Annotated in this window: 143 protein-coding genes and 22 pseudogenes (1 of these 165 cut by a window edge); 117 read left to right on the top strand and 48 right to left on the bottom strand. The window is 57.8% G+C overall.

The genetic code is table 11. From position 1 onward, the window contains the following. Both XH88_RS36355 and XH88_RS36350 read left to right on the top strand, forming a co-directional pair. Positions 1-1,236, top strand: the 3' portion of a protein-coding gene (locus XH88_RS36355) for a hypothetical protein (RefSeq protein ID WP_271672971.1). Its footprint begins 21 nt before the window's first position; the window shows 1,236 of its 1,257 coding nt (coding positions 22-1,257); its start codon lies off the left edge, out of view; it ends in the stop codon at positions 1,234-1,236. 479 nt (positions 1,237-1,715) lie between these two features. Then, positions 1,716-2,054 (top strand): annotated as a pseudogene (locus tag XH88_RS36350) (transposase); the annotation flags it as partial. 64 nt (positions 2,055-2,118) lie between these two features. Here the strand turns inward: XH88_RS36350 and XH88_RS39350 are convergent. From XH88_RS39350 to XH88_RS36330, 4 genes and pseudogenes are all read right to left on the bottom strand, one after another. Continuing rightward, positions 2,119-2,334, bottom strand: a pseudogene (locus XH88_RS39350) (helix-turn-helix transcriptional regulator); the annotation flags it as partial. Between the two features lie 783 nt (positions 2,335-3,117). Next, the gene (locus tag XH88_RS36340) at positions 3,118-4,575 is read right to left on the bottom strand and encodes a radical SAM family RiPP maturation amino acid epimerase (RefSeq protein ID WP_271672986.1); all 1,458 of its coding nucleotides are present in this window, start codon (positions 4,573-4,575) and stop codon (positions 3,118-3,120) included. A gap of 136 nt (positions 4,576-4,711) precedes the next feature. Then, complete coding sequence (locus XH88_RS36335; protein WP_271672969.1) at positions 4,712-5,086, bottom strand: Nif11-like leader peptide family natural product precursor; 375 nt, start codon at positions 5,084-5,086, stop codon at positions 4,712-4,714. Positions 5,087-5,309: 223 nt separating this feature from the next. After that, entirely contained in the window at positions 5,310-5,651 is a 342-nt protein-coding gene (locus XH88_RS36330) for a hypothetical protein (RefSeq protein WP_271672968.1), read from the bottom strand. Between the two features lie 184 nt (positions 5,652-5,835). On the opposite strand from XH88_RS36330, the gene XH88_RS36325 reads away from it, so the two are divergent. The 5 genes from XH88_RS36325 to XH88_RS36305 all read left to right on the top strand — a co-directional run bounded on the left by XH88_RS36325 (position 5,836) and on the right by XH88_RS36305 (position 16,585). Continuing rightward, positions 5,836-6,069 carry a hypothetical protein gene (locus XH88_RS36325; RefSeq protein WP_271672967.1) on the top strand — a complete coding sequence of 78 codons (234 nt, stop codon included), beginning with the start codon at positions 5,836-5,838 and terminating at the stop codon, positions 6,067-6,069. 83 nt (positions 6,070-6,152) lie between these two features. Beyond that, a complete protein-coding gene (locus tag XH88_RS36320) occupies positions 6,153-6,323 on the top strand; it encodes a hypothetical protein (protein WP_271672966.1) in 171 nt (56 codons plus the stop codon). Between the two features lie 348 nt (positions 6,324-6,671). Further along, entirely contained in the window at positions 6,672-13,115 is a 6,444-nt protein-coding gene (locus XH88_RS36315; RefSeq protein ID WP_271672965.1) for a non-ribosomal peptide synthetase, read from the top strand. A 3-nt stretch (positions 13,116-13,118) separates the two neighbouring features. Continuing rightward, positions 13,119-14,543, top strand: coding sequence for an MATE family efflux transporter (locus XH88_RS36310; RefSeq protein WP_271672964.1), 1,425 nt, complete (start codon positions 13,119-13,121; stop codon positions 14,541-14,543). A 1,166-nt stretch (positions 14,544-15,709) separates the two neighbouring features. Beyond that, complete coding sequence (locus XH88_RS36305) at positions 15,710-16,585, top strand: TauD/TfdA dioxygenase family protein (RefSeq protein ID WP_271672963.1); 876 nt, start codon at positions 15,710-15,712, stop codon at positions 16,583-16,585. An 874-nt stretch (positions 16,586-17,459) separates the two neighbouring features. On the opposite strand, the pseudogene XH88_RS36300 reads toward XH88_RS36305, so the two are convergent. Beyond that, positions 17,460-17,734: pseudogene (locus XH88_RS36300) on the bottom strand (helix-turn-helix transcriptional regulator). A 619-nt stretch (positions 17,735-18,353) separates the two neighbouring features. Between XH88_RS36300 and XH88_RS36295 the strand changes: the two are divergent. From XH88_RS36295 to XH88_RS36285, 3 genes are all read left to right on the top strand, one after another. Continuing rightward, on the top strand, positions 18,354-18,626 hold the full coding sequence (locus XH88_RS36295) for a DNA -binding domain-containing protein (RefSeq protein ID WP_271672962.1): 273 nt from the start codon (positions 18,354-18,356) through the stop codon (positions 18,624-18,626). Between the two features lie 163 nt (positions 18,627-18,789). Then, the gene (locus XH88_RS36290) at positions 18,790-18,984 is read left to right on the top strand and encodes a transcriptional regulator domain-containing protein (RefSeq protein ID WP_128948210.1); all 195 of its coding nucleotides are present in this window, start codon (positions 18,790-18,792) and stop codon (positions 18,982-18,984) included. A 46-nt stretch (positions 18,985-19,030) separates the two neighbouring features. Continuing rightward, the gene (locus XH88_RS36285) at positions 19,031-19,567 is read left to right on the top strand and encodes a DUF2285 domain-containing protein (protein WP_271672961.1); all 537 of its coding nucleotides are present in this window, start codon (positions 19,031-19,033) and stop codon (positions 19,565-19,567) included. Between the two features lie 901 nt (positions 19,568-20,468). Here XH88_RS36285 and XH88_RS36280 read toward each other — a convergent pair. From XH88_RS36280 to XH88_RS36270, 3 genes are all read right to left on the bottom strand, one after another. Beyond that, positions 20,469-20,813: a hypothetical protein gene (locus XH88_RS36280; RefSeq protein WP_128948212.1), complete on the bottom strand. Its 345-nt coding sequence runs from the start codon at positions 20,811-20,813 to the stop codon at positions 20,469-20,471. Further along, positions 20,813-21,904: an IS5 family transposase gene (locus tag XH88_RS36275; protein WP_271672960.1), complete on the bottom strand. Its 1,092-nt coding sequence runs from the start codon at positions 21,902-21,904 to the stop codon at positions 20,813-20,815. The genes XH88_RS36280 and XH88_RS36275 overlap by 1 nt, the downstream gene beginning before the upstream one ends. A 524-nt stretch (positions 21,905-22,428) precedes the next feature. Next, the gene (locus XH88_RS36270; RefSeq protein ID WP_271672959.1) at positions 22,429-22,725 is read right to left on the bottom strand and encodes a hypothetical protein; all 297 of its coding nucleotides are present in this window, start codon (positions 22,723-22,725) and stop codon (positions 22,429-22,431) included. Between the two features lie 330 nt (positions 22,726-23,055). Between XH88_RS36270 and XH88_RS39160 the strand changes: the two genes are divergently transcribed. Continuing rightward, entirely contained in the window at positions 23,056-23,208 is a 153-nt protein-coding gene (locus XH88_RS39160; RefSeq protein WP_333909287.1) for a zincin-like metallopeptidase domain-containing protein, read from the top strand. A 348-nt stretch (positions 23,209-23,556) separates the two neighbouring features. Here the strand turns inward: XH88_RS39160 and XH88_RS36260 are convergent, their stop codons facing one another. After that, a complete protein-coding gene (locus tag XH88_RS36260; protein WP_271672958.1) occupies positions 23,557-23,877 on the bottom strand; it encodes a hypothetical protein in 321 nt (106 codons plus the stop codon). 684 nt (positions 23,878-24,561) lie between these two features. Here XH88_RS36260 and XH88_RS36255 point away from each other — a divergent pair. Further along, a complete protein-coding gene (locus tag XH88_RS36255; protein WP_271672957.1) occupies positions 24,562-26,874 on the top strand; it encodes a S9 family peptidase in 2,313 nt (770 codons plus the stop codon). 285 nt (positions 26,875-27,159) lie between these two features. On the opposite strand, the gene XH88_RS36250 is transcribed toward XH88_RS36255, so the two are convergent. Then, positions 27,160-27,354 (bottom strand): hypothetical protein, encoded by a 195-nt coding sequence (locus XH88_RS36250; protein ID WP_271672956.1) that lies wholly within the window; start codon positions 27,352-27,354, stop codon positions 27,160-27,162. Positions 27,355-27,573: 219 nt separating this feature from the next. Between XH88_RS36250 and XH88_RS39155 the strand changes: the two genes are divergently transcribed. From XH88_RS39155 to pyk, 5 genes and pseudogenes are all read left to right on the top strand, one after another. Further along, entirely contained in the window at positions 27,574-27,819 is a 246-nt protein-coding gene (locus XH88_RS39155; protein ID WP_333909286.1) for a Tm-1-like ATP-binding domain-containing protein, read from the top strand. Continuing rightward, a complete protein-coding gene (locus XH88_RS36240; RefSeq protein WP_271672955.1) occupies positions 27,816-28,205 on the top strand; it encodes a phosphoenolpyruvate hydrolase family protein in 390 nt (129 codons plus the stop codon). The genes XH88_RS39155 and XH88_RS36240 overlap by 4 nt, the downstream gene beginning before the upstream one ends. Before the next feature lie 28 nt (positions 28,206-28,233). Then, on the top strand, positions 28,234-29,898 hold the full coding sequence (locus XH88_RS36235) for an FAD-dependent oxidoreductase (protein ID WP_442868512.1): 1,665 nt from the start codon (positions 28,234-28,236) through the stop codon (positions 29,896-29,898). 414 nt (positions 29,899-30,312) lie between these two features. Beyond that, complete coding sequence (locus tag XH88_RS36225; protein ID WP_271672984.1) at positions 30,313-30,798, top strand: Lrp/AsnC family transcriptional regulator; 486 nt, start codon at positions 30,313-30,315, stop codon at positions 30,796-30,798. A 103-nt stretch (positions 30,799-30,901) separates the two neighbouring features. Continuing rightward, a pseudogene (gene pyk, locus XH88_RS36220) lies at positions 30,902-31,833 on the top strand (pyruvate kinase); the annotation flags it as partial. Between the two features lie 150 nt (positions 31,834-31,983). Here pyk and XH88_RS36215 read toward each other — a convergent pair. Together XH88_RS36215 and XH88_RS36210 are read right to left on the bottom strand one after the other, a co-directional pair. Further along, positions 31,984-33,105: a Fic family protein gene (locus tag XH88_RS36215; protein WP_271672954.1), complete on the bottom strand. Its 1,122-nt coding sequence runs from the start codon at positions 33,103-33,105 to the stop codon at positions 31,984-31,986. 164 nt (positions 33,106-33,269) lie between these two features. After that, on the bottom strand, positions 33,270-33,710 hold the full coding sequence (locus tag XH88_RS36210) for a hypothetical protein (protein ID WP_271672953.1): 441 nt from the start codon (positions 33,708-33,710) through the stop codon (positions 33,270-33,272). Between the two features lie 21 nt (positions 33,711-33,731). Here XH88_RS36210 and XH88_RS36205 point away from each other — a divergent pair, with 21 nt between their 5' ends. Next, positions 33,732-34,010 carry a hypothetical protein gene (locus tag XH88_RS36205; protein WP_271672952.1) on the top strand — a complete coding sequence of 93 codons (279 nt, stop codon included), beginning with the start codon at positions 33,732-33,734 and terminating at the stop codon, positions 34,008-34,010. A 263-nt stretch (positions 34,011-34,273) separates the two neighbouring features. Here the strand turns inward: XH88_RS36205 and XH88_RS36200 are convergent, their stop codons facing one another. Beyond that, the gene (locus XH88_RS36200) at positions 34,274-34,474 is read right to left on the bottom strand and encodes a hypothetical protein (protein WP_271672951.1); all 201 of its coding nucleotides are present in this window, start codon (positions 34,472-34,474) and stop codon (positions 34,274-34,276) included. 39 nt (positions 34,475-34,513) lie between these two features. Here XH88_RS36200 and XH88_RS36195 point away from each other — a divergent pair, with 39 nt between their 5' ends. Continuing rightward, positions 34,514-35,368 (top strand): type IV toxin-antitoxin system AbiEi family antitoxin domain-containing protein, encoded by an 855-nt coding sequence (locus tag XH88_RS36195; protein ID WP_271672950.1) that lies wholly within the window; start codon positions 34,514-34,516, stop codon positions 35,366-35,368. After that, a complete protein-coding gene (locus XH88_RS36190) occupies positions 35,355-36,272 on the top strand; it encodes a nucleotidyl transferase AbiEii/AbiGii toxin family protein (RefSeq protein ID WP_271672949.1) in 918 nt (305 codons plus the stop codon). The genes XH88_RS36195 and XH88_RS36190 overlap by 14 nt, the downstream gene beginning before the upstream one ends. 1 nt (position 36,273) lies before the next feature. Here the strand turns inward: XH88_RS36190 and XH88_RS36185 are convergent, their stop codons facing one another. Then, complete coding sequence (locus XH88_RS36185; RefSeq protein WP_271672948.1) at positions 36,274-36,603, bottom strand: hypothetical protein; 330 nt, start codon at positions 36,601-36,603, stop codon at positions 36,274-36,276. A gap of 342 nt (positions 36,604-36,945) precedes the next feature. Next, complete coding sequence (locus tag XH88_RS36180; RefSeq protein WP_271672947.1) at positions 36,946-38,892, bottom strand: DUF4209 domain-containing protein; 1,947 nt, start codon at positions 38,890-38,892, stop codon at positions 36,946-36,948. Positions 38,893-39,117: 225 nt separating this feature from the next. On the opposite strand from XH88_RS36180, the gene XH88_RS36175 reads away from it, so the two are divergent. The 4 genes from XH88_RS36175 (at position 39,118) to XH88_RS36160 (ending at position 41,476) form a co-directional block, all read left to right on the top strand. After that, a complete protein-coding gene (locus XH88_RS36175; protein ID WP_271672946.1) occupies positions 39,118-39,594 on the top strand; it encodes a hypothetical protein in 477 nt (158 codons plus the stop codon). Positions 39,595-39,681: 87 nt separating this feature from the next. Continuing rightward, on the top strand, positions 39,682-40,581 hold the full coding sequence (locus tag XH88_RS36170; RefSeq protein ID WP_271672945.1) for a hypothetical protein: 900 nt from the start codon (positions 39,682-39,684) through the stop codon (positions 40,579-40,581). 84 nt (positions 40,582-40,665) lie between these two features. Continuing rightward, the gene (locus XH88_RS36165) at positions 40,666-40,926 is read left to right on the top strand and encodes a DUF2958 domain-containing protein (RefSeq protein WP_442868515.1); all 261 of its coding nucleotides are present in this window, start codon (positions 40,666-40,668) and stop codon (positions 40,924-40,926) included. Beyond that, positions 40,904-41,476, top strand: coding sequence for a hypothetical protein (locus tag XH88_RS36160; RefSeq protein WP_271672944.1), 573 nt, complete (start codon positions 40,904-40,906; stop codon positions 41,474-41,476). The genes XH88_RS36165 and XH88_RS36160 overlap by 23 nt, the downstream gene beginning before the upstream one ends. A 79-nt stretch (positions 41,477-41,555) precedes the next feature. Here the strand turns inward: XH88_RS36160 and XH88_RS36155 are convergent, their stop codons facing one another. Then, positions 41,556-41,996: a hypothetical protein gene (locus tag XH88_RS36155; RefSeq protein WP_271672943.1), complete on the bottom strand. Its 441-nt coding sequence runs from the start codon at positions 41,994-41,996 to the stop codon at positions 41,556-41,558. 278 nt (positions 41,997-42,274) lie between these two features. Here XH88_RS36155 and XH88_RS36150 point away from each other — a divergent pair, with 278 nt between their 5' ends. The 4 genes from XH88_RS36150 to XH88_RS36135 all read left to right on the top strand — a co-directional run bounded on the left by XH88_RS36150 (position 42,275) and on the right by XH88_RS36135 (position 44,963). Next, positions 42,275-42,457 carry a hypothetical protein gene (locus XH88_RS36150; protein WP_143035364.1) on the top strand — a complete coding sequence of 61 codons (183 nt, stop codon included), beginning with the start codon at positions 42,275-42,277 and terminating at the stop codon, positions 42,455-42,457. Positions 42,458-42,913: 456 nt separating this feature from the next. Continuing rightward, on the top strand, positions 42,914-43,714 hold the full coding sequence (locus XH88_RS36145) for a hypothetical protein (protein WP_271526476.1): 801 nt from the start codon (positions 42,914-42,916) through the stop codon (positions 43,712-43,714). 37 nt (positions 43,715-43,751) lie between these two features. After that, positions 43,752-44,009 (top strand): hypothetical protein, encoded by a 258-nt coding sequence (locus XH88_RS36140; protein ID WP_271672942.1) that lies wholly within the window; start codon positions 43,752-43,754, stop codon positions 44,007-44,009. 273 nt (positions 44,010-44,282) lie between these two features. Beyond that, positions 44,283-44,963, top strand: a complete 681-nt coding sequence (locus XH88_RS36135) for a hypothetical protein (protein ID WP_271672941.1) — start codon at positions 44,283-44,285, stop codon at positions 44,961-44,963. 494 nt (positions 44,964-45,457) lie between these two features. On the opposite strand, the gene XH88_RS36130 is transcribed toward XH88_RS36135, so the two are convergent. From XH88_RS36130 to XH88_RS36110, 5 genes and pseudogenes are all read right to left on the bottom strand, one after another. After that, complete coding sequence (locus XH88_RS36130; RefSeq protein WP_271672940.1) at positions 45,458-46,822, bottom strand: hypothetical protein; 1,365 nt, start codon at positions 46,820-46,822, stop codon at positions 45,458-45,460. Beyond that, positions 46,819-53,091 carry an AAA domain-containing protein gene (locus tag XH88_RS36125; protein ID WP_271672939.1) on the bottom strand — a complete coding sequence of 2,091 codons (6,273 nt, stop codon included), beginning with the start codon at positions 53,089-53,091 and terminating at the stop codon, positions 46,819-46,821. The genes XH88_RS36130 and XH88_RS36125 overlap by 4 nt, the downstream gene beginning before the upstream one ends. A 9-nt stretch (positions 53,092-53,100) precedes the next feature. Next, on the bottom strand, positions 53,101-53,745 hold the full coding sequence (locus XH88_RS36120) for a 4Fe-4S single cluster domain-containing protein (RefSeq protein ID WP_271672983.1): 645 nt from the start codon (positions 53,743-53,745) through the stop codon (positions 53,101-53,103). Positions 53,746-53,747: 2 nt separating this feature from the next. After that, the gene (locus XH88_RS36115; RefSeq protein ID WP_271672938.1) at positions 53,748-55,577 is read right to left on the bottom strand and encodes an AAA family ATPase; all 1,830 of its coding nucleotides are present in this window, start codon (positions 55,575-55,577) and stop codon (positions 53,748-53,750) included. Between the two features lie 749 nt (positions 55,578-56,326). Then, a pseudogene (locus XH88_RS36110) lies at positions 56,327-56,488 on the bottom strand (IS3 family transposase); the annotation flags it as partial. A gap of 370 nt (positions 56,489-56,858) precedes the next feature. Between XH88_RS36110 and XH88_RS36105 the strand changes: the two are divergent. The 9 genes from XH88_RS36105 (at position 56,859) to XH88_RS36060 (ending at position 75,456) form a co-directional block, all read left to right on the top strand. Further along, positions 56,859-60,080 (top strand): hypothetical protein, encoded by a 3,222-nt coding sequence (locus XH88_RS36105; RefSeq protein ID WP_271672937.1) that lies wholly within the window; start codon positions 56,859-56,861, stop codon positions 60,078-60,080. A gap of 96 nt (positions 60,081-60,176) precedes the next feature. Beyond that, the gene (locus XH88_RS36100) at positions 60,177-61,547 is read left to right on the top strand and encodes a hypothetical protein (protein WP_271672936.1); all 1,371 of its coding nucleotides are present in this window, start codon (positions 60,177-60,179) and stop codon (positions 61,545-61,547) included. 67 nt (positions 61,548-61,614) lie between these two features. Beyond that, positions 61,615-63,861, top strand: coding sequence for a di-heme-cytochrome C peroxidase (locus XH88_RS36095; RefSeq protein WP_271672935.1), 2,247 nt, complete (start codon positions 61,615-61,617; stop codon positions 63,859-63,861). Positions 63,862-66,752: 2,891 nt separating this feature from the next. After that, positions 66,753-67,652 (top strand): TauD/TfdA dioxygenase family protein, encoded by a 900-nt coding sequence (locus XH88_RS36085; protein ID WP_271672934.1) that lies wholly within the window; start codon positions 66,753-66,755, stop codon positions 67,650-67,652. A gap of 1,119 nt (positions 67,653-68,771) precedes the next feature. Next, the gene (locus XH88_RS36080) at positions 68,772-69,866 is read left to right on the top strand and encodes a KamA family radical SAM protein (RefSeq protein WP_271672933.1); all 1,095 of its coding nucleotides are present in this window, start codon (positions 68,772-68,774) and stop codon (positions 69,864-69,866) included. A gap of 123 nt (positions 69,867-69,989) precedes the next feature. Continuing rightward, positions 69,990-70,850 carry a MaoC family dehydratase gene (locus XH88_RS36075; protein WP_271672932.1) on the top strand — a complete coding sequence of 287 codons (861 nt, stop codon included), beginning with the start codon at positions 69,990-69,992 and terminating at the stop codon, positions 70,848-70,850. Between the two features lie 720 nt (positions 70,851-71,570). Beyond that, positions 71,571-72,431 carry an acyl-CoA thioesterase gene (locus XH88_RS36070; RefSeq protein WP_271672931.1) on the top strand — a complete coding sequence of 287 codons (861 nt, stop codon included), beginning with the start codon at positions 71,571-71,573 and terminating at the stop codon, positions 72,429-72,431. A 689-nt stretch (positions 72,432-73,120) separates the two neighbouring features. Next, positions 73,121-74,296, top strand: a complete 1,176-nt coding sequence (locus XH88_RS36065; RefSeq protein WP_271672930.1) for a M24 family metallopeptidase — start codon at positions 73,121-73,123, stop codon at positions 74,294-74,296. Beyond that, entirely contained in the window at positions 74,293-75,456 is a 1,164-nt protein-coding gene (locus tag XH88_RS36060; RefSeq protein WP_271672929.1) for a M20 aminoacylase family protein, read from the top strand. Before XH88_RS36065 ends, XH88_RS36060 begins: the two co-directional genes overlap by 4 nt. A gap of 386 nt (positions 75,457-75,842) precedes the next feature. Here the strand turns inward: XH88_RS36060 and XH88_RS36055 are convergent, their stop codons facing one another. Then, positions 75,843-76,580 (bottom strand): class II aldolase/adducin family protein, encoded by a 738-nt coding sequence (locus XH88_RS36055; protein ID WP_271672928.1) that lies wholly within the window; start codon positions 76,578-76,580, stop codon positions 75,843-75,845. Positions 76,581-77,254: 674 nt separating this feature from the next. After that, complete coding sequence (locus XH88_RS36050) at positions 77,255-77,869, bottom strand: hypothetical protein (RefSeq protein ID WP_333909285.1); 615 nt, start codon at positions 77,867-77,869, stop codon at positions 77,255-77,257. 611 nt (positions 77,870-78,480) lie between these two features. On the opposite strand from XH88_RS36050, the gene XH88_RS36045 reads away from it, so the two are divergent. Next, positions 78,481-79,515: an alpha/beta hydrolase family protein gene (locus XH88_RS36045; RefSeq protein WP_271672926.1), complete on the top strand. Its 1,035-nt coding sequence runs from the start codon at positions 78,481-78,483 to the stop codon at positions 79,513-79,515. Here the strand turns inward: XH88_RS36045 and XH88_RS36040 are convergent. After that, positions 79,510-80,055, bottom strand: coding sequence for a MarR family winged helix-turn-helix transcriptional regulator (locus XH88_RS36040; protein ID WP_271672925.1), 546 nt, complete (start codon positions 80,053-80,055; stop codon positions 79,510-79,512). The genes XH88_RS36045 and XH88_RS36040 overlap by 6 nt on opposite strands. A gap of 420 nt (positions 80,056-80,475) precedes the next feature. Between XH88_RS36040 and XH88_RS36035 the strand changes: the two genes are divergently transcribed. The 5 genes from XH88_RS36035 to XH88_RS36015 all read left to right on the top strand — a co-directional run bounded on the left by XH88_RS36035 (position 80,476) and on the right by XH88_RS36015 (position 86,549). Next, positions 80,476-81,993 (top strand): porin, encoded by a 1,518-nt coding sequence (locus XH88_RS36035; RefSeq protein ID WP_271672924.1) that lies wholly within the window; start codon positions 80,476-80,478, stop codon positions 81,991-81,993. Between the two features lie 435 nt (positions 81,994-82,428). Beyond that, positions 82,429-83,598, top strand: coding sequence for a M24 family metallopeptidase (locus tag XH88_RS36030; RefSeq protein ID WP_271672923.1), 1,170 nt, complete (start codon positions 82,429-82,431; stop codon positions 83,596-83,598). A 493-nt stretch (positions 83,599-84,091) separates the two neighbouring features. Continuing rightward, positions 84,092-84,958, top strand: coding sequence for a CmcJ/NvfI family oxidoreductase (locus tag XH88_RS36025; protein WP_271672922.1), 867 nt, complete (start codon positions 84,092-84,094; stop codon positions 84,956-84,958). A gap of 75 nt (positions 84,959-85,033) precedes the next feature. Then, positions 85,034-85,720 carry an SDR family oxidoreductase gene (locus XH88_RS36020; RefSeq protein WP_271672921.1) on the top strand — a complete coding sequence of 229 codons (687 nt, stop codon included), beginning with the start codon at positions 85,034-85,036 and terminating at the stop codon, positions 85,718-85,720. 376 nt (positions 85,721-86,096) lie between these two features. Next, positions 86,097-86,549, top strand: a complete 453-nt coding sequence (locus XH88_RS36015) for a ketosteroid isomerase (protein WP_271672920.1) — start codon at positions 86,097-86,099, stop codon at positions 86,547-86,549. Between the two features lie 218 nt (positions 86,550-86,767). Here the strand turns inward: XH88_RS36015 and XH88_RS36010 are convergent, their stop codons facing one another. Then, positions 86,768-87,526, bottom strand: a complete 759-nt coding sequence (locus XH88_RS36010) for an SDR family NAD(P)-dependent oxidoreductase (RefSeq protein ID WP_271672919.1) — start codon at positions 87,524-87,526, stop codon at positions 86,768-86,770. A gap of 209 nt (positions 87,527-87,735) precedes the next feature. On the opposite strand from XH88_RS36010, the gene XH88_RS36005 reads away from it, so the two are divergent. From XH88_RS36005 to XH88_RS35995, 3 genes are all read left to right on the top strand, one after another. Continuing rightward, positions 87,736-89,460 carry a thiamine pyrophosphate-binding protein gene (locus XH88_RS36005; protein ID WP_271672918.1) on the top strand — a complete coding sequence of 575 codons (1,725 nt, stop codon included), beginning with the start codon at positions 87,736-87,738 and terminating at the stop codon, positions 89,458-89,460. A gap of 148 nt (positions 89,461-89,608) precedes the next feature. Beyond that, positions 89,609-90,391, top strand: a complete 783-nt coding sequence (locus XH88_RS36000; RefSeq protein WP_333909284.1) for a GntR family transcriptional regulator — start codon at positions 89,609-89,611, stop codon at positions 90,389-90,391. 603 nt (positions 90,392-90,994) lie between these two features. Further along, positions 90,995-92,086, top strand: a complete 1,092-nt coding sequence (locus tag XH88_RS35995) for an NADP-dependent oxidoreductase (protein ID WP_271672917.1) — start codon at positions 90,995-90,997, stop codon at positions 92,084-92,086. Positions 92,087-92,180: 94 nt separating this feature from the next. Here the strand turns inward: XH88_RS35995 and XH88_RS35990 are convergent, their stop codons facing one another. After that, entirely contained in the window at positions 92,181-93,680 is a 1,500-nt protein-coding gene (locus XH88_RS35990) for a CoA-acylating methylmalonate-semialdehyde dehydrogenase (RefSeq protein WP_271672916.1), read from the bottom strand. Positions 93,681-93,784: 104 nt separating this feature from the next. Between XH88_RS35990 and XH88_RS39345 the strand changes: the two are divergent. From XH88_RS39345 to XH88_RS35920, 12 genes and pseudogenes are all read left to right on the top strand, one after another. After that, positions 93,785-94,638 (top strand): annotated as a pseudogene (locus tag XH88_RS39345) (LysR family transcriptional regulator). A 699-nt stretch (positions 94,639-95,337) separates the two neighbouring features. Beyond that, a complete protein-coding gene (panD, locus tag XH88_RS35970) occupies positions 95,338-95,691 on the top strand; it encodes an aspartate 1-decarboxylase (RefSeq protein WP_271672915.1) in 354 nt (117 codons plus the stop codon). A gap of 470 nt (positions 95,692-96,161) precedes the next feature. Then, on the top strand, positions 96,162-96,605 hold the full coding sequence (locus tag XH88_RS35965; protein WP_271672981.1) for a CHAT domain-containing protein: 444 nt from the start codon (positions 96,162-96,164) through the stop codon (positions 96,603-96,605). A gap of 746 nt (positions 96,606-97,351) precedes the next feature. Then, complete coding sequence (locus XH88_RS35960) at positions 97,352-99,796, top strand: CaiB/BaiF CoA-transferase family protein (RefSeq protein WP_271672914.1); 2,445 nt, start codon at positions 97,352-97,354, stop codon at positions 99,794-99,796. A gap of 843 nt (positions 99,797-100,639) precedes the next feature. After that, a complete protein-coding gene (ectB, locus tag XH88_RS35955; protein ID WP_442868514.1) occupies positions 100,640-101,902 on the top strand; it encodes a diaminobutyrate--2-oxoglutarate transaminase in 1,263 nt (420 codons plus the stop codon). A 42-nt stretch (positions 101,903-101,944) separates the two neighbouring features. After that, entirely contained in the window at positions 101,945-102,835 is an 891-nt protein-coding gene (locus XH88_RS35950) for a crotonase/enoyl-CoA hydratase family protein (RefSeq protein ID WP_271672912.1), read from the top strand. Positions 102,836-103,320: 485 nt separating this feature from the next. After that, entirely contained in the window at positions 103,321-104,052 is a 732-nt protein-coding gene (locus XH88_RS35945) for a hypothetical protein (protein WP_271672911.1), read from the top strand. Between the two features lie 679 nt (positions 104,053-104,731). Further along, entirely contained in the window at positions 104,732-105,067 is a 336-nt protein-coding gene (locus XH88_RS35940; RefSeq protein ID WP_271672910.1) for an aminotransferase class III-fold pyridoxal phosphate-dependent enzyme, read from the top strand. 1,068 nt (positions 105,068-106,135) lie between these two features. After that, a complete protein-coding gene (locus XH88_RS35935; RefSeq protein ID WP_271672909.1) occupies positions 106,136-107,422 on the top strand; it encodes an 8-amino-7-oxononanoate synthase family protein in 1,287 nt (428 codons plus the stop codon). Positions 107,423-107,592: 170 nt separating this feature from the next. After that, positions 107,593-108,375: an SDR family NAD(P)-dependent oxidoreductase gene (locus XH88_RS35930; protein ID WP_271672908.1), complete on the top strand. Its 783-nt coding sequence runs from the start codon at positions 107,593-107,595 to the stop codon at positions 108,373-108,375. A gap of 1,013 nt (positions 108,376-109,388) precedes the next feature. After that, positions 109,389-111,854, top strand: a complete 2,466-nt coding sequence (locus XH88_RS35925; RefSeq protein ID WP_271672907.1) for a CaiB/BaiF CoA transferase family protein — start codon at positions 109,389-109,391, stop codon at positions 111,852-111,854. A 712-nt stretch (positions 111,855-112,566) separates the two neighbouring features. Beyond that, positions 112,567-113,910 (top strand): LLM class flavin-dependent oxidoreductase, encoded by a 1,344-nt coding sequence (locus XH88_RS35920; protein ID WP_271672906.1) that lies wholly within the window; start codon positions 112,567-112,569, stop codon positions 113,908-113,910. 179 nt (positions 113,911-114,089) lie between these two features. On the opposite strand, the gene XH88_RS35915 is transcribed toward XH88_RS35920, so the two are convergent. Further along, positions 114,090-114,371, bottom strand: a complete 282-nt coding sequence (locus tag XH88_RS35915) for a helix-turn-helix domain-containing protein (protein ID WP_271672905.1) — start codon at positions 114,369-114,371, stop codon at positions 114,090-114,092. Between the two features lie 617 nt (positions 114,372-114,988). Between XH88_RS35915 and XH88_RS35910 the strand changes: the two are divergent. The 4 genes and pseudogenes from XH88_RS35910 (at position 114,989) to XH88_RS39335 (ending at position 117,004) form a co-directional block, all read left to right on the top strand. Next, a pseudogene (locus XH88_RS35910) lies at positions 114,989-115,259 on the top strand (DNA -binding domain-containing protein). A 163-nt stretch (positions 115,260-115,422) separates the two neighbouring features. After that, a complete protein-coding gene (locus tag XH88_RS39340; protein WP_442868511.1) occupies positions 115,423-115,617 on the top strand; it encodes a transcriptional regulator domain-containing protein in 195 nt (64 codons plus the stop codon). An 85-nt stretch (positions 115,618-115,702) separates the two neighbouring features. Then, positions 115,703-116,203, top strand: coding sequence for a DUF2285 domain-containing protein (locus XH88_RS35905; RefSeq protein ID WP_271672904.1), 501 nt, complete (start codon positions 115,703-115,705; stop codon positions 116,201-116,203). A 294-nt stretch (positions 116,204-116,497) separates the two neighbouring features. After that, positions 116,498-117,004 carry a TauD/TfdA dioxygenase family protein gene (locus XH88_RS39335; protein ID WP_442868513.1) on the top strand — a complete coding sequence of 169 codons (507 nt, stop codon included), beginning with the start codon at positions 116,498-116,500 and terminating at the stop codon, positions 117,002-117,004. Between the two features lie 1,337 nt (positions 117,005-118,341). Here the strand turns inward: XH88_RS39335 and XH88_RS35900 are convergent. Beyond that, positions 118,342-119,736 carry an FAD-binding oxidoreductase gene (locus tag XH88_RS35900; RefSeq protein ID WP_271672903.1) on the bottom strand — a complete coding sequence of 465 codons (1,395 nt, stop codon included), beginning with the start codon at positions 119,734-119,736 and terminating at the stop codon, positions 118,342-118,344. Positions 119,737-120,653: 917 nt separating this feature from the next. Between XH88_RS35900 and XH88_RS35895 the strand changes: the two genes are divergently transcribed. Continuing rightward, positions 120,654-121,166 carry a hypothetical protein gene (locus XH88_RS35895; protein ID WP_271672902.1) on the top strand — a complete coding sequence of 171 codons (513 nt, stop codon included), beginning with the start codon at positions 120,654-120,656 and terminating at the stop codon, positions 121,164-121,166. Further along, the gene (locus XH88_RS35890) at positions 121,163-122,956 is read left to right on the top strand and encodes an ABC transporter ATP-binding protein (RefSeq protein ID WP_271672901.1); all 1,794 of its coding nucleotides are present in this window, start codon (positions 121,163-121,165) and stop codon (positions 122,954-122,956) included. Before XH88_RS35895 ends, XH88_RS35890 begins: the two co-directional genes overlap by 4 nt. Before the next feature lie 314 nt (positions 122,957-123,270). Here the strand turns inward: XH88_RS35890 and XH88_RS35885 are convergent, their stop codons facing one another. After that, positions 123,271-123,441, bottom strand: coding sequence for a hypothetical protein (locus XH88_RS35885; RefSeq protein WP_271672900.1), 171 nt, complete (start codon positions 123,439-123,441; stop codon positions 123,271-123,273). 139 nt (positions 123,442-123,580) lie between these two features. On the opposite strand from XH88_RS35885, the pseudogene XH88_RS35880 reads away from it, so the two are divergent. The 5 genes and pseudogenes from XH88_RS35880 to pimD all read left to right on the top strand — a co-directional run. Beyond that, positions 123,581-123,835: pseudogene (locus XH88_RS35880) on the top strand (MaoC/PaaZ C-terminal domain-containing protein); the annotation flags it as partial. A 1,068-nt stretch (positions 123,836-124,903) separates the two neighbouring features. After that, entirely contained in the window at positions 124,904-125,752 is an 849-nt protein-coding gene (locus XH88_RS35875) for an acyl-CoA thioesterase (RefSeq protein WP_271672899.1), read from the top strand. Positions 125,753-127,067: 1,315 nt separating this feature from the next. Then, a complete protein-coding gene (locus XH88_RS35870) occupies positions 127,068-128,201 on the top strand; it encodes a mandelate racemase/muconate lactonizing enzyme family protein (RefSeq protein ID WP_271672898.1) in 1,134 nt (377 codons plus the stop codon). Positions 128,202-129,271: 1,070 nt separating this feature from the next. Then, positions 129,272-130,459, top strand: coding sequence for a pimeloyl-CoA dehydrogenase large subunit (pimC, locus tag XH88_RS35865; protein WP_271672897.1), 1,188 nt, complete (start codon positions 129,272-129,274; stop codon positions 130,457-130,459). A 68-nt stretch (positions 130,460-130,527) separates the two neighbouring features. Further along, positions 130,528-131,670 carry a pimeloyl-CoA dehydrogenase small subunit gene (gene pimD, locus XH88_RS35860; protein WP_271672896.1) on the top strand — a complete coding sequence of 381 codons (1,143 nt, stop codon included), beginning with the start codon at positions 130,528-130,530 and terminating at the stop codon, positions 131,668-131,670. 524 nt (positions 131,671-132,194) lie between these two features. Here pimD and XH88_RS35855 read toward each other — a convergent pair. The 5 genes from XH88_RS35855 to XH88_RS35835 form a co-directional block, all read right to left on the bottom strand. Next, entirely contained in the window at positions 132,195-133,487 is a 1,293-nt protein-coding gene (locus XH88_RS35855; RefSeq protein ID WP_271672895.1) for an MFS transporter, read from the bottom strand. A gap of 432 nt (positions 133,488-133,919) precedes the next feature. Beyond that, positions 133,920-134,855: a cyclase family protein gene (locus tag XH88_RS35850; protein ID WP_271672894.1), complete on the bottom strand. Its 936-nt coding sequence runs from the start codon at positions 134,853-134,855 to the stop codon at positions 133,920-133,922. Between the two features lie 816 nt (positions 134,856-135,671). Further along, positions 135,672-137,165, bottom strand: coding sequence for an NAD-dependent succinate-semialdehyde dehydrogenase (locus tag XH88_RS35845; RefSeq protein WP_271672893.1), 1,494 nt, complete (start codon positions 137,163-137,165; stop codon positions 135,672-135,674). A gap of 915 nt (positions 137,166-138,080) precedes the next feature. Beyond that, the gene (locus XH88_RS35840; protein ID WP_271672892.1) at positions 138,081-139,733 is read right to left on the bottom strand and encodes an MFS transporter; all 1,653 of its coding nucleotides are present in this window, start codon (positions 139,731-139,733) and stop codon (positions 138,081-138,083) included. 491 nt (positions 139,734-140,224) lie between these two features. Beyond that, a complete protein-coding gene (locus tag XH88_RS35835; RefSeq protein WP_271672891.1) occupies positions 140,225-140,701 on the bottom strand; it encodes an Lrp/AsnC family transcriptional regulator in 477 nt (158 codons plus the stop codon). 151 nt (positions 140,702-140,852) lie between these two features. Between XH88_RS35835 and XH88_RS35830 the strand changes: the two genes are divergently transcribed. From XH88_RS35830 to XH88_RS35805, 6 genes are all read left to right on the top strand, one after another. Beyond that, positions 140,853-142,367, top strand: a complete 1,515-nt coding sequence (locus tag XH88_RS35830; protein ID WP_271672980.1) for an NAD-dependent succinate-semialdehyde dehydrogenase — start codon at positions 140,853-140,855, stop codon at positions 142,365-142,367. Positions 142,368-142,377: 10 nt separating this feature from the next. Further along, positions 142,378-143,775 carry an aminotransferase gene (locus tag XH88_RS35825; RefSeq protein ID WP_271672890.1) on the top strand — a complete coding sequence of 466 codons (1,398 nt, stop codon included), beginning with the start codon at positions 142,378-142,380 and terminating at the stop codon, positions 143,773-143,775. Between the two features lie 477 nt (positions 143,776-144,252). Continuing rightward, positions 144,253-145,386, top strand: coding sequence for an ABC transporter substrate-binding protein (locus tag XH88_RS35820; RefSeq protein ID WP_271672889.1), 1,134 nt, complete (start codon positions 144,253-144,255; stop codon positions 145,384-145,386). Further along, positions 145,371-147,125 (top strand): ABC transporter permease subunit, encoded by a 1,755-nt coding sequence (locus tag XH88_RS35815; protein ID WP_271672888.1) that lies wholly within the window; start codon positions 145,371-145,373, stop codon positions 147,123-147,125. Before XH88_RS35820 ends, XH88_RS35815 begins: the two co-directional genes overlap by 16 nt. A 60-nt stretch (positions 147,126-147,185) precedes the next feature. Continuing rightward, positions 147,186-148,271 carry an ABC transporter ATP-binding protein gene (locus tag XH88_RS35810; protein WP_271672887.1) on the top strand — a complete coding sequence of 362 codons (1,086 nt, stop codon included), beginning with the start codon at positions 147,186-147,188 and terminating at the stop codon, positions 148,269-148,271. Between the two features lie 174 nt (positions 148,272-148,445). Beyond that, positions 148,446-149,993, top strand: coding sequence for an acetolactate synthase large subunit (locus XH88_RS35805; protein ID WP_271672886.1), 1,548 nt, complete (start codon positions 148,446-148,448; stop codon positions 149,991-149,993). 650 nt (positions 149,994-150,643) lie between these two features. Here XH88_RS35805 and XH88_RS35800 read toward each other — a convergent pair. Further along, complete coding sequence (locus tag XH88_RS35800; RefSeq protein ID WP_271672885.1) at positions 150,644-152,080, bottom strand: aldehyde dehydrogenase family protein; 1,437 nt, start codon at positions 152,078-152,080, stop codon at positions 150,644-150,646. A gap of 232 nt (positions 152,081-152,312) precedes the next feature. Further along, the gene (locus XH88_RS35795) at positions 152,313-153,422 is read right to left on the bottom strand and encodes a M14 family metallopeptidase (protein ID WP_271672884.1); all 1,110 of its coding nucleotides are present in this window, start codon (positions 153,420-153,422) and stop codon (positions 152,313-152,315) included. A 645-nt stretch (positions 153,423-154,067) separates the two neighbouring features. On the opposite strand from XH88_RS35795, the gene XH88_RS35790 reads away from it, so the two are divergent. The 16 genes and pseudogenes from XH88_RS35790 to XH88_RS35715 all read left to right on the top strand — a co-directional run bounded on the left by XH88_RS35790 (position 154,068) and on the right by XH88_RS35715 (position 178,436). Continuing rightward, entirely contained in the window at positions 154,068-154,841 is a 774-nt protein-coding gene (locus XH88_RS35790; RefSeq protein ID WP_271672883.1) for a hypothetical protein, read from the top strand. A 130-nt stretch (positions 154,842-154,971) separates the two neighbouring features. Then, positions 154,972-155,796, top strand: a complete 825-nt coding sequence (locus XH88_RS35785; protein WP_271672882.1) for an enoyl-CoA hydratase-related protein — start codon at positions 154,972-154,974, stop codon at positions 155,794-155,796. A 490-nt stretch (positions 155,797-156,286) separates the two neighbouring features. Further along, complete coding sequence (gene pimC, locus XH88_RS35780) at positions 156,287-157,486, top strand: pimeloyl-CoA dehydrogenase large subunit (protein ID WP_271672881.1); 1,200 nt, start codon at positions 156,287-156,289, stop codon at positions 157,484-157,486. 89 nt (positions 157,487-157,575) lie between these two features. Next, complete coding sequence (locus XH88_RS35775) at positions 157,576-158,739, top strand: acyl-CoA dehydrogenase family protein (protein ID WP_271672880.1); 1,164 nt, start codon at positions 157,576-157,578, stop codon at positions 158,737-158,739. Positions 158,740-158,801: 62 nt separating this feature from the next. After that, a complete protein-coding gene (locus tag XH88_RS35770) occupies positions 158,802-161,012 on the top strand; it encodes an acetate--CoA ligase family protein (RefSeq protein ID WP_271672879.1) in 2,211 nt (736 codons plus the stop codon). Positions 161,013-161,235: 223 nt separating this feature from the next. Next, a pseudogene (locus XH88_RS35765) lies at positions 161,236-162,089 on the top strand (MaoC/PaaZ C-terminal domain-containing protein). Between the two features lie 1,973 nt (positions 162,090-164,062). Continuing rightward, positions 164,063-164,854, top strand: a complete 792-nt coding sequence (locus XH88_RS35760) for a hypothetical protein (RefSeq protein ID WP_271672878.1) — start codon at positions 164,063-164,065, stop codon at positions 164,852-164,854. Positions 164,855-165,613: 759 nt separating this feature from the next. Further along, entirely contained in the window at positions 165,614-166,756 is a 1,143-nt protein-coding gene (locus XH88_RS35755) for an ABC transporter substrate-binding protein (RefSeq protein ID WP_271672877.1), read from the top strand. Between the two features lie 847 nt (positions 166,757-167,603). Then, positions 167,604-168,509, top strand: coding sequence for an HpcH/HpaI aldolase/citrate lyase family protein (locus XH88_RS35750; protein WP_271672876.1), 906 nt, complete (start codon positions 167,604-167,606; stop codon positions 168,507-168,509). Positions 168,510-168,518: 9 nt separating this feature from the next. Continuing rightward, the gene (locus tag XH88_RS35745; RefSeq protein ID WP_271672875.1) at positions 168,519-169,691 is read left to right on the top strand and encodes a CaiB/BaiF CoA transferase family protein; all 1,173 of its coding nucleotides are present in this window, start codon (positions 168,519-168,521) and stop codon (positions 169,689-169,691) included. Next, positions 169,688-170,578 carry an MBL fold metallo-hydrolase gene (locus XH88_RS35740; protein ID WP_271672874.1) on the top strand — a complete coding sequence of 297 codons (891 nt, stop codon included), beginning with the start codon at positions 169,688-169,690 and terminating at the stop codon, positions 170,576-170,578. The genes XH88_RS35745 and XH88_RS35740 overlap by 4 nt, the downstream gene beginning before the upstream one ends. A 595-nt stretch (positions 170,579-171,173) precedes the next feature. Continuing rightward, complete coding sequence (locus XH88_RS35735) at positions 171,174-172,319, top strand: ABC transporter substrate-binding protein (protein WP_271672873.1); 1,146 nt, start codon at positions 171,174-171,176, stop codon at positions 172,317-172,319. Positions 172,320-172,411: 92 nt separating this feature from the next. Continuing rightward, positions 172,412-173,326 (top strand): annotated as a pseudogene (locus tag XH88_RS35730) (transposase). Positions 173,327-173,980: 654 nt separating this feature from the next. Continuing rightward, positions 173,981-174,565, top strand: coding sequence for a PCC domain-containing protein (locus XH88_RS35725; RefSeq protein ID WP_271672872.1), 585 nt, complete (start codon positions 173,981-173,983; stop codon positions 174,563-174,565). Positions 174,566-174,771: 206 nt separating this feature from the next. Further along, positions 174,772-176,127: an MmgE/PrpD family protein gene (locus tag XH88_RS35720; RefSeq protein WP_271672871.1), complete on the top strand. Its 1,356-nt coding sequence runs from the start codon at positions 174,772-174,774 to the stop codon at positions 176,125-176,127. Positions 176,128-177,290: 1,163 nt separating this feature from the next. Then, positions 177,291-178,436 (top strand): ABC transporter substrate-binding protein, encoded by a 1,146-nt coding sequence (locus tag XH88_RS35715; RefSeq protein WP_271672870.1) that lies wholly within the window; start codon positions 177,291-177,293, stop codon positions 178,434-178,436. Positions 178,437-178,901: 465 nt separating this feature from the next. Here XH88_RS35715 and XH88_RS35710 read toward each other — a convergent pair. After that, positions 178,902-179,146: pseudogene (locus XH88_RS35710) on the bottom strand (ISNCY family transposase); the annotation flags it as partial. Between the two features lie 324 nt (positions 179,147-179,470). On the opposite strand from XH88_RS35710, the gene XH88_RS35705 reads away from it, so the two are divergent. Continuing rightward, the gene (locus XH88_RS35705; RefSeq protein ID WP_271672869.1) at positions 179,471-180,046 is read left to right on the top strand and encodes a PCC domain-containing protein; all 576 of its coding nucleotides are present in this window, start codon (positions 179,471-179,473) and stop codon (positions 180,044-180,046) included. Between the two features lie 675 nt (positions 180,047-180,721). Here XH88_RS35705 and XH88_RS35700 read toward each other — a convergent pair. From XH88_RS35700 to XH88_RS35690, 3 genes and pseudogenes are all read right to left on the bottom strand, one after another. Next, a pseudogene (locus XH88_RS35700) lies at positions 180,722-180,926 on the bottom strand (SRPBCC domain-containing protein); the annotation flags it as partial. A gap of 134 nt (positions 180,927-181,060) precedes the next feature. Further along, complete coding sequence (locus XH88_RS35695; RefSeq protein WP_271672868.1) at positions 181,061-182,617, bottom strand: 4-hydroxyphenylacetate 3-hydroxylase family protein; 1,557 nt, start codon at positions 182,615-182,617, stop codon at positions 181,061-181,063. A gap of 1,388 nt (positions 182,618-184,005) precedes the next feature. Next, a pseudogene (locus XH88_RS35690) lies at positions 184,006-184,343 on the bottom strand (transposase); the annotation flags it as partial. A 100-nt stretch (positions 184,344-184,443) separates the two neighbouring features. Here XH88_RS35690 and XH88_RS35685 point away from each other — a divergent pair. The 4 genes and pseudogenes from XH88_RS35685 to XH88_RS35670 form a co-directional block, all read left to right on the top strand. Next, positions 184,444-184,736: pseudogene (locus tag XH88_RS35685) on the top strand (acetolactate synthase large subunit); the annotation flags it as partial. 160 nt (positions 184,737-184,896) lie between these two features. Then, complete coding sequence (locus tag XH88_RS35680; protein ID WP_442868510.1) at positions 184,897-186,540, top strand: acetolactate synthase large subunit; 1,644 nt, start codon at positions 184,897-184,899, stop codon at positions 186,538-186,540. Between the two features lie 258 nt (positions 186,541-186,798). Beyond that, complete coding sequence (locus tag XH88_RS35675; RefSeq protein ID WP_271672977.1) at positions 186,799-187,971, top strand: iron-containing alcohol dehydrogenase; 1,173 nt, start codon at positions 186,799-186,801, stop codon at positions 187,969-187,971. A 275-nt stretch (positions 187,972-188,246) separates the two neighbouring features. Further along, the gene (locus tag XH88_RS35670; protein WP_271672867.1) at positions 188,247-189,194 is read left to right on the top strand and encodes an HpcH/HpaI aldolase/citrate lyase family protein; all 948 of its coding nucleotides are present in this window, start codon (positions 188,247-188,249) and stop codon (positions 189,192-189,194) included. 1,009 nt (positions 189,195-190,203) lie between these two features. On the opposite strand, the pseudogene XH88_RS39140 reads toward XH88_RS35670, so the two are convergent. Next, positions 190,204-190,558 (bottom strand): annotated as a pseudogene (locus tag XH88_RS39140) (hypothetical protein). Beyond that, positions 190,558-191,624 (bottom strand): annotated as a pseudogene (locus tag XH88_RS35660) (IS5 family transposase). Before XH88_RS35660 ends, XH88_RS39140 begins: the two co-directional pseudogenes overlap by 1 nt. 285 nt (positions 191,625-191,909) lie before the next feature. Here XH88_RS35660 and XH88_RS35655 point away from each other — a divergent pair. The 8 genes from XH88_RS35655 (at position 191,910) to XH88_RS35620 (ending at position 202,403) form a co-directional block, all read left to right on the top strand. Next, positions 191,910-192,800 carry a 3-keto-5-aminohexanoate cleavage protein gene (locus XH88_RS35655; RefSeq protein ID WP_271672866.1) on the top strand — a complete coding sequence of 297 codons (891 nt, stop codon included), beginning with the start codon at positions 191,910-191,912 and terminating at the stop codon, positions 192,798-192,800. Positions 192,801-192,825: 25 nt separating this feature from the next. Beyond that, positions 192,826-194,289 carry a 3-hydroxyacyl-CoA dehydrogenase NAD-binding domain-containing protein gene (locus XH88_RS35650; protein WP_271672865.1) on the top strand — a complete coding sequence of 488 codons (1,464 nt, stop codon included), beginning with the start codon at positions 192,826-192,828 and terminating at the stop codon, positions 194,287-194,289. Positions 194,290-194,329: 40 nt separating this feature from the next. Further along, a complete protein-coding gene (locus XH88_RS35645) occupies positions 194,330-195,118 on the top strand; it encodes an SDR family NAD(P)-dependent oxidoreductase (RefSeq protein WP_271672864.1) in 789 nt (262 codons plus the stop codon). Between the two features lie 1,488 nt (positions 195,119-196,606). Then, entirely contained in the window at positions 196,607-197,701 is a 1,095-nt protein-coding gene (locus tag XH88_RS35640) for an ABC transporter ATP-binding protein (protein ID WP_271672863.1), read from the top strand. 109 nt (positions 197,702-197,810) lie between these two features. After that, positions 197,811-198,866, top strand: coding sequence for an ABC transporter substrate-binding protein (locus XH88_RS35635; protein WP_271672862.1), 1,056 nt, complete (start codon positions 197,811-197,813; stop codon positions 198,864-198,866). A gap of 73 nt (positions 198,867-198,939) precedes the next feature. Next, the gene (locus XH88_RS35630; RefSeq protein WP_271672861.1) at positions 198,940-200,193 is read left to right on the top strand and encodes an ABC transporter permease; all 1,254 of its coding nucleotides are present in this window, start codon (positions 198,940-198,942) and stop codon (positions 200,191-200,193) included. Positions 200,194-200,198: 5 nt separating this feature from the next. Continuing rightward, a complete protein-coding gene (locus tag XH88_RS35625) occupies positions 200,199-201,029 on the top strand; it encodes an ABC transporter permease (RefSeq protein WP_271672976.1) in 831 nt (276 codons plus the stop codon). A 183-nt stretch (positions 201,030-201,212) separates the two neighbouring features. Continuing rightward, positions 201,213-202,403, top strand: a complete 1,191-nt coding sequence (locus tag XH88_RS35620) for a serine hydrolase domain-containing protein (protein ID WP_271672860.1) — start codon at positions 201,213-201,215, stop codon at positions 202,401-202,403. Positions 202,404-203,856: 1,453 nt separating this feature from the next. On the opposite strand, the gene XH88_RS35615 is transcribed toward XH88_RS35620, so the two are convergent. Beyond that, a complete protein-coding gene (locus XH88_RS35615; protein ID WP_271672859.1) occupies positions 203,857-204,150 on the bottom strand; it encodes a transposase in 294 nt (97 codons plus the stop codon). Between the two features lie 1,065 nt (positions 204,151-205,215). Between XH88_RS35615 and XH88_RS35605 the strand changes: the two genes are divergently transcribed. The 10 genes and pseudogenes from XH88_RS35605 (at position 205,216) to XH88_RS35560 (ending at position 218,541) form a co-directional block, all read left to right on the top strand. Continuing rightward, positions 205,216-205,437 (top strand): hypothetical protein, encoded by a 222-nt coding sequence (locus tag XH88_RS35605; RefSeq protein ID WP_271672858.1) that lies wholly within the window; start codon positions 205,216-205,218, stop codon positions 205,435-205,437. Positions 205,438-205,854: 417 nt separating this feature from the next. Beyond that, entirely contained in the window at positions 205,855-206,766 is a 912-nt protein-coding gene (locus XH88_RS35600) for a 3-keto-5-aminohexanoate cleavage protein (RefSeq protein WP_271672857.1), read from the top strand. A gap of 390 nt (positions 206,767-207,156) precedes the next feature. Next, a complete protein-coding gene (locus XH88_RS35595) occupies positions 207,157-207,939 on the top strand; it encodes an SDR family NAD(P)-dependent oxidoreductase (RefSeq protein WP_271672856.1) in 783 nt (260 codons plus the stop codon). A 1,276-nt stretch (positions 207,940-209,215) separates the two neighbouring features. Further along, entirely contained in the window at positions 209,216-210,937 is a 1,722-nt protein-coding gene (locus tag XH88_RS35590) for a class I adenylate-forming enzyme family protein (protein WP_271672855.1), read from the top strand. A gap of 541 nt (positions 210,938-211,478) precedes the next feature. After that, positions 211,479-212,299, top strand: a pseudogene (locus XH88_RS35585) (IS5 family transposase); the annotation flags it as partial. 68 nt (positions 212,300-212,367) lie between these two features. Further along, positions 212,368-212,622, top strand: a pseudogene (locus XH88_RS35580) (IS110 family transposase); the annotation flags it as partial. A gap of 492 nt (positions 212,623-213,114) precedes the next feature. Then, a complete protein-coding gene (locus XH88_RS39135) occupies positions 213,115-213,714 on the top strand; it encodes a reverse transcriptase domain-containing protein (RefSeq protein WP_333909288.1) in 600 nt (199 codons plus the stop codon). A gap of 218 nt (positions 213,715-213,932) precedes the next feature. Beyond that, positions 213,933-214,321 (top strand): annotated as a pseudogene (locus XH88_RS35570) (transposase); the annotation flags it as partial. A gap of 453 nt (positions 214,322-214,774) precedes the next feature. Then, positions 214,775-215,964 (top strand): IS3 family transposase gene (locus XH88_RS35565; protein WP_271672854.1). Its coding sequence is split into 2 segments (ribosomal slippage): positions 214,775-215,024 and positions 215,024-215,964, totalling 1,191 coding nucleotides; the frame shifts between segments, so codons are not numbered across the junction. Positions 215,965-217,518: 1,554 nt separating this feature from the next. Then, positions 217,519-218,541: a D-alanine--D-alanine ligase family protein gene (locus XH88_RS35560; RefSeq protein WP_271672853.1), complete on the top strand. Its 1,023-nt coding sequence runs from the start codon at positions 217,519-217,521 to the stop codon at positions 218,539-218,541. Positions 218,542-218,917: 376 nt separating this feature from the next. Here XH88_RS35560 and XH88_RS35555 read toward each other — a convergent pair. The 4 genes and pseudogenes from XH88_RS35555 to XH88_RS35540 all read right to left on the bottom strand — a co-directional run. Further along, positions 218,918-219,319: pseudogene (locus XH88_RS35555) on the bottom strand (IS5/IS1182 family transposase); the annotation flags it as partial. Between the two features lie 293 nt (positions 219,320-219,612). Next, positions 219,613-220,962, bottom strand: coding sequence for an aminotransferase family protein (locus XH88_RS35550; RefSeq protein WP_271672852.1), 1,350 nt, complete (start codon positions 220,960-220,962; stop codon positions 219,613-219,615). A gap of 372 nt (positions 220,963-221,334) precedes the next feature. After that, a pseudogene (locus XH88_RS35545) lies at positions 221,335-221,700 on the bottom strand (transposase); the annotation flags it as partial. A 569-nt stretch (positions 221,701-222,269) separates the two neighbouring features. Beyond that, positions 222,270-223,340: a D-alanine--D-alanine ligase gene (locus XH88_RS35540; RefSeq protein ID WP_271672851.1), complete on the bottom strand. Its 1,071-nt coding sequence runs from the start codon at positions 223,338-223,340 to the stop codon at positions 222,270-222,272. 890 nt (positions 223,341-224,230) lie between these two features. Between XH88_RS35540 and XH88_RS35535 the strand changes: the two genes are divergently transcribed. The 3 genes from XH88_RS35535 to XH88_RS35525 all read left to right on the top strand — a co-directional run bounded on the left by XH88_RS35535 (position 224,231) and on the right by XH88_RS35525 (position 229,465). Then, a complete protein-coding gene (locus XH88_RS35535; RefSeq protein ID WP_271672975.1) occupies positions 224,231-224,719 on the top strand; it encodes a transposase in 489 nt (162 codons plus the stop codon). Between the two features lie 1,170 nt (positions 224,720-225,889). Continuing rightward, entirely contained in the window at positions 225,890-226,999 is a 1,110-nt protein-coding gene (locus XH88_RS35530; RefSeq protein ID WP_271672850.1) for a DmpA family aminopeptidase, read from the top strand. Between the two features lie 1,188 nt (positions 227,000-228,187). Then, the gene (locus XH88_RS35525; RefSeq protein ID WP_271672849.1) at positions 228,188-229,465 is read left to right on the top strand and encodes an aminotransferase class I/II-fold pyridoxal phosphate-dependent enzyme; all 1,278 of its coding nucleotides are present in this window, start codon (positions 228,188-228,190) and stop codon (positions 229,463-229,465) included. Positions 229,466-229,767: 302 nt separating this feature from the next. Here XH88_RS35525 and XH88_RS35520 read toward each other — a convergent pair. Beyond that, positions 229,768-230,528: pseudogene (locus XH88_RS35520) on the bottom strand (IS5 family transposase). Positions 230,529-230,686 lie beyond the last annotated feature (158 nt).

The following is a 230,686-nucleotide window of genomic DNA, read 5'->3' as shown; positions in this document are numbered from 1 at the left end:
TTCGAGAGGGCTGGAAATCCAAAGCGACCAGATGATTTCCAAAGCCAGGAACTCGACACGCTCTTCTTGGAAAGCGCAACAGTCAAACTGGGTGCGGCCTGGTGTGTTTCATTTCCAAGTATGCGACTGATTTTTTTCTGGGGGGATCGAAGTCAATTCAACGAGAAGAGGTTCAAAGAGCCGGGTAGGTTTGGATACTACCTTAGACGGTTTCATCCATATTTTGAGAGATTTGTTGCCGCGAAAAGCCTGCTTCTTTCCCGCGAAATCACCGATTGCGCAGATGCGAGTCCTATCAAATACATCGGCTTGAAGTGGATGGAAGATCGGCCAGCTGAGATTTACGCGGGAAACGGCTTCATCTTCATATACGAGTTGCAGGAGACCCGCCAAAACTACAGGCCCGATATCAATATGCGCGCGTACCTCTTGGACCGGAGCGAACTTGGGTTTCGGATCTGTAGTCAGGCTCATCGTTTTTTTGAACGAATACCTAAGAGCGTACTCAAGATAGACGCCTCGGCTAAACTGCTATTGGAGCAATTCTTTTCCCCTAATTGTTTTGACCTGGTCAGTGAATGTGACGTGCCATTTGCATGGCCGTGGCAGAAGTCTCTAGAGCTCAAGAATGGGCTCGCAATTCCGAAGCAGATCCCCACTTTATCGCTCGTAATGGATATCCGAAATTCGTCGTCAGCAATGCTCCTCACACGTGACCAGCCTCGATTTGCGGGTTTCATAGATCGGGCTGTCGAAGGGGCCCGAGAGGCAATAACGGAAAATGGCGGATATTTCGATAAAGAAACGGGTGACGGGGTAGTTGGTCATTTCGTGAACGCGGAGAACTTCGAAGATGCCTCGGCTCTTAGAGATGCTCTAGTAGCGGCAAAATCGATCTCGATGTTGACCACTCGTCTATGCGGCGAATACCAAGAAAATCTGCGGCTAAATCTGGATGCCCTCGGGTGCGCGATTGGCCTTTTTGCGGATCGAGCTGTATGGCTCTATTCTTGGAGAGGTGTGCGGGCGATCGGCGGATCCGTGGTGAATGCGTCCCGAATCTGCGCGAACGCGAAGCCTCGAGAGGTGGGATATTGTAATACGATCGCTCAGATGATGAAGATCGCAGGAATTACTCCTGAGACGTTTCCCACTAGTGGGGTTACGCGGCCGATCAAGATCCATGAGGTTCGTGAAGAGGCAATACCTTCTGCTACGTTTGCAACGGTCAGCTAGTCGGGAACCGCGTTGGGAAAGGATGTAGTTTACACATAACAATAGGGCCCGAAGTCGGTTTGTCTCGCAGCCCGATAGATATCCATTCGGTGTGGGGCCGCAGGTTACGAAGGCGGCACCGTGCACCGTGTCTCTTGTTCGTGGATAGCGCAAAGCAAACCTGTTGGTGCATCGCGAAGTAGGGTCCCGAGCTCGATCAATTGCAAATTGTGCGAACGATGGAATACGAGAGCAAGTATCGGAGGTGGCCGTCTCGAAGGTCCCGTGACCGCCCGAAGGGGAGGGCGGGCCGCAAGATTTCTTTATCTTCTAGCGGACGTTCCCTTTCCGAGAGTGGCTCAAGTTTTTTCAAGGAAGACGTATAAAGTAGGCTTCTTTTACCGCCACCTATGTTGCACGCACGCACGTGCAACTAGACTCGCGATTCTGCATGAGCATCATCGCTCGTCTAGTCGCCCTGACCTTGCCCCTCAGGCTTAATCCAGGTTGAAGTTCGCTCTGGCCCAAGTAAAGGACCAGAGCAGCGCAGCCGCTTTTCGGAAGAGCAGATCATCGGGATTTTGAAGGAGCACAAGGCTGGCGTTTTGGTTGCCGATCTATACCGGGAGCACGGGTCAGTGACGCCAGTATCTACCAATGGAAAGCCAGGTTGGCGGGATGGAGGCGTTGGAGGCCAAGCGGCTGAAGACGCGGGAGGACGGGAACATCCGGCTGAAACGGTTGCTGGCTGATGCCATGCTGGACAATGCAACGCTGGAGGACGTGTTGGGAAAGAAGTGGTGACGCCCGCAGGGAAGCGGAAAGCTGTCGCGCATCTCGTGTATCCAAGTCGTCGTTCCGTAGAGATCCCGGCACACTATCGATGTTCCGGTCGATCCCCAGCGTGGCGAAGGCCTTTAGCACCGTTCCGAGGCTCGGATACTCCAGGCGGCCGGTCTCGAATTGCGAGATCCACTCTTGGGTGGTCCCGAGCATCTGGGCGAGTTGCTTCTGGGTCAGGATCGGCGCCCCGGCCGGTCGCTTCGGCGACGATCTGGCAGCACAACTACCGCGTCCACGCAAACAGGCGTGGCAGGACGGCAAAATCAGTGGAGTCATCGGGACTACGGTGTTACGACCTGTCCCGCCTTTGTCATGAAGCTGTTCTGGCTCGCAACCGTGTACGGATCGTGAAGATCATTTCGTGAATAGATCCGGTAGGTGGCCAGCCGTTCGCTAGGGGCGTCTTGTGGATCACGATCCTGAGGTGCGGCTAAGCTACCGGATTGGGAAACGCGAACAAATCTGTCGAGCCTTCGACGAACATGCTTGCTCCGACGGGCGCGAGGGACGGCAGATGATCTTCAAGATCATCCACATGAGGTCGATTTGGAAGCACGCCGGTCCGGCGGATAGAACGTGTAGCGCCGCTCAAATCGGCCGCGATAATCTCAGTCGTACGTCCCGGCCCGGTCAACATCCTGGTAGCACCCGGCGCGACTGCAGCATCTTTAACATGCTCCCATTTCCAGCGACCAGGAGTCAGTTCAGTCTCTCAGGTAATTGAGCATATTGTTGCAGGCGTCCTTGGCCGCAGCAAAGCTCTGTAGCGGCGACCCGAGCACCCTGATCGAGCCACGGCTCTGGTCAAGCGGACGCCACGAAGCGACGTAGCCGAACCTTCCGCGAAAGCCAGGACCGGTCGGGCTCTGCAAGCTTATAACGAACGAGTAGCCGCCCCTGCGTGCACTCCAAATTTCCATGTTTTCGACGGCACGTTGGAACTGCAGGGGCATCACGCACCGTTCGCCTGGGCAACTCGACAATGAAATTCTTCCGGCGGACCGCTGGCGTACAAAATCCGAGACTCTAACCGCTACCGGATGAAAGCGCATTAACAGGTCAGCTGGTTTGCGAAGCGAAGCTGTCGTCTAAGTCCTCTTCAATCACCCCGGCCGCGTATAACTGATCGAGCAGGTCGGCTATTGCGAGCACGCTCGCTACGTCAGTCGTGACCTGCCTAACCAGCTCCGACGCTGTGCAGTTGCCGTAGGCGATTAGATGGCCAACGGAAGTCGGAGTGACGTCGTCGAGCACCCGGTGTTCCATGTTGCGTGACCGGAGATGAAAGCATCGGTTCCCGGCCTTGTATTGCAGGTCCCTGCGGAAGCGGATCGGCAATTTGGGAGCTGGGCTCTCGAGCATATGCTGGTCAATCATGCTCTGCAGCCCCTCGCGGAACTCGTCAGGCGTCCTGAAGAAGCGTTCACTCAAGACGCGGTAGCCGAGAGGCCAGCGTTTGCTACCCGGCACCGGCGTCACCAATTGTAAACGTCCGTGCAGCATATTTACGAGCAAGCCGGAAACACAGGCGATGGTCGTATGATCGCCCTCCAGCAAGGCGATTGCATCAGCTTTGTTGGCGGCCCTAAGTTTCTCGCTCCGCTCGCGCGCGCGCCCAGCAAAAGCCTTTGCAGTCAGCGCCTCCTTGCCCTGCAGGACGAGTTCGACACCGATCAGCTCCTCAGGCGAAAACGCCATGTGAATCTGGTCGAGATGTGTTGTGCTCAGCACGGAGAAACGATTCGTCACGGTGCGATAGCGCTTGAAAAGTTCGAGCACGCGCGTGGTGAGTGCGCGATCCTTGAGCGGAGCCGCCGTGGTGGTTTGTGGCAATGCGCCCGTGATCTGATAGTAGTCGAATAGAAAGCGGTCGTAGTGGGGGTTGTCCATAGGCTCTGTGGCCCAGTAGCAGAAACCAGTACGGGCTGCCGAACCAAACATCTCGCTCGCGATACCGACTACGCCGCGCCAAAGCGCTGCATGCTCTTCGTTATATTCGTAATAGCCTTTGAAGCGGGCGGCCGATAGGCCGCAGAACCAGCAGCCGACGCTGCAGCCGTCGCTCAGCTCGAAAGCGATGATGGGGTACGTGACCGACGCCGCCGTTCCGCCTAGTTCGTCGTTGCAACGCCGGATTTGGCGCTCACGCCAAGCATGAAAGCGAGGGTTGATCGTCGACATTTCGCCCTCTTCGCGCAGGAGGTCGCGATGACGCAACATCTCGCAGATAAACTCGTCCCACATCATAGCCAGGGGCCAGGACGTAGACTCCGGCTTGAAGCGGTGTTTCAGGTAGCCGCCGCGCCAGAGCGGCAGCATCTTCATTGGATCAACTTCGATGCCGTAGCGCTCTGTTACCGCTCGAGGAGAATCAACGTTCTCCGAAAGCGCCCTGCGGAACTCCAAGTCACCAGCCAGCCGCTCCATGAAGCGCTTGACGTGTGACAACGTGCGAAGTTGCTCGGGGGTGCGCCGATCAAAAATCTGTCGGCAGTGTTCGGTGGCAGTGTGCGTCATACGGTACGGGTGAGCCCTGAAGCCGCATCTAGGCTTGAAAGCAACGATCTCACTCCTGACGAGGCGTGCTTTCAGTTCTCTTCGCACCGGATCGTCTCCTTGAGGACGAGCCAATGCGATCAGAGCTAAAAACATGTCAGGCCGCGACAGCGATAACAACTACAATAAGTAAAACGATAGCGACTAGGTCACGGCCCGCTTCGACGGCTTGCACGGCGCTCGTGGGCGCCTCCGACGTGGAACTAGCCAACGCAGTGGTATGCACAATCCCGCTCAAGTCCGCACCGCTCAAATCCCGCTTGCCGCCGACAATCGTGTCGCGCTGCATCAACGCGTGTCGTCCTGGCACTCGGATGCTGCTCCTAACCTCATCAAGCGTGAAATCGTAGCCGTGGCTCTTTCCGACCGCTACAATCGGTGCAAGACCTGTAGCACTCTGTTTAAGGTTTTCGAGCAGACTACCCTCTTTCGCTAGATTCTTGACAAACCGTTCTACCTCAGCCTGCGACATAGCCGGGCCTCTGCCTAAACGTTGCTACCTATCCGTCGCCTTGGAAGCGATCGGTGAATATGCCGTAACAAAGCAATCCGCATACCAAACTGAAGTTGCTGCCTTTGCGCTTTGTCCGACCGTGCGTATCGTCAACTTGCCGACATTGGTCTCGAACCTAACAAGCGCTCAGTAGAGCGGGATGAGGTCTCGTTATCGGTAGCTAGCCCAGCAGCGCCACCATCTACAAAAACTCGGTCAGAGCCGTGCTCAGCAGCGTCTGTTCGCGGATTAGAAACGGCGCGCATTCCGTCCATTGCACCCGGTTCTGCCCGTTGGCGAACTTCACATTGTTCCTGGAGGATGAAGGCCTAACGGATGCGACTGCCTTGCGATCGTGGGCGATCAGATAAGGCAGGTATGACATGTTGAAGGTTGTGGTACCCCTCGAAAGCTCGGCTGATAGTAGGTGAGCAGCGTACCAGGCTTCGTTACCAGCGAATGCAGCAGCGCGAGTGAGCTGCAAGCCGTGCTCGCCACCGATCTGCCGGACCTGATCCTGCTCGGCATCGCCGCCGGACCGCATCGAGCTCGGCCAATTTCCTGGAAATTCTGGTGCGGGAGGCCTTCGGGGTCAAGGCGCTCGCTATGGGCGAGCGCAATTCAATCATCGCGGAGGCCGTGCAGCACGTTGGCGAGGATTACGGCCTTGCGATACTGCCGACGCTCACACGCCCTTTGCCGCCGACACGCTCCGAGAGCGCGCGGCGATGCTGCTGCCCGACGAGCCGGTCCCGAGCTCGGCAGTGCATGTCGTCGAGGAGCTGCATGGGGGCTGGCTCGAGCACTGGTATCAGTCGAAAATCGATGCGAGCGGCTGGTTCGCCGGGGCGGCGAGGCAATGGTGCGAAATGCGGCACCCGACCTCGGGCGCGGTGCCGCCAGCCTATTTCATTATCGGAGTGGCACGATCCATATTTTCTGCGCCTTGTCCGAGCTCGTGATCGAGGGTGCCCTGCAGGACTAGCATTATCTTTTGGAACGGCAGAGCGCGGTCGATCTGTCGATCAACCTGCCGGCACCGTGTGTGAGAAAGCCTCACGACCTCGATTTTCTGGCCGAGATCGCTCGTGAGATGACTTTCCACAATATCGCCCTGTCGATCGACAATCTCGGCGCCAACTGGCCGGAGCTGATGGGACTGGACAGGATTCCGTTCATCAAGCTGAAAGCCGACCGGCAATTCGTCGCCGGCTAAGGCAATGAACGGCTGAAACGCACGATGTGCCGTCACGTCGTCGAACCGGCGCAGAGCTACGGCGCGCGCGCCGTAGCGGAAGGCGCCGAGAGCGGGGCCGATCTGGTGGCGTGAGCGAGCTCGGCTTCGACCTCGCTACAAGAGTCGGTAGGTGCCAAAGCGAACTCGGGGTCCTACCGTGCGCCCGCGTTCCTCTGCCGATCATCGAGGAAACAGAAGTTACGAGAAGCCAAGATACGAACGAACGGTTATGACCGGCGGAATCAGGGTGGCTACGCAGTGCACACCTCGATCAGGAGCGTTGGCGCTCTGATTTGAACGCCGCAGAAGCGACGAACGGCGGGGCGCGTGCCTACGGAAAATCAACCAGGCAAAAATCGGTCGGTAGAACGTCAACCGCTCAACGCGATCGCGGCGATCGATCGACTTGCAGGATCGGATCCGGAGAGGGTTGCGCTGAGGTACGGCGCAGACGAACTCACATATGAGGCGCTACGATTAAGATCGGATGCCCTTGCAAGGACCTTACGAGAGCAGGGCGCTCAAGGGGCGGTTGTCGGCTATTGGGGGGAGCGGGACCTCGACTGGGCGACGGCGGTCGTCGCAATATTGAAAGCTGGATCAACGTACCTGCCGCTCGATCCATCGTTACCGGCTTCTCGTACATCATTCATGATCGAGCAGAGCCGCTGCGCTCTGGTGATTGGCCGAGACCAGCCGGTTTCGCTGAGCCTATTGCAGGCGAGCAGCAAAGGCGCCACGCAATTCATAGCGATAGCGGCGGCGCTGCGCCAGGGCCAGACTTTGTCTGTGGTGCCATCGCCGAGCGAGGGTGGACTCGCCTACATTCTGTTTACGTCTGGTTCGACGGGCCAGCCTAAGGGCGCAATGATTGAGCGCGGCGCCCTAAACAATCATTTGGCGGCAAAGATCGACGATCTAAGTCTCACTCGGACGGATTGCGTCGCTCAAACGGCGTCGCATTGCTTTGATATCTCGCTGTGGCAGCTTCTGGCTGGGCTTTGCGTCGGAGCCTCTAGCGCGATCATTGATGATGCAACATTGAGATCGCCATTGTGCCTCCTCCAAGCAATTCAAGGAAGCGGCGCTTCGGTTATCCAATTCGTTCCGTCGATGCTCGCAGTGTTTGTTGAGTATCTGCAGTCACTTGCTCCGGCGGAGCGAGCTCTGGATGGTTTGCGGATTATTTCTACGGTCGGAGAACCGCTAACACCCGGATTGGCACGTGAGTGGCTTGGCTTATATCCCCGCGTCCCCATCCTCAATCACTACGGGCCGACCGAGTGCGCGGACGGCGTTACGCATCATCTGGTTTCCGTGCCGCCTGCGCTGGCTGAGCTTTATGTACCGATCGGCAGACCGCTTCATAACGTTAAGGTTTACGTCGCCGACGGACTGCGGCTGTGCAACGTGGGGGAGGTCGGCGAAATCTGTGTGAGTGGCGTTGGTGTCGCTGCCGGTTACGCCAATGACGATGTCCGCACCAAGGATGCCTTTCGGCCAAACCCGTTCTCAAACGATCCGTCGTTCCGGCGCCTATACCGGACAGGTGATCTTGGGCGCCTTCGTTCCGACGGCCTTTTGGAATGTCTCGGTCGACGGGATCGTCAGGTCAAAATTCGCGGGCATAGAATCGAGCTGGGAGAAATCGAGGCTCGTTTGTCCGCTCATCCCTCGGTGCATGGCGCTGCCGCTGTCGCCTCCGTCTGCGCAGGCGTAAAGCTCACGGCGCGAGATATAGCCCGAGGCGAGGCGGAAGCCGGAACGCGGCGAATAATTGCCTATGTGTCAGCTCCAGCTGAACTGGCGGAAAGCGAGCTCCAGAACTTCCTTGCCGAGGCGCTTCCCAGCTACATGCTCCCAGAAAGAGTCATTCACGTGGACGGTATTCCACTGACCAGGAACGGAAAGGTCGATTTTGGAGCGTTGCCCGACCCGACCAGTGTTCGTCCTCCATTGCCAACGCCATTCGAGGAGCCGCAAACAGACCTCGAAGCCCGACTGCGCAAAATCTGGTCCGGCATTTTGCGCATTGAGAAGATTGGTGTGAATGACCAGTTCATAAGCCTCGGCGGAGACTCGCTGCGGGCAATGCTCATATTGGGACAGTTGCAGACTCTGCTCGGAGTGAAAGCGGATTTCAGGATGGTCCTGAATGGGACGATTCGGTCTCTTGCCGCTTCGATCGCGGCTCCAGCCGAGTCCAAGCCCTGCACAGCCCTGACGTACGGAAGGCTCAGCCGATCGCCTCTGACGCGAGTTCAGGAGCACCTATGGTTTCTCTCCCAGCTCGATCCATCTGCCAGGAACTACATCATTCAAGGCGGCCTGCGAATTAGGGGAAGCATCGATCTAGCTCGGTTGAAGCGGGCCTGGACCGATGTCGTTCATTCCCACCAGGCACTTTCGGCCCGCTTTATCGACGAAGACGGTCCGGCTCAATGTTTTGATGCTCCGCCATGTACCAGTCTTGAATTGACTGATGGATCTCACCTCACGTCGCAGGAAGCTGAGGAGCTCATCGAACAGCTCCGGCGAACGGAGCTGAACGACAGTTTTGATCTCCGGCAAGGCCACTTGTTTCGCGCGCGCATGGTCCGGCTTGGTCCCGACAACCATCTAATATTGATCACAGCTCATGAAATCATCGTCGATGCCTGGTCCATTTCTGTGCTGCTCAGAGATCTTCAGCAAAGATACGTAAATGCCGTGGCGTTTTGCCCAGAGAACCGTGCGTCACTCTCGAGCTACGCGGTGTGGGAAACACAACACGTTCCGCCAGAGGCGCTGGAGAGCCAACGTCATTATTGGCGCCGTCAGATTGGTGATGATCCACCGGTGCTTTCGCTTGGAAGGGCGCGCCCGCAAACGAATTCATACCGCGGCGGCTCGCATCCAGTGCTGCTTGGCAGCGATCTATCCAGTCGGGTAAGAGAATTTGCGCGCCAGACTAGCTGCACCACGTCGACAACACTCCTGGCGTGCTTCCAGCTGCTGCTACGAATGTATAGCGGTCAGGACGATATTGTCGTCGGCATGCCACACGCTGTACGGGATCAACCTGGCAGCGCCGACATCATCGGCTTTTTCCTGAATATGCTGCCGATCCGTGCCGTGATCGATGCCGGTCAATCCTTTGCTGCTCATGCCACCCGCATCCAGGCCCTGGTCAGCGATGCCATCGCAAATTCGGCCTATCCATTCGGATGGATGGTCAGGGACACAAGGTTATGTCGCGAACCGGGTCGATCACCGATCTTCCAGGTCATGTTCAACATGTACTCCGAGGCCGCCGAACCCGCTGGTCGGGACGAGTTGGCTCTGACATTCCGCGAGTACGACACAGGCTATGTCAAATTCGACCTAACATTGTACGCGCAAGATCACGGCGATGAAATTGCGCTCCAGCTGGCGTATGCGGAAGGCATATTTTCGAGTGATCTAGTTGTTCGCATGGCCAACAATCTGCGCTGTCTGATTGCCGCCTGCGTTGACAAACCGCTTGCGCCCATTGAGGAGCTGAGCTGCCTCAGCGCGTCAGACGTCACTGTACTGAACTCGCTGGAGGGGTCCAGGCAGCCATATGAGTCTGAATGTCTGCTTGTTGAAGCCTTCGAGCAGACCAGTGTCTCCAATGACAGCAAGGTAGCATATTTTGGCGAGTTCGGGGAGGTCACATTCGGCCAGCTGCGTGAGCGCGTAGCAGCTATCAGGTCCTTCCTGCGGGATTTGGACGTGGGCGCTGGCGATATGGTCGCCATGCTGGTCGACCGGTCGCCTGACGTTGCCGCTGTTATGCTGGCGGCGCGAGCTTTGCATTCTATCGTCGTGCCGATACCCCCGGATTATCCGCCTGATAGGATCCAACATATCCTACGAGATAGTCAGGCAAAGGTGTTGGTTCACGCAAATACCACGGAGCCTGGCTTTGACATACCTTCGATTTGTCTATTGACGTTAGACAGGTGCAAGGCGCTGACGGATAATTTCGAATCCAGCGACTCACCCTCAGATCACCAAATTGCGAGCCTTATATACACGTCGTCCTCAACAGGGCGGGCGAAGGGGGTTCTTATTCCGGAATCCGCCATTCTCAATCGGCTGAACTGGATGTGGCGACGCTTTCCCTTCGATAGTACCGACGTGATGGTTGTCCAGAAGTCCGCTTCCCTTGTTGCGTCCGCTTGGGAGTATTTTGGTGGACTTCTGAGAGGTGTGCCCACGCTGATCCTCACTCAACGGCAGGTGCTAGATCCGGATCTCTTGTTGTGCAGTTTGACAAAACATCGTGTGACACGCTTTTTCGCCTCTCCGCCACTCCTGTCCGGTATCATCGGGTCCCAGGAACGGCAACCGCAAAGGACCGCCTTGAGATTGGTCACAAGCAGCGCCGAACCGATGCCTTCCTCGCTGCCCGCTCGCTGGCGCGGGTCTTTTCCCGGCGTGCCCTTGTGGAACTTTTATGGTGCGACGGAATGTGCGTCCAATGCAGCCGTGCACGAAACGTCGGATGCCGATGACAACTCCGCGCTTGTCCCGGTGGGGCGGCCAATCGACAACGTCAAACTCTACGTGCTCGAGTCTCGATTGAAGAGAGTGCCTGTTGGAGCCCCCGGCGAACTGTGCATCGCGGGCCGCTGTCTCAGCGCTGGGTATTGGCGGGATCAAGATCGGACTGACCGCTGCTTCGTGCCTAATCCGTATGATGGCGGACAATACGACGTGCTTTATCGAAGTGGGGACATCGCACGCATCTCAACCAGCGGCCTTCTCGAGATTTGCGGCCGATCGGACAACCAGATCAAGGTGAGGGGCTTTCGCATCGAGCCGGAGGAGGTCGAATTTGCCCTTGAGTCTCATCCGGCAATCGCAAAGGCCGCGGTCTTCGCAGAAGGCATCGATGGGGATCGCCGCTTGACGGCGAGCGTGGTGCCCGCTCGGGAGAATCTAAGCACTGGAGAGATTCTCGCCCACCTGCGCAACAGATTGCCATCTCCCATGGTTCCCACAGCCTTCAGGTTGGTTGACAGTGTTCCCCTGACGACAAGCGGAAAGATAGACCGTGCTCGCCTTTCCTCCGTTCCTTACCGCGAGATAGAAACTAGTCCATCTGCTGAGCCCCGCACCAAAAACGAGCGAGTTCTTGCTCGGATCTGGGAGGATCTATTAGGCGCCAAGGGGGTGGGAATCGACAGCAGTTTCTTTGATATCGGCGGCGATTCTCTTCTAAGCGTACGTTGCGTCACGCTGGCGCGCAAAGCCGGGCTGAATCTCACCGTCAACCAGGTTTATCGAACACCGACCATCAGGGAGTTGGCGGCCGGGGAAGCGGAGGCGGCACCCCACAACGTGGCTTCCGCCGACGGCTTACTGCCTGTGCCCCCCGTAATATCGTTTTGGAATTCTCTTGTCGGCTTTGACGAGCATTTTAACATCGGCGATCTGTTCTTCTTGCGCGGCGGTATCCTGAACATCAAGATCCTGGACCGCGCTCTGGCCCATATCATCGAGAGGCACGAGGGCCTCAGGCTCCGCGTTGCCCGAACCCAAGATGGACTACGGCTGAGGATTGGGCCTTGTCCGGCCGAGCGTATCGTGGAGGAGATCGATCTCGTCCGGATGACCGGCCCAGACCAGCGCAGGACAATCGAGAGCGTCTCGGCAAGACGTCAACACATGTTTCGGTTTGACGGCCACACGCCTCTTGTTCACGTCGTGGCCTTCCGTACTTCGGAAAGCGGCGATTACTATCTGCTGGTGCTGATGCATCATTTCGTAGCGGATGGGATGGGCTATCGGCTATTTCTGGAAGCATTGGAGGGCGCATACCAAGCTCTTGCTGCAGGCCACGATGTGAATGGTCCCGAGACCGTACAAAGGCTCTCTCCCTGGTTGAAGCGCCTCGAGCACTACGCGAACAGCGAAGCACCAGACGAACTCAAGCACTGGGAGGACATCGACTACGACCAATTCAACTTGCGTGTGAGCGACGCGTCATCGCGCGGCACGAGTGTTGCAGAAGGAAGCGCGAGAGAGCTTCACGATGCAAGTGTCGGAGGTCGTCGGGAGGCTGCGAACGGCCGTTCGCTAGATCAGGCCAAGTACCATCTTGAGATCGACGGGGAAGCAACAGCGGGTCTCCTCAGTATTGGAGCCAGATCAGCGCATTGTCAGGACTTTGATGTGTTTCTTGCTGCCCTGTCCGGTGCGTTTGGCGCCTTGTTCGGCAACTATTCGCTCTGGATTGATAGCCTGACCTCGACACGAGGTCGGCTGTTTGACGATTTCGATTCATCTCAGATCATTGGCCTTATCAGCGAGCTCGTTCCGCTTTCATTGAATGTCACAGGACGGGAGTCGCGTTGCGACCGTGCTCGTTTGATATACCGGCAGCGCAATGCGCTGCCGCGTGAGGGAATAGGCTTTCGGGCCCTGAAATTCCTAAACCGAGATCCAGCCATGCGGTGTCGGCTCGATCGCCTGCCACTGCCCAGAATTGGGGTGAATTATCGCGCCCGTTTGCAGCGCCACTTCCCACGCCGTTTTCTGGACACAGACCCTTATCCACTTTGGATCGGCGAACACATGCATCAAGCGGCGGCGATCCACCTCTTCTGGTTCGATGTCGGATATCAATCGGGCGATCTACAGATTGACGCCACGTATGATCCGAGCATGGTCGACTATGAGGTGACACGCCATCTTTGCACGGTCTTGCAACAGGAGCTGTTGCAGACGATCAATGAATTCGTAGCGCTGAGGACGTTGTGAATCATGGATGACCGGAATGCGGAGCCCGTCGTCAAAGGCGATAGCGATGCGATGCCGAAGAAAAGCCGGCTCGTGGATCTATCGGATCAAAAGCTCCCGAGCCTTCTCCTTCGGCTTGCCATTCCATCTGTTATCGGGTTGTCGATCAGCGCGTTACAGCAGCTCCTCAACGCTATCTTTGTTGGCTCACTTGGTGCGCAGGCGATCGCAGCCGTGAGCATGACTATGCCGATCATTATCCTGCTCGCGGCGGCGGGAGACGGGATCGGTGTGGGTACTGCATCCTTCATATCTCGTCATCTTGGTGCTGGTAATGAGTTGGAGGCTAGTCGAGGTGCGAGTACGGCACTCGCGCTCGCCGCTCCGATCGGAGTGATCATGACGGTCGGACTGCTTCTGGGCCTACGAGGCATCTTCGTCGCACTCGGGGCAACTCCAACCATCCTTCCCATCGCGCTCGACTACGCCACGATCCTTTTGCCGGGGTCCACTTTGATGCTCCTAAATATTGTCAGCGGCTTCATCGCAAGAGCTGAAGGCAACACACGATTCAGTATGTGGACGATGCTGAGCGCTTTCATATTGAACGCCTTGCTTGATCCCATTTTTATATTCTTGCTGGACTTGGGTGTGCGAGGCGCGGCCCTAGCAACGCTCCTATCTCAGATCGCTGCGATAAGCCTCTACATCGGATATTTTACCAAGGGGTGGGGCACTGTCTTCGTCAGAATCTCTCAGGTCTCGTTGCGGGTAGATCGCATCAGAGAGCTCGCGTTCATTGGGGCGCCGGCGACCGCGACAAGTATCTTATCTGCTCTTGCCGGTATGTTCTTGTACGGAGCCGCTGCCCGATTCGGTGACGAGTTCGTCGCGGCGGTGGGAATAGCTGTAAGAATCCTGACAATCGGGGCGCTGCCTATCACGGGTTTTTGTATCGGCTCTCAAGCTGTCCTGGGGTTTGGTTGGGGCGCCCGCGACCTTGCCCGTGTACTGAGGGTCGCGAAGTTCATGCTATCCATCACGGTTGCGCTTTCCTTTGCGTATTCCACAGCCGTTATGCTTTTTGTCCGGCCGTTGGTCAGGTTGTTCAGCGATAGCGATAAGGTCACCGAAATTGCCGTCTCGACCTGCATCATCTTTCATCTGTTTTTTGGACTCTTCGGTATTCAGTGTTTCGTGACGACAATGCTTCAGTCGCTCGGCAGAGCACGCCTCAGCGCGGTTGTGTCTTTCGCGAGGCATGGATATCTCTTCATACCGGCCGTACTGATATTCCCTGTCATATCGGGCTTTAGCGGAGTGTTGGCCAGTCAAGCCATCGCTGAGCTGGGCGCCGGAATGATCGCGCTGTTTGTCATGTTCCGCCAGTTCGCTGAGCTCAGACAAGCGGACCGGCACATTCAGCCAGGAATCGAAAGTGCTCTTTGATCTGACAAGGAGATCATCGGAGCCGGCATTTAAGCCTGCATGGCCGGCGAGGGGATGGCTCCAAAACTGGTGTGATGTGCAAGAGCGAGTCGCTATGTATCCATCTTTATCGCTGCGATTGCGATGAAGGCAAAGCCGAATGTTGCACACGCGAACCTCGCGCGCGGGTGGCCCCGCGGTGAGGTCGACGTCGCGCCTAGTCTTGGCGAGCACTCGATCTCAAGCCAAGGACAAGAGAGAGCGTTCATGAAGAAGCTACATCCGTGGCTTATGATCTGAAATCCGACCGCCCTTCAGTGTCGTTTCGCTCATAGTGAGGCAAGATAGGCAGCCGGATTTTGCGGCTTGCAGTCTGAGAACGCAAAGGCGCCTTCGGAGCGATGTTCCTGGCCGTGGGCGCTCTGTTTCGATGTGCGTGCTCAACGGCCGCGAAGCCAAGCGGCATGCACGCCGTAAGGAAAATCTACGTCTCCGGGTAGAACGAAAGACACGGCATCACGGGGACGACGCATTCGTGCCGAGCGCAAATTTCGAAAATCGAGGGATTAAGTCCGTTGTTAAGATGCATCGGAGGTTGCAGCCTGCTTATTTTGCGCTTCTTCCGCTAGTCCAAGGCATGACAGTAAGTGATCAGCTGATGAAACGTCGCGCATTGAACAACTCCAATTCGCAAAAATATGATTGGGAGCCCGTTGAAGTAGTTTAAGAGATGTTATACAGCTTGAGGTAGAGTTCGTTTTCGGGGCGGTGGGTCCTATCCGCTTCGCGGGTGCATGCCGCGAACCCGTTCTAATCTTCATCCTGCGCATGAGGCCTTGCGGGATGAATGAGGTATGACGAAGTCGTTGTTCGAGGATTTTCCAAGCATGAGTTCTGGGAAGAGGCGAACGTTGCGCGAGCTCAAAAAGAAAGCTGGTTTCGTTTCATGGACGGGACATGGATTGCGTCTATGATCTGCATTGTTGATCAGCCTGTAAATCGATCTGGTGGTCTCATGTGCGAGTGTCCTTCAGAATTCAGTCGTCTAATTGAGCGGCGCGGTGACCCATGCTCAGACAATTCGGGGCTGTAGCATCAAGCTTGTTCTGCCGGGTTTGTCGCCGGACGCGACCACCACTGAGCTCGTTTAGACATCCACAGAAAGAGGCGCCGTCATGAGTGGAACAATGGCTGTTGAAAATGTCATTCCGCGAGCAGACATCGTCAAGTACGCGGGCCGGCTTGGTGCCGAAATCAAGAACATTGCGCTGTCGGACGATTTGCCTGACGATGTCATCGTCGCGTTCAACCGGCTTCTGCTAGAGCATAAGTTCATCTTTTTCCGTGATCAGGGACATCTCGACGATGCACAGCAGCAGCGTTTTGTGCTCCGGCTCGGCTCGCTGATACCGAATCCCACAATGGCGGGCACAATGGGTGGTTTAACGATCCGGCAGGAGCTGTCTGATCGCGCCTGCAGTGATCGCAACCAGATGAACGATGAGCGGGTAGCCACAGGCATTTCGGTGCTGCGGCTCGCAGCGGTCCCGCCTTTTGGCGGCGACGTTGCTTGGTCGAGCAAGGCGGCCGCTTATCTTGATCTTCCCGATCCCCTGCGGATGCTCGCAGATAACCTCTGGGCTGTGAGCTTCGTCGCATCTGATCTCACTGCGACAGGAAGCGCCACCGAATCCAACAAGCGGCCTTGGTGTGGCGTATCCACTGGAGCGATCTACGAAACGACACATCCGATTGTTCGTGTTCATCCCGAGACCGGCGAACGCATGCTATCGCTCGGTCGTTTCGTGAAGGACTTTGTCGGCCTGCAGCGCTACCCCAGCCAAAGACTGTTTGAACGGCTGCAATCCTATCTCACCGCCCCGCAGAACACCCTGTGCTGGAACTGGAAATCAGGCGACGTCGTAATCTGGGACAATCGCGCGACTGAGCCGTACCCTGTCAGCAAAATCGGCAGTCCTCACTGGGCCATGGACCAGCTTGCGATTGACGCCCGCGTACGGCACGTGAAGCGGCCAAAATCAAGGGCCGCAAAGGCTGCCTGACATTCTCCGCATCTCCCGGATTCATAAGACGCCGGCAGACCTAACACTAAGTTGCAGCCCTGCGATGTCGAGCGGAGCCGGCCTTCTTATGCGCCAGACCGGCCAACGGGCGCAGCTGCCACCTGGTAGGCTTCTTCCAGGTCCAACAGCATTGATCTTCAGGCATCGTCTCTGCTCGCCGGTCAAACCGATGACGCTGCATTTTTGATGATCTAACGCCAGCGTTGGCTCTCGCTCAGCATCCCCTTCATCGCATCGGGATAGTCAGGCCCAGCCTAGCTCACACCCAATTCAGACCATATTCGCCACCATCTCGCGACGCGTCGGATGGCCTTGACTCACAGCGCCCGGCGCCGGCTGAAACTATCCCGCTCGCGATCGTGCCGGCGTCTTACGGGTCCCATAAACAAACGGCCAGTCGAGCCTTTCCAGGAGCGCCTAAATTGCGCCCCTGCATGGGCACCACAGCTTCCCGATCTTCGGCCAACGGAAAGGTCCCGTCCTCGAGCCGCACGCCAGCTTGATCCTCCGACCGACAACTCTGGACGACGGAGTCTCATGCTCTTACGCACCAGGGTAGCAAGTCCCTCCATGCTCTCGCGGACCTCTCTTGGTTTTGGCGTTGCGATCACCCGAACCCCAGCCGACAAACCGACCACAGCTCCAAAGAGACTCTTCGGAGCGGCGCAAGCCCTCATTTTGAAGATGCTCGGCCTTACGACGGGCTGCCCCGGGGGACGCTAGGTGGAACCCTGCTGGGACGACATGGGCTGAAGCAGGAGAGCAGAATGGTCGGCTGTAGATCGAAGGGAGCACGTGCGCCGCTCCGGCTCGCTCCCTCCCGTCCTTAGCTGAAACATGGCTCCGACAATAATTATGTCCTGTTCCGACAGGGGCGCGCCGGTTTGCGTCCTCTAGGCATCGGCTTGGGGGGCATCGCACCCCTGACCGGCTCAGCGAACAATTCGGAATACCCAAGGTCACGGCGATACGGTCCAGGAGATCAATGGTCGGGTTGTCTTTCTTCTGCTCAATGCGCCCCATGTATGAGCGGTCGATCCCGGCATCATAGGCCAATTGCTCTTGCGGAATGCCGCGCTCTACGCGGATCCGGCGCACATTCCAGACCACAAGCGCACGAGCATTCATGCGCAGAGGCAGCTATTTCGACGATTATGAAACCACTGGTTATAGCCAGACTATTACGATAGGCTCGCACGAGCAGTGGCCGTCCTCCCCAATTGCTTCGAGGAATCAGGCAACGGTGAGATGCAGACGCAGCTAGCGCGTGTCGTCTTCTCGTTAAACCATCACAAGCGTTCTCGTGGGGCAATAGCTTGCCATTAGCGGCAAAGAGGGAATCGCGCTCAGAGATTGCCTGCGGCGTTTTCCCGGGAGCGCGATTAGTAGGACGAATGTTCAACTGTGGCTCGAAAGGGAAACGAATATTCTCAGTTCGCTGGTTCTGGTTATTGCCTTTCACAAGTGCGAGCGGGCCTGTCACCATGAACCACCATGCCTTCCGCCAGGAACAGCAAGGACAACCTAGTTGTAGGGCACATCTGCAATCCCTTCCGGTATGGATTGCGATGAACAAGGGAAAGCGCAGGATGGAGCCACCAGGTCAATGTGAGCCAATATGCGATTGCCATCTCAGCGCGAAAAGGAGGTTGGCGTGCGACCATTGGGCAGGTACCAAAACGACCTCAAAGTAGTTATCGTTGGTCTGATTTCGCTAGATTTTTCAGCTGGGTAGGAGTTTCAGGCAGTGCCAGCCGAGCCGAAGATCGCAGAATTGGCGCCCAACGTCGACGAGCTCACGTCATATGACAAGGAGCATGCTGTTGCCTATATGCGACTTCTTGATGCGGACGCGGACAAGGCAGATTGGCGCGAAATCGCGCGAATTGTGCTTGGGCTTGATCCCACCGCTGAACCGGATCGTGCGCGCCGCACATTCGAAAGTCATCTGACGCGGGCCAAGTGGCTAGCGGGCCACGGCTATCGCGATCTGCTACGTAGCGGTTGGCCAAAGCAATGATCAGCGCGGAGGTCAGGGGCGCCGGAATGCGTCGCGATCGTAAAAGTTGATCATTCCATCGATTAAGTGCGTGCAAGGCGCGCGCACGACAAGCAAGCACCGGAAAGAGCCACAATCATCGGATGCATTTCGCCGCGTCTGAAGATTGTGCGGGAAAGGTGCGATGCCGAATACTGACTGGAGATCTGAGGAAGCGTACAGCGGCCTGAAGAAGGCGGATGCTGCCGACCTGGCCTGGGAGTGGCTGCGCCGGGATCGCGACTACCAAGAGGATTATCAGCGGCTATCTCGCCGCGAACGTTCAAGCGCAGCGGCGGGCCAGTTCCGACGCAAGTGGGGGCTTTCGTTTTCCTGCTGATCCGCAAAAGACTTTCGACAAGCAAGCAATCTTTTGGGCACCTGAGGTGCTGCCGACGGTACTGGCTGTGCGGGCGGCCAACCGCATTGCGCCCGAAAGTTATCAGCTCGATTTCGACAATCTGGCGGGCGGCGAGCTTCGCCGTGCGCCGGATGGATGGCATGCGATCGTGCCGCTCGGGGGCACGAAGCATCGCCTTTGGCTAAGAGAGCTTCCGGCGAGCGGATATGCTGTCGTCGTTGATCTGCCGCTCGATGCCGATTTCGAGCTTCGGCTGGGGGCCGCACGTCGATTTTGGCTTGCCCTTGAGCGTCGGGCGCTCGGCGAGCCGCCACTTGCTTTGCCTGCTTTGAAGCGGCGTCGGCTGATCCTGGCGTTGCGGGCAGTGGATGGATGGCAGGAAGGAAATAGCTATCGCCAAATCGCGCAAGGCCTGTTTGGAAGTCATCGTCTTGCCGAGCGCGCCTGGAAAACAGACGATTTGCGCAGCCGAACCATTCGACTTGTTAAGCTGGGGCGACGCCTCATACGCCTTCGCTGGCGAGCATTGCTCGACAGACGCAGTGGCAGGGATGACAAGTAAAGGGTTGCGGCTAAAATGGCCTACCTTCCGCGTCAGCCAATTCTTCTCCTGCCATGGTACGATGGCGGCCAGGATAAAGTCTTTGAGCTCCGACGTGTAACCGTTGGCGTCTTGATTGCTGCACCAGAGCAGCGCCATCTCCGTAGGCTTTGTCGACTGTGCTCGAATGGTTTTCTTAAGTTGAGGCCTCTCAACTTGAGCATTGATCTCCCGCTGTACCCGATCGAGGTCTACCGCTAGACTCTAAATACAAGCAAGAGTGACTTCTCGCCGATAAGGGGAGCTCGGATGATGAGGTTTACAGGCACTACATGGGAGGCATTCGGTCCCGATTTTAGCGGCGACGCCTGCAACTATCCGAAGAAGAGATGTGGAGACAAGTGTTGCTGACTGAGATCTTGCGGCGGCCTTCGCTCCGTGAATTGAGGAAGACTGGCTGCGTTGCAGAAGCTCGAAGCTCACCTAAGATGGTGATTAACTTTAGTCGCCTTTCATGACGCTGCTGCGATTCTGCTGGAATCGTTCATGACTTGCTGAATGAGAGTTTGTACCTCTTTGTTGTACGTTGACTGCTCAAGGCGGAACTTGTCGGCTGCCGCAAGATCCGGATCGTCAAACGCGAGCTATCGCTTCAGCGGTTGTTTTCGCGCTGGTAAGTGGGCTCACGCCACGATTAAAGCCAACAGGGGGCGTCAACGGCTTAAAGCGCGATCATCGCCCAATACTTCAACCAATCCGACATTTTCCCCTCCGCTCCACACTCGCTCCGACTGTCGAGTTATACGAAAGGTTCGCGCTGCCAAGCTAAGCTCCAGCTGTTCGATCAAGAGCGATATCTTCCTAGCCAGATGTCATCAGTGAATGCAGCGCCGCGCGGCGACCTAGCAGGCTGTTGAAGAACTCAGCCGCGTTCGCAAACGAAGGCTGAATCGTCGCCATTGTGTATGTAGAAGTGGCCGACGAGCCTGCCCACAGTGCCGATCATAGCCCATCCGCGACCGCAGGCGGGGTCATTCTCATCGTGCCCCTCCCATGAGAACTCCGCGCAGGCCGAACCGTCTCGCGCGCCGTAGCGGACATCGAGGAAGCCTTTCAGCGCACCGAAGGCAATTTCACCGTCGGACTTGCCCTTGAAGGTGAGATGCGCCTGTTCGACGAGGTCGAGGAAGTCGCTGTCCCAGTTGTCCATTTCGACGATGCGCCAGCGGCCAGCAAAGGCCTTGGCATAGCCGGGCACCTTGGTCATCAGCCGGCCTCCGCGATCAGCTTGGGCAGCCGCACCAGATTGTAGGCGGCGGCAGCGAAGGTAAAGGCCCATCCGACGCGTTCACGGCCACGGAATCGGGTCTTCTCTTGTCCGGCGACCGTCTTGATCCAGCCGAATGCCTTCTCGATGCGCTTGCGGATGCGCTGGCTGACGGCATAGCCGCCGTGCCGGGTCGTTCGCCCGTCAATCGCAGAGCTGCGGCCGCTGGTGTTCTGCGCAACATGCGGCGTCACGTTCATCGAGCGCAGCTCGTTGACGAAGTCTTCTGCGTCGTAGGCTTTGTCGGCGCCAAGCGTGATCGCTGTTGGCCGGTCGGCACGGGGTTGGATCATGTGCAGCGCGGCCACCCGTTCGGCATGCCCGTCGGCCCGCGTCAGACAGGCGTCGACCAGCAGGCCGTGGCGGTTCTCCATCAGCCCGTGCCCGATGAAGCACAGCTTCGTCTCCTTGCCCTTTCCCTTGCGGCAGAGACTGGCATCCGGATCGGTGGTCGAAGCATGGGTGTCGTTTGAACGTTTCTGGCCGTGGAAGTCCGCTTCGGCATTGCGCCCGCCGCCTTGCGCCGGCGGCTCGCCAGAGCGATCCTTCGGCTTCACGCTCTTCATCGAGGCCCAGGCCTCGATCAGCGTGCCATCGACCGAGAAATGATCGCTCGACAGCAACTTCTTCACCTTGGGCTGCGCCAGCACCGCCGCCAGGAACTTGGCAGCGATGTCGCCTTCCAGCAACCGGTCGCGGTTCTTCGAGAACACCGAATGATCCCAGGCTGCGTCGTCGACGCCAATTCCGACGAACCAGCGGAACAGCAGGTCGTATTCCAGCCGCTCCATCAGAAGCCGCTCCGAGCGGATCAAATACAACGCCTGCAACAACATCGCCCGCAGCAGCTTCTCCGGCGGGATCGACGGCCGCCCAATCGGCGAATAGAGGGCTGTAAACTCCCGCTCTAGCGTCGACAGCGCCTCGTTCACGATCGTCCGGATCGCTCGCAGCGGATGGTCACGCCGCACCCGCGCCTCCAGGTCGACGTAGCTGAACAGCTCGCCCGTTCGATTGTCGCCGCCGCGCACGCATCATCTCCGAATCTCGTCGGAGCCAATGAATCACGGTCGCTGGTCGGCGGCGAGCACCTTTTTCAACAGTTTGCTAGGTGAAGCAGCTATTCCTAGCTTTCCTGGAAGACCAAATAGCTTCATTTCGTCCGTTGGACTTGGGAGCTGCGCACTTATGGTCAGGTGCGCGCAAAATGACTTGCGAGGGAGGCAACGCCGAGAATTCGTTGGCGCGGACATAGTCTTAAGGTACGGCGGCAGCGCCTATCCCGCCAGCTCGCCAGACCGCACAATCGATAACTTCGCCAAAGAGAGGGATGCTACACGCGCCGGTTTTCGGGGCGCGACGATATCGTAGGCAGGGTGCGGGCGGAGGACCGGCCGGGACACAGATGTATGGGGGAGAGCCATCGATGCGGCTGTGCGCGCAACCAACGCATGGGCCTCGGGTTCAGTCAGCGTCCTAGCCCGGTTGAAGCCCTCCGGGACGACAGGACGAGATTTAGGTTTCCGTGCTTTGGCCATTTCGAAAATATCCCAAGCTAGCGATTTAGTGCGTTTCTCACTCCGGTTTCGATGCCGTTCGCGATCTGAGCAGAGAGATGCAGGTCAGCGGCGCGCCTGTCAGGCACGCGGCTTGCCACCGCAATTCTCCGACCATTTCTTGTTGCTTCCACGACGCCCGGAACGGCTGGTCCCAGCGTAATCGTCAGATCGTTTGTCCTCGTGCGATCCAAGCTCAGGAAGTTGCCGCTAGGGTTGACGGTAACTCTGGTGAATGTCCAGCTCGGAGTGGCTGTGGCATTGGTGTTGATCACAAATTTTACCTGGCGCTGCAAGATTGAATCCTTCACTGCATATCGTAGTCGTCTTGAAATTGACGATGTTCGTCATGGAGGCGCTGATAGCAGTGAATAGCCACTCCGAAAGCTTCAATCGCTCTGCAGCAGGAATGCGCCATTCGGGCGCGACTCATCAGAGCACGTTGCCTTCTGTAAGTCGGAAACCGGATAATAAGCGTCAATCTTGTTCGTCATCGTTGCATCTGAGGATACGGACAGACCAGCGCCCAGGGAGAACACTGCGGTTGCCGGGCTGGGGGTGCACGACCTGAAAAGGTGAGGACCACGTACTTCCACTTCTGCCGCGGACGCGCGCAATGACTGGCGTTGGACACTACATACCGCCACGAGAGCCGCCTGAATCGCGAGTTCGGCCGCAAGCGCTTCGGCGATGAAGGCTATGCCATGGAAGGGGTAGTCGCAGAGCTTGGCGCGGCCGTCCTGTCCGCCGATCGTCTCGGCCTGACACCGGAGGTGTGAGGGAGGGGCACACTTCCCATATGCCCTCTTAGATCAAGGTGCTGAAGAACGACAAACGCGCGATCTTCAAGACCTCGTCCAATGCCCAGCGGGCGGCGGACTTCCTGTGTCGGTTTCAGGCCAAAAATTCCGCCGCGGCCTGAGCCACGGCGCGCTTTATTAAGTTGCCCTTCTAATCGTCGCGCTGGCTGGTCTCACGAAATTTCATTCTGGATTGGCATTCTTCCAGTACTTCCGGGGTATTTTCAGTCTTGCGTTGGCCCGAAGACGCTCGCCAGGAATTGCTTCTGGGTCCATTGCTTCAGCGCATCGTCGTTGAGTACCGAGTTGACGAAGGCATTCCAATTCTCACCAGCCTCTCTCCATTTCGTTTTTCGGTCGGGAATGTTCCGGAGCAATCGAAATGTCGTCTGCGATCTTGCTTGCCTCTTTCCCTTCAGCAGCCCCGCGGATCACGTCTTTGAACAATTGTTCGGGAAAGGTCCAGCCGGCGCCCGTGAAGCGGTCGGCAAACATGTATTCGAACGAGGCGCGAACCACGACCGCTGCTAACGCGTCCTCGTGTTCCGAGCCCGCGCTGCGCAGGTCGAACCATTGCAGCAGTCTTCGAACGGCTGCAGCAGGCGAAAACTGGCAGTCCCCCAGCGTGAGAGACACGAACATAACCAATCGTCACCTCGTTAGCGAGTTTACGGGCAAAGGCGCTCGGGTTCAGCTTTCTCAAGGAGATATGTTCCTGGGGCGGTCCATAGCATTCTGGTAGAGACGCTTCTGCGTCGCCCGCGGCAAGAGTAGCGCCCACGACAGGATTGAAGCAATTCAGCCAAGGTTGCATCAAACACACGTTGGATGTCCTTCAGACAAATGTCCACGAGACCGCAGCGACATCCAGCTCGGAGGTTCTGGCAACTACCTGCCACTTGAAGCCGCGTGCTGTGGCGCAAATGTGCGAGGTCGCGTGTGCTTGTATGCTCTCGCATTCGCGTCCGAAGCAAGTTCATATTTCTCGAGGAGTCGCGGCTGCGGGGAGATGACCGCTGCCTAACGTTATTCGCTCGGCCTGCCGCTACTGCCGACTCCTAGTCTGTGTTTGATTTTACACATTCGTGTTCGTGTTACTGTTCTTCTCTAGCCGACAAGGGGGATCAGATAACAACGTAATAACGCCTGCAGCTTCGATGGCATCATTTCTGCAAGGATGACTTGGACGGAGCTCAAGGGGGATTGAGCCGAAAGGGCACTGGCGATCTTTGGGCCCGCGACTTAGCCGCACGCTATCAGCGAGCCTTATTGCTCCTTTCGTATACGGGGCACCTTAACGATCGCTCCGTTAGCTCAGATGAGGAGGAAGCCGTGGACCGCCGGAAAGATAGTTTGGGACACGAGATCCTGCAGGTAGCGGATTACGAACGAGCGCTCTCGATCAACGGTTACTATGGTCAGCTCACGGTCAATGTCGCGGACGTGCCGTTCTGGATGTCAGATGGTGAGGCCTTTGCTTATTGCCGAAGGGTAAGGGGCCGGCGCCAATTCATCCTCGTGAACGCTGTCACGGGCGCAAAACAGCTGGCCTTTGATCATGATAAGCTGGCTGCCGCCCTGACCCGAGCAACGCAGAGGCATTGCGACGCTGACAATCTGCCGTTTCGTCGCTTTGACCTGGCTAGCGATGGTCGCGAGATCAGCTTCCAGATCGATAGCACCAGGTGGAGCTGCGATCTTGTGAGCTACACCTGTCTAGCCCAGAACGCTTCCTCCAAAGTCCATGAGGAGAACCCCTATGGCAGCCCTCCGGTAGAAAATGATCCGAAGGAAAAAAGCGCATCTCCTGATGGTAAATGGCTGGCCTATATCAATAGGCACAATCTATTCCTGTGCAGCAAGGATGGCTCGCAGGACATGCCCTTGACCTGGGACGGATCCGAGAGCAACTACTACGCGTTGTCCACACTGAGGTGGTCTCCGAACTCGCGCTATCTTGCGGGATACCGGTTCCGCCCCGGGTACGAGCGTAAAATTCATTTCGTCGAATCGTCGCCGACCGACCAGCTTCATCCGAGGCGCCGGACCATGACGTATCCTAAGCCTGGCGACCTGTTGACAGTATCACACCCGGTGCTCTTTGAGATCAGCAGCCGTCGCGAGATCCAACTCGACAACAGTCTATTCCGAAATCCTTACGAACTTTCGCCGATCGAGTGGTGGGAGGACAGTCGAGGTTTCACTTTTAAGTATAATCAACGAGGCCATCAGCTCTATCGCCTTCTAGAAGTGGTGGCAGCCACCGGAGAAGTCCGCTCGCTGATCGACGAGTGCAGCAAGACCTTCGTCGACTATCAGCCGCTGAACATGGACCAAGCGTGCGCTGGCAAAATCTTTCAGTATAACGTTGCAGACGGGAAGGAGATCATCTGGGCGTCCGAGCGCGACGGATACGAGCATCTTTACCTATTCGATGGCCGAACCGGCGAGATTAAAAATCAGATCACCAAAGGCAAGTGGGTGGTCCGCACGGTCTATTTTGTCGATCCGGTGACCCGCCGGATCTGGTTTGGCGCGAGCGGAATGAACGCAGGCGAAGATCCTTACTTCATCCATGGCTACCGAATCGAATTTGACGGGACGGGCCTGACTGCGCTCACCCCTCGAGCGGCAAATCATCACATCGAGTTCTCGCCAGATGGCCACTACTATGTAGACCTGTGTTCACGAATCGATCTTCCGCCGAGCCTGGTCTTATATCGAACCACTGACAATTCGGAGCTCATGCAGGTCGAAAGCGCCGACATTTCGGAGCTCGTGGCCGCTGGCTGGACGCCGCCGCTCAGCTTTCATGCGAAGGGGAGAGATGGCGAGGCTGATATTTGGGGGGTCATTCACCTTCCCATTAATTTCGATCAAACCAAGCGATATCCGGTCGTTGAGAGAATATATGCTGGCCCTCACGGTTCGTTCGTTCCGAAGTCATTCTCAGCATCGGCCGAGCCGCTCGCGCAACTTGGATTCGTCGTTGTACAGATCGATGGAATGGGGACGAACAACCGGTCGCGAGCGTTCCACGACGTCGCCTGGAAAAATCTGAAGGACGGTGGGCTTCCCGACCGAATCCTGTGGCACAAGGCGGCGAGCGTAAACTATCCGTGGTACGATATTTCAAACCTTGGCATTTTTGGTGCGTCCGCCGGTGGTCAGAATGCGGTGAGCGCACTCCTCTTCCATTCTGAGTTCTACAAGGTTGGGGTCGCCAATTGCGGTTGCTATGACAACCGAATGGACAAGATCTGGTGGAATGAGCAGTGGATGGGCTGGCCGGTCGGCATCGAATATTCACAATCCTCCGCCGTCGACAACGCGCACCGATTACGAGGTAAGCTGTTGCTGATTGTCGGCGAACTGGATGAAAACGTCGATCCATCATCCACCTTCCAGCTTGCCGACCGTCTTATCGACGCAGGAAAATTCTTCGACATGCTTGTGGTGCCGAACGCGAACCACGGAGTGCCAGGCAATTACTGCGAACTAAAGCTCGTGGACTTCTTCGTTCGCAACATTCTTTGGCAGACACCGCCTAATTGGAACGCGGCTTCGATCGAGTCGCTGAGCCGGTGCTGGATGCGAGGACGTGATGGCCAAAAACTAATTAGCTCGATCGAATCTCACAAGTGATGTCCGCGTTCTACGGCCGGACTATTTGGCCGATTCAGCGTTCGTGTGAAGCGCGGGTGACGGTGGGTCATTGGCGCTTCCATTGCGGTACGAAACGTACAGTTCTGCGTCTATTAGGATATATCGTGCCGGACCTCTCCTCGCTCATCGTCCGTGTAAGAGCCTCTGCTGGTAGATGGATCAGTCCGTCCAGATGGGAGCCAAATCGCTTTATGAACCATTCCATCCGCGGAAGTTCGAGCTCCTGTCCGGCATCAACAGGTACGCCCTCCGCCGACCGCTCGATCATAAATGCGGGCGGAAATTGGCGACGCCGCTGATGTCGGCATCCTTCAACGATACGGCCATATCCTCCCAGCAAGCGAACGGGGCGATCATGATTATCGCCGCATAGACATGAGGAGCGGACGTTGCCTGGTCGAGGGTTACCAAGTCTCGCAAACGACAGTCGTTCCAGTCGAGGATTGGCAGGATCGCCATGACCAGTAGAGAGCCTTCTGGAAGGCTGCGCAAAGAGCGTGCGTAGACTTGCAATTGTCCGCCTTTAGCTATGTCCGACATCTGTGTGGTAAGTTTGCCGGGAACACTCGCTCAACGTTTCTACCCAATGTTACCCATTTGGACGCCTCACCGATCTTATACCCGGGTAGAGCCGGGTCTAGACTACCTGTTGTTAGGAATGGTTCTGGGAGGAAGATCGTGTCTCACCATTGTACGGACGACCAGAGGTCGGCCCGTGATGGTAACCTGTCCAAACTGGCGACTGGATCCGCGACTACGGATGCGGTCGCGATCGTGGCCACGCTGGATACCAAGGGCCGCGAGGCGTCTTACCTTGCGAATATTATCGAGGCGTGCGGCCGCAAGACCATCCTGATCGACATTGGCACTAGGAGGGATGACGGCGACAAACCAGCAGATGCGAAGACCCCACGGAACTCTTGAAGCAGATTGCTGAAAGGACGTCGCTTGCCTATGTCGCAAGTCCTCAAGACGCCAAAGCGATGGCAAGTGCAGGGGCCGACTGCATGGTCCCACATGTCGGCGCAACGCGCGGCGGGCTGGTCGGTCAAGAGGAGGGGCAATCCCTCAAGGAGGCGATCCGGCGCATCAATGAGATCCACGCGGCGGCGCGAAGCATCCGGTCGAACGTCCTCTCGCTTTGCCATGGTGGGGCAATTGCCAAGCCTGAAGATACGATCGAGGTCTATCGGACGACCGAGTGTGTCGGCTTTGTTGGCGCATCCTCGATCGACAGAATTCCAATTGAGCGGGCAGTGAAAACAGCGGCGGCGGAATTCAAGGCTGTCCCGCTTCCGCAAACTCATTGATGTTCACTGCAACGTGCAGCGAGGCCGCATGAACGCACCAAATGACCGAGCTAAGCCGGACACGATCGCTTTCGCCTCCAAAGGAGAGACGAGGGCGGATCAAGACTGGGAGACAGATGTCCTCGTGATCGGAAGCGGCGCGGCTGGACTGTCGGCGGCGCTCTATGCGGCAAAGGCCGGACTGCGCGTCATTGTATGCGAGAAATCTCCGCGACTTGACGGAACGACGGCCCTGTCGAATGGCATGATCTGGGTTCCTTGTTCTGCTCAGGCGCGCGCGGCTAAAATCGATGACACCATCGCCAATGCGAGGACATACCCGCAGCACGAACTCGGCGTTCATTATCGTGCGCAATTCATTGATGCTTATCTTGAAGACGGCCCGGCGGCGCTAACCGCGCTCGAGAACGGCACGAGTGTCAAGGTTACCCTGGCCACTACGCCCGATTATCTCTCGAGCCAGCTTGGCGGCGCTGATAAGGGACGGGCACTGAGCCCCGCCCCCTATGATGGGCGGCTTCTAGGCAAGGACTTCGATTTGATTGGTGATCCCATTCGGGTTGTGATCGGGGGCATGATGATCTCATCGAGTGAGGTGAGAAGCTTTCTCAACCCACTCCAATCTGTTGCGTCGCTCAAACACGTCTTAACTCGCCTGAGCCGCTATGCGTGGGATCGGCTCAGCTTCAGGCGTGGTACTGAGCTCAGCGGCGGGAATGCCTTGATCGCGCGGCTGCTGGTGAGCCTGCGCGAGTACGGCGTAGAAATTTGGCCATCTTCTCTAGCGGTCGAACTCACGAAGGAAGGCGGACGCGTCACGGGTGCCATTATCAAGCGGATCAACGTTGGCATCCGCGTGCGCGCCTCACGTGGTGTTGTTCTCGCAACTGGCGGCTTTGCCCGGAACGCGCAGTTGAGAACGGACCTCAGTGGTGCACACCAGCATGATGTTACGTTGGCCCACGCCGATGTTAACGGTGACGGCATTGGGCTTGCAACTATGCTCGGGGCCGCCATCGACGAAGATGTCGCATCGGCGGGCTTCTGGACCCCGGTTTCGATCCTGAAACGCGGCAGCGGCTCGCAGGTTGTGCCATACGACTGGCTCGACCGCGGCCGTCCTGGGGTCTCTGCTGTCGGTCCAAATGCCAGACGCTTCGTCAACGAATCGAATTCGTATCGCGATATTTGCCTGGCAATGTTTGAAAACGGCTATCCATTCTACTTCATCTGCGATCATCAGTTCGTTCGATTGAGGGGCATGGGACACCTACTGCCATGGCCCTGGACCTTGAGCATCGGCAAATATGTCCGCTTTGGCTACGTCAAGGCAGGTGAAACGATTTCTGAGCTCGCAGAGCAGCTGGGACTAGATCCCCTTTGCTTCAAAAGACGATCGAGGAACACAACGGGCACGCTGCCCAAGGACGGGATCCCCTCTTTAAGCGTGGGGAATCGGGTTTTAATCGCACGCTCGGCGATCCGACCGTCGGAAAAAATCCAAATCTTGGACCAATCAAAAACGGACCGTTTGTTGCGCTGCCGATCGTTGCGGCAACGCTTGGCACGGCGACCGGATTGGCGACGGATAGTTACGGAAACGTCCTGGATGAACAAGGCAATCCAGGGTTTTTATACTTGCGGCAATGACATGACGTCGCCGATGCGCGGAATTTATCCGGGGCAGGCATAACAATCGGTCCCGCCATCGTATTCGCATATCGCACCGTCAACGCAATAGTGCTTTCCGCTGATCAGGAGCAAAAAGCCGTCGCCTCCCGAGCTTGACCGTCTACCACACTCGTCGGGGGATATGTTCTCGGGTCCGGGGGCGCGCATCGATAGAAACGTCGGCCCCGCCCCGCGACATCCTCGAGAGGGCGGTCGCGTCCGAGTTCGGTGAGCGGAGGGGGAGATCGCCGCACCAACTGTCTTCGATGTATCGCAAAGAGCTGGGCTCCCGATAGGTGTTCAAAGACAAATGACAGCGGGAGAAATCGATCGTTCAACAGCTAGGCGGCGTAGTGAGGAGGCGAAAATGTCAGGACAAGCGGCGCAGGCGTCTGCTTCCCCGACGCGATCGCAATCCGCTGGCCGCGAGGCAGTGATGCAACTCGACAAGATCGATTTTCGTCTTCTTGATCTCGTCCAACGAGACAATCGCCTCTGTAGTGAACAACTTGGACGGAAGGTCGGCCTATCCGCATCCGGAGTTCAACGTCGGCTGAAGCGCCTTCGATCGACGGGTGTCATAGAGGCCGACGTTTCCATCATTTCTCCAAAAGCAATTGGGCGTAATGTGACCGCAGTGGTTCTCATTTCCTTGGAGCGCGCGCGTGCCGATACCGTTGATCGTCTAAAGAGGCAAATTAGCAAGATGCCTGAAGTGATGAGCGCATTCTATGTTACAGGTCTGGCTGACCTCGTCTTGCTAGTTACCGTAAACGATATGGAAGATTACGAGCGGTTTGCCCGGCGCCTTTCAGAGGAAAGTTCAGACATAAAGCGCATTGAAACAATGGTGGTCATGGATCGGTTCAAAGCAGGATTTACGTTGCCAATAGGTCTCCATCGCATGGTGTTAAGCGACTGACGAAGAGGACATTGGCTTGCTCAACTACCGTCGACCGCAGTCAGTAAGGGGCGGCTTTGGACTTTATGGCTAGATCGATCACAATCTTCGGATGGAGGATACGTTGCGTCGCTCGCGTCACGCCAAAGATCGTGGCAACAGTCGGTCCGGCAAGTGCCGAGCCTGAGAAGATACGTGCTCTCTACCTTTCCGGGGTAGATATCTTTCGGCTAAACTTCAGTCACGGAACCCACGAAGGCCACGCCAAGAGTTATGTGTGTATCCGTGAACCGAGCGGGAATTCGGCCGGCCGATAGGCATCCTGCAGGATCTCCAAGGTCCAAAGCTCCGCATCGGATCCCTTGAAGAAGGCAGGCTGGTTTTGCGTGCTGGAGAAACGGTCCGCTTTGTGATCGATGGAACCAAAGGAGCAAAGCAATCGATACCCTTGCCTCATCCGGAGATTTTTGCAGCTGTCCATCCCGGACAAGAACTTCTCATTGACGATGGCCGGGTGCGCTTGAGGGTCACCGAGCCGCGAGACGGAGAAATCGTTGCGCAAGTGGAGGTCGGAGGCCTGTCGGACCACAAGGGGGTCAACGTACCGGGGGCCATGCTCGACCTATCTCCGCTCACCAAGAAAGATCGCGCCGACCTCGCGTTCGGCATTGATCTTGGGGTCGACTGGGTGGCCTTGTCCTTTGTTCAGAAACCGTCCGACCTGATTGAGGCACGCTCCCTATCGGCGAGGCCGCAGGTTTGATGGCGAAAATCGAGACGCCGATGGTGCTCGATCGAATCGACGACATCATTGGCTTGTCAGACGGCGTTATGGTGGCGCGCGGTGATCTTGGCGTCGAAATCCCGCCCGAGGAGGTACCTAAAGGAGCTCTGCGCGCCTGTCAGCGTGCCGGAAAATCCGTCATCGTCGCAACGCAAATGTTGGATTCCATGGTGGCTGGGCCGATCCCGACGCGGGCGGAAACCTCAGCTGTCGCTACCGCCATCTATGATGGAGCCGATGCAGTGATGCTATCTGCTGAATCGGCAAGCGGGGCCTAACCAAGCTCTTCAGAAACAACTAAGGCGTTTCGGCATTCAACCGGGGAAGAAGCGCCGGGGTATGGTGAGATCCTCGTCAAGATCTATGATGCGTTATCTGCGGAACTTGGCGCAGCCACTGCGAAGCTCGACGCGATCGCTTGATTAGCGATTAGCAGCATCCGCGTCAGTTAGCGAATAGCTCGTGCTGCGGCCGCCGGCCGCGTCCTTGGTCAGCACGCCTTTTGCGACAAGATCGTCAATGTCACGCAGAGCTGTGTCCTGCGATGACTTCGTTAACAGCGCCCACTTCGACGAGGTGAGCTTGCCTTCGAAGCCTTCGAATAGGCGTTCGATCATTGCGCGCTGGCGGTCGTTGAAGCTTTGATCGGCATGCTTCTTCCAGAAGCGGGCCTTTCGAAGAACTGACGCCAGGATTGTGTCAGCGCGATCGAAGGCAAGATCGAGGCAATCAAGAAACCATTCGAGCCATTCGGTGATGTCGAGTTCACCTTTCTGGGTGGCTTCCAGAATATCGTAGTAGGCGTTACGCTCCTGCCGGATCTGGGCCGACATGCTGTAGAAGCGCTGCGAGCTGTTCTCGGAGCGGGCCAGCGCCATATCGGCAATCGCGCGGGCAATGCGGCCATTGCCGTCTTCGAACGGATGGATGGTGACGAACCAAAGGTGCGCAATCGCCGCCTTCAACACGGCATCGATTTGCTGCTCGCCATTGAACCAATCAATGAAGGCTTTCATCTCGTCGGCCAGCAAGGCGGCTTTGGGGGCTTCGTAATGTACCCGCGCGCGTCCGATCGGCTCCGAGACGACTTGCATCGGACCCGACGCCTCAGTGCGCCAGGCACCGACGGTGATCTTGTTCATGCCGCTGCGCCCGGTGGGGAACAAGGCTGCCTGCCAGCCAAACAACCGTTCGGCGCTGAGGGGCGTGCTGTACTTTCCAGTGGCGTCGAGCATCATCTCCACGATGCCTTCGACGTTGCGCTCGGAAGGGGTGAGGGCGCCGATATCGATTCCGAGACGACGTGCCAGCGATGAACGCACCTGTTCGCGGCTGAGAACCTCGCCTTCGATTTCGCTCGACTTGGTGACTTCTTCGGTGAGGGCCTCAAGATTTGCTTCTGTCTTGAGTCTGATGCCGAGCTCCTCCATACGCCCCGAAAGACGTCCCTGGCGATTGCGCACCGCCGCCAGCTTCTGGGCAAGCTTTGAGGCGTCCCAGGTGAAGTGGGGCCAGTCCTTCAGCTCATGGATATAAGTTGTCATTCTCCGCACCTGTTGCGGAGAATATGTGCCCAATTTCCGCAAAAGCAAGTTATTCTCCGCATATTGTGCGGTGAAAGTAGTGGATAATCTCCGCACGTTTAGAGGGAAGGATAAGTAAGAGTCCTCGAAAAGCTCAGTAATTTGGCTTGAATTATGAGATACGTTCAAGTTTCTGAGCTCTTCAAATCAACGCAGCAGAATTCAAAGCATGGCGGCAGGGCCTGGGATTGACCCAGCAAGACGCTGTTGACCGGCTCGGTGTCAGCCGGACGACCATTCAGAATTGGGAAAATAGCACCCCGATCCCCCAGACCGTCGATATAAGCTGCAAAGTCTGGGAGCACCATCTCCGACAGGAGAGCCCCGCCATTGGTCCGCTCACGCTGATCTACAGCGACGCACCGATGTTCGTGGACCCCTATGGTCCCCGGCGCCGGCTTGCGATAATCCAGCAAGAGCCACATCCAACGAACGCCGCTGTCCTTGCCCGTGTTCAACAACTGGCTGGCCAGCCCAACTTCCACAACCCGTTCGTCGTCGCAGCCGACCAGTCCACGCTGTGAAATTTGCCGGAGCTGGCTCGCGTTATCAGTGGTGAGGATCAACAGGCGCCGACGCTAGCCAACATGCTGCGTAAAGCGACGACGATTGTTCGCGAAGACTCCGCCAATTTCGTGCGCAATGGCGCAGGCTGGCCGACTCAGGTCGAGATTGCGGCGCGCCACAAAGACATCATTGCGCAAGCCGATCTTCTCGAGAGCTTCGCCGGCGATAGTTTTCCGACAATCGCGCGGCACCAACTGGCTATTGAGGATGTTTTTGCGAATCTTCGTCAACTTGGTCTCCGAGCGCCCGATGCGCTCGTGTCAGGCATTGCCTTTGCCCTAAGCGTATTCGATCGATAACGGTCGATGCCGATGAAGAGACCGCGAAACGCCATGACGCACCTTAGGACCTGACGATCCCGACCGAGAATGCCCTGTTCGGCTTCTCGGCCTTCTCAGCACGACAGGGGAGAAGCTCTTTTCCTGAGCGATGTGCTTGTTCCCAACCTTCTCGAACCAGACGCACCAAACCGCCTCTTCTGGAGCATTGCGGTTATGCCGACCTTTTCGACTGTCATCACGGGCCGCCCGATTTCACTCGAACCAGGTCGTCCGGTTTGAATTCACTGCCTTCCATCTTTCATCTCTTTCGAGTTGCCTTGAGCCTGCTGGGTTTGGTCATTTGTAACGTCAATTTGTTCTTTATTTGTTCGTTTCGCAACTGTTCCTGAATCATCATCCACAGGACGCGTCCCGGTAGAAGTAGATGGTTTGGATAATGGCGCCAGAATCAACTGATGCTTGATAAATTTAGATAATTTCAAACTAGCCTTTCGGTTTGAAAATATGCTATTATATCAATCATGGATAGACAAAAAGGCCAACTCCTAAACCAGCTCGACAAGCTCCTGCCTGAGGGGCTTGTCGTGGATTCCGCCTGGCTCAAGCGGCACGGCTACTCCACCCAGCTCCAACATCTGTATGTGACGCGTGGCTGGCTCGAACAGCCAACCCGCGGGGTTTTCCGGCGACCGCGCTACGAATTGAGCTGGCAGCAGGTCGTCATATCCCTGCAGGGCATCCTGAACTATTCACCGCTCGTCGTGGGCGGGCGAACGGCGCTCGAATTACAAGGATACGCTCACTACCTGCCGCAAGCGACGACTCGCGTTCACCTCTACGGCCCCAAGTCTCCGCCATCCTGGGTGAACAAGCTGCCGCTGTCCGTGAAGTTCGTCTACCACAACGACCGGCGGCTCTTCAAAAACGAACCCGTCGCGAAGGGCATAAGCAGTGTCCGCTGGAATGTCGAAACCGGGAAGATGCTCGATGATACGGCTTTTCGGGGAGGCGACGTAACTCAACTGAACTGGGGCCAATGGGACTGGCCTCTAACCCTGTCGACGCCCGAGCGCGCCGTTTTCGAGCTGCTCGACGAATTGCCCAACAACGAAAGCTTCGAACAGGTCGATGCTCTACTCGGTGGCCTTGCCAATCTTCGGCCCGATCGCTTGCAAAAACTCCTGAAGGATTGCGCAAGCGTTAAGGTGAAGCGTCTCTTCTTTTACTTCGCCGACCGTCACAACCATGCTTGGCTCAAACGGCTTAACAAGCAAGCCGTCGATCTTGGACATGGTAAACGCATGCTCGTCAAAGGTGGTGTTCTCGATCCGACCTATAAGATAACGGTGCCGGGAGATCTCCATGGCGTTCGCTGATGCTTACAAAAAACAGGTCGCGCTGTTGCTGCGCGTTCTCCCATTTGTCGCCGAAGAGAAATGCTTCGCCCTGAAAGGCGGCACCGCGATCAATCTTTTCGTCCGCGACCTGCCGCGCCTCTCGGTCGATATCGATCTAATCTATATTCCTGTCGCGCCGCGAGCTGAATCCCTTTCCGACATCGATGCAGCCATGAAGCGCATCGTTGCAGAGATTAAAGAGAAGATCCTCGGGGCACAGGTCCATGAGACCCGTAAAGAGGGCACGATCGTCAAACTGGTGGTTCGCTCGCAGAACGTCCAGATCAAGATTGAAGTCACGCCCGTGCTGCGTGGCTGCGTCTTCGAGCCGGTCGTGACTTCGGTGCCTCCCGCCGTCGAAGAGGCGTTTGGTTTCGCTGAGGCTCGCACGGTCTCTTTTGCTGACCTCTATGGCGGAAAAATTGTCGCCGCTTTGGATCGCCAGCATCCACGTGATTTGTTCGATATTCGCGACCTGCTGGCCAATGAGGGAATTACCGATGAACTCCGCAAGGCCTTCATCGTCTATCTCTTGAGTCACGACAGGCCGATGTTCGAGGTACTTGGCTCGCCACAAAAAGATATCAGTGATGAATTTCTCCACGGCTTCGAAGGAATGACGGACAAGCCCGTTTCAAAGGGCGAGCTGGTTGCCGCGCGCAAGACCCTGGTCGAAGAAATTGTCGGTAAGATGCCAGAGGCTCACCGGAAATTTCTCGTATCGTTCGAGCGCGGCGAGCCTGATTGGGATCTCCTCGGCATCCCCGCCGCCGCCGATCTGCCTGCCGTCAAATGGCGTCAGCAGAATCTCGACAAGCTATCGAAGGAAAAGCGCGCAGAGCTCGTTGCGGCCCTGGAAAAAGTCCTCAAGTCTCGCGCCTAACTTACCGGCGCGACATGCCTTTCAGCTCGGCCCGACGCCTGGCGACGAGGTGTCGCGTCTCCGCCGTATCGAATCCGGCCTGCTCAAGCTGGCGTATGGTGCCAGTCAGTGCAACGATCTGCGCCCGAAGGTGAAGCAATCGGATCGGCTGCTTTTCTTGCCCCTTGATGAATCCTGTCAGCACTGACTTGCGCGCACAGAGCACGGAGCCCAACCTGAAGACGGGCAGTTTCGACGTCTCGGCCAGATAATACACTTTGCGTCGAAACTCCCGTGATCCGAACAGATATTCTGCGATTGCAGCAGCACCTTCCAGGATGTTCGTCAGCACGTACGTCTAAGCTGGCGGCCTTCGGCTCCATGTGTCCTCCCAATTTCTGTTGCTTGGTCCTCGGCGGCTGCAAAGCACATTCCCTGGGCAATATGGGAGTGTTCGCTTGAACCTCGCTGGCTGGGCCTCAGATTCGACCTGCCAAAATCAGGTAACCCCACTATCCCGGCACGCTCTGAGCTTCGACAAACGCACCGAGGGAACAGGCTCATTGTCTCTTTTTTGGTAGGTCCGAAGTCAATTCTAAAAATGCTGCATTGCAGAAGGTTTCCAACCATTGCGATGAAAAGGTCTTGCTGACACACGCTCGTATTGCGAGCGGCCACTCTGGCTCATGCGCCGCTATGCAGCGGATTCTGCTGCGCCATCGAGATCACTTCGATCGCCCGCCGTGTAGTCATAGGGGAGCGTCAGTTGAGAACGAAACCCAAATAGCGGCAACATGCAGAGATGAAAGATCAGCCAGCATGCGTAGACCGCATCATCGCCGTACGGGTCACCATCGCTGAGCAGGCCATGCGAAAGCCGGTTACGAAGATTGGGGCCGATCTTTTTCAAGAACGTATTCTCGATATTCGCGACAATGGCGTCGCCAAATACAGCTAAGAGCTCCGATCGCATCTGATCAAAGAGCGAGGAGATTGTACGATCTTCCTGTGTCTTGGTCGCGTCATCCAGCTTCGAGACGTCATGTCCCGAACTCTTGAGCACATGCCGAAGCGATTGCTCAAGGAGAGGCGTCAGAATATAGGTCGCTCCGACAAAATCGCCCTGGAAGAAGCGGGTGAAACCGCGGGAGTAGGTCATGACAAGATTGAGCGGTACGAAAGCGCTATGTACGAGCAACTGCTCAAACACGTCATCGGCGATATAGTAGTCTCTGGTAATGGTCTGACGCGCAATCTCGGCCGCAGCTGCTGCGATGTGTCGACGAATTCTTTCGCCCTCTGCGACCTGGCGCTCGACGGCTGAAGCGTCTGCACCATCACCCAAGCCGGCGCCCTCGCTCCGGTGCACGACTTTGCCTTCACGGTCATGGTGTGAGCCGCCGAAGAGCGATGATAACGGGTGTTCCCGGATGGTGTCTCGCGCTTCCTGCTCGAGCGCTGCCGGATCGGGAGATCTACTGAGCGCCGCAAAAGCGAACAGCTTGTCGCGCAGTGATGGGTGCTGCATCTGCTGTTCGACCTGTCTCGCCAACTCCTCGATGTCTGTAGGAATGGAGAAACCGGACATCTCGTCGGCAATGCCGGCCTGAACATCTACCAGCCGATGCCTTAGCTCTTTTCGTCGATCCTTCGTGCCGGGCACGCCGTGCAACTCGCCTATCGCTTCGGTAAGTGTCTGGGAGGCCAAAAGAGCCATCGGCTGGCTGGCCGCGATGGCGACAAGTTGGTCGGCGGCCGAGGACTGCGAGCGGTGCTGATCGGCGGTCCTTTTCGCAAGGCGATACCCGCGTGCCGCCATACGCCATAGTTTGACGATCGTGTGCGGATCGGAGCCCTCGGGAAGCTTGGCGATGAGTGCCTCAATCTGACTGCTGATCTCGCCGGCATCGCCAACGCCAAAATCGAGAGCTAGATGACCAAACCAGAGGGAGGGGACCATCAATCCCCGCTCGAAGGCCTTCACCCTTAGTGCCGATACAATATCTCGCGCTGCCGCAGGGCCTCGCTTGTCAGCCCCAATGGCACGGCCGATTAAGAGGGCCCGACGGAGCAGATCGCGGGCGTCGAACGTAAGGACGCCACGATCATCCTCGCCGCGAAACCGAAGTTCGCCCGCGCCAACCTTCGCCACGATATCGGCGTAGGACTCGGCGGCTATGGCTGCGAGCTGAGCCTTGCGATCGACGACCCAACAGATGTCCGCAAGCCGTGCGCGAAGGACCGGATGCGTGGCGCGCCTTGCCATCTCCGCCAGTACCTCAGCAGGCGGACCGCAAAAATCGACCGGAAGGGCTGTGCGACGACCATCGGCGGTAACCATCAGCGCCCCGAAGGGCTCGTTCGGTTCTTTCGATCGGAATATCATCCCAGCAGCCGCCGACAGCATCTGGAAGACGCGGGCCGCTGGCGTATCGGCCAATTCACCATTCGAACCGATGGACCCGCTGGCCGCGCTGAATAGGTCCGACAAGGTTGAGCTATCCGCGCTCTTCGATTCCGCTACAGGAGCCTCGAAGTCGAAATCAGTGAGGTCAGATAGAGCCGCTCTTGCCCAGGGCGGCGGTGGCGGGTTTGACGCGCTTGCGTCCTCTGATGCATTGCCGGGAGATAAATCCTCCATAGTCCTCTCATCATTGCGGTGGGGTTCGCGTGAGGGTTGATAGCTTCCTATTTGGGGATTGATGAGTGAGCGATCAAGGTGGCTCGCGCGCTGCGGGGGAAGTGTGTAGGACGCGGCGCGGTAGCTCTCCCGATTACTGACCATTCCGGTTCATTTTAGAGCGATTCCCGACCCTTTCGCTCTCGATCAATGTCTGATCCCGCTAGCCTCTCCGAGGAGATACCCATGAAAGTCATCACCATAGGAAAGAAGCTGGTACCCGTCGAACAGGTCGCGTTCGTCGAGCCGTTCGATCCCGCAGCCAATCCCGAATTCAAACCCGAGAAGGACTACAAGGGCCGGATCGTCCTGCTCAATCGGGACATCGTACTCACCGAGCAGACGCCGCAAGAGTTTGCGGCCGAATACGAGCTCCACCTCTTCACCGAGGACAGTGTTGCCGTCAATCGGGCCATCGTGTTCAGAGTCGAGACCTTCGAGCCGACCGAGAGCTTCAAGCCAGCGAAGCCCTACAAGACACGGCTCAAATGGCGGGATCTGACCGGCGGGGAGCAGAGCAAGCTTCTTCTGACCGAGGCCGAGACCGTCATCGCTGAAATCCTTGGCGCCAAGGCAGAACTGCCCAAGCCGGCGAAGCGTCCTACGCGGCGGCCTGGCAGAGGCCGCAATGGATCGCGCCGCATGGAGGCTTATCGCACCTAGAGAGCGCAGGTAGCAAATCAAGCCCCGGTTGGACCTCCAGTCTTGTACCGTGCATGCTAAAGAAAGACGTTTTGCGGGAGAGCGGAGATGCGAAAGCTCGTCGATACGAACTACCTCAAGTCCGAAAAACTGCGCGAATATCTAGCCGATCCCGCGAACATCGCCGTTATCCCCGACTACGTTATGATCGAAGCGCTCGCCAGTGGCGATGCAGCATCCATCTGCGAACGGTTCAAGATTCTGGCCGAATACCCCGGCCAGGTCAGGGTCTTGAAGTCAACCCATGCGATCAGCGGCCTGCGTGCAAAGCGGCGAAGCCGTGGTCTTCAGAAGCGCCTCATCGAGCGCGATCAAACCGCCAATTTCAGCAAGTTCTATGCAACGCTTGAGCGGGCGCGCGACGGCGACAAGCCTGCCAAGCGGCTCCTGGCGCAGAAGTCGGCTGCGGCGGCCGCCGAAATCGCGCAATTGCGAAAGGGTCAGGAGACCTACACCGCCAATCTGGCCGAGCATGCCAAGAAATACACGGATGCCGAGCTTGCCATTCTGACCAAGGGAAAGCCAATCCCTCAGGAGTTGTTCAGCAAGGTCACGGGAGAGATCGTCGCACTCGCCGACAACATGTTCATGGCGCATGGCTACTTCAAGAAGCAGCCTCCGACGAGGACGTTGTCCAACGCATTCATATTCCGCTACGCCGTTGCGGGCTATGTCGTGGCGCTTCGCTGCATCAAGGAAGGTGGTGCGCAAGGAGCATCGGCGAAGAACATAGGCAACCAGATCATTGATGCGATGATCGCGGCATATGCAACGTATTTCGATGGCTTCCTCAGCGAGGACAAGAGAGCGCAACAAATCTATGAGACCACAGGCGATCTGCTGAAGTTCTATCATCACGACATCAAACGCTTCGAAGAAGCGTCTGCGGCAGCAAAGGTTTCTGCGGATGCAACCATCAGTAAGGCGACAGCCCTCGCCGAAGCATGACACACCGAATGTTGTCACAACGGCCGCCGTCAGGCGGCCGTTAAGGGGACACCGGACGAGCTCGACTTCGAACCCGTCGTCAAGCTGTTCAACCCTTGCGGAGCCGCCACCTGGCTGCTCACCGAGATTGATCCCGACGATCACACCGTCGCCTGGGGCCTTTGCGATCTCGGCATCGGCTTCCCCGAGTTCGGCACCGTCGGCCTGACGGAGCTCGCCGCCTATCGCGGGCGCCTTGGGCTCGCGATCGAACGCGATCTTCACTTCAAGGCGCGCGGGCCGATCTCGGCCTACATTCAAGCCGTCAATAAGGCAGATCGGATTGTCGAAGACATTCGCTTGTAAGGCCGTGATGGAGGTGCTCAATGAGCATCTCCATCATCGTCTTCGGCGGGGCAATACCTTAGTCAAGAAATGTACAGGCCGCCCCCTGTTCATCGGCGAGGTTCAACATCTGCGCCGGCCCGGCGCGACGCCTCCTGACGAACAGTCCAATCGTTCGCCAGAGGTCCGCGAACAAGTTCGGTCTTGTCGGCTCCTCGAAGCCCTGTCGAATCTCGCGCCATGTTTGCCGGGGCATGCGAATCCCTCCATCGACGGACGACGCGCCGCCCGCAAAAAGCGGGTGGAGGTATTCAAGCGCATAGCCTGCCACCCAGATAAAATCGCGCGATCCTGCGTGGAGGTAAGGATTGCTCCACCGGTAAATCCTGGCAACATCGTGAAAATCGACAGCGAACTCGATGTTGCTGAGGTGAGGCCTGATCGCATCGAAGAGCTCACTAAGGGCGATCGGCACCAGACCGCCATTCCTCGTATCGATATAGCTATACACGCCGAAAGCCGACCGAAGCCGGTTCTCAATGGCAGTCCGCAACGGGCGCTCGGTCTCTGAAAGTCATTCCCGAGAAACGCCCATAAACGGCTTGCTCGGCTCCTCGGTATATCTCGAATGGATGTTCCTGAGTGCGCCGCTAACCGCCATACGTCCCCGGCAATTCCAACAGGCAGTGAGACGCCTGTTCGAACAAAATAATCCCATGGTCCAAAATGGTGTGAAGCCCTTCATGCAGGGTCTCCAGCCGCGTGTCGGTATAAGGGCTTGGCATACGTTGAAAGGTAGCCGCGGCCTTGATGTATTTGCGCGCTTCAGCATTAAGCATAGAGACATGCGCGTGATAGAATGTCTTCTCGTAAGGCATCTTCTCGAAATCGGCCGGTGTGGTTCGTAAGCCTTGGCGAACAGCATGATGGGCTTGCAAGGGCTTGGCGCGATCCTGCCCGATGATCCCCGCGAACTCGTTCCAAAGCCACGGGAGGCCCTCCGCTTCGGTCCAGGCCGAAAGCTCCTCCAGATTCGTGGCAGTCTTGTCGTGCCACCTCTGGAGCCCGCGCTTATAGTCATCAGTATCCATCTGTAATCTCGCTTCAATCGATCAATTGTCGGCTTACGATAGGCGTATGAGCAATGAGAATCACGACCGTCTGCATGCTGTTGACGAAACGAGAAGTCGCTGAAAGATCGGGAATGATTGCGAATTACAAACCGTTTCAATGGAGGTGATGAGGCTAGAATCTAAAGTGGCGGAGAGGGTATCTGTTGCGATCACTGCGATGGATTGCCCACTTGGCAATTCCAAACGTTCCCTATATGTTCAGTTGACCTTAGGCCGGAGAGAGAGAGGATTTGACCGTGAATTTGGAACTTCTGACAGCTCTGAAGAAGGTCGCGAAACGTCGGGCGCGGCTAAAGTTGTCTCGCAACGATGCGCTGCAGGTATTGATCAAAGAGGGTATCAATAACTCTCGCGGCGGATTGACGAAGGAATATGGTGGTCCGACCTTGAAGAAGGTTCGCACCCTCCGTCGTAAATGAGTCGTTCTGCGACATCGCTGGCGGTGGGTTCTGTACCGTTCGAATGACACCCTTCGAAATGACTGCGCCTGATCAATCGCGGGGAAAATACGCGATTGGGCTTGGATTACGATGTGCCGGCGGCGGCGCGAGAAAACGGCTGCAGCCAGCATCCGTGATGGCATTTCTGGTGCCAAGGCGTGCGCGCGAATCCGCGAGAGGTTATCCGATCCAAACTACGCCGATTGTTTCAGCATGCCGCTTTGTCCGCAACGTGCAATGCCGTGGCGGAGGCGCAACAGTCGGTTCATAAAATCCCATAACTCAACTTTTGCTAGTTGCGCGCTTAGGCCGAAAGGCATTCGATAACAACCAGTTTTGTCAGGTTGACCGGAGTGGCTCCCTCGGCCCCTCTAGAAACCTGCACACTGCAAATTTTAAGCCCGGGGATTTGGCATGTTGAGGCCGGGAGTCAATTTGATCGCACTTATCGCTGGTTGTGTGCTTGCCGGATGCGGGTTACGCGTCCCAGAGATCCGCGATTTTCCTAACGGTGGGTCATACGCCTCCAATAATGCTTTGGTGCAGGCAATCGTTCGAAGTGTTCATTGCGAGCTTGAGGATGCCGTTACCCGGGTTCTCAACGCAAGAGCCGGTTCATCTGATGCTCTTTTCTTGCGCAAGTGGGGCGCTCAGGTCGCCCTCACTATTCAGCTTGAAGAGAAGTCGACGGCTAATCCGACGGCTGTTTGGTTCCCTCCCTCGCCACCTTCGTCCATCTTCAGTTTAAGCGGCGCATTTAATGGATCAGCAGATGCGACCCGTGTAGATAAAGTAAACTTCTATTACAAGGTGAGCGAGCTCTATCTCGGGCCAAACGGAAGATGTGAGCGTGACACCACGGCGCCAACCGACTCATTACTAATTCAGAGCGACTTGAAATTGGCAGAATGGCTTGACGCGATGGTCAATGGTGTCGCGACAGGGCAAATCACGAGCGTCGCTAAGCAAAATGTTCTTTCCCATCAAGTAACTTTCGAAATCGATACTAGCGGAACCATTACTCCTGCATGGAAGCTCGTGCGAGCGACGTTCAACCAAAGTGGCAACTTGTTGTCGGCTTTGCGCAATCGCAAGCATGACCTGGTGGTGACCTTCGCGCCGCTGGATAAAACGCAGAGCGGAAATTTCCTAATCCCAATCGGCGAAAGTACGCATATTGCTTCGCAGTTGACCAGCGGCATTACGACTGGCTTCAAGAGCGCCCTGGGCCAATAGACATCTATAGATGTAGATCTTTGATCGGAGGATTATAATGGCCAAGAAAACGAAAAAGCGCGCCGTCAAGAAAGCTAGAAAAACCGGCGCGGAAGTCGTGCCTGACTCTCTGTCGGCTGATCCGGCAACGAATGCTCTGGCTGACAGAGTTGCGCGTTGTAATAAGCCGCCGCTCAAGTGGCTTAGGCAAGCTGATGGGTCATGGCTGGAATGCTCCCTTCGATCAGACTGCACCTACGGCAACTGCCACGAGGTAAGTGCCAATGAGGTGCCAGCAGAAATCCGCAACGGTTGAGGCGCACCGTGTGATCGCCGGAGGCGCTGTCAAGCTCAAAAGCCGAGCGAGCTCATGTCCGGAAATATTCGCGCACTGAAGGCCCGGTTTGGCAAGCCGTTGATCAGTGGCTTCAGCGAAGCGATCTTGCCATTTTATTCCGGACGGATGCTGGTCGTTCGGTCCTGAAATCAACGCTTCCTCGGAGCGTACTCGATGTCACTATGCTCTGATACCGACTAAATAGCGCAATGCAGTGAGCCGATCCAATAGGCCAAACGCCGAAATGATTTCTTGGGGTCACCAACGCAACGGCATGACATCGTCATTTCCGTAGCGCCTTTTTTGTTGCGCTGGTTTCTTGCTGGGTTGACTTTGTTGGAGGAGCACACCCATGGCAAAAACACTCTTTTGGGGAACCCTTTTGGTAGTCCTGACTATCGGGGGATATCTTATTTCTATGTTCGAGCTTTGAATCAGCTTCAGGCGGACAGCGAAAAAATCGCTCAGGTACGGGCAGGTTACGAAACACGATTACAGGAGCTGCAGAAGAACCTAACCGCTGAGCAAACGAAAACTGTGGCGGTTCCGACTCAGACCGTGACAACGGAATGCAGGTCACCCGACATTAATCTCGGCGGTATCAAGCTTCCGCCCGTTTGTATCCCTGTTGTCAAAACGACCACTCAGAACATCCAACAGGTTGTGAAAGTGGAGGATGCAAAGGTACGAGCAGAACTAGATGAGACGCTCGCCCGCTTGAAAGATCTCTCGAAGCAAAATCAGAATGCAAAGTCTGTCCTAGACGAGATTAGGCCATGGTACGAGTTTGCGCAGCAATTGATGAAGCCTGTCATAAGCATCATCGTTCTTATTGTTAGCCTGATCATCATTCTCTCGAAGAGATATAATGCCGATCAAGAAAAATGGGCTTTCGGCTCTCTCGGTACAATCATCGGTGTGTGGTTGAAGTAGTTCGTTGCGCTTGGCGTGGCGGAGATCGACAAAGCTAGATCCGAATTTGCGCGCGGCGCAAAGAGAGCCTAATCACAGGCGAGAGCTGGTCGCAAAGAGACGCTCGTTCTCGCCTCTATTTGCGCAAACCGACTGATTGGCCGGTTGAGACCGAAGTTCTCAGTTAATGTTTGACCGCAGTATTGGGGCCTGAATTTGCCCCTTCGGCGCAGTGCGGCAAGGACGAGCTCGATGAAGTCCTTGAGCCCATCGGGAACAGTTCCCGGCAACAAGTTGAATCCATCAGCCGCGCATTATCGCTGCAGAAAGCGTCAATCATTCCGCTGAACTGGAATTTGTGCGCGGGGCAATCGATAGTCTGATCATAAGGGACGGCTATAAAGGAGTTGCCGCAGCAGCTCTCGACCGCGCACAGGGAAGACTCAGGTCAGTGTGATCTTCGCGGAGATTTGCGAGATCATCTCTGTTAGATTGCAGCTGGCTTCTCGCAATTGCTAAGTGGGCCGGTTCGCTGGCACCGATCGATATGATCTTTCAGCAACTTCCGCTTCTTGGCTTGCACCCGGATCTGAGACGATCTTCAAAGGGAATTGACCGACTGGCCTTGCGAATTCCATAGTAACGTTTCCGCCTGCTTTAGCGACCAACGCCTTCAGCCGATCGAACTCGCCGCACCAGATCGTTTCCATGTCGTGGTCACGATTTGCATCGCGAGCTTCGGCCGAGCTGCCGATACCTACGGCACGCACCTGGAGGAGATCCGATCTCGATCCGCCCAAGAGCTCTACTCCGTAACCAGGATTGGCCGCCTTACGAAGGACAATCCGGCCGTTCTGGACCCAGGCGGTCGCCATTCCCTCCGATACTTCGTATCCCAGGCTGGCAAGACCCTCGAGCACCGCGCGCCTGCGCTCCGCCGCGGCCATCGCCTTGAATTCTTCCTCGATGAGAACGTCGGCGCGTTTGACGAGTTCTTGCCGGTTGCTGGGCAATGGGGAGGCGAGGGCGTCCTCGATTTCGCTCACCAACGAGGTAGCCTCCGCTGACTTCATCCCGGAAAGCTCGGCGCGTCGCGCCCGAAGCTCGTCGGCTAGTCGCGCGCTGGCGCGGCCATCCTTCACGGCCGCGGCCAAGTCCAACAGAAGGCTATCTGCGATAAGTGATCTTCGAGCCGACGGCTCTGCTTCCAAGAGCGCGACACGGTCCGAGAATGGGGAGGGATCGATGCCAAGCCCACGCAACTCGCCGAGAAGAGTATCGACGCGTCCCAAGGCAGGATCCTCCATCTCCTGAGCTTGCCTGGCAATCCATTCCTGCAGCGTGGCGCGGCGTTCGCCGGCGCCCAGGCGAGTAGCAAGCTCGCGTTGGCGGTCTGTTGCTTTTTGTGCCGCCTGAGAAGGAAGCAGCAGCAGCGCCTTTGCCATCGCCGCTTCCAGGCGCTCGGAAGATCCGTTCGAGTCACTGAGCTCGCTTCGAATGTCGGTGGGAATTTCGACTTTCAAGGCTTGTAGCCTCTGCAGCAGTGCCTCGGCCGCGGCTTTGGAGCGCCTCAAACCACGCTTCGAACGGACCTCCATTTCGGCAACCCTTTCGACCCGGCGTTCGGAGTCCGCCTGAAGGAAGGCGATCTCGGCGGCAACCTGTTTCTGGAGTTCGGTGAAACGATCTGCCTCGAGCAGGCGATGAAGCGCGTCCCGCCGGGCTGTGACATTCTCGATCTCCTTCTGCTCGATCGTTCCGTTGCGCCTGCCGGCGGACGTCCAGCTTTCGATCGCGCAGTCAAGCCGCGCCAGGTTGCGACGACAGATGGCGATGATCTCTGCTCGGGTAACGATCCTGAATGCTTTGGGTCCGCTCATTGCAATCCTCCCCCACGGAGCGCGTGCTCGACAGCGTTCTTGAGCCGGAGGCGTTCGGCGTCTCCAGCATGAGTCCAAGCATACGACGAAACTCTATGGACATAAGGAACGGCTCTTCCCAACACATTGGGGCGCCAGATCTCGCGAGCACGCGCTCTTTGAAGCAATTGGTGTCGCGGCGCATCGCATTCGACGCCTATCGCGTAGAGGCCGGTCCGGGGATCGGTCACGGCAAAATCAAGGCTGAATGCGCCGCCATCGCGAGCCCGACTGGGCTTATAGCCATTTGCTTCCAGAAAGGCTTCGACGGACCTGGTGAAGCCGTCGTCCTCATGATGTCCAGCTTCGTGGTGCGGACGTGGTTCGGTTACCATCCGGTCCAGGAGCGTCTTTCCGGACTCTGCAAGACCATCAGATACCGTCCTGGCATATTCGAGGTAGGCTTGCAGATAGTCGCGCGGCACCCTGGGACCGCTCCGCCTCGTCAACAGGTCCGATATCTCCGATATCGGCATGGATGTGACGATGACCACCTTTTCTCTCGCACGTGTTACTGCGACATTCAGGCGGCGCTCGCCGCCGGCGTGGCCTAGCGCGCCGAAGCTCTTGCGGAAAGCGCCGTGTTCGTTGCGGCCGAATGTCGTGGAGAAAACGATGATGTCACGTTCATCGCCTTGCACGTTCTCCACATTCTTGACGAAAAAGCCCATGTCCTCGCCATGCTCGATACGTTCGCGCTCGCGCATCAACGCCTCTCGGAACGCTGCATCGTTTTCGGCGCGATCTTCCAAAGCATCTTCTATGGCGTCGGCCTGCTTGCGGTTGAATGTGACGACACCAACCGACGGTGGCGATGAATCCTCCCAAAGCTCCGATAGGTGTTGTACGATATCGCTGGCTTCCTTCTGGTTCGTCTGGGCCTTGTAAGTGCCGTCCGAGCGCACGACTTCGATCGGCTTGAGCCTGCGGATTGTCTCTACGGGATGGCGAACGGGGACGCTAAGGCCGTTGGCGTAGAACGATGCGTTCGAGAATGATATCAGCTCTCGATATTTCGAACGATAGTGCACCTGCAGAGTACGGGTCCGAAGCACGGAGCGAGCGAGTTGGAGGAGATCGGGACAATCCTTGATCTCTCTCCGATTCCACGTCTCCGCGAAGGCTTCGCGTTCCTCCTCGCTGGCTCCTTCTTCTGGTTCTTCACCGTCGAATATTGCCGCTTCGTCGTTCTCGACCTTGCTGGCGAAGAAGGATGTCGGCGGCATCTGCTTCTCGTCGCCGCTGACGACGACGAGCCTGCTGCGAAACAGCGAGGGCAGCGCATACTCAACCGGCATCTGCGAAGCCTCGTCAAAGATGACGGTATCGAACAGTCCCGCGCGAGGTTGCAGCACGCGGCTTGCGACATCTGGCGTCATGAGCCAGACCGGCCGGAGCGCGAAAAGACCGAGCGGAGCGGCGCGATCGATGAATTCACGCAATCTTAGCGCTCTTGGGCCACGCAGCCTGGTGATCGCGTCCCAATCGCTGGTCGGACGCACTTTTGCTGCATCGATACCTTGGACGAGAAGATCCCGGTTGTACTGCCGGATCTGCGCGTCGGCTTCCGCGAGCGATTTTACCTTCGCATCTAGCTCGTCAGCGTCGAACAAGACGTCAGGATTCGCACCCTCCATATCGGCCTTCCACGCCAAACGGGCCTCGCGGCCTATAGTGGCGCGAATGCAGGCGTCGAGGTCTTCGGAAGCCAGTCCCGAAAGCTCGGACTCCCTGGACCTGAGTGCTGCGAAGATTGCACGCTCCTTGTCGCCCAGTCGCGAAGAGCGAAGTCGATACTCCTGATAGCTGCTCAGCAACGGCAGAGCCTGCACGATCTGGTCAATGGCGCTCGCATTGGAGCGGCCATTCTCGAGCGCCGAGCGTCTCGATCCGAGCCACAGTTCGTCGAAATAGGTCCTGAGCCGGTCCAATGCGGCACGGCTCTCCTCTCGCGTGTCATGCCTTCTGAGCGCGAGTTCAGCCCGCTGAAAGAACGTGCCGAGCTCCTCGGTCGTTCCGGCCGAGAGCGCTCTCTCGAGCTCGAGCCGGTCGGGGCACCGATCGATGAGGGAATTAAGGCCTCCCAGACCATTGAGGAACGCGCCGACGCGCTCGGCGAAATCGGCGAGCTTACCGGGCGACAAATCCAGATTGGGGGCACGACCGAACAGGACCGTGAAATATTGCTCCAGTTCGTGCCGTGGCTGGCGTATGGCCAATTCGAGCTCGACCGCATAATACAACGAGCTGATGGCGTCGTTATCTTGCGGGAGCTGCAATGACGCAAGGAGCTGGCGTACACGGCGCGTGCGCAGCCAATGGAGCGGGTTGAGCCATTGTAGGGCGCTTGCCGGCAAGCGAACTTGGCCCGCGAGTTCCTCGGCAGAGCAGAGCTCTTCCTCATTGCAGGCGATGAGCTTGGAGCAAAAGTTCGGCTTGTAGGACGGGCCGTCGAGCGCTGAGAGGATTTCTTTAATCGCTGATAGGCTCTTGAGAATGCGCGCAGCTTCCGATGTCCCATCCTCGACGTTCCGAAACAGCGGCCGCAATCGAGCAAGATTTGCGCAGACCGAATCGCTGATCGAGCGGAGCTCATCCGCTTCGGCGAGCCAGGACCGAAATTCCGCCGCATCCGATATTTTCAGACAATTCGCCGTCTCAGCGTCGGTCTGGTCCCGCCGTGTGTCGGCTTGCAAAAATGCCTGCAGGTGCAAGGCCAGTGCGGCCGCGGTTCCTCGATCGGGATTGAACGGCTTGAGGGCGGACAGCGGATTGTCTTCAAATTTCGACGGCAGCCAGAATTTCGCAAGCGGGCCGCAATTCTCCTCGATCCTCGCCACGTCCGCGGGATGTAGATCTGCCAGCAAAGGGCGGAGTTCAGGAGCCTCAATCGGTTTCCGGCTTGCTTCTTCGATCTCGAGCAGTTCGCCGAGCAGTGTTCGATAGGACAATCCGGTTCGATCATCCACGGAATGAAGTGCAACCTGGCGACGGTCCAGCTCCGTCTCGAGCGTCTCGATGCGAGCGGCGAGGCGATCGCGCTCTCGCTTCCAGGCCGCAGACCCTCCGGGAGACAAGTTGTGCAAAGCCTGGACTTGCGAACGGATTGCGCCGACGATCGGCTCACGGTCGCGATGGGCATCGGTAATCATGACGAAGCGATCCGTCAGGCGTTCCTTATCCAAGCGCTTGCGGACCACCTCGAGAGCGGCTTGCTTCTGGCAGATCACGAGGAGCGATTTTCCCGTGCCGATGGCGTCCGCGACCATGTTGACGATGGTCTGGCTCTTGCCGGTTCCGGGAGGTCCCTCGATGACCAGTCCCGGGGCCTGACGCGCGTCGAGGACGGCCGCTTCCTGCGAGGGATCACTATCCGCAGTAAAGTACCGGTCGGCCTCTTTCACCGGAGGGGATGCCGAAGGCGCCGCCTGCTGTTCGTTCAGGCGCAGGGCGGCCTCGAGCGCCGTGGCCGTCGGCGGCAAGCCCCGGAGGGTCTCGAGATCCTTCATCACCGCCTGGCCCATGAAGGCCAGATGGAACAGCACGGCTGCTGGCACCAGCTGTCGTTCTTGCGCGCCGACTTCGAGGTCCTTGCCGGGAAGCGCAGTCAATTCGCTGCCGACAGGCTTGGCCAATCGGCTGAAGGCGTCCATCACCGCCTGGACGGACAAGCTTGCATGCGTCAGGAGCTCGTTGGCCGCTTCCTGCCAACGTCTCGCCTCGGCAATGCCGACCATTCCTTCGAGAGCGGGATTGACGAGAACATGCTCGATCTCGGTATCGGGATTTCTCTCGCGCCCATAACTTAAAGTGATGTGACCGCGGTTTCCGACCTCCGGATTGACGCGCACCGGCCACAGCAGGACCGGCGCAATCCGCGGCTTCGCGTTCGGCCGATGATCGCGCATGATCAGGAATGGAAATCCCATGAACAGCCCATCGATGCCGGTATCGCGCCTGTAAAGCAATGCATGGGAGTGCAAGGAGCGCAACCTTCGCTCCAGCCCGTCGTCATCGGCGAAAGCCGCCGGATCGACGTTCACGATTCGGTTCGTACGACCAAGCAGTTGGTCTAGAATGTCAGTTGCCGGCACTCTGGGCGTATCGAGCTCGGTGAGATCGATCCTGGCCGATTTGCCGATCAGCATGCGCGTCAGCGGCCCGCGCAACACGCCGCCTGAAATCCGCTTGGCGAAAAAGTCCAAGATCGTCGACACATAGCCTTGCTTCGGAAGCGCTCTCCACGTCTCGGCGGGTACACAAAGAAGAGCGAGCGCGCGCCCTAAGGGCATTCGTCGGTCCAAGCGAAACTGGTCCGCCCACTCGTCGACGTCCTTGATGCCGCATCTGGCGAAGTTTTGAATGCGCTCGTCAATCGCCTGGTAGATCTCGCGACGTGGGCGGCCGAGAAGCGTTGTCGCCTCCCCTGCCGAAAAGTGGCCGAGCCCGGCCGTCGACGCTTCCTTTTCTGCTTCTTCGATGACCTCGGCGACCGAGCGGAACTGGTTAGAGGTCGCGCTGAGCAGGATGACGAGGTCTTCTTCCGCCGAAATGCGTCGCTCAGTGAGCGCTGCTACGCCGGCATGGTCGGTATCGGGGAAAAGCCGTCGCCGTTCTTCCCAGAGCGCGGCCAGGCGGGCCATAGAGGTCGACAGCAGGTGAACGCGCAGAGCATCCTCGTCGACCGCGATTTCGAGTTGGTCCAGTCGCTTACGAACCGTGTCCGAGCGGACCTTCAGGCGCCAGAGCCAATCGTCCGAATCAATTTTCCGCAGCAGGTCGGGTGCAGGACCTGTGATCAGGCTGTAGCCGTCGCTCGGGTGGTCAAGCAGCCAACCCGGTGTGACGATATTGCCTCTGACGATCAGAGGCATCGACGGATTGAGGGTTTTAAGTGAGATGGAGAGCTTCAAATCCTCCTGAAGGTCGTCAGTCCGCAGAATTTGCCGTAGACCTGCCGCAACAGCCGCTTCGAAGCCGGCCTCCGCAGTCCAGCTTGCAACGGCGCCTCTGAGGACAAGCGCCTTGGCTTGGTCCCAGTTCGCAGCTTCCGCGGCTGCCAATGCGAACATGTTTGCAGATCGATATTGTTTGCCGCCCAGCGAAATCGAGCTCCCGCCCTCTGTGTCGGCCGCTGTATCGGGCGCGGGCGCAGATACGCTTTCTCCGCGTAGCCAAGCCTGAACTTCCTTCCACTGCCAACGCTGACGCCTGTCACGCGCCAACAGGCCGCGCAGCAACGTGTTGGTCCGCTCGTCCAGACTTTCGGGGAGGTGTACGCCGTTGGTGAGAATGTGGATCAGAAAGGCCTGCTCATTGATACCTGCGAAGCACGCGCCTTGGGTGATCTTCTCCAACAAGATCATCCCCATGCTCCACCAGTCGGACGCCGGGGCGACGCCGCCGGCGATCGCCTCGGGCGCCATATAGCGAGTGGTTTCAAGTGGAGACACGATATCGAGGTCGAATTCGGAGAGCCGTGCCGAGCCGAAGCCCCCGACGACGAGGTCAAGTGGCTCTTTTGACCGCACGAAGACAACGGAAGGGCGCAGATCCCTGTGTCGCAATCCGGCTTCGGTGAGAGCGTGAACGGCCTTGGCGAGCTCGCCGACTAACGTTGCAAGAGACGCCGGATCGGCTCGATCGACGGCAAAATCCGCCAGAGTGCCGTCCTTAAATTCCTCCGCGACCTCGTAGGCGCGGTCTTGCCAACGACCGGTTGCGAAGAATTCCGGGACGTGATCTCGAGGAAGCTTTAAGAGCAAATCGTAGATCGCTTGGTCCGGTTCCGAGCCTATGGCGTAAAGCGTGAGTATTCCTCGCTGTGCGTCTGAGGCGCGCGTGGCGACAAAGCGCTCGCGAACTGTGCTGGACGAGGCGATCCGATCCAGCAGATGCCAACCGTCCACGACCGTTTCTTGGCCGGACGCTGGCGCGGGCTGTGGCGTCGGAATGGGCTCGGTCGGTGAGGGCGCCTCGTCCCCTTCGATGATCGGCTCGCCGCATAGGCTGCAGATCAGGTCGCCAGGAGCGCCCTGATGACCGTTTCGGCAGGTCGGCGCGCTCGGAAGAGGAATTACAGCAGGATTTGGCCTTGGTCTCGCCGATCCGGCCGGCGTTATATCGACCACCGACAGGTCCCAGCCACAGGTTTGGCCGTTCAACGTGCCTTCGCAAAAGATCTCGCTGACGGGGCGCTCGGTATTGCAGTTCGGGCAAAGTCTGATCATGAGCAAAATCTAAACCGAAAGGAAACGTGTATCTTCCGAAATTCCCAGCGTCGACCCGCCGCCTTCGAGGATATTTCGCAAGCGCCGGAAGTCGCCGCGAGCCGGAATGCCCGCAAGCCAGACGTCGCCATTATCGTCGAACATCACGTCGAAGGTGCGGTCTCGTTCGTCGATTGGCCGGTCGAAACTCGCGAACCGAGCGCGGCCCAGGGGCGTCATGAGGTGCAGCTCCTGATTGTCGCTGCCACGAAGCGCGAGGGTTTGCTTTTCATCGATATCGAACGGCCCGGAAACGACCGCGTCAATGAGAGATGGCGATGTGGCTAGCGCTTCGCAGATCGCGGTCCACGGGTAGCCAGTAAAGACCAGGATGTCTGCCTTGGTTCGAGCTCTAAGCCGCGCCAGGAGATCGAACAAAGCCTCGCGCTGATCGAAGGGCTCGCCACCCGAAATCGTGATCCCGTCGGCGGTCGAAAGCCATGGCAAGACTGCCTCGACGACTTCCTCTACGGTCGTCGTTCCTCGTCCGTGTGCCCAGGTGTCCATGGATATGCATCCTGGGCACCGGATCGAACAGCCTTGAAACCAGATCCCGATCCTTCGGCCTGGCCCCAACGTTGTGACCGGGAAATGGATGCGCGACAGATTGACCATCCTCATGGGGACTGCTCGCTCACGAGATCGATCGTGGTCGATGGCCCAGCTCGAATCTGTTCAATCCTGTATCTGTGTCCGGCTTCCGCTCCGCGATCGAAGAGACTGCGCGACAGCGGGTTGATAAGGTGAGATTCAACCTGATTGCGGATGCCGCGGCCGCCGTTTGAAAGATCAGAAAGGCACAGACCGCGAAGGACCTCGCGGGCAGCCCCGGTCAAGGTCACGCCATAGCCGAGCGATTTGACGTCCCTGAGCAGGTTGTCGACCATCTGATCGAATATCTCGTTTGCAACCTCGGGCCGGATGAAATCGAAGACGATGACGTTCTCTCCGATCCGGTTCAATATCTCGGGCCGGTTGAGGACCTGTTTGAAGTGCTTTTCGATCTCGCTTCGGACCTTTCTCCGCACGCCGTCGAAGTTCTCTTCGGGCGTGACGTTGGCAATTCTCTCACCAGATGGCCCCGGTACGTAGATGCCTAAATTCGAGGTGAAGACAATGAACGCTTCGGAGAAATAGACACGATCGCCTCGTCCCGAGGTGAGGACGCCGTCGTCAAGGACCTGCAGAAACTTGTCGAGAATCCTCGGATGGGCCTTTTCGATTTCGTCGAACAGGACGACGCTGAACGGCTTTTCACGGATTGCGTTCGTGAGCTCGCCGCCGACATCATATCCGATATAGCCGGGCGGTGCCCCGATCAGCCGTTGGTCCGAGTGCTCGGCACTGAACTCGGACATGTCGAAGCGGATATACGCAGATTCATCGCCGAAAAGCAGGCTGGTGATGGTCTTGGCGAGTTCCGTCTTGCCGACACCGGTCGGCCCGGCAAGAAAGACGACACCCCTCGGCCGGCCGCCGCGCGGCGATTGTCCAATCCCCGTCACTGCGCGCTTGACGATATCGAGCATGTGCGTGACTGCGTGGGACTGTCCCTTGACGCGGCGTCTGACGAATTCTTCACCTGAATTGATCTTGTCGCGACTGATCTTGCGCCATGGATCCTCAGTCACGCCCACCTTGAAGCGCCGCACGGCATCCCCGATCCGATCGAACTGCACGCCTTCGCTGCGGGCGAGCTGCGCGACCGCGCTGACGTCGAGCAACAGAAGGCCTTCAGTCTCGTCCACGAATGCTTGAGTACACTTTTCTAGGTCGGATTGGTCCGCGTTCTGCGCGCCGGGCAGACTTCGGACAAGGGAGCGGATCATGCTCCTTCTCGCAAGATGATCCGGTCGCCCGATTGGCACATGTCTGATCTTCGGGTTTCCGATCAGGAACCAATCGGGCAGGTCACCCTCCTTGTCCACGATCCAGACGACAGTATTGAAGAAGGGTAGCCGCTTATCGCCTGCCGGACGCGCCCGCGCCGCATGAGACAGGATCAGCGCCCGGGAGAAAAGCTGGTGCTCGGCAGGTGATAAGGCATCGTTTCGCGCGATCAGTCTTGACGCAAAGTCGACGATGAGGGCGGAGGGCTGGCCTTCAGCCATGACGTGCCGTTCGAGCGTCGTCGACAACAGATCGATCCCGCCCGCCGCTGTGCCAGCAGTCGGCACTAGACCGAGTTGAGTGAGGTAGCTTCCGTCGGCCGGCTCGACGTCCCGAAATCCGTTCAGGAGATCAAACCATGCGATCCGTCCATAACCAGCTGCCTTTAAAACGTCCGGCAGCACCCTCGATAGCGGCGCTGCGGTCAACTCGCCTGAACCGACCTCGTGGATCTGGAGGTCCCGCGTATTGCCGGAGAGCACGAATTGGCTGCGGAGAGGCAAAAAGCGCAGCAAATCGCGGAGCCATCTGGCTCTTTCCACCGAACGGTCCTGCACCGAGAAGCCCCCTTGTACGCTTATGACGCGACTATAAGCTATTCTACTCGCCGATTTCGAGAGTATTTCCCGAGAATCCATAGGGAAATGGGATAAGGCGAAAGGACCAGAAGGGCGGTTCGATGGAGGTCAAAAGGCGACATCCAGCGCATCAGGATCTGCTCGGCCAAACGCTTCAGATCGTGTGCGACGGCAACCGCTAAGTCTGGGAGATCGTCTTTTGGCCAGGCGGCAAGTTTTTGAAGGCAATTCGGACCCGCTAAAAGAGAAGCCCACCTTCGCCGCCGTGAGCCATCGGAATGCAGGTGGAACTCGGACTTTTAGGATCGTGCGCTTCTTCGCGCATAATTTAAGGGCACGGTGTTGAAGCGACTCATCCGATGAGCAACACAGCTTGCCAAAGAGCCTGGATCCACGGGCCCTTTCGATAACTATGTGCTTTTGACCCGATTCGTTTTCCTTCTCATCGATTGCGGGATTGTGCTCGCTCCTGGCGAGGGAGACCCACGGACGTGACGAGCGCGCAGCGCGTTCAGAAGCAGGTCGCCTTCTGCCGAAGCGTGCGGTCGTGGCCCCGGTGGCAGGTCCCAATCGACCGCGAATGAGAATTGTACTGCCGGATTCTGGGAGCTCAGCCCGGCCACATAACAGTCGAAACCAAGGACCTGGGCGTCGGCGCCCCGGAGACGCCGGCAGATCTAGGATGAGCCTGCTTCGTCGCCCCAACAGCTCTGACCTTGCCCCAAGTTTTATCCAATCCTGAGTTCGCTCCGGCTGTTGGATTTGCCCGGTTGGGTGGTGGTAGCGACGGGAGCTGGCGCGGAGCCCTCGGCATAGCGCAGCGCCAGATCCCGGCGCGGTTGGCAGGTGACTGCGAACTCGGACGGGGTCTTCCATCCGAGCCGCGAGTGCCAAGTGTTGAAGGCCACAGCGAGTGATGATGATCCGAGGTCGATTTCGGGGCTGATAATGAGATCGAGCTGGCCATGCGGGATTGTTGCGCTTCTATTCGAATGAATGAAGAAAAAGTGCGCAAGGTTGCGGATCGAGAGCGAAAAACACCGACATCACCGGTCTTGATCCTCAACATCGAAAATCTCTTGACGATTCAAGAGAATATTCGATAAATCCCGCCACTACTGTAGGTTATGTTATTAATTTTCGGGGCGGTGCCCGATGGGAGATCTCCCGTCAATTTGTCACGGGCCGCCGAATGCCTTCGACGAGGGCTGGTACGATTTTGCAGAATCCGGCCTGTTTCCTCGCTAAGGACTCTCTCCGATGGACAGTATGGAAATTGACGCGATGACTGTGCGCGAGCAGCTCTTTACATTGTTGCGCAACCTCCGGTGGATTGCTCTTCTTTCGGTGCTCATTTCAATATTGTTGTACTTGCCAGATCAGATTCAAGAGCTCTACCGGATAGCCGCTGACGACATTGGGTGGGTAACCCTCAAAGAGTTCGTCGCCGTGGGCGTGATTGCGCTAACGATCTGGGCAGCCGCTTTTCAGCTTAGCGCCGCAACCCTGCCTCATATCCCGCCCGCTAGGGGGCGCGTGGCGTTTTATATCAAAGTTGCACCCATTGTACTCGGAGGGTTGCCGATCATCGCCGCGACGGCAGGTCAACTCGCCTCGCGGCCGGCTGAAAAGATCGGTGAAGTCGAGGAGGTCGGCAGCATCTTCCGCATTCAGGACCAAGCGCTCGCCTTCGAGCGGAACATGCTGCTCATCCTTGCGCTTGCCATGTTGATCCTGCTCGCCTCGTTTGTTGTATTCGCCTGGCGGATGGGATCAAAGCATCGCTCGGCCGCACTCGCGAACCGGGCGAACATCGCCTATTTCATCCGCTATAGATTTCTCGCGCTCACGATCGGCGGCATCGCCCTGTTGACGACCGGGTTCGTTTTGTTTCCGGACAGGCTTGCACAATTCGTCGGATCGTTCGGCGTAATCGCTCTCTTTTCGATGTGCGTGGCAGGTCTCACCACCCACTTTGCACTGCTGACGATCAGGTTCAATTTTCCTTTTATACCGGTTGTGTTTGGCGGCTTGTTCCTGGTTGCCTCATTGTTCGGAGGCGATGACCACGGGCTACGCAGCGTGGCCGGAGCAACCGGCCCATCAGAAGAGATGCGCATTTCTGCAGTCGAATCATTTCGCGATTGGCTTCGGCAAAAACCGCGCCTGGCCGAGGCCGAGAGGCTCGGAGAATATCCGGTGTTCATTGTGGCTGCCCAGGGCGGAGGCATCTACGCAGCCAACAATGCGGCGCGCTTTCTTGCCAGGATGCAGGATCTCTGTCCGGCATTTCGGCAGCATCTGTTTGCGATAAGCGGCGTCTCCGGAGGGAGTGTCGGCTCGGCAATCTTCGCAGCTGCGCTTCACGCCGACAATGCGCCACTTGATATGGTTGCTCTCGACGTAAAGACATGCCCGAAGATCGCTGACTTTCTGGCTGGCGTCGGCCGGGCCGAGGATATCGATGCCCCCGGGCAGGTAGAACAACGCGTTGCAAGCATCTTAGAGACGGATTTTCTCTCGCCCTTGGTTGCCGGTTTTCTATTTACTGACTTCACCCAGCTGTTTTCTCCGCTCGCTATCCCAAGTTTTGATCGCGCGCGCTTTCTGGAGTACACGCTGGAGAATGCTGCAGACAGAATGCTCAAGAACCGCAAGGGCGCTGGCGACCAATCCAATCTGCTAAAGGCCGACTTTCAGTCACATTGGACACCTTCCAACAATATGCCGGCGCTGTTGTTGAATACGACGGATGCCGGTAGCGGCAAGCGAGTTGTGATCTCGCCATTCGATATCGACCCGCTCCACGCGAAAGACAAAGACCTCTGTATTCTCTCGATGCTTGATCGTGGCGGCACAGGAGCCGATCAAACTGTCAAGAGCCACTCGCTGCGGATTCCGCTTAGTGCCGCGGCCTTTACCAGCGCTCGGTTCCCATGGATGACGCCGGCAGCGACGGTCTCCTTGCGGAACGATTGTATTACCGCCAATCCGCAGGCGCGCCTCGTGGACGGCGGATATGTCGAGAATTCCGGAATAGAGACCGCGCTCGATTTGATTGAGCGGCTCAACAGCATCAAGGGCACCTCCGACGCGCCAAAATTCCGGATTTATCTGCTGTCGCTGGTGAGCGGTCAGTTTGGAGACCACGGCTCTTTCATGTTCGGTGAGCTCATGGAGCCGGTGCGCGCGCTCTTGAGCACGCGAAGCTCTCGAGCCTATGTTGCGCTTAATCACGCCACCAATCTCGATCGTCGGCCGGAGAGCGAGGTAACGCCCAGCGTGCAACGCTTTCCAACGTTCGGTCGAATAGACATAACAGGCTCGTTTTACAACCTGCCGCTTGGTTGGACGCTATCTCAGAAAACGGAAGACATCATCTCGCTGAGCAGCGGCCGCTTTTGGGATTGTGTGCCGAAGGATGACTTCGATCAATCCCGCAAGAAGCAGAGCAACGCGGATTGCTTGCAAGTGAAATTGTTTCATCTCTTGAACGGATCCGTCGCCTCCGCCTTTGAAGCGCTCAAAGAAGCCAAGCTTGCCCAGGCGGCTTACGCTGACGAGTTAGACAAAGAATACAGGCCCGCTCCAAAGATCAAACCGCAGCCGTTACTTGCCTGCTATGAGAGCAAGTGGCTGCAGGAGCGCGGCTATCAAAAATACCAGGATAAAGTTTCTGCGTACGAGCACCAGCTGGCGCAGTCGATCAAGGACCATTCGCCGGCTCCTGCGCCCGTGTCGCCATATCGAAAGAGCTATATGGCTTATTTCCAGGCCGAGCAGGTCAAAGCCTTGCTGCAGGAATGGGACCGCATCGAGGAGACCGATCCGCGGATCCTGGCCTATATCCTAGGGGCAATCTCCTACGACAGCGCCGACTTTACACGCAGCAGCGAAGACTTTTCATACAGCTCGGTCTCGCAACTGCCGCGCAAGTGGCGCGATCGGATAGAAAAGAACAACGCCGCGCTAGCAGCCACGAACAAACCGTCTATCGGAATGGACGCATTGCTCAACCATCCCAAGGAATTGGCCAACTTTGTTCTTGGCTACGAAGGCAACCCGTTCGGAAACCAGTTGGCGACGGACGACGGTTGGCTGTTTCGTCCACGAGGAATGTATCAACTGGTGGGACGCGAGCAATATCAGGAAGCGCAGAATCAAATGCAAGAGCTCGGAGAACTGGCGGGGCTTGATCTCCTGACGCTTCCCGACGCACTGCGCGATGCGAAGATCTCAGCCAAGGTCGCCTTTGCTCACTTTCGGCTTCATCCCTATCAGAACCGAACGCTGTTTGAGTTGCTCAAGGATCCCTCGAAGGACTGGATCGCCGTGCGCGCGCTGCAAACCGACATGGAGCATGGCCCAACCGACAGAGAGCGTGTCAATGCGAGAAGCCAGATGTTTCTCGGCTGCATTGAGGAGGCATTACATCCGACACAACTCAAGACATTGCAGAGCAAATTTTACGGCAGCGAGTAAACATCCTGATACCGGGCCGCGGGCGGGAAATTATGTGACTGAAAGCGATGTAGATCGGACTTTCGATTTTTTAGTCTTACAGGGGAATTGCTGACGATGGCAAAAGGTGAGATCCGCCGGTCAAAACTTGGTCGGCTGTTTACAAGTCTGTCCGCAGCGGGGCTGATCGTCGCCGTTGCCTTGGGAGCAGGAACAGCCCGGGCCGAGACGCCATCGAAGCCGCTTTCGGCCAACGACGTGTCCATCCTGTTTCCTCCACCGAAAGCGCCACCAGACCTCGTCAATCTGATCGCGGTGTCCGACCTCGCCGGCCCCACTGGGGCTCCGCAGCGGCTTTTATCCGATGAGGATTTCGCGCGTTTTATCGCAAACGCCGAAAATCCAGAACACAAAGGCGTGCCGGACTCGGGCGCGCGCCGCATTGAGCTGCCTGATATCGTGAAAAAGATCGATGCCTGGTTCGTTGCGGGAATCCGGATCGATCCGGGAGCCCCGGGATTATCTGCTGATGTTATCGCCCAGTTTGGCCGGCAACCGCAAATCCGCCTGATCATCCAGCCGGTGACCAATGGACCCCAGGGATTGAAGGTCCATGACACTGCCGGTCATCTTATCTTCAGTTTCAACCTCGAGCCTGATTCACCTCTTGATGGTTGTGGGCCATTCCCGCGATTTAAACCTGACGATCAAGCTTTCAAGGCAATCGTTCGTGACGTTGCATTATTGCGTGATCAACTTGTGGCGGGAAAGTTCGGCAATGTAAAGGTCTCGACTGCCGGTGACATGAACGTGCATCCGGGCCTTATCGGTGCATCCGCAAAACCGTTTCGTGATGCGGTTAAAGCTTTGCTGGAAAAGCATCTCTCGCCGCAGCGCCTCAACACCATGGCTGTCATGGGGATTTCACCGCCCGAACCCTGGGTTTTCGTCTCGATGCTGAGAGTCCCGCAGGCCGGGTTGATACCAGTGCCTGGCCCGACGCTCGACGGCCTTCATGCCGCGCAGATGTTCAGCATCGTTGGCGAGACGCACGTGGTCCCGCGGCCTGCCACGAATAACCAGAATCCAACGACGTGTCGCCACGCGGCGCTGCAGAATCCTCCCCTGCCGCTTGCCAATCGTAAGGGTGTTTCGACAGCCGATTTCATCGATGCCAACGTGCCAAATAGCCGCGTACTCGAGATCGTCAATGTCATTGCCGATACGAAGAAGAGTCACTTCTTCAATACGGACTGCGTGAGCTGTCACACCGAGACAGCGCAGCCGCTGGCCAGGAAAGTGCAAGGCTTCGCTGTGCGTGGGGTGAACCGAGCCGTTCTGCCGAAAGAAGACTGGAACGTTCGCAATTTCGGTTGGTTTCCCTCGTTCTTGCATGGTGGCCCAGCGGCCGCGACCATAACGCGGCGCGCGGCAGCCGAGACCGCTGACGTCGTCACCTTCATCAATAGCCAATTGCTGAACAAGTAATAAGCGCATTTCTGGCTAGCGCGCTCACGCGGCAGCAGGCGCATTTGAAATTCAAGGAGAGTTTAGGATGGGGGCACGTTCGTTCAACTCTTGGGTGGGTGGCGTGGTGAGGCGGTGGCCTCATGTCGTCGCTCTCTTGTTCGCGATTGTGTTCGTCGTGGCGGGGCCAATAGGGATGGCGTATTTCGCGCCGGAGAAGCTTCGCGATGCGGCGCTTAAGGTCAAGAATGACGCAAATCTGGTGGCGCAATTGCTGCCCGCGACACTGCCAGCACCATCGAAAATCGATAGCGCATACTGGCTGCCGCAGAACTGGAGCGCGCGGCAGCGTTACTGGTTCCACCACACGTCCCAAGGCACGGCGACTATCCCCGTGCCCTATAGATGGTTCCTGGCTCTAGAGCGTCCGGAGTTGTCGGTCCGTTACACGAGCTTGACGGACAACGAGTATCTACGACGCCTAGGTTTCATCCCAAGTCCGAGCTCGAAGAACTTCGATTCTAGCTCACCTGCGTACGGCTACCAGGAGGATGCCAAGGGCGTTAGCTCCACTTGGACAGCTAGCACGCCTGACAATGCCGATGGTTTGCCTGTGGGTTTCGCGATCCTGAAAGGGGGCGTCGACCCGACAACAGGAAGTTCCTACGAAGATCAGATCGGACTAACCTGCGCCGCCTGTCATACCGGGCATCTCGAGTACAAGAATGTCAGCATTCGCTACGATGGCGGGCCGGCGATGGTCAATCTTGGCGAGGTTGAACGGGTCATTGGGTTATCGATCGGCTATACGCTGATTTTGCCGTGGCGGTTTGAACGCTTCGCCGACCGGCTGGAAAGCATTGAAGGTCGAAGCGTCGACCGCGGGAAGCTTCGACACGATCTGGAGCTCGCACTTCAAAAGATCAAGAAGCAGAAGGCCGCAAATGATAACCTGTTGACGAGGCAGGGCGTGACGAATCTCGACGAAGGTTTCGGCCGACTTGATGCGTTGAACCGGATCGGCAACCAGGTCTTCTATACCAATTTCCTAGATCCGGCGACCGGCGAACTCCCAGATCCGCTCCTCAAGGGCAACTTCGCGCGCAACGACGCTCCCGTGAGTTTTCCGCCAATCTGGGACACGCCGTACTTCCTTTGGGCGCAGTATGACGCCTCTGTTCTCAATGAGCTTGTCCGCAATTCTGGCGAAGCGCTCGGCGTCAGCGCGAAAATCAACATGAGGGCACCTGCGCCGGGACGGCCGCTTTTTGCATCATCCATCCATCTGTCGGACATTGCTCGTTTCGAGGAGCTTTTGCGCGGTACCGATCCCTTTTCGTCGGCGGAGGCAAGCGGGAGGAAATTCAACGGGCTTGTCGCGCCACGATGGAAGGACGCGCAGGACAAGTTTCGAGGCGACCCGGCCTGGGCCATCGACGAAAAACTCGTTGAGAAAGGTCGCGATCTTTATCGCTCGCACTGCTTTGAATGCCACCGAGGGCCGGTCAATGATCCCGCATTCGACGCAAAGTGGCCGGACGATTCGTTCTGGAAGGCGGAGAACCCGGATCGCTCTGCCAAGGGCGAGAAGAATTGGGTGGAGATCGGCGGACGCCATTATTTCAACGTCGCTCAGCTGCCGGTGACCGTGATTGGCACCGATCGTCAACAATCCAATGTTCTGACGGCCCGACGCGTTCACTTACCCGCGTCACTCGGCCTCAATCCGATCGATGACCTGAACAAAGCCTGGGGGTGCGGCCTTCCGGCCGATCCGGCGCCAAACCCCTTATTTGTGCTCGCGCTGATGGATGTCGTGGGCAAGACGATCGATCAATGGAACCTCGCGAACAACTCTTCCGAAAAAACCAAGCAGCAGATGTGGGGGCCGAGGAAGAATTGCCAAAACCCGCGAGCATACATTGCAGCGCGGGGGCGCCGTAACGGCAAGGACGAAGATGTCCTTGCCCTTGAACCTCAGTACCGCGCGCGTCCGCTTGACGGTATTTGGGCAACAGCTCCGTATTTGCACAACGGGTCCGTGCCGACGCTGAAGGACATGTTGTTACCCCAGGGCCGGCGGCCGAGCTCTTTCTGCGTGGGCAGCCGCAAATTCGATCCTATTGACGTCGGGCTCGCTGCGAAAGTGCGAGCGAACGACGCCTGCGCGGCCGGCCTGACGGACTTCAACGTATCGCTGCTTGGGAATAGCAATCGCGGGCATTCCTTTGAGGGCAAGGAAACCGACATAACGAAGCTGCCGCCTGGGATCATCGGGCCAGAATTAACCGACGCCGAACGGCGGGCGCTTCTGGAGTATTTGAAGACGCTCTAAGGAAGCCGTTTGATGACGCGCGAGGTTCTTCATTGTATGATCATGCAACCTTAAGTGAAGAGGTTTAAGCGCCATTCCCGTCGCCGTTCACAGGGGCAATTGGCAACATTTATGTCTGCTGTGCAGTCATTGTACCGCTCCATTGGAGGAGACCTTCTATGCTCAACTCCGAAACCGCCGCCTGTCTTCGTCGCATTCTGGATGAAGTGTGCAAGGATCTGCCGCGGCACGAGACCGGCATCCGAGCGCACGTCGCTTCCAAAATACTGGAAGCCGCCTCTCGTGGCGAGACGTCCGTCGAAGCTCTCAGGCAAGTTGGGCAGACCGCGTTGAGCAGCGCTCCTTCGATGTGGCCACAGCAAAGTTCTCGTCGATCTTCATCCGAAAGTAGCGGCGCCGGCGAACCTACTGGCTCAACCAAACAGGATTAAAGCACGCCGAATCGAATCCATCAGCAAGCGCCCGCGAACTGGAACATTCAGGGAGGGCGCCGTCGCGGAAGCAGATCCGAAATGGTTATGTGCGCGAGACGGCATTTGCCGAAAATGGGATCAATTCAGGGACTGGCCAGCGGGCCTCGCGAAGCGAGATCATATGCATCCGGTAACTCACCAAGCAACCCGGAAGGAAGCTAGGTGATTTGGTGCGCAAAGACGGCGACCTCCGCACGTTCGAGTAAATGATTCTAACTGAATAAGATGGCACGGAACACGCCGGATGCTCACCTTGCGATGTTGCGTCGACGGATTAGAACCATTGAGCAACCTATCGCGAACTGCCACTCCGGCTGATCGAGATCCTCAGACTGCTACATGCCGCGCAGTACTGATTTCGCATCGGACCGCGCGGAGGGGGCTGGAAGACCTTCCGGAACGAGCCGTACATGTAGGCTCGTGGTGATCGAGCGCGAAGGGGCGAAGTCGAGTTTGATGTCACTTCGGGCTCTTCTTCGTGTTTGAGACCTTCTCGCCCGCGCTACTCTCGATCACGACGCCGCCACTGAAACGTAATTTTGCCTTGTCGCCAGCCTTGAATGTGAAGGGTATCGGCGCCGGCGCTGATACCATTCCGTGTAACCCGCTCTGCGAGCGAGAGCAACCATAGGCCCTGAAAGCCCGTCGCGCTATTGAGCTGCCCGTCCAAACAGTCGTCGGTCCGCATCCGGCAAAGTTCACGGTCAACCTGATGGCTAGCTTTGATTGGTCTGAGCAAGCCGGCCGGTTGCCGGTTGAGGCGCGCCGGCGCCGCAGCAGCTGCTTGCATTGTTCGTATAAGATACCGGAGATCGCGCCTGTATTCTGGTCAAAGTTGTTGCTGCTCAGTGTTGAGATATTGGTTGGTCCAGATCCCAGGTAGGTTGCGCCTTTACCGAAGTCAGTAGTCCCACTCCGAAGCATCCACCGGGTCATTCCCAAGCCTCCTGCGACATCGTCCACTTCGCCGAGGTCAGCAGGAACCAGCCATCCGCAGATTACGGGCGTCGTTCAAGTTTGTGAGAGCGCCCAAATTGGACGCTGGTTTGGCCCGCGTCCTTTCTTCATCGGCAGAGCCAAGCGGCTAACAGCAACGCCGGTAGAAGCCTTTTCTTAAGCGGCCAGTGAGACCGAACTGCCAGGCGGGCCAGCAACACCCCAAGCACAACTACGCTCGGCGCGAGCTGCTTACAAGCAGCTTAGTCTGCGCGTGCCAGTAAGCCTAACGGAGTCTGCTGCGGCCTGTGATGAACCTCAGCTTTTTGAAAGCGGCTTTGTTGCGATGGCGTGGATCTTACACGATGGCACGGCCGCGTGGGCGCGTTGTTACGCAGCTGGTGCATTCTTTCATCGGCTTCTCTGAAATCGCGCAGTTTTGGTGCGTGATCATGCTTAGCGGCTTACAGTTGCCAGCGGAGATGAAGACAAGGCGATCATTAGGAAGATAGATCCCCGCTTATGATCTTAGATCCGGACGCTGCCGTCGGGTCGTGCTGCCAATAGGGCAAAATAGCCTGCCCAGAAAGTGCGGCTTGCAATGTGAGAGCGCGAAGTCGCTGCATTGTCTCGGGGCCGCACGGTATTTCTGCGCGATCCGCGACTGTCTCTATTCTGTGCGGTCAACTGCCAGGAAGCCAAAACAATCTGCCTTCCGTGAGGAAAAGAGCAAAAACGCACGTCACAGCCCGGACGACCAGCATTCCGTGACGCGCGCATATTTCGCAAATAGAGGGATGAAGTCCGTTGTTTAGCTGCAATGGGAGTTGCAGCGTTTGAATTTTGCGCGGCTTTCTTGCTCGCCAAGAAGAACATCCCAATAGGCCAGCCGACGAAAGACGACGCGCATTGGACAACTCCAAGTCGCGGGGAATTGATTGCAAGCTCGCTGAAGTAGTTATAGAGATAATGTACGCGTTAAGATAGAAATAGCTTGCCGGAGCGGGGCACGCTGTCATATCCGCTTTTTCGCGAGCGCCGGCCGCGAACGAGTTGGATTCTTGTCGGGCGGATGAGGCGATGCCGGTCGCGTGAGGTGACGACACAATCTTATTCGAGGATTTTCCAAGGACGAGTTCGGAGACGAGGCGAACGTTGCTCAAGATCGAAAACAAAGCTGGTTTCGTTTCATGGACTGGACATGGATTGCGTCTATGATTTGCACCGTTGACGAGCCTACAAATCGATCTGGTGGCGTTATATGCGAGGCCGTGTCCGCACGCAGAGGGAGTCAGATCCTAAGATGATGGTGGCCTGTAACAAGATTCAGCCGACTACTTGTGCGGCGTGGGTCACTCGCCCCTCAGACAATTCGCATGCGTGTCATCAAGACGGCTTTGTCGCGTTTATCGCCAGATGTGACTACCAAACACGGAGTTTGTTTAGACATCACAGAGAAAGGCGCCCGTTATGAGTGGCACAATGACCGTTGATAACGTCATTCCGCGCGCAGACATCGTGAAGCACGCGGACCGGCTTGGGACGGAAATCAAGAATATTAGGCTGTCAGACGATTTGTCCGACGAGGCCATCATAGCCATCAACCGGCTGCTCCTAGAGCATAAGCTCATTTTCTTCCGTGATCAGGGACATCTGGATGATGCCCAGCAACAGCGCTTTGTGCTGCGGCTTGGCTCGCTGATACAGAATCCCACAATGCTGGACAGAAGGGGAAGCTTAACAATCCGGAAGACGCTCCCTGATGGCGCCGGCGATCATGTCGATCAGATGAACGATGATGACGTCTTGAGTCCCGACGTCAGTGCCGCCCGCTCAGCAATTTCAGTGCTGCGAGGTGCAGCGATCCCGCCTTTCGGCGGCGAGATCGCTTGGTCAAGCTCGGTGGCCGCTTATCTTGACCTTCCCGACCCGCTGCGGATGCTTGCCGATAGCCTCTGGGCCGTGCGCTTCGCCACATTCGATCACACTGCGACGGACGGGGCCAACGAAGCCGCGAGGCGGGCATTGGAGGACGTATCCACCGGAACGATCTACGAAACGGCACATCCCATCGTTCGTATCCATCCCGAGACTGGCGAACGCATGCTCTCGCTCGGCCGTTCCGTGCAGCACTTTGTCGGCCTGCAGCGCTATCCTAGCCAAAGGCTGTTCGAACTTCTGGAATCCTATCTCACTGCCCCGCAGAACACCTTGTGCTGGAATTGGAAATCAGGCGACGTCGCGATCTGGGACAATCGAGCGATTGAGACGTATCCCGTCAACAAGATCGGCACTCCTCATTGGGCCGTGGACCAGCTGGCGATTGACGCCGGCGTACCGCACATCAAGAGGCTGAAATCACGGGCCGCTGAGGCTGCCTAGCATTGTGCGCACGTCCGGTTTTCGTAAGACGCTGGCGGTCCAAGACTAAGTTGCGGCCCTGCAGTGTCGAAGAGCCGGGCCTTCGAGCTTATTCCAGGCAGGCTAACCGGCTCGGGCAATCTGCTTCTTTTGGGCGCGCTGGTCGCATACCTTAGGCATGCTGCGCGGCTCGCTGGAGCCTGTCGCGATCAAAGCGGAATGTATCCGCAATGAGGGACGTAGTTGGCACGTTCTTCAGGAGTGGACATGTTCAGGGTCGCCCGATGAGATCCAGAGGGCGCCGCGGCGAATGCCATCTCAATCGGCTTGAGATCGGGGCTGTAGGGCGGCAGGAATAGTAGACCCGCGCCTGCGATGAGGCGGGCCTCTTCGTTCTTCTGGCTCGACAGATCGGGACCATCACGGCATCGCGCTGGCGCAGCAGGGGAAGAAGGATTTGCTCGACATTGGCCGGGAATACTCGGCGTGATCGGCCCGTCGCGCACGAAAGATGCAGTCAGCCCTTTGCAGGTTCGGCCGCAAGGAATGTAGTCGTGTCCCCATGGCCGTTCGGCGCATCGCCGATGCCGCGTGGGTTGACGCCGGCCGAGGCGTAATGACACGCCATCAGCTACGGCGCAGTTCCAGGAGCCATCCCGGTGCCGCTTCAGCGCGGAACGTCGGTCCGCGCCGGTCGGCAAAGCTGCTGTGCGGCGCGTGTCCTCGAACCCTACCCCGAATGGATCGCGCTCGCGATACCGCCCCCGGAAAATTCGTGCCGCCTGAAAAACCGCCCTGAACCACGGCCTCGCTCACCCAAATCGGAAGAGCCGCCGATGCTCCACCCCCCGCCAGCCTCCTCCGCGACTTGAGGGCGAGTCACGATTCGCCGGATTTGGCTATCCACTTGGGATTCAGGTCGATCCCAACACGCTCTCATGGCTGCGACGTAGGTTCGCGGTCGCGCCGCTAACCTCGGCGCTCCGACATCAGGCGAGTACCGGTGCACCTTTGTCAACTCTCGAGCCCGATAGTCCTCACCACACCAGGTAGGTATCGATCCATTGTTGATGCTGTATTGAAGAGGGGGAAAGATCGCATTGAACCAAACGCGATGATAAGGGCACGCGAGGTGCGGCAATGGAAACCACAAGAAATCCGCTGGATTGCAGAGCACACGTGTTGAAGTTAATTGAAGAAACGCGCGTGGTTAGTGAGAATGAACTGCAGGTCAACAACATCACGCCTTATCATGTCACAAAGTTTTATCGCGAACAAATTATCAAAAGCGGTTACTACGATCAGCTGAAGTACGTTGTCGAGCCCTCTGTCGACGAGTTCGAGAGTCCGGGCACTTTGGATACGAGCGGCGAGCACGACAACACGGTCGTGCCGGGGCTCCAGCACAAGTACGCCCAGACCGGCTTATTGCTGGTGACGGAACGTTGCGGCTCATATTGCCGTTACTGTTTTCGCAAGCGCATTGTGGGCAAGGTTTCGGATGAAATCGCACCGGATATCGATCAGGCCGCGCAATATATTGCGCGCCATTCTGAGATGACGAACGTACTTCTTTCCGGAGGTGACCCGTTCGTGCTCAGCACCGCCAAACTGAACAAGATCCTTGACCACCTGCTGCCGATAGAGCATTTGAATTCCATCAGATTTGGCACAAAAATGCTGGCCTATGAGCCAAGGCGGTTTGCGGATTCCGCTCTACCGGCCTTATTCCAGCGTATCCACAAGGCGGGTAAAACCCCAATCATCGTCGCGCATTTCGATCACGTCGGTGAGATCTCAAGGGACGCGGAGCACAAAATTCGCGCCTTGCGAGCACAGGGCGTGCAATTCCTTAATCAGACCGTGCTTCTCGCCAAAGTCAACGACGATCCCGAGATATTGGCCGCGACCTTTGCCAAATGCCACGAAATCGGAGTGCGACCTTACTACTTATTTCAGGCGAGGCCGGTGAAGGGTGCATCGCACTTCCAAGTCCCACTGGGCCAAGGACTAGAGGTTGTGCGCGGCATCAACCAACGTCTGAGCGGGATCGAGAAGACATTTAAATACATCATGTCCCATTACACAGGAAAAATAGAGATTCTGGACTTAGGCCAGGATGGCCGGGTGTATATGCGCTACCACCAGAATAAAGTTGCCGAGACGATCGGGAAGATCTTTTCCCGACCGCACGTCGCGACAGCCTGCTGGCTTGATGATCTGCCCGAACAATGAAATCTACCGCACGCGCTCCAGCCCACGGGCTCGGAGCGAGTGCGGTACGCCCGCCGCCCCACGAAGCGCATTCAAGTTGAGCCGCCGCCGGCGCGCCCTGGTCTCAACTGTAGAAAGGCTCGGATGCCCCTCGACTATCCCGCTGCACTAAACCTGAGGACTTGTGGAGCTCGCTATTCCTGGACTGACAGGGAGGTAATGCTCTATGCGCTTGGAGTGGGCATGGGCTCAAATCCCCTTAAGGAGGAGGAGCTACAATTTGTCAACGAGGCGTTTGCAACGTCGAAGCCATTAAAGGTGATCCCGACGTTTGCTTCCGTGTGCGTTTGGGGCGCACGCCCGGGAGCCATTGACCTCAATCGCGTCATGGTTGTTGACGGCGAACGTGACCTTACGTTTCACAAGCCGATGCCCGTCGCGGCGAACGTGACGGCCGACGCCCGTGTGAGAGGAATTTATGACAAGGGTAAGGAGAAAGGCGCGATCATTCAGAACGAGGTGGTGGTCAGAGATGAGGGCGGCGACAAGATCGTCACAATCCTTTCGTCGACCTTCGCGAGAGGTGACGGCGGCTTTGGCGGGCCATCGGAGGGGATGCCCGAGCCGCACCAAGTGCCCCGCCGAGCACCAGATAGATCACTCGATATCCCGACCCGACCTGACCAAGCCCTGATCTATCGTCTTTCTGGCGACCGAAATCCTTTGCACAGTGATCCGGAGTTCGCCTGTCGAGCCGGTTTTCCAAGGCCCATTCTGCATGGAATGTGCACGTATGGGCTGACCTGCAGAGCCGTCCTGCAGAGCTATGCCGACTACGATCCGTTTGCCTTTCGTCGTCATCGCGCCCGCTTTTCGGCGCCCGTGTTCCCGGGAGAAGTTGTTACCGTCAATCTTTGGAAGGACGGTAATTCGATCTCATTCGAAGCTTGTGTGAAAGAGCGTCGGGTTACGGTCGTCAAGAATGGGCAGACGGTGCTACACTGAGCGGGGTTTGGATCGTTCCTTGTACCTATTCGGCTGCGAATGTGTCGCGCTCTTTTAGCGGTTCTTCGACATGCATGAAAGGTCCGCGGCAACGTCTGCATAGAAGGGCCGCGCAACGAACCTGAGGCGTTCGGAGCACTTCAACTGCGGCCCTCAAGGGAGGCCATTTCGGCTCATCGCGCGGGTGGGCGACAATATGCGATCCGTGCTGCAAGGCCTGCTCGCCTTCAGTTTGAATCGTTCAGCTGGCGAGATGGTCGTATTCAGCGTACCGCCTATGTCATCCGCGGTGAAGCATCCCTTGAGCCGCAGCGGACCTGCCACTCTAGGAAGCAGCTCGAATAGCTGTCACGTCGTATCTAACATACACCAATCGTATCCCAGCTGTTTGGTTCACGACAGGTCCGGAACCAATCGCTGACAGTGGACCAGTATCGACGGCACAAGAAGCTCCTCATTCTTTGCTAGATCAGCTGATGCGCGGGGCGGCATGCCGATTGCTTTAGACTTGAACGACCGTCACAGGCGCTGAGCCTATCGAAAGCTGGGCGGGGTAAGCTGTCGCACGTATGGAGTGCTGCGCGGAGAAGCAGTTCCAACACCGGACCTCAAACGCGGCTTTTCGGTACGAGGATGTCTCATCTTTCGGAGCCTCACGACGCTGGGGCCCATGATCGCACCACTCCAGCGGTGACACTGAACAAGCTAAGAGCCTCTTGAATGCAAAAAAGTCGGATCGACCTTGCAGCCATTATCGACCTCGATCCCGTCGGGATCGACCTATTTCGCGGCAACAGTCCGAACGCAGGCGAGCAACGGGTATTCGGCGGCCTAATGATCGGACAAGCGATGTTTGCAGCGTGTCGCACAGTCAAAGCAGGACTGCCGCATTCACTACATTGCTACTTCATCCACACCGGCGATCCTCAGGTACCCTTGATCTACAAGGTCGAGCGCCTACGCGACGGTAAAAGTTATTCGACCCGGCGCGTCACGGCGATGCAGCGCGGTAGCACGATCGTTTCGGTCATGGTCTCGTTTCATAAGGGTGAGAAAGGCGCGTTCGAACACCAGGATAAAATGCCGGAGGTGCCAGGGCCGGAGCATTTCGCAGCCGAAGAGTTGTCGAAGCACTCACTATATCCGGATCTACCGGAAATTGTTCACCGCTACTATGAACCTGATCGCCCGGTCGAGCTTCGTCCCGTCGAGATCGGCCGGTATGTTGGCCAGAAGACCGAGGACGGAAGAGTTCATATGTGGATGAAGGCCGCGACAAAGCTGCCCGATGATCCGGCGCTGCACATTTGCGCACTGGCCTATGCCTCGGATTTGTCGCTGCTGGATGCCGTAATGGCACGCTATGGGCGTACGCTGTTCGATGAACGCATTTTGTCCGGAAGTCTTGACCACGCGATGTGGTTTCATCGTCCTTTCCGTGCCGATGATTGGCTGCTCTATGCCAAGGAATCGCCCAGCGCGCAGAGCGGACGTGGCCTCGCTCGTGGGCTGATCTTTGCGCGCGACGGCACGCTGGTGGCTTCGGTCGCCCAGGAGGGCTCGGTGCGCGAGCGACGCTGAGCTTGCGCAGTGCGGGGAGAGCCTGGCTTGAGCGAGCGACAAGTGGCCCGTCCATGCTGCTTACTAACGTGCCTTCCCGAGAACAAAGGAGTGGCTCAACGACCATTTGGACGCCTGTGAAAATCACATCGTCTCGATTGCCAGGCGACTGTCGGTACGGTCTTCCCGACACTCAGGATCTTTCATTCTGCTATGAAGTCTGCGGTGATAGGACCTATTCCATCCATAAACACATTCGCCGTGCCGTTGGCCAATCCACTTTCGGCAGGGCAATGCCCGACCATGCGCCTGCGCATTGCACCATCGTCGCGGAGGCCCGGTACAAACCGCAGTGTTCATCGCGCCAACTCAGGCCGCGCACTGGTTCGGTTGAAGTGCTTCACAAGGCTTTTCGGTTTGAGACGTCGTAAAGACTGACCTTCGCTACCTTGTCGTCATTGGTCCAGGTGCTTGGCCGGGACATGATCCTCGCTAGGCTGACTGTCGCCCGAATGCTTGGCTCGTCAGCTCTGAAGCTACTAAACCCGGCAGTTGTTACGTCGGTCTCGGGGCGCTTCAGTGTTTGCTGCGGAGGGCTGTAGCCGCCGGGCACGAATCAGACCGGGGTCTATCCAATCGCAGAGTTTTGACGAGAAGGCGCCCGAGAGAGGAAAAGGGCAGGCGCAGTATGGCTGAAGATGGAGATTTCTATGCTCACAGCGACAGGTTCGGAAATCCCTTGGGCGGGGCCTCCATTCCCAAAGTCGGAGTACGATTATCGACAGCAGAAGGTGCTTGAAGCGGTCGAGCATGCCAAACTTGATGCAATTGTGGTTACCGCTATCGGCCACCTCAGATATCTCACCGGCTATCATGGATTTGGTGGGTACTTCGCTCCGTTTCCGTTGATTCTAGCACCGGGATATGCGCCGGTTCTCGTTGTAAGAGAGTACGATGCCGAGGCTGTCCGCGCCGAAGGATGCGTCGATGAGGTCGTTTGTTATAGACACCCCGGCGATGTTGCCAAGACCTGTGCTGAGGTTCTTCGCCGGCATCGGCTGCAGGACCAGAGAGTAGGTTTCGAACTCGGATGTTGGAATCTGGCACCGGCCGATGTGCGTGCAGTGCAAGGACTGTGTCCCCGCATGAAAGTCGCCGACGGCTCCCATTTGGTTGCGTCAGTCGCGGCAGTCAAGAGCCCGCTTGAGCTCGATGTGATGCGTCAAGCAATGGCGATAACTGATCTCGCAGTGCGCGTGTTTCGGAACTCGGTTCGCGAAGGCGTGAGCGAAACAGAAACGTACGCAGCCATAGTTGGAGAAGTCAGCAAAGCAGGCGGCGAAATATGGCGATCCGTTACTCTCGTGTTCGGTGATCGGACGAAGATGCCGCACGGCGTCCCGACCCCACACGCACTCCGAAACAATGAACCCGCCATGATTGAGATCGGCGGCGTCAAGCACGGCTATGCCGCAGGGCTGGTCCGCAGCGCGGTGCTTGGTCGGCATCGTGAGGCCGAATCGTTGCACGCTCTTTCGGTTGAAGCACTCGAAGCGGCCATTGGCGCGATTAAGCCTGGGGTAAGTGCGAAGACCGTGGACGCCGCCGCGCGCAAGGTGATTGAGCAATCTGGACGCCCGCGCGCCTTTCGCCATCGTACCGGGTACCAAAGTGGCATCCACTGGACAGAACGAGGGAACCTCAGTCTGGAGCCTGCCGCAGAGGAGATTTTACAGGCGGGAATGACCTTTCATCTTCCCATTATTCTGTTTGGGGAAAACGGTCATCTGTTTGGCTGCAGCGAGCATGTGGTCGTCACAGACTCTGGCGCGGAAGTGCTCAGCCGTACAGATCACAACCTATTTCATGCTGTGGGCTCCACATGAATGGCATCGAAGCGTTTCAACATTTGCTGGCGGAGGCAACTGCTTGGCGCCACCATCTTCATGAGAATCCCGAGCTGGAATATCGTCTTTACAACACTGCTAGATTTGTAGCCGAGAAGCTCGCTTCTTTCGGCGTTGATCATATCGAAACGGGGATAGCTGAAACTGGTATCGTCGCCTTAATTGACGGCAAATGTGGAAACGGGCCGAAAATCGCACTGCGCGCGGATATGGACGCGCTGCCGATACGAGAACAGTCCGAGAAGCTCTGGTCCTCGAAAGTATCGGGAAAGATGCATGCCTGTGGGCATGATGGTCACATGGCCATGCTACTAGGCGCCGCGAAATACCTCGCGACGACTCGGCGTTTCAAGGGATCGGTCGCCTTGATCTTCCAGCCCGCTGAAGAGAGTGGAGTGGGCGGCCAAAGGATGGTCCAGGCAGGAATCATGGATCGTTTCTCAATATCCAAGGTGTTCGGCCTGCACAATGTGCCGGGAATCGAAGTCGGCAAGTTCGGCATCTGCCCAGGTCCGATCATGGCCGCTCTCGACGAGTTCGACCTCATCGTGAAGGGGAGGGGCGGCCATGCCGCCAAGCCTCATGAGGCCATTGATCCGGTAGTCATCGCCGCGCAGATCATCGTCGGCCTGCAAACCCTGGTTTCTCGGAATACAAACCCGATGGAGGCGCTCGTGATATCCGTCACCAAACTCAACGCGGCTCAGGCCTACAACGTCATTCCGGATCAGGTCGAGCTGGCGGGTAGTGTTCGAACGCTTGTGCCCGGCTTGCGCGACTTTGCACAAGGGCAGATATTTGCGGCTGCGCGAGGCATAGCGCGCGGATTTGGCGCAGATGTAGAATTTGAGTACTGCAGGTCCGCGCCGGTCACGATCAATCATCCGGAAGAAACTAATCTGGCGGTCAAAGCAGCACGCAATCTGGTTGGACCGGCTTGCGTCGATGAGAAGATAAGCCCGCGCATGGGCTCGGAAGATTTCGCCTACATGCTTGAAGCAAGGCCGGGCGCAATCATCTTTCTTGGCAACGGATCGACAGCTGGCTTGCACCACCCGGCGTATGACTTCAACGACGACGCGCTGCCTTATGGCATCGGCTATTGGGTGAACGTCGTCGAGACGGTGCTGGCTCCGTGAACTCTCCACCGTCCTGCGCTGTCGCCTGGTGTCCTAAATGAGATCAACGACCCTAGGCTCTCTCCAGATCTTGAACCCGCTGGGTGTGTGGCGATGCAGCGCTCGACCGGGTCTGCATCGTAGCTGCCTGCCGACTGCTCGAGCAAGCAGGTTCTGAGCCTGCTTGCGCCACACCTTCTCTATCGCGAGAGGCGGTGGCGGGCATCCGGCGGATGGCGTTTCAACCTTGAATAAAAGAGAGGGACTAGTCGCCTCGCATTTGACTAGAGGCCGGAAAAGTTGGCTGCTTGTCCTCTCGAAGTCGCCGCGAGCCGGGATATATCGCTCGGCGATCAGATACAGTTGGACGCTGATGGACGGCCCTTGCTATACACCGGCCTCTATTTTTATGTCGCGTAATCGGGGCTGATCCGGTCGAGGCGGCGCTTGAGAGCCGTCCAGGGCCGAAGGTTCCTATTGTAGCCCTCTCGTTGGAACTGCTCCGCTGTATGAGCGGCCACTCTGTCCGACGGCAGGACGATTTTGTGTCCACCTTGCATAGCCGCGATCTGGACCCGGCACGATTGCTCCAAAAGGTACATGTTGAGGAAGGCTTCGGACACGGTACGGCCAAGTGTAAGCAAGCCGTGGTGTCTTAGGATCATGACGTCTTTGTCCCCAAGATCGCGGACGAGACGCTCACGCTCGTTGAGATCGAGCGCAACGCCTTCATAATTGTGATAAGAAATGCCACCGTAGAAGCACATCGATTTTTGGTTTAATGGCAGCAGTCCTTGTTCTTGAGCCGCAACGGCCATTCCGGCCAAGGTGTGCGTGTGAATTACGCAATGAGCATCCTGACGAGCCATGTGTACGGCGGAATGAATTGTGAAGCCTGCGTTGTTTACTTTAGCCTCGTCCTCTTTCTGAAGCGCATGCCCCTCCGGGTCGACAACGACGAGACTGGAGGCCGTGATTTCGTCAAACATCATGCCGTAGGGGTTGAGCAGGAAACGATGCGCCTCCCCAGGTAGGCGCGCTGACAGGTGCGTGGAGATAAGGTCGTCCATGCCAAAGTGAGCGATCAGACGATAAGCCGCAGCCAAATCGCAGCGGATGTCCCATTCAGAGGCATCGCTTAACATGGTCTCTCCTCCTCAAAGCTAGCAAAGGAATCTCGAACTATAATAGCGACGGCGAAAAACAGGTTTTCACCGGTGAATGCCAATCCCTCGTGGATATTCCGCTCGTGGCGAACGAATTCGCAGCTTTCGCGCGCGCTCCTGGACATCTTTCCGGTCCTCTAGGCGGGGCCCCTTTGCTGCGCTTGCTTGAGGCGCAAGATAGTTGCCCAAAGCCTGCAGGCGTTTCACGCCTCACGGCCGCCAGCACTGTAGGTCGCAGACCGTGAACTCTTGAGAAGCGAGATATCATGCATTGTGTCTCGCAGCTGATTGCGTCCCCTATATGCCGTTATGACTGAGCTCGGCGAATGCCCCGCTCGAGCCGCGCAACTGAATCTTAGCCATAAAAGTTGTCCAGAGGCCGCTCGGGACGGTATAGGCGCCTTCGTCCGCACATTCCCCTCAGCCAAACATAACTGCCGGATTACAGTTGTATCCGTGCGTCTGTGCAGCACATCGGCCGACTTTGTTTGTGCTGGCGGCGCTACCGGTGTCTCCGATAAGCGTTCCTTGAGCGCGAATATTGTCCGCGAATTCTTCAAGACTACGGGAGACGGTTGACGTTGGAAGAACCACGCAGACGGAGGCTTTCACGAGTTAAAGCCCTGCGAAGCGCCACGTGCTACCGAACAATATCAACTCGTCGATGCCATTGTCAGTCGGCAGAGGTCTGTGATGCTGTAAACTGGGAGCTTCGTGATTCGGCGGATCGCCGGAGCAACAATCGGAAACGCCGCGCATTCGAACAAAATTATGGCGATCTCCGGATGGGCTGAGCGGAGACGCGCGATACACGCGGCAACATCTGCCTCGATCGCGGGGACGTCGAGCGGCGGCGCCGGGCGCTTGAGCTCGTCATGCCAAAACTTGCCCCCTTCGATGCCGCCGATCACGACCCTGGCCCGCTCCGCCCGATCATCGATCCCGAGCAGATCTTCGCTGCAACAGGTCGAATCATAGGTCAGGACGGCGATCTTGGCGCGCTCCGGCAATTGACGAAGCAATGTGGGCAGCAACAGAAGGCTTGACATCACGACCGGCACGTTGACCGAAGCCGCCACCGCCGCTTGATGCCGAACAGAAAAGCCGCAGGTCGAACTTATCGCGACGGCCCCTCGTTCGACCAGGCGCTGGGCGGCGGCTATGAAGGCGGGCTCAAGCGCCGCATCGCCGCGTACGACGTTCTCAACCCAAGCTCCCGGGACCGTTTCTGAGATGGTTTGAAAATCGAACGTCGTCGGATTCAGCATTGAGCCGGACGCCGGGGCAGGCGGTATAGCACCGGGGGTGAGCCCGCGCTCGAGAAGCAGGATACCAAGGGAGCGGGGCGTTAGGTACGAGGTCATCCAACAACCATAGCCTGGTTTTAGGTGGAATTATCCGCAATTCCGGCTGGCGGTCGCCGAAATTCTGCTTTCCATTAGCAGAAGAGTGGAGTTTTGGTAATTGAGCCTACCAAGGAAGAGGGCGACAATCCTGGCCTGACGGGCGCAAGCGCTGGACCACAGGCGCAAGGCTCATTCTTCGATCCTATCGGCCGAAAGATCATTTTCGAATAAGCGCATAATTGCTCGCTCTCGATGAAAGGGATCTATGGGCACGCTTTGACAGCGATGAGGTGCTCGTCGAGTCGAGCTCAAATAAAGCACATTTCATGGAAACGAAGCAGAATTTCGGCGGCAAATGGCCGTACATCGGCGATCCTCAGCTCGGAGGAATCGTATCATCAAAAATCAAGCAAAGCGGAACCCACCGGCCGGTCAGTCACCGTGGATTGGTTGGCTTTATACGAAGCTCCCGTTTGGGTTGTCTATAACAATCCTGAGCGGTTTTGAGGACTCGCGCTGAAGGGATGAAACGGATGTTGCGCGCTGCTTGGCCTGAAGTGACAGGCAATCTTGCGTCCACGCGACAAAGTGCTGTCGTGTTCCTTGATGGTGTTGATCAGGAAAGCGACATTGCAGGCCGGAGAAATTGTGCTGCAAAATGGACAAGTATCGGAGACGCTCATTGCCTCTTCGCCGATCTTAGCGTCCAAAGAGGTACTCTTGACGAAGCTGCCCATGCTTGGCTTTGCGCGCTTACTGCATTTGAAGTTGCCAGACGACTCTCCGATGAAGACGATCCGCAAAGGGCGGGGCTTGTGGCCAAGCTGGAGGCCTGCGTCGAGGGCTTCGGATCCTTAGATCAGAGGGTGGAGCGTGTCAAAATCACGCTCTATGATCAGGGCGAGTTGTCTGCCTACTACGTGCCCGCCCGTACTTCCGGCTCGTGCGTCCCCGCAATTGTTTGCATCAGCAGGGAAGAAGAAACGGCAGGGATCCTGCTTGGTAGACTCTTGCCTCTTATAACTGGTCGAAACATGGCGGTTCTCGTCGTCTCCTACGATGACATCTCAAATCATTGGCTTGGACCGTCAGAAATATTGCTTTCTTATTGCTTGGATCATTTGTCGACCCTGCCCGAAATTGATGCGTCTCGAATGGCAATCTACGGAGAAGGCCTTTCAGCCGCGCTCGCGACAAATTTTGCTGCGGCTGACGGCCGCGTGTCTGCTGCGATTTGCGACGGGGGGCTTTGGAGCTGGACCCGGACTCGGTCATCTATTGAGTGGATGACTAGGACTGCTGTGATTCCGGACGCGGGGCTGTCCTCGACGCAACGATTGCGTTTGGCGAGGAAGTTAAGATGTCCCATTCTCGTCGTTGCTGGCGAGCGCAGTATTTTCAACGCGTCTGAGGCAATCAAATTAGAGGCTGATTGCGCGTGGGCGAGCATTGACCTGGAATTGTTGATACCACAGACCCCAGAGGGGGCATTCGATAACTTCATAACATGCGATGAGGCCGTCTTCGAATGGCTCGAGCGCAAGCTCGATCACGCTCCAGCTTCATAGCAGCCCAAGGCTTAATTTCTGGGATGCCAATCTGCTGTTCCTGGCAATCGCGTTTAGCCGTTTATTGAGATACGCAAGCGACTCCTCATCCAAGCCATTTAGAATCGTCGAATTGACGGCTTGTCTCTTGTCCGACAGCTTAGCAATTTCCGTCCGCACCTTTGGGGTCAACGAGATCTGCAAGAATCTTGCATCATCAGGCGACGTTGCGCGGATTAGAAATTCCAGCTGTTCAAGTTTCTTCGTCTGAGTCGTGATAAATGCGGGGTGAAACCCCAATTTATTGGCGACTGCAATGCCGGAAACGCCGCTGCCATGGTCGAGTTCATCGATCGCCATCAGCATTAGCCATTGAGGTTCGCTTATACCGATTAATTCCGCCCAACTTTTATCGATTTCTTCCAGTTGAGCGCGAATCTCGACGATGTTCCAGATCAGGTCCCTTACAGCCCTGTTAAATTGCTCTTGTGTGGCCATCTTCATTCTTTTTTGCCAGTTCTGATTGTCCGCGGCGGCGAGCGTGAGCGGGGTCCGCTGCATCCTATTCAATGTCGGGAAGACTGAAATAGCCCACCCAGGACATCCCCACCATCTAATTTATCAATTGACTAATGCAATTGAGCTCTGATATCAATATGGCGCTCGTTAGGATTTTCTAGACAGTCCTGCTCAACGAAATCTCCAAGTAAGCCCTCGGGATGCCCCCCGGGGGCTTTATTTTTGGTCGAATCCGGTCCTTCTGCTCGTCTTGAGCGGCGGGCTGTTGCCAATCAGCAACGGTGCGGCACAAAGAAATAATTCCGATCATTAATTGATTGTAGCAATTGATTATCGAAAGTATTTCTCGTTGGGACAGCGAGGGGGTCCTCGAAGTCGTTCCGTCAAGCCGTCCGCCTGGGGTGGAGCTGGTAGCGGATCTTTGAAGGACGGAAACCCGGTTTCCAACTTGGAGGTTCATCGATGAAAGTGATGAAGGGTATTATTCTTGGATCAGCGGCAATGTTCGTGGGGGCTGGCGCGCAGGCCGCCGACCTTCCCGTCAAGGCCAAGGCGATCGAATACGTAAAGATCTGCTCACTGTATGGCGCGGGCTTCTACTACATCCCGGGCACTGACACGTGCATCAAGTTGGGGGGGTATTTGCGCGCTGAAACAACCCTCAATACGAGCGGTCATTTTGATGTCCGTAGCAGTGGCGTCGGGGGCGCTAACAACCGCCTGAGCGATTATTACAGCGCGCGCTCCCGTCAGGACCTTAACTTCGATACGCGTACCGCAACCGAGTACGGCGTGCTCCGGACGTTCGGAGAGTTGGCATTCACCTGGTCCAGCGGTACCTATTCCGGGGCCGGCACAACGGGTGTGAATGGTGCGACGGCCTATACTTCGTCGCTTACTTCGCAGCCAGGTTTGGGTGGGCTGGGGGTGTATTATGCCTTCATCCAGTTCGCTGGTTTCACAATTGGCAAGGCACAGTCGCAGTTCTCGTCGCCTTGGACCTCATATCCGGGAAACGCTTTGGAAATTCCCGGCGGCGGCGGCTGGGAGCCCGTGAACCAGTTCAGCTATACGGCTGACTTCGGTCAAGGCGTCACAGCCTCCTTCTCGGCTCAGGATCAAGTCGCCAACTACACCACTAACATCTGGAATGTGAGCGGTGCGACAGCAGCCGGTCTGGCCAGCGGTGCGTATGGCTCCAACGACATCGGGGGTACGCGAGCTGCCGATCTGGTGGCGATGCTTCGTGTCGACCAAGCTTGGGGCCTCTTCCAAGCGTCCTTCGCCGCGCATGACAACCATGCTGCGTACTATGGTGCTGCCGAACCGACCGGCCATCCGGACGACAAATGGGGCTGGGCTGGTCAGCTGGCATTGTCGATTAAGAATCTCCCGACGGGGGCGGGTGACTCGATCAATGTTCAGGGTGTGTATACGAAGGGTGCGAGCGGCTACAACTTCGAGAGCTATCTCTCGCGAACGTACGCAATGTACGGTGGCACTAGCCTTCCAGGAGCATATCAGAGCCTTGGTGTTGCTGGTGTCTCGGATTCCGTTTTCGTAACTGGCTCCGGGCAGGAGTTGACGACGACCTACGGCATGAACGGCGCCTTTAACCACAACTGGGATCCACATTGGAATACGTCGATCTACGGCGCATGGGCGGCTGTCCGGTATAACAACATAGCCAAAGGCTACGTCTGCGGTGCGGTTGTCGGGACCTTGGCGCTTTCGAGCGGTCTTGCTGGTTGCAACCCCGACTTCAACTATGCAGTTGTTGGCACAGCAACGCGTTGGACCCCGGTTAAGGGTCTGACCTTCACGGCCGAGCTCTCCTACATGATGCTCGACCAGAAGTACGCGGGCGGCAGCACAGTCACCCTGCCGCTGCTGTCTGGTGTCGCCAAGCCGGCTGCTGCATATGAGCTGAAAGACCAGAACACCCTGGCGTTGCTGCTGCGGGCGCAGCGGAACTGGTGAGTTTGTTTCAAAGTAGCTGAAGGAGAACACACAGGCTCAATAATCTAGGTTAACCTCCAAGAAGGCCTCCGGCATGCCCGCCGGGGGCCTTTCTCGTGCACGAGCTGAACTCGGTGGCTTTGACCAGATTTCATCCGGGCGAGCTGCACAGAACGAACCTATTCGGTTTTGAGCATTATCATCAGGTCCTACACGCAGAATTTAGGCGGATACTCCTCTCATTTAGAGGAATTCGCCTTTCCTAGATTCTCTATATTCTCGCGATCAGGTTCTTTGGCCCCTTTGGAAGGATTATGCACGGCGGGCGTTCCATAACGAGCGAAGTCGAATTGTGCTTTGCAGGTGAAAATGGGGGCTGTGGCCGTTCAAGGCTTGCCAAAACGTGTGGGCTCATCTCAGACGACTTTAGAAGCCAAGAACGAAGGAGCTAAGACAATGACCGTCGCTAAAGGACCTCAGGTGTTTCCCCGCGCAGAGTACTTGCGAAGGCTTGCCGCGGTAAAAGCAGAAATGGTCAAGCGCGGCGTCGAAACACTAGTGGTCACCTTTGATCGCAGTATCAATTATCTGACCGGCTACACCGCGCGATCAGCCTACGTCCCGCAGGCTCTTGTGGTTTCCGTCCAGGAAGAGGAGCCATCGCTCATTTTGCGCCTCATGGATGTGCCAGCGGGGATCCATCTGACGTTTCTCGAGCGGAACAAGATAATTGGATATCCCGAATCGCTCGTTGGCAACCCCGAGAAGGATGGGTACGACGCTGTCATCGATTTCCTTCAGGAAGCCAAGCTTACCAACCGCGGGGTTGGACTGGAAATGGGGCAGCTTCCAGCGCGAGCGGCGGAAAACTTCAAGAAACGACTGCCGGCTGCGAGGTTCGTTGACTGTACACACGTCGTCACTTGGATCAGGGTCATCAAGTCCGATCTTGAAATAGCTTTGATGAAAGAAGCTGCCGCGATTGCCGATGCCGGTATGTTGCGTGCGGCCGAAGTCATTCGCCCCGGTGTGCATGAAGCGGACGCGGTCGCCGAGATTCTATCGACCCTGGCGCGCGGCGCCAATGGCAAGCACGGGACCGGAATCGCGAATATCTTCATGTGCTCCTCACCACGCACGGGGACAAGCCACATCATCTGGAGCGACGACATCTTCCGCCAAGGTTCACAAATCAATCTTGAGCTCGGCGGCGTGCGCCACACTTATACAGCTGCGGTGATGCGCACCTTCTCGATCGGCAAGCCTTCCGACCGTCTGCGGCGCATTCATGAGGCCGAGGTCGAAGGCCTAGAGGCCGCGCTGGAAAAAGTCCGGCCCGGAGCAACCTGCAGCGACGTCGCCGAAGCATTCAACCGCACGATCGGGAAGTCTGGCTTTCAGAAAGAATCCCGCTGTGGCTATGGCATCGGCATCGATTGGAACGAGGCGGTCACTAGCCTTAAAGAAGGAGATATGACCGTTCTTAAACCTAACATGACTTTCCATCTGATGCTGGGCAACTGGATCGATGAGGATTTCGGCTATGTTCTCAGCGAAACATTCCGCGTCACGGAGTCGGGAGCTGACGTGTTGACCCGGGTGCCGCGTCAGATTTTCGAGATTTAACCCGGCTGCGGGCTCTTCGAGTGAAGAGCCCGGGGCGTCGAAGTTGACAACGTCCCGCGGGACGTTGTCAGTATACTCCTTGGATGCTCGCGGCTCAGGGCTGCCCTTCTCGCGGCGGTCGCTCTGCTTCTGCTTCGAGTGTATTTGCGAGATGGGCTGATGCTATCTGATCCTACCTCCGGTGTATGAGGGTAGTGCCTCAGTGGATTGAGTGTCGGCTTCTGTTAATCACCCCATCGGCATGGTTGCGGTTTGTGCTGGTTTTCGTGCTGAGGAAGCTGATCGTACCAAGCGCGACACGCCGAACTGGTCGCCTCGACTGCTGAGCCCTCCTAGCCTACCGCGGCTGGCCTCACCAAGTCAGGGCCAACAGGGGCAATGGCCCCACGTTCGTCTACTTCCTGAAGAATTTCGGCATCTTCGCCCCAATCTTCGCAGGTATCCCGCTATAATACTCGTTTAAATTCTATCTCTGAAGCGGAGAAAAAAAGAGATGGGAGCGGCGATGCGAGTTCCGTCGACGGCGCAAATCAACCGTGATCAGCTAAAATCTGTGCAAGGTCAAATCGCCTTTGCTCGACGCTCACCGGGCGAGAAGGCACCAGCAATCGTCGTGCCGGGCTCCGATGCGCCCCTGGTAAGCTATGACGTGACAATACGCGATGCGCGTCCGATTGTGGACGAACTTTCTCTCGACAGCGAAGGCTTCACTCTCATTCAGCACAAGATCTCCTGCGCGAACGAGCGTGATCCGGAGGTCATGCGCGACAGGTATCTGGAAGAGATGGTCCCGTTCATCAAGGACTACTTCAAGGCCTCGTGGGTCGTACCCAAGAAAGACGCCGTTATCATTCGCTCTGTTGGCGCAAGCTCTGCTTCGCCGGCAGAGAAGGGAGCCGGTCTGGTCAGGCCGTATGTGGCCAGCTTTGCTCACATTGATTATGCGCCGATCGCCGGCCCGGTGATGGCCGCGCGGGAAGATCAACTCCAGGGCATTCCGATCCGGGCCTATTCTCGATTGATGATCATCCAAGCCTGGCATGCACTTTCCGAGCCGCCGCAGGATTTTCCTTTGGCGTTCTGCGATGGCAACTCGGTTGTCGACACGGACCTGGTCGATACCGTCTACGAGAAATACGACGTCAAACACAAGACATGGCTGGTCCACTACAGTCCCGTCCACCGCTGGTATTACTTCCCGGAGATGACCTCGGCGGAGTTCGCTTTGTTTAAGGGGTATGATTCCGAAGACGATCACAATCCAAGGTCCGCTCATGCGGCGTTCGACAATCGTCGCGCTTACCCAGATGCGAAACCCCGCAGGAGTGTCGAGGCGCGCTTCTTCGTGTACTACGACTGAATCAGAGAGGGTGAGATCATTCGCAAGTTCATAGGAAGGCTTGCGCAGTTCGGGCGAAGGGGAGACGTTCCTTAGATGAGCACAGTTCTGATTACGGGCGCAAATCGGGGCATCGGCCTTGCGCTTGCGCAGCAGTACGCGACTGAGGGTGCCGAGGTCTTTGGTTGCTGCCGTCATCCAGCAAAAGCTGATGAGCTCAAAGCCCTCGCCGCGTCCTCCAGCGGCCGCGTTCGGATCATTCCACTGGATGTCGCTGACGAATCCTCGATCGCGTCCCTTAAGCGTACCCTTGGCGATCAGCCAATCGACATTCTCATCAACAATGCCGGAATCAGCGGCCTATCGGCCGACCGGATCGAGGCCGAAGGTTACATGACCACGATGCGGGTCAACGCCCTGGCCCCCATGCTGATCGCGCAGACCCTCTACGACAATTTGAGACACAGCACGCAGAAGAAGCTGGTGGCAATCACCAGCATCATGGGCTCGACGAGCAGCGCTGCAGGCGGCAAGTATGCTTATCGAGCCTCGAAGGCGGCGCTCAACAATGGCATGCGTGGCTTGTCCCGTGCCTGGGCTCGAGATGGGATCCTCGTGGCGCTGCTAAATCCAGGTTATGTGCAAACAGAGATGGTCAAGGGACAAGTTGCTTTCATATCGGCTGACGAGTGCGCGAGCGGCCTTATCGCTCGGATCGCGGAGCTCACGCCAGCCACCAGCGGGGTTTTTCAGGACTACCGCGGCGTGAAGATTCGCTGGTGAACGTTTCACGTCAGCTTGATGCCAAACCAGGCCGCCTGGCTCTGAACTCGGCGTCCGTGTCGCACTGGCGGTGGGCGCAGTTTCTCGTTCTTTTGCGCCCGCAGAACGCAATCCGGGGCACTGCTTCATGTCAGTGAAGGATCGTTGACGACCTGCTGATTGCCGCCAGCGATATTCTGCGGTCGGGGCGCCGCTAGCTCCCGATCGATCAAGACGCGCCAGCATTTCGATCATCGAGATGCTGAAGAGCCACCCGCGTTGCTACACACAATTCACATTCCGCGAATAAGTGAAATCGAACGACCTTTGAGCTCATCCGCACAGACGCCAGCGCAACCGCTTCTCTTCTCAAGACGGACCTGCAGAAAGTACCCGCATGACAGAGCATTGCTATTGGCGCTTATCGCGCGCCTTGCATCGCGCCATCAACGATCAATGTTTTGCGGACATCGAGGGTTTGCTTGATAAAAATATCGAGTGGGCCCTCTACGGTCCCGTTGACATGTTTCCGTTTCTCGGCAGCCGGCAGGGCAAGCATGCTGTGCTGGAAGTTATCCGCAACATCGCCGGCATTGTTCAGGTGCAGCGTTTCGACTGCGAGATGACCATACTTGGCTTGGATTCCGCGGCCTCCATTTTACGCTGCTCGCTTATCTCGCGCGATTCCAAAACGCCAATTTCGTTACGCCTCGGCCAGTTCGCGCAGTTCCAGGCCGCCCGGCTCATCAAGATGCGCGCGCTCATTGACACCTTCGATCTCGTCGAACAAGCCCTTGGCCGCTCAATTCATCTTCCAAACATGAGTAGCTGTGTCGTGAGAACGCGCTAGAAGCGGACTTCTCCGCAGACCAGGTCACAGCAAACGGCAAAGCCGCGGTTCGCGCGACTCTGCGGGCAACTCGCCAGCCTTCTTGCACGGCAGCATCTAGGTGCCACCATCCGAGTTCAGGCGCCTCTTTCAGCACCGGAGGCTGCTAGCTCATTCGGACCGATCCAGGTAAAACGATGCTTCCTGTTCGAAAGCTTCAGGATCGACTTGCGCCGTAGCTACAGCGTCAGGCCGCCATCGATGACGATCGTCTGCCCCGTGATCATGGGCGCTGCGAAGCCAAGATAGACGATCGTTTCGGCGATGTCCTCGGGAACGCATCTGCGCCGCAAGGGAGTTCGCTCGATCGAGCTTTGCCGCTGCGCTTCCGTCCACTCGATCTGCCAGGTGCTGTCAACCGCGCCCGGCGCCACCGCGTTAATCCGGATCTCCGGTGCGAGACCTTGCGCAAGATGACGCGTGATCGCAATGATACCAGCCTTGCTTGCCGCATAGGCCAAACTAGACCCTCTCGAGGTCAAGGCTGACACTGAGGCCAAACTTACGATCGCGCCTCTCGATTGCCGCAACGAGGGGGCAGCCGCGCGCGTGCATCGGAAGAGCCCGATGAGGTTCGTGTCCAACACTGCCGACCACAGCTCGTCAGTGATAAGGTCGAGGTCGGACGACGAAATGGACTTCCGTGCTCCCGGTGTCCCAGCATTGTTAACGAGAAGGTCGAGCCCTCCCATCTTGTCAACGGCAGCGTTGACGAGTTCTGCCTCTTTTCCATCACCGATAGCCCCCGGTACGCTGAAGACGTCGTAACCGTCCGCGCGGAGCTTGCTCACCTCCTCAGGCCCTCGTGGATCGTCGGGAAGGTGGTTCAGCGCAACACTGCACCCCGACCGTGCCAACCGCGTCAAGGTCGCCAAGCCGATGCCTGAAGCGGCACCGGTCACGAGCGCTCTTTTTCCCGACAGTTCGTAGCGGATCATGGTCTCTCCTTTGTTGGCTTCTCTGATGAGCGAGCCGGCACGCGCCAGCGCCTGATGCGAGCGGTGAACTCACATTGACGCGACTTTTTATATCATATAAAAAGCTCGTGCAACGCGAGATGATGCGCCTGGATAAGTCGCCAGGGAATAGGCACAGAAGCCGCTTTGAGCCTTTCTATCGCGCTAGACCGACAAAGAGACAGAGTAAGATGAACAAGTCTAAGTTGCCGAAAGCCAGTCCCGCCCTCCAGCCGGCGCGCCGCATGACTGGAGGGCGCTTCATTGCCGAGACCATCAAGGCGAAGGGTATCTCTCACGTCTTCTTCATGGATGCTGTTCTGCGGCGCGCGCTCACCGAGATGGAGGACCTCGGCATCAAAAGAATTCTTGGGCATTCCGAAAAGGGAATCGCGTATATGGCGGATGGCTATGCGCGCGCGCTGCGACGCCCTGCCGTTTGTATGGCGCAGTCAGTGGGAGCGGCCAACCTTGCCGCGGCTCTCCAGGAATCGTGGTTTGCGTACGCGCCTGTCGTCGCGTTGACGGGTCGCCATGCGGCCAACTACCAGTACCGAAACGCGTATCAGGAGCTTCCACACGAGCCGCTTTACGCCTCCGTCACGAAGTTCAGAGGTCGAGTCGATGAGGTGGCGCAATTGCCCCATCTCCTTCGTCAAGCATTCAGAGAGGCGACAACCGGTGTCTCCCGCCCTGTCCATCTCGACATCACCGGCTATACGGGCGACATCGTTGGTGCCGCCGAATTCACAGCTAGCATCTTTCCCGAAGAGACCTTCGCAAAGGTGCCAGCTTTCCGTCCTTCTCCGGATTCGGAATCGGTCAGCCGTGTTGCCGCCGCAATCGCGGCTTCAGAGCGCCCCGTGATCCTTGCGGGCGCCGGCTTGATGATGTCGGGCGCCGAAGACGCCCTTAAGGCATTCGTCAAACATCACGGAATTCCAGTTGTGATGTCGCTCGATGCAAAACACGCTCTTCCGGAGTTTCATCCACAAAACGGTGGCGTAGCCGGGACCTACTCGCGGAGCTGTGCAAACAAGATCCTGCATGATGCGGATCTTGTCATGTTCGTCGGCAGCGATACGGGCGACATGATCACGAACCACTGGAAGCTGCCAAGGCCCGAGGCGCAAATTGTACAGATCGACATCGATCCGGCGGAGCTTGGCCGCAACTTCCCCGAAGCGATTGGTGTACATGGTGACCCGAAAGCGGCTCTCGATCGCCTTGCCTTGGAGCTGCCATCCCGTGCGCGAGCAAGCTGGCAGCGAAAGGTCGGTGATTACGTTGCCGAATGGCGCGCGGAAGCGGAGATCGCGCGTTCCTCTGAGGCGACGCCGATCAGGCCGGAGCGTCTATGCCGGGAGATCTCGGACTGGCTTCCCAAGAACGCAATGCTGGTGGCCGATACCGGATACGCATCGCACTGGAGCGGCACGCTCGTCTATTTAACCGACCCGGCCCAGGGATACCTGCGAGCCGCCGGGTCGTTGGGCTGGGCTTTTCCTGCTTCACTCGGCGTTCAATGTGCGATGCCAGATCGTCCCGTCGTCTGCTTAACCGGCGATGGTGGTTTTATGTATCATCTCCCCGAACTGGAAACGGCTCGGCGGTATGGCCTTAACGTAATCACGATCGTGAACAACAATCATTGCCTTGGACAGGGCAGGAGAAACATCGACATTGCCTACGAAGGAAGAAAGGGCAACAAAGAGGAGATCTTTGCCTATCGAGACACGGATTTCGCGCAAATCGCGCGCGATTTCGACTGCTTCGGCGTGCGGGTCGAGAAGCCCGGTGACTTGCCAAAGGCCTTCGATGATGCGCGCCGATCCGGTAAGCCCGCCGTCATCGACGTGGTGACTGAGTTTGAGGCGCTGGCTCCCTTGCCCTGGACCCCGCCCTCCGAAAGCTAGGCCGGTACTCCCTTGGCCAGACATGTCTTAAAGGGGCCGCGCGGCCCCTTTAATCTTTTGTGGCTCCCCACCGCCGTGATACACGGACTTGCCTGTGAGGAGCAGCCCTACCAGAAGTCGCGCCAGTCGAGACGGGAACGAACAGAAAATGAAAAAACAGGGATCTCGAGACGCGGACGCCTCTGCTTCCTCATCCGCACTCCCCATGTCCACTGAACTTGATTGGCTGCACGTCGGACGTGACAACTTACACGCGAGGGCATATCTGATGCTTCGCAAAGCTCTCATGGCTGGCCGGTTCCGGCCGGGCCAGCGGCTTCTTCTGAAACCATTGGCGGAAGAGCTTGGAGTTAGTGTCACTCCCGTGAGGGAGGCGCTTCTGCGGCTGGCTTCCGAGCGCGGCCTTGTTCCGCATCAGTCGCGCACGATGATGGTTCCAGTCTTGAGCGTGGCCCGGTTCAGGGAAATTCGTGACATTCGAATTGAGTTGGAAGGGCGTGCGGCAGAAGCTGCGGCGAACAACATCTCAGTGAGCGACATCATCGCGCTGGAGAAGATGCAGGAGCAACTGATGCTGGCAAGACGGCAGCGCGACGTGCAGACGGTCCTCGCGATCAACGAAGAATTTCATTTCAGGATCTACAGATCATCAGACTTGCCTGTGGTCTGCGGGTTGATCGAAAGCCTGTGGGTTCAAATAGGTCCGCTTCTCACGCTAAATGATTTCAGTGCATCCGCTACCGCGAAGGATCATCCGCACCGGGCGATCCTAGCTAGCCTGGCTGCAAAAGATGGCGCAGGCGCACGGCTTGCTCTGGCAAACGACATCATGTGGGCAAGCAGATATCTTGAGAAGGCTGTCGTCAGGCTCAACCAGCCCGCTGAAGACAAGAAAAAACGAAGTTCGACGACCTCTGTCGGCGCGAACTGACGACCAGCTGCATCGACTGGCGGCTGTTCGAGTACGCTTTGGCGAGGTGTGGCAGCATGCGCCTCGAACTGAGCGTCTCGAGTCTGGCTGCCATGAGCACGAGCCCAGCATAGCCCGTTGCTCCTTACCAAGAATCTCGCCCTCCGCTTAGTGCAAACAACTTGATACGATGCTATGGGCATTCGCGCCGGAATAACGCGCGTCAGCGTCAATTATCGCCGAAAATTGTATGAGCCATCGTTAGTATGAGGCTAGGTGTCTGTGGAGCAATGAAGGCCGGTGGTGCGACCAGTCCCAGAGCGCAAGATCGAACTCGCGCAGCCGGCGGAACTGCGGTGGAGTTTAAAAGACTCGAGCTTAGTGCGTACCATGCGATGAAGCGTGTTCGAGCCGAATCCACGTGCGCTCCCACGCTCTAGGCCTTGCTCGGTTGGTCCGAAGACTTGAGCAGTAAACCGGGGAATGGGGAGACGCAGTTCTGAACCGACTTGTTAGCGAAGGCAGAATACCCCCGCTTGACAGTGGGGGGGAAGATCGCCGCAACGCATTGATGATAGACTTGAGACCCGAGCATCAGGGCGGTGCCCACAATGGAGTGACGTTGTGAGAAATCGATACTGGACGTTGACGGACGAGCCGGTGACGGGATGGCCACAGCAGGAGACGTTCGTGCTGAAGGAGGGGGCAGTTCCGCTGCCCGCCTTGGGGCAGGCGCTGACACGGACCATCTATGTGTCGCTCGACCCATATCAATTGTACTACCAGCGGGAGCGCACTGCGCCAGAAGGCGCGCCCTGCCATGCTCGCACAGTCTCTCAGGTCATCGAGAGCCGGATGGAGGGATTTGCGGCCGGCGACTTCGTTTTCAACACCAATGGCTGGACCGAATATGCGCTCATGGGCGAGGGGGTCTGGCGCCCGGGCTATATGGTCCCGCGCAAGCTCGATCCGTCCACCGGGCGCATCTCGCAGGCCGTGGGCGTGCTTGGAATGCTTGGGCTCACCGCCTACGCCGGCATGAATTTGATGGCCTCGCCTCAACCGGGCGAGACAGTGGTGGTCTCGGCGGCGTCGGGTGGCGTCGGACAGATCGCCGGGCAGCTCGCCAGGCAGCGGGGCGCGCGGGTCATCGGAATCGCTGGGCGCGATGCCAAATGCAAGTTCGTGACTGAAGATCTGGGGTTCGATGCCTGCGTCTCCCATCTTTCGCCCACTCTGCCAGCCGATCTCGCCGCCGTTTGCCAGGCCGGCATCGACGTCTATTTCGAGAATGTGGGCGGCAAGGTGTTCGAGGCAGTGCTTCCCCTGTTCAATCGGGACGCGCGGATGACCATTTGCGGCCTCATCGCCCATTACGGTGATGAGGACGGAGGCGTCGACAGACGCGCAGCGCTGATGAAGACAGGTGAACCGGTGTTCAAGGCGCTGAACGTGAGGGTCAGGAATCTCTCAGTCAGCGAGTTCACCGCGCAGCAAGACGAGATGTTGGCCTACGTCGCGCCCCTGGTGAAAGCGGGTAAGGTCAAGTACCGCGAGGACATCCGCCAGGGATTGGAGACCATCCCGAGCGCTTTCGCCGAAATGCTACGCGGCGACAATTTCGGCAAGATGCTGGTGCAAGTGAGCCCCGATCCGACGCTTGGAGCCCGTGCGCTCCGGAAGTCCCATCACGGTCCATTCGGGACAGCAGCCTGATTCGGGGGACCCGCTGCATTCGAGCGCTGCAGTGGCGAGCCCTCGAAATCCGCGCGGCCGCCGGTGCCAAGCCAATTGTTAAGGACCGAAAGGGTTATCCCATCGTCGGCATCACGAATTCGGCTCCGGCCCGAATACCAGTCGGCCACCTGGTCGTGATTGTCTTCAACTTGGTATAAAATCGAATGCCTTCCGGTCCATGCATGTGGTGGTCGCCGAACAAAGAAGCCTTCCAGCCGCCGAACGAATGAAATGCCATCGGGACCGGAATTGGTACATTGATGCCGACCATGCCGACTTGAATTTGATGTGCGAATTCCCGGGCGGCATCGCCGTCCCTGGTGAATATCGCGGTGCCATTGCCAAATTCGTGCTGGTTGATCATTTCGGCTGCATGATCGTATGAATTCGCGCGAGCGACGGCGAGAACCGGGCCGAAGATCTCTTCCCGGTAGATTTTCATGTCCGTCGTCACGCGGTCGAACAGCGTTCCCCCGATGAAATAGCCGTCTTCATAACCCTGACGCTTGAAGTCACGCCCGTCGACCACGAGCTCCGCTCCCTCGGCAACACCCGCATCGATATAGCCGCGAACTTTCTCGAGATGCTGCTTGGTCACCAAGGGCCCCATCTCGGCATCGGGATCGGTGCCGGGCCCGATGTTCAACGCGCGCACCTTCGGGGCCAACTTTTGGACCAGGCGCTGGGCAGTCGTCTCGCCGATCGGGACAGCGACCGAGATGGCCATGCAACGCTCGCCGGCCGAGCCATAAGCGGCGCCCATTAGCGCATCGACCGCCTGATCCATGTCGGCGTCCGGCATGACAATCATATGGTTCTTGGCACCGCCGAGCGCCTGACAACGCTTGCCGTGCCCGGTCGCGGTCTCGTAAATGTAGCGGGCAATTGGCGTCGAACCCACGAAACTCACGGCTGCAACATCAGGATGGGTAAGAAGCGCGTCAACCGCTTCCTTGTCGCCTTGAACGACGTTGAAGACGCCACGAGGCAGGCCTGCTTCCTCGAGCCATTTCGCCAGGATCAGCGAAGCAGATGGATCGCGCTCGGATGGTTTGAGAATGAAGGTGTTGCCGCAAGCAAGGGCGACGGGAAACATCCACATCGGGACCATAGCCGGAAAGTTGAAGGGCGTAATGCCCGCCACAACACCCAGTGGCTGCCGCATCGAATGGCTGTCAACCCGCGTACCAACGTTCTCTGTAATTTCACCCTTCAAAAGCTGCGGTGCGCCCGTGGCGAACTCCACGACTTCCATTCCGCGTTGAACTTCACCCTTGGCATCTGAAACCACCTTGCCGTGTTCGGCCGTGATGGCGTGGGCGAGTTCGTCGGTCCGCTCTTCCAAAATGCGCAAGAACCGGTTGAGGATCCGGGCTCGTCGGAGGGGAGGCGTAGCGGCCCAGGCCGGGAAGGCGGCACGCGCGGCACCTACAGCAGTTCTCACGTCATCTGCCGAAGCCAAACCGAGCGTCGCGGATTGTTGGCCGGTTGCAGGATTGAAAACCGGCGAAGTCCTGCCGCTCCGTCCTCGCACCAGTTCGCCATTGATGAAGTTCCGAATGGTTACCGACACGGCAGTGCTCCTCTGTAAACCGCTTGATCGCGTCTCATAATGGATGCATAGATTTGCGCATCAACGACAAAATTCGCGGCTCCGTTGTGCAGAAAGTGTAGTCGATGGATTGGGAAAGCGTTTGCATCTTTCTCGAAGTCGCGCGTGCCGGGCAATTCTTGAAAGCGGCAAAGCATTTGCGCCTGAACCATGCGACAGTTGCTCGCCAGGTCACGGCGTTGGAAAGGAGTCTCAACGTTAAGCTGCTTGAGCGCCATACTTCTGGCTGCGTGTTGACAGCGGCAGGAGACGCCCTCGTGGTGGCGGCGGAACGCGCCGAAAGCGAGTTGCTCAGGGTGGGCGCCAGTATCGGGGGCGCCGCGGAAGCGATCACTGGCACTGTGCGCGTTGGCGCGCCGGATGGACTGGGCAACTACTTTCTGGCAGATCAGCTCGGGGCACTCGCGGCCAGACATCCCGGTCTGATCATTCAATTGGTGCCGCTTCCACGCACCTTTTCATTGTCCCGCCGAGAAGCTGACATTGCAATAACTCTCGACCGGCCGAAGCAGGGCTCAGCGTTTATGCCGCGAAGAGCTATCTCGCGCGCGAAGGCCAGATCGGGAAACAGTCCGATCTGACGGGCCGGTTGTTCGTCACGCATGTTGAGGATTTTGCTTACAGCAGGGCGCTGGACTACGCCTCAGCACTGGGTCGGCTGATGTCGCGCCGCTACGAGTGTGGCAGCGTGGTTGCTCAAATGGAAGCGGTGAGAAGCGGCCATGGCATTGGCATCCTGCACGACTATGCTGCCCGCCGCTATCCGGAGCTTCAGCGTCTGCTTCCTGATGTGCGGTTCGTTCGAAGCTACTGGCTCACCTCGCACCCCGATACCCACGACGTGCGGCGGGTTCAGGAAGTTCATCGTTTCATAGTGGCTTCTGTGAAATCGTTTCGCCCCAGCTTTGACGCGCACTAACCGGGTTGCGCCACGCCGGAGTGCGCGATCGTGCCTTTGATCGGCCCGCGTTTCAACAGTCCGCCCATCGAGCTTGAGAAAACGTTCCGGTGAACTCGATGCAATGGTGAGCCTGCCGTAAAAGAAGCAGGGTTCATTGACAGGAGCGACCGTAGAAGGCGAGCGGATGGAACGAGCAACAGGCGAGCCGTGAAGCTCTGCGCAACATTGGCCTGGCCGGAAGAGCCGGACACGAGCGGTCCGCGCAGAATTTCTGCAATTGCTGCTCGGCTTTCGAAGTCTTTTCGCATCGCGCCAACGTTAGAGTGGCGCTAGCTTGGGGGTAACGAACAAGGGCATTCGGCGGCACGTTTGCCAAGGGCTGTTTTTCGACGTCCCACGCCGCATCCATCCGATCCGAGAATGTCGATAATCCCGAGTATCTATTCTCAGTCGTGGATGAAGAAGCGAGACTGATGAACGTTCATGTATTGGTGGGAGCGAAGCCGGCCGGCGACAGCCGGTCCGTCCCAGTGATTGGACGCGCGTAGAGGCCGAAAGCCTGTATAGCTTGCCTTCCGATCTAATGTTCCAAGCACAGAGTGCTCATCGCGACCATTTCGATGCAAACCGGATACCGATTGGTCTGGCTCCATCACCTCCGGCTTATCCCGGTGACGTCAGCAACCGGTTGTGTGCAAAGGTGCTTGTAGGTCAGACATGCAGGTTACGTTGATGAAGGGAACGATCCATCGCGCGTCGGTCACTGAGGCCGACCTGCACCCTGAAGGTGCGATCTCGATTGATCGTAACCTACTCACCGCAGCTGGCTTCTTAGCCAACGAGCACGTGGAAATCTATAATGTCGAGACCGGCGCACGGTTTGCCACTTACGTCATCGAGGCACCCGCGGGGTCAGGAATAGTCGGGCTGAATGGTGCAGCTGCGCGGCTGGCCATACCGGGAGACAAGCTCATCATCGTGGCATACGCCTCTTTCAACGACAACGAGGCACGAACGTTTACTCCGCGCGTCGTGAGAGTTGATCGGGATAACCGGATCTTGTCGGATTGAGGGAAGATCGCGTCGATCAGTTTCGCAGAACCCACCCAAGCGGTCTCAAGCGCTCGCATGAAGGCGGATTGTGTTTAAGGAGAGTAGCTACGCCGCGGACTTGGGGAGCCCGGCACGCGAGCGCCAGCCGCGAGTTCAAGCCGCGCCGCAGGTATCGATTCCACCTCAAACGGTATATTGCGCCTGCCAATGCGCCGCGCGTCAAGAGAGCTGGCGCCGATGCTTTGGAGCGAGGACCGCCCTCGCTGCAGCGTCGGGCCTTTACCCGAGAAGCCCTCGGGTATCGATGCTTTACAAGCGGCGAGCGACGGTCCAGCTGAGCGGTTGATATGGCCAAATTTACCCGGTGCAGCGAGGGAGCTGAGCGGGCTGGCGACATTGTTTGAGTTGAAGGTCGGCGATGGCCTGTTTTCCGGAGCCAATGCCTCAGAAGCGACCGTCAGGCATCTTCAGGACGAGGGGGCAGCGCTATCGATTACGTGGTCTTTTCCACGCATGGATATCTCGACCAGAAGAATCCCGACCTGAGTGGCATCGTGCTGTCGCGGACCAATCTTGGGCAATCCGAGGATGGCTACTTGGGTGCTTCGGATTTATCAGCGTTCAATTTTCGGAGCGATCTGGTTTTCATCTCTGCGTGCCAGACCGGTGTGGGCAAATGGGTGCCGGGCGAGGGAATCCTTGGCTTGCCCTTTGCGCTCTATGCCGGAGGAAATGCGAGTACCATCTTGACCTTATGGCCAGTCCTCGACGGTAGCTCGGCGGAATTTGTCGAGCATTTCTTTCGCAGAATAAAGGATGGGGAGTTGCCGGGCGTTGCTCTGTCAGAAACAAAGCGAGAGTTTGTTGTTGACGCGGGCAAGACAAGACGGCAGCCGGCGGTATGGGCCCCGTGCGTCTATTACGGAGACTAGGTTATCCTCCGGAGATCCGCCTGATTGGTTGGATAGGCAAGGTCAGCTGCCGCCCTCCCGCTTGCCGCGACGCACAAGCGTAAGTGTCTGACTATCGCAACAAAGAGCGCAATACATGTGTCAGGACGTACTTTTCTTTGGTGTGCTTGCGAAAGCGAACCGTGGCTGCACGCAAAGTCTCGCGACGATGAACCGTCTGCGCCGCAGATCACCGGTGGAATCGCGCCCTCTCCAACGCCCCGAGACGTAGAGAGAAACTGGTAAGGGCCGGGAAGACGAATTGTCGCATCGGCTAAACGCGACAAGCGAAGCGAAATCTATTTTGAAGCGATGTAATTGGCGCGATTACCAGGCGCTTGCTGCGGACCTCATCTCTATCTGATTTGGTAGCTGTCCGAGCGGTGAAGTCAATGGTCTAGTCATTTTCGCAAACCATTGAGTATGCGTGAGATTGTTAATATCGAGTCGCCAGTGCGGCTTTCTGATGAGATGGAGCTCGTGGGCTGATTAAAGAGTAAACGGATCTCATGGAAGAAAGGTGGCTTAGATCGATCGGCCAAAGACGCGACGCAGCGACAGTTGCTGAGGATCGGGAACGTCAAAATGCACATGTAGCGGTAGTCCTTTATGTCTGGCGTACGCCAGTGGTTCACGCTCACATCAGTCAACAATAGGGGGCCGCGCTCTTGGTAAGCGGCGGCCAATCACGTTCGAAGCGTCACCATGGCCCGAAAATAGAGTTCTCGATGGAAGTCTTATCCGATCTGCGGGTCGTCGAAATTGGTAGCTCGGCCGGGACCAGCTATTGCGCGCGGTTGTTCGCCGATTTCGGTGCCGATGTTCAAAAGGTCGAGCCGCCGTCAGGTGATCCACTTCGCCAAAGCGCGCCGCTTACGCCTGGTGGGCAGAGCGCATGGTTCGCATTCCTGAATTTCAACAAGTCCAGCGTTATCATTGATCCCGCGGCCCCAGATGCGATCAGACGGCTGACGGCATTGATTGAAAAGTGCGACATTCTGATCGATGGACGCGATGTTGATGCCGCTGACTGCCCGGTCATTGATATTGCTGCCATCCGGCAACGATGCTCCGGCTTGATCTATCTCCAAGCCAGCTGGTTCGGCGGCGAGGGGCCGTACGCGAGATTCGCCGCGACTGATTCTACGGTGCGCGCACTAGCCGGTTTCGTAAAGCTGGTCGGACCGTCCGAAGGCCCGCCGTCGCACGCCCCGGATTTTCAGGCGGGTATCCTAGCCGGTTTATGGGGCTTCATCGCGGCGGCTTCTTCGGCGGTTGCGCGAATGCAGGGTGGGGGGGCTCGGTCGTGGTCACTGAGCTTTTTCGAAGCGATCCTCGCTCCGACCGAGTATCTGATGTTCGAGGCATTTGCGCGCGGCGATGTGATGCGTCGGATCGGCGTTAATCGCTTCTGGCCGAACTTCCCGGTCGGCATCTATGACACAAAAGAAGGCTGGCTCGGCATTTCAGCCGTAACTCCAAAGCAGTGGCGCGACTTCTGCGAAATGCTTGGCCTCTTTGAGCTACGCGATCGTTCAGATCTTGCCTCTAACGCAGGTCGTCTTCAGCACATGGATCATATCGATCGAGAGTTAGTCCCGAGGCTGAAGATGCGGACAGCCCAAGAGTGGTTTGCGGAAGGACTGAAGCGCAAACTTCCAATCGTTCCAGTGCCTCAAGTGTCGGATTTGCTCCAGGATGCAGAAAAGATAGCCAGCGGTGCAGTCGTGCGCGTTCGCCTTGGCGAAGAGGTGGGAAAGACCGTGGGCTCGATGCAGCGGCTGACGTTGACACCGCCTCGTCCGGGAGGACAGGTTCCGGAGATGGGTGAACAACAGCGTCGTGGTGATGTACGACCAGCCGAGCCGAGCATTCCGCGATCATCGCGGGGTTGCACAGATTCGTACCCGCTCCCTTTGCAGGGGGTCCGCGTGGTGGACTTCACGATGGGTTGGGCAGGACCGTTATGTACGCGCACACTGGCTGATCTTGGTGCGGATGTCATCAAGATCGAGGCGATCCAATATCCGGATTGGTGGCGTGGCGTTGATAGACCCCCTGGCTACCTGGAAGATCAGATGTACGAAAGGGCGCCGTGCTTCTGCATTATGAACCGCAACAAGCGCGGCATGACGCTCGATCTGAAGCGTCCGCAGGGCCTTGCGCTTGCCAAGCGGTTGTTGGAACGAGCCGATATTGCCGTCGCCAATTATTCAGTCGACGTGCTGCCGAAGCTGGGGCTGGGCTATGACGTACTCAGAACCCTCAACCCCCGGCTGGTCATGATGTCGATGTCGGCTTTTGGGACGAACAGCATCCATCGCGACTGCCGGGCGTACGGTTCGACTCTTGAGCAGGGCTCAGGGCTTCCTGGCGTGATCGGAACCGCCGGTGGACTGCCGGTCATGAGCCACATCGCTTTTGGCGATCCCGTTGGCGGGTTGAATGGCTGCGCTGCAGTTCTGGTCGCCTTGATTCACGCCCGCAAGACCGGGCAAGGTCAATTCATTGATCTGTCGCAAATCGAATGCATGATGCCGTTCGTAGCCCCATGGATGACGGTTCACTCGATCGATGGTATGCCGCCGCCTAAGTATGGAAACCGGCATCCGCAGCACGTTCCACACGGCTGTTTCCGATGCGCGGGTGAGGACAACTGGATCATAGTAGCGGCTACGGACGCGGCCATGTGGCAGAGGCTTGCCACCCTTATCGGCCGACCGGACTGGGCCAAGGACCCATCTCTGAAGTCACCCGAAGCCCGCCGCGCTATCCAGGATGATATCGAGAGGGGCATCGAAATCTGGACCGCCGCCCGCGATGCGGATCAGGCCATGTTTGAATTGCAGGCGGTAAGGGTTGCCGCGGGTACAGCCCGCCTGCCAATTGATATGCTCAAGGACCCACATCTCGGCTCGCGCTCATTTCTGCAGGAAGTGAACCGCGCCTTCTTGGGATTGCACCCGCAGCCGTCGATGCCAATTCGTGAGAACGCGACCCCCTATCCGATTCGTACGGCAGCGCCGACCCTCGGACAACATAACGTAGAAATCCTATCAGGGCTTCTCGGGCTCTCCGATACCGAGATCGAGCAATTGGCCAGGGATCACATTATTGGTACGTCGATGCTTTCCCAGGCGGAACTCACAAATCCTGAACACACCTTGTATTGAGAGGACCGCGCGATGTCACGAATCACAAACAGTGACGCTTGCTGGAGCGGCTGTCCGTCATACACGTATTCTGCAAAGCCCGTTTTGTATGCTGCTCGCACGTTGTTGCTATCGGAGCAGGACGACCAGGGAGCGCTATCTGAATGACGGCCGATGCTGGGCAAAGATGGCCGGCAATGGGTGACACAACCCAACTTGGAAGAGGTCCGCCGAGGAGCCTTGAGGCGTGCCGATGCCCATGAGCCCGTTTTGCTCGATTGCCGAAGCGCTTCGGATCAATCGCCCGCGCGTGACGAAATGGGCGAGCCGTAGCAAGAACACGAGCGGCCGCTCGTCCCACAACATCGGCGGTCACAAGACGTCGATCTTATCTGCGCCAATGCAGGCTGTTGCGGAAGCGCATGCGTACAGACAAGGCGCCTTGCGGCGTGGACCTTTCTCTGCTCAAGCAACTGAGCTTGGAGCTATTTCAGAAACTCAGGGCACTGTTCATATAAACAGCCAGGACCTGCGGTCGCAAGCTCGCCGCTTCAGCGGATGACCGGGCCGGCCATCAAAACTATGTAACTATGCATGGCGACACCCGAGCTCACAGGTGCCTTTTCATGAAGATGGTCCAATTGTCCGAAGTTGAAAGCACCCGTTAAATGACAGGATGCCAGGGTCTTGCCCACAGCGCCCCTACAAGTCTTGGTAGGTTCTTTGTTCCCCCATCTCAGGTAGTTAGCCCGGGAGGAAGGCCTCCGGAGAGCGTGATCATGCTGAGCTAGGCCTGCCCATTCGTTTAACCACTCGCTTGTTGGAGAGCGGCGCATGGCTAGAGCGACAAGCGTGTCACGCAACATGGAAACGTTGGAAGCGCTGGAATCTCGCGTGCGCGCGTATTCACGTTCGTTTCCGGCCATTTTCTCCCGAGCGTGCGGCTCAATCATGCTGACGGAGGATGGCCGAAAGGTCGTCGACTTCCTCTGCGGTGCTGGAACTCTCAACTACGGCCACAACAATCACCGGCTCAAAGCTGCTGTTGTCGACTACCTGGCATCCGATGCCGTAATCCACGGCCTGGACATGGCCACTCCAGCGAAGCTGGAGTTCATGGAGACTTTCAACTCTCTCATACTTCGAAGACGTGATCTGCAATACCGCTTCCAATTTACAGGGCCGACCGGCGCCAATGCTATCGAGGCAGCAATAAAGCTCTCGCGCAAGGTCACAGGACGTCAGAATATAATCTCTTTCACGAATGGCTATCATGGAATGAGCTTAGGAGCGATTGCCGCGAGCGGTAATCGTTATTATCGCACAGCCAGCGGCGTCTCCTTGTCAGGCGTAACTTTCATGCCTTACGATGGTTACCTTGGGCCCGACGTCGATTCAGCGGAATATTTGCAAAAATTGCTGAAGGACGAGAGCAGTGGCCTTGATCGTCCAGCCGCCATTCTTCTCGAAACCGTTCAGGGAGAAGGCGGCATAAACGTAGCGCGCAAGGAGTGGCTGCAGTCGATCCAAACTATTGCGACGAACGCCGGCGCGCTGCTCATAGTTGACGACATCCAGATGGGCTGTGGTCGCACAGGCGAGTTTTTTAGCTTCGAGTTCGCAGAGTTGTCGCCAGATATCGTCGTTTTGTCGAAGTCGCTGAGTGGCTACGGTCTGCCGCTGTCCATGTTGTTGATCAAGGAGGAGTGTGACGCATGGCAGCCAGGCGAGCACACAGGCACATTTCGAGGAAATAACCTCGCGCTCGTATCCGCAACGGCAGCACTAGACCTATATTGGCAGGACGATATCTTCTCACAGGGAGTTCAGCGAACGGGAGAAGCTATGCGCCATCGACTTGAGGCCATAGCGACCCAGTATGGAAACAGATTTTCCGTTCGAGGGCGCGGAATGGCCTTGGGGTTTGATTGTGAAATGCCAGAACTTGCGGCAACTATCGCATGCAAGGCCTTCGAAAAAGGATTGATTGTTGAACGATGCGGACCTGTCGATCAGGTTATTAAATTCCTGCCTGCACTCACGATCGACTCTGAAACACTGAATGATGGTCTCGAGATATTCGAGCATTCATTGGACGAAGCGCTGAAACAGATTAGGCCGTCCTGACCTGGGTCAAGACTTGGGTCTCCAATAGGTGAAAGAAATGCTATGGCGTACGAGACGATCAAGTATGAGATTGCTGAGCGAATCCTCACGCTTACGTTGAACCGGCCGGAGAAGCTAAACGCGTGCAACTCCCTTATGGAGCGCGAAATTGTAGATGCCTTCGACCGTGCCGACGGAGACAGTGACGTCCTCGCGATAATTGTGACCGGCGAAGGCCGCGGCTTCTGTGCTGGCGCCGACCTTTCCCTTGGGGCCGATACGTTCGATCGTGACGTGCGGCGCGGACCGGTGAAGCGGTTGCCCGATGGGAGGGTGGATTACAGCGATCCCTCAGTCAGCGACGGAGGCGGCAAAATTGCGATGCGGATATTCAGATCTCTCAAGCCTGTGATCGCTGCTGTGAACGGACCCGCCGTCGGCATGGGCGTGACCATGCAGCTTGCGATGGACATTCGGATCGCGTCCGACGCCGCACGCTTTGGCTTTGTGTTCTCCCAGCGTGGCTTGGTCTCAGAAGGAGCCTCTAGCTGGTTTTTGCCTCGCGTCGTCGGCATAGCGCAGGCACTCGAATGGTCTTACACGGGGCGGATATTTACGGCGAAGGAAGCGCTTGCCGGCCGCCTGGTTAGCAAGATCGTGCGTGCCGATCGACTATTGCCGACCGCTCGTGCCCTCGCCCACGAGATCACGGACAAGACCTCGCCAGTATCGATCACGATGATCCGGCAGCTGATGTGGCGCATGTTAGGCGCCGATGATCCGATGGAAGCTCATAAGATCGAAAGCCGCAGCATGTATTCGCGCGGCCGCTCCGCCGACGCCAAGGAAGGCGTCATGGCGTTTCTGGAAAAGCGGCCGGCGGTGTTCAAAGACAGGGTACCGGACGATCTACCGGATTTCTTTCCATGGTGGACTGAGCGGGAGTACCAATAACCATTGATCTTTCGTTGTTCGGCCTACCGTGACTGCTCGACCGCCTTCTACACGTGACGCTTGAATAAAACGGTCAAAAAAAGAGTGACACACCCCTTGGATAAAGCTTAAGCGGACCTTTCGATTTACGGAACAGCGCGTTCGGCTTTCCAAAACAGAGGCGCTGCGGGCCCGCAGCCGGATCTCTCGCGCTGCCTTCGCGAAACCAAAGCGCGTTCAGAAAGCATTGTGCTCGGAGAAGGATGGTGTTCTAGCAGTCTAAAGCAGGTCGCTTCTGACACATCATCGCAGTAGCCGATTACCCGAATCGACCTGCGCGTCGGCGAGTCATGCCGTAGCTCGCCTGATGTTGATCGTACCAACTCCATTTCCTCGTTCTCCGTCATCCTTACCGGAGTTGGTAGTGACCTGATCCATGACCAGCCTGTATCGTGAACTTGCCGTTCAGTCTGTGGCGCGGCTGACCATAACAGGATAGTTTGCAGATGAAACGCCTAGTTAACCCTTTGAACGTCTCGCGCTTCCTTCGAGGATATGACGAAGCCGCTGCTCAGAAAGGCATCAAGCTCTCGATCGGATTCGACTTTCAAAAGTATGTATCGATTACAAAAGCGCTGCCGACTAAAGGGCCGACATATCCGACTTTCTGCCCGGATCGCTCTCCCATTAAACCGGGTGAGGGATACTGGATGATCGGCCTCGACAAGAACGATGAAGTCGTGCTTGTGCAGGCAGCGCGGCTGTTTGACCTTTCGCACAGCAATTTTGCAGAGCATCTTGAATCCCTGAAGGCATTCTATGCTGATCCTGCGACACAGGCGCACCCTGAGGATCGTTGTAGTTGCACGGCGCCAAGTGCGAAGAAGATTAATGGAAAAGTAGCGTATCACGGAGATTTTTGGTTGCGCAAAGACTTTCGAGGGCAGCGCATGCCTGAGATCATGGCTGCAGTGTTGCGTGGCGTGTCGTTCTCTATGTGGGCTCCCGACTTCCTCGTAGGACTTCCAGAGCGCTGGCTACTGACTAAGGGCGTTCTTGCGCAGTATGGACATTTGCATTGTGAGCCAGGCGGGTCGGTGCTGCATCTCGTACGGGAGAATATTGTCGCCGACGATCTATTTGTCTGGTTGACTGGTGAAGAGTTGGAAGGTCTTATCAATCGTCACGAAAGAAGTGAAGTGGCATTGTGCTGGGGTGTCTCGGCACTACATTGCTAAAGACAGGAAATGAGCCACGCTAGCCACTCGTGTATCAACGCTCCGGCATACACGGGGCAATCACTGTGAAAATGTCGGCGGCTAGCGCTACGACGGAAATGTCGCGCCTCGCAAGGAGAAGGAGCGCTGATGCTCCGGAGACAATTCGCGACTGGCTGGCGAACGTGCGCGCTCGATCTGAGTCAACTAATAACGGGAACAGCGTACCAGTGAGGTATAGTGGTAGGACTCTAGCAGCTCGGGCGAAAATTCAAAGACAGCTTCGCTCGCGCATTAAGGGTGTTCCCTGACGGCACGTTGCGAGTACGAATCGAGCGATTCGGGTCCACTGTATATCGAGCACGGAATAGGCAGCTATCTATTCGATATCGACGATAACCAGTTTCTCGATCTCAATGGCAACTTTACGATCCTTGATACACGGCCACGCTTTCGCGCCCGTGGTGGAAGCGCCAACTTCGGCGCGGTGACACCTATTTCGCAAATCCAACCGAGAGCGAATTCGACATGGCCGAATTATTGCGTCACTGCATTCCGCAGGTTGAGGCGCGTTCGCTTTGTCAACACGGGGACGGAGGCCGTGCTGTTTGCGGTTAAGGCTGCGCGTGCGTTCACTGGTCGTTCGAAAATCGCAAGGTTGAGGGCGCGTGTCATGGTGCTTACGACTGGGCTGAGGTGAGTGTCGCGGCGACCGCAGACAATTGGATTCCGCAGCGCCAAGGCTGAGAGCGCACGCCAATTACTGTCGTGTCATGGGCGCAGCCTTGCTGCAGGCATTGTAGACCCGATGCCAAGCCGTGGTGGTCAAGCTGCGCCCAAGCCTGAATTTGTTGCAGCGGTTCAAGATCCAGCTCGCAAGAACGGCGTTCTCGTCGTTGCTGATGAGGTTCTGAATCTCGGCCAGAGTTCTCGGGAGCGTCCGCGTTGTATGGCCTTGTTACGGACCTCATCACGACGGGCAAGATCATCGGCGGCGGTTTGCCAATTGGAGCAATCGGAGGGCGGGAGGAGGTGATGAGAGTATTCGGCGCCTCAGCGACCGGCCTCTACTTCCCCAAGGCGGGACATTGTCAGTCAATCCTCTCTCTATAACAGCTTTCTCGATCATGGGGCTTTCGCAAGCCTTGACGAGCTTGGGTATGTTGTTTGGGACGGGATTGCTCGAGCTATCTCAAAAAGGAGAGCGCCGATCTGCGTTACCTGAGCGGCCTCACTATTTCGAATTCATCCGACGGCAGAAGTCCCGAATGACAATCGCGAAGCCTATCCCTCGCACAGCGCATCTAAACTCATGAAGTAGCTTGCGCACTTCCTTGTGGAAAGCGGCATCATGTTCTCGCACGACGCCGCGGCTTCCACGTCAACAACCATGACTCGCGCCGACCCTGAGCTGGTCGTTGATGTATTTGCAGCCTTTCTCCATAGCCATCAAGTGTGCTGGAAAACATAGAGGAACGACTCGTGGCGCCAGCGAAGGCTACGCCAAAGTGTTGCATCGCCGTCCGGGAAGGCGATCACTCCGTCGAAGCCGGCGGCCGACGTCTGCTTGGTATCCCGTTGGTTGCGCATTTGCAGATCAGAATGGCTTCGCGCCTGTCGCTGACAGGCGCGTACGAGCGTTATACACAGAGTGTAGCGATCGTTCTTGATGTGAGAGATCTCTGGACTGTTCGAAATTGCGGCGGCATCAAGCGTGCGCTTGCAGATGCGACAATCTGTCGTGATGGCGCTGCATCGGGTGGACGGCACCGCAAAAACTCTCTCTCAAGGTGCCAAGCTGACCGAAGCGCTGACTGGCAGGCGCGTCGGTAAAACGATGCAGCGCCGTTCGGTTCAAATAGGGGCGAATCGACTTGATAGCTCAGTTCCGGACGGCGCTCATTTGCAAGCCCGTTGAGCACTGCAGCGCCCTATTCGATCGAGTAGCTGCGAGATCGACCTGCCATGTGTAAGGTCCCGGCTCTTAAGATCCGACAAGGCTCTTTCTCGCGATATGTAGAGAGCCCGCCCGACTTCGCGAGAGCGTGTACCGTACCTAATAAGCAGCCTGGAGCGCACGCCTGCAGAGGGAATGGAGAGCGACATGAAGCAGCAGATCGTGCCTCCTGAAGGTGGTCGCTCGAAAGGCCACTTTCGGAACACCGCGTACGTCATCAACAAGAGCAGGTCGTTTTTTGACGCAGCTCACACCGCTGGTCTCATGGCTGTTCAAGGACGCTCTACGACCGGACGCGCATTTGCGTTAGGCACCGGTCCACTTGATGATCGGCAGGAGATAATTGATTTTGTGCGGTGTTCCTATCTGGGGCTGGACAATCATCCTATGATCGTATCTGGCGCGATCGACGCGATCGAGGCGCATCGATCATTGCACTGGTCTTGCGCTCGAACCCGACTCAACTTCGATTTGCTGGCAGAGCTCGAGGCCAATCTGTCGGAAATGTTCCGCGCGCGTGTAATCGCCTTCTCAACCGTCATGCTCGCTAACCTCGGAGCCATGCCCATTCTCGCCTCTGGCATGTTGACAGAAGGCGCGAAGCCGGTTGTCGTGTTTGACCGTAATGCGCACCTCTCGCTCGCCTATCACAAGCCAGTCGTTGCGGACGAAACGCGAGTGGAAACCATTGCGCACAACGATATTGAGGCTCTTGAAGCGTTGTGCCGCAAACACCCGGTAGTTGCCTATGTTTGCGATGGTGTTTATTCGATGGGGGGAAACGCGCCCATCAAGGAGCTGCGCGAGCTCCAGGAACGTTATAGGCTCTTTTTGTATATTGACGATGCTCACGGCATATCGCTGTTCGGACGCCATGGGGAAGGATTTGCGCGCACTCAGTTCCCCGAAGCTTTGGGCGATCGCACGATCATTGCAGCCTCGCTCGCCAAGGGATTCGGAGCATCGGGCGGCATGTTGATGCTAGGAACAGGCGAGCAGGAAGCTCTGTTTCGACGTTACTCTATTCCCTATGCATTCTCGGTGGCTCCCAATTTGGCAGCAGTTGGTGCGGGGCTGGGCTCTTGTAAGATCCACCGCTCGACAGAACTTGGCGAACGTCAGAAGCAGTTGGGGCAACGCATCAAGGTGTTCGACGATCGTGTAGCGACGGTCGAGCAAGGGAGTTCACTTCCAATCAGAATGGTTCCTATCGGATCGGAGGCCAAGGCTATTGCAGTGGCACGAGAACTTCTCGACGCCGGCTTTTACACGTCCGTGATCTTCTTTCCGACCGTTGCCCAAGGAAACGCAGGCGTTCGAGTGTGTGTTACGGCAGATCATGAGGTTGGCGACATAAAACGGCTGTGTGACTGCATTCTGGACAGAGTACCCAAAGCCATTGTCGACAAAGCAGCAAGGACCGTGGCGCAATGATAGGATCGCTCGTCGGCAGGGAGGCCACGAAGCAGGCGGCCGCAATTGAGGTACACCTGTGGCGACGCAGGACATGAGCGGTCATTTAGCTGTGCACGCTGTGCTTCTCTTCTAAGACCATCTCCCCTGGCTGAGCGCGCCGGAAGGCGCTCCTTTCGACTGTCGGAACCATGGTAACAGGAAAGCTGAGAGAAGGTGATCCGGGCGTTGTCCTCGTGACTGGAGGAGCACGCGGCATCGGACTTGAAATCGTGCGACGGTTCTTGACCGATGGCTATCGAGTGGCCTTTGTGGCGACACAGACGAAGAACGTGCAGCATGCGCTCGAAAGCCTTAGCTATTCAGAAGAGCTCCTCTGTGCGGGGGTAGTTGACGTTACTCAGGAAACTGAGGTGACCCGTTTTGTCGACCAGATCCGGCGAAGGTGGGGCGAAATCACGGCTTTGGTAAACAATGCCGGAATCTCTCCAAAGCGTCTAGACCAGAACGTTCCCTGGTTTTCGCAAATGTCGCCTCAAGAATGGGCAAGAGTCATCGATGTCAATCTGAGCGGCCCGTTCTTTCTAATACGTCTCTTAGCGCCCTCAATGATTTCGAACGGCTATGGACGCATCGTTAACGTCGGGTCTCTGGCGGGCCGCGCCGTGCCGTTGATCGCAGGTCCGCATTATGCTGCATCGAAAGCGGGATTGGTCGGGTTAACCCGCGCTGCTGCACGTGATCTCGCGCCATACGGTGTTACGGTCAATTGCATCGCCCCGGGTCGGATTCTTAGTGATCTAACTGGGCCGCCAGAGGCGGCGGTGAATCGTTCCGCCCTCAGCCGCATTCCCGTCGGTCGGTTTGGAAACCCCGAAGAGGTGGCGGACCTCGTTGCCTTTCTCGCGTCACCGCGGGCGGGCTTTATTACGGGTGCGACGATCGATATCACGGGTGGCGAGTTCGCTGCCTAGCTGGTGAGCGTCGTTACGGCGCAATAGCGTTCTTCATGCGTTAGATTGAGTTCGGATGGGATTCAGCCACGAAAAATAGTCTACAAAGATGCAAGCACCACTACTTCTGCGGTCGCTGACGTCGTCGACTTGGCCGTGCCATGATTTCCAGAAGGGAAAGCCGTACTTGGAACCGGGGTGAACACGTTAGAAAGACGATAGCTTGCTCGCTGCGTGTGGTGGAGATGCATCAGTGATGACGCGCTGTTGCATCCCACTTGTGTAACATCCTCCAATTTAACGAAGATCGACATGGAGGTGTTCGGCGGAATGGCGCGAGGCTTGTGTCGCAGCTCCACGCGTTGTGTGCTCTACCGGACAGGAATGTTGCGTTGAAGATGCAGGAATTGCCTGGTGGATCTCAGACGCTGAAGTCCGGCATCGGATTCGAGATGATGGCGCTATGTTATGGTTCGGCATACCAGCGCCTGCACGCCAATGGCCCGAGGGGGGTGTGATCGAGCGAGGAAGCGTAGGGTCATTCACGACCGTTCCTGGCACTCTCGAACTGCTGATGGAGAGCGTCGGTCCGTTCAATATGCGAAACGCGTCTGGGCATCTCGTCTCTGTAGCGCGGCCAGTGTCTCAATCTCCTACAGCGGCGGGTTCTGATCGCGCAGGGAGCGGAGGGTGCATTTCACGGCTCAGAATCGGCCCGGCTACCCTTTAGCTGCGCTTTTTAGCCGCTTGGAATAGATCCCGTCGAAAGCGTCTCCTGTCGTGTCGAAGCGAAATTGTTTGAGACATTGCGCGGCGGCACGGTCCTTGCTGGCTCCACGGAGCTTCTGTTCCGCAGGTCGGTAGAGAATCAGCGAAGGCGAGCAGGTGGATCAGAAGACATGCATGGCGAAAGTCGTGTGTCGGCTCTCATAACCCGAAAGCGTCGGGGTGTCGGGCTCTCCAGGACAGTGTGGTGCTTAAGGGCACTGCATCCGCAGGCTATAAGTTCCAAAGCATAGTTATGGCTGAAGAAAATGAAGCCCACCAAAGAGGCGTTGTCACAGTTGCGAGTGGTCGAAATTGGTAGCTCAGCTGCGACAAGCTATTGTGCACGGCTGTTTGCCGACTTCGGCGCCGAGGTTTGGAAGGTCGAGCCACCGACCGGCGATCCACTTCGTTCGAGCGCTCCGTTGACCCCAGGTGGCCAGAGCGCGTGGTTCGGCTTCCTGAACTTCAACAAGTCAAGTATCGTTATCGACGCTGCCGACCCAGGAGCGGTCGAGCGACTGACACTGTTGATTGAGGATTGCGACATTCTGGTCGATGGCCGTGATGTCGATGGCGCGAACTGCCCGCCCGTTGATGTCACCGCAATCCGACAACGGCGACCTGCATTGATCTACCTGGATGTGAGCTGGTTCGGCCAGGACGGACCCTATGCTGAATTCACCGCGAGCGACTCGATCGTTCGCGCCCTTGCCGGTCTCATCAAGCTGGTTGGACCAGTCGAAGGACCTCCTTTGCACGCGCCGGATTTCCAGACCGGTATCCTGGCGGGTCTATGGGGCTTCATCGCAGCTGCCTCGTCAGTGTTTGCGCGAATGCAGAGTAGAGCAGGTCGATCGTACTCGCTCAGTATCTTCGAAGCATGTATCTCGCTCAGCGAGTATCAGCTATTTGAAGCATTTCAGCGCGGCGACGTGATGCGCCGGATCGGCATCAATCGCTTCTGGCCGAATTTTCCAGTAGGCATCTATGAAACAAAAAAGGGGTGGCTCGGCGTTACAACAATAACCCCACCCCAGTGGCGTGCGTTCTGCGACATGCTCGGTCTTCCTCAGTTGCGTGACGATCCAGCTCTAATGCTCGGTGCCGACCGTCTGAACCATATGGAGCAGATCGAGCGACTGGTCATCCCAAGGCTTAGGAAGCGGACCGCGCAGCAGTGGTTTGCCGAGGGACTAAAGCGCAAGATTCCGATCGTACCGGTACCAGAGATGTCCGATCTTCTCCAGGATAAGGAGATGATCGAGCGTAGTGCAATCGTTCCAATTCTGCTCGGCAAGGAAAGAGCGCTGTCGGCTGGCTCGATGCAGCGGCTGACATTGACACCGCCGCGCCGGGGCGGAAAGGTTCCGTGTCCCGGCGAGCGGCAGGCTCTGACGAATAGCCGATCGAACTCCACAACAAGCGTGTCGATGTTCGTCGACTGCAGCAGTGCAGCCGAACAACCTTTGCTGAGAACGCGCGTCATTGACTTTTCCATGGGCTGGGCTGGCCCGTTGTGTACGCGGACCCTTGCTGACCTCGGTGCGGACGTGATCAAGATCGAGGCGATCCAGTACCCGGACTGGTGGCGCGGTGTCGATCGCCGCTCTGATTACGTAAACCGTCAGATGTACGAGAAGACGCTGCGCTTCTGCATGATGAACCGAAACAAGCGCGGTATCACACTCGATCTGACCAGACCCGAGGGCCTCACCCTTGCTAAGCGGCTGATAGCGGGCGCCGACATTGTTGTCGACAATTATTCGGTGGATGTGCTGCCAAAGCTTGGGCTTGGTTACGAAGTGCTGAGAATGCTCAACCCGCGCCTCGTGGTGATGTCGATGTCGGCCTTTGGCAAGAGCAGCGCTTTTCGCGATTGCCGGGCATACGGCTCGACGCTGGAGCAGGGCTCGGGGTTGCCGAGCGTTGTCGGAAATGCCAATGGGCCGCCGGCAATGAGCCACGTTGCGTTCGGGGATGCTGTAGGTGGTCTGAATGGTTGCGCTGCAGTTCTTGTTGCACTGATCCACGCCCGCGAGACTGGGCAGGGGCAGTTTATCGATCTCGCGCAGATCGAATGCATGATGCCGCTTGCTGCTCCATGGATGATTATCCAATCGCTTTGCGGTACGCCGACAAGGTACGGCAATCGACATCCTCAGTTTGTGCCGCACGGCTGCTTCCGGTGCGCCGGAGAAGATGGCTGGATTGCAGTGGCTGCGACCGACGCGGGTATGTGGCAGAGGCTTGCGAGCGTGATCGGCCGAGGAGACTGGGCTTCTGACCCCTCGTTGAAAGTTCCGGACCGCCGCCGTTCGATGGAGGATACGATCGACAGGGCAATCGAAGCCTGGACGCGCACACGTGATGCAGATCAGGCGATGTTCCAGCTGCAGGCCGCGAGCATCGCAGCCGGCGTTGTGCGCCTGCCAATCGACCTGCTAAAGGATCCGCAACTAAGATATCGTTCATTCTTTCAGGATGTTGAACGCGCTTTCATCGGTCTGCACCCGCAATCGTCGATCCCGATTCGTGAAGGTGCACGGCCTCATTCGATCCGCCGAGCAGCACCCGTTCTGGGAGAACATAATACGGAAATTCTGAGCGGCCTTTTAGGGCTCTGCGAGCCGGAAATCGCTGATCTCAAGAAGAAGGGTATCATCGGGACGAGAATGCTCTCGGAGGAGGAGCTGAGCCAAAGACGAAGCTCTCGAAAAACATCGACGATATAGCCTCGCGTTTACGTGGGGCTCTCAGGGGGGCTTGAGGACAAAGTGTATGCTTACGCAGTCGCAGATGTAACAGAATTTGCCAGCTCAAGGGAGGACTGGATTGTCTGATAGCAGCGCGATTGCACTTGCATTTGAGTCATTGGCGTCGGTTCGAGCCCATGCGCTAGATAGAATATGATCCGCATGCGTTGGCGCGAAACGACTGCCACCTTGGCCTGAGGAGCGGGCTCAAAGATCGCCAGTCGTCCTGACTGGATCAGCTGGCTGGTCTACAGTGCAAATGACTTCTTTGTCGTCCACGAACTCGAACCGCACCGATCGCACGACCCTCTGCCCGGCAACGACACTGGTAAGAACGAACGGCTGGAAGTCGGCAGTTAATCGGGGGCAAGGCCGTAACGAGATGAAGGTGGCACTGAAGTCAACTACCAGGGCTCGCTGTTGCTCCGGATATGTACCCGTGTCATTCATACTTTCGACGTCTGCTGCAAAAGAGCGAGACTGCTGCAAAATAGCTTCGCGCGTAAGCTAAGCTGAAGGAATAGCGCTTCCACAGCGCCTTGTTAATCTGTTCCGAGCGGAGCCTTCGGCTTCTTTGTTGCCGCCTGCTGCTCTGAAAGAACATGGCGCGGTGTTTAGGTCGTAGAATGTGGGTTTTCGACCGATGGCCCGGTCACTCTAACATAAGAAGCGTTTGAGAGAGGAGTACGGCATGGCGCGTAATGGTCAAATGGCGCTCGGACTATACGTCTTACAGGCTGGATACATCGAGGGCGCTTGGCGCGATCCAAGCGTGCCGGTGACTGGCGGAGTCGAGATCGACCATTATGCGCACCTTGCGGCGCTTGCCGAAGGCGCGGCATTTCACTTCGTGTTTCTTCCAGATAGCCCAAGTGTCGTCGAACGTGACAATGCAAACATAGCGCGTGCAGGCCGAAATGATACGTTTGAGCCGATCACGCTGTTGTCCGCTCTCTCATCGAAAGCAAAGAGTATCGGGTTTGTTGCAACAGCGACCACGACGTATCACCAGCCTTATCATCTCGCACGTATGATCGCATCCCTTGACCATCTCTCGCACGGACGTGCGGCTTGGAATATCGTCACCTCCGGAAATAAGTTCGAAGGGGCGAATTTTGGCGATGCGGAGATTCCAGAGCATGACGCGCGATATGAGCGAGCTAGAGAGTTCGTTGGCGTCATGAAGGGGCTTTGGGATACATGGGAGGACGACGCCTTCGTTCGTGACAAGCAAGGTGGGATCTTCGCCGACACGACGAAGCTGCACGTTCTGAACCACCGTGGGACCTATTTTTCGGTCAGAGGCCCACTGAATATCGCACGGCCGCCCCAAGGCTACCCTGTACTCGTCCAGGCTGGCTCATCCGAGGCCGGAGTCAGATTCGCTGCAGAATTTGCCGAAGTTGTGTTCACCGCCCAGCCTTTGCTTGAAAGCGGTAAGCAGTACTACGCAGATCTAAAGGAAAAGGCTCGCGGGCTGGGGCGGGAGGACGATCAGATATTGGTGATGCCGGGCATTGTCCCGATTGTTGGGAGGACCAAGCAGGAGGCCTCCGATAAGCTTAAGAAACTGCAGTCCTATACACATACAGACGTCATGACGGAGACGGCAGATCGGTGGCTGGGGTTCGTCACCGACCTGCGCGCGATCAATTTAGACTCGTTAGTTCCGGCCACTTTGCCGGAGACGAATTTCATTCAGAGCCGCCAGAAAGTGCTCCTCGAGCTAGCTGCGCGCCGAGGAATGACCTGGAGACAGCTGATCCGCTCAATATCAGATTCGCGCGGACATCTAATGGCGGTCGGGACGCCTAATGAGATCGCCGATATCATGATCAATGCCTTCGATCAATATGCGGCTGATGGGTTCAACCTCATTCCCGCTATCGTTCCGAGCGGGCTCAAGGATTTTGTGGAGCTCGTCGTTCCTGAATTGCGCCGACGCGGTAAGTTTAGGTCGAGAAGCTCCGGTCGGACTCTTAGAGAAAACCTCGGGCTCAAGCGGCCACACAATCAGTTTACGCGAGCAGCCTAAGCCATGCTTTGGCTACTTGGAGGCAGACCGCGCTGAGCGTTGTTTAAGCGGAACCGTACTGATGCGGCATAGCTGGAGCCGGAGGTCGGAATCGCCGCCGCAGGTTCGAAGCGGGCACGTGAGGCCGCTCCGGCTCGTCTGCGCCCTGGGTTAGCTACAAACATGGCTATCTGGAACAGTTACTTCCTATTCCGGCACTGGCGGGCGGGCTTGCGTCCTCTAGACATTGGCTTGGGGGGCACTGCACCCCTGGCCGGCTCAGCGAACAATTCGGACAAGTGAATACCCAAAGTCGCGGCGATACGGTCCAAAAGATCAATGGTGGGGTTCTCTTTCTTCTGCTCAATGCGGCCCATGTGTGAGCGGTCGATCCCGGCATCATAGGCCAATTGGTCTTGCGGAATGCCGCGTTCTACGCGAATCCGGCGCACATTCCAGGCCACAAGCGCACGAGCGTTCATGCGCGAAAGCAGCCATTCCGACGGTCATAAAAACACAGGTTATAGCCACACTATTACGGTAAGCTCACACCCAGGCATTTGACTCTCCCTGTTGCTTCCAGGAAGCAGGGCACCGTCAGCCGCAGATGTCGTGGAGGTTGTGGTTTTCGAATGCCGTCGACCCATCAGGCGCGCTCACGGCGCGAGCTCTCGCTGGGAGAGCAAAATGGCCGCAGAGGTACTACGGCTTTTTCCGCGCGCCGCGACCAACTAGGGTGGCCGTCAGCTGGAGCTCGAAAAGTGAACGAGTCTCTCCACTTGGCTGCCTTTAGGCGTGGCCTTTCACCAGCGCGCGGGAAAACGACGGACGTCCATTCGGTTCCAAGGAGGGTGAAGAGCCTACGCTGTGTGGCAAATCTGCGATCAGTCGCGATATGGACTGCGAGTAGATCCAGCGCCGATGGAAGAGCAAATGCCCAGAGGGGAGTCGCCAAGTTATTTGAGCCGATATGCGGTCGCCGTTACGACGTTGGCCGAAAACGGCTTGGGGCCGCGATGATTCGAGCGGTACCAGACTGGCCCCAAGTTCGTTATGATCGATTTCGATAGATCTTTCAAATTGATAGGAGCTTCAGGCAGTGCCGGCCGATCCAAAGATCGCAGATTTGGCGCCGAGCGCGCACGAGCTCACGTCATATGACAAGGAGCACGCGATCACCTATATGCGACTTCTCGATGCCGACGCTGACAAGGCAGATTGGCGCGAAATCGCGTGCATTGGGCTGGGGCTTGACGCGACCCTTGAACCGGGCCGCGCGACGCACCTTCGAAAGTCATCTGGCTCGGGCCAAGTGGCTAGCGAGCCACGGCTATCGTGATCTGCTCCAAGGTGGTTGGCCCAAGGAATGAACAGGGCGGGTAGCAGGATCGACAGAATTCCTAGCAATCGCAAAAGATGATCGCGGCATCGATTAAGTGCATGCAAAGCGGGCGCACGGTACGAATGCAGCCGTAAAGCGCCACAATCACCGGCTGCATCACCGCGTGTGAAGATCATGCGGGAAATGGAGAGATGCCCAATACTGACTGGAGATCTGAGGAGGCATACAGCGGCCTCAAGAGCGCAGAAGGGTCCGACCTGGCCTGGGAGTGGCTGCGCCGAGATCGCGACTACCAAGAGGATTATAGGCGGTTACCTCGCCGCGAACGTTCAAGCGCAGCGGCGGGCCAGTTCCGGCGGAAGTGGGGGCTCTCGTTTTCCAGCTGATCCGCAAAAAACGTTCGACAAACAAGCACTCTTCTGGGCACCCGAGGTGTTGTCGACCGTACTGCCTGTGCGGGCGGCCAACTGTATGGCGCCGAAGAGCTATCAGCTCGACGTCGCCAATCTGCCGGCCAGCGAGCTTCGTCGCGCGCCGGACGGATGGCATGCCTTCGTGCCGCTCGGCGGCACGAAGCATCGCCTTTTCCTGAGCGAGCTTCCGGCGAGCGGATATGCTGTCATCCTCGATCTGCCACTCGACGCTAATCTCGAGCTTCGCGTGCAGGCCGCGCGTCGACTTTGGCTAGCGCTTGAACGTCGGCCGCTCGGCACGCCTCCTCTTGCTTTGCCGGCTTTGAAGCAGCGGCGGCTGATCCTCGCGCTGCGCGCACTGGATGGATGGCAGGAAGGAAATAGCTATCGCCAAATCGCGCAAGGCCTATTTGGAAGCCATCGTATTGCTAAGCGGGGATGGAAAACAGATGACCTGCGCAGCCGGACCATTCGACTTGTTGAGCTGGGACGGCGCCTCATGCGGTTTCGCGGCCGCGCATTGCTCGACAAAGGCAGAGGCAGGGATGACAGTACATGAGCTCTCGGGCGATGGCATAGATCCATTCTGTGCAGCCAATTCTTCTGCTGGCATGGCATGATCGCGCATAGGATGAGATCTTTGCGTTCGATCTCCCACTCTTTGGCATCGGGAGCTGCAACAGAAAGGCGCTGTCTTCGTAAGGGGTTGACGATTCTACTCGGATGGTTTTCTCAAGTATTGCGCAGCTTTCTTTTTGGCATTGCGATAGTGAGAGCATGATCATGAGCAACGTGACGACCATGGATAATGCGCACTGCAGCGCCTATGATCGCACCGTGACCCAGGCACGCCATCGAGACGGACACGCAGCAATTTGATGATGTCCTCACCGGAACAATCTACGATACTGCGTGTCCAGTTGTGCGCATCTATCCCGAGACGGGCGAGCGCTTGCTGGTGCTCGGACATTCTGTGCAGAACTTCGTTGGCCTGGAGAAATATGCCAGCCAGAAGCTGTTCAATCGGCTTCGATCCTACCTCACGGCGGCGGAAAATACCGTGAGCTGGAGCTGGAAGTCGGCCGGCGTTGTAATCTGGGATAACCCTGCGACCGAGCGCTACGCGGCCGGAGAATCCAGCGGTCGACATCGCGTGGAGAGGCGGATCGCTACCAACGGTGACCTGCCGGTCGCTGGTCCCCCCCAAGCGTGGTGCGCACTAGGTCAAAGCCGCAGGCGGCCAGGGCCGCCTAGTTTCGGAAGTTCATCATTGATCGTGCGAAGCTGGGTCACGCCTGATCCATTTTGGTGCAGATTGAGGCACGAGAGCGCGCCTGGTGATCCGCGGGTCCTTGACTAGCGCAGGGGCTTCTCGATCAGCTAGTCAGCTCGTATTTGTTGTTCACGAGCCAGGTCCCGTACCTCAGCCGGCCTCGTTCCCGGGTTTGCCGTTTGGACCGATGGCGATTCATGCAGCGTTCGCAGGAGTGAGTCCGGCAGCCCCCGTGACGCTGGACGTGTAGTATTAGCCTCGCCTCAAACCAAGCGTCGTGATGCGTCAATAGCAAGAGGGCTGCTGGTGCGACAGAGAACCATGACGCTTTGCGCTATCCGAGCTCATTTTGCTGAGTTCGCATTCTCGGTTGAACAGGGGCGGCAAGGGGGGCGGTGGCCTTGCTGGATTATGATGGGCTGAGGCTACCAGCCAATGCCCGTATGGTGCCGGCTTTTCTTGTGAATCAACTGCGGGACCGGCACGGAAGGTGGATGCCACCGCGCGAGAGCTGGCTCGGATCCTCAGGATGAATTCGATGGCGAAGTTTCTTTGCTCCATTCCCGGCATTAGTCCATAGCGGCTCCGGCTCTCGCTGCGACCGTGGCAAATCCAACCATGTTTAGTGCCGGGTGAGGCCTGGCATGGCACGACGGCCAAGCAGAAGTCTACTGCCGGGAGGAGCGGTTCGGTCACATAACAGGCCGTGCGCATTCTATCGGGCACCGCCTTGTCATCGAAGCGGCGTAACGTCGTCTGTTAAACAAAGGTGCGCTCCCGACCCGGAGGCGGCTGGATCGAAGCTCTACTTGAACGGCCTCTGCCTATGGCCGTGGTTGGTGCCAGAGCCTTGCGCCGCAAGAGGTCCTTCGACGCCTAACATGGCCTCGAGGCATGCAAGGGAACTCACCAGTTTCATTCCCGTCAAGAGGTTGGCCGCTCGATCAGTTGAACGTGGCGCGCGAGCAGGTTACAAGCCTGATCGACGTCGCGCGATCGCAGTGCTTGCAGGATCAATCGATAATCTTGATTGAGCCGTGCTCGCCAGCCGCAACTGCACACTCTTGCGAACAACAATTGAGAATTTGCTGTAGCCCGTCGCGAGCAGCCGCCACATCGCGCAAGGGTGCCACGAAAGCGGAATGGCACGGTTAGCAGTTTCAAATTCCTGAATTATTTGCGCATTGCCTGCGTCGATCAGGGATAACTCTTTCCGCGCCAAATGGTGAGAGGCGGGCTTCGTATCGCATTGGTAACGCGACCAGTTCGAGCGCTTGCATCTCGGGGCGATCTCATGGCTGCCGGTGCAACCTGTACACCGCAAGGGGGCAGGGCAATGACACGGTGTTGGGCCTCCACTTGCCGAGGCCTCTCGCGCGTTCGACCGTTTCGACCGAGATGGCCCGCGCGGTGCTCGCATCCTGTCACATCGTGAAAATTCGTCCCGGGTTCAGGATGTTGTTCGGATCAAGCGCTCGCTTGAGCGTACGCATCGCTTCGATTTCCTCTGATGTCCTACTCATCTTCAGATACGGTCGCTTAACTATGCCGATGCCGTGTTCGGCTGAGATCGATCCGCCGAATTCGCCGGTGATGTGATAAGCAAGCCTCTCTATTTCGTACCTCCTGTCGGGCGTGTGCTCGTGATGTAGCTCGATATGCAGGTTACCATCGCCGGCGTGACCCATGACGATCGCGAAAGCGCCGGGGTCGATCTCCTTAATACGCGCGACAACTGTCTTCACATACTGATCCATCCGGTCGATGGCGATACTGACGTCGAGAGCGATACGTGCGGAATAAGGAAACGTCCGGGCAAGTTCTAAGCTGCAATCGCGAATACGCCATATCGCTTCTGCTGATGCATTCGACGTCGAGAGCGTCGCGTCAAGGATCATGTTCGCGCGCATTGCCGTATCGAGCAGCTTGTCCAGATCGGCATGGATACGATCGATATCGTCCCCAGAGGCCTCGACCAAGACATAGAAGGGATAATGGACCGGCAGCGGCCGAACCACACCGTTCACACGCTCGAGCGCGAGGCGATAGTACTCGTTCCACATCACCTCAAATGCCGTCAGTTCTCCGCCCAGAAGTTTTCGCGCCATCCCCAAGATCGAGATGACTCGCGCAAAAGAGGGAAGGGCGCAAAGCGCCACTTGCCGCTCCCTAGGAGCAGGAAAGATGCGCAAGGCTGCTCGCGTCACCACGCCGAGAACCCCCTCGCTGCCGATGAAAAGCTGCTTCAGGTCGATGCCAGTATTGTTCTTGATGTATTTGCGCAATCCCTGCAGCACCATGCCATCGGCGGTAACGACTTCGAGGCCGAGGATCAAGTCACGGGTCATGCCGTACCGAATCACGCGATTGCCGCCGGCATTTGTCGAGATGTTGCCGCCGATAGTACAGCTACCGCGCGCGCCGAGATCGAGCGGGAACATGTAACCTTCCTGCTCGACCCGTTCCTGTATCTTTTGCAGCGGCGTGCCGGCCTGCGCCACGGCTGCGCCTGACGAGGTGTCCACCTCCTCGACCGCATTCATAAGTTCCATCGACAGCACGATTTCATTCGGATTCGGCAGGGCGCCGCGCACTAGCCCAGTCATGCCGCCCTGCGTCGTCACCGGCACTTTTTCGCGGTGACAGAACCGAAGCAACGCCGAGACATCCTCCGTCGTCCTAGGTCGGACGACTGCTCGCGGCTGCGCGACCGGTCTACCGGCCAAATCATGGTAATAGCGAGCGTCAATGTCCGTTCCAGTCAGCACCGAACCGTTGCGGAGCGCCTTGCATAGTCGGTCGATGAAGTTGTCGGTCATCTCCCCTCACTCGATTTAGTCATGATGGCATGTCCCCTTGTTAGAACGATGCAGCGTTCTCGTTGCCTTGCCGGGCGAGGTTCTCAGCAACCCTTATTGATGTTTGTCGTGAACCCTAAATCTTCTCCGCGCATTTGTACCGATCTAGCAAACTTCATCGACAACGCGGAAGAACCTCGCTGCTCTCGGGCTGCCGTGTCTTCCCCACTAGCAATCGACGTGCCACTCGTGGAATCTAATGCGCGCCTTGCTTCAATTGTGTCTGCAGCTAGGGTCAGCTCAAGCCGTGCACGACGCTGGCCGCAAGGCGTTTTTCTTGGCGCAAACGGCGGCTCCTCCTGTTCGGTTTCTGACGAGGGGATGACCGCCGTTGCGTTTAAAACAACCAAACGTCACCTGCCGATCTACGGCTTTTCTAATCCCAAACAATAGCTTCACACGTTTGCAAGGTGTTGGCACGGTTGTTGCTACTCAAAGGCAGCGATAGCGGCGCAAAACGGCAGTGTTTTTTTTGACGGTGTCCGACTCGTGGATAATCGAACTATTGGACGCAAGTGTCGTTCGCTGCGGCCGGCATACCGACAACGCTAGTTCGGCTGTTGCATGGATGCTGGAGCAAGAGACGATGCAATGGCCAGACCGAGCGAATCTGTTGCCTCTAGAATTAATCGGCGCGTGCACAACGCCTTCTATCTGAAAGGAAACTCGCGGCTTATCTTGACGTCACCAAACAGTTTTCGAACTCCACGTCGTGGAGGAAAGCGATGCGAATCGCTTTCGGGCTCCCCAAATCCTGCGGCCGCAAGACGAGGCGTCGTATGCGTGCGCTGACGCGACAAGCCTGGAGCGGGATGTCGCACTTGGTTCATCGAAGTACGTGTGTGCAATCGGGAATGCGCACGTTATGAAAGTTTATGATGCGATCTGAAGCTCATCTTTGGCGTTCCACGACGGTTTCGCTCGTTGCAAGCAATGCTGCCAATTCAGCGGATCTCGGGCCCGCAGTGAAGATCCTGCAGGGGCTGTGGAGCTGGACCGGAGAATCTATTGGCGTGCTCTTCGGCGGCGACGATGACCGCAAATCCTTCAGTGATTACGGTCCGTCAATCTACCGCAACATCATCGATAGCCCTGTGTTTTTGCAAGATGATCAGATCGGCTATAAACGAGCCCGCCGCGGCGGCGTCCCTCGACCCGGCGAGGATTTTTGTGATGATGTCTTATTCAACGATCGCGCGCTTAGTTCAGCTGTTCTTTCAGGATTTTCGGTCGGGCCGTTGACGCCTACGTTGATCGGGACCGACGTGCCGCTCTCCCGAAGCACCAACGACGCACCGTTTCCAATGACACTCCTGTCGTGCCTTGTGCTGCCATGCGTCAATTTAGACGGAGGCGGCCCGCGCTGTGAGTGCGGCCGGATTGCGCCATGATCGTTTCCGATGGCAAACGACCCGCCGCTTTCCGCGAGGTGATCCCGTTCGTGTTCCAGCGCTGGCTGAAGCAGCCTGTCCGCCTCACGATCGTCATCGCCAGCTTCTTAGGTGCATCCGTCGCCGACCTGTTCATGCCAGTCTATTCGGGCCATTTAGTCGATGCATTAACGGCGGGTCCGTACGATCTGGCCGCACGGCATACGGCGCTTCTTGCGTTCGGCGGCATCGTCGCGCTGGGGCTCGTCTCGCTCATCCTGCGAGTTACTGGCCTGCAGGCGATTGTACCATTCACGCTCACGACGATGTCCGATGTGGTGCGCGAAGCCTTCATGCGGGTGCAGCGCTCCTCGACCGATTGGCACGCCAATTCCTTCGCCGGCTCGACCGTGCGCAAGATTACGCGTGGCATGTGGGCGCTCGACCTGCTCAATAATACCGTTCTGATGGCATTGTCGCCTTCGCTCGCCGTGCTTGTGGGGGCGATGATCCTGCTGGGCCTGCACTGGCCAGCGTTCGGCGGCGCGATCGCGGTCGGCGCGGTAGTCTATGTGGCGATCACGATAGCGATGACGACCAGCTATATCGCGCCAAGTGCACGAATATCTAATGCTTGGGATACCAAGATCGGCGCCACGCTGGCGGATGCGCTCACCTGCAATGCCGTGGTGAAATCATTCGGTGCGGAGGCGCGCGAGGATGCGCGGCTCGACAGTGTCATAAACCGGTGGCAGGCACGGGTATCGCGCACGTGGCTGCGTGGCAACGCAAGCGGTTTGTTGCAATACTTGATGATCCTGGGCTTGCGCGGTTCGGTAATCGGCGGCGCTATCCTGCTCTGGATAGCGGGGCGCGCTTCACCGGGCGACGTCACCTATGTGCTGACGAGCTATTACGTCATTCACGCCTATTTGCGTGAGGTCGGCATGCACATCAACAATCTGCAGCGTTCGGTAAACGACATGGTGGAGCTTGTTACGATTAGCGGTGAGCCGATCGACATCAACGATAGTCCGGGCGCCAGGCCGATCGATATCCAGGGCGGAAGGATAACATTCGAGGACGTGACCTTTCACTACGGGGAGGACCGCGCGCCGCTTTACGACGGCTTGTCGATCGACATCCGCGCCGGCGAACGCGTTGGGCTGGTCGGCCGATCTGGCTCGGGCAAGACCACGTTTGTCAAGTTGGTGCAGCGGCTCTATGATCTCTCGGGCGGGAGGATCCTGATTGACGGTCAAGATATTGCCAAAGCGACACAGCAATCGCTGCGCAGTCAGATCGCGATCGTGCAGCAGGAGCCGATCCTGTTCCACCGCTCGCTGGCGGAGAATATCGCCTACGGCCGGCCCGGGGCCAACGTGACGGCGATCGAGCAGGCCGCGCGGCTCGCCAATGCGCACGACTTCATACTGCGGCTGCCGAAGGGTTATGGTACGCTGGTCGGCGAGCGCGGTGTAAAGCTGTCGGGTGGTGAGCGGCAGCGGGTCGCGCTGGCCCGGGCGTTCCTCGCTGACGCGCCGATATTGATTCTGGACGAGGCGACCTCGAGCCTCGATTCGGAATCGGAGGCGCTGATTCAGCAGGCGATGGAGCGATTAATGAGGGGGCGCACTTCGATCGTGATCGCGCACCGGCTCTCGGCGGTACGCAACCTCGATCGCATTTTGGTGTTCGATCGCGGTGAGATCGTCGAGCAGGGCACCCACGACTCCCTGGCTCGGGCCGGCGGCATCTATCGATGGCTGTTCGAACGGCAGGCCAGCGGTAGGGCCTCGGCGATGAGTTAGCCGGTCAGTTCCTGACCTAAGCGGTGCATCGAAATCCGACCATCGGAGGCCTTCAGGTCACGGCTGCATGGTGCGTCAACTTGAGTACAACTATCTTTGGGCTGGCGCTATCCAGATGATTGGTCCGAGTGACGTTCCTGCTTCCACGCAAGCTCAACGGCAAGGTGCGGCCAGATAGGGACTGTATCAGCGGCTAGTTGGCGCATTCGTCAGAAGTGACGCGGCCGTTGAGATCCCAAACGGCGTTGGCGTTTAGGGCCTGCCGCAATATCCCTTGAGTTTCAGCAAGGCCATTTTGGTGGATTGAGATCGGCCTATGGCGTCAAGAACAGGAGGCGCGCGTCGGCGGCGACGAGGCGCGCCGCCTCTTCGTTCTTATGTTTCGACAATTGTCGAGGATTACCATTGCGCAGCATGGGAACGAGAATATGCTCGCCATCGGCAAAGAAATACTTGACGTCAGCCCGTCGCGCGCAGAACGGCATTCGATCCCTCGCGGGGCAGGCCCGCAAGAAACGTCGTGGTTTTCCAAGCCGTTTGGCGCATCGCACGAAAGCGTGTGCACGAAGTTCCAGGCCTAACAGCAGCTCATTGCCGTCGCCGGCCAGATGTGTCGAGGAGCATCCGGAATCCGCCGGCCGAGCCAGCTTTATCAAGCTAATTCTCCATGGCATATGCACGTATGGGCTGACGTGCAGGGCGGTGTTGCAGACCTATGCCGACTACGATTTCTCTGCCTTTCATCGTCATCGCGGTCGCTTTTCTGCCCCGGTGTCTCCTGCTGAGATCATTACGGTCAATCCCTGGAAGGACGGCAATTCGATTTCGTTCGAAGCTCATGTTCGCGAGCGCCAAGTTACCCTCCCCAGAATCGGCAGACGCTGCCGAGCTGAGCTCTCGAGGTGTAGATGCCATGGAATTGGCTGGGCACCCGTGTGGCCTTCCGACGCCGGAGGAATCGACCCCGCCGGTATGGCGTGGCGGCGCTTGGGGCGCCAGTGTTGTTTTGCTCCAAGCACGATCCCGGAAAGGGCACGGCGGACGCAAAATCTGACTGCTGCCTGGTGATGCATCTGAACGATCCCAGCCGCGCTTTGAGGCCTATCAGGCCGCGGAAACTGAGATGTGAGCGGCTATCTACTACCTACGGCGCGCGTGCTGCGAGTGTACTGCTTGAGACCGGACTAAAGGGGGAGCGTCGCTAGGAGTCAGCCGTGCCGGCCATTGAAGATAGAGCTAGCGTGTAGCGTGTTGTCCCCACACTGGCCTTGCTGGCCACGTGGCGCAGCCGTTGCCAGATGCAAACCGGGGGGCTGGCCAGCTAGCGCGAACCCTTGGTGCGGAGGATGAACAGGCTATAGCGCTCATCAGATGGGCCGCAGGTCGGCCAGGGCAGGAGCCGCACGGGAGGCGATCCATTGCAACGATCGACCTCAAAGCTGCCCCCGGCATGCCTCAGAGACACAGGGGGCAGAAGGCGCATACGAAATTAGCGGCCGCTATCGGTCTATTTCTGCTTATGACAGCGCGGACGAGGGGCATCGCCAAACGCTGGGTACGAGAGGCGGCGGTTTTCCTTCGCGCGTCGTTATCGTGCTCAGCCGTGTCCGGTTTCAACTCTCTGTGTTTGGAGCGCGCCGCCAGGGTAAAATGTCTCGTCGGGCGCGACACGAGTAGATGGATTGCATCTCAGCATGCACAGCTCTTTTGGCACACCGATTGCTGCAGCGACCATAGAGGATCGTTGCGAAATGCCCACGTCCAGGAGTTCATGCGAAGGGCTCGATTTATTCATATCGATGCCATAGACAACAGCACTGTCGCGTGCCGTTCCACGCATTGCCATTGCAGCAAGCGATTCGAAGAAACGCCCCGAAGCCTCGAAATTTTTAGGTTCGTGGCTGTGCCATGCCCGGAAATGGCGCCGAAGAAACAGAAATTACGTCAATGTCCCAAAGCCTAATCGACTTGCTCGCAATCTTCGACGTGGAACAGATCGAAACGAACCTATTTTGTGGCAAGAGTCCGAACACGAACGCTCAACGGGTGTTTGGCGGCCAGGTAATCGGGCAAGCGATGGTCGGGGCATGCCGTACGGTCGAAGGTCGGCTACCGAACTCGCTGCACGGCCATTTCATCCGGCCCGGCGACCCCCAGGTGCCGATCATTTACCAGGTCGAACGGGTGCGTGAGGGCAAGAGCTATTCGACGCGCCGCGTCACCGCAATCCAGCATGGCAATGCAATCTTCTCCATGACGGTGTCGTTCCATGCCGGCGAGGAGAGCGCCTTTGACCACCAGGACCAGATGCCCCGCGTGCCGCTGCCGGAAAAGCTCCTGGAGGAGGAATTGCCTAAGCAGCCGCCGTATTGTGAAACGACGGAATTCATCCGGCGCTATTACGCGATAGAGTTACGCCCGGTCGAGATAGGTCGTTATGTGGGGCAGAAAATTGATGACGGTCGCGTTCATATCTGGATCAAGGCCGCAGGGAGGTTGCGCGACGATCCAGCGCTTCATATGTGCGCGCTGGCCTATGTCTCCGATTATTCACTGCTCGATGCGGTGACGGCGCGCTATGAGCACCCACTGTTCGACAGGCGGATGATGATTGCAAGTCTCGACCACGCAATGTGGTTCCACCGTCCCTTTCGGGCCGACGAGTGGCTACTTTACGCCAAAGAGTCGCCGAGCGCGCAAGGCGGACGCGGTCTCGTGCGCGGCTTAATCTTCAAGCCTGACGGCACGCTGGTCGCCTCTGTCGTCCAGGAAGGTTCGGTGCGCGAGAGACGCTGACCGTTCTGGCATGTGCGTATAAACGTGATGCAAGTTTTCGAAGAGCCCTGTGTCCTCAATCCTCCGGCAGGAGGGGGAAAACCTCTTCCAGATGCTTCGCGGTGTTCGGCTGTGTCAGGTTGAAGCCTATGTCGACAGTCTGACAGCGAGCGCAACTTTGTTTCCGGTGAGGAGTGAGGACATCGATTTCGCATCTCTTCAAGCATAGGCATCTGGTGGCATGGTGGTCTCACCGGCGGCCGCGGCCGTCATGCATACAATGCAGCTCTCAAGACATTTGATGACGTTCGGCCGCGATGGCGCTGCCAAGCGGAAGCTGGCCTATACGGCTCGAACATCGCAGGTCTTCAATTTAGTTCGTTGAACCTCAGCTGGATCTCATGCGCCGCGGTCCGCGCCAGAATAGCAATAGTCGTTCTATCGATTAGAGTCCTCACCAGAGTAGGTAGTGTCGAGAGTCCTTATCCTCGGTGTATAGTAATACTGTCGCGACTTACGCTAGGTCGCAAGACGCAACTCGAGTGCACCCATGAATAGCCTATTTGATCCGCTGCACATCCCAGATTTTCTGCAGGTATATGATCATGCCGCCTCCTCAAAAGACACGACAAGCGATCGTACTGACCACGTCAGCAAAGGTCCCCGCGTCTCCAACTTATAAGTTTGATCGCGTCTCAACGATGGCGGACAAGCGTTAGAGGAGAGGCCTCGACGAAAAGCGGCGACGTGGCCTTTTGCAAGCAGTTGCGAGAGTATGAGCCTTCGCGGTCCAACCTCCTCGAAGGCATACCCAAAATAGTGGCAGGAGTAGCATGCGATCGCTCTTTGCCATGTCTTCGAATTTGGCGTTGCAGCAGCGACGGCAGTTGGACCTGTCGTTGCGCAACACGGATACGCCGCTCAATGAAGCCAGAGATATCGGCTGAGGCTCGCAAGGCGCGAAGTACTCGCTACCTCGGCGATGATCGTGTCCACGAGCACCGCGCGCCTCAAAGCGGATCGCAAGCCAGGCGACCAGGACTTGTGCTGTCCGGGGATCCACAGCGAGAGGCCGTGCTGCGCGGCTCCCATGGCCGCTGCCTCGACGACAACCATTTGCCCCACGGCGTGACTACCGGCGCTCTTCGTGCACGAAGGGCCGGTATCTCTGTCCCGTTTCTGACAGAATGACTCCAATGCACCGATCATCGTTTCCTATCTGCGAATATTCCCTAAGCAAGAGCTTAATGCGTTTAGATGCCGCCTCGCGCGTTACCTATTTAGAAGTGACTACCCCGAGTGAGGGACACAGCAGCACTATAACAAGAGACAGCCGATGAAGATCACGAACGTTCGCACTCATGTCCTTCAAGCCGCGCTATCGGAGCCTCTCGCCTCCGCGCGTGGCTGGTACGATGCGCGTACAGCGATGCTGGTCGAAATCGAGACAGACCAGGGTGTTGTCGGGTGGGGCGAATGCTACGGACCGGCGTGGATAACGGCCGCCGTGGTCGAGAGTGTCGCGCCATGGCTAATTGGCGGGGATCCGCTGCGCACAGAGTATCTCTGGCAAATGATCTATGCGCGCCTGCGCGATCACGGCCAGAAGGGTGTCGTGATAGAGGGCCTGAGCGGTATCGATATCGCGCTCTGGGACATCAAGGGCAAGCATTTTGGCGTTCCGGTGCATCAGTTGCTCGGCGGCGCGCTGCGGACTCACATCGTCGCCTACGCAACTGGCCTCCAGCGACGCCAAGCTGAAGATCCGCCCCGGTATCTGGCCGAGGAGGCAGCGCGCTACGTCGCGGAGGGATTCTCGGCGGTGAAGCTCAAGGTCGGCTTCGGTGTGGAGGAGGATGTGGTCGCGACACGCGTCGTGCGCGAGGCGATCGGGCCGACTGTGTCGCTGATGGTGGATGCGAACCACGCCTTTGACAGCGTCGCCGCGATCCGCTTGGGCCGCATGATCGAGAAATACGATATCAGCTGGTTTGAGGAGCCGGTACCGCCAGAGGATCTTGCCGGCTATTGCGCGGTAAAGGCGGCAATCTCGATCCCGATCGCAGGCGGAGAATGTGAGTTCACCCGCTTCGGGTTCCGCAACCTGTTCGTCTCGCGCGCGCTTGATATCGCGCAGCCCGACATTTGCGCGGCCGGCGGGTTGTCCGAATGCAAGAAGATCGCCGATATGGCAGAGGTGTTCGGCGTCCGTTATAACCCGCATGTTTGGGGCACCGGGATTGCAATTGCGGCGTCGCTGCATCTGCTCGCCGTTCTGCCGCCGCACACGCGGTCGTCGCCCGTACCAGTGGCGCCGTTGCTGGAGTTCGACCGAACCGAAAACCCGCTCCGGCAAGCGATTGTCACCGAGCCCATCGAGCACACTCGTGGCATCGTCCCCGTGCCTAACGGGCCGGGATTGGGCATCGAGATCGATCGCAAGGCGTTGGCCCGATTTTCTAGGCGGTGATCAGCCGCTGCGGGCGTTCGCAGCATTGCTGATTGGCAGGGCGCTAGTCACTCTCTCACGACCCCTGCCACGCATCTGATGATCCGGGCAAGCGGCAAGCGATGCTTCTCCCGTCCTCGCTCACGTACACGATCATCCCCGGTTCCAGATCAGCATTGCGGCTGATCGAAGAACCGTCGAGCGAGATGATGACGTCGGTGGTCCGCTTAGGATCGGCTATTGCGGTACGCTACTCGTCGAACGAGCTGGCAGGTCGACGATGGCAGCATCAAGGACTGCGCGAGCGTCGGATGCCGTACTGGAATCTCTTCGCTCGTGAGCCATCGTTTCGAAAACGCCGCAACTGCGCGTCTTGCTAGCACAAACCCGAGGCTTCTGTATTTCGAGCGTTCGCACCCACAGGACTAGGGACGGCAGGCGAGCGTTAGCCGACATCTATTTGCATCGAGCTGAGAGATAATGAACGCTAGCAAATTTGGAGCAGCCGGTCGCGCGGCTATGAAAACGACGGTCGACTGTTAAGCTTGTCCGATCTCGCACAGCGTACGATGTATGTTCGGTTCATTACGCCGGTGATTGTTCGCTAATTACAGATCATTTCAACTGGCACGACCGTTGCTACAGACGTTCGTGCAGAGGGCGGCAACACTGAGAAGGGGCGGCTAATGCATTTAGGAGTACATGATCGGCGATGTTGTCGCTCCCGAAATTCAGGATGCCCATTCCTGGCGGAGATAGAATGTGGGAATAGCTAAGCAATCTTTCACGCTCGCCTGACGGGAAGCAGGACGCCTTTAGTGATCACTTTGCGACAAACTGAACAACGGGAACTGGAGCGCGGACATAGGGCACCATTGTCTAACGGGTTCGCAGGGGCGAGGAAGGAGGAATCTTTGGTATCGCCACACAAGGGCGCTGGTGACAGGCGGATGCTTCGCCCCTCGTCAGCCCTCTCGATCGACGTCGCGCTCAGCTCCACCTCTCCTCGAGGCCCCTTCCAATTGGCATGCATGGAGAGGGCGGCGCCATCCTAACGCGCGCCCCACTCTATTCGGTTGCAGGAGAATTCGATGGATCTTGTATTCACCGAGGAAGAACAAGCCTTCCGACGTCAAGTGCGGCAGTTTCTGCGCGACAATGTATCGCCGCAGGTGCAGCGGAAGATGATCGAAGGTCGCCATGTGTCGAAGGAGGAGATGGTGACATGGTGGCGCATCCTCAACAAGAAGGGGTGGAACGTTAGTCCCTGGCCGAAGGAATACGGCGGCACAGGCTGGAGTTCGGTTCAGCATTACATCTTCAGGGAGGAGCTGCAGATGTATCCGGCGCCGACGCCGCTCGCCTTTGGCGTCGGCATGGTCGGCCCTGTCATCTATACCTTCGGTAACGAGGCGCAAAAACAATATTACCTCCCGCGCATCGCAAACGTGGATGATTGGTGGTGCCAGGGTTTTTCGGAACCCGGCGCGGGCTCGGATCTCGCCTCGCTCACGACAAAGGCCGAACGCAGGGGCGACAAGTGGATCATCAATGGCCAGAAGACCTGGACGACGCTCGCGCAGCATGCCGACATGATCTTCTGCCTCTGCCGCACAGATTCTAGCGCTAAGAAGCAGATGGGCATTTCCTTCATCGTGTTCTGCTTGAATTCCAAGGGTGTGACAGTGCGTCCGATTCAGACCATCGATGGCGGACATGAGGTCAATGAGGTCTTCTTCGATGACGTCGAGGTGCCCTACGAAAATCTAATCGGCGAGGAGAACAAAGGCTGGGACTACGCAAAGTTTCTGCTCGGCAACGAACGCACCGGCATTGCGCGGGTTGGCGTCTCCAAGGAGCGCATCCGGCACATTAGGGAGCTGGCTGCAAACTTCGAAAGTGGCGGCCGGCCTATGATCGAGGATCCCAGGTTCCGGGAGAAGCTCGCCATCTCCGAGATCGAGCTGAAGGCACTCGAGCTCACGCAACTGCGCATTGTCGCGGACGAAGGCAAGCACGGTAAGGGCAAGTCAAATCCTGCGTCCTCCATGCTTAAGATTAAGGGCTCACAAAGCCAGCAGACCGCGACTGAACTCTTGATGGAGATGATCGGGCCACTCGCTGCGCCCTATAACGAACATCCCGATTCGCCGGATGAAGCGATGGACTGGATCGCGCAGATAGCGCCGAGCTACTTCAACAACCGCAAAGTCTCAATCTACGGCGGCTCCGACGAAATCCAGCGCAACATCATTGCCAAGGCGGTGCTTGGGCTCTAACCCTCTTTTAGACCGGCAAATGGGACCGGCAGGAGGTCCACATCTGTCGCCCTGGAGAAGCTTAAAATATGGACTTCAATTTGTCCGAGGAGCAGCGGCTCCTCAAGGAAAGCGTCGATGGACTCTTGACCGATGTCTACGGTTTCGACCAGCGCAAGAAATATTTGAAGGAGAAGGGCGGCTGGAGCAGAGTGGTCTGGAGCCGCTTTGCTGAGCAGGGTCTGCTCGGACTTCCTTTTGTCGAAGCCGATGGCGGGTTTGGTGGCGGCGGCGTGGAGACTATGATCGTGATGGAAGCGTTCGGCCGAGCGCTTGTGGTCGAGCCTTATCTCGCCACCGTTGTAATCGGCGGCGGCTTCCTGCGCCATGGCGGTTCGAACGTGCAGAAGGCAGCTCATCTGCCTGGGATCATTGACGGCAGCAAGACCTTTGGATTCGCGCAACTTGAAAAGAACTCTCGCTATGATCTGAATGACGTGACTACCTCCGCGAAGAAGAGCGGCGATGGATGGGTCATTGACGGCGAAAAATTTGTTGTTCTCAATGGCGAGAACGCCGACACGTTGATTGTCACCGTGCGCACCAAAGGCGCTCAACGCGATAGCAGCGGTATCGCGGTGCTTCTGGTGCCTGCCGACGCGCGAGGCATCTCCAAAAAGAGCTACCTGACCCAAGATGGGCTGCATGCCGCCGACGTGAGCTTCACAAGTGTCGAGGTGGGCAGCGCAGCTGCGATTGGCGATCCCGAGAACGCGTTGCCGCTGATCGAGCGGGTGGTTGACGACGCCCGCACCGCGCTTTGCGCGGAAGCGGTCGGCCTGATGGACGAATCGCTGAAGGTGACAGTCGATTATATGAAGACGCGAAAGCAGTTCGGAGTGCCGATCGGCTCGTTCCAGAGTCTGCAGCACCGCGCCGCCGACATGTTTGTGGCGCTCGAACAGGCGCACTCGATGTCGATGTACGCCACCATGGCCGCGGAGATCGATGATGCTGCCGAGCGCGCAAAAGCCGTCGCAGCGGCTAAAGTGCAGATCGGCAGGAGCGGAAAATTCATCGGTCAGCAGTCGATCCAGCTTCATGGCGGGATCGGAATGACCATGGCGGCTAAGATCGGCCACTATTTTAAGCGGCTGACCATGATCGAGCACACGTTTGGCGATGCTGACTACCACCTTCGTCGGGTGAGTGAGACGGGCCTCTTGGCGTGATTTGTGGCACTTTGGAAGCTAGGGCATCAGGCTATGCTTCCGTTGGAAAACAGCATACTCTAGGTGTTTAGTCCGGGCATTTGCTGGAGCAGGTTAAGTTTGAATCGCTCTTGCTGGGAAAGTCCAGCAGACGAAGTCGTAAAGTGTAGACACCTTCAGTGTCTTAAGCCGCCGAGCGTAGTTGTTGCAGTTGATGAAGTCGGCAAGGTGTGCTTTGAGCCGGTCGTCGCGGTCGTAATGATGGCCTTTTTGCTTCTTGGATCGTGCGTTCATGCGTTTGACCTAAACCATTGGTCCAAGGATGCGTGACCTGGTCGAGCCAGTGCTCGATGCGCGTTTTCGCGGCATGACATATCGACCATATGGTCGTGTACCTGCCGTCTGCACGATCGATGGCGACGTAGAGGTAGAGCTTGCCTTCAGGGTTTGGATTTGAGCGGTGTCGATCTGGATATAGCGATGGGATAAGCCTTGAACTTCTTCTTCGAGGCTTCCGCGCTAAAAAATCGCGCTCAGGCGCGGTGCTAGAGCGCAGGTTTGTCGTTGACCTCCTCGACCCTGACGCGACTCCCCACGTTGCGTAGCATTGGACTGAGACAAGCATAGGCAAGCAAGCCGGCGAGCACAACGGATTCGAGGAGAAACGGACCGGGAGGGAAAACCTCGTAAAGGCTCACCGCGAACGGCGCGAAAAGCACATTAACACCACTGATCGCCCCAATAGCTCCGGCAACACGCGCCTGCTCCTTCATCGGAACGGAAAGGGACGCGCCGACGATGAAGCCCGGTCGGCCCAAGGAGAAGCCGAGGCTCGCCAGGGCATAGCCCAGGATGGCGATGGCATGATCTGACGAGAGGGCGACCGAGACGCTGCCGAGAGAGGCCAGTCCGGCACCCCACCGCAGTAGGGCTTTCGGTGTCATGCGGAAAATGGGGATGAGGGCCCAGAGCGCAAGCAAACTGGCGAGAGCCCCGCAAACCATCGCAATCTCGATATGGCCTTGCGCTATGCGCAGCAAGTCCTCTGATGGGAGCTCAGGTAGCTCTTTGCTCGTTTTGTCGATGATAAGAAAACCCAACGTCTGTGCCAGCGCATTCTGGCAAACGAAGAGCAGGAAGCCGTAAGCGATGAAGGGGACAACGTTGGAGCGGAGCCACGGCCGTCCACGCGCCGTCTTATCACTCTGGAGCGGTGGCTTCGTCGCCAAGATCGGCGCCTCATCTAGACAGCAGACGACAATAATCAGCATTGTCGTGGCGATCAGGGCAAACGCGTACAGCGGCCCTGCGTACCCAAAGCTTCCAATGATGAAAAGTGGCGCCAGCACTGGGCCAACCACGGTGCCAAGGCTAGAAGCCCCAGCGATGCTGGATATCCACCGCGTGCGATCGGCAGGGCAGGTGCGCTCCGCGATATAGGTTTGATTCGCCGGGCTGGTAGCCGAGCCGAAGAGCCCATAGATCGCGCGACAGACGAGGAAAAATCCGAAGACAATCGTGGGAGTTGTCAAGTGGGCCAGGCCGGCGCTTACCACCAGGCCGCAGAGCGCCATGGAAACCGCAAATCCAGCAAGGCCGATGATCATGAGGGGCTTACGACCACGCAGATCAGATTGACGAGCCCAGAACGGTGAGGTCACAGCCCACAATAGGGAGGAGAGCGAGAAAATGGCCGCCACCATCCAGTCCGCGATGCCAATCGAGCGGCCGATCGACGGAAGCACTGACTGCAAGCCAGTGTTGCCAATCGCGGTGGTTATCGAAAGACAGAAGATGATAGCGAAGGCGCGGCGCGAGAGCCTGGGCATATCGGACATGTGGCGTTCTTGCTGACCCCGCTTGTTGCGAAAGTATTTGTCCGGCCGGCGTCCCACATCTGCCAAAAGGGAAAGCAAGCCATCGAAGCGCAGCTTATGAGAGTTCCGCGGCCGAATTTTCGTGTTGATCGTCCGTGCTTGCCGAACTTCGGCGTCTTAAACGTAAATTCAGGTGGAAGTCTTCTTGCCGCAGATCGGCAACGCTACATTCCATGGTACCGATACCCGTCGAATCACGGCTATCTTTCCGGTATAGTCCTCACTCCGTTACTTACTTGTTTTTGCGGCGCGGCCCTGTTGCAGCGTGACCCACGCGAACGACGAGCCATGAGCGCTTCCTGCAAAGGCGCGATTAAGTCGTGGTTTGAACGCGAACGTCTAAAGCGCTGCATGTTGGAAAGCCCGCGCCCAGCCACAACTCTTAAGGCCAGCCTATTTCAGCGCGTGCGGGTTCACAGGCGAGCCAAAGCCGCCGGTAACCTCCAGAGGTGGAGCTGCAAGCAGGAAGCTGTACCGTCCGTCGGCGGCGCAGTCGGTGGCCAGCGCCTCTAGATTGAACATCTCGCCCAGCGGCATGCCCATGTCTCGCAGCGCCAGCATGTGGAAGGCGAGGGGCATCTCTGATGCCAGACCCTCTGGATGCAGGATCTCGACAGCCATGTTGTCGGCGGCCGCAGCGGCTAGCGATTTGTCGTGAGCCCACTCGGCGCAGGTATAGCTTAGGCCTGGCTGCATTCCCATAAAGCTGCCGCGGTCTCCGTCTGCGGTGAACCACAGCATATGGCCAGTGCGCACCAAAAGGATGTCACCGGCTCCGACGCTCACGCTCTCCTTCTGGCAGGCGGCGTTCAGATCGTCGACCGTGATCGCGTAGTCGAGCGGCAGCCGCTCGACTCCCTTTAGCCGTGCGATGTCTAGGAGCACCCCGCGCGAAACAATGCCGGGGGCCGCCAGATGGTCGATGCCCATCTTGAGCGCGCCGTTTTCGGTGAGGCATTCGCGCGCGTTGCAGCCATTGTAAAGATGTCCGTTATAGTGAACATGGCCGAGCGCGTCCCATTGCGTTGAACATTGCAAGGGCATGTGGATGACGTCATCGGAGTAGCAGACGTCCGGCGCGGCGGGACTCATCGGGGTGAAAAGGTCGGTGGCGTAGACCATGGGGTTGAACCGCTTGTGTCCCAGCTGAGGCCCGTTCCGGTCGAACCGCAAACCGAGATGAAAGAGCTTGCCATCGCGCACCTCGGCGGCTGCGTTCTTCAGTGTTTCTGGCCCGATGTGGTTAAGCGTGCCGCGCTGATCGGCTTCGCCCCACCGCCCCCAGTTGCGCAGCTTATCGGCAAGATAGTCAAAATTGACGGGCCGCATGGCCGGCTCCTTGTTTAGTCGCGAAATGTTGGGCCACCTCGGACTGTTCGATGGAATGCCTCTTGGCTGGCTTGGCGGTTTTTTGTTAGTCAAACGGCGCCATCGCAAACTATTGTGTCGTCGCGAAGCGCTTCTTCTGTGTGAGAAAGTTACCGATTCGCAACAATTCTGGCCGCTTAAATCGACCGGCGTCCTGAGGAATTTCCGCGCCCAATCGCGTCGATGCGCAGCTTTCCACAAGTGTACCCCGCCTCGTGATGTGCTCAGCAACTGATGGATTGGGTGAGCGCCGTTTAGGAAATGAAAACGCAACAGCGTCTGCGGGCTCTCGCGGTCAGCAGCTGCCCATTCGCTGCAGCTGAACAGTGTCAGTCAGGAAAGCGAGATGTACGCCAGTTCCTCCGGATCGCAAAGCAACATTTGGCAGCCGTTGAGCGTCTAGAGTACCTGGACCTGGTCGCTTACGCGACCCTTGAACCTGTGAAAGTCCTTTGCGGACTGCGGCGTTACTTTGCGTGGCTTTCTAGCCGGCTCAACTCGGCTGATCGATGATATCATATTGCCGCTACGTGACATCCTCGCTCGTTGCCGATGATTGGTCTGACGATTATTTAGCGGGGTGAGGAGGAGAAACTCGTGAGAGACCACGCTAAGATCATAGGTGGAATGGCCGACAAAGCGGACCCGTTCACCAGGTGGAAGTAAGGTATGGCTTCCGGGAAATCGGATTCATAGGAGGCCGTCAGGAGCTGTGACACCGAAGTCCAAATATGGTCATCGCAAGGGTCAGGCTCGACGGCCGATAGATCCATTGGGTCAAAGCCCCGCCATCATCACGTATTTGATCTCGACATATTCTTCCATGCCGTGGCGGGAACCTTCGCGGCCAAGTCCGCTTTCCTTGACGCCGCCGAACGGCGCGACTTCGGTCGTGATCAGGCCGGTGTTGACGCCGACCATGCCCGACTCCAGTGCCTCTGCCACGCGCCAGACGCGGCCCAGATCGCGGGAGTAAAAATAGGAGGCGAGACCGAAGGGCGAAGCGTTGCACATCGCGATCACGTCGGCCTCGTCCTTGAAGCGGATCACCGGCGCAAGCGGACCGAATGTCTCCTCCTGTGACACCAGCGAGTCCGGCGTGACGTCGGCGAGCACGGTCGGCTCGAAGAACGAGCCTCCCAGCGCGGGTCGCTTGCCGCCGGTCACGACCTTGGCGCCGCGCTTAACAGCGTCCGCGATATGCCGCTCGATCTTGTCGACCGCCGCCATGTTGATCAGCGGCCCCTGCACCACGCCTTGTTCTGTCCCGTCGCCGATCTTCAGCGCCGCAACCTTCTTGGACAGCTTCTGCATGAATTCGTCGTAGATTCCTGCCTGTGCGTAGATGCGGTTGGCGCAGACGCAGGTCTGGCCCATGTTGCGGTATTTGGAGACCATGGCACCTTCGACCGCGGCCTCGATGTCGGCGTCGTCAAACACCACGAAAGGCGCGTTTCCGCCGAGTTCGAGGCCGAGCTTCTTCACGCCGACGGAGGCTTGGCGATAGAGAATTTTCCCGACCTCGGTCGACCCGGTGAAGCCGACGAAGCGCACGGCCGGGTGTTCGCAGAAGACCTTGCCGATCGACCGGGAATCTCCGGTGATGACGTTGAAGACACCCTTTGGCATACCGGCCTTCTCAGCGAGCGCGACAAGCGCCAGTGCCGAGAGTGGCGTTTCGCTGGCTGGCTTTAGCACCACGGTGCAGCCTGCGGCGAGCGCCGGCGAGACCTTGCGGGTGACCATCGAGTTCGGAAAATTCCACGGCGTGATTGCGCCGCAGACGCCGATCGGCTGTTTGATCGCAAGCAATCTTGCATCCGGGCGCGGCGAGGGTATCGTTTCGCCATAGATGCGGCGCGCCTCTTCGGCAAAGAACTCGACATAGGCGCCACCGATATCGACCTCGCCAAGCGCTTCGGAGAGCGGCTTGCCCTGCTCCGACGTCAGGATTAGCGCCAGATCCTCGCGATTGGCGACGATCAGTTCGTACCATTTGCGCAGAATGTTGGAGCGTTGCTTGGCTGTGTGCTTAGCCCATGTGAGGAACGCACATTCAGCAGCTTCCACGGCTCTCGTGCAGTCGTCGGCGGTGAGCTGCGGCACCTTGGCGAGCTCCATGCCGGTCGCCGGATTCTTCACCGAAAAGCTGGGCGGGCCGACCCAGGCGCCGTCAATGTAGCAGGCCTCCCGCAGAAGCGCCGGGTCCTTCAGACGGTCGCGCAGCATGGAGGGACCTTGCTTAGCTTGTGCGGCGGCGGTCGGGGTCATCCCGTTACTCCTGGCGGCTATCGAATCCGAGAGACCCGGACTTCCGCCGGTAGCGGAAAAAGGCCGCGCGAGACACCGCGCGGCCGAGTCAGGGAGGAAACGCCCCGAAGGGCACTGAATAGGAGCGCTGTGAGTAGATGAACTCGCTGGCAACCCCAATCCTGCACGAGACGTCGTCAACTCGTGCAAGCGAACATCGCATACTCACTTTTAGTCGAGGATTGGCGGCGTTCGCCGGCGTATCCTGCAGTTTTTATGCGAAAATCTCGCCAAGCTCGCAGCAACTGCGACTTTGAAACATTTCTCGCGAGATTGTTTGAACTTGTGTGCTGCTTATCGAGGTACATCGAGCACACCGCCCAGTGTATTCGCGCGTACCCTTGCCAGAGTCCGCTTCAGAATTTCGAAGTCAATCGAAATTAGTCAGGGCCTCGGATGAGACCGGTTCACTCCTTGCGATTGCGTTCGCGCGTCGGGGCTCTCAGTTGGCGCTCGCCGCTCGCAGCTGGATCACGTCGCTCTCCAGAAAATCGAACGCCTACGAGCAACACCTTCACCGCCTCCGGGCGGCTTCGCCGCATGCTTCGACGGTTGGCCCTCCGCAAACTCAAGGGAGCCTCTTAGCGGTTTCAGCCGAAGTTTGCTTGGGTGCCGACGTGAAGCGCAGCGTTCCCGATCGAACAGGCTGGGGCATGATCCCAGGTACCCTGCGGGACGTTTGCCCACAGACTTGGACCATTTATCAGAGTGGCACCTTCTGCCTGCCTAGTATGAACGGCAGCTTGGAGGTGGAAGTCCGCCACCCAGCTTGGTGAGGTTTAGCGAAGCGCAACGGTCGTCATCACGCCCGTCGCTCCTGAATGCGGCTGCGCTGGAAGGGACTGCTAGTGCCTGCGCCGCGCCACCATTCAGCAGCTAGAGCGCGCTTGCGGCGCGGTCGGGCACATCCTCCTTCCAGCGTACCGATCCAAACGGGCGCTCCAGCATGCGTCGGATACGAACGGGCTCCGGCCCGATATGGAAAGCCGTCGCCTGCTCATCTAACGCACGCTCCGACTGAGTCCAGCGGTTGCGTTGGCGCAAATAATCGAGCCATGTCGGGCAGTGATAGCGCTCGGTCCATAGCTCGGGGTCCGCGATGTCACGGGCAATCGACCAACCATAGGCGCCGTTGCGTTGTCGGTAGAGCTGCACATCCTGCATGAGGTTGTGGAAGGCTCGCGCATTTTCCGAGGCCACGCGATATTCGAGCTCAACCACCAGTGGGCCACTGCGGTAGGTTAACGGAAGCCGCACCTTGGGATCGGCAAGCATCTCGGCGTCCTCTCCCCGCTCGGTGATAGGCGGCATGCACAGCCAGTGCCCAAGAAGCGGTAAAAGCAGCATCAGTGCGGCCGAGATGAGCAGCGTGATATCGACACCGACAGCATCGGTGAGACGGCCCCAGCCCCAACTGCCAATTGCAAGGCCCCCGCAGAACGAAGCTTGCCAAGCCGCAAGCGAGCGGCCCGCAACCCAGCGCGGGGCGGAGAGCTGCACGCCAATGTTGAACAGCGTCCACACTATCGTCCATACGGCGCCCGCCAAAACCAGCGCGGCGGCTGTCAAGATCGCATTGTGACTGAGCGCGACCGCCGCGATCGCGCCGCTCATCGACAGTGTGCAAGCACGAACTGCAGCCTCGCCGCTCATACGCCTGCGCATCTCGCTGATGTTAAGAGCCCCGACTACTGCGCCCAACCCGAACGCACCTAGCATGACGCCGTAAGTTTGAGCGCCCCCGTGCAACAGGTCGCGAGCGACGATGGGCATTAACGCTTGGAGTCCGCTTCCGACAAGGCCGGTTATCATGGTGCGAGCTACCACGATCTTGATCGAAGGCGAATTGGCGATGTAGCGCACGCCTGAGACCATGGCGCGGCTCAGGTTTTCGCGCGGCAGCCGCGACGGTTCCGCGACACGTTTCCAGAGAAACAGCGCCACCGTCAGAGGTAGATAGAGGAATGCGTTGATTGCAAAGGCCGTGCCCGCGCCTGCTGTCGCAACAACAATTCCTCCGACCGCGGGCCCAAAGCTACGCGCGATGTTGTAGCTAATGCCATTCAGGGCAACCGCCGATGGCAGCATCTTCGCCGGAACCTGCTCGCTGACCGAGGAACTCCAGGCTGGCCCCATCAATGCCATGCCGCCGCCGACCACAAAGCAGAGCACCAGCAGCAGATTCGGTGTGGTGAGGCCCGAGAAATCGAGAGCAGTCAACGCTGTCGCGCCGCAGAGCGCGATCGAGAGCGCAACCAGTGTCACAATTCGACGATCATACATGTCGGCGATGGCGCCGGCCGGCATAGCGATCAACATGACAGGAAGCAACAAGGCTGTCTGCACCAGCGCGACTTTGTCGGCTGACGACGTCATCTCTGTCATGGCCCAAGCCGCGCCGACGCCTTGGATAAGTATACCGAGGTTCGACAGCAGGCTCGCCAGCCAAATCCGCCGGAAAGTGGGGTAACGCAGCGGCGCGGTAATTCCATCGGCGCTGGGAGTCTGGAGATCGGAAGGAGTGGTCATTTGGATTCACAGACCGTGCGCGGCAACCTGACCGAGCTCAGTATTTGTCGCGGAACGATGAAGTCAGATTGGATGAGCGGTTCTGGCCCGCCCTCAAACATCTGAACCCGTGTTGCGTGCCCATTTCGTTTTTGAGTTCGCTGCTTCTGTCGCAACCCGCAAGCCTAATATCCAGATCTAGGAATCGATTTGTCGCGCTCTGATTGGAGATCGTTCCGAGGTCTCTGACAGCTTTAGCATTGCTCCCGCAACGCAGTCATGTTCGATCCGGTCATCACGGCATAACGGCTTTCGCGTTTGCTCTCAAATCCGCGGCATCGGTTCACTTGGCTGCGATCCCGGTTGTTGGAGCAACGATGCGCCTCTACCGCAGAGCGAATTAGTATCACCAAATATATACAAGAGCGCTTGTGCGCGTTTCTCGCGTTATGCCCGGATGAGCGATGAAAAAAAGCGCGAAGCCTCAGAATAACGGTGCAAAGGCAGAAACTTCAATCCTCGTGCGGGGCCTCTACGGGGATCGCAAAACCAGCCTTTACGCGATCCATGACGACCATTGTCTTGAACCCTTTGATGTCAGGATTCTCATAAAAGAAACGTCGGGTGAATTGCTCGTAATCTTCCATAGTCCGCGCCGTAATATAAAGGACGAAGTCAGCGTCCCCAGTGACGTAGAATCCGTTGACGACCTCAGCCGACGCCTTGATCGCCTTCTTGAACCTGTCGATGATGTCTGCGCGCTCACGCTCGAGACTTACGAGCACGAGCATCTGAATAGGCCGTCCCACCGCCTTTGCCGAAACAATCGAGACGTCGGCCTCGATGATGCCGGCACAGCGGAGCCTTTTCAAACGCCGTTGGCACGCAGTAGCGGAAAGCCCAGCAAGTTCGCCGATGATTTCAGATGTCAGGCGATTGTTCTTCTGCACAATCTCCAGGATGCGGGCGTCTGTTCGGTCGTATTGCATAAATCAGGCTCCAGGTGAATTCCGCTGCAAAGTGGCAAGGTCCTGCAGGAAACCGTCCACGCGATGGTTAAAAGCGACGCAAATCTGTCGTTGACATTAGTATCCTGATTGTCAGCAGAATTTCAACAAGATGACCGCCAAGGACTTCGAAATGGTTTTCCAAGCTGCCCGGCCCAACAGTCTCCCTCATGTCGGGCTAGCTAAGGGGCATCTCGAGAATCTGCGGCGCCGAGATTTTGTCGTGGGGAGCGCTCTGATCGATGGGCGCTGGATTGGGGGCGACCAAAGAGACGTTGTCATCGATCCGGCAACTGGCGAAGTGATCGCCGAAGTTGCTCGTTGCGGCGCCGCAGATGTGAATCTTGCGATCGACGCAGCGCAACGATCTTTTGCTCAATGGCGAGAGCTGCTGCCAGAGAAGCGGGGTGCGATTCTCAGGACTTGGGCCTCGTTAATGCTCGCCCATGCGGAGGAGCTTGCCGTCCTCCTAACTTGCGAGCAGGGCAAGCCGCTCGCGGAAGCAAGGTCCGAAATTGGATATGGTGCGGGATTTCTCCAGTGGTTTGCCGCAGAGGGAGAGCGCACCTATGGCGAGACGATCCCAAGCCATAAGCCTGGAAGTGTGCTTCAAGTAAGGATGCAGCCCGTCGGCGTTGCGGCGGCAATCACTCCTTGGAATTTTCCTGTCGCCATGATTACGCGAAAGGCGGGGGCCGCCATGGCAGCTGGCTGCCCGGTCATCGTGAAGCCTGCGCCCGAGACGCCGCTTTCGGCTCTTGCGCTGGCGAGGTTGGCTCAAGAGGCTGGGGTTCCGCCCGGTGTATTTCAAGTGCTCGTCGGCAATCCAATCGAACTCTCAAAGCCTCTGTTGCGGGATGCAAGGGTGCGAGCCCTTTCGTTCACGGGGTCTACAGAAGTCGGTCGTTTGTTACTGCAGGGGGCGGCGCAGACGGTAAAGAAAGTCTCTCTCGAGCTCGGAGGGCATGCCCCCTTCATTATCTTTGACGATGTCGATCTCGATAAGGCCGTTAAGGGGGCTATGGCCGCAAAGTTTGCCACGTCGGGGCAGGACTGCTTGGCGGCCAATCGCATCTATGTACAAAGGCGCATTTATAGCGCCTTTGTCGAAAAGTTTGCGGCGGCAATCACCCGGCTCAAAGTTGGTCACGGGTTGGAGTCTGCGACTGATATCGGGCCGATGACGAAGTCGTCCGTGGCCGAAAAGTGCAGGGCTCAGATTAATGACGCCCTGGCAAAAGGGGCGCGGGTTATTTCTGGGAAGCCAGACCGCGTGTTCGGGCAGAACTTCGTCTGCCCAACATTGCTGAGCGATGTCACTGACAACATGCTCATTTCGAGCGAGGAGACATTCGGCCCGGTGGCCGCAGTACTTCCGTTCGACTCCGAGGAGGAGGTTCTGGCCCGAGCCAACTCCAGTGAAATGGGCTTGGCCGCCTACGTCTACACCGACAGCTTGCGTCGAGCGCTGCGACTTTCTGAGAACATCGAGTACGGAATGGTTGGCATCAATACGGCCTCATTCACTGGGCCGCCAATTCCGTTTGGAGGTTGGAAGCAATCCGGCCTCGGTCGCGAAGGTTCCCGACATGGCATTCAGGAATACATGGAACTGAAATACGTCTGCTTCGGCGATCTGGTCGATTAGGAGAAATGGTATGAACGATATCAAGACGATCGCCGAAAAAGATCGCGCGACTGTTCTGCACCCCTTCACCCAACTTAAGGAGTTTGCTACCGGCAAAATTGGTGATCCGACAATCGTCACCGGCGGGAAGGGTATTCGCATCGAAGACGCCAAGGGACATAGCTACATCGATGGCTTTGCTGGTCTTTACTGCGTCAATATTGGGTACGGCCGGACCGAGGTGGCCGAGGCGATTGCGCGGCAGGCCTACAAATTGGCCTACTACCATACATATGCTGCCCACACGACCGACGAGCTGGCTATTCTCTCGGATCGCCTCGTGCGAATGGCGCCTGGTAAACCAAGCAAAGTCTTCTACGGGCTATCCGGATCAGACGCCAACGAGACCCAGGCTAAGCTTGTCTGGTATTACAACAACTTGCGCGGTCAGCCCAAAAAGAAGAAGATTATCTCGCGCGAGCGCGGTTACCATGGCTGCTCAGTCGTTTCCGGCTCGATGACCGGCATGTCGTTCTACCATGATCATATGGACCTGCCCTTTCCGGGTATCTTGCACACAGGCGCGCCCCACCACTACTGGGGTGCCGAGCTAGGTGAGACGGAAGAGGCTTTCTCTCGTCGACGTGCGGCTGAGCTAGAACAGATGATCATGCGTGAGGGGCCGGAAACGATCGGCGCCTTTATTGCTGAGCCGGTGCTGGGTACAGGAGGGATCACGCCGCCGCCCGACGGTTATTGGCGTGAAATTCAAGCGGTGCTGCGACGCTACGACGTTCTTTTGATCGCAGATGAAGTGATTTGTGGATTTGGTCGCACCGGCGCTGAGTTCGGCAGCACTCTTTATGGGATGGAGCCCGACCTTGTAACAGTGGCCAAGGGGCTGACCTCCGGTTACATGCCACTCTCGGCGGCAATCGTTGGCGAGAGGGTCTATGCAGTGATGGAAGAAGCCGCGGATCGTGTCGGCGCATTCTCCCACGGCTATACTTATTCAGGCCATCCGATCGCGGCCGCAGCTGCTAACGCCGTCCTCGATATTGTGCAGAAGGAGCAACTAAGCGAACGGGCGAGAACCGTTGGCGCGCATTTCTTGAAGCGGCTCAAGGAGCGGTTTGCGCAGTTGGAGATTGTCGGGGAGGTAAGAGGCGTAGGCCTACTCGGTGCCGTAGAGTTCGTCGCGGACCGCCAGACGAAACGACGTTTTGATCCGCAGCTCAAGCTGGGCGCCCGCATCTCCAAGGCGGCGCGCGACAGGGGGCTTATCGCGCGAGCAATGCCGCACGGAGACATTCTAGGTTTCGCTCCACCTCTCGTCGTTTCCGAACATGAGGTAGATGAGATCGTTGAACTCGCCTATCGCGCGACGAAGCAAGTGATGGACGAGCTTACGAAAGAAACGGCAATTTAAACCGGTTCCTGTATTCCGATCTGAAATCGGCCGTCTCTCCAATTCGCTGATCTTCCTCGGGTGCCGGAAGGAGAGGGGCTGGCGTCGCGAAGCAAGGGGCTGCCGAACCGCTCAATAGCACTCCCGGGCAGCTTCGGCATCATGATGGTCGTGCTTGCCGGGTTGGGGGGGCGATCATCGCGTGACCGCGGTTTGCGGCTGTGCTGGCGTCGCCTAATAACGCGGTCGCCGCCTAACAGCAGCATCGCGAACGTCTTGGTTTAAGGGACGGGCGTGGAGTGCATGTAGGGTGCTTGGTTGCAGTGCTACGATCGTATCCTAATTGGATGGTGAAATCGTCGACAGGAAAGCTGCTAGTTGCGGCTTTTCCTCGCGATTCGGCGCTTCCTTGCCGTTTTTGCGCGTCAATATGGCCTTGGACGGTGTAAATTGTTTCGGCAAACCATGTAGGGCTGTGTCAGTTAGGGGAGGAGTGCCATGATAATGAAGGATCGTGTTGGCGGTTTACATCGTGGCCTGACTCGGCGCTCATTTGTCGAGTCGGCAGCGGCTTTACTGAGCGTGCCGTTCGTTGCGAGGGCTACTGCAGCCTGGGCGCAGGAAAGGCTTGCTGGCAGCGGGGAAGTTGTCGTCTTCAGCTACGGCGGATCGTACACGCAGGCGGTGAGAAAGTATGTTTATGAGCCCTTCACAAAGGCGACGGGCATTGCTGTGATCGACGTGACCGCTGACATTGCCGAACCTCAAGTGAGGGCCATGACCCGCGCCGGGCGCGTCGATTGGGACGTCGCCTTGATTGACGGGCAGAATTACCCGACGATGCATGATGCTGGTTTGTTTCAGTCCATTGACTACGGTTTGTGGGATGATGAAGCACTCAAGGGGGCACCGCAAAGTGCTCGCCTCAGTGACGCGGTCGTTGCATTCCGTTCGACGACCTTGCTCGCTTATGATGAACGTTCCTTCCCCAAGGGAGGGCCGCAAAACTGGGCCGATTTTTGGAGCGTCAAGGCTTTTCCCGGGCCGCGCGGCCTCAGCAGTGTCGCCAGGCATATGGTCTTGGCACTCGCGGCTGACGGTGTGCCAAATTCGGATCGTTGGCCGCTGACCGATGACAAGGTCGAGAGGGCTCTTAAGAAGCTCTCGGAAATCAAGCCGAATGTCGCGAAATGGTGGACGGCGGGAGGCGAGCCTGTTCAAGCGTTGATCAATCGGGAGTTCGTGATGACGAGCTGCTACGATGGTCGTGCGGTGTCGGCCATTCGCCAGGGGGCGCCCATCCGCATGGTGTGGAGCGGTGGAAATCTGGTCTATGTCTATTGGACCGTGCTCAAAGGCGCTCCTAACAGCGGAAACGCACAAAAGCTGGTTGCATTCCTGAACAGGGCTCAGAATGCCGCGGCATTCACGATGGGCACGAACCTCACAGGCCCCAATGTGAATCAGCTCCAGCATTTGCCGGCAGATCTCGTTCCGCTTCTCAGCATTACTGAGGACAATGCATCCCAGCTAGTGGCTCAGGATGATGCTTGGCTCGCCGCCAAGCGCCCTGATGGAAAGACCAATGTAGATCATCTCCAGGAGCGCTGGCTGGCATGGCGGGCACAATGAGTTCAATGGCAATCAAAGGTCGAGCGCAATCCTCGCGACCTTGGCCGACCCCATGGGCCTGGCTATTGCTACCTGGAAGCGTGTTCCTCGTGGTGCTCTTTGTCGTGCCGCTCACGGGGCTTTTGTTGCTTGCGTTCGGGATGCCAAATTGGACTCTCGCGAATTTTTCGCGCATCGGCGACACCCCTGTCTATCTGACCGTGATGCGTAATACGCTGGAGATCAGCGTGACGGTGACTGCGCTCGCCTTCGTGCTTAGCTATCCCATCGCTTACGCCCTCACGACGGGCGGAATGGTATTGCGCACCTTTTTGCTCATCGGGGTCGTGCTGCCCTATTTCACCAGCACTTTGGCACGGACCTTCGCTTGGATTGTTCTTCTTGGGCGCAATGGCGTCGTTAATCAGTTCCTGCTGGAGCTCGGCTGGGTGTCCCAACCAATCCCGCTGCTCTACAACCGATTTGGCGTGATCCTCGGTATGACCCACATTGTCATGCCGATGATGATCCTGCCGATGTACACGGTCATGTCTAGCATTGACCCGAAACTTATGCGCGCTGCGAGGGCGAATGGAGCGAGCCCGCTCGCCGCCTTCCTCACCATCTTTCTACCGCTCAGCCTACCGGGCCTGATTGCGGGGGTTCTGCTTGTCTTCATCTACTGTCTCGGTTTCTACATCACACCTGCGTTGATGGGTGGTCTGTCAGACGTCATGATCACCATGGCGATCAGCTCGCAGATCCTGGAGCAACTCAATTGGAATTTCGGCGCTGCGCTTTCCGTGGTCCTCCTGCTCGCCGTCCTGAGCTTATTATGGGTTGGCTCGCGCTTCTTTCCCATTGAGCAGCTGCTGGGATTCTCAGACGGCAAGCTTGGTTCAAGCGTTACTCGCCGCCAGATCGGCGCCAAAATGTTGATGCGGATCGGCTCCGCGGCAAACGCTCTTGATCGCTGGCTTCCTTCGATGAGAGGTCGAGGTGTCCCGATCCTGGCAAGCTTTCTGGCTGTACTTCTCCTGCTGCCGGTACTGATCGTTGCGTATTTGTCGTTCAGCGCCTCGTCCTACTTTGTCTTTCCCTTGCCAGGTTACTCGCTGCGCAACTACGAAGCCTTTCTGTTCGACACGCTGTGGGTGCGCGCGACCTTCACCAGCATCCGCATTGCGTTGATGGCGGTCGCCATGGCAACTGCGCTAGGCGCCATGCTTGCCTTCGGTTTGTCGCGCGGCGCCATGCCAGGTCGTGGAACTATGATCGCGCTCTTGCTGTCACCGATTATTATGCCGACTGTTATCGTGGCCGTCGCGACCTATTTCTTGCTGGCGCGGTGGGGTCTGCAGGGCACCGAGTTCGGCCTGGCGCTTGGTCACGCGGTCCACGCCATCCCCTACGTGGTGGTGATTGTGGTTGCCAATCTGCGCGACCTTAACCCGAGCTACGAACGTGCGGCCCGCAGCCTTGGTGCCGGGCCTTGGGCCACCATGCGCACAATCGTCGCGCCGCTGGTCCTGCCGGCGCTCATCGTTGCTAGTTTCTTTGCGTTCCTGGCCTCGTTCGACGACGTTGTCTACGTGCTGTTCCTTGGCATCGGAAAGATCACGACCTTGCCGATGCGCATGTGGGAAGGAATCCGGCAGGACATCAGTCCCACCATTGCTGCCGTCGCCACGCTGCAGATGCTGCTTGCGACGATCGTGATCGTCGTCGGTACCCTGCTGAGACGGCAAAAAAAGACCTGACGGCACTGATTGGTCGGAAGGTCAAACGAAAACCAACGACGAATTCCCTAGGGAGCTGAAATGTTGATGAAAGCGACCGTGAACGGAAGTGACGTGAAAACCGCGGGCATTACGCTGCATAACTTGCAGAAGCGTTACGGCAATGCGATGGCCGTTGACGATGTCAGTCTTTCCGTATCACCTGGAGAGTTCATCTCCTTGTTGGGGCCCAGCGGATCGGGAAAGACAACGACCCTGATGATGATCGCCGGCTTCGAGATGCCGGACAGCGGTCGCGTTCTGTTGGGCGACAAGGATATCACGCGTCTGCCCCCTCATCGTCGAGAACTTGGCGTGATATTCCAGAACTATGCACTCTTTCCGCACATGACAGTCGTCGAGAACGTTGCGTATCCGCTTCGGATGCGGCGTATGGCAAAGGCGGAGATCGAAACCAGGGTGCATCGCATCCTCGATCAGGTGCATCTCGGTGCCTTGGCCTCCCGCTACCCCCACCAGATGTCTGGCGGTCAGCAACAGCGAGTGGCGATAGCGCGGGCACTGGTTTTCGATCCGCCCGTTCTTCTGCTCGACGAACCCTTGGGCGCGCTGGATAAGAAGCTGCGTGAGCATCTCAGGAACGAGATCAAGACGTTGCACAAGGACGTCGGTAAGACAATGATCTACGTCACGCACGACCAGGATGAGGCGCTTGCTATGTCCGACCGTGTCGCGGTGATGCACGAGGGCCGGATCCGCCAAGTCTCGGCGCCAAAGGACATTTATCGCAGGCCTGCCGATTTGTTCGTGGCGGGTTTCGTTGGTGAGGTCAATCTCATCCCTGTTAAGCTCAAGTCCGGCATCGTGCACGGTCCTGCGGGCGAAAGCCTGCCCTCTCCGCCGTGGCAGGATGCGGATAGGGATGCGACTCTGTGCGTGCGCCCGGAACATTTGCGACTGGAAGCGAGCGCTGGCTCATCCGGCGGAATTCAGGGACGCATCAGCGGCATGACGTTCGTTGGCGATGCGACGGTCCTGGAATTCCGGAGCGAAACGGGATTGCAACTGCGATCGAAGGTGCTGAACGTATCGGACCATTCCATGGAGGTAGGCGATCCCTGCGTAGCCTCTTGGGTTGCGAACGACGCAACAATCCTGACAGATTAACTTGCCCGATTAGCGCATCGAACTCTGGTGCTGGTTTGCAATCTGGCGCCCGCCTCGCAATCCAGATGCGTAAGCGCGGGGCTTTCGCAGCCGTCTCTTTTTTATCGCTCTGCCCGCGATCTAGCGATGTGCTTCGGCGGCGGTGCGATGTAAGTAACACGAGGAACCTATCCAATGAACGGCGCTGAAAGTCTGGTTCGAACGCTCGTTGCCGGAGGCGTGGACACCTGCTTTGCAAATCCAGGCACCTCTGAGATGCACTTTGTAGCGGCCCTCGATCGCGTCGATGGTATGCGCTGCGTGCTCGTGCTCTTCGAGGGAATCGCTACTGGTGCCGCGGATGGTTATGCGCGAATGGCCGAAAAGCCGGCCGCCACTCTTTTACACCTTGGCCCAGGCTTGGCGAATGGCCTCGCCAATCTGCATAACGCCACCAAGGCGTCCAGCCCAATCGTCAATATCGTGGGAGATCACGCATCCTACCATCTCAACTATGATGCACCGCTCACGTCAGATATTGAAGGGGCAGCGAAGCCGTTTTCTGGCTGGGTCCGTACCTCCCCTAATGCAACGCGTGTTGCGGCTGATGGCGCCGCCGCTATCGCGGCGGCGCGCACCCCACCCGGTCAGGTCGCAACCCTCATTCTTCCGGCCGATACCGCCTGGAATGAAGCCGGTGGCCCCGCTGCAGTGGCCGAAGCGCCCAAAAGAGTACGAGTTTCGCAGGATCGCATCAAGGATGTTGCCAAGGCACTCCGTTCCGGCGAGCCCGCGATGGTCCTGCTGGGGGGACTTGCGCTTCGGCAGCGCGGCCTTGATCTGGCAGGGCGCATATGTGCCAAGACAGGCGCGAAAATCATGGCGCAAACATTTGTTGGCCGGATTGAGCGTGGCGCTGGCCGCGTTCCGGTCGATCGCCTTCCGTACCCAGTCGACCAGGCGCGCGCGACACTTGCGGGACTTAAGCATCTTGTCCTGGTGGGTAGCCGAATCCCGGTGGCCTTCTTTGCCTATCCCGACAAGCCAAGCTTGATGGCTTCTGAGGACACCGACTTTTTGACGCTTGCGCGTGGCGAAGAAGACGCATTGGATGCGCTCGAGAGACTTGCGGACGAATTGGATGCTCAATCAGTTCCGAGTCAGGCCGCGAAGCTGGCGCCGCCGTCGTTAGCCATTGGGGCAATTACCGGCGCCAGCCTCTCGCAGTCACTCGGCGCGTTGATTCCCGAAAACGCGATCGTGGTCGATGAATCGATCTCGACTGGCGGTGGCTTTTTCGCTGCAACCTGGAATTCGCGGCCACATACTTGGCTCCAGAACATGGGCGGATCGATTGGACTTGGCATGCCTATGGCCACGGGCGCTGCGATTGCCTGCCCGAATAGACCTGTGCTCAACCTGCAGGCGGATGGCAGCGCGATGTACGCCATTCAATCACTGTGGACCCAGGTGCGCGAGGGCCTCAACATTACGACGGTGCTGTTCAATAACAGATCATACGCTTGCCTCAGAGATGAACTGGCCAAGGTGGGGGCGCAAAATGTCGGGCGCAAGGCTTTGGATATGCTCGATCTCAGCCGGCCTGACATCGATTTTACCGGATTGGCAAAAAGTATGGGTGTGGCGGCGGCCCGGGTGACCACGATGGATGAGTTCAATATCGAGGTGGCGCGCGGACTTGCGACGCCCGGACCTTATCTGGTCGAAGTAGTGATCACCTAAGCGGTCAGGTCCTCCGCCCTCGGCGAACATCGACTGGCGCTTGGGCCCATGTGCTATTGATGAACAATTTCGTCGAGGGTGAGAGGCCAATTTGATTGATCGCGAACAGCGCGTAGCTGTAGCGCGTCGATCTGGACGGGAAGGCGCGGCAAGCTGGATGGAGGGTCAGTTCAGTGCCGCGACGGAGAGATGATTGCGGCGCAGAATGTCGCGCGCAAGAGTTTTTTTGAACTCCGGCGATCCATCCTGATCGCCGCGCGACGGAGTAGCCGCGACGAAGCTTTCAAATCTACTCCTGGCAATAGATTCTGACATGTGAGAACGACACAGAGATTGTGGCCTGCGATGTTGCGGCGCGCCATCCCGCACAAATGTATTGATCAAGCGTGGGCTGCAAATGATCGCCCAGGCTTTTTGGTTTATGCTGGTGTGGCTTGCATTATTTTCTAGCCGTTCGCGTGTTCGAGAGCCGAGGCGACAATTTCCACTCCACCTGAGGCTCGCAGCAGTCGGGTCGCCGATGGAGCGGAGGAACCGGTGTACACTCCAGGCTAGGTTTTCCGTGTAGGCGCAAGCCTTCGAGGATTCGAATCTCGAAAGCTTGCAATCTCAGCTCCGGCGGCACCGAACCTTGTTCAGCGCTTTAGGCTTCACGGTTCAGCACCAACAGCGCCGGCAATCGATTTGATTTCCAAATAGTCTTCCAGGCCGAAGCGACCCCATTCGCGACCGTTACCCGATTGTTTGTACCCGCCAAACGGAGCCGCGCGGTCAAGTGATGCACCCTGCAGGTATATGTTGCCTGCACGAATCAAGCGACCTACGCTGCGCGCGCGATCGGTTGAGCTGGAGAATACGTAACCGGCGAGACCATAGGGGGTATCATTGGCAATTCGAATTGCGTCGTGCTCGTCCTTGGCACCAATGATCGCAAGTACAGGCCCGAAGATCTCCTCACGCGCAATGGTCATCTCGCTTGTGACGTTCGCGAAAATGGTAGGTCGAATATAAAACCCTTTTTCGATGCCTTTTGGCAGGCCAAGGCCGCCAGTGATCATCGTGGCTCCCTCGTCCATACCTTTTTGGATTAGTCCTTGAATTTTGTCCCACTGGCCGCGGTTTACCACGGGACCCATATGTGTACCGGCGGCGCGGGGATGGCCGACCTTGTACCTGTCCGCCACGGTCTTCGCGATCTCTGCGACTTCCACCATTCTGGACTTCGGCACAATTAGCCGCGATGGCGCGTCGCAAGATTGGCCGGAGTTAAGGAAAATCGTCTCGACGCATCCGCGGACTGCCTTGTCGAAATCGGCATCATCAAGAATAACGTACGGAGACTTGCCTCCCAGCTCTTGGCTTACGCGCTTGACAGTATGGGCCGCTCGGCTCGCAACGTCGATTCCCGCTCGGGTCGATCCGGTGAACGAGATCATATCGATATCTCGATGCTCGCTCATAGCAGCACCCACTTCAGGGCCTAAGCCGTTAATCAGATTGAATACCCCCTTCGGTACGCCAGCTTCATGAAGGATCTCCGCGAATATTAGGGCACAAGTGGGGGCGAATTCGGACGGCTTGAGAATCATAGTGCAACCGGCAGCGAGCGCTGGTGCTACCTTGCAAGCTATTTGGCTCATAGGCCAATTCCAAGGCGTGATCATTCCCACTACGCCGATAGGCTCACGAAGCACAGCCGCACTGCCAATTCGCTCTTCGAACGAGTAGTTCTTGAGCACGTCGAGCGTGGTCGCGAGATGGCCGATGGCGGAATTGGCCTGCATCTGCTCTGCCATCTCTAACGGAGCGCCGATCTCGTCGGAGATGGCGTCGCCGATCTCTCTCGCGCGACCTTTGTAGATATCGATGATGTTTGCGAGCAGGCTTAAGCGCTGCTCGCGCGTGGTCTGAGAAAAGTACTCGAACGCGCGCCTAGCCGCGATGACCGCCTTATCGACGTCTGCCCTGGAGCCAAGCGCTACCTCATACATCTCCTCTGCGGTTGCTGGATTGACCGGACGCATTGTCTTCCGGACGGCAGGATTGATCCAAGCGCCATCTATGTAGAATTGCATTCGATTGACCATGTGATCCTCTCGACGATGGTGTAATTTGGACGCAAATCGCGACCCGGAATAGCCAACCGGTGCTATTTCAGTTGCGCTCCGCTGTGATGGCGGCCGCCGCTAAACGGCGGTTCGCTTCTTGTCGAGCGGGCCACGCCAGGGAGGAAGACGCCTATGAGAAAGGTTTGAGGGTCCGACATGCCTGGTGCCAGTCATGTTTCGTTGACCCAAGCTCGAGAGTGCGAAGCTGCGTTCACCTTCGCATGCCTTGAAGCATCTGCCGATGAACCTGGCGAGTACGACATAGCACCATCTCCTTCCAATCGGCTCTATCCGGATAGTAGTGCTGCTTCACGCGTCGGCGAATGTCACGCCCAAAGTCGGTTTGAATCTGAGCCTGACCGTAGGCATATAGCCAATGGTCAGCGCGCAACACTGGTCTGGCCGCCTCCGGAGGGTAGGTTCCAAACTCTAGGCAAACGTAGACGTGGCGATCACCCAGGAGCCGCTGCCAATAGTCGTCTTGCGTGCCATTCAGTACCAAGGCCGATGAGGTGCCGAGATCTGGTGAAGTGACTGAATGGCCGAATATGTCGCGCGCCCGCTGATATCCAGTCATGCCCGATGCCTGCTCGCATTGCAGCTCACCATAGCCATATGGTCCGAGGCCTGTGTGATAGTCTACGATCAAGACTAGCTGACGCGACGCGATATTGTAGTCCGACACGATCCGTTCGAGTGTTTGGCGAGCTACGCTGGGGCCGAAGCCGCCAAAGAACATTCCTGTCGGATGGCGATACTGACCGCTGGTCCGTGCCTTTCGGTAGGCGATTTCACCGTGGGCTGCCCGGTACCTTTCAATCGCTGCTTCGGCCGCCGCAAAAATAGGCCCATCCAAAGCACTTGGTACCAGACTATCGGCGATTGCGTCGTATCCCTCGTTTTGAGGAAGGGGGGCCGTGAAATCGATGAAATTCCTATTGAGGTCGCAACCTTCTTGCGTAACGCGCCGGTCCCATGCGAACCCGTATGGGTTGATGGCATGAATTAGCAACGTGGCTTCATCAGACTTCAGCTTTTCGTAACCACGCTCGGCCAACCAGTCGAGCTGCGCTGCGGATCCACAATATCCTTCGGCGCCGTGCGTGGCCGATATGAGAACCCCCACTTTCGAGGCCTCCCGATCACCAAACCAGGCAACATCTGTCGAGAGCTCTTCTCCACCGGGCCCATAAGCGGGGGATGGATAAACCCGTGTCTCACCGACGGCGGCTTTGCGGACGTAGTCCCGAAACTTATGACGAGCTTCGAAGTAATTCGATGCGAAATGCTTATTCGCTGCAGTGAGGATGGCGTCGTCCATGAGCATTCCGATCATGATTCAAGACATGGCGGAGATAGTCGATCATCTACACTTGTCGGACGCAGAGTTACTGAGCCGAACGTAACTGGTCTCTCCGGGCAGATCAGCGTCAGACTTACCTGAAGCAGTTCGCAGTTTTTCAGCGTTTACGCCCGGCGATCCGGTGAATGAATGCACGAGCGGCTCCGACGCCGACTTTCGTCTGTGGCAAAGGGAGGAGAATTGACGCGAGGGGGCAGCTCAGTCCTAGAGCATAGCTACCCAGAACCTTGCCCAAAACAAAAGCTCAAGCGTGATGGAGCCTATTTGGGTCTGATTTGGTACAATGCGCAGATCATTTTGCAGGATTCTGCCTCAATGGGCGGCGTTTTCGCAACATCAGGGCCCTTAACATTGCAATATAGTTGCTGCGGAGCTTTCGGCGTAAGGGGCGCCTGTGGTGCCCCACAACGGAAACTGTGGTCATTCAGACGCATGTGACAAAATGGCGAGGGACCTGCCCTCCTTACGTTGTCTCTCGTCCTGATTCACCGATGGCACCTATGGGGCGGTGACGAAGATCGGGCACTTGCTCAAACGATTGCGTGAAAAGAACCCGGTGTATGCCTCTTGGGCAGGCTCCTGGATCAAGAAGGGAGAACGATGATGACTAAACCGCTCTATGTGAAGAGCGAGGACATGGTATTTGCGCAGATGCAAGGCGAGGGCGGTGGCTCCGCGAGTGTTTGCCAATTGGTCGGTCCAGAAATCAGCAAGACAATCGATGCTGGCATCGCCACGTACGACGGCTGCTCGATTGAACGCAAGGTGAATTATGATGAGACCATCGTCGTGCTTGGTGGATTATTTCGGCTTCTCACCGGCGAAAACTATGGCCGTGTCATTGAAGCGAAGTTCGGCGATGTAGTCTGGCTTACGAAGGGAACCCGCCTGAAGTACCAAGGGGACAAGGCCAAGGTCTTTTATGCTCGTCACCCTGTTGATTGGCGGACCCGCAGCGACGCGACTGAGAATGATAAGCCTCTGAACGACGTCTATCATTTCCGAAGCACGGACATGATCTATTCGCAGATGCAGATCTATTCGGGCGGCTATGCATCTACCTGCAGCCTCGTTACTCCAGAGATCAGTAAATCACTTGGTGCGACGATCGCAACCTTCAACGGTAGCTCGGTGGACTGGACGACGGAATATGACCAGATCTCGGTCGGGCTTGGTGGAGTGATGCGGATTCGCACAGGTGAGAACTTTAGCCACGCAATCGACGCACAGTTGGGGGACGTGGTCTGGCTGCCGAAAGGGACTCCTCTGAAGTACGAAGGCGAAAGAGGGATCATGTTTTTCGTCCCGTACCCGGTTGACTGGCGTCTGCGAAGTCAGCCGGGTAGGCCGAAGCCGTGGCCTGCATCGGTTCGATAAGTCTATCCGATGAGCCTGTGGGAGCTCAGTAGGGCTATTCTGAGCTCCCAATCCACCATGCCCTCGCTGGGCTTGCGGTCGTTCGCATGTTGGGTGCCCAGCCGTGGCGAAGTACAGCGGAGCTAAGCGCATGTCGCAAGCGTTACAAATCAATACTGGAACAGATGACCTACTGGCGGAGATCCGTGATCGCGTGGGTGTGATTACGCTCAACCGACCGCAGGCGCGGAATGCTATCTCCCAAGGAATGAAAGTCGCCTGGAGCAAGCTGATCAAGCGATTTGCTGACGATCCACACGTTGGTGCGATCCTGATTACCGCCACAGGGACCGCCTTCTGTGCCGGAGGCGATGTCAAAGGCATGGGGCAGAGTTCGGCTACAGTTGAAGTAACATTCGAAGATCGGGTGGCCGACTTGCGGGCTGACCAGCGGAAGCTAGTCGGTGAGCTGTTCGCCGTGAGAAAGCCAACCGTTGCGGCGCTTCCGGGCGCTGCTGCGGGCGCGGGCCTTGCGATTGCACTCGCCTGCGACATCCGCATTGCTTCGCAGTCGGCCATCTTGACCACCTCATATGCGAAGGTCGCATTGTCGGGCGATTGCGGTATAGCCTGGCTGCTGACGAAGCTGGTTGGGGTCTCCCGCGCGCGCGAACTGATGTTGCTGTCCGATCGCATCGACTCGCGGCGGGCAGAAGCGCTGGGCCTCCTCAACCGCGTGGTGGCAGACGCGGAGTTACCCCAATCCGCGTTTGAGCTTGCGGCTTCACTCGCCCAGGGGCCCACATTCGCGTTTAGCTGTATCAAGGACAATCTGGATCACGCGGCGGCGTCCGACCTTTTCGAGTCGATGGACCGTGAGGCCGAGAATCTGATAAAAGCGGAATTAACGCTCGATCACAAAGAGGGCGTGCGGGCCTTTGCGGAGAAGCGAAAACCCGTGTTTCAGGGACGTTGAAGGATCGATCTCACTTCTGAGCAGGCATTCTTTGGGAGGGCAGCGATATGGATCATCTGCTGCTCTCGCGATGACGCAACCAGAAGCGAACCTTGCTGGCGCCGCGGCGCGAGGTGCTAGGGGATGCTCGAGACCGCTCGCGCAAGCCTGCGAGCGATGCTCTGTTCCACAAGGAGCGATGCTCAACCGGTAAGTTTTGCATCGCCAGGAGCGCGACCGAGAGAACGCTTTTCTCCGCTTATCGGAGAAAATTCGAAGGCGCGCCCGGTCACGGCCAACATCCTACTTTAAGATCCGGCCCTGATTACGACGGCGACCGCGACAACCCAGCTTCCGGGCGCAGAAAAACTTCGCGATTTTGGACTATATCGCAGAATTTCGGCTTCGATCCGTGGGAATCGGGATCTTTGAATTCGGCGCCTGGTATATTGCCAACAATCAACAATCAACAATCAACAATCGGCGCGCTGTTCGCTACTAGGAAGCATCGATGGATCTGAATTTTACCGCTGACGAACTTGCCTTCCGCGACGAGGTTCGGGCATTCTGCCGCTCCGCAATCCCTGCAGATATCCGCGAGAAGCTGATTGCGGGCCGGCATCCTAGCAAGGATGATAAGGTGCGCTGGACGCGCATTCTCGCGCAGAAGGGGTGGGCCGTACCGCACTGGCCGATCGAGTACGGCGGCAAGGGGTGGACACCAGTCCAGCAGTACATCTTCGGCGAGGAAGTGAGCCAGACGCCGGCGCCGGAGCCGGCCGGTAGCGGCATCAACCTGGTTGGGCCGGTTATCTATACTTTCGGTAGCGATGCGCAAAAGAAGTATTTCCTGCCGCGCATTGTAAACGTCGACGATTGGTGGTGCGAGGGCTTCTCCGAGCCGGGAGCCGGTTCCGATCTAGCCTCGCTCAAAACCCGGGCCGTGCGTAACGGCGACCACTACATCGTCAATGGCCAGAAAATCTGGACGTCCTTGGCGCAATATTCCAACTGGATCTTCTGCCTGGTTCGGACGGATCCTGACGCCAAGAAACAGCGAGGCATTTCCTTTCTCCTGATCGACCTGAAGTCGCCGGGCGTTACCGTGCGTCCGATCCAGTTGTTCGACGGCTATCCCGAAGTTTGTGAGGTTTTCTTCGACGACGTGCGGGTTCCTGTCGAGAACCTCGTCGGCGAGGAAAATCGCGGCTGGGATTACGCCAAGTTTGTTCTTGGCAACGGGCGCGTCACGATTGCGTGTGTTGGCCTTTCTAAGGAGCGTATCCGGCGCATCAAGGAACTTGCTTCACGCACCCGCGTCGGGGGCGAGCGGCTCATCGACAGGGTCGATTTCCGCAAGAAGATTGCAGCCGTCGAGGTCCAGCTCAAGGCGCTCGAGATGACGCAGCTCCGTGTCGTGGCCAACCAATCGAAGCTCGAGAAGGGTACGCAGGATTCCACAAGCTCGATCCTCAAGATCAAGGGTTCGGAGATCCAGCAGGCGACCGCTGAGCTTCTGATGGATGTGATCGGCCCTTACGCGCTGCCCTATCAATCAGAGGAGGAGTTTCAGAGCGGGGAGACGGCGATTGGTCCCGATTGGGCTGGACCGATTGCGCCCGCCTATTTCAACGGACGGAAGGTGCCGATCTATAGCGGCTCGGATGAGATCCAGAAGAACATCATCGCGAAGGTCGTCCTCGGCCTCTGACGCTTCAGCAACATGGAAGATGCTGACTGCGCAGGGTTCTAAAGGGTTTGAGGGGCGAAGATGTGGCCCCGTTTCAGGAGGGTTTTCCAGTGGATCTTGATCTTTCCGAGGAGCAGCGGCTCCTTAAGGATGGCGTCGAGCGCTTGATGCGTGAGCATTATAGCTTTGAGAACCGCCGCAAGTACCGCGCGGAGAAGCTGGGATTCAGTGAAGCGATGTGGGCGCGCTATGCTGAGCTGGGGCTTCTCGGGCTGCCTTTTGCGGAGGTTCACGGCGGGCTCGGCGCCGGGGCGGTCGAGACCATGATCGTCATGGAAGCTTTCGGCAGGGCGCTTATCCTTGAGCCATATTTCGCAACCGTCGTACTCGCAGGCGGCATCCTGCGGCATGGGGCGAATGAAGCGCAAAATTCGAAGCTCGTCCCCGCCATTGCGGAAGGTCGGATGAAACTCGCCTTCGCGTACGCCGAACCTCAGTCGCGATATGACCTCTTCGATGTTGAAACCCAGGCCAAGAGGGACGGCGAGGGTTGGGTGCTCAACGGGACCAAGGGTCTTGTCCTCCATGGCGATGCAGCGGACAAGATCATCGTCTCGGCGCGAACGGCGGGGGGCGCGCGAGAAAAGAACGGGATTGGCCTTTTCCTGGTTGACGCTAATGCGCCGGGCCTTTTGCGTCGCGCCTATCCCACGCAGGACGGGCTGCGCGCGGCCGAGATCACGCTTCAGAACGTACGAATCGGGGGGGCTGACGTTATCGGCGACCCCGCAGGCGCTTTCCCGATCATCTCGCGAGTTGCAGACGAAGCGATTGCGGCCTTGTGCGCCGAGGCCATCGGCTGCTTCGCTGAAATGCAAGCCATCACCGTCAATTACTTGAAGACGCGCAAACAGTTCGGCACGACAATTGGCTCCTTCCAGGTGCTTCAGCACCGCGCGGTCGATATGTTCGTCGAATTGGAGCAGTCGCGTTCCATGGCGACGTACGCCACCATGATGGCGGGAGAGAGCGATGTGACCGAGCGTGAGCGGGCGCTGTCGGCCGCAAAAGCGCAGATCGGTCAGTCGTCCAAAGCGCTCGGACGGCAGGCTATCCAGCTCCATGGTGGCATCGGGATGACCATGGAATACAGCATCGGGCACTACTTTAAGCATGTAACGATGATCGACGCGTCATTCGGCGATACCGACCACCATCTTCAGCGCCTCGCCGCGCTTGGGGGCCTCTTCGGCGATCAAGCAATCCAACGATAGGACCGGGATCTCATCCAAACGAGACGCCAGCGTTACGCAATACAAGAACCGACGGGTTAAACATGCAAGTTGATCGTGTGCCGCAACAAGACCACCATCAGCAGGGAACGGCGGGTAGGATCAGCCAGCTTTTTCGGCCGGAATCCGTCGCGATTGTAGGCGCCTCCCAGAAGGGAGGCTTCGCGACCGAAATGCTCACGAATATCAAGAAATGGGGTTTCTCGGGCGAGGTCGTTGCCGTGAACCCGCGTTACACGCAGATCGCGGGCGTGCCATGCTATCCGAGCTTGAAAGCCATCCCTCATCCCGTTGGCCTGGCCATGGTCGCCATTCCAAGCAAGGCCATTCCCGAAGTCCTCGAGGATTGCGAAGCCGCTGGTGTGCGAGCGATTCAGATCATCTCCAGCGGATTTGCCGAGCAGGCCGGGGAGGGGGAAAATAAGCAACGCTGGCTTATGGAGTGGGCCGCACGAACCGGCATCCCAGTGGTCGGCCCAAACTGTTTCGGGTTGATGAACGCGGCCAATCAGCTGATGGCGGTCCCGCTGGACTTTCACACCATGAAGGCAGGGGGAATTAGCTCCATCCTGCAGAGCGGTACCCTCGTCTATAGCCTGATCGTGCCACTGCTGGCTCGTGGAATCGGCATCGGTCGCGTGGTCACTGTCGGCAATGAGGCATGTCTCGATGTCGCAGATTTCATTGACTATTTTGTCGACGAGGAGGACACGCGCGTCATCACCTCCTACTGCGAGCAGATCAGGCGGCCGGTTGAATTCATCAAGGCCTGCGAGCGCGCGGCCGACAAGGGCAAGCCCATTGTGATGATCAAGGTTGGCCGCTCTGAAAAGGCCCGCCAAGCGGCATTGGCTCATACCGGCTCCCTCGTAGGTTCAGACGTGGCGATCGATGCCGTCCTGAAACGATTGGGTGTCATCCGGGTCGATACCGTTGACGATCTGATCGAGACCGCGGTTGCGCTGTCTTCGACGAAGCGGCCGCGCGGCCGCCGCGTCGCGTTCGCATCTTTCTCTGGTACCGCCGCCGGCATTCTGTCCGACGTCGCCGATTCCTACGGCATAGAATTTCCGCCGCTGCCCGCACCGGCGAAGGCTCGGCTGGAGAGGGTCTTTCCCGAGTTCGGCAATGTCGGCAATCCCCTCGATCTCACCGCACAGGGCGGCTATGACACGCACATCATCGATGAGTCGCTGAGCACACTTGCCACCTGTGGCGCGTATGACATGGTCATCTGGGGCCGCGGCTTTCCTTCGTGCCTGGATATGGGATCAGCTCTCGGGAAAGCCTTAACGCGGGCTGCAGCGGCGGCACCAGAGGTTGTCTTCCCGATATTGAGCCTCCCCGGCGGCCATTTCTACAGCTCTCTCGATCCAAAGGATCCGATGATCGAGCCGAAGGCCGAATTCAACGGCATGCCGTTTTTGCAGGGTCTAGCTCCTGGGCTGAAGGCGCTCTCTGCTCTGATGGGCTATGCTGAGTTCCAACGCGGCCGTAAACCCGGTGATCGCCTATCGGCCAAGTGGGGCCGGCGCAACACTTGCTATTCTGAGGCATTGCGCATCATGCGCGAGGCGAAAGACGACGTTCTGACGGAGCGTGAGGGCAAGCGTCTCCTCGCGCTCTACGGAATTCCGGTCACGCGCGAAGCGCTGGCAACGGGGGCGGATGAGGCGGCGCGCATTGCACGGACGCTTGATTTTCCGGTGGTGATGAAAGTCGAGTCGGCCGAGATCGTGCACAAGACGGACGTTGGCGGCGTCATCTTGAATATTCCCTCAGCCGAGAAAGCGGCGGAGGCATTTGAGCAGATCATGGCTTCGGTCCGGTCGCACCGCCCTGAAGCGAAGAGCGCCGGCGTCGTCGTGCAAGAAATGGCCAAATCTGGGCCAGAAATCATGCTGGGCGCAACTTTCGATCCGCAATTTGGGCCAGTCATCGCCTTCGGATTGGGCGGAATATGGGTTGAGGCACTCAACGACGTGCAGGTGCTGCTGCCGCCCTTCGATGCGGACGACGTGCAATCGGCAATCGGGCGGCTACGCGGTGCAAGCGTTCTACGTGGTGCGCGGGGCGGCGCCAAGGCAGACTTGGAGGGACTGGCCGACTGCATTGTCAAGTTCGGGACCCTTTGCACCGATCTGGCCGACGAGATCGGCGAGATTGACATCAATCCCATCATCCTTTCTGCCAGTGGAACTGGGCTAGTCGCCGTTGACTGCCTCATCACCAAAAAGAAGCTCAACGGAGTTTGACAAGCGAGCCGTCGATTAGCTGCAAGGCTTGGTTCGACCAGCGAGATCGCCAAGGAAGCATATTACCGCCCGCTCGGGATGACAGGCGCCGTGAAGTGATGCTTCTTATCTCGAAGAGAGATTCAAACCAAGGAATTCTCGTTGCTTGGTTTCTCTCCGCAAACAACGTAAGCAGTCGAAGCTCTATTAGTTCCGGCTAGGCCTTGGCGCGGGAAAAGATCACATGGCAATCAACTATGAGCAGCTGATGGCCATGAAGAGACTCGACCAAAAATACAGCTATAGCGATCGCGATGTGCTGCTTTACGCTCTTGGTATTGGCATGGGAGCTGATCCCCTGGACGAGAAGGAGCTCGCTTTCGTCAACGAGGCCACAGTGACGGCGCGGCCACTGAAGGTCGTTCCGACCTTTGCCTCAGTCGCCGCCGGCTTCGCTGAACCTGGTGAATTCAATCTAAACCCCATCGCGTTGGACGGCGAGCGGGACATCACATTTCACGGCACGCTTCCGCCCGCCACCGATATCACGGCGGACTCTTCCGTGATCGCCGTCTACGAGAGGGCAAGCACAAAGGAGCAGTCATCCGCTTCGAAACGGTACTGAAGGGCAGCCATGGAGAACCGCTGGCAACCCTGGTGACTTCGTATTTTGCGAGTCGCGATGGCGGCTTTGGCGGGCCTACCGACGGTCAGCCCGGGCCGAATCAATGCCGAGCCGAGCGCCCGTCCGGATCGTCAACATTCCCACGCGCCCCGATCAAGGGCTGATCTACCGGCTTTGCGGTGATCGCCATCCGCTGCATTCCGATCCGGAGTCCCCCAAGCGATTTGGGTTTCCCAAGCCAATCCTTCACGGCATGTACCTACGGAATCACCTGCCGCGGCATTCTGCAGACCTATGCCGATTATGATCCCAGCGCCTGCAGGCGGCATGCGGCGCGTTTTTCATCACCGGTCTACCCCGGGGAGACCATGACGCTGGAGATGTGGAAGGATGGCAACGTGATCTCGTTCGAAGCGAGCGTGAAGGGGCGCGGCGTCAAAGTTGTCAAGAACGGCATGACATTGCTAGACTGACAACCTGCGTAGCGGCGCGAGATGGCTCGCGACATTTGCCCGTTATTCTGCAGAATTTCTTCGATCCCCGCCGATTTACGCGCTCCTTGTGCCGTTTAGGCGGCTACGCTCATGCGTAATAATACGCCGAACAACATAGCTCTGCATAACGAGGGGGAGCGTCATGACCAAAGGGGGGCCGGGAATCATTCCTTTAGCGGCCCGAGCCGTCGCCTCGTTCTCCAGTCTATGGCGACCTTGCTCAGCCTACCGATTATTGCCAACACCACAAGAGCCTGGGCGTAGGAAAAGCTTGCCGGCAGCGGCGAAGTCGTCGTCTTCAGCTGTGGCGGCTCCTTTACCCAACGTGTTCGGCGATCCGTCTATGAGCCGTTCACGAAGGCGACCGGAATAAAAGTCGTAGATGTGGTGGCGGAGCCCCAGGTCAAGGCGATGCACCAGGCTGGCCCCGTCGATTGGGACATTGTTTATATCGAGGCGGAGGCCTATCCGGCAATGCACAAGGCCGGGAGGCCCGAGCCGATCGATTACAGTCTGTGGGATCAAGAAGCGCTTGACGACGCGCCGCCGCATACACGTCTCAAAGACGCGGTCGTGGGGCTTGCGTCCGCGATCGTCTTGCTTACGTCCAGCGCCTCTTTTCGGGAGCTGGTCCCCAAGACTGGGCAGATTTTCGGGACGTCAAGAAGTTTCCGGGAGCAAGGGGTCTCGAGCTCTCTTCGGTAAGCACGCCATCCAATTTGCGCTCCTGGCCGCCGGTGTCGCACACAAGATATCTCGCCACTGCCAGACGACAAGCTTGATCGGGAATTTGCAAAGCTGAACGATATCAAGCCGTACATTACCAAGCGTGGAGCGCGGGCGGTGAGGCGCCCCAGCTCTTGATCAACCGAGAATATGCTATGGCGGACGCGTTCGATGGCCGATTGATTGCCGGGATCCGCCAGAGCGCGCCGATCAGCTTTGTCTGGGCGCCTATGTCACCTACACATACGTGACGGTTCTGAAGGGGGGCCCAACACGGGGAACGCGCAAAGGCTGACCGCCTTTCTGAACCGCGCGCAGATCGCGGCCGGCTGGACGCAGGGTACCGGCTACCCTGGGCCAAATACAAATCAGCTCAAGTACCTGCCGGCCGAGTTGATCCCGCAGGTCAACGTGAATCCGCAGAACGCTTCGAAGTGCATCATTGATGACGCCAACTGGCTCGCGGAGACGCGACCAGATGGCGAAACCAATGCAGATCACATACAGCAGCGTTAGCTGCCATGGCGGACGCGCTGAGCTCAATCGCAATCACCCACCTGGCGGAGTTCTCGCGAGCTTGGTCCGCACAACAGGGCCTTGCCGCTCCTTGCTACTCGCGAAAGTCAGTTGGCTTCCTGCTACTCCGGCAGGGTGCCGGTGCGTATCGCGCTAGAGTGTTAGTTCAAAGACGAATTTCTCATGGCAAGCGAACAAGCGCTAACAGACTTCATCAGCCGTGTGATTACGGTAATCCGACTGATCGTTCATATCTATACCCGCACCGCCAACCTTCGATGTCGATCGACTTCTATCGTGAGCCGACGGATCGCATCCGCTCGCGATCGCATTAGCAATCTCATCATTGGGCCCACGGCTGGTTCGCGCCTTCGGACCACCTCAAGGTCGCTTGCCCTGGCATGACGCTAATGGTGTCCGAAAGGGCAAGTGTTGCATATCGAGATCCTTACCCGACATCTGCACGCTCCATTCAATTCAATACGATGAAATCGGCGGCGAGGGCGTATGCGCACAACGTTCGCAAGGGCGGCCCCTTGCATGAAAGGGTGGATCTCGCAGTTTTTTATCGGTCGGATGCCGGTTTTTCGTTGAAATTCAGCGCCGAGACGAGTTTACAATGGTGGGCATTCGCTTTGGGGGGCTGGCAGGGTCGCTGATTGGACCGACCTTTACCGGTGCATTGGCCCATGTTTAGAGAGGGTAGCTAGATGAACAATTCTCAGCTCACCCAAGGCAAGTCCTGGTTCGCATCGCGGCACCCGAACCACGCGTTCTACGGCGCACCCGTGGGGATCTTGCTCCTCGAGCGGATCGGCCGCAGCGGTGAGTTCAGCCGCCCGTTCATTCCCGGCAGCGTCGGCAATGCCAGCACTTGGAGCGTGCCTGTTCGCTACAAAACGATCCTTGGCCTCTCGTTCACTGAACTTGTCGCGCCCGATTACGGAAAATACGCTTCGGCCGCGGTACAGGCCGCCATTGAGCTCGTACGCGAGGGCGCTCAAATGATTACCGCCAACTGCGGGTTCATGTTGCGGTATCAAGACGCCGTGCGCAATGCCGTCGACGTGCCCGTGCTGCTTTCACCACTACTTCTCGGTGCATTGCTGGGACAAATGCTTCCGCGTGGCAAAGCGCTTGGTATCATCACGGCAAAGGCGTCGTCGTTGACTCCGGACGTGTTGAGAGCCGCGGGGTTGCCGGCCGATTCCGACCGTGTGGTCATAGTGGGCCTTGAGGATGCCCCCTGTTTCGCCGATGCTTTTCTTACAGCCAGCGGTGACCTCGATAGCAGTGCTGTCGAAAGGGAAACTGTCGCTGCCGCCGTCGCTCTCCTCAAGGATCGACCGGACATCGGGATGCTGCTGTTCGAATGTTCAGAGTTACCGCCCTATGCGGCCGCGGTTCAGCGAGCTACAGGCGTTCCGGTCTTCGACTTTACCTCGATGATCGAGTTCGTCATCGGTGGGTTGATACGCAGGCCATTCGCGGGAATCGATTAAGGACGATGACGCGGTGATTGAATCACGCGCAGAACTCTCCCGCCCGCCGCCTCTTCGGTATACGTCAGCTTGGCGCAAAATCGGAGCTTCCTTGCCGTCGCGACCTGCTCGGCTGTGCACTCTGGTATGCAGTCGGCTCCCAGGGAGGGCCGCCCGGCAATGAGAGGTCCCCCTCGACTAAGTCCATGGTTTATTGATTGCGAATGCGGTGCACTCAAAGCATTGTCGACCAGTGCCACGTTCACCGCTGGTTCCTGCATCAGCATAGCTCACGGGTGCGTAGCGCCGCGACGTTGGCGTCGATCGACTCTGGGCTCGCGGCTGTCGCAGCGGTTGCCCCACGATAGGAAGATCACGTCATTCAGCGGCCCGTCGTGCCTTGGCCACATACCGCCAAGGCCGGCGCCGGTCCGTGAGCGGCCCTTGCCTGTCGACCCCAATCGCTTCTCCCCTCAATCCATCGCTGGCCAATAGCACAATCCGCGCCTTCCAACTCAATTTCTGCGGCCCCGGCCGGCCGCTCCAAGCTTTGTCGATTAGCCGTGCTGCCGACATTACTCGATCTCTTCCATCGTCGCAGATTCACAAGCGCCCTGATCTACAACTCTTTATCAGCGATCGAACACTAGGAAGGCCGTACCTCATTTTGCAGGATTGCTTTAACCGAGGTAAGTTCCATCCGTGCCCCGCTGTAGCGCTTAAGAACATATGTGTAAGCATGGGCGGAGCAAACGAGCTGAGCATAACCAGGAGGGGGTCATGACCAAGCGACAGATTTCTCAAATCCATTCGTCCGGTGGCCAGAGCCGACGCTCAATGCTTCAATCAGCGGCAGTGTTGTTGAGCGCTCCCTTCGTTGCCAAAGCGACGGGAGCCTGGGCGCAGGAAAAACTTGCGGGCAGTGGCGAAGTGGTCGTTTTTAGCTATGGCGGCTCATTTACCGAAGGCATTCGGCGATTTGTCTATGAGCCGTTCACGAAGGCGACAGGAATAAAAGTCGTCGATGTGGTCGCCGATCTGGCCGAGCCCCAGGTCAAAGCAATGCACCAGGCAGGCCGAGTCGATTGGGACGTTGCCTACATTGTCGTGCAGAACTATCCGGCAATGCATGAAGCTGGAATGTTTGTGCCAGTTGATTACACTCTTTGGGATCAGGAGTCGCTCGAAGGAACGCCGCAGCACGCACGTCTCAACGACGCAATTGTCGTCTTCCAAACGGCGGGGGTTCTCGCTTACGACGCGCGGGTTTTTCCAAACGGCGGCCCGCAAGATTGGGTGGACTTTTGGGACGTCAAGAAATTTCCCGGAGCACGTGGCCTTGAGGCTCTACTTGGTAAGCACACCATCCCACTTGCGCTCCTCGCCACCGGGCTCGCACACCAGGACATCTGGCCCTTAACAGACGAGAAGCTCGATCTCGCATTCGACAAGCTCAACCAGATCAAGCCATATGTTAGCAAGTGGTGGAGCGCGGGCGGCGAACCGCCTCAACTCCTGATCAACGGCGAATACGCCATGACAAGCGCGTTTGATGGCCGTGTAACCGCCGCGATCCGAAAAGGGGCACCGATCAAGTTCGCCTGGGAAGGGGCCTGGCTGACGTATAGCTATGCAGCCATTCTTAAAGGTGGACCCAATACGGTGAATGCGCAAAAACTGTTCGCATTCTTGAATCGCGCGCAGATTGCGGCCGGGTTTACTCAAGGCACTGGCTATCCCGGGCCGAATACACATCAGCTCCAGTATCTTCCGGCTGAGTGGGTGCAGCTGCTCAGCATCGATCCGAAGAATGCTTCTAAAGTCATCCCGGAGGACCCTGCTTGGCTGGCTGCCAAGCGGCCGGATGGTAAGACGAATGCAGATCATCTCCAGGAGCGATGGCTGGCGTGGCGGGCGCAATGAGCGCTGTGGTGTCTGGCGGGCTCTAGAGAAGTCGAGACAATAGATGAACACGAGCAGATTGCTGAGCTGCAGAAAACGTCTAGCGACGCAGCGAACTGATTCGCTCTCGCCGTGCGTGATTTTGGTTATTGCCGCAGGATCATGAGCGGCATGACAATGTGCGTCATGCCTCGGTGTGCATCATGCCTCGGTTGTGGAGCATCCCAACCAGCCGGGACGCGCAGCCGAACTTCGAGCAGGAACAGCTAATAGTATTCTAGCTGTCTCTGAGCTCGGGCTGCTTCCGTGCCGTCCCAATGCCCAGCGGTTAGCAGCATAGGGGAACGATAGCACTGGCACTGCTTATCCAGCCGCTCTTTCTCTTGGTGTGTTCTTCGACGCGTGGACCAGAATTGGCCAAGCCTCTCTGGATTGCCATCAAGACCCAGCGCAAGCAGGTGTTTAAGATAATGATCGTGTTGCCGGCGGGCTCAGCGCCTTGCAGGTGGAGCTTCTTGGCATCGAGTGGCGGCGCGTTCGGCTTCGTTTCTTTGGGGAAACATCGTCGTGGTCGGCGGCATGATCAACCATCGCGCCTCAGCCGGGCCCATGGCCTGTTCTTCAATGCTAATTTGGCTGCGAGGCGCCTTACTTCTTAAGCTTGAGCAAAAAGAGCGCAGACAAAACCAGCTTTGCATAAATCCGTCGAAAATGTTCCGCCGGCGCGCGAATCAGGCTTCAAAGCCCGCTAAACTGGACTGAACGATGTCGAGAGATCGGTAGGATGTAACCGAATTGGTGCAGCAAATTTGGAATTTAGGAGAGTTGTTTGCCTCAGACCTTTCGAGACGCCAGGTGCTATCGCTCGATGCTCTTCGTTCCCGGAGACAAACTCGACTGGATGTTGAAGGCGCCCAAGTATGGCGCCGACGCACTGATGTTCGATCTTGAGGACGCTGTCGAGGTCACCCGAAAGCCTGCGGCTCGCAATGCCGTCGCGACAGCCATCAAGGAACTCCGTACTGGCTCTTTCGGCCGATTCGTGAGGGTCAACGGATGGCGAACGGGCCACCTGCTGGACGATCTGAATGCAATCGTCATCGAGGGCCTCGATGGAGTGGCGCTCGCCAAAGTCGAGGACCCGGAGGATATTGCCGCCCTGGACCGTGTATTGGGGGAACTGGAGAGGGCGCGTGGCCTGCCGGTTGGGGGTATCGAGATCTGCGGTGCTGGTGCGGAAACGGCAGTGGCCATGTACAGGCTCTACGACATCTGCATGGCATCCCAGCGGATCAAGCGTGCCGGCGCTGCCTGTGGTCCAACACCGGGTGGAGATGCTGCCCTTTCCCTCGGCCTCAACAATGCGACCGACGAAGGGATTTACTTCGGTGCCCACTTCGTGCTGCAAGCGCGCGCTGCCGGTATCGTGCACATCGAGGGCTCCATGACGGGGCAGCTGGATGACCTCGATCTGGTGCGGCGGCTTGCCGAAAAGTCCAAGCGCATGGGTGCGACTTGGGCGATGGCGATCCACCCGAGTCACATCCCCATCATCAACGAGGTCTTCTCGCCATCGCAAGCCGAAGTCAACGAGGCGCGCGAAATCATTTCGGCTTTCGCGGAGGGAGTGGCTCGCGGGGTGGGCGCGATTCGCTACAAATCGAAGTTGCTCGACTACGCAAACGTCCGGGCTGCAATGAATGTCCTGAAAACAGCTCGAGCAGCTGGCATGGACGTCGGCATCGTCCCGAATATTGAAATTCCCGCATATTGAGAGGCAAGCATGGCGGAAGCACTTCAAGGGGTGGTTGTTCTTGATCTCACCGCGTATCTCGCGGGGCCGTATGGCTGCGCTCTCTTGGGCGATGTGGGAGCCGAGGTCATCAAGATTGAGCCCCCGCGCGGCGACGCCTTGCGGCAATATCCGTCGAGCCTAACCGACGAATGCAGGACTTTCCTGGGAGCGAACAGGAACAAGCGCTCGGTCGTGCTTGACCTGAAAAGCGCCGAGGGCCAGGCCGCTTTCTATCGACTGGTGGACCGGGCCGACGTCGTCGTGCACAACTTCCGTCCCTCCGTGCCTCGCAGGCTTGGAATCGACTATGAAACGCTGCGAAGCCTGCGCCCCGATCTCATTTACTGCTCGCTGACGGGTTACGGCGAAAACGAAAACGGTCCTCTGCGGGACCATCCTGGCTACGACACGATGCTCCAGTGCTTCACTGGCTTAGCCTCCATGCAGGGAACTGATACCGAGCAGCCGCAGATCTTGCAGGGTTCGATCGTGGACTACCATACGGCCTCTTTTGTCGCGATCGGAATTTTGTCGGCGCTCGTCCATCGGCTGCGGACGGGCGAAGGACAGCATGTGAAGCCATCTTTATTGCGGTCCGCTATTTCATTGCAGGCTGGCCAATTCATATGGGCGGAAAGCGAGCCTCGTGACGTTGAGCGTTGGTGGGGAGCGAGCTACTCGGGAATCTATCCGGCCAAGGACGGCCACCTCTACCTGCAAGCCACCACTTCCGCCTTTTGGAAGAACCTGTGTGACTCTCTCGGTTTCCCAGAGTTGGTGGAGGACCCAAAGTACGATACGCTCAAGAAGCGTGTCGCTCTTAGAGACGAGATCAAGCCGCTGATAAGGGAAGCCCTGAAGCAGCACACTGCCTTTGAATGGGAAGAGTTGATGCTCGGCAAAGTCCCTTGCATCGCGATACGATCGATCGGGAACATGTTCGACCATCCTCAACTTCTGGCAGAGGGGCTCGTTGTCGAACACGATCACCCACGTGTCGGCAAGTACCGGAGCATGAGCAAAGCCGTGAAGATGGGCGTCGGAGACAAGCCGACGACACGCGCCCCGATGCTCGGGGAGCATACGGACGAGGTGCTAAGGCAGTTCGGATTTGAAGAAAAGGAGATTGCCGCGCTGCGGGCAAAGGGGGCTGCTGCATGAAGACGCAGGTCTTCGGGGACATTCGCGTCGACTCGATCACGGAGTTCGAATTCTCGGTCCCCCCAGGCGACCTGCTTGTCGGCCTGACGCCAGAAGACGTTGCGGAACATGAGTACTGGCTGGGGCCTCGCCTGGTGGAGCCCGGAACTCGAAATCTTGCAGTCCATATGCATGCGTATTTGATACGCACGCGACACCATACGATTCTGTTCGACACCTGCTGTGGCAATGACAAGGAGCGGTCCTACTTCCCGGCCTGGCATAGACTGCAAACACCCTTCCTCCAGAATCTGGCGCGCGCAGGTGTTAGTCCTGAGCAGGTCGATTTCGTCATGTGCTCGCATCTGCACGCCGATCACGTTGGGTGGAACACGCGGCTGCTTAATGGCGAGTGGGTACCCACTTTCCCCAACGCCCGCTACCTTATCAGCAAGGGTGAATTCGAATGGTGGCGCGACGCGTTCGAAAGGGGAAGTGTTAAGCCATACCGGAAGCTGTCGTTCACTGACAGCGTATTGCCTGTGGTGGACCGCGGTTTGGCGACATTCGTGGAAGATGACTATGCTTTCGAGAACGAAATGCCTGACGAGGTTCGCTACGTACCGCTCCACGGTCACACCAAGCACCACTGCGGCCTTTACCTGCGCTCGCGATCGCAGGAGGCGATCTTTACCGGTGACGCCATTCACCACCCGATCCAGTTTGCGCGGCCAGATTGGATCAACGCCGGCTACGATAACGCAGCGGCAATCCAAGTGCTACGCGGGCTGATTGCCCGCTGTATTGACACGCCTACGAAGCTCATGACGGCGCATTTTCCCGAACCCACTGCAGGCTGTGTGGTGAGCGGTGCAGTCCACCCTCGTTTTCGCTTTGACGCTGATTGAGAAGAGGCGACCGTGATCGCGTGAAGCGCATTGGACATGGTGTCAGTCATGAGGCTCTAGATTTGGAGATGGGCCACAAGGCGTCACAGTCGATCGCCTTGACCTTTGCTCACCAATGTTCTTGCGCTGGCGCAGAAACCGCCAACAGCTCGGGCAGCTATTCTTCGGGTCTGGATCGCGCTAGCTAATGCGCGCGCTCGAGACGACCTGTTGACCACCGTTACCGCGGAGCAGGGCACACTATCTCCGAAGCTCGCTGCGAGGTCGATTGCGCGCCCTCTTGGATTTGGTTTGCTACGGAACGTGAAGGTCCTCGGCATAAGAGCGCCCTGCAAGCGCGGGGTTTGTTAGGTCCGTGGTGGCAATCCGAGCCTTGGCGGGAGCTTTCTTCTCAATTTGTTGATTTGTTGCCAATTCGTAATTCCGAATCCGTCTAGCCGCGTGCAGAGATGCGGGATTTCGCCGATGTAGCGCCGACAATTGGTGAATACCGGCTCGGTCGAAAAGCTACCGTTCCCCTTAGGTTCGAGGTGGATGTGCGCCCCCTTGAGCCGTTGACGACCAAGCGTGCGCTTCCCAAAAGAGGGGGAAAATTATGTCAGATCACGTGTCTCGTAAACTTCCGTCCCGCCGGGTGAGCCGACGCACGGTCCTGCAATCGTCGGCAGCGATGTTGAGTGCGCCGCTCATTGCGAAAGCCACCGCAGCCTTTGGTCAGGAAAAACTCGCCGGCACGGGGGAAGTGGTGGTTTGCAGCTATGGCGGCTTGTTCACGGAAAATCTTCGTAAGCATGTCTCTACCCCCTTTACGAAGGCGACGGGCATTAGGGTTGTCGATGTAACAGCTGACGAAGCCGAGCCCCAAATCAAGGCGATGCGCGGAGCTGGCCGGATTGATTGGGATATTGCTTTTGTCAACGCTTTTTGGCCAGCCTACTCGCAATTGTCTCAGGCCGGCGCTTTCATGCCTATAGACTACAGCCTCTGGGATGACGAAGCCCTAAAGGGGGTGCCGGAATATGCTCGCAATACGCATGCTGTAGTCGGATACTCAGGCAGCCAACTGCTGGTTTATGATGAACGTCTTTTCCCAAAGAGCGGCCCGAAGAACTGGGCAGACTTCTGGAATATTAAGGAATTCCCGGGACCGCGGGGATTCGCCGCCAATTCTTATCTTGCTGACATTGCGTTTGCGTTGAGCGCCGATGGCGTCACTCAGAAAGGTCTCTGGCGGTTGACCGATGATATGGTCGATCGCGCACTGAGGAAGCTCGACGAGATCCGACCCCACATCACGAAATGGTGGACTGCAGCTGGCGAGACCATACCGCTACTCGTCAATGGTGAATACGCGATGACGAGTTCGTTCGATGGGCGTGCCCTGGCGGCTATCAAGAAGGGAATGCCCATTCGCATGGTATGGGACGGCGCCTCTCTAACCGATAACCACTGGACTATTCTTGAGGGGGGGCCGAATAGCGCTAATGCGCAGAAATTCATTGCATTTGTGAATCGGGCTGAAATAGCGGCCAGCTTCACGCAATGGACGGGCTATCCCGGTCCGAACCTAAATCAATTAAAGTACCTGCCGGCCGAGCTGGTGCCACTGCTAAGCATAAACCCCGACAACGCAGCGAAGCTTGTCCGGTACGACGCTCCCTGGTTCTTGGAGAGTCGGCCGGATGGCAAATCCAACGCCGAGCACATTCAGGAGCGTTTCTTGGCATGGCGGGCGCAATGATGTGGTCGATGAGCCAACGGTCTTGCACGCTTTGACCTTCGGCCCGCGGGCTTTATCCAGTTTGAAGTTCGTTCTGGCCCAAGGACCAGAGCATGAAGCGCAGCCACTTTTCGGAAGAGCAGATCATCGGGATTTTGAAGGAGCATGAGGCCGGCGTGTCGGTCGCCGATCTATGCCGTATGCATTGCGTCAGCGATGCCAGCATCTACAATTGGAAAGCCCGCTTTGGTGGGATGAGGTCTCGGAAGCCAAGCCGTTGAGGACGCTGGAGGACGAGAACACGCGGCTGAGGCGGCTTTTGGCCGACGCCACGCTGGACAATGCGGCGTTGAAGGACCTCCTGGGAAAGAAATGGTGACGCCCGAGGGGAAGCGGAAAGCTGTCGCGCATCTCGTGGAGTCCTATGGGGTGAGCGAACGGCGGGCGTGTAAAGCCATCGGCTGTTGCCGCATGACCATCAGATACCGGACGATCCGGGCGGATGATGCCGCCCTACGCCAACGCATGAGGGCGATCGCCGAGGTGCGTCGTCGCTTCGGCTATCGGCGCTTGCATGTTTTGCTCAAGCGGGAGGGTATCTGGTCAACCACGCCGAATGACTGCTGGTCGGTCGACTTCGTCTCAGATCAACTCACCGATGGCCGTCGCTTCCGCATCCTGACCGTGGTCGACGAGTGCACGCGCGAGTGTCTGGCCTTGGTGGCCGACACCTCGCTGTCCGGCTCCCGGGTGGCTCGGGAACTGGACTGGGCAAGCCCATGTAGAACACCTTCATCGAAAACTTCAACTGCCGGCTACGGGATGAACTGTTGAACCGGACGCTGTTCACGTCGCTGGTCCCAGGCCAGTCTCGAAATCGGACATTGGCGGGACGACCTCACTCGCAACTCGGATGGAAAACACCATTGGAGTTCGCCTTCACCTGCGACCCGCGACCGGACCTGGCGCTGCGCTATGCCGATGGCTCCACAGCAGCTCCCCTGGCTACCACCGCGCCATGCGCGTAAATCCACCAGCCAGATCGGACTCAGGGCTGGGTGAAGCTTGGGGGCAAGGTTACCGCGAACGCAGCAGTGGTAGCCGCATCGGCGCTTACGGATGATCACGCGTCTCGGTCCACTAAAGGCGGCATGACTAGCATAGCGACGTTCAATCGCCTATAATTCCTCCGTAAACGGCATTGCCAGAAGTGCCAGCGCTCGGGGCGCGCAATGGGTCGCCAAACAGCAGGCTGAACTCCTTCATACACCGTATTCTGTGTCGTCCTCAACTTGCCAGCGCTCGCGGGAGAGATTCCTATTCCGCTGCGCCGCTGAGAGGCCTCGCCACCGTCGCGGCCAGCCTAAGAACCTCGGCGCCCAGCGCGGCGCGACTGGTGTCATCCATCAACTCTATCTGAGTTGGTAGCTGTCCTAGCGCGTAGCCGGTGGTTTACACACGAGCTGGTGCTTTGCTCGTGTGATCCGAGAGGCGAACGCTTGACGCTCCGATGCCCGTATTCTTCGCCTCAGACGAAGAATTGCGCCGTTACAAAGCGCCACATTGCGGAAATTCGGCAACGGAATCCTGTAGTACTTCCGCAGAACCCTCGGCTCTATCAAGCGTCGCAACGGAGCGGGGAGCTCACGCGTTTTACCTTAATCATCTGGAAGGTCTATGATATGAAAAGGCAAGGATTTCGTGGGAAGATCGAGGAGGTCATCTACGTTCGACTCAACGCCGGTGACGACCTTCTTCGAGCCATTTGGGACATCTGCAAAGAATACGATGTCAAGACAGGAATCCTTCTGGACGCCACCGGCTCGATGCAAAGCGTCCGGCTGCAGCGGTTTCCCCACGAGCCGCGACCCGGGAATACTGGCATTGATTACGTTGAGATCCCTGGGCATCTCGAAGTGAGCGCGCATGGCATCATCGGGATGGGCTGGGTCCCGGACAAGTCGGTTACAGCGCCGCCAGAGCTCATGCAACGGCGCGGGCCAAGTGAGCTCGACACAGGCTTCGGCAGTATGGCGGGGTTCGTAGGACACCAGACTCCGTATCTCCACTGTCATATCACGGTGTCGAGCGCCTCACAGACCGTCTGTGGTCACCTCATGGAGGGGTCGCTGATTTCCAAAAACACTTGGAACGGTGAAGCGAAGTTGCCCTCACACTTCTCGGTCGCTATCGCAAAGGTTTCAGGTGTTATCTTGAAGGCGACCTGGGACAAGGAGGGCTACTATCACGACATCGTACCGGCATAGTCGCATCGCTGGACAAAATCACGGCGTAACCTCCGCGGGCGGAACTTACGCTGTCCAGCAGTATAGCCCCCTCCGCGACGCTCGAGGCGCGGTGAGCGAGGCCGCCTCGGCGCACAAGGCGGCCCCGCTCAGAATGGCACATGAAATCTGATAACACTGAACGCGAGGCTCGCGCAGGTAGGCCCGCCAGTGGAGACATCGACCACATGGAGGAACTTGTGCAGGCTAAGGTATCAGACCTCTCTGCTGCTTTTGCTGAGGTGTTGCAGGGCGTCGCGACAACGGCATTGCCTCGCGATGCAGCACAAGCCGCCAAGGAACGCATCCTCGATATGTTGAGCGTCACCTTCAATGGACTGGACGAGCCGGCCTCAGGAGTCGCTTTTCGCTCAGTTAATCCATGCGAGGGCCCGTGTACCGTCATTGGTCGCAATGCAACTGCTACTGCCGCGGACGCAGCTTTTGTGAATGCCGTTACCAGCCATTCCACGGTTCAGGAGGACTGTGGAGGTGGAAGTCATCCGGGTACTTACGTCATTCCAGTATCGCTCGCGGTTGGCGAACAGTATCGACGGTCGGGGAAAGAAATATTGAGTGCGATTGCTGTTGGCTATGAAGCGGCCCAACGAATGGGCACGGCCGTTCGCGGAGGAGTGCACGCGAACCGGTTTCGTGTGGTCTCGACGATTGGGGCTTTCGGCGCGGCTGCCTCTGCGGCAGTCTTGTCTGGTCTTGATACTCGCAAAATTGCCAACGCACTCAACTTTGCTGCGAACATGGCTGGCGGATTTAACGAGGGCCTCGGTGATGGGACCATGGAGTGCTTTTTCCACGCTGGCGTCGCAGCCCGCGCCGGGATCAGCGCGGCTGCCTTTGCTGGAGCCGGTGGTGAAGCGTCGCCACGCACACTCGATGGCTCACATGGGTTCTTTAGTGCGCTCGCGCGCGGCACAAATTGTGACGCCAGCGCTCTAACAGCTGCGACGAGGGAGCTCGGAATCCTTGGCGCCCGGTCCAAGCCGTTCCCCGCTTGCGCGCTCAATCAAGAGACAATGCTTACGATCCGTTCACTCCGGCCCACTGGTCTTTCGCCATCTCAGATCAAGCGCGTCATTGTGACCCGACCTGAAACGGGCATAAACAATTATGACGCGCCTGGACTCTTGGGCAACCCCCCTTATCGCAACAGCCTGCAAGCGCAGATGTCAGCCAAGTTCACTTCAGTTGCTACATTGCTCGGCAAACCTGTCACGGAATTGGCATACTTTCGTGAGTCATTCGGGGATCCGGATGTTGAAGTAGTCGCAAAGAAGACGTCGTTGCTCGTCGCTGAGAGGGACGAAGACGGAATTACCGTTGAAGTATTCTTGAAAAATGGCGCAACTCTCACCATGCGTTCTGCAGATGTGGCCGACATGAGTTGGGATACGGACATGGACGCGAAGTTCATGAGGCTTGCGTCTCCGAGACTTCATGCCGCTACCCGAAGCGTGCGCGATGTCGTAGCCGGTCTAGAGGCTGTGCCTGATATTGGCAGGCTTATGCAGCTCGTCCGAGCATAGCGCTATAGGTGGTCTTGTAGTTTGTTGGTGCTATGGCAGAAGCCGCTTTGGTGTGCGTTTAGATCTGACCTCTGCCAGTGGCAGTCTCTTTACGAACGTTTGGCTGTAGCCGCGTGCCTGGATGCTAATCGGATCGGCCGATTCCCGCTACAGGTTATCGGAGAAACGTACGTTCTGACATTTGGCGAATTGATTGCTAGGCCTTGCCTGCTTGCCACTACACGAATCTCGATTCTCTCGCCCTCTTGCTATTGCTTGCGTGGCGATGTCAACGCCCGCGTGAGTGTGCCCATCCGCTTTCCCATGCGTGATATTGCAAAGACCATCCGCCAGACGGGCATTCCGCTCTGCGGCCTACTGGCTGCCGTGTAGTTCCGCGGAACGCCTTGGTTTCGGATTGGTATTAACCAGCCAGATTTCCTAGAACGGCTTCAGTCGAGGATGATCTCAGCTCCGTCGCGCTGGGGCGGATTGCAGGTGGCAAAACCCACGTCCCTGGTATCCGGGGCGGCCGTCACCGCGCGGTCTCATATGTCTAATAGCTTGTACGGATCAGATCAGCCACCGCTGCCGCCGCACGCCACCGTAACGTTTGCGCGCAGCTTAACGTCGGTGCGAGGCAACACCTAACGCCTAACAGCTGGGGGCGCCTCGGAGCATCGTGGGAGCCGTTCAAAACGGCCAAGATCTGTTGGCGCGGCCGAAACAAGCAAGTCAATTAGGCTGCCTGAGCGACTGCTACACGGTGCTCACCGAGCCTCACTGAATGCTTACTGCGCTCCTCTCTACGGGCATGGCGATGGCCAGTGCCTTCGACAGCCCAGCGCTCGCTGCGATTTCGGTGGTGCGTCGATCAAATGTAGCTGGGACGCGCCTAGCTGACCCGCAGCTTCACAGCAATGACGAAGAGGGACCCACAGGCGAACGCGTAATAGCTGCTCGCCTTCATGGGGATTGCGGCCGAAGTACTTTTGCCCTGTTGCCGATTGTAGTGCAGTATCGCCAAATCGTCTAACTCAGAGGGACGCCGCATTTCGTCGAGCAGCAGCCGACAATTGGTGAATTTCGGCTGCATTGGTCCGCTACGTTCTTGTTTAACTCCAAGGAATTGTGCCGCCTTAGAGCACACAGAAACATGCACCGGCTTCTAATAGGGGAAATCCATGGCTGAGAAAGTTTCTCGCGAGTTTCCATACGGTACTGTGAGCCGACGTTCGCTTCTCCAATCAACAGCGGCGCTGCTAAGTCTACCGTTGGTGGCCGATGCGGCCGCTGCCTTGGCCAGGGAAAAACTCGCCGGAAGTGGCGAAGTAGTAGTTTACAGTTATGGTGGCTCGTTCACGGACAGAGTTCGGCGACATGTTTATGAGCCCTTCACAAAGGCGACAGGAATAAAGGTCGCGGATGTGGTGGCCGATTTCGCCGAACCCCAGGTCAAAGCGATGCACCACGCCGGCCGGGTCGATTGGGACGTCGCCATCATCTACTCAAAGGCCTATCCGGAGCTGACCCAGGCGGGCATGTTTGAGCCCATCGACTACAGCCTTTGGGACGACGAGGCGCTCGAAGGAGTGCCGCAATCTGCTCGTCTTAAGGACGCTGTCGTTGCATTCCAAAACGCGACTCTGCTGGTTTACGACGAACGCGCTTTCGCGAAGAGCAGTCCGAAGAATTGGGCCGACTTCTGGAATGTCAAGGAATTCCCAGGACCGAGGGGGCTCAATGGTAGCGGCAGAGCTGGTCTAGGTCCGATGCTGTTTGCCTTGATGGCCGATGGTGTAGCGCACAAGGATCTCTGGCCACTTAGCGATGAAAAGATTGACCAGGCGCTGAAGAAACTCGATGAGATTAAGCCGCATATCACCAAGTGGTGGACGGCAGGCGGGGAACCCATCCAACTGCTCATCAACCGTGAAATCGCGCTGACGAGCGCTTATGATGGTCGTGCTTTCGCGGCAATTCAGCAGGGGGCACCCATGCGTATGATGTGGGACGGCGCTATTACAGTCGAAAACTACTGGACTGTTCTTAAGGGGGGGCCGAACAGCGCAAATGCACAGAAATTCATCTCATTTGTGAATCGGGCGGAAATGGCGGCCGCCTTTACGCAAGAGACCGGCTTTCCCGGACCGAATAAAAATCAGCTCAAGTACCTGCCAGCCGATCTGGTGCCGCTGATCAACATAAATCCCGAAAACGCGGCGAAGGCAATACCTTACGACGTTCCTTGGCTTCTGGCGAAACGCGCCGATGGCAAGACCAACTCGGATCACCTAGATGAGCGGTGGCTTGCATGGCGAGCACAATAACCTCCCACGCTATCGGCACTCAGACGACGCCCTCGCCATCTTCGCTATGCCCGCACTGTGGGCCTGCATGCTGCTGCCTGGAAGCATCTTCTTCGTGGTGCCATTTGTGGTGCGCATCGGCGAAACCCTGTCGATCTGGCGGTATTGTGCAACACTGATCCCGCCGATGTTCACGGTCATGTCTGACATTGGCCCGTATCGCGGCTTTGCGGCAAGCGGACTCGAGCGTTGGCTAGCTTTTGATAGGTCGCAGTGTCCCAATGCTGGCGAGCCATCTCGCCGTGCGTTTCGTGCTACCCGTACCGATCGTCGCATACTTGTCATTCGGCGTTCCGCCTACTCCGTCTTCCCTTGCCCGGCAATCTTTGTCTTTGGCCTGTCGGTCGGGCGGGCCGCTCCTTCTAAGGCGTCTCGATCCAGGCGGGCATACATTTCATTGACGCGGGGTGGACGACATCAGTTGTTTCTTGCTTCGGCAACCGGCCGCTGATGTTGGTTGGCTGGGGGGCGCGGTACGTTTTGTGGATACGCGCTCCGTCGCTCGCCTCTCGTATCAATTTGAACGATGGCCCGAATTCACGAACAAGCGCGCCGAACAATAAAGTTCTGCCAGCAAGCGGCCCGCTTCGGGCCACTAGAATCGACGGTAGCGCACCATTCGGCGGATACGCGTCGCTCTTCTCGATAAAGGCCTGATCGTTCTTGCCATAGAACTGCAGCCCGGGATGGAAGTTGCCGCGATTACCATGCGTCCTTTGCGTCCTCAACACTATCAGATTTGGTAGCTGTCCTGGCGATGTAGCCGGTGATTTACACAGGGCCTGGTGCTTTGCGCGTGTGATCCCAGAGCCGACACTTGACGCACAGAAGCGTCGCATTCTCCGGATCAGGCGAAGACTTGCGTCGTCATTAAGAGCCACATTGCGGAAATTCGGCCAAGGAATCCCGTACTACTTCCGCAGAACCCTCGGCAGTGCGGAGTCTAGGACTGAGGAGTTCACGCGTTTACCTTTTTCATCTGGAGGGTCTATGACATGAAACGGGCTATGGTCAGTGGGAAGTTCGAGGAGGTCATCTACGCCCGACTTGAGGCGGGTGAAGATCTTCTTCCAGCCCTTTGGGACATCTGCAAACAAAACAATGTCAAGACAGGAATCCTTCTGAACGCTACCGGCAACATGAGTAAGCTCAGGTTGATGCGGATTTCCAACGAGCCACGGAAGGACAATTGGGGGGTTGACTTCGTTGAGATCCCGGGGCCGCTCCAGATGACCATGACTGGCCTCATTGGCGTGGGCTGGGTCCCGGACGAGGCGCTGAGGACGCCGCCGCCGGAGTTTTCCCGCCACTACGCCGACACGGGCTTCGGATCTGCCGGCTTCGACGGACACGAGGACCCTTATTTCAAGGTCAATATCACGGCGATGGGTGTCTCGGGGACCGCAGTGTGCGGGCACCTCTTGCAGGGTTCACCGATTGGCAGCGTCAATTGGAATGGGGGGGCTGCTGTACCCTCGCACTTCACGGTCGCTATTGCAAAGGTTTCGGGGTGCATCTTGAGGGCGACCTACGACAAGACCGGCTACTATCACGAACTCGTTCCGGCATAGCCCGTCGCTGGAGAAGAACACGGCGTAGCCTCACCGGTGAATCCCCAATACGAGAGACCTACGCCGTGACCAGCAGCATAACCTTCAGCCCGTTTGCGTTGATTTGGTCCTGCTGACCGAGTACGCCTTCGGGCCTGCACCAGGACACGCTGCCGGTCATATGACTCATGGCGGTTCATCGCATCGTTGCGTGAAATGCGTCGTTCCTGTCCTCCGGCGAGATGCTGCCGACGTTCACCGCCCAATCGAGTACAGCCAGTGGTTGCATCGTACTCGCTGGACAGGGACGATGCTTTCAATCTCCGCTAATACGTATGTGGTTCGCACCCGGCACGCCACGATCCTGGTGGATAGCTGCCTCGGCAACGCAAGGGGCGGTGGTCCCGCCGGAGCGCACATGAAGACAGACCAGGAGCTCCTACTGGAGGTCCAAAGTCCGTTGAGGCAGGAGCTGATGCTTGGAATGCTCGCAAGGGGCATACCAATGCGCCAACTAGCCCGCTATCCATTGCGGAAGCCAAGCGCTGAATGCTCCGGGGCGACGTTCGACGCTGACTTCGGAACGAGCATCGCAACCGTGGCGGCGCAGGCAATCGGTGAAGGCCATACACCGAGCAGCCACCGCAAGTTCTTGTTGAAATGGGCAGGACCAGGTGTCACATCGTCGCGGCACCAATCAGTCAAGGTAACCTTGCCCTTGAACCGCGCGGAGACCGACCCTGCCTTCATTTTCGCGTGGCGCGAAAGACCTGGTCTTCAGTCTTATCAATTGCTCGTATCCCGGAATGCAGGATTTCTGCACGGCAGGATCGTTCAGCTTCGCCCAAACCATCTCGCTTGGAGCGGCAAGCTGAATTTCGCCCGTCACCCTCGTCGCCATCGAAAGCCTGCGAGTTCGCGAAAGAAGCGCTGAGCCTTGACGTTGAGACGTCGCGTCGAACCCTTGGCCTTACTTCAGAGGAGTGACCAGGGCGAGGAAGCCCTGTCCGGATGCTTGAAACGGCTCGAGGCGGATCATTCCGGGACCGGCGCGAACACTCTGGCCATATAGACAGAAAGATCATCCACGATCTCGGCGGCCGAAGCGGGCGTCACCCCGGCCAGCGACTTCGCCAGCTCCTTCTTAAAGTCGAGCTGCATCGATCGCGCGATTTGGATTCGCTGCGCCTGCGGCGATCCGGCGCCATGCATGGACTCCGTCAGATAACCGACGGCGTTCCTGCCAAGCGTCATGTTCTCCACCAAGCGAAGGATGCGGATCCTGTCCTCCGTCGCGACCTCGGCCCGTCCCTTCAGGTACTTCTCGATGATCGGACCGATGGTCTCGTGCCGCAGCTCCCGCTCTGAGGGCAGCGTCACCATCAGTCCACCGGCGAGATCCTGTGCCAGCCGTCCGATCTCGTACGGCAATTTGGTCACATGATGCTTGCAGACATTCGCAAGCATTTCGTCCGGCAGGTACGCTCCTGACTTCATCGGAATTCCCTGATGGCTCGCCGCGATGCCGGCGCTGTAGATCGTCTCGTTAAGGTGGGTCATCTCGACCAACTTGTCGCGGACGTGGGAGGCGCGCTCGACGCCGTTGTAGTCCGCAATCGCCGCCGCCGCGCCGATCAGCACGTCGCCCACCCCCGTCTTGCAGACGTAACTGCGCCGGTGATAGCAGGTAAAACGTTCGACCAGCGTGGAGACAAATTCGAACTCTCCATCGAGGAGGACGAGTTCCCGCGGAATGAACACGTCCTCGAAGAAGATCATCGCCTCTTGGCCGGAAAAACGTGCGTTGCCCGCGTCAATGTCACTGCCTTCGGCGCTGCGGGTGTCGCAGGATTGCCGGCCGTAGATGTAGGTGATTCCCTTGGCGTCGACGGGTATCGCGCCAACGATGGCGTAATCTTTTTCCGCGACGTCCAGCCGCATTGTTGGCATCACGATCAGCCAGTGCGAGTTGAGACAGCCGGTCTGGTGGGCCTTCGCTCCGCTGATATAAACGCCTTCCGCCGTGCGGCGCGTGACGTGCACGAACAGGTCTGGGTCCGACTGCTGCGAAGGAGATCTACCGCGGTCGCCTTTCACGTCGGTCATGGCGCCACCGATGACGAGGTTCGCCCTCTGCATGCTCGCTAGGAATTTCGCGAAGCGAGCATGATAGTCGGTGCCGTACTTCTGGTCCAAATCGTATGTGACGGAATGAAGCGAATTGAGCGCATCCATGCCGACGCAGCGTTGGAAGCAGGTGCCCGTCAGTTGGCCGAGACGGCGCTGCATCTTGTTCTGCATGACAAGATCGCCAGCCCGGGACGAGATATGCAAGAAGCGATTCACGCGATCGCCGGTGAAAGGCGAGACGGTCGATCCCAATTCGGGATCTTCGTTGGCGAGATCGTACGTTTGGGCCACCGCGTTTATCGAGGGGCGGATGATCGGATGGTCCACCGGTTCTTCGACCACCTCGCCCATCAAATAGACTTTCAGCTTCCGTCCCCTCAGACTCTCAATGTATTCCGCGCCAGATCGGATCGGATTCCCGGGCCGGGTGCTCGAATCGGCTACGATAAATTTCTGGTCCATTACGATATCTCCGACGAAACGAGCCTATGCACACAATTGCATCGGCACACGCGCAAGCTGTGCTGCTTAGCCTTTCTTCATCAGCGGGCAGGCGCTATCCTTGAGCGGGCTGAAACGCCCGATCGGCAGGGATCACTTGGCGCAGCTTATACTATCCCATTCGCCATTCGACGCCGATGGATTCACGACCTCACACACCTACGTGTCATGCACCAGGAAATGCGTCCTTGCGGATCCGGCCGTCCTTAAAAAAATAGGTGACCGGTGTGACGACTTAGCCTCTTTGGCTGCGGTCGGAACGCCGGCATGTCGCGGTCGACGAATAGCCGCGAGCATCGCCATATGCGGCATCGGCTTCATGCGATCATAGGAGCGCCTGATCACGCACGCTCTCCTCATCGCGTCCCGGTAAGGCGTTGGTCAGCCCGCAGTTCCATTTGCATTATGGCTCCTAAGTGGTGTTCACATTTGCGACCGTCAAATTGCACTGCAAACACGAGATAACTATTGGCGCGCTTGTCGTGAGACACGATTGATACGACGGAAGAAGCACTCAACCAGTTTGCGCGCACCCTATGCTAGGCAAACCAGCTTCTGCGCCACTTTGCGAGCCTTATCCTCGGAGACGGCATGTAAAATCTCCGCTGAGAGCGCACTATCAAGATCTACAATTACTCCACCTCTGAGCCGATTGAGAACGTAGGAATGGCTGTCTTCGCACGATTTAACCGCTAAAGTCGATTGTTTGCAGTTTTTCCCCGTTGCGCCCTTTACCTGCTGCCGCCGGGCGGCGGCGCCTCAACGCATTTGGCAGTTCGATCTCGGCCTATCAGAATTTGCTAGCCGTGAAGATGCAATGCTTGCATTCCAAAGTGCGAGCATGCCGGTCTATCATGAGCGCGCTATCCCGAAAGGCGGTCCGAGGGCGCGGGCCTAGAATATCAAAATATAGCCGGAGCCGAGGGGACTCGATGGCAGCCTTGGTTCGGTAGCCTGCTCGTCGTGCCAAGGAGAAGCCGACGTTCGCAAAGGCATAGCAACCGATGGCAATGACATAATCTAGCGAAAGGGGGACCAAAACGGTGCCGAGCCAGGCTAGTCCGGCGCCCCATCGCATAGGGTGTCGTGCGGAAAAATGGAATGAGGCCCCAGAGCACAATTAAACTCGCGGCGCCCCGCCGACCATCGCAATCTCGATATGACCTTGTGCTATGCGCAGCAAGGCTGGGGATGGGAGCTCAAATAGTGCTTTGCTCGTTTTGTCGATGATCAGGAAAGCCAGCGTCTGTGCTGGTACACTCTGGCAAACCAAGAGCAGGAAGGCGTAAGCGATGAACGGCGCAAGGTTCGAGCGGAGGAGTTATGCGGGATTTTGGGTGACGAGGTGATCAGGCGGCGTGGTTTGCCGGCATTTGGATGACCTCGATGCCGTCGTTGAATCTGACACCTGCGATCAGCTTCGGCAACTGATTTGTGCCTTTCAGCCGCCGCCAGTCTTTGCTGCAGCGATGACCAGTTTGAACACCATCAGCCCGGCCGTCGTCGGCGACAACGAGCCCTTGGTGCGCACCGTCCTGTGCCGCACGGTGGCGAACACGCTCTCGATGGGGTTTGTCGTTCGCAAGTGATCCCAACGCTCGGCAGGGAAGTCGTAGAACGCCAGCAGCGTATCGCGATCCTTGGTGAGGCATTCAACCGCCCGACCGTACTTGGCGCGGTATTTCTTATAGACCCCATGATGCGCAAAGCGCGAGCTGCGCCGTCGCTCTGCTATCGAGCTCATCAGCGGAGACTTCAAGGTATCAATCAGACGGTCGAAGGGCCCTCATGTCGGCTATACGCCAGCGACAGTGGAGCAAGTCTGTTTACCGCATGCGGAGATCGTTGGCGCCATGGGGCGCAGTCTCGAACTGCTTGCCGACCATGTTGAAGGCAAGCTCGCGAACGCAGAGGCGCTGCTGTCGCTACGTCAGAGCATTCTGAAACGCGTTGCCGAGCAGGCAGGGGAAGTCGTTGGCCTGTCACGCCTAGGGGGCCGGTTCACGACGTGCGCAAAGTGATCCCGGAGAACGGCATCGTGGCGCTCGATAGCGGCATCTACAAGATCTGGTGGGCGCGCCGCTGCCTGTACCTATGTTAGGAATAAGTTGCCGCTATTTGCCAGGGTGATGTTGAACCATGTCAACAAGCTGAAACCCATGCCTCGGCTGCAGCGTGCGATCGTTCAGACGCTGCGAGCTGACATATCGCATCGTCTTGAGAATAGGGAGTTCAGGATAATGACGGGGGCGGAGTTGCTTGTCAAAGCGTTGTTACATGAGGGGGTCGATCGCGTCTTTGGCGTGCCCGGCGAAGGGAATCTCGATTTGCTCGAATCGCTCCGGAATTCGAAGATCGAGTGGGTGCTGACCCGCCATGAACAGGCCGCCGCGTTCATGGCTGCGACATACGGACGGCTCACCGGTCGCCCCGGCGTCTGCATGGCAGCTTGCGGTCCTGGCGCGCTTAACCTGTCGACCGGCGCCGCCTATGCGCACCTTGGTGCAATGCCGATGATCTTGATTACGGGTCAAAAGGAGATCATGAGCGGTCGAGAGGCGCTTTTTCAGCTTGTCGATGTGATCGCTTCGATGAAACCACTTACGAAGCTGTCGCGACAAATCGTAAGCCCGCAGAGGATTCCTACGCTGGTTCGCGATGCGTTTCGTATCGCGATGGAGGAACGACCGGGCCCCGTTCATCTCGAGCTGCCTGAGGATATCGCCGCAGGCGAAATCGAGCCGGTGCCCATGGTGCCGATTCATCCGATCGAAATCCCGGTTGCGCATCGCGTGGCGCTCGACCGCGCAGCCGAGATCATTCTGGGCTCTAAGCGGCCGCTCATCATGTTGGGAGCGGCGGCGAGTCGGCCGCGCTCAACCTTCGGAATTGCGGGCTTCGTGCACCGTACTGGCATTCCGTTTTTCACCACGCAGATGGGAAAGGGCTCGGCGCCCGGCGAGACAAGTCTGTACATGGGGACCGCTGCTGTCTCTGAGGGCGACTATGTTCACGAGGCAATCAATGAGGCGGATCTTATTATCGCGATCGGGCATGATACTGTAGAAAAGCCGCCGTTCGTCATGGGGCGAAACGGCCCTCACGTAATTCACGTCAGCTATACGCCAGCGGCGGTGGAGCAGGTCTATTTCCCGCATGCGGAGATTGTGGGCGACGTGGGACCGAGTCTTCAACTGCTTGCCGATCGTGTCGAAGGAAAGCTCTCGAACGCAAAGGCGCTGCTGTCGTTACGTCATAGCACTCTGAACCGGGGTGCTGACCGCGCGACGGAACGCCGTTGGCCTATCACGCCGCAGCGGCTGGTTCAGGACGTCCGCAAAGTGATCCCGGAGGACGGCATCGTTGCGCTCGATAATGGCATGTACAAGATCTGTTGGGCGCGCCACTACTTTACGTGTGTTCCGAATACGCTGCTACTCGACAATGCGCTCGCCACAATGGGCGCTGGGCTGCCGTCGGCAATGACGGCCGCCTTGCTTTATCCAGATCGACGGGTGATGGCGGTTTGCGGTGATGGCGGATTCATGATGAACAGCCAGGAGCTAGAAACGGCTGTGCGGCTCAAACTTAGCTTGGTTGTGCTGATCTTGAATGATGGAGCGTACGGCATGATCCGCTGGAAGCAGGCCGCGCGCAACTTCGTCGATTTCGGCCTTTCGTTTGGAAATCCGGACTTCGTGCGCTACGCCCAATCGTTTGGCGCGAAGGGAGCACGCGTAAAGTCTGCGGATGCACTGGTGCCGACTCTGGAGGCCGCTTTCACCGAAGGTGGTGTCCACCTAGTCGATGTGCCGATCGACTATTCCGAGAACACCCGCGTGCTCGTCGAGGGCGTGGGCCAGCGTGTGGTGGAGGTCGTGTAGGGCGGCACGGATGCACAGCTTATCGAGGTGCTCGATCGAAGCCGCTGGGCCCAGTGTGGTGATGACCAATTGGCTGCGGTGTTGTCCAGTGCGGTCTCCGTCTTCACGGCTGGTGCTGTGCCAAGGAGAAACAGGCTACGGCACTCGCGAACCTCTGAATGTGCACGACATCACCAAGAAGAGGTAATGCTGAAGCATCGGTGGTGGTACTGCGCTCGTCGCTTCATTGTGCGAGAGGCATAGAAGGACTGAAGAATGGTGAGAAGTTTTACCTTTCAAGCGCCCCCCAATATTTTGTTCCAGCGGGGAGCTTCCCGCAACGTGGGAGAGCTCATCGCTAACTTTGACGCTCGCCGCGTCATGTTGGTCACCGGTAAGATCGTGCGCTCGGCTGGTCTAACGGCAGGCGCCGAGGCCTCACTGGCAGCAGCCGGTATTGGCGTCAGCATTTTTGAGGATGTCGTCACTGATTGCCCCTCGTACGCGGTGGAAGCTGCTGTTGCGGCTTGTCGAGCCGACAGCATCGATGTTGTGCTATCCATTGGGGGCGGGAGTGTCCTCGATACAGCCAAACTTGTGGCCTATCTAGCGAAGACCCCAGATCGTCTCGACGACATTTACGGTGTTGGTCTCGCCAAAGGACAACGCTTGCCGCTATTGTTGGCGCCGACTACAGCGGGGACCGGCTCGGAAGTAACACCGATCGCGATCGTCACCACACCCACCGCGCAGAAGAAAGGTGTCGTTTCGTCGGTCCTCATCCCCGATTGGGCTATCCTGGATGCCGAGCTGACTCTCAGCCTACCGGCATTCGTCACAGCCGCCACTGGTATCGACGCCATGGTACATGCGATCGAAGCCTACACTAGCAGGCACAGGAAGAACCCGATGTCGGATCAGTTTGCTCGTCAGGCGCTTTGCCTGCTCTCGGCCAATGTACGTCGAGTGTGCGAGGACGGGCAGGACATAGAAGCGCGGTCGCAGATGCTGCTAGGATCGATGCTCGCCGGCATGGCATTCGCCAACGCGCCTGTGGCGGCCGTCCACGCGCTAGCATATCCGATTGGTACGAGTTTCCATGTGCCTCATGGAGTTTCGAATGCCCTGATGTTAACGCAGGTCCTTCGCTTCAACCTGCCCGCGGCCGAGCTTCTCTATGCTGAACTCGCGCCTATTGTCGATTTCCAGGCTGTCAACCTGGTGGTCGCCGAGCGAGCCCGGCTGTTTGTCGATGCAATGGCAGCTATCTGCCGAGACTGTGAGATTCCGCTGTCCTTGGCCGAGGTCGGGATCGGCGCCCAAGATCTGAACAAACTTGCCGGGGAAGCGATGAAGCAGACGCGGCTGCTTGTCAATAATCCACGGGAAGTCCGCTTCGAAGATGCTCTCGCGATTTACAGAGATGCTTTGGGCGACCGGATGCCTCCCTAATGCACGGCACCAGTCACCCGATTGCTGCAAGGCCCATAATGCCAGATCTGCGGACTGGCGCCGACCATCGCGAGCAGGAGTTGCCCACGAGATAGTCCAATGCTCGAGAAGACATCGGACCGACCTCGCGCGAGTCAGCCCGCCAGGAGAGGTAGGTTCGCGGGCAATTCAGATATGTAAAAACATTTAAGCTAAAACGGTGGGTCCCAAGACAGCAAGAGGCATCGGCCTCGATGCGGCGTTGCAAATGTGAGTTCCGAACAAGGAAGAAGATTATGCCCCAGACCTTTCGAGAAGCTCGCTGGTATCGCTCAATGCTCTACGTCCCTGGAAATAAACTCGACTGGATGTTGAAGGCGCCCAAATATGGAGCGGATGCCCTGATGTTCGACCTAGAAGACTCGGTCGAGGTTAGTCAAAAAGCTGGAGCTCGCAAGGCGGTCGCGGTAGCTATCAAGGAGCTATGCACCGGCCCCTTCGGGCGCTTTGTGAGGGCCAATGGGTGGCGAACAGGCTATCTGCTAGACGACCTTAACGCGGTTGTAATCGCTGGCCTGGATGGGGTGGCGGTAGCTAAGACTGAAGATCCGGAAGAGATTGCCGCTCTGGACCTCGTGCTTGCGGACTTCGAGAGGTCGCGTGGGCTCCCGGTCGGCCGGATCGAGATTTGTCCGTACCCGGAATCTGCAGTGGGAAGATACCAGTTATACCAACTATGCATGGCATCCCAGAGGGTCAAACGGGCCGGCGGTGCTGGCGGCCCCACCCCAGGTGGAGACATGGCTCGGTCCCTGGGCCTGCAGTTCAATGACTTGGCCGATGAGGGGATGTGCTTTGGAGCCGACTCGGTGGTGCAAGCTCGCGCTGCTGGGATTATACACGTTGAAGGCGCCATGACCGCGAAACTGGACGACCTCGACTTAGTGCGACGAATTGGCGAAAGATCGAAGCGCATGGGCGCGTCTTGGGCGTCAGCAATCCACCCTAGCCATATCCCCATCATCAATGAAATCTACTCGCCATCGCAGGATGAGATCAATGAGGCCCGTGACATCGTGTCCATCTTGGCGGAGGCCACTTGCCGCGGTGAGGGCGCGGTTCGGCACAAATCAACAATGCTGGACTATGCACTTGTTCGGACTGCCATGGATGTCCTCAAGAGGGCTCAGGAAGTCGGAATTGATATTGGCGACATTCCAAACGTCGAGCTGCCACCACTTTGAGAAGGCCGGTCGATTGCTGATCCGGTTGAACTGGCGAGTACGATCGCGACGCACGGCAGAAAAAACTGGCAGGAGGCCATCGTCAATGGAGGCGATAGCTGATTTCGGCCTAATTGGCTGTCGTTCGCAATCGGCGGCGTCACTCCCACGAACTTACGCCTAACAGGCTGAACCGCGCCACAATCCGAACTCGATTGTCGGTCCGCGAATTTACTCGCACGTGTCGTTTACACCGTACAATAGTAATTCTTCAGCCGCAAATTCAACTCACCTCAACCCAGACGCACTTTTATGGCTCGCCCGGAAGATACAGGCACTTGGTCACAACGTGCACTTGATCCCCGCACAATTCGTGATGGCCTACATGAAATCTCACAAGAACGACATCATCGACGCCGGTGCGATCTTAGAGGCGCGATGCGGCCGACAATGCGTTTCGTCGCGGTGAAGGAAGCCAATCAGGTCGATCTCCAAGCGCTGCACCGGTACGTGACCAGATAGTCGGCTCAAGGACGCGTCCGATCAATTATATGCGGGCTTTGTGCCTCGAGCACGGCGTCCCTTAGCGTCAGGGTGCTGGAATATTCAAGCTCGAGCTGCTGCGCGCTTGAAGACGAGCGAAAACGAGATATCACCGGTGATGCGGCGTCTGGTCGGCGATCTCTACGCCGATCTCTTCCGCCTCGAAGAACGGATCCGTCAAGTGACAACGGAGATCGAAGCGTGAGCGTCGCGAGAAGATCACCATGCCAGGCCTTGACTTGTGCGGAATGTTTTGGATTGCCCGATCGAGGTGATTGATGGCCTTTGCGTGATGATGGGTGGCCGGGTTTGAGCTGGCTACGCGGGCCTCGGAATGGCCAGCGAGCCGCACCTACGTGAGGAGCTTCGTAAGAGCGACGCGTTGTTCGCTGGGAACTAACTGGCGAGCGTCTTGCGGCGGAAGCTGTGCCACAGGGCGTTGGTGCCCGAATCGAGGAGCGGGCTCGCCACGATCCAGCAGCAATTCTCACTTTCTGACGGTCGCGGCACCCGCTCTTGGCGCTTTGCCGCCATCGTCGCCATTGTGGATGTGGAAGTAACCGCCGACCGGCGCGCGGTGCCGACCATAGCCCATCCGTGACCTCAGGTCGGATCATTCTCGTGCCCTTCCCATGAGAACTCGGCGGAGGCCGATCCCCCGCGAGTGCCATAGCGCACTCCAGGAAGCCCTTGAGAGTCCCAAGGGCGATTTCGCCATCGGCTTGCCCGAAGGTGAGATGCACCTTCTTTGACAAGATCGAGGAAGGCGCTGTCCCAGTTGTCCATTTCGACGATGCGCCAGCGGCCGCGAAAGTCTTAGTGAAGCCGGGCACTCTGGCCATCAGCCGGCCTCCGCGATCAGCTTGGGCAATCGCACCAAGTTGTGGGCGGCGGCGGGAAGCAAAAGCCCACGCGACGCGATCACGGCCACGGTACCTGGTCTTCTCTTGCCACGACCGTCTTCATTCAGCCGAATGCCTCCTCGATCGGCTTGCGAATGCGCTGGCTGACGGCATAACGCCGTGCCAGGTCGTTCGCCCCTCGATCGCAGAGCTGCAGCCGAATGGTATTCTGTGCAACATGTGACCTCACGTTGATCGGGCGCAGCTCGTTCACGAGGTCTTCTGCATCGTAGGCTTTGTCGGCGCCAAGCGTGATCGCTATCGGTCGATCGGCACGAGGCTCGATCATGTGCAGCGCGGTCACCGCTCGGCATGTCGGTCGGCCTGCGTCAGGCAGGCGTCGACCAGCAGGCCGTGGCGGTTCTCCACCAGCTCGTGCTCGATGAAGCACAGCTTGGTCTTCGCCCTTGCGGTAAAGCCTGGCGACCGGATCACTGGTCAAAGCATGGGTGTCGTTCGAGAGTTTCCGGCCATGGAAGTCCGCGTCGGCATTGCGCCCGCCGCCTGACGCCGGCGGCTCGCCGGAGCCGTCCTTCGGCTTGACTCATCAAGGCCCAGCCCTCGATCAGCGTGCCATCGGCCGAAAAATGATCGCTCGACAGAAGCTTTTTCGCCTTCGGCTGCGCCAGCACCGCCGCCAGGAACTTCGCCGCGACGTCGCCTACCTGCAGCCGATTGCGGTTCTTCGAGAACACCGAATGATCCCAAGCGGCGTCGTCAACGCCAATTCCGACGAACCAGCGGAACAGCAGGTCGTACTCCAGTCGCGCCGTGAAAAGCCGCTCCGAGCGGATCGAATAAAATGTCTGCAACAGCATCGCCAGCAGCAGCTTCTCCGGCTGGACCGACGGCCGCCCAATTGGCGAATAGAGCGTGGCAAACTCGCGCTCCAGCGCCAACAGTGCCTCATGGTCCGGATTGCTCTTAGCGGATGATCGCGCCGCACCCGCGCCGCCAGATCAACGTAACGGAACAGCTCGCCTGGGCGATTGTCGCCACCGCGCACGCACCATCTCCGAATCTCGTCGAAGCCAATGAATCACGATCGCCCGTCCGCGACGAGCGCCTTTTTCAGCGGCCTGCTAGATTTGCGACGGCCGCTCTCAGGGTAAAAGTTGAGAAGGTGAAAACGTCGCGTAGGGGCAGTCAAGCGCAGCATTACTGCGCAGCGACCTGCGATATTGCTTAAATGCAGATCGCTCCGGCCGGTATTTATTCGAGAAGCAAACTTATCACTTGATCCGTCCCGCCCTGGGGCTGGTTCAGGCTTTCAGTGACAGGAGACGGTGGAATGATTTCCGAGGTGTTCATAACGTGTGCGATTACAGGGGGCGGGGGCGCGCCGAGGCAGAAGAACGTGCCGGTGACCCCAGAGCAGATCGCTGAATCAGCGATTGAGGCTACGCGTGCAGGAGCGGCAGCAGTGCATCTCCACGTGCGTGATCTCAAGACCCGGGAGGGCTCGCTGGATCCGGCGCTGTGGCGGGATGTGGTGCAGCGCATTCGGCGGTCGGATGTGAATCCGGTGCTCAATCTGACCACGGGTGAGGGTTGCGGCATTGTGCTGGGTGGTCCGGAAGCTCCGCTGCCGCTGGCATCGGGAACGTGGATGGCAACCGCGAGTGAGCGGCTCGTACACATCGAGGAACTCCGCCCCGAGATCTGCACGCTGGATTGCGGCTCAAAGAGCGGCAAGGGCCACGTCGAGGGCGTCATGATCAACACCGTGGGTATGCTGCGCGCGATGGCTGCGCGCTGCAAAGAGATTGGAGTGAAGCCCGAACTTGAGGTGTTCGATACCGGTCATTTGGTGTTGGCGAATGATCTCGTCAAAGATGGGCTGATTGATGGTGTCCCGCTGTACCAGTTCTGTATGGGCACGGGTAACGGCGCGCCGACGGATTTGACCACGCTGATGGCGATGGTGCACCTGCTCCCGAAACAGGCCATTTATTCGGCTTTCTCAATCGGCCCGATGCAGCTCCCGTATGCTGCGTTGTCGCCTTTGGCCGGCGCTAACGTGCGGGTGGGGTTAGAGGACAATCTGTATCTCTCTCGTGGAAGGCTGGCCACCAATGCCGAGCTCGTACGGCGGGCAGTAGAGATTCTCGAGCGGATGGGGGTGCGCGTCCTGAGTCCGGATGAGATGCGTGAGAAGCTCAAGCTCAAAGTTCATGCCTGAGAGATCAAAGAGCATGATTGGGGAAATGGAGCCCGTCCAGAAGTTTCCCAGGCAAGTCGGGCTCCTCGGGGGCGGTATCATCGGAGGCGGTTGGGCGGCGCGCTTCATTCTTAATGGGGTTGACGTGCGGCTATACGACCCTGCGTCAAATGCCGTCGAGCATGTGAAGAAGGTGCTGGCCAACGCGCGGCGGGCATATCGACAACTGACGCTTGTCACGCTGCCGCCGGAGGGGGCGCTGACGGTGGTCGAGTCAGTCGCGGACGCTGTGCGTGGCGTGGAGCTCGTGCACGAATCCGTGCCGGAGCGCCTGGAACTCAAGCAACAGCTGCTCGCGGCCGCTAGCCGGTCGACAGCGCCTGGGACTCTAATCTGTTCCTCGAGCTCGGGGCTCGGGCCGTCTCTGCTGCAGGCGAAAATGGACCGTCCCGAGTGCCTGCTCGTCGCGCACCCGTTCCATCCTGTGTACATGCTGCCTCTTGTTGAACTGTGCGCCGGTGAGCGCACCGCGTCCGAGGCGTTGGAGCAGGCAGCGGCCATCTACCGGGCAATTGGGATGCACCCGCTCGTGGTACGCAAAGAAGTGGACGGATCTATCGCGAACCGGCTGCAGGATGCGATCTCGCGCGAGGCGCTCTGGCTGGTGCGCGACAATCTTGCGACTTTGCAGGACATTGACGATGCGGTCCGCTTCTCGTGGGCGCTGATCCGAGCCGGCATCGGTTCCTACCGCATGGCTGGCGGCGGGACCGGTATTCGCGAGTCTATGGAGCAATGGGCATTTAAGTTGCCATGGTCATGGCTCACCGAAAAGCCCGAAATGGACGCCGCATTCCTTGACAAAGTGGTCGAGCAGGCAAACGCGCAAGCAGAGGCCGACCCGCTGCCCGTGCCCCTCGAACATAAGCGGGACGACTTGCTTGTGGCCCTGCTGCACGGGCTGCGCTCACAGGGCTACGGACCAGGCGAGACGCTCGCGCGCTGGGAACAGGGGCTTCGCGCTCGCGCTCCTGAGTCCATTCATGATTCCGGCCCGTTGCGGACGCTGCGAGAGATCCCGTCTAGTTGGATAGACGGCAACGGACACGCCGCTGAGAGCACTTATCTCCAGCTCTGCAGCGACGCCACCGGCACGGTCGGGCGCTATATCCGGGCGAATAGCGAAGACCTGGAGGACAGGGGGACTTATTACACGGTCGAAACGCACCTGTCCCATCTGGGTGAACTTCACGCCGGCGACCGGGTTGAGGTGTTTACGCAGGTTCTCGGCGCCGATGACAAGCGGCTGCATCTCTTCCACGTAATCAAGCGCGAGGGGGGCGACAAGCCGGCTGCGATGGGCGAGCAGATGCTGATTCACGTCGACGCTAAAAGTAGACGCAGCGCACCGGTGCAGGGGCCAATGCGCGAGCGGTTGCTAGAACTGGCGCGGCTGCATGCAAGCCTGCCACGACCGGACCGTGCTGGCGCAAGCATCCGGATGCGCTGAGCACGAGCGCACTTAATCTAGAAAAAAGAAGTAGATTTCCATGAGCCATGTGAACAAAAATGCGTCGCCACTGCATTACCAAAAGCAGTCGTATGAACCTAGCTGGTCGCTTGAGGGACGAGTTGCACTTGTAACTGGAGCAGCGGGCGGGCTTGGAAGAGCTATCGTTGACGATCTTCGGGAGCGCGGCGCTGACGTGCACGGTGTCGATATCGCCGGAGAGGATGTCTTGCGCGTGGACCTCTCAACCGCGGAAGGCAATCGGCAGATGGTGTCCCATGTCGTTAAAACCGCTGGACGCCTTGACATTCTCGTATTGAATGCGGGATGTCAGTTCGTTGCCCCACTCCATGAGTTTCCAGACGCAGATTGGAGTCGGCTCCGGTCGGTGATGCTGGACGGACCCTTCTTCGCGATCAAGGCTGCATGGCAGGCTCTGACGAGATCCCCCGGCGGCCGCGTCGTGGTCACAGCATCTGTGTCGAGCTACAGCGGAGCGGCCGGGAAGGTCGCTTACACCGCCGCTAAGCACGGCGTTCTCGGACTGGTGCGTGTTGCCGCGCGGGAGGGCGCTGCGCATGGTCTGACTGTCAACGCCGTTGCGCCGGGCTGGATGGAAACAGGGATAATGCGCGGCCAAGTAGAGGCTCAAGCAACACGCCGAGGCATCAGCACCGACGAGGTCATCGCGCAATTCCGCGCGTGGCAACCAGGTGATCGCTTCGTCGACGTTCGGGAGGTCGCGGCAACAATTGGTTTCCTTGCAAGTCCTGGTGCTTCCGCGATCAATGGCGTTTGCCTCCCGATCGATCTTGGCGCAACTGCTTAGTATTTTATCGCCGAAATTGGTTGCATTGTTCTTAGCGGCGCGGACCGGTGCAGGCAATTCGATCTCGATGAAAGCGCGGTAGGCGCGGGCACACGGGCCTTTTGACAATACTCGCCGTAACCCAACAAAGGCTCGTGAAAGCATCGAAGCTCGCGTTTGTGTCGATTCCGATTGAGTGGTCGAGACCACCTGTATGACCAAATCGATCTTACCGCCCCGTGTGGCGGCGGGTAGGTGCTCAATCATCGCCGGGCTAGAGTTCGACTTATGACCGGCTGCGGCCGCGACTAGGTAATCGCACGAGGTTTATCGATCATATCGGTCAAGAAATTCGACACCGGTACCTGTCTAACTCGGCCAATAAAGAACGGCGGGAAGGATTTTCGTTTTGCTGGCCGCCCGACCACGATCTAAGAGAGTGAAAACAGCGAGAGAGGAGCCGTGGCGATGAGGTGGTAAATCGTCGGGATGCCATTTCGGAATAAGCTGCGGCGGTCGAGTGATTGCATTGGCTTAATTTCTTAGCCTTTTCCTAATTTCGGCCTACAAAGCTGGAATTCCTTGCAAAGTAACGACGCCGTATCCATGAAGGAGGTGCTCGACACTGTTGAGGTCGAGCGCATCCAGGACCGATTCCGCGGCCGCAGACTGGGCCTGAAATGGGCTACGTGTTGAGTGCACAGTTCGTAGCTCAAGCGCTCGCCGCAACCCAGTAGACCGTTCGCGAGGACCAAGTCTCACATTCTGTGCACCGGTCTTTTATCCAATCCGGCGACGACCGCACCCCCCAGTCAATTGGCCAAGTTGAGCAGATCCGCGGCGACAAGAGCTTCGCGACGCGGCGCGTAACGTGATCCAAGACGACGCACCGTCTTCACATTGGGCAGCCTCGTTCCAAGTCGAAGAGGCGGGCCGCGAGAAATCATATGATTGACGGCCACGCAGGTCTGAACCGATTCTCGAATTGCGCGAAGCGGCAACTTTCGCCGTACTGCTCGAAATACATGGTTGCGACATGAGACCTTCGGGGCCGGGCGTCTTCGGCATGGCGTCTTGCTCGAGCCCTTGCGGCGGAAAAGACGCAATCGCCACCTCAAGCGATCGCACGAGCACTCCTATGAGCTCGTCCATGCGTTGCTGGCTTCATTGCCCCAAGGCCACGGTTGTAGATGAGCACAAATCATCGCGCTTTGCCGGGTAGGCTGCAGGATTTCTGCTGTTTGAGGGGCGATATCAATGAAATTCAGCTTGCGCGACCCGGTAATATTTCGGTGAACATACAAATGTTCTGGCGACCCTAATGTCGCAGAGTTGAGTGCGAGTAGGGAAGGAATGCTCCATTTGATTAATCGTAGACGTCTCATGCAGGCCTGCCCCTCCGGTCTCCACCGCGCGCTCGGCAGCACGCAAGCCTCCAATAGTAATCGTGGTCTGGCAGTCACTGGCGGCACATTAGCGAAACAGTCGCCGGGAGCTGGGAGAAGGGAAATGCCGGACGCGAATAATGCTTTCGTGAAATTTTCCGACATCCAGAAAACTTACGACGGCGAAACACTGGTCGTTAAGAATCTCAATTTGGACATCGCGAGAGGTGAGTTCTTGACTATGCTAGGGCCCTCCGGCTCCGGCAAGACGACGACTCTCATGATGCTTGCAGGCTTCGAGATGCCCACTCAGGGCTCTATCTTTCTGGGAGCGCGCTCGATCGACAACGTGCCTCCGCATAAGCGCGACATCGGCATGGTGTTCCAAAACTACGCGCTTTTCCCTCACATGACCGTGGAGGAGAATCTCGCCTTCCCGCTCAAGGTGCGCAGGCTCGGCAGGGCCGACGTTGAGAGCAGAATCAAGCGCGCGCTCGATATGGTTCAGCTTGGTGCACACGGTAAGCGCCGGCCAAGCCAGCTGTCCGGGGGGCAGCAGCAACGTGTCGCGCTTGCCCGCGCGCTCGTCTTCGATCCCAAGCTCGTTCTGATGGATGAGCCGCTCGGTGCGCTGGATAAGCAGCTGCGCGAGCAGATGCAGCTTGAGATCAAGCATATCCACGAGGATCTCGGCGTCACTCTGGTTTATGTGACGCATGACCAGAGCGAGGCGTTGACGATGTCGGACCGCATAGCTGTGTTTAATGATGGAGTCATCCAGCAGCTCGCCGCGCCCAGCGAACTGTACGAACGGCCGCAGAACGCTTTCGTGGCCCAATTCATCGGCGAGAACAACCGACTGGAAGGTAAGGTCGTCGCAATGAATGGCGCTATATGCGAAGTGGAAGTCCCAGGCGCGGGCAACGTGCGAGCGACGACTGTCAATGTCGCGGGAGTCGGTCGGTCGGCCGTGCTGTCGTTGCGTCCTGAACGAGTGAAGCTGAGCCCTGCGCCGGGCTCCTTGCCCAACGTCTTCGGCGCGCAGATTGCGGAGGTGATCTATCTGGGCGACCACGTGCGTGCGCGGATCTCGGTCTGTGACCAAAACGACTTTGTGATCAAGCTGCCGAATTCGGATGGTGTGGTGCAGCTCGAGCCCGGTGCGGCGATCACCGTCGGCTGGAAAACGGAGGATTGTCGGGCGTTCGACGCGTCATGAAGATGGTTCGAGGCTTCGCCGCGAGGGCGATGGTCAGGTTTTCGGCAAAGCCGTCCCCATTCTGGGGGGGGGCGCCTAACAGGGGAAGCGGACGATGAGGAAAATATTGATGGTTACCGGTGCCTTGGCCGCAGCAGGCTTCGCGGCGGGCGCGTTGTTGCCGCCAAGGCCTGCTTTCGCGAGCGAGCAACTAACGATCATCTCCTGGGGGGGGGGCTACCAGGACGTGCAACTGCGTAAGTCTTTCTTCGAGCCCTTTACAAAGGCGACCGGCATCAAAATCACCGAGGACCAGTGGAACGGCGAGGTCTCGAAAGTCCGCGCCATGGTCCAGACCAACACCGTCAACTGGGACGTGCTCGACGTGGGTGTCGGCATCGGGGAGCTTTGCTCTCACGGACTCGTCGAGACGCTCAACTGGAATAGGCTGGGCCTTGACCGGACGAAATTCTTGGGGGACGACAAGACGCTAGATTGCGGGGTGCCGCATCATGCATCCTCCACAGTCATCGCCTATGACAGAACTAAGCTAAAGAATGGGCCGAAGACCATTGCCGACTTCTTCGACTTACAAAAATTCCCAGGGAAGCGCGCAATGCAAAAGGGTCCAACTTCCAATCTGGAATGGGCACTTGTCGCCGATGGCGTGCTCATCAAGGACGTCTATAAGGTTCTCGCCACGCCAGCAGGCGTCGATCGTGCTTTCAAGAAGCTCGACACTATCAAAAAGGATGTCATCTGGTGGACGGCCGGCACGCAGCCCGCGCAGTTGCTGGGGAACGGCCAGGTCGTCATGTCCACTGCGTGGTCCGGTAGCATCAACAACGCCGTGAAGGAATCTGGCCTACCTTTGGAGATTATGTGGGACGCCCAGATGTTGAGCTTGGACTTCTGGGTGATTCCCAAGGGGGCTCGGCATCTGGACGAGGCCTATAAATTCCTCGCCTTCGGCGGTTCGCCCAAACCGCAGGCTGACATGACGCGCTACGGAAACAATGGTCCCGCTAACAAGGATGCGATGGCGCTCGTCGATCCGACGATCGGGCCCAACCTTACCACTTCGCCCGCTCACATGGCTAATAGTCTGGAGTTTGACTACTCCTTCTGGGGCGACAAAAGAGATGAACTGAACCAGCGGTTTACGGCTTGGGTAGTGCAGCAATAGCTAATGAGCGGCGAGGCGGACTTCAGTTCTCCTCGCCATTTCGGACATTCTGAGAGAGACAATTGAGGAGTCGATGGTGACGATGGCCGTCCAAGTCGCCGGCAACGCCGAAGTCCATATTCCGTTGCGAATCAACCTGCAGCGGGTCGAGGCTCGGCGCAAGCTGAGGGCATTCGCCCTCGCGGTGCCACTCCTGCTGTTTATCTTAATTACCTTTATCTTTCCGATCGCCCGGATGATGTTCGACGCGGTTCATGACAATACGCTGTTGAAGCTGATGCCGCAAACCGCGGCAGCGCTCAGCGCTTGGGACGGCAAGGATCTCCCCAGCGAGGGCGCCTATGCCGCTCTCGCTGCGGATCTCAAGCACGCTTGGGCGCAAAAAACGGCGGGCGCGATCGGAAAGCGGATTAACTTCGAACTGCCGGGCGCAGCCAGCCAAGTAGCGTCGAGCTCTCGGGAGGCGAATGCGCTTTCCACCGGCCCCTACAAAGCGGCGCTGATCGAAATCAATCCGCTCTGGGCTCAGCCCGAGGTGTGGGCCGTGCTGAAGCGCGGAGGTTCGTCCTACACGCCCTCTTACCTGTTACGTTCGGTCGATTATCAATACGGCCCCGACAGCCAGATCGTCGCCTTGCCGACGGATAGCGCGATCTTCCGTGACGTCTTCCTGCGCACGTTCGGCATCAGCATCGGCGTAACCGCCATCACCTTATTGCTGGGCTTCCCATTAGCCTATCTCCTGGCGACGTTGCCATCTAGGGTCAGCAACTTGCTGATGATGCTTGTGGTGCTGCCGTTCTGGACCTCTCTGCTGGTGCGCACCACGGCCTGGGTTGTGCTGCTTCAGTCTAACGGGGTAGTCAACGATGTGTTAATGACGTTGCATATCATATCGCAACCCGCTGAGCTCATTTTCAATCGGGTTGGCACGATAGTGGCCATGACGCATATCCAACTGCCGCTCACGTTGCTGCCAATCTACAGCGTCATGAAAACGATCTCGCCCAACTATGTCCGCGCTGCCCGCTCGCTTGGCGCCGGCCCATTCTACGGATTTTGGAAGGTTTATTTTCCTCAGACGATACCTGGGATCGCCGCCGGCTGCCTCCTAACCTTCATCCTTTGTCTGGGCTACTACCTCACGCCTGCGCTGGTTGGCGGGCCGTCCGACCAGATGATCGCCTACTTCATCGCACGATACACGAACGAGGAGCTCAACTGGGGTATGGCTTCAGCCCTTGGCGCTATCCTGCTCACCGCGACTCTGCTGCTCTACTATGTGTACAATAAGCTGGTCGGCGTCGATCAGCTCAAGATGGGTTGAGAATGATGGCCGCTTTCCCTTATGCTTCTCCGATCGAAAAGGGCTGGCGCTATCTGCATCGGCTGATTTGCGGGATGGTGATACTGTTTCTGATCGGGCCAATCCTGACGGTACTTCCGCTCTCCTTCAATTCTATCCCCTTCTTCGCATATCCGATGCAAGGGTTTACGTTGCGCTGGTACCAGGAGTTCTTCCTAGCTGAGCGTTGGCAGACCGGGCTGCACAACTCGGTCTTCATCGCCATATCAGTTACACTGCTCTCAACCATTCTGGGCACGCTTGCCGCGCTTGGACTCAGCCGCCCGCACTTCCCTTGCCGCGCGGCGGTCACGAGCATATTGATCTCGCCCATGATCGTCCCGGTCATAATCACCGCTGTAGCCGTGTATTTCTTCTATGCCGATGTCGGACTGCTCAATAGCTATATTGGATTGATTCTGGCCCACACCACGCTGGCCACTCCGTTCGTCGTGATCACAGTGACCGCAACTCTCATAGGATTCGATCACTCGCTCACTCGCGCGGCTGCTGGGCTCGGCGCGCCGCCGATTACGGTTTTCTACAAGATCACTCTGCCTCTGATATTTCCGGGCATGATCTCCGGTGCGCTCTTGGCGTTCCTCACCTCCTTTGACGAGGTAGTGGTCGCCCTTTTCGTCGCTGGCCCCGAGCAGCGTACTCTGCCGAAGGTCATGTTCGCAGGCGTCCGCGAGTATTTGAGTCCGACCATTATTGCCGCTGCCACTGTGCTCATTGTGTTCTCCATCGCCATGCTGGCTGCGATCGAACTGCTGCGCCGACGCTCGGAACGGCTGCGCGGCATCCGCAACAACTGACAGTTCCTGTCGCATGTGAGACCTGTCGCCACCGAACCAAATCTAGTGAATTTGCCTAACGTCGAGATGCATCGTGGGCCCACAGGTCTGCCATCGGGATCTCGTGGGCGATCCATTGGCCGACACCGAGAAAGCGCACCTCTCGAACTGGCACGGAGCGCGGACTACAAGGAGATGGAGATTATGAAGAACATGACGCCTGCCACTGGCGTGCCAGCCCGCAGCGAATTGCCAGATCCGGCCACGTGCCGCCATCCGCGCAATCCCGGCGCTCCATTAATTCCACGAGAGGACTGGATTAAAGAGCCTTGGAGCAGCTGGACTTACCTCCACACCAGCGAAATGATGCCAACGGCGCCGATATGGCGGGGATCAGGCCTGGTGCGGCCGCTGCCAGAGTCAGTTCAGCCTCTTGGACAGGTGATGATCAATCTTGAAGACGGCAAAGTTTCTGTCGACGACTTCCTTGCGCGAAGTGCCACAGACGGCTTCTTGGTTTTATACAGGGGACAGATTGTCTTTGAGCGCTATTTCAATCACTTCGCCCCTCATACACATCATCTAGTGATGTCCGTGACGAAATCGTTTACGGGGACGCTCGCCGGCATCCTGGCAGACAAGGGTTTAATTGATGTTCAGCGACCGGTTACGCACTATCTGCCGGAGCTTGAGGCGACCGCCTACAAAGGAGCAACGGTGCAGCAGCTTCTCGACATGGCAAGTGGTGTCACTTTTGATGCTACGCCCCTATGGAATTCGGTCTGGCACCATCAGCAGAAGCCGGGGTGGCCACGAACCTATTGGGAGGCGATCCTGTCCCTCGACAAATCAGAGCGGCCACACGGCGCCGCCTTCAAGTACCGCGACATCGAAACGGACGTGGTGGCTTTCGTACTGCAGCGGGCATCCGGAAGGTTGCTTGCCGATTTGATCAGTGACGAGATCTGGGCACCAATGGGCGCCGAACGCGATGCCTATATCGTCGTCGACGAAAGCGGCTTCGGAACTTCCGCGAGTGGATTGTGCGCGACGATACGTGACTTAGGCCGGTTCGCCCAATTGTTGGTCGAAGGCGGCGCTTTTGAAGGGCGCCAAATTATTCCGCGCAACTGGATAGAAGAAACTCGGCACGGCAGAGGCTGGCGCTTTGGAAGTTATGAGGAATGCGGGCAAACGGGCTACCACAACTTTTGGTGGATCGACAATTCTAGCCGCGGCGCCTTGTTAGCGCACGGCTATGGAGGGCAAGTCATTTATGTCGATCCGAATGCTGAACTCGCGGCAGTCAAGCTTTCGTATCATCTCGGCAGGCCACGTAGTGAAGTTGGGAGCGTCGTGATGCCTGCGATCCGTGCTGCGTTAGGTCGGAACTGATCCTCCAGAACGCGTTCCCGGACACCACAAGTATTGCCTGGAGATGCGCTATGCTAGGGGATACCACGCGGCTGGCGCAGCGGTGTAGTGTGACGCCCTCGCGTGCCAAGCTGACCGCAGGTCGCGATCGCGGGCGAGCAAGAATTGCTGGTCTTTGAGACGAATGGCTGGCTGCTGCACTGAAAACGAGGACCGAGCGAAGCGAAGCAGTCTCCGTATTTCGAGTTCCCGCCAAAATGGTTGTCGGTCACCGCTTGCGGTCTGTTTGGCATGGATTGCGTCGACCCGCTATCCGGCCGCTATCAGGGCCGGAACGCAGAAACCGCATCGCATGCTTCCAATGGAAGCCTGTAACCGCTAGGAGCTCGTCGAGAATGCGACCCTTCTCGACTCGGCATCCCGTAAGCCCATGCCAAAACAGACTTCAGTTCCGTGCGCGTCGCCATGCTTAACCGCCTCGTCGCCGCCTCTGCGCTCTGTGGCATTGGGAGCAATTTACCTGAGGCAACAACTCAGCGTTCAGGAGCATTCCTGACGAGGCAATGCGGGGTCAACAACGCGTGTCGGGTCATTCTCGGTGCGAGCTGCCGCGCGTTGTTCGACGAGATCTATCGCTCGGCGCACAAGCCGCTGCCGGCCAAGCGCTACGTCTTTCCCGAGTAGAGGAATGCGGGATGGAGCTCGACCACGTTGCGATCGGAAAGCACTGCTACTCGGTGTCCCCACCGATTGCTACGCGAGACGGCTGTGCCACGCATCTGGGCCACGCAAGTCTTTCACCACGGCAATCGCCTTGCAGCCCATGACGCTCTTCGAACCACAAGCATACGACCCGAGCACGTCGGCGCAGATCGCGCGGAGTGTTCGCAACCCAAGCAAAGATTTTGCGCCTGTGTCGGCATCTACGGCTTGCCAAGGTAATATGGCCGCGAGTGCCGCGTGCCGCCGTGCGCTTGAGACCGGCGCGCTTTTCTACAGTACAGTCAGCTAGATCCTCAAGAACAATCTCGATCGCCAACAGACCCAGAACTCCCCCGGCCGGGACGAAGATAGCGACTGTCTGTCCGTGGTGAACGCCTGGCCGCCACATCATGCTATCAGAGGGAGCGGTGAGCCTATCTAGATACGCGTGGTTCGCCAGATGACGACCACTGGCCGTGTAACGGCTTCACCGGATCCACCGTCCCGGCGACGGGACTTCGGGCACCGAGCTTCAGTTCACCCCGGTTGCGTTCTTGATCTCCTCCACGTTTTCTATGCTGCGATCGGGCCGGCGTCAGTCCGCCGCCGATCCAGATCCGATGCAGGATCACTGCGAGCTTGCGTGCCAGGGCGACCTTTGCGCGCTTTGAGGCTCGCCGCGTGGCGACATCCATCCCCCACCGCTTGAGTTTTGGGAACCGCATGATGCGTGAGAGCAGGACGTTGGCGCCTCATAAAAACACCGTGCGCACTATCTCGTCTCCGGCCAGCGTGAATCCGCCTGACATCTTTTTCTCCTGATTGGTAATTTCTTCGGCGTGAGCCCGAACAGCGCGCCCGCCGCTTTAGAGTTTACGATGCCACGAGGATCATCAATCGCCGATTTGTAGGTAACCGCCACCAGGGGACCAACGCCCGGCACTGTCATGAGCCGGCGACAAACCGCATCGTCACGCAGAATTGCCAGCACAGCCTTGTTGGCCTTCCGTACTCCGCCTTCAAGGCCGATCGTGCCGAAGGCATCGCTGACGCGATGCGCTCCCAACGTCGCTTACCCCGCAACTAACTCTCGAATCTGCGCTTCAAAATTCCTCCGCGTCACCAGGCCAACCTTCAGCCCAAAGCCACGCAAGATCCCGCGGATACTAAACTCCACGTCGATCAGCCGCCCGAGAAGCTGTTTGCGTGCGATCAGGAGGGCTCGACTGCCGCAGGGCTGACTTAGCGTACCCCCAATGTCGGTAGGTGCGTGTATCTCTCCGTCTGTTAATGTTAATTCCGTATCCGCACGTGCATCGATCGGTGTTCACCGCGGGGAGGCAAGCCGTGGCGCACGATCTGTCCCCGCAGCTGGATCGATGGTGTAGTCGGTCGGCATCGGCGCCGTTGCTGGACACCAGCAGTGTCGGTCGCGGCTTTCTTCTCCCCGCTCTGCTGCGTCGCGACGATCACGTAGCTGCTCGGACCACCACAAACTGGCCGCGAGAGCGCGGACCTTCTGCGTAAGCGAGGCCAATATTTCAGCGTTCTCGAGGTTGGGGAATGGAACAACAGGCCGGCCATTCGCAATATTCGGCGTTGCGTCAACCACTCGAAGCCAATCCTGGCTACCACTGCTAGGAGTGATGCATCCGGCTTGCCACGCCGCTAGAAGGCCATCAGAAATGCGTCCGTCACGAGAACCGGTCGATCACTGCTGTGACATAGAGCCAACCTTCGGCCGTCCAGGCAGGTGAAGCCCGGCGATCCACTTCTGCTTCGGCCGCTCCGCAGCGAACTGTGTCCGTCCAGGAGGTTCGCTGGCAACCTCTCGAGGGGTCGATCACCGTCATCCTTCGGTAAACGTCGACGTCGCGGTCGCGCCCGCAATGGCATCCTCCGTTCACTGGTGAGCAGGAGGGACAAGTTATGTAGAGGATACCAAAGGTTGTTTCTGTCCGGCGCAGACGTGCAACGGCCTCGATAGTTGCTTTCAATATCCCGGCCTTCAGCTTGGCGCCCTCACGTCGCTCCGCTCGATCTCATACCGCTTCGCTTCGTTTGCCCGTGACCGGAAAGAGCTTGCGACTGATCGGAGCCGAGCTTCTTCACGCATGCGCAGAGCATTCTGATGAATGTGCAGGTCACGTCCACTTCCGCCATCGACACCCCAAGTTCCCGGATCAGCTTGACAGCCTGGACGTTGAACTCGCGAGTGAGCTCCCGTCTCGTCATCGCCCAGCTCCGGATTCATGAAACCATCAAACCTCAGCAGCTCAAGACGATTATTACGCTATCAAGCCCGCTGAAGGATGCTCATTGTAAGATGGTGAGCGAAACCATCGCTCGGTAGTTGCCTGAAGAGCATACCTTGCACTGATGCACGTGCGTCGACCATGAGGATCGCCATCGGTGCAGGAACATAGAGCAGTCGTTCGAGCTCGGCAGAGGCTATCGGCGTCATATAGGGCTCCAGCACAAGGCATGTCTGATTGGCTACGACACGACGAAATCCAACGATCGCAGGGTCATCAAATGCGAGACTGCTAACCACATGTGTTCGCCAGGCGAGCCGCGAGGGATTTCTTCGACTGGCACGCCGATTGCTGGGTTGAGGACTGCGCAGCCAAACGCTCGCAGGGGCACTGTCACCAAGGGTCCGAATGATGGTGCTCGATGCGCCAAAGCGATGTACGCTCGCACGCCAATATCGGCGAACGTCACAAACTTGTCGGTTGCCCTTGCGCGGCGGCTAAAGGAGAAGATGGAGATGCTCCGAGAAGTGTTCATCACCTGTGCGATTACAGGAGGGGGATCGAATGTGGACCGGAGCCCATATGTGCCCGTGAGCCCAGAGGCAATCGCAGATTCGGCGATTGAGGCCGCACGAGCAGGAGCGGCGGCGGTGCACATTCACGTTCGTGATCACAAGACCCGTCGGGGCGTGCTAAATCTTGCGCTCTATCGGGAAGTGGTGCAGCGCATTCGGAGGTCGGACGTAAATCCGGTTATCAACCTGACTACAGCGAATGGGGGCGACCTCGTGCTGGCTGGGCCTGACTCTCCACTACCACCGGACCCGGTGACGGATATGGTGGGTGCGCTTGACCGACTGGCACACGTGGAAGATCTACGCCCCGAAATCTGCACCCTCGATTGCGGCTCGATGAACGGCAAGTCCAACGGCGAGTACATTATGGTCAATAGCGCCGGAATGCTGCGCGCGATGGCAAGACGCATTCAAGAGCTTGGAGTGCATCCTGAGCTCGAGGTGTTTGATACCGGTCATCTGCAATTGGCTAACGACCTTGTTAAAGAGGGGCTGATTAGGGATCCGCCGCTGATCCAGCTGTGCATGGGCGTTGGCTACGGCGCGCCGAACGACTTGACCACGCTGACGGCGATGGTGCACCAGCTCCCGCCGGGCGCCGTCTATTCCGCCTTCTCGGTGGGGCCAATGCAGCTTCCATATGCTGCGTTGGCCCCTTTGTGCGGCGCGAACGTGCGGGTGGGATTAGAAGACAACCTCTATCTATCCCGCGGGCGGCTGGCAACTAATGCCCAGCTCGTGCAACGGGCGATTGAGATCCTCGATTGGATCGGGGTGCGGGTGCTTAGCCCGAGCCAGATGCGCGAGAAGCTCAAACTCAACGTTCATGCCCGAGAGGCAAAGCATGTTTAGGAACTTGAAAATTGCGCACAAGGGGCCCGCGGGGCGCGGCGGATGTCGCGGAAAGAGCCGATGACACTCGTCGAACCCTCGGCGGACGCGGTGCGCGCGTGTGGGCTCGTGAGCAGTCCGCGGCGAAGCGCCTAGACGTTAAGCAGATGGTGTGTCGCGACAAACTGTGGTGGTTGGTACACGCTCGAGAGGTAAGTCTCGAAATTATCGCCAGTCACTGCGTTAGGGTCCTCCCGCCGGCCGCCAACGCCAACGAGAGGCGCATTTATTCACAATCAATCGCGAGAGTGACGACTGGTGGCGGCCCAGGGGCGAACAAGGTCTCATTCACCTCGACGTCCATAAAGGAGTGGCGCGCCTGCTTCTATTCGATGATAGAAAGAGGGAACGATGAAGGATGAATTCTGTGCGGTCGTAACGGGGGCGGCGTCGGGGCTCGGAGCGGCGACGGCAGGCCTCTTGGCCGAAGGAGGCGCGCGCATAATTGTTAACTACTCAAAGAGCTGGAACGAAGCCGAGGCTACGTGTGAAGTCTGCCGGAAGGCGGGTGCGGCCGAGGTCGTCGTGGTGCAAGGCGATGTCTCTCGCGATGACGATTGCAAGAAGATCGTCGCAGCTGCCGCACCCTGGGGCCGGCTCGACCTCCTCGTCAACAATGCTGGCATCACAAAGTATGTGCCGTGTCACGATCTTGACGGGCTCTCCGCGGACGATTTTCAACGCATCTATGCCGTCAATACCATCGGGCCATACCAAATGATCCGAGCAGCACGCTCGCTACTGCAAGCCGGCGCAGACGCCAGCGGACGGCCAACCGCCGTCGTGAACGTCTCCTCAGTAGCCGGCATCAACGGTGACGGTTCGTCGGTCGCGTACTCAGCGAGCAAGGGTGCGCTGAATGCCATGACACAGTCCCTGGCGCGAGCCCTGGCGCCTTCCATTCGCGTCAATACCGTTTGTCCGGGGTATATCGATACGAGATGGTTCACTAAGCTGAGAGGCGAGCCGGGTGCCCGACAGGTGCGCGATTCTGTTGTGGCGCGTGTGCCGCTCAAGGTCGTCTCGTCCGCAAAGGACATCGCGCAGCTCGTCTGCTTCCTCGCAAGCCCGGCATCGAGTAACATGACCGGTGAATGTGTGCGTATGGACGCCGGCATGCATCTAATATTGTGACGAAGCGAAGAGTCTTGTTCGGGCTTATCCCTCTACGCACTTTTGCGTGCGCCTCGATGTGAATGAGCTCGGCAAGCTGATGCGTGATGTGCGAGCGAAAGCAATGTCGCCTGCCCCAAGCCCGGAGCATGCCCCGGGTACCGCCGGCTTGCAGATGAAGGGCAGGTCTAGTGGTCGCGACGATTAAGCCGCGCCCCTGCTTATTACAGATTAAAGCTAACAATGGCACATTGCGATCCATGAGGTTCCGGATTGCGCGCTCGCATCTGCAACTGGTCGTTCGGACAAAACGGGCCTCCGGGGCTGGTTGATACTGTCCGCCTCAAGGACAGACGGAAAGCCAGTTGCAGAGCTTGAGGCGACGCCCCTGATCCCATCCGGTCTGATCAGAATCCTCAGCCCGTTGCAATCCGCCCCGCGATGCGGTGGACCTCGCGGCTGATGGTTGAAGAAATCGTCCCAAGTGGCGCGCGATAGACCGCAACAAACGAGCAGCGCGTTCTGAACCTTATGAGATCTCCTCCGAGTCAGAAAGGCTTAGTGCCTATTTGGCGGCTTCTATCCGCTGGACGGATGCAGCAGGTCAGCGAGATCACCGAGAAGATCCGCGAGGACTCTCACTCAAATCGGTGTTCGATCGCACTCGCCCGCGAACATCCCAGATCTTGCATAGCTTGGCCTCCGGTAAATGTGACCTCGCTGATTATGTTCACACTTCGGTTAGAGCGCAGCGCTGACCCATTGGACGCGCCCTCCCCCTACCGCAAACAAAATGCACGATCGTTTTCGAAAGACTCGGTTGGAGGCCCTTGGAGGGCGAGTCTGATTTCACGCGCTCGCAGAAGGTACGCCGCAGCCTACTAGCGCCTTAGGGACGCTGACGCTCTTACGAGGTAATCCGACTAGAGCAGGTAGTACCCCGATCGCAATTAGTACTTTAAATTCGCCAGCGGCAATGAAACCGCTGATCACGAGAAGCAACTCACGGGACGACCGATTGCGGTAAGGAGTCAAGCAACGTTAAGGGGCGAAACCTCTCGCTGGGCGTGAGGTACCCAACAAACGTTCCCGCCAAATGTCGTGTCAGCAAGAAAAGGATCGCACGATTACACAGACCGCACAACGCCAAAAAGCGTCAACAGCATCGTTTTCCGCCCTTCGACGTCAGTGCGAGGACGCAGCTGTGTGCCGCGCTCGAGATCGACCTGGTGACGTTGGCCCGGTTACGCTCGTGTAGTTCGCAACGCCTGGCACTCTTCTGGTGATCGACAACTGAGTGAGCTATCGCACCGAAAATCTACGGCTCGTTGATGGGTTTGTCTTTTTGTCCCTCTTATCCAAAAGGTTTATAAGTATGCTGCCGAAACAAAGGAAGCTGCGAGAGCGCGTCTCAAACGCGTTGCGCAAAATCGAGGCGCTGGAATGTTCATATGAGGACATCACGGTCGGACAGCTTGTTTCGATGCGGGCGAGAACGGATGGCTCAACAACAGCAATCGATGTATTCGGGCGCGGCGAGCGCGCGACCTACTCAGAAATGGACCGTTTGTCCAACAGATATGCGCATGCGCTGCGAGCGTTTGGCGTACGAAAGCGCGATCGCATTGGGGTGATGCTGCCAAATCGTATCGCATTTCCGATCGTTTGGTTCGCGATCGCCAAGCTCGGTGCCGTCATGGTACCGATCAACATGCGCTACACGCCAAGGGAGATCAATTACGTTCTCGGCGACACACAGGCTAGGTTCGCTATTATAGATGAGTCCGTAACGGCTGTGTTCTCCGCGATGGAGCCTTGGCCGCAAGACCTCGCCAAAGAGCGAGTAATTCTCATTGGACAGTCTTTCGACGGAAGGGCCACTTCCCTCGACGAGTTACTCAAGGGCGCCGACGACTCTATTGTGGAGGAGGATGTCCGGCCCGACGACCTCTTGAACATTCAATATACCTCGGGAACAACAGGCTTTCCGAAGGGCTGCATGTTGACGCACGACTACTGGGGCGTGACTGCCTTTCAAGCGCAATGCGGGGACGAGCAGCGATACCAAAGGTATATTTCTATACAGCCTTTCTTCTATGGTGATCCGCAAGTACATCTTCTGAAGTCTTATCGGCAGGCGGGCACCCTCTACCTGGCTCCATCAATGAGTTCGACGCGCTTCATCGATTGGATCAGGCAGTATAGGATCGAATGGTGCTTTTTTCCTGAACTGATAGCGCGCCAGGCCGAGGCCACCAATGATGAAGATGGCGCAACGTGCTTGAAACAGGCTTTGACGTGGGGCTGTAGTCTTGATACGCAGCGCAAACTGCGGAAACGGTTTCGTGTGCGAACCCAAGATGCCTACGGGATGACGGAAATTGGGTTCGGCACACAAATGCCGAACGACCTTGATGAGATGGCCGACTCCGGTTCGGTGGGGATTCGTGCACCGTTTCGGAATCTTCGACTGATGAACTGCGATGGCACACCTACAGCAGTTGGTGAAGTCGGTGAGCTGTGGGTGAGTGGTCGTGGAATCCTCAAAGGTTATTGGAATAGGCCGGAAGCGAACGCCTCATTCAAGGACGGGTGGTTCAGGACGGGCGACTTGTTGCGGCGCGACGACCTGGGCTTTTATTGGCTGGTAGGCCGCACGAAGGACATGATTCGACGTTCAGGCGAGAACATTGCCGCGCGCGAGGTAGAGGCCGTCATTCGCGAGATTCCTGAGATCGCTGATGTGGCCGCCGTGCCTGTTCCTGATGCCAAGCGCGGTGAGGAGGTCAAGATTTACGTGGAGTTGAAAGAAGGTCTTACACCAGGCGATTTGCCCGTCGATCGTATTCTCGAACATGTTCGTATTAGTCTCGCCGTGTTCAAGGTGCCGCGGTATATCGCCTTTACTCCGGTTCTTCCTAGAACCACCTCCAGCAATAAAGTGCTCAAGCGTGAGTTGATGGCCGTGAGCAATCCGCTTGCTGGCGCCTACGACGTTGAGGAGAAGCGCTGGCGCTGAGGCGTACTCTTCATCGTAGCCCAAGAAAACGCGACAATTTTGCAACGCTTGTAGCGGTGTACGTTTTGCATCGCCGTCGAGCAGGAGTTCCCTTTCGTTGGCACTCAAGGACAGTCCTGCATTGCCAAAGGTGCGAGGTAGTGCACCCCGTCGAGTGATGGACTATTTATATGCGCGCGAGAGGGGTGCGACTGCGGCTCTCGCCCCGGATTTGCGTCCGGTACCTAAAGAGCGCACGCAAGGCACTCCGTTCACCTACAAGATCGTCAAGTCTTGATGCGGCACGCGAGCTGGGACTGCATCGGTCGTGTCGCAGCAAGTGGTGACACAGGACGAGTGCGGTGGCTTCGAAGGTCGGCGCATGCGTGGCCCGCGTCTCCATCGCGCCTAAGGCTGAGACGGTCATCGCGCGCTTCGCCTCGCAGGAGATGGCGACGCGGCCGACTCACCGACCTGATACCGGGCCGCAGCTGCTGACACAGGCTAGGGTGCATGCTGCACGCGTTACTAGCCCAATGAAAGCGATAGGGCTCAAGGCTTGATGGGATCGGGCGATCTGTTCCGGGCCGGGCTGGACCAGATCATCAAGATGAAGCACAAGCTGGTTCAGCTCGCCGGCAAGGTCGATTGGGACTGGATCGACGGCGAGATCGCGCCGCTCTACGAGAATGGTCGGCCCGGGATCGCGAGCCGCTTCATGATCGGGCTGTTGCTGCTGCACATTTACGGGCTGTCCGATGAGGGGGTGTGCGAGCGCTGGGTCTATGACCTATATTTCCAGTACTTCACCGGCGAAGAGTTCTTCCAGCACGCATTCCCGCACGAGCGCTCGGGCCTGAGCCACTGGCGCAAGCGGCTCGGGACAAGCTGCAGCTGTTGCTGACCGAGAGCTTGCAGGTGGCACACGAGGCCGGCGCGTCACGCAGCCAGGACTCAAGCGGGTCACAGTCGATACCACCGTGCAGCCGAAGGCGATTACTTTCCCGACCGATGCCAAGCTCTTGACACGCTGCGATCAAGGGGCTCAACCGTCTGGCGAGGAAGCACGGGGTCAAGCTGCGGCAGTCCTATCTTCGCATTGCCAAAAAAAGCGGCAATGATGGTGGGACGCTACGCCCATGCCAAGCAATTCAAGCGGCATCAGCGGCAGTTGCGCATCCTGCGCAGCCGGCTGGGCAGGATCATCCGCGATATCCGCCGCAAGATCGAAGGTGAGGCTGTGCTTGAGAACACGTTCGCCCTCCCGCTCAGCCAGGCCTCGCAGATCCGCCCGCCGCAGCAGCTCCACCGCGGCTTCAGCTTTATTCCTTCCACGCCCCGGTGGAGTGCATCGGCAAGGGCAAAGCAGCCGCGCCTTACGAGTTAATGGCATGGACCACGCCCGCTCTCAGCGGCAACATAGAGCCCCGGCAAGAGAAGGAGCGCGTACCATGTCCCATACGAATATTGTCACGATCGGCATCGATCTAGGCAAGAACCCATTCCATGTGATGGGGTTCGATGCCACGGGTGCAATCATCCTACGCAAGAAGCGATTGAGAAATCAGCTTGAGCTGTCGGTGGCTAATGTTCCGCCGTGCCTGATCGGAATGGACGGCTGTGCAGGAGCACACCACCTTGCTCGCAAACTCGAGAAATTCGGCCATCAAGTACGGCTCTTGCCGGCACAGTATGTGAAGCCATACCGTGCGCCCCGACGGCGCGTATTACCAGTGGAGGAAGGATCCACCCAGAGAGTTGTCGATTGATCTGGTAGCTGACGAGCGGTTTGGACGAGCAATCGGACGGATCGAAGCCTCGTGACAAAGGTCGCTTTAGGCGGCCGAGCAATCCAGCGGGCCGTAACGTGAGTGAAGCCTGAGCACGCCTCGAAAGTTACGATGTGAATGCCGACCCGATCGTATGGCGGGGAAGGCCGTGCGGACAGGGAAGCAATTGACGCACGCACCTGTCTGGTTCACCGGGGTAATGGGCATGGCACGTTGGAAGGGTAGTACGGGTAATCGGGGGAGACCCGTCTTGGTCGAAGGTCGCGCCTTCAGCATTGAGTAGTCGATGGACCGGACGGGAGTCGGACAGGGTCAAAGGTACCGATGACACCGGGTAATTCCGGCGGAGGAAAGGACCCTGACTTCAGGTGCGCTTTTGAAAATGGCGAGGGAAAGGGTAGATTGGCGATGAGCCTTGAAACGCCCGATAAGATCAGGAGCCTTCAGAGAAAGCTTTATTGCAAAGCGAAGGCGGAGCCTGCCTTCCGCTTCTACGTGCTGTACGACAAGATCTGCCGCGAGGACATTCTGAGCCATGCCTACAAGCTGGCCCGCGCCAACGCGGGTGCGCCGGGAGTGGACGGAATAACTTTCGAACAAATCGACGCGTCGGGACTCGAAGCATGGTTGGCTGGCCTGCGCGATGAACTCGTCACGAAGACCTATCGGCCCGATCCGGTGCGGCGGGTGATGATCCCGAAGCCCGGCCGCGGCGAACGTCCGCTCGGTATCCCAACAATCCGGGACCGGGTCGTCCAAGCTGCTGCAAAGATCGTGCTGGAACCGATCTTCGAGGCGGATTTTGAGGACGGAGCTTATGGATATCGCCCGCGCCGCAACGCGGTCGATGCCGTCAAGGAAGTGCACCGCCTTATGTGCCGGGGCTACACAGATGTTGTTGACGCCGATTTGTCGAAATACTTCGACACGATACCGCACTCGGACCTCCTCAAATCGGTGGCCCGACGCATCGTCGACCGGAATGTGCTGCGGCTGATTAAGTTATGACTGCGAGTACCGGTCGAGGAGCGGGATAGCAACGGGAAACGGCGCATGAGCGGCGGTAAGAGTAACAAGTGTGGCACGCCACAGGGCGGTGTCATCAGTCCGCTGCTCTCTGTCATCTACATGAACCGGTTCCTGAAGCATTGGCGTCTCAGCGGTCCTGGCGCTTTCTTGAGCGGCGGGTCGCATCGATCACGAAGGAAATCGACGAACTCGCTGATCAAGATGCACACTGCCGCCGCCTGATGAGTGCGCCGGTGTCGGACCAATCATCTCAAGTGCGATGATCGCCGCGATCGGAACTGGTGATGCCTTCCAGAAGGGCCGCGACGTTGCAGCATGGCTTGGCATCGTACCGAAACAGATCTCGACCGGCGATCGAATCATTCTCGGTCGGATATCGAAGCCTGGCAACCGGTGCCTGCGAACGCTGCTCATTCAAGGGGCCAGAGCCGTACTTCTAAGGCGTCAGAATTGGCCCATGCATGGCTTCGGAGCCTGGTTGGAAGCAGCATCCAAGCGGCTTCACTCGAATGTACTGGTTGTCGCCCTGGCCGCAAAACTCGCGCGCCTAGCCTGGAGCATGCTCGCAAAGGGCCGTGATTACGACGCCAACTTCATGGGCCACGCCGCGTTGTCGACGAAGGTTTCGGGCGACACCGATGAACGCGAGTTCGATCGCCGGATCTCCGCGAGCGGCATTCTCGCCCGGGCTTCCGCCACCGTCTCTCTGTTGGTCTGGAAGTCGAATGTGTTAGAGTTCAGCAGCGAGGCGGAGGGCGAAGTGCCCGGATTGGCGCCCAGTCTCGGCCCGCGTTCAAACTGTAGAGCTCCGGTTGAGCGCGCGGAGGTCATCGACGAATCATACCCTTGTTTCAATCGCATTGATCCAACGGGCCTCTTTTGATCGCTGCTGTTATCACGATCCAAGTTCTCTGCTACGCAGCCGAGCGGTTCAACCAATCGCGCTCCTTTGGCGGCCAGTAGTCGCGGGGCGCGCTGACCTTGCCCCCGGGCTTAATCCAGTTTGAAGTTCGTTCTGGCCCACGACGAGGACCAGAGCATGAAGCGTAGCCCCTTCACGGAAGAGCAGATTATCGGGATCTTGAAGGAGCACGAGGCCGGGGTGTCGGTCGCCGATCTATGCCGCAAGTACGGCGTGAGCGACGCCAGCATCTACAAATGGAAGGCCAAGTACGGCGGGATGGACGTCTCCGAGGCGAAGCGGCTGAGGACACTGGAGGACGAGAACACGAAGCTGAAGCGGCTCCTGGCTGACGCCATGCTGGACAATGCGGCGTTGAAGGACCTTTTGGGAAAGAAGTGGTGACGCCCGCAGCCAAGCGGAAGGTTGTCGCGCATCTCGTGGATGCCCACGGGATGAGCGAACGGCGGGCGTGTAAAGCCATCGGCTGCTGCCGCATCACCATGAGATATCGGACGACCCGAGCGGATGATGCCGGCGTTCGCCAGCGCATGAAGGCGATCGCCCAGGAGCGCCGCCGCTTCGGCTATCGGCGCCTGCATGTTCTGCTCAAGCGGCAGGGCTTTGCGATCAACCACAAGAAGCTATTCCGGCTGTACCGGGAAGAGAAGTTGGTGGTGCGCCGCCGTGGCGGCCGCAAGCGGGCGATCGGGACCCGGGCGCCGATGACGGTGCCGATGGCACCGAACGACCGCTGGTCACTGGACTTCGTCTCCGATCAGCTCACGGATGGCCGCCGCTTACGCATCTTGACCGTGGTCGATGACTGTACCCGCGAGTGCTTGGCGCTGGTGGCCGATACCTCGCTCTCGGGGGCCCGGGCGGCGCGGGAGTTGGATCGCCTGGTCATGGAGCGCGGCAAGCCAAAGATGGTGGTCAGCGACAACGGCACCGAACTTACCAGCAACGCCATCCTGACCTGGGCCGATCGGAGCTGCGTCGCCTGGCATTATATCGCTCCGGGCAAGCCCATGCAGAATGGCTTCATCGAAAGCTTCAACGGTCGGCTCCGGGATGAATTGCTGAACGAGACGCTGTTCACGTCGCTGGCTCAGACCCGCGTCGCGCTCGGATGCTGGCGCGCCGATTATAACTACACACGACCGCACTCACAGTTCGGATGGAAGACACCCTCCGAGTTCGCCTTCACCTGCCACCCGCGCCGGGATCTGGCGCTGCGCTATGCCGATGGCTCCGCGCCAGCTCCCGTCGCTACGACCGCCAAACTGGGCAACTCCAATGGCTTGAGCGAACTCAGAACTGGATAAAATCTGGGAAGGTCAGCGCTCACCTTGAGACATGAGACGAGGATAGCCGTTTGCAATCGGTGGCGCTCACTATGGATCTCCTCGGCACCAAAACCTCGGTTAGAGCAGAGTACAGATCCCGGTATCCGCGACTGAGACGTCGGCGCGTCGATCAGGACAGACAGAGGTGATGTTGCATCGCGGACACCTGAAGACGTCTAAAGGCCTGTGACAGGTCCGACGCGCCGACAACTACTCTCCTATTTCGTTGTCAGGTTCCACTGCTAACATTGGCAGCTTCTTTCAGAGCAACTATCGTTATCGACATGATCGTAAAACCCAGATTGAGCCATGATCAATTACCAACCCGGGTCAATGGCAGCTGGTCCTGATCCAGCGAAGGTTGACATAATCACAGTGTAGGCCACTGCATCGGATGAAAATCAGCCAGGACACCCACTCGAGACTGACCGATAGAAAGCAGCGCGCCGGTCATTGAACGTGCGGCGCTGGCCGTGTGCATGTCTGTCCTTAGTCGGCGGTCTCTTCGGACGATCAAAAGATGCGGCCTCAAAGTCAATCAGTATAGCCCAACCATTATGGCCGGAGCCACCGTCCTATCCTATTCTTCATATCGTGCCGGCAACTCTCGTGTTACTGCACCGGCGTTCCGAACGCCTCCGCGGCATCCACAGTACCTGACGGCTCCTCCCGCATACTGAGTCGGCGCCACTTGCACAATAGCGTCGAGGCAATCACTCTTTAAGCGTCCGAAAGGCGACGCTTTTCGTCCGCTTCAAATCCAGTAATTGTAGGAGAAATGTCCGCGCCTCTGCTTCTTTGATGAATTGAGCCGCCGCAAGCAGCTACTCTTGTGTTAGGGCACGTTGACCTTCCTATACTGTTCGGATGGAGTGAACCCGTCGTCGCCGCAGAAGATTCATGTTTCGCATTCCCGGCCGCGTGGAAAGAATAAATAGCGTTACTTCCAACGAATGGCTCGTAACCGAACAGTCGTTCTTGATTGGCACGTGAGGCGCGTTGATAGTCGACCTTTGGACGTCGTGTTTCGCCTTGTTGCGTTCAAGCGTCTATGTAGTGAATGGGGCATGCTGAAGGGGAAGACGTTCGCTTACGCGGAGTCGACAGAGCCTTCGCCGGCCAAGCAGGCTCGCGCATGTCTATGTGGCACACCGATTGCTTAGACAGGTGAAAGGTCCGTAACGACCAAAGCGCTCTTCTCGTATCGGAACAAGGCGTACAATGAAGCATGCTGGAAAGGTCCAGACTGATCCTACGTGCTACTGCAGGTGCGGTCCCCCACCGCACAGCGTGATTATTAAGCTCATCAGAGGACATGAGCCAGACCTGCGTGCCCGGTTCGCTGGCTTTCCGCGTCGTCCTCTCCGGCTGATATGGCCGCTGTATCTTTCGGACCCACAAGTACGTTGTTTTGGTAGCCCGAGGGAGCAAATCCGCTCGTCAGCTGCCGCCAAGCCAGGGCGGGCTGTTCGTCCATCAACCACACGCGGAAGAATGAAGTTAACAGTGGGTGACCATGATAGGGAGTAGTGCATGCGGGTAGCAGTTGTCTGGAACGAGCCAACCGAGGTCAATCCACCAGATCCAGAGGATTACCGTGAGGCGGTCAACAGCGTGGTGGCTGCACTTGAGGAGAGTGGCCACGAGGCGCTACAGTGCGAGGGCGATAAGGAGCTGGTCGCTACGCTCGATCGATTCATGCGACCCAATCGGCAGGCGCGCCCCTCCGGAATGGTCTTCAATATGGCGTACGGAGATATGGGCGACTGGCGGTCCAGCCAAGTTCCGACAATCCTTGAGATGGCTGGGATTCCATACACCGGAGCGAGTCCGCTTGGGGCCGCCCTGGAGCTCGACAAGGTGATCACCAAGAAGCTGATTCGCGCTGACGGCCTGCCGACACCCAACTTTCGGGTGATGCGTCAGGGCACCGAGAGTACCGGCGAATTGCGATTCCCAGTGATAGTAAAGCCCCGTTACGAGTCCGTCAGCAAGGGACTGCAACTCGTACACGAGCCTAGCGGTCTGAGGCAAGCCGTAAAAACTATTGTCACGCAGTATGCGCAGGATGCACTCGTAGAAGAATACATCGAAGGGCGAGAAATCTGCGTCGCGCTCCTGGGAAACGAACAGCTCGAGGTTTTGCCTCTGGTCGAGCACGACTTCCGCGACCGAGAAACACGTGTTATCACTTGGGAAGACAAGAAGCATTTGTCGGCGGCGGAGCCGCAGAAGATTTGCCCGGCGAAAGTCGGGAGTGAACTTTCGACAAAGCTACACGATATTTCAGTAGCGACCTTCCGTGCCTGCCTTGGCCGGGAGTACGCCCGCGTCGACCTACGGGTCGATCGCTCAGGACAGCCTTTTGTTCTAGAGATCAACTTCAGTCCGTCACTCCATAAAACGCACTCCTACGTCCGGGCTGCGACGACACGCGGATACAGCTTCCCAAATCTGGTTAATCGCATCCTCGATCTCGCTCACACGCGGTATTTCGGAGCTCGCATGCCCAATCCCGAACACGAGTTGGATCGCGATCGGGCTCTTCCGCCGTAAGCGGCCATTAGTCTGGCACGCCTGAGCGCCTCCTGGATTCTGATGGCGAAGTTGTTGATGCGTTTACGACCGCCAGAACCCTGATGGACACGGATTCGATGGCGCAGGAGTGGCGGTGCATCCTTGGGCGTCCATACGTGCCGCCGCTTGCAGCCCGACTCGCGATACCCCCGGCTAAATTATCTATTGTGGAGCTGCTATTGGCGCAGTCGTCGTAGCTCCAACGTAAGACCGCATGTCCTTTCTGGATGCCGGCGGTGAGTTGGTTCGTTGGTTCGCCCAACACTGGCGGTATTGAACGAGGGTTGCTCAAGGCTATCCTCACGCCAGGAGGACGAACCGTGGACGACAATAATCCCCTTTTCGCAGTCGTCCGTTAAGAAGGCGAATTGAGCGTGGCGGGACGGCCGAACGTGCGCCATAGCTGGAGCAGGATGGGCACAAGAGTTGTCTAGAGCCAGGCGAGGGTGCGGCGGAAGTTGTGGCCGACGGCTGATGGCGGAGCGGCGGCGCAGCTCGTGTTTGATGACACCGAAGATGTGGTGCTTCTGGCCGGAGATGAAGATTCGTCGGGGATTGTGTGCGTCGTGGCCGCGGTATCCCTTGTCGACATAGGCCCGCTCGATCGCGCAGCCGGTGAGTGCCTCGGTGCGGTTAAGGACGTCCCGCATGTGTGACCGTCGTACGGGTTATCGGGCAGCGCCCCGGCGTGCAGCACGAGCAGGCTCCCGGGAGAACGGCGGTTGTAGTTTACCATGGAGGCTTCGGCGCCGATCTGTGGACCACGCCCGCGTTGCAAGAGGAATTCGACGGAATCCTGAGAATGAAATTGCAAGGTTCCGACGCCCGAAGCATCAAACCCCTGCAAACGCAAAACAGTCCACAGCGACAAATGCGATTCTAACTCAATCGCTTAGCCACTCTTCACGGACGACGAGTTCAACTGGTCCTTCAATCCCAAACTGCCGCGCCAAATTGGCTTCCAGCTCCACACGCTGGCGTTCATTGCCGCCGATGGATCATGTTTGTCTATCGGGTTTGCCACTGTACCTGAGATTGAAGAATGGGCGACTATTTGTTCTCGGTCTTGAGAACGTCGTATGCAGTGGCCACAAGCGATGCTGTAGCTTCTTTTACTTCGCGCTCGGAAATTGTCAAAGGCAATAGTAGCATCGCATGATCGCCTGCTTCACTTCCTGCGCTACCATTGCTGGCGTAAATGACCAACCCCCGCTTGAGCGCGGCGCGCTGAAATCGATCACTGTAGCGATCGGACGAAAGCGCTCCCGCATTCTCGAATGCGGAGGTGCCGATGTCGAAACCAACCATCAACCCCATACCGCGGATTTGTTTGATCAGCTCGGCCGGCAGCTCCTTGCGGAGCGAAGCTCGCAGTAGTTCGCCCATGCGCGTCGCGTTTGCTGCGACGCTTCCATCCGCCAACCTATCCAAGACTGCTATCCCCACAGCCGCACCAGCCGGACTGCAAGCAAATGTTTGACCGTTCTGAAAATACTTCGCGTGTGCCAGCGGCCCGTGAACCACCCGCTCACTCACCAGAAGAGCCGACAAGGGGTAATAGCCAGCGCTGATCGCCTTTCCGCATATAATGATATCAGGCTCGACGTTCCAGTGCATGCTTGCGAACGGCCGTCCGCTGCGAGCGAAACCAGTCATGACTTCGTCGGCAATAAGCAGTATGTCATGGTGGCTGCAGATATCCCGAACCCGCGGCAGATACCGTGGGTCTGGCGGCGCGGCACTCAGCGCGGCGCCGACGATCGGCTCGACGATCACCGCTGCAACATTCTCCGGACCTTCCTCAAGGATCGCATTTTCGATCGATTGCGCACATTCCAGCGCGCAAGTCTCCGCCTGAAGTCCGAACTCGCACGCCGCACAATGACCATGGGACGCCTTGGCGCATGGAGCAAGCACACTCTCATAAGGCTTTCGGCGTGCGACAAACCCTCCCGCGCCGAGCCCAGCGATCGTATTGCCATGGTAGGAGGCGTTGCGTCCCAGGATCTTCCGCCGTCGCGGCCGCTCCGCGGCGAAATGATGTTGAAGCGCCAATTTGAGCGCCGCCTCCACTGCGTCGGAACCGCTGCTGAAAGTGATCGCCCGCGACATGCCAGGCGGGCCGAAATCGAGGAGTTGGCTAGCGTAACGCTCAACGATGTCGGAGCTAAAATGGCGCGAAGGGAAAAGCGTCAACTTGCGGCTCTGAGCGTGCAGCGCGTCGATGATCTTCTCGTCGCCGTGACCGAAAATGAGAGATCCCGATCCGCAGGCCGCGTCCAGATAGCGCTCCCCATCGGCTCCTACAAGATAAGGACCCTCGCCGCGTACTATTCGCGCGCCGGTTTCGCCCGGCGTCGAATAGGCGGTTCGTGAAGGTAAAATACGGACCTCTGCCAAGCATCCTCCAGCGCGACTTTAAGTTGATGGGTAATTTCCACATCAGGGAAGTCTATACGGGCTTAGTCATGGCGACACCTACCCACCATTAGAGGTGCGGAGACCGCTCAGTATAATATGGACGAGCCTTCGATACAGTGAAGGGACGCTTCCTGAAGATGACCGATGGTTCTCGGCTGCTTAAGGCGAATTTCGGCTCTATGGAGCGACAAATAGCATGAGAGTTCACACGGTGATCGCCGCCGCCATAAGCTCAACGATATGAGTGTAGTAATGTGCGACGAAGATCCGAAGGGACGCTTGGATCCAACTCCTATGATGGTTCGCCTCACGCTGCATCTCTACGCTTCGGATGTAGATGCTTTTATCGAACCGCCGCCCCCACAGCGCCTCCATGATGTCTTCGACCTGCCGAACCGACTCCCGCCAGATACATCTCGATCAGCGCCTCTTCGACCGAGCTCTCCCGCCTCCGGTAGCGCTCGATAATCGCCGTCTCGAAGGTTTGCCGCCGTAGCTTCGGGACCTTCAGGTTGACGTCGCCCGCCTTGGTGTGCAGCGTTCGCTCGTAGCTGCCCGCGTGTCCTCCCGGCCTGGCTGCGCTCATACCGCCCAGCTCCGCACAGCTGGTCCGCTTCGGCCTGCAGCGGCGTTCAGTGTCTCTTCCACCGTCCCGCGGACCATCTCGCCCGGGTGATCTCGAATCCGGGCCTCATCAATTTGGATCGCCTGACCCATGGCATTCCCATCGTTCATCCAAAGCTCCTTCATTCCAGAAGGTGCGAAAGAATCTGTACGTTATCGCCCCCGAGCGCTTCCGCTGTTGGTTCTTCGAATATGACTGGCATCGTCTTCGACTGGATTAACTTTTCGGCGGCTTGGGAATGAGGCCTCCCGTCCAACGCAACCTCGAAAGATTAGGCCGGAGGGACACAGAGGCATTGATCGCATCTTCCACCGAATAGACATCGGAGTTAGCCAACGAGCGTGCTGCCGGCGAAGCTAACAGAGGAGCGCGAAATTCGCCCACATAAGTAGAGAACGGCGAGATAGCTTTGGGGTCACGCACGGGAAGAGGTCGTTCGCATCGGCAAGCTTGGAGGAAGCTACTCCGAACGCAAAGCAAAGCGCACCGCGAGCAGTCAACGCAATTTTCATTCTGCTGCTCATCGTCGTCGGCACCTGCGCTAAGCCATGACGCTGGGGATCAGCGCTTGTCGCCGATAGGATATCATTCGATCTCTGCGAAACGGATCGGGTAATCTCGAGTCTGCGATCTAGTTAAACCTGAAAGTGCGATACGCCCTTCAGGTCATAGGAATCTTAGCCCGCTCCGAGCGCTTAATCGCATCTTCCAGTAGCCTCTGTATCAATACTTTGTACGGGATACCGGATTCCTTCATCATTCTCGGGAAGGCGCTGGAAGGACCTAGAGCAGGGTAGACACCTACCTCGTTAATCAGCAGTTCTGCATTGGGCCGCATAAAGAAATCCACCCTTGCCATCGCCTCACAGCCGATCACTCTAAACGCCTCACAAGATAACGAGCGCACTCGATCAGCCTCCGCGTCGTCAAGCTCTGCCTTGGTTTTGAGCACTACACCCTTCTCATCAAGTTTAGCCTGAGCCGTATAGAAGGCGTGCTCATCAGGGATAATCTCGCTTGGCCATGAACAAAGTAATTTGCTTGGTTGATCGATGTCCGGCAGCACCGCGCACTCAAGCTCTCGCGCCTGTACGTACTCCTCGACTAAGACCTTGCTGTCATATCTAAATGCAAGGTCGACGGCAGCCTCAAACTCTGTTTCGCAAGTTACCTTGCTGACGCCCATAGAATTATAAAGGGTTGCCGGCTTTACAAATAGCGAGGGGCTGCCGAGCGCCTCTTGTGCAAACTGAAACTTGACCTCTTCTTTAGTTGTCAGCACCAAAGACCGAGCGATCGGAAGCCCTGCATCGCGTAATATTCGTTTGAGGATTTGCTTATCTCCGCATATCGCCGGCGCAGGCAACCGAGAACCTACAAAAGGCACCCGCGCTATTTCGAGCAAGCCCGTGCAGGCATAGGGCGAAATTGGGAAGGCTACATCAACGTTACATGTACTGTTATTCTCGTCGTGTCGATGGACCAGCGCTTTGCCGCGTCCCGCCGGTAAAAGTATCAATTGAGCACTTGACGAGCCCGGGCGTAAGGGAAACCCGTTTGTATTCTCCTGCAGCCACCAATTGCCATCCGATGCGACGGCCACCAATATTGGATTATACTGTTTCCTGTCTAATGCTTCATAGACAGATCGAGCGAACTCCACTGACATATCATGCCCAAGAGGTCCAGGAGGTCCGCCCCCAAACAGTAGTGCGACGTTTATCTTGGTCATGATCAGCGTCCCTGTACGGTTCGAATAGGCGTACCAACGTGCCGAGGGTGAATAAGTGACTAGGGTGAATAGTGCTCAGCCGAAGAAGGCATAGCAGTAAGTAATCTTCAGCAACGATAATCCCGCAACTACTAGGAAACGGAGGTTGCAGACGGGAACGCCTTGATAAGCTATAGAGGCGGCGGGCTGGGGCTCATTTCGGACGCTCCGCTCTTTGCGAGCCATCGCGCGATCGTGGATAACATCGCTTCCTTGCGCAGCCGCCTTTTCTGATGGAACTGATCGTCCCCCGAAATGGGTAGACAGGTTAGGCGCCTTTAAGCTCATCCGATCGGGCCATATATCCGATGGCGAAATAACGGAGTCGGGTTCGATTGTAGAAGGCCTCGACGAAGGCCCGGATATCGCGCTGGGCCTCTGACCTTGCCTCCATATGTGGAACGGGCCGCGTGGAAGCTACAGCGGCGAACCTTCGAGATGGCGATTATCGAGCGCTACCGGAGGCGGGAGAGCTCGGTCGAGGAGGCGCTGATCGAGATGTATCTGGCGGGAGTCGGTTCGGCAGGTCGAAGACATCATGGAGGCGCTGTGGGGCACCCGGGTCAGCCCGAGCACAGTGTCGAACCGGAACAGAAGTTCTATACTAAGATCGAGGAGTAGCGGAATCGCAGGATCGAAGGCGAGTGTCCGTATCTCTACCTCGACGGCATCGTTATGAAGCGCAGCTGAGCTGGTGAGGTTCGCAACGTCTCACTGCTGGTGGCCTCGGCGGTCAATGCCGAGCGGTTCCGCGAGATCCTCGGGATCTGTGAGGCCGCCAAGGAGGACAAATCCGGCTGCTCATCGTTCTGCTGCATCTCGTCGATCGCGGTCTCAGGGGCGTGCAGTTGGTGATTTCCGATGCTTATCGAAAGCGTTGCGGATTATCTGCCGGAGGCCCGCGATCAACGCTGCATGGTGATTTTTATCGGAATGTCTTCAGCCACGTGCTGTCAATCCTGGTCCGCGAGGTGATCCACATGCTCAAGGCCATTCATGCCCACGAGAGCCGCGCCGCGGGCGACGAGAATGCCAGCACCGTCATCGCGGATCTGCGGGCAAGCCGTATGGCCAAAGCCGCTGATCTCGTCGAGCAGGCGGTTCACGAAACGCTCGCCTACTATGCCTTTCCGGACATCCATTGGCGGAAGAGTCGAACGAACAATCCGCTCGAGCGCATCATGAAGGCGATCGGGCGACGAACCCGTGTCGTCGGCGCCTTCCCGACGGTCAATCCTGTCTCAATTGGCGGCGGCCCGGCTGCGGCACATTGCCGGAACGGCGTGGTCGACCAAATGCTACATGAACATGCGACCGCTCTATCAGCCGCCACTCTCTGAAACCGGTGCCTTCGCCTGATCAAAAGTGCGAAACATTCTGGACAGTACCCGGGGTGCGTGTGGCGACTTGGATTGCTAGTCCTAAAAGCGGTCGCGGCCTGAACCGTCTAGCTTCGTCTATGCTTATGCGGAGATATGTTTAGCTTTCCTGCTGCAGGTGCGGCGCCTCCCAGAAGATCGAGCGCAGCGCCAGGAGGGGTGCCGTCCACCCCACGCCAGGTGCGAGCTCATGAGCCTGCAAAGGATGCATGAATCCGGCGGAATTAAGCACGTGAAAACGCATTTCTGCACCTCAAGGCTGATTTTTGCAGCAAGTCTTCTAGTTCCCCGTCCAATACTACTCGAAGTAAAACGGCTGCGCTGCGTTCTTGCCCCGCGCTGGGGGAGTACTAGGAAGTCGTAATGAAGATAATGGGGGTTCGATCGCGTGTTTTATCCTAACGTCTGAATGCGCCGGTTTTAGGCCAGACTGTTCGAATGATCTGCTGCTTGGGCCGCCGGCTCGCGGGCTGAGACGCACCACATTGTTTTCGATATCTACGTGAGGGCTGTCTGATGATGGACAGGCGCCGGGAGCCACCGCTTCCTCATGCCGAGCCGCGTAACACGATCCTATATGACGAGGTTCCGCTGGAAATCCCATGGCTGGCTGCACCATCCGTAATGATGTCGATCTCGGTGCGTACCTGGAGCCGAGAACGGCTACGCTTAGCAAGGGACCGCTGACGTGATACGGATCAACGCGGAGTTCATCGCCCACGTCGAAGCGCGTCTGCCGCGTGAGGGTGAGCCCTTAAGGGTGGGACCTTGTGAGTACTTCCCAAACTCGCAATGCGGCCTCTCTCATCCTGCTTGTTTGCTTCGATCAGAGGCCGGCGGTGCTGACGAACTGGTTTTTGGCCCAAATCGATTCCGGGAACCGAGGTCTTTTGCTGCTCAGTGTGTTGGAGTCGAGTGATGACGAACATTTTGTGCATTCATCTTTGATATCGTCGGTGACGAAAGCTACGGCTTTACGGTCCGGGACATGGAAATCTGTCGCGCCGTCTGGAGCGACTATAAACATCGGGCACGAGTTATTGGCGCGCTAATGGCAACATCGAAGGTCAAGATCGCTTCTAAGCTGGGTCTTCGAAGGCCAGAGCCAAAGCTCATTGTTCTGAGGACCGCATGAGCATCAACGACCCGCATCTCCGCACGCCTTCGGGCAAGCCCCGCCTGCGCGCCTTTGCGCTCGCACTGGACGGCACGCCTGGTCGCTTCAACGCCATCACCGACGTGCCAGGCGTTACGGTCGGCTACTCAACGCTAATTTCCGGCGACGGGCCGCTGCAGGTCGGCACCGGCCCGATCCGCACAGGTGTAACCGCGATTCTCCCGAGACTGCGGGGAGAGCTCGCAACGCCGGTGTTTGCCGGCGTGTTCAGCCAGAATGGCAATGGCGAATTGACCGGCACGCACATTATCGAGGAGACCGGCGCCTTTAGCCTGCCGATCACAATCACGAACACCCACTCCTGCGGCGTTGCCCGCGACGGCACGCTGCGGTGGATGCAACGCGTGCTGCCGGCAGCGCTCGACAGCGCTTGGGGGCTCCCAGTGGCGGCGGAGACCTATGACGGCTTCCTCAATGACATCAATGGCCAGCATGTCAACTTCGAGCATGTCGCCGCAGCACTCGATGGAGCAACAGGCGGCGCCATCGAGGAAGGCAGCGTCGGCGGCGGGACTGGCATGATCTCGTTCGGCTTCAAAGCCGGTTCCGGCACCGCGTCGCGCATCGTCGAATGGCATGACAGTCGCTATACCGTCGGCGTGTTCGTGCAGGCCAATTTCGGTAAGCGACGCAATTTCACTCTTCGCGGTCGGCGCATCCGACCGGAGCTCGCCGCCCCGGCGGTTTTCGAAGGCACGCCCCGCGCCGAAAAGGGCTCGATCATCGCCATCGTCGCTTCCGACGCGCCTTTCCTGGCGCATCAAATGAAGAGGCTGGCCAGGCGCGTGCCTCTCGGTGTCGCCGGGACCGGCGGCTATGGCTATCACAGCTCGGGCGATATTTTTCTCGCGTTCTCGACCGCCAATTCCGAGGCCGCGCTGGCGTCAGGCCGGATCGCTCGCGCGAGCTTCATTCCGGATGTCGATATCGACCCGTTCTTCGACGCTGTGGTGCAAGCAGTGGAGGAGGCGATTCTTAACGCGGTGGTCGCCAATGAAGACATGACTGGGCGTGACGGCAACTTCGTGCCAGCGCTGCCCAAGGAATGGCTGAACAACTGGTAGCTGGTCAGGAGGCATCAAAACCCCGACGCTGCGCGGCGACCCGGGTGCCAACTGATCATGGCCCGCTTGTAAAGAGGGCAAGACTATCTGATGGACAGACGGCGGGAGACACCGCGAATTGCCGCTCCCATTCGGTAGGCGGCCGGCGATCCACGCGCGTGTAGCTGTGAATGGAAGGCTCATATCCCGAGTCAAAAGTTCGCAATCTGAGATTTCGCGTCAGATTCGTTCGGCTGGACTTGGAGAGCGTTCGCTACCGGGCAAGGGCGTTCTTGCGCAATACGGAGATGCCCATTATGAACACGGCGGTTCAATATTGCGTTTGGTAGAGGAGAATATCGATGATCACGGCTTGCGTGTTTGGCTAACCGGCGAGGAGTAGAAGAGCCTTGTTGCCTGTCACGAAAGCGGGTTGGCTTTAGCCTCCTGAAGTCTCGCTGACGGTGATCGGCTTCAATCTCTTGCTACGCTATTTCAACTGCGTCCCACTCGATCTTGGGGTCGAGTAGGCCAAGCCTTCCGGCAGGCGGCCGAGCTGACGAATAGTCGGATTCGCCGCTCGCGCACTATCGGCAACTGTTGAGCGGACCGCACGTTGAAAAGATCAGATCTCCGGCAGGTGCCCGCAGCCTACACCCTGGCGAGCGCGACGTCGTCGATCCTGTCGGATTGACGCGTGCCTAGCCGGGGCGAGGGAGGTTCGTTTTGGGAGCACGGCAGGCACCGCACGGACGGCGCTGGGGACTTGGCAAGGCGCGTTCTGGCCAGCGATGAGGTGGCTCGAAGCGACCGCCACCAACGTGCGATACATGACGGCACCACGAAGCGCGCCAGCGCCACCCAGATGCGGCGAATAAGAGGCACCAACACTTTGGGCGCGACCTTTGAGAGCTGCAGGTGTGCCCACTGTTTATTCGCGTGTGCGCGATCTCGCGTCCGATCTTACCCATGAAAGGAATGTGGCCATGTCAACGAGGCTTCGTCATCAGCGTCTTGTTCGACACTGTCAAAGCTAAACTATCCCATCTGGTAGCTCCGCAAGCGACCCCACCGATATAATGTCTTTATCCGATTAAGGAAGCGGTCGAGCCGCGCGTAAAGAATCCGGTGTGTGCTGTCGTCAAAGCGCCTGCCATGCTACTCAGTTAAGCCGAGGCGCTGCATGCTTGGCAATGAAAGGAGAATCAGATGCCTCAGCGCAGCCCACTCTCTGAGAATGATCCGCCGGCCGGGCATTTTCGGAACACCTCTTACATGATCAATAAGAGTCGTCCCTATTTCGATGCAGCCCATGAAGCTGGTGTCATGGCCGTCCATGGACGTTCCACGACCGGACGCGCCTTTGCTTTAGGCTCCGGTCCACTTCAAGGTCGACCGGAAAAAATTGATTTCGTGCGATGTTCCTACCTTGGCCTGGACAATCATCCGCTGATCGTCGCTGGCGCGATCGACGCGATTGAGGCGCATCGGTCATTGCACTGGTCATGCGCACGAACGCGCCTCAATTTCGATCTCCTGGCGGAGCTTGAGGCGACCTTGTCCGAGATGTTCTGCGCATCCGTGCTCGCCTTTTCCACTGTCATGCTCGCCAATTTGGGTGCGATGCCCCTACTTTCCTCAGGGCAATTGACGGGCGGAAGAAAGCCGCTTGTCGTATTCGACCGCCTTGCGCACATATCGCTGGCCTATCACAAGCCAGTGGTCGCTGATGAAACCCGTCTGGAAACCATCGAGCACAACGACATCGACGCTCTCGAGCGCTTGTGCCGCGAACATCCAGTGGTTGCTTACGTATGCGATGGTATTTACTCCATGGGGGGGAACGCGCTCATCAAAGAATTGCGGCAACTCCAGGAGCGGTACGGGCTCTTTCTCTATATCGATGATGCTCACGGAATCTCGATCTTCGGGCGCCAAGGTGAAGGATTTGCTCGATCTCAATTTCCGCAAGTGCTGGGTGACCGCACGATCATAGTAGCCTCGCTGGCTAAAGGCTTCGGCGCATCGGGCGGCATGGTGATGCTCGGAACGGCTGACCAAGAAGCTCTGTTTCGACGGTACTCCATTCCTTATGCGTTTTCGGTGCCGCCCAATCTGGCGGCGCTTGGTGCGGCGCTTAGCTCATGTAAGATTCATGGCTCCGCAGAACTCGGCGATCGGCAAAGGCGGTTAACGCAGCGTATCAAGCTCTTTGATCGTCATATTGCAACCGCCCAGCAAGGAAATTCGTTTCCCATCAGAATGATTACGATAGGATCGGAAACCAAGGCGATTGCAATCACGAAAGAGATTCTCGATGCCGGCTTCTACACTTCGGTGACGTTCTTCCCAACGGTCGCGCAAGGAAAGGCGGGGATACGAGTGTGCATTACGGCCGATCATGAAGAAAATGATATTGAGCGGTTGTGCGATTGCATCTTGGATGCAGTGGCAGAAGCAACCGGAAAGCCATACCCTCTGAGGTGATGTGATGGTTCAGCCGATGAATTCCTGTAACTGCGAGTAGGGTTGCTATCAGCTTGTACCGAGAAGGCTGATGAAAGCTTGTCAAGTCTCGATCCTTGGTTCGACTCCGAAGGAGCTCCCGGAGCGCTTCGGCCGATGTTCTCGACGGGGCGGTGCTCGCTCCTTGCGCCGTTTGCGACAGTCTGATCATGCTGAAGCCACTCAGTGGCCAAAGCGTCCGGCGCATAGTGGGAGAGGCGCGGGATCGGACTAGCACTACTTCGGCAGATTGTTGGATTTGGGCTCTTTATTAGGGCTCGGACTCAATTGATCCAATAGGCAACGATAGCGGCGAGATGGATGGCAGCCAAGAAGTTCCTGGCTAGTTTGTCGTAGCGAGTTGCGACACGCCTGAAATCCTTGAGGCGGCAGAAACAGCGCTCGATGACGTTGCGCCCCTTGTAGGCGCGTTTGCTGAAGCTGTGGAGAGTGACCCTGTTGGATTTGTTTGGAATGACGGGCTTGGCACCACGATCGACGATTTCGGCTCGAAAGCCGTCGCCGTCGTACCCTTTGTCGCCAATGAGGGCAGACATGGGTGGCGCGAGTTCCAAAAGGGCTGGCGCTGCGGCAATATCAGGGTCCTGGCCTGGAGTGAGATGAAATGCGCAAGGTCTGCAGTCAGGGTCGCTCAGCGCGTGGATTTTCGTGGTCCGCCCGCCGCGCGAGCGGCCGATCGCTTGTTCATGCTCCCCCCTTTTCCGCCGCTCGCCGAGCGATGCGCTTTGATCGTGGTGGAGTCGATGGACAAAGTCACGCCGTCTTTGCCGCAGCGGGCGAGCGCTTCAAAGATCGCCCGCCAATGTCCGCGCTTGGCCCAGCGATTGAAACGATTGTAGATGGTCGTGTACGGACCATAGTCCGGCGGGCAATCGCGCCAGCGTGCGCCGCACTGAAGCATGTGAATGATACCGCTGATGACGCGTCGATCGTCGTCGCGCACCGGTCCGGTCTGGTTCGTTGGCAGATGCGGCTCTATCAGAGCCCATTGCTTGTCGTTGAGCCAGAACAGTCCCTTGCGCATCGAAGTCCCCCGCGTGGAATCAACCCGCTGCGAGGGAATCAGAGTTCGCTAATTAGGTACAGACCCTAGCATTACAGTTGCATCTTCCTGAAGGTTCTGAATCCATGGGCGACCATGATTCGGGATCTGATGATTGGTGGCGCGTCAGTTGAAGATAC

The organism is Bradyrhizobium sp. CCBAU 51627 (genome assembly GCF_028128765.1).
Taxonomy (GTDB): domain Bacteria; phylum Pseudomonadota; class Alphaproteobacteria; order Rhizobiales; family Xanthobacteraceae; genus Bradyrhizobium.
The sequence above is the reverse complement of the archived record's forward strand: the minus strand, read 5'-3'. Positions and strand labels throughout refer to the sequence as shown.

Excerpts from the sequence above, each read along its gene's own strand:
- XH88_RS35845 (WP_271672893.1), bottom strand. The coding sequence starts at position 137,165 with ATGACCCCGACCGCCGCCGCACAAGCTAAGCAAGGTCCCTCCATGCTG.
- XH88_RS36215 (WP_271672954.1), bottom strand. The coding sequence starts at position 33,105 with ATGACAACTTATATCCATGAGCTGAAGGACTGGCCCCACTTCACCTGG.
- XH88_RS35715 (WP_271672870.1), top strand. The coding sequence starts at position 177,291 with ATGGCTGAGAAAGTTTCTCGCGAGTTTCCATACGGTACTGTGAGCCGA.
- XH88_RS35840 (WP_271672892.1), bottom strand. The coding sequence starts at position 139,733 with ATGACCACTCCTTCCGATCTCCAGACTCCCAGCGCCGATGGAATTACC.
- XH88_RS36035 (WP_271672924.1), top strand. The coding sequence starts at position 80,476 with ATGAAAGTGATGAAGGGTATTATTCTTGGATCAGCGGCAATGTTCGTG.
- XH88_RS36085 (WP_271672934.1), top strand. The coding sequence starts at position 66,753 with ATGACCGTTGATAACGTCATTCCGCGCGCAGACATCGTGAAGCACGCG.
- XH88_RS36305 (WP_271672963.1), top strand. The coding sequence starts at position 15,710 with ATGGCTGTTGAAAATGTCATTCCGCGAGCAGACATCGTCAAGTACGCG.
- XH88_RS39340 (WP_442868511.1), top strand. The coding sequence starts at position 115,423 with ATGCCCAATACTGACTGGAGATCTGAGGAGGCATACAGCGGCCTCAAG.
- XH88_RS35815 (WP_271672888.1), top strand. The coding sequence starts at position 145,371 with ATGGCGGGCACAATGAGTTCAATGGCAATCAAAGGTCGAGCGCAATCC.
- XH88_RS35655 (WP_271672866.1), top strand. The coding sequence starts at position 191,910 with ATGATTTCCGAGGTGTTCATAACGTGTGCGATTACAGGGGGCGGGGGC.
- XH88_RS36195 (WP_271672950.1), top strand. The coding sequence starts at position 34,514 with ATGGATAGACAAAAAGGCCAACTCCTAAACCAGCTCGACAAGCTCCTG.
- XH88_RS36310 (WP_271672964.1), top strand. The coding sequence starts at position 13,119 with ATGGATGACCGGAATGCGGAGCCCGTCGTCAAAGGCGATAGCGATGCG.
- XH88_RS36025 (WP_271672922.1), top strand. The coding sequence starts at position 84,092 with ATGGGAGCGGCGATGCGAGTTCCGTCGACGGCGCAAATCAACCGTGAT.
- XH88_RS35640 (WP_271672863.1), top strand. The coding sequence starts at position 196,607 with ATGCCGGACGCGAATAATGCTTTCGTGAAATTTTCCGACATCCAGAAA.
- XH88_RS36180 (WP_271672947.1), bottom strand. The coding sequence starts at position 38,892 with ATGGAGGATTTATCTCCCGGCAATGCATCAGAGGACGCAAGCGCGTCA.
- XH88_RS35750 (WP_271672876.1), top strand. The coding sequence starts at position 167,604 with ATGCTCTTCGTTCCCGGAGACAAACTCGACTGGATGTTGAAGGCGCCC.
- XH88_RS36075 (WP_271672932.1), top strand. The coding sequence starts at position 69,990 with ATGCCCCTCGACTATCCCGCTGCACTAAACCTGAGGACTTGTGGAGCT.
- XH88_RS35810 (WP_271672887.1), top strand. The coding sequence starts at position 147,186 with ATGTTGATGAAAGCGACCGTGAACGGAAGTGACGTGAAAACCGCGGGC.
- XH88_RS35735 (WP_271672873.1), top strand. The coding sequence starts at position 171,174 with ATGTCAGATCACGTGTCTCGTAAACTTCCGTCCCGCCGGGTGAGCCGA.
- XH88_RS35740 (WP_271672874.1), top strand. The coding sequence starts at position 169,688 with ATGAAGACGCAGGTCTTCGGGGACATTCGCGTCGACTCGATCACGGAG.
- XH88_RS35605 (WP_271672858.1), top strand. The coding sequence starts at position 205,216 with ATGAATGTGCAGGTCACGTCCACTTCCGCCATCGACACCCCAAGTTCC.
- XH88_RS35785 (WP_271672882.1), top strand. The coding sequence starts at position 154,972 with ATGTCGCAAGCGTTACAAATCAATACTGGAACAGATGACCTACTGGCG.
- ectB (WP_442868514.1), top strand. The coding sequence starts at position 100,640 with ATGGAAACGTTGGAAGCGCTGGAATCTCGCGTGCGCGCGTATTCACGT.
- XH88_RS36045 (WP_271672926.1), top strand. The coding sequence starts at position 78,481 with ATGTTGCGCGCTGCTTGGCCTGAAGTGACAGGCAATCTTGCGTCCACG.
- XH88_RS36280 (WP_128948212.1), bottom strand. The coding sequence starts at position 20,813 with ATGACCAAGGTGCCCGGCTATGCCAAGGCCTTTGCTGGCCGCTGGCGC.
- pimD (WP_271672896.1), top strand. The coding sequence starts at position 130,528 with ATGGACTTCAATTTGTCCGAGGAGCAGCGGCTCCTCAAGGAAAGCGTC.
- XH88_RS35855 (WP_271672895.1), bottom strand. The coding sequence starts at position 133,487 with ATGTCCGATATGCCCAGGCTCTCGCGCCGCGCCTTCGCTATCATCTTC.
- XH88_RS35645 (WP_271672864.1), top strand. The coding sequence starts at position 194,330 with ATGAGCCATGTGAACAAAAATGCGTCGCCACTGCATTACCAAAAGCAG.
- XH88_RS35800 (WP_271672885.1), bottom strand. The coding sequence starts at position 152,080 with ATGGTCAATCGAATGCAATTCTACATAGATGGCGCTTGGATCAATCCT.
- XH88_RS35625 (WP_271672976.1), top strand. The coding sequence starts at position 200,199 with ATGGCCGCTTTCCCTTATGCTTCTCCGATCGAAAAGGGCTGGCGCTAT.
- XH88_RS35635 (WP_271672862.1), top strand. The coding sequence starts at position 197,811 with ATGGTTACCGGTGCCTTGGCCGCAGCAGGCTTCGCGGCGGGCGCGTTG.
- XH88_RS35790 (WP_271672883.1), top strand. The coding sequence starts at position 154,068 with ATGACTAAACCGCTCTATGTGAAGAGCGAGGACATGGTATTTGCGCAG.
- pimC (WP_271672897.1), top strand. The coding sequence starts at position 129,272 with ATGGATCTTGTATTCACCGAGGAAGAACAAGCCTTCCGACGTCAAGTG.
- XH88_RS35540 (WP_271672851.1), bottom strand. The coding sequence starts at position 223,340 with ATGACCAAGATAAACGTCGCACTACTGTTTGGGGGCGGACCTCCTGGA.
- XH88_RS35650 (WP_271672865.1), top strand. The coding sequence starts at position 192,826 with ATGGAGCCCGTCCAGAAGTTTCCCAGGCAAGTCGGGCTCCTCGGGGGC.
- XH88_RS36175 (WP_271672946.1), top strand. The coding sequence starts at position 39,118 with ATGAAAGTCATCACCATAGGAAAGAAGCTGGTACCCGTCGAACAGGTC.
- XH88_RS36205 (WP_271672952.1), top strand. The coding sequence starts at position 33,732 with ATGCTGCGTAAAGCGACGACGATTGTTCGCGAAGACTCCGCCAATTTC.
- XH88_RS36250 (WP_271672956.1), bottom strand. The coding sequence starts at position 27,354 with ATGGCGATCCTGCCAATCCTCGACTGGAACGACTGTCGTTTGCGAGAC.
- XH88_RS36330 (WP_271672968.1), bottom strand. The coding sequence starts at position 5,651 with ATGCGGTCCGGCGGCGATGCCGAGCAGGATCAGGTCCGGCAGATCGGT.
- XH88_RS36050 (WP_333909285.1), bottom strand. The coding sequence starts at position 77,869 with ATGCTGAATCCGACGACGTTCGATTTTCAAACCATCTCAGAAACGGTC.
- XH88_RS36190 (WP_271672949.1), top strand. The coding sequence starts at position 35,355 with ATGGCGTTCGCTGATGCTTACAAAAAACAGGTCGCGCTGTTGCTGCGC.
- XH88_RS35670 (WP_271672867.1), top strand. The coding sequence starts at position 188,247 with ATGCCCCAGACCTTTCGAGAAGCTCGCTGGTATCGCTCAATGCTCTAC.
- XH88_RS36100 (WP_271672936.1), top strand. The coding sequence starts at position 60,177 with ATGGCAAAAGGTGAGATCCGCCGGTCAAAACTTGGTCGGCTGTTTACA.
- XH88_RS36125 (WP_271672939.1), bottom strand. The coding sequence starts at position 53,091 with ATGATCAGACTTTGCCCGAACTGCAATACCGAGCGCCCCGTCAGCGAG.
- XH88_RS35935 (WP_271672909.1), top strand. The coding sequence starts at position 106,136 with ATGAAGCAGCAGATCGTGCCTCCTGAAGGTGGTCGCTCGAAAGGCCAC.
- XH88_RS36290 (WP_128948210.1), top strand. The coding sequence starts at position 18,790 with ATGCCGAATACTGACTGGAGATCTGAGGAAGCGTACAGCGGCCTGAAG.
- XH88_RS35895 (WP_271672902.1), top strand. The coding sequence starts at position 120,654 with ATGCGATCTGAAGCTCATCTTTGGCGTTCCACGACGGTTTCGCTCGTT.
- XH88_RS36055 (WP_271672928.1), bottom strand. The coding sequence starts at position 76,580 with ATGTTAAGCGATGCCTCTGAATGGGACATCCGCTGCGATTTGGCTGCG.
- XH88_RS35600 (WP_271672857.1), top strand. The coding sequence starts at position 205,855 with ATGCTCCGAGAAGTGTTCATCACCTGTGCGATTACAGGAGGGGGATCG.
- XH88_RS35945 (WP_271672911.1), top strand. The coding sequence starts at position 103,321 with ATGAAACGCCTAGTTAACCCTTTGAACGTCTCGCGCTTCCTTCGAGGA.
- XH88_RS36000 (WP_333909284.1), top strand. The coding sequence starts at position 89,609 with ATGAAAAAACAGGGATCTCGAGACGCGGACGCCTCTGCTTCCTCATCC.
- XH88_RS35755 (WP_271672877.1), top strand. The coding sequence starts at position 165,614 with ATGACCAAGCGACAGATTTCTCAAATCCATTCGTCCGGTGGCCAGAGC.
- XH88_RS35960 (WP_271672914.1), top strand. The coding sequence starts at position 97,352 with ATGGAAGTCTTATCCGATCTGCGGGTCGTCGAAATTGGTAGCTCGGCC.
- XH88_RS35745 (WP_271672875.1), top strand. The coding sequence starts at position 168,519 with ATGGCGGAAGCACTTCAAGGGGTGGTTGTTCTTGATCTCACCGCGTAT.
- XH88_RS39135 (WP_333909288.1), top strand. The coding sequence starts at position 213,115 with ATGAGCCTTGAAACGCCCGATAAGATCAGGAGCCTTCAGAGAAAGCTT.
- XH88_RS36340 (WP_271672986.1), bottom strand. The coding sequence starts at position 4,575 with ATGACGCACACTGCCACCGAACACTGCCGACAGATTTTTGATCGGCGC.
- panD (WP_271672915.1), top strand. The coding sequence starts at position 95,338 with ATGCAGGTTACGTTGATGAAGGGAACGATCCATCGCGCGTCGGTCACT.
- XH88_RS35560 (WP_271672853.1), top strand. The coding sequence starts at position 217,519 with ATGCGGGTAGCAGTTGTCTGGAACGAGCCAACCGAGGTCAATCCACCA.
- XH88_RS35770 (WP_271672879.1), top strand. The coding sequence starts at position 158,802 with ATGCAAGTTGATCGTGTGCCGCAACAAGACCACCATCAGCAGGGAACG.
- pimC (WP_271672881.1), top strand. The coding sequence starts at position 156,287 with ATGGATCTGAATTTTACCGCTGACGAACTTGCCTTCCGCGACGAGGTT.
- XH88_RS35805 (WP_271672886.1), top strand. The coding sequence starts at position 148,446 with ATGAACGGCGCTGAAAGTCTGGTTCGAACGCTCGTTGCCGGAGGCGTG.
- XH88_RS36020 (WP_271672921.1), top strand. The coding sequence starts at position 85,034 with ATGAGCACAGTTCTGATTACGGGCGCAAATCGGGGCATCGGCCTTGCG.
- XH88_RS35925 (WP_271672907.1), top strand. The coding sequence starts at position 109,389 with ATGAAGCCCACCAAAGAGGCGTTGTCACAGTTGCGAGTGGTCGAAATT.
- XH88_RS35725 (WP_271672872.1), top strand. The coding sequence starts at position 173,981 with ATGAAAAGGCAAGGATTTCGTGGGAAGATCGAGGAGGTCATCTACGTT.
- XH88_RS36040 (WP_271672925.1), bottom strand. The coding sequence starts at position 80,055 with ATGCAGCGGACCCCGCTCACGCTCGCCGCCGCGGACAATCAGAACTGG.
- XH88_RS35525 (WP_271672849.1), top strand. The coding sequence starts at position 228,188 with ATGCCTCAGCGCAGCCCACTCTCTGAGAATGATCCGCCGGCCGGGCAT.
- XH88_RS35830 (WP_271672980.1), top strand. The coding sequence starts at position 140,853 with ATGGTTTTCCAAGCTGCCCGGCCCAACAGTCTCCCTCATGTCGGGCTA.
- XH88_RS36095 (WP_271672935.1), top strand. The coding sequence starts at position 61,615 with ATGGGGGCACGTTCGTTCAACTCTTGGGTGGGTGGCGTGGTGAGGCGG.
- XH88_RS36060 (WP_271672929.1), top strand. The coding sequence starts at position 74,293 with ATGAATGGCATCGAAGCGTTTCAACATTTGCTGGCGGAGGCAACTGCT.
- XH88_RS35760 (WP_271672878.1), top strand. The coding sequence starts at position 164,063 with ATGAACAATTCTCAGCTCACCCAAGGCAAGTCCTGGTTCGCATCGCGG.
- XH88_RS36080 (WP_271672933.1), top strand. The coding sequence starts at position 68,772 with ATGGAAACCACAAGAAATCCGCTGGATTGCAGAGCACACGTGTTGAAG.
- XH88_RS35695 (WP_271672868.1), bottom strand. The coding sequence starts at position 182,617 with ATGGACCAGAAATTTATCGTAGCCGATTCGAGCACCCGGCCCGGGAAT.
- XH88_RS36335 (WP_271672969.1), bottom strand. The coding sequence starts at position 5,086 with ATGTCGCAGGCTGAGGTAGAACGGTTTGTCAAGAATCTAGCGAAAGAG.
- XH88_RS35630 (WP_271672861.1), top strand. The coding sequence starts at position 198,940 with ATGGTGACGATGGCCGTCCAAGTCGCCGGCAACGCCGAAGTCCATATT.
- XH88_RS36005 (WP_271672918.1), top strand. The coding sequence starts at position 87,736 with ATGAACAAGTCTAAGTTGCCGAAAGCCAGTCCCGCCCTCCAGCCGGCG.
- XH88_RS36170 (WP_271672945.1), top strand. The coding sequence starts at position 39,682 with ATGCGAAAGCTCGTCGATACGAACTACCTCAAGTCCGAAAAACTGCGC.
- XH88_RS36065 (WP_271672930.1), top strand. The coding sequence starts at position 73,121 with ATGCTCACAGCGACAGGTTCGGAAATCCCTTGGGCGGGGCCTCCATTC.
- XH88_RS35850 (WP_271672894.1), bottom strand. The coding sequence starts at position 134,855 with ATGCGGCCCGTCAATTTTGACTATCTTGCCGATAAGCTGCGCAACTGG.
- XH88_RS35905 (WP_271672904.1), top strand. The coding sequence starts at position 115,703 with ATGGCGCCGAAGAGCTATCAGCTCGACGTCGCCAATCTGCCGGCCAGC.
- XH88_RS36105 (WP_271672937.1), top strand. The coding sequence starts at position 56,859 with ATGGACAGTATGGAAATTGACGCGATGACTGTGCGCGAGCAGCTCTTT.
- XH88_RS35720 (WP_271672871.1), top strand. The coding sequence starts at position 174,772 with ATGGAGGAACTTGTGCAGGCTAAGGTATCAGACCTCTCTGCTGCTTTT.
- XH88_RS35920 (WP_271672906.1), top strand. The coding sequence starts at position 112,567 with ATGGCGCGTAATGGTCAAATGGCGCTCGGACTATACGTCTTACAGGCT.
- XH88_RS36120 (WP_271672983.1), bottom strand. The coding sequence starts at position 53,745 with ATGGTCAATCTGTCGCGCATCCATTTCCCGGTCACAACGTTGGGGCCA.
- XH88_RS36030 (WP_271672923.1), top strand. The coding sequence starts at position 82,429 with ATGACCGTCGCTAAAGGACCTCAGGTGTTTCCCCGCGCAGAGTACTTG.
- XH88_RS36015 (WP_271672920.1), top strand. The coding sequence starts at position 86,097 with ATGACAGAGCATTGCTATTGGCGCTTATCGCGCGCCTTGCATCGCGCC.
- XH88_RS36225 (WP_271672984.1), top strand. The coding sequence starts at position 30,313 with ATGCAACTCGACAAGATCGATTTTCGTCTTCTTGATCTCGTCCAACGA.
- XH88_RS36325 (WP_271672967.1), top strand. The coding sequence starts at position 5,836 with ATGCTGCTGCCCGACGAGCCGGTCCCGAGCTCGGCAGTGCATGTCGTC.
- XH88_RS35835 (WP_271672891.1), bottom strand. The coding sequence starts at position 140,701 with ATGCAATACGACCGAACAGACGCCCGCATCCTGGAGATTGTGCAGAAG.
- XH88_RS36010 (WP_271672919.1), bottom strand. The coding sequence starts at position 87,526 with ATGATCCGCTACGAACTGTCGGGAAAAAGAGCGCTCGTGACCGGTGCC.
- XH88_RS36140 (WP_271672942.1), top strand. The coding sequence starts at position 43,752 with ATGGCCAAGAAAACGAAAAAGCGCGCCGTCAAGAAAGCTAGAAAAACC.
- XH88_RS35885 (WP_271672900.1), bottom strand. The coding sequence starts at position 123,441 with ATGCCGTTCTGCGCGCGACGGGCTGACGTCAAGTATTTCTTTGCCGAT.
- XH88_RS36155 (WP_271672943.1), bottom strand. The coding sequence starts at position 41,996 with ATGGATACTGATGACTATAAGCGCGGGCTCCAGAGGTGGCACGACAAG.
- XH88_RS35900 (WP_271672903.1), bottom strand. The coding sequence starts at position 119,736 with ATGACCGACAACTTCATCGACCGACTATGCAAGGCGCTCCGCAACGGT.
- XH88_RS36235 (WP_442868512.1), top strand. The coding sequence starts at position 28,234 with ATGAACGCACCAAATGACCGAGCTAAGCCGGACACGATCGCTTTCGCC.
- XH88_RS36130 (WP_271672940.1), bottom strand. The coding sequence starts at position 46,822 with ATGAGCGGACCCAAAGCATTCAGGATCGTTACCCGAGCAGAGATCATC.
- XH88_RS35705 (WP_271672869.1), top strand. The coding sequence starts at position 179,471 with ATGAAACGGGCTATGGTCAGTGGGAAGTTCGAGGAGGTCATCTACGCC.
- XH88_RS35870 (WP_271672898.1), top strand. The coding sequence starts at position 127,068 with ATGAAGATCACGAACGTTCGCACTCATGTCCTTCAAGCCGCGCTATCG.
- XH88_RS35825 (WP_271672890.1), top strand. The coding sequence starts at position 142,378 with ATGAACGATATCAAGACGATCGCCGAAAAAGATCGCGCGACTGTTCTG.
- XH88_RS35595 (WP_271672856.1), top strand. The coding sequence starts at position 207,157 with ATGAAGGATGAATTCTGTGCGGTCGTAACGGGGGCGGCGTCGGGGCTC.
- XH88_RS36070 (WP_271672931.1), top strand. The coding sequence starts at position 71,571 with ATGCAAAAAAGTCGGATCGACCTTGCAGCCATTATCGACCTCGATCCC.
- XH88_RS35890 (WP_271672901.1), top strand. The coding sequence starts at position 121,163 with ATGATCGTTTCCGATGGCAAACGACCCGCCGCTTTCCGCGAGGTGATC.
- XH88_RS35620 (WP_271672860.1), top strand. The coding sequence starts at position 201,213 with ATGAAGAACATGACGCCTGCCACTGGCGTGCCAGCCCGCAGCGAATTG.
- XH88_RS35530 (WP_271672850.1), top strand. The coding sequence starts at position 225,890 with ATGAGCATCAACGACCCGCATCTCCGCACGCCTTCGGGCAAGCCCCGC.
- XH88_RS35950 (WP_271672912.1), top strand. The coding sequence starts at position 101,945 with ATGGCGTACGAGACGATCAAGTATGAGATTGCTGAGCGAATCCTCACG.
- XH88_RS35795 (WP_271672884.1), bottom strand. The coding sequence starts at position 153,422 with ATGGACGACGCCATCCTCACTGCAGCGAATAAGCATTTCGCATCGAAT.
- XH88_RS35820 (WP_271672889.1), top strand. The coding sequence starts at position 144,253 with ATGATAATGAAGGATCGTGTTGGCGGTTTACATCGTGGCCTGACTCGG.
- XH88_RS35680 (WP_442868510.1), top strand. The coding sequence starts at position 184,897 with ATGACGGGGGCGGAGTTGCTTGTCAAAGCGTTGTTACATGAGGGGGTC.
- XH88_RS35930 (WP_271672908.1), top strand. The coding sequence starts at position 107,593 with ATGGTAACAGGAAAGCTGAGAGAAGGTGATCCGGGCGTTGTCCTCGTG.
- XH88_RS35875 (WP_271672899.1), top strand. The coding sequence starts at position 124,904 with ATGTCCCAAAGCCTAATCGACTTGCTCGCAATCTTCGACGTGGAACAG.
- XH88_RS35915 (WP_271672905.1), bottom strand. The coding sequence starts at position 114,371 with ATGAACGCTCGTGCGCTTGTGGCCTGGAATGTGCGCCGGATTCGCGTA.